The following is a 196,289-nucleotide window of genomic DNA, read 5'->3' on the forward strand; positions in this document are numbered from 1 at the left end:
CGTCAGAGATCGCCCGGGTGTCACTGGATTGTTTTAATCACATCGTGGCGCAACTGGATCTATGGGAGCATTTTTCGAAACTCCTGATTTACACGGCCTCCCGGGTGTATGAACATTGCGCACAAATCTCGCAGATGTCGGCTTATGACATCATCCGCTTTCAGCTGGTTGAGCTTATGCAAGAGCCGGATGCGATACGGCAACAAATTACGGCTGCAACCTATATTAAAAGCCGAACCTATCTTTCACGGAGCGGGATTATGCGGATTCTGGCAGAGCTGCGAACCGGGAAGTACATCACGATGGAACGGGGTATACTCCTTGATATCAACCATCTGCCTCGAAAATACTGACGATGAGGATACCCGCAACAGGAAGCCAGGCTATAATCAGACAGGTCAATCTTAAGGTTATCGGTTATGTCCTCTTCAGCAAAACCTCACAAAGGTTCACCCTACGCGCAAGAGCTGATTTCTCACTTACAGCCATATTGCACGCCACGTAAAACTGAAAGAGGGGAGCAACTGGATTTCAAGGTGAATGGCCAGGGGATGTGTTACCTGATCCTTGAGGGAACCGTAGCGGTTTATCGCCGAAACGATAATATGATGCTGTCCACTGCGCGCAGTCCCGCCGTGTTTGGTCTTGCCAATCTGACGGATATTTACTTCGATGATTACATTAAAACTATCAACTCCTGCGTGATTGGCGAGATCTCCACCGCTCGTGTTCATGACATTATTAAAGAAAAGTCGTTATGGGGGCTGCTCTCAAAGCAACTGATGTTTGTGTATGGCCGACTTTACAACAATGTGATGCCGCAGGGCGCACCGACGGCGTACGAGATGATCCGCCAGCAGTTGCTCAATTTAATTGAAGAAGATGAGAGTTATCGCGCCGCAGTCACAGCGGAACTCTACATCCGCGAGAAAACCCATCTTTCTCGCAGCGGCGTCATGCGCATACTTGCAGATTTAAAAACGGGTGGTTTTATCGAAATGGAAGAGGGAAGACTCATTAAAATCCATAAGCTTCCCGCCAGGTACTAAATTCAGACCCCGTCAGACAAAAAAACGCCCCTCATCTCCATTTAGCGACCACACCAGGGTCAATGATAATTTTTAATGCCCAGGGCAGGGCGCGCCATGTTCTACCCAGTGGTGTGCCGATCGGGCGGGATCGTCCGCTTAGCCAGTTTTTTTTGCAAAATGATGATAATAATTGGGGATCCTGATGCGGAAATTGCACATAGCGCCAGCAACGTGTCCATATTCTGGAGCGCCATGCGATGGTCAGGTAACAGAAAAGCGGACAGGAAAAATGCGGCAGTCGTCATCAGATACATCATGGACGTCTGTAATGAAGAGAATCCCGCTCGTTGGTTGTTATCAGGAAACTGAATCGTAACCGCCGAAGATGAAACCAGACGACTGTAAGCTGCCCCGAGAAATAACGTCATAAACAGCGCCGGATGCGGATAGCCCAGGAAGGGTATCAGCAAGCTCAGAATAAAAACGAGGGTTGACCCGGTCGCCAAACTCAAGGCAGAAAAACGAGAGGTTAATGCCCCTGTCATTCTTGTAGACAGATACCCCGCCAGTCCCCCGCCGAAGAACAGCCAGGGCAGCAGGCCTTCAGAAGCCCCCAACAGCTGCGTCATTAACGGCGCCAGAACAGGAATGATCAGCATTGGACTAAACTGTACCAGCGCATTACCGGAAGCAAACAGTAAAGTATCAACATCGAGGGGCAGCGCGTAAGACGTGTCGAAAGTGACGGGGTCCTGAGGGATGACAGTGACGATGAATGGCAATGCCAACAAACAGAGCGTGCTGATTAACCACAACGCGACATGCCAACCGTAATGAGTACACAAAAATAATATAGCGGGCATCCCCACAACGCTTACCAGCGAAAATGACGCAATCACCGTCGCCAACATTTTTCCGCGCAAGTCAGCCGGCGTGTGGTTTATCAAAATACCGATCCCCACACCCATTGTCGTCCCTCCAACCAGCCCTGCGAAGAATCGCAAGGTAAGAAGAAGAGGAAAACGGGTTATGAATGTTGTCAACAGTGTCGCTATGGCTAGCAGCACCATATTAGCGATAAGAAAACGCTTCTTATTGCAACGGTCAACCCAGTAAAAGGCGATAATTCCCGACAGGACGGCTCCAGAGGTGTACATACCGGATACATAGCCTGAGAAGGAGACGGGAACAGCGAAATCCGCGGCCATAAATGTAAAAACAGGACTGAATATCATATATTCCAGCGCGTTAGTAAACTGCACAAAAGCGATGACCAGCGCTATCCGTATCAGCGCCTTTTGATTAAATGTTGTGGTGACCCGTGGCATAGCAAGCGACCTGTTGATGAAAGATAACCTAGCTTAACTACTATCAAACTTATCGATTAGATGGTAAAAATGGCACTCATTATTATCATATGTGGGATAGTTGATGCGGCCAGTTCTTGATTTTAATGCGCTGAAAGTCTTCATCGCTGTAGTTGAAAGAGACAGTTTTGTTGGGGCTTCGAAAGCCCTTGAAATGCCGGCATCAAATGTGAGCCGTTGCATTGCTCAGCTAGAAGACAAACTGAATCTTCAGCTTATTGAACGCAGTACCCGACATATGAAACTCACTCAGGCGGGGCATCTACTCTATACCCGGGCGAAGCCATTACTGGAAGCGCTTGAGCAAACTGAAACCGAATTAACGTTGCGGCAAATGCAATTCAAGGGGCCACTACGTATCTGTATTCCCAATGAAATCGGTCCTGCACTGCTGGGCGCTATTGTTGCCGATTTCGCCTGTCAGCATCCGGACCTGGAGATAAGTTGCGTCACCAATTTGTCTGGTTATGAATCCCTGCGCGATGATCTGGATCTCGCTGTCATTGTGAGTCGTGGTCAGATGGATGACAGTGACTACATAGCCCGTCATCTGGTGACCATCCCTTGCACCATCGTTGCGGCCCCCTCCGTTATCCAGCGTTATGGCACGCCTTCTCGTATACAGCAATTTGAAGAATTGCCCTGTATTACAACGGTAAATGCGCTTAAAGGCGCTCCCTGGCAGTTTGTGAATAAAAAGGGCGGATTCGAGACGATTAAAGTTAACGGTCGTTATCGGGTCAACAGCGGGGAGATGGCAGGGCGAGCGGCCATCTCAGGCGTCGGTTATGCCATCCTGTCGAAACAAGCCTGCCAGCCCTATATTGACGATGGCCGGTTAATCGAAATTGAATTTGAACAATCGGCGGCCCCCTTGCAATTGTTCGCCCTGTATTCCGATCGGCGTTATTTGCCGGCAAAAACAAGAGGGCTTATTGATTTCATGTATCAGAGATTGAGTCATGAATAAGAGGCCATCATCAGCGCACCTGGATGCGCTGTCCCGTTCAGCCGGCGCTCTTGCCGCTCATCACCTCGACTCAAGCACCATTGAATCACTCCTCGCCGATCGCCAAAAAGCGTCTGCTAAGGAGGCTGTCAGCTTATCTTTTTAGCCATTGCCCTGGCGATGGCCGGGGCGCTTTCTAGGGCAAGCTCAGGCCTTCAAGTCCAGAACGACATGGCTGAATGTTTGATAAGTTTTTTCATCGGGGGCAGGCGGAATTTTGGCGACTTTCAGCGCGGACATCACCTGCGCGCAGAATGGCCGATCGCCGCTCTCGACCGTCGGATCCTGCACTGTCCCGTCACGCTGTAGCGTAAAGCGCACCGAGCATTTTTGCCCTTGCCAGGAGGCCGGCTGGTCTATGTTAGCGAATATAGCCGCCTGGATCCGCGCCAGATAGCGTGAGGCATTGGCCTAGGGTGAAGTATCGGAACCCGTTTGATAATCGCGAAGTATCTTATCCACTTCAGCCGATATTTTAGCGTCTTCGGCGCTGGCCGGCGCAGAAGCACCACCCGAGCAGGCGGAAAGAAGTAAAGAGAGGGTGCAAACGAGCACAGCGTTGGTTTTCACGGACATGCTAAGCCTCCTTGCTGGTGGGGATACCGTCGTGTACGAGGCGGTTATCCTCTGTTATTCCGCGAAATTATTCAAACGCTGAATGCATGGCACGCGCTTTCAGTGACAGTGTCACTCATTTTTTACTTTCGTCGCGGGCGGTGATGCCATCCAGTCGCGAATAATGTCACCGTATAGCTGTTCTGCCTCCGCCAGTCGGCTGAGCAGGCAGTACTCGTCGGTTTGATGCGCCATCGACGGCTCGCCGGGGCCGAGAATAATACAGGGCGGAGCGCCCAATGCAGGCAGCAGCAGCGAGGCGTCGGTAAAGTAGGGCACCACGTGCGGCGCAATCGGCTCAGCGTGCAGCGGCTGACAGCGTTGGTAAACCTGCTTAATCCACGCGTGATCCTCCCGGCTGAGGACGGCGGGCAGGTCGACCAGCGTGGAGACGGTGACGCTTTCGCCAAGCAGCGTCGTCAAGCGCTCCCGGATAGTGGCGTGCTGTAAATTGGGCGCGCTGCGGATATCGACATCAAAACGCGTGCGGTCCGGTACGGAATTAATATTGAGTCCGCCTTCTATGCGTCCGACGTTGAGGGTGGGTTGCTTCATTAGCGGATGCGGCGCGCCTGGCGAAAAATGCTGAATCTTACCCAACGCATCCGCCGCAAGATAGATAGCATTGATCCCCAGCTCCGGCATCGCGCCGTGGGCGGTTTTCCCCCGCGTTTCGCAGCGCAGCCAGAGCGCGCCTTTATGGCCGATAACCGGATAGTTGGCGGTGGGTTCACCGACGATCAGCGCGCCCACCTCCGGCAACGTTGCGGAGGCGATCAGCGCCCGCGCGCCGTCGCAGCCGGTCTCTTCTCCGCCGGTTATCAGCAATACCGCGCCGCGTCCGGCGAGGATCGCTTCCCGCTGATGAACGCAGGCGACGGCAAACGCCGCTATCGCCGCTTTCATATCGCTGGATCCGCGGCCATAAAGACGCCCGTCTTCCATCTGCGAGCCAAAAGGATCGTACTGCCAGCGGGCATTTCCCAGCGGGACGGTATCCAGATGTCCGGTAAAGGCCAGCGGTTTACCGCTCTTCGCCCCGGGAAGGCTGGCGATAAGATTGCAGCGTCCCTCGCCGAACGACGACAGCGAAACCTCAAAACCGCTATCGTCAAGCCAGTCGGCGAAGAACCGCATGCAGTCAGCTTCGCTGCCCGGCGGGTTAATGGTGTTAAAGCCCAGCAGCTGCCGGGCGAGCTCAAGGGTCGTGGTCATCAGCAGCGTTCCGTCAGCCAGTCGAGGCAGTTAATCCATAGCTGGCGATAGCCGGGCCATTTGGCAAACTCTTCCGGCAGCCAGTGCGCCGACATGTCGCTGGTCCACACCAGCGAACGACCCTGCTGATATTCGCGAACAGCCAACAGCGGATGACCGGTACCGGCCACGCTCGCCAGCAGTTTGCCTTCCGGGTGCATTTCAACTTCGTTATAGCCCAGCAGCCACGGCCATTCGCCCGGAATATCGTTAAACAGGGGGTGAGACTCCGTCACTTCGGCATAGCAGCCTTCCGGGGTTTCAATGCGGTCGTCCCAGGCCAGGCAGCGTACCGGCAGCACTTTCTCCACCGCGGTATGGCGGTAGCGCGCGCCGCCGTTGATTCCCTGGAAGCTGTAATAGCCGCCGATCATCATCAGCGCCCCCCCGCCGGCCACGTAATCATGCAGGAGCGTTAAACGGTTGGCGGTTCGGCGGCTCTTCAGCCAGGTGTCCGGATGCAGCAGCAGCGTATTGGCGCCAATGTCCGAGAGAATAATCGCATCCCACTCCTGCAGCGCTTCCAGCATCAGCGGAAAGTCGGTCGCCGCCGCGTGGGCGGGCATATAGGTAATGGCATAGGGACTGTCGGCGAGCGCGGCCAGAAAGTCCGTTGCGCCGGTGTGCCAGGTGGCGGTGGCAAACTGGTCGAAGCCTTTAACGTGCGTTGACGTGCTGGTCCAGGACTCACCGACCAGTAAGATTTTTTTCTGCATGATGACGTTTCCTTTTATCCGCCAAAGACCCGCTGGGGGTTTCCAATCATTAAGGTTTCAAGTTGTTCGCCGCTGACGCCGTGGCGCCGCAGACGCGGAACAAAATGCTTGAGTATGTAGCCATAACCGTGGCCGCCGTAGCGGGTGAGCATGGTTTTCAGGAAGACGTCCTGCGACAGCAGAATTTGCTGGATGTAGCCGTCGTCAATCAGCTCGCGGATCGCGCGGGCGTTCTCCTCGTCGGAGGGCGACTGCGCCGACTCGTCGGCGTAGTAATAGCTCATGCCGATCATGTCGTATTCGAGAAACGCCCCGCGCTGTGCCAGTTCGCGCTGGTAGCGCTTATCGGCAAAGCTGGGATTCATATGGCACAGCACGGTATGGCGTAAATCGGCGCCTTCCTGCTCGAGAATATCCAGCACCCGATGGCCCAGCCGCTCCCAGCCGGGCAGATGGACCTCGATCGGCACGCCGGTCGCGGCGCTGGCCCGACCCGCAGCGCGCAGGGATTTCTCCTCATCCGGCGTAAAGCGGCTGGAGATACCGATTTCGCCGATGAGCCCGGCGAGCACCTCCGGTTTCTCCTCCGCGCCGCCAAGATCGTAAATCAGCCGTTCGGTCAGCTGTTCGACGCTGCTGATTTTTACCCACTCAGGGTGCGAAGCTTCCAGATAGAGCCCGGTACCCATAATGATGTTCAGACCGGTCAGACGCGCGATGCGCGCCAGCGCTTTCGGATCGCGGCCAATGCCGATATTGGTCGGGTCGACCACCGTTTCTCCGCCAAGGGCTCGATATTTAGTCAGCTCGTCAATCGCAACGTCGACATCAAACAGCTGACAGTTATCGCGGCTCATCAGCGGGTTAAGCGACAGTTCGCCAAGGTTTTCCATTTTCACCGGCATTTCGGCAAGATGGCGATCGCTGCAGCAGCAGGGTGGCACCCATTTGCCGGAGGCATCCAGCAGAATATGCTCATGCATCAGAGTAACGCCCATTTCGTTAATCGGTAGTGGGCCAAGCACAGTCATTACATAACCGCTGCTGACGCCAACCGGCAGCGGGGAGGGATGGCGAAAAATTGATCCTTTCATCAGCTATCCTTTTGCCGCGGAGCGCGTCGGGTTGAGAATGCGGGTGTTCAGCCAGATAGCCAGCAGGATAATGGTGCCGGTGGCTATCTGGGTGTAAAACGGCGAAATATGCGACAGGATCAGCCCGTTCTGAATGACCGCAATCGACAGCGCGCCCAGCAGCGTGCCAATAATAGTCCCGAAGCCGCCAAACAGACTGGTGCTGCCTAGCACAACGGCAGCAATGACCTGCAGTTCAAAGCCTTCGCCTTGGTTGGAAGAGCCGCTGCCGAGGCGTGCGGTAATGATCATCCCCGCCAGCGCGGCGGCCATTCCGCTGATGATATAGACCTTCATGGTCACCGCTTTGGTGTTAATGCCGCTGCGCCGCGCGCCTTCGGCGTTGGCGCCGATAGCGGTCACGTAGCGGCCAAAGCGCATATGGTTGAGAACGATATGCCCGATCACCAGTATCATCATGCCGATCAGCGCGGGCATGGGGATACCAACTACCCACGCGCGTCCGATAAAGGTAAACAGGCTGTCAGCCGGTACCGGAATCGAGTAGCCCTGGGTGACCAGCAGCGCGATGCCGCGAACTACGGCCAGGGTGGCGAGCGTGACGATGAACGCCGGAATGCCTTCATAGGCAATAAAGAAGCCGTTGATGGCGCCAACGAATCCGCCGAGCAGCAGGCCGCCGAGGAGTACCACCGGCCACGGCAGCCCCCAGTTATTCAGAGCGATAGCGGAGAGTGCGCCGACCAGCGCCAGGGTGGAGCCTACCGACAGATCGATACCGCCGGTGGTAATGACCAGAGTCATAGCCGTCGCGACGATCAGCAGTGGGGCGCTCTGACGGATAATGTTGAGCCAGTTGGTGCCGGTGAGAAAGTTGCTGGTGATCAGCGAAAACACCACACAGCAGAAGACGAAAAAGAGCGCGATGCTGACCACGCCTGAGTGGTTATGCAGCAGGCGGCGCGGCAGCGAATGCTGGATCATGCGGGAGCTGCTTAAGTTCATGATACTCATCCTGTTACCTTAATGTGCTGCCGCAGAGCGGGCGGTGAATTTTTCGCCCACAATCAGGTTAACGATATCGCTCAGGCTGGTGTCGGACACCCGTCTGTCGGCGACGTTCGTACCCTCATACATCACCATGATCCGGTCGCAGACCAGGAACAGGTCCTGCAGGCGGTGGGTAATCAGAATCACGCTCACCCCGCGAGCGGAAACGCGGCGAATGAGCTCCAGAACCGCTTCAACTTCCGCGACGGCCAGCGCGGCGGTGGGTTCATCCATAATCAGCACTTTCGGGTCAAAGGCCGCGGCGCGGGCGATGGCTATAGCCTGGCGCTGGCCGCCGGAGAGATTTCGCACCAGCAGGTGAGTATCCGGAATGGAGATCCCGAGCCCTTTAAGCATCTCTCTGGCATCGGCGTGCATTTTGGCCTCGTCGAGAAAGGGGATGCCGAGGACCGATTTCATCGGCTCACGGCCCATAAACAGATTGCCCGCGACGTCGACCGTGTCGCAGAGCGACAGATCCTGGTAGACCATCTCGATATGGCAACGGCGCGAATCGGCCGGATTCGTAAACTGTTGCTGTTCACCGTCGATACGAATCGTGCCGCTGGAGGGGATCACCGCGCCAGAGAGCACTTTGGTCAGGGTGGATTTCCCCGCACCGTTATCGCCCACTAAGCCCAGCACTTCGCCCGGGGCCAGCTCAAGGTTGACTCCGCGCAATGAGCGTATCGACCCGTAGGTCTTGGTGATATTGATCATCTCTACCCTTGGCGGGGTAGTTTGTGGCTGCTGCATCTGATAACTCCCATCGCTGTGGCCGGGAAAATGTTCGCCATCCTGCGGGAGGGACTCTATCCGACACGGTTTACAATCTAGTAAACCGGTTTACCTGCGGAATAGAGCCCTCGCCAGTACAGTCAGGACAAACGCTATGTAAGATATTTGTTCGCCAGTAAGAACGTTGCAGCATCCGTGCCAGGGCAGGAACCACACAGCAGCCCTGTAACTTAACCTTATGTATTCAATACACTTAATTGAATAAAATCCGGTAAACCGGTTTACTGATTATAGTGAATAAATTGTTAATTGATCGTTTTTTGCGCCAAAAGCGGGCGCTTTTGCGCCATTTTGGAACGGGCTTAACAGATCTTGATCGAGTCGCGGCCAATCCATTCAACCGGCAGGCGGGTTTCCGCAGGGATATCCGGATTGTCGTTTAGCAGGCGCATCATGATGTTCACCGCGGTACGGCCCAGTTCGCGGGCGGGCTGACGGATAGTGGAGATCCGCGGCTGGGTAAAATCGGCGTAGTTGGCGTCATCGAAGCCGACTAACGAAAGCGCCTCCGGCGCCTGGAGCCCGCTGGCGCGCAAGCCATCGAGCAGGCCGAGCACCAGATAGTCGCTGGCCGCGAAGACGGCGGTGGGGCGAACCGGTTGGCTGAACAGGTACCGCAGCGCCTGCTGGCCAAACTCGCGCTGGTAGTCGCCATACATCACCCATTCGGGCGGCCAGCTCAGGCCCGCTTGCTCCATCGCGGTGCAAAAGCCCTGATAGCGCTCACGGACGCTCATCAGCTTGTCCGGGCCACCGACGAAAGCGATATGGCGATGCCCGGCGGCGATCAGTTTTTCGGTGGCGATCCGCCCGCCCTGGACGTTATCGGCAAACACTTTCGGTACCTTACTGCCGGGAATATCTTCATCCAGCAGGACAATGCGTTCGTGACGCTGGACTTCCTTGCGCAGCAGGCCATTATCGGGGCGGTTGGTGGTGAACAGCAGACCGTCGACCTGGCAGGTATCCAGCCAGCGAATGAACTGGCACTCTTTTTCCGGGTTGTTGCGGGTGATACACAGCACCAGGCTGTAGCCGCTGGCAGAAGCAGCCTCTTCGGCAGCGTCGGCCAGTTCGGCAAAGAAGGGGTTGGTAATATCGGGAAGCACCAGGCCAAGCGTTTCGCTGCCGCCTTTGCTAAGACGACGTGCCAGGCTATTGCCGCGATAGTCCAGTTCGCGAATGGCGGTTTCGATGCGGTCGATGGTGTCCTGCGGCAGCACAATACTGTTGTTCATATAGCGCGACAGGGTCGCCTTCGACAGCCCCGCCAGCTTTGCCACATCGGATAACAATACGCGTTTTATACTCATTTCCTGCGCCATTTCTGCCAGAATCGGCTATCTGTAACATAGTTAAGCGCGGTGGATACAGCAATTTCTCTGCGAACAATCACCAAAAATAAATGCTTGACAAATTTTAATCAGCAGAGAATTGTATAGGCAGTTTACCGCATCATCCGGGAAGTCATTCCCAACCCCGTTTAAGTTATTCCAGTCGCGCACCGACACGGACCGGTTGCCGGGATGACATTAAGCAGGTATCCGCCGAACGTTCAATGATTGTTCTGGCGATATAGACGATATTTGCCCGCCAAAAAAATAATCCTTCTGCGTTCGCATGCGGCGCGGAACTCTGCTGGCTATCAACTATTCCCGACGAGGATACTGATGATGTTATTTCACACCGGAAAACTGCGTTTCCTTGCTGTCGCCACGACCATGCTGGCATCAATGAGTTTTATTTCTGCCGCCAGCGCTGCCGGTCCGACTTATGCGCTGGTACAAATCAACCAACAGGCGCTGTTCTTTAATCTGATGAATAAAGGCGCACAGGATGCGGCCAAAGCCAGTGGCAAGGATTTAGTTATTTTTAACTCTAACGATAATCCCGTGGCGCAAAACGACGCGATAGAAAACTATATTCAGCAAGGCGTTAAAGGCATTCTGGTTGCTGCTATCGACGTTAACGGGATCATGCCAGCGGTTAAAGAAGCCGCCGCCGCAAACATTCCGGTGATTGCGATTGATGCCGTATTACCGGCCGGGCCACAGGCAGCTCAGGTCGGCGTTGATAATATTGAAGGCGGCAGAATTATTGGTCAATACTTCGTAGACTACGTGCAGAAAGAGATGGGCGGCCAGGCGCGACTGGGTATTGTCGGTGCGCTGAATTCGGCCATTCAGAACCAGCGGCAGAAAGGGTTCGAAGATACGCTGAAAAGCAATCCGAAGATTACTATCGCTAACGTGGTCGACGGGCAGAATGTGCAGGATAAAGCGATGACCGCGGCGGAAAACCTGATCACCGGTAATCCGGATCTGACAGCGATTTATGCCACCGGCGAACCCGCGCTGCTCGGCGCTATCGCCGCCGTGGAAAACCAGGGGCGGCAGAAGGATATTAAAGTCTTTGGCTGGGATCTGACGGCGAAGGCGATTTCCGGTATTGACGGCGGCTACGTCACCGCCGTACTGCAGCAGGACCCGGAAAAGATGGGCGCAGAAGCCCTGAATGCGCTGAACAGCATCACGTCGGGTAAAACCGTGCCGAAAACCATTCTGGTTCCGGCGACGGTGGTAACCAAAGCGAACGTCGATTCATACCGTCCACTGTTTAAGTAGGTCAGCGCGCGCCGCCCGTGGTTAACAGGGCGGCGAGCTCATGGCTGCCGGGAAACGCGCTGAGCGTTCCCCGGCGGCTAACGGTAATGGCGGCAGCGCGACTGGCGTGCGCCAGCGCCAGCGCATCCGGCGCGACGCCGCGCAGCAGGGCGGAAGCCAACATGACGGCGAGGAACGTGTCGCCCGCGCCGGTAGTATCAAGCGCCTCGGCGGGCACGGCGGGACAAAACTGACGCTGGCCCTCCTGGACCAGCCAGGCGCCTGCGGCACCCTGGGTAATCACTAAGGTTTTCACCCCGTATGGCTGGAGCAGCTCGGCCTCGGATTCATTGACCACAGCGATGTCGATGAGTGGCCACAGATGGCAAAAGTCAGGATTGACAGGTGAGGGGTTGAATACCGTCGTCATGCCGCGGCTTCTGGCGTACTGGAACAGCGCCCGCGTTTTATCGAGGGAGAAATTGCCCTGCTGTAGCAGAATATCGCCAGCGACGGCATCCGCCATATGCGGAATAATTTCATCCAGGCTGAATGTATCGGCCGCCGCCGTAGTGGTAATGATGGCGTTGTCGCCATCAGCGCTATTTAAAATAATCGAGGTATCGCTATGTTGATTGAAATGGCCGTCGGGTAGTAGCGTCAGTGGTTCATTTTTTATCTGCTGGCGGATCCACGCGCCGTTGCTGTCATTTCCCGTGGCGGCAATTAAACGCGTCTCTATTCCGCAGCGGGATAATATAATCGCCTGGTTCGCGCCTTTACCGCCGATATCCTGCGACACTTTAACGCCGTGAATGGAGGCTCCTTTTTTCGGTATATCCGGAATGGACCAGGTTTCATCTACGGTAATATTACCAGTAACGTAAACACGCATAGTGTTCCCTTAACAGGATGGATAAGATGGTTGCTATCTCAGCAGAAAAAACGAATGCAATACAAGCTATTTTTTCACGAAGCAAGGCTGTTATTGGTGTTATTCATTGCGACCCATTTCCTGGCTCGCCAAAATATCGAGGAAAATCAGTCTCGGATATTGTTGAACGTGCGCTTCGTGATGCTGAAAATTATATTTCAGGCGGTGTTCATGGTCTGATTATTGAAAACCATGGCGATATTCCTTTCTCTAAACCTGAGGATATCGGCCATGAAACCTCAGCGCTGATGGCGGTCATTACCGAGAAAGTTCGTGAACGTTTTGCTGTGCCGCTGGGCATTAACGTTCTGGCTAACGCGGCGATCCCGGCAATGGCGATCGCCCTGGCGGGAGGCGCCGATTTCGTCCGCGTCAACCAGTGGGCCAACGCCTATATCGCCAACGAAGGATTTATAGAAGGGGCGGCCGCTAAGGCGCTGCGCTACCGCAGTATGCTGCGCGCTGAACATATTCGCGTTTTTGCCGATAGCCACGTTAAGCACGGTAGCCATGCCATTGTCGCCGATCGTTCGATTCAGGAACTGACGCGCGATGTCGATTTCTTCGAGGCTGACGCGGTGATCGCCACCGGCCAGCGTACGGGCGATAGCGCCACGATGGCGGAAATTGACGAGATCCGCGCGGCGACGGAACTACCGCTCCTGGTGGGCTCCGGGGTGACACCGGCTAACGTGATGCAGATCCTCGGGCGGACTCAGGGGGTCATTGTGGCCAGTACAATGAAGGTCGATGGCGTCTGGTGGAACGATGTTGAGCTGGCCCGGGTGAAACATTTTATGTCGGTCGCGCAGGCCGCGCTGGAGGAAGCTTAATGGAAGCGTTTAGCGAACGCCTGCTGCGCGAACATCAACCGGCGTGGCAGGCGATGCAGCAGCACCCGTTTGTGACTGATATCGAACAGGATCGTCTGCCGACAGTCGTCTTCAACCGCTATCTGGTGTTTGAGGGCAACTTTGTCGCGACGGCGATCGCGATTTTTGCCCTCGGGGTCAGCAAAGCGCCGGGTATTCAACAGCAGCGCTGGCTGATTGGTGTGCTGAATGCCCTGGTTGATATACAGATCGCGTGGTTTGAACAGGTGTTGTCAGCGCGGCAGATCGATCCCGCTGAGTACCCGGATGATTTGCCCGGGGTACGGCGCTTTCGCGACTGTATGCTGCGGACCGCCCACGAGGGCAGCTATGAGCAGATTGTGACCCTGATGTTCGGTGCGGAATGGATGTACTATTTCTGGTGCCGACGGGCGAGCGAACATTATCAGAGCGATGCTGATTTACGACGCTGGGTGGAAATGCACGCGGAGGACGAATTTTATCAGCAGGCTCTCTGGCTAAAAAACGAACTCGACCGCTGCGCCATGGCGCTGAGTGAAGACGAAAAGCAGGCGTTATCGGCGCTTTACGGCGAGGTGCTGCAGTGGGAAATTGATTTCCATCACGCGGCGTACGAGGAGTAGCCGCGAGGTGGATCACAGGGGGCGCCGGACGCGGCGTCTCCTGAATACGGGTTATATCTCGACGTTCTGCGTCTTGTTGGCGAAACTTACCATTACCGTTAATGCCGATTCTTATTTCACATTTTTATCTTAATAAAGTCGGAGGGTTAATTTAGCTGCCTTCTGACTCTTTTGAGAGAAATTATAGAGGGCGAGCATTTATGTTATTTTATTCGGGCCTGTAGCTCGGGGCTCTCTTTTTTCTTTTCTTCCCACCTGAAGAAAAAGATATTTTCAGAAATAGATATAAATTATCCATCGTTACTCGACGGCGGCTCTCCCCCTACAATGGACTTTAATTGCCAGATATTTAACAAAAACCAGGCCAAGGAAAAGGGATGAAACGAAGCATTTATTCACAGAACAGTTTATTGCGCATCAGTCTGCTTTCCGCGCTAACGCTTACTGCCAGCTTCACCACTCACGCACAGGATAAACCTGTCGCGGGGGGTGTGCTGACGGTCGCTCTGGGCAGCGATACCCCGATTATTGACCCCTCTATTACCGCTTATTCCGTCACCGCTCTGGTTACGCGTAACGTGGTGGATTCTTTGGTCGGCCAGGCGGAAGATAACAGCTTTACACCATGGCTGGCGGAACGCTGGGAAATTAAAAACAATAACCGCGAATACACCTTCCATCTTCGCAAGGATGTGACTTTTAGTGATGGCACGAAACTGGATGCTGCGGCGGTAAAATATAACTTTGAACGCATACTCGATCCGAAAACCACCTCCAGTTACTCCAAATCGTTGTTGGGGCCGATTGACGCGATCACTACGCCAGATGAGTACACCGTGGTGATCCGCTATAAAACGCCTTTCGCACCGCTGCTGCAGGGGCTGAGCTTGCCGTATCTCGGTATTCAGTCACCGGCTTATCTGCAGAAAACGGCGAATACCAGCAATACCGTGGTCGGTTCCGGTCCCTTTATCCTCGAATCGTTTGTCAAAGGCAGCGGGAGTAAACTCAGCAAGCGCGCCGATTACAACTGGGGTCCGGGCTATGCCACCCATAAAGGCCCGGCATGGCTGGATAAGATCGAATTTAAGTACCTGCCGGAGTCAGCGGTACGTCTTGGCGCGCTGAATAGCGGGCAGGTACAGGTGATCGATGCCATTCCGCCGGTGAATTATGCGCAGGTAAAAAATAACCCGCAGCTGGATGTGATCACCAGGGAAAACCCCGGCGTTCCGCGCGTCCTTTATTTGAATAGCGACACAGGGATCTTCAGCGACCTGAAAGTGCGGCAGGCCTTCCAGAGCGCCATCGATCGCACTACTGCCGTTAAAGCCGCGTTCTTTGGCATCCTGAAACCTGCCGACAATATTCTTGGACCCGCTACGCTGGATTACGATCCGGCCATTGCCAGCCAGTGGGGGTTTGATCTGCAAAAAGCCCGCCGTCTTCTGGATGAAGCCGGCTGGCAGCAAACCGATAGCGAAGGCTACCGGGTCAAGGAGGGTAAACGCCTTACTGTGCAATTTACCTATTCTTCAAACGATGTCGAAGCCGCTGACGTGACGCTGTTCCAGGCAATTCAATACCAGGTAAAACAAGCCGGTTTTGAACTGAAACTCGATCCGGTGGATTCAGGCATTCTCAGCAGCCGCACGGCGGCTAACCAGTACGACATTATCTCGAACTATTTTGTTCGCCCGGAGCCGGACATCCTGCGTACCGTTTTCCATTCCAATTATATTCCGCCGAAGGGGAACAACTTCAGCCGCGTTAAAGCGCTGGATAGCCAACTGGAAACCGCTGTCGGTGCCAGCGAAGCCGAGCGTAAACGCATCTACTATGCCATCCAGCACCAGATTATCGATCAGGCCTGGGCGGTGCCAATTTACATCCCGGCATATCAGTTAGGGAAAGCCAAACAGGTGCAGGGCATTAGCTGGGCCACGAACGCGAAGCCGAATTTCTATGATGTCTGGATCCAACGCTAAGCTGCTGGCAGCAGGCAAGCGCCTGCTGACCATTTTCGCCGTGCTGTGGGGTGCGGCAACGCTGACCTTTGTTGCGGTAAAACTGATCCCCGGCGATCCTGTGGCAATTCTGATAGGCAGCGCCAACAGCGTTGTGGATGATAGTTTTCGCGAGACACTGACCCACCAGTTCGGCCTGGATAAGCCACTGTGGTGGCAATATTTGCGCTACTGTGGCGAGGCGCTGACGGGCAACCTTGGCGTGAGTTATCAGTATCGCCAGCCTGTTGTGCAGGTGATTAGCGCAGCGTTGAAAGAGACGGTGCCGCTGGCCGTCAGCGCCCTGGCGCTGGCACTGGTACTGGCGGTATTTAACGCATTACTGACAGCCGGACGTCATCCGCGTCTGCGGTCTCTGCTTGCCGGGTTGGAGCTGATGCTGCTTAGCACACCGGTGTACTGGATCGGCATCGTGTTGTTGAGCATTTTCAGTTTCAAACTGCAATGGTTTCCGGTGACCGGTAACGATGGCTGGATCGCCCTTGTGCTGCCGGTGGTGACGCTCAGCCTGCCGCTGGCTGCGACACTCAGCCAGGTGCTGCGTGATGGGCTGGAGGAGGCGCTTTCGCAGCCGTTCGCCATGACCGTGCGTACGCGAGGGGTGAGTGAAACTGCGCTGCGCTTACGGCATGCGTTGCGCCATGCCTCGCTGGCGGTGTCGACGCTGACGGGGACGCTGCTGGCCAGCGTATTAGGCGGCTCAATTCTGACCGAAACAGTATTTGGTCGGGCGGGGCTGGGGCAAATCACTCTCGGTGCGATTGAGAACCGAGACATGCCCCTGGTGCTGGGGGTGGTGATGTTCTCCGCGCTGTTGTTTGTGGTGATTAACCTGCTGATTGATACCCTTTATTTACTGATCGATCCCCGTCTACGTCTGCGAGGGCATGCTGATGAGTGATCTTTTACTGCGGGTGGCCCGCCGCGACGGGGGGCGCTATCGTAACCCGTGGCTGGCGCCGGGTACCAGCATTCCGTTGTTACTGGTGCTACTGCTCGTGGTGGAGGTGTTTTTTCCATCGCTATTCACGCCGTACACCCCCGAACAGATGGATTTCAGCGCGATTTTGCAGCCGCCGGACCTCAGACACTGGTTCGGTACTGACCAGTTGGGGCGTGATGTGTTTACCCGCGTGGTGTATGGCACCTCGCTGTCGCTGAGCATTGGGGTCGGCGCGACCCTGATTGCCAGCGCGGGCGGTATTGTGCTGGGGACACTGGCAGGTCTTGCGCCCAGGGCGGTACGGCAGTTACTCGTACGGCTACTGGACATTATGCTGGCGTTCCCCGATTTGCTGTTGGCGCTGCTGGCTATCACGGTGTTGGGGCGTGGGCCAGAGAATACCCTGCTGGCGGTCGGACTGGCCGGCATTGCTGGCTATGCCAGGCTGGTGCGCGCGCAAGTGTTGCAGGTCAGGTTATCGGGGTATGTGCAGCATGCGGTGGCGTTGGGAGAGCCGCCAATGGTGATTATTTTGCGCCATATTGTGCCCAATACGCTGCGCCCGCTGCTGGTACTGGCAACGGTGGGGATAGGGTATTCCATATTATCCGCCTCGGCCCTCAGTTTCCTTGGACTTGGGGTGACTCCGCCGACGGCGGAGTGGGGCGCATTGCTCTCTGAGGGACGTAATTTTCTCGATAGCGCCCCATGGGTCAGCCTGCTGCCCGCCAGCGTTGTCGCGCTGTCGGTGATTGCCATTACGCTGCTGGGCCGACGTGTTCAAACCCTTATTGCCAAAGGCGGGATCGCATGACTTCAGAGACCTTCCAGCAACCGCTGTTACAGGTGGCGCAACTGAGCGTCAGCTTCCCCTCGCCGCAGGGGCTGATTGAGGCGGTTAACGCCTTATCGTTTGACGTGCATGCCGGTGAAGTCCTGGCTTTGGTAGGCGAGTCCGGTTCGGGTAAATCCGTCACGGCCCGGACGCTAGTCGGGCTGGCGGGGGCAGGGGCGGCTGTTCGCGCCGAGTCCCTGATATTGCATGGGCACGATGGCCTGTCGCAGAATTTACTGGCGTGCGATGCCCGCCGTTGGCAGCAACTACGCGGGCGCGAAATTGGTTTTGTTTTGCAGGATGCACTGACCTCGCTTGACCCGCTGCGCCGGATTGGTCAGGAAGTCGCGGAGCCGTTGTTGACGCACCGCCTGGAACGGGGGGCGGCAGTTCGCGAACGCGTGGCGGAGCTGTTAACGCAAACCGGCATCCCCGATCCGCATAACCGGATGGCGCAGTACGCACATGAACTCTCCGGTGGCTTGCGCCAACGAGCGCTCATCGCGTCGGCGCTGGCGGCGGGGCCGCGATTACTCATTGCCGATGAACCTACTACCGCGCTGGACGCCACCGTACAAAAACAAGTTTTGAATGTATTCAGGGCCCTGGCGGATGCCGGGCATGGCGTGCTGCTGATCACCCATGATTTATCGGTGGTGGCGGATATTGCCGACCGTGTGGTGGTGATGCGGCAGGGCAAAGCAGTGGAGAGCGGCAAGGTGCGACAGGTGCTGCATGCGCCGCAACACCCTTATACCCGCCGTCTGCTGGCGGCCATTCCCTCTGCCGGTACGCGTGGGACGTGGTTAACAGGAAACGATCCGCTGGGTCAAACGGTAGTGCGGGAGAACATCAGTACTGACAGCACCACACCCGTGCTGGCTGCCGATAACGTATCACTGGCGTATGTTCTGCCGGATGGCCGTCGCTTGCAGGCCGTCAATCAGGTGACGTTAGAGGTCGCGCAGGGCGAAACGCTGGGCATTGTGGGCGAATCCGGTAGCGGGAAGACCACGCTAGGCAAACTGGCGCTGGCGCTGCAGGCACCGCAACAGGGCGAGATCCTTCTCGCTGGGCAACCATGGAGCAGGCTGACAGAACGTCAGCGGCAGCCGTTGCGGTCGCGTATCCAGACGATTGTGCAGGATCCGCTGGGTTCATTTAATCCGCAATATAACGTGGCGCAATTGCTGCAACAGCCTCTGCGCCTGCATACGACGCTCACAGCCGCGGACCGGTTGTCACGTGCGCAGGCGTTGCTGGCGCTGGTTGGTTTAAGTCCTGATCTGCTGACGCGACGTCCGGCCACGCTTTCCGGTGGGCAGCGGCAACGTATCGCCATCGCCCAGGCCCTGGCCTGCGAGCCGGATATTCTGATTTGCGACGAGCCGGTGTCGGCGCTGGATGTCACCACCCAGGCGCAAGTGTTGGATTTGCTGGTAGCGCTGCAACGCCGTTTGCATCTGTCAATGCTGTTTATCTCTCATGATCTGGGCGTGGTGCAGCATATGAGTCATCGTATTGCGGTGATGAAAGACGGCGAGGTAGTCGAAAGCGGCAGTGTGGATCAAATTTTTCGGGCGCCACGCCACCCGTGGACTCGACAATTGTTATCAGCTGTTGGGCAGACGCCGTTGCGATATAACTGAGCAGTAAACGTCAAACCAAAAAACTCCGCCGCATGAGCCGTCATCAGAATCTATCGATGCTGAATCTACGAGTAACTTATCCAGGAGAAAACCTAACAACTTAGCCACCACAATATGAGTGCGCATAATGTATATTATGTTAAATAGAATATCAGGACGCGTAACCCAACCATAGTTACAACTCTACCCCATGAAATTCATAGGCTCCATCTTGTCCTCCACCGGCTGCTTACTCGTTTGTATATGACTCGCGCTGTTTTCACTCACGGTACTCTGATGCCGACCGTGCACCACGTGTCCAACAACTTCCCGCGGAACAGCGATGGCGTTTTTCATAAACTCCTCCGGCACGCATATGGCGCTCTCGATCGTCGTTGGGTTCATTAGGCGAACGCCCGACGGCGACACGCTGACCGCACCCGGCTTTCCGGCGCGGTTAACATCAGGTCTCGCTTCTGGTTGCGTATCTGCCAGATAATGCTGACTCACTCAATTTTAACCGTTCCCGGCAAACCGCACGCCGCACTTTCTCCGCCCTAAAATGTCCAGGTAACTGCTGCTGTCAGTGCCGCCTCGTTACGTCGTAACACGATCGGGCTTTCATTAGCATGCTCCCCAAGCCAGGTATAGTCAGCACTCAAAACCGTGCCCCAGTGGGCATCAAACTGGTGGCTCCAGACCAGACTGTTGTCTATGCCATAAAATCCCCCCGGTGCTGAATAGCGGCTATAAGCTGAGCGCTGGCTCTGCTGCAAATTCACGCCATACCAGGTATTCAGGTAACGCTTGTCGCCAAACAGGGCCGCCGTTTGAATGGCGAACGTGTCCTGGCCAGTTTGTACGGGAATCAACGTGAAGGATGCCTGGTAGCTTACCCCCTGGCTGTCCGTTAAAGGCAGCGTCGCTTTACCTTCAACACTGAGCCAGGAAAAAGCCTGCCAGCCGACGGCAAGAGCTGTATTCAGGGAAACATCAATATCTCCCATCCCTTTCAAATTATTTGCCCCTGCCCGCCAGCTGGCGTTTTTATCCTTCCTTCCCAGATCGTACCCCAGCGTATGTTCGAAGTACCAGCCGCTGGTGTTTTGCAGGTCATACCCTACCCCTTTCTGCGAATCAATAAAGAAAGCGCCGTTACGACCCTGCAATACAGGAACCACCTGCCATACCTGCTTGTCTGAACCTGAATATCGCGGAGCGTAGCGCCCTCCCAGCCCGATAGTGAAAGAGCCGGAAGAGGCGTTATCATTTGCCTGTACGCAGGATGTGATGACCGTCAAAAGCGGTACGGTCATATACAGGGCTTTTTTTATCGCTATCATACTGTTCTCCTAACAGATGCCGGCTTCTCCTGAAGCAGGAGCTGCCACAAAATGTTGGCGCAGTATGCTTTGGCAAAATCAATGAATCGTCGGGATAGTGTTAAGAAACGGTCAAGGTGAATGGATGTTGTCCAGAAGAGTGCTGATTATTGAAGATGACGCCGATGCGGCTGGCGTGCTCGAAGCCTATTTACGCCGTGAAAATTACGATGTCGTCATTACCGGAGATGGGCTGTCCGGGCTGGATATGGCGCACCGGTGGAAACCCGATCTGATCCTGCTGGATGTGATGCTTCCGGGGCTTAACGGCACCGAAGTCCTGGCTGGCCTGCGTCGCAAAAATGATGTTCCGGTGATCATGGTCACCGCCATGGGCGATACTCCCGATCGTATTGGCGCCTTGCGCTATGGCGCCGATGATTATGTTGTTAAGCCTTACCATCCGGGAGAAGTTGTTGCTCGGGTACAGGCGGTACTGCGCCGTAGCAATAAAAAAGAAACAAAGGAAGAGATCCTTCGCTGGCAATCACTTGAAGTGGATGTCACGGCCATCGTGGCGAGTATTGTCGACGGGAACAACACACCGCGGACGTTAGACCTCACCCCAACCGAATTTTCACTACTGACCACGCTTATGCGCTCTCCTTCACGACCTTTTTCCCGCCAGCATTTACTGGAGCACTGTTTGCCGGAAAGTGAAGCCCTGGAGCGTGTGGTGGATACCCATATTTATAACCTGCGTAAAAAACTCGAAGCGGCGGGTATTTCCGGCGTGCTGGTTAACGTTCGCGGCGTAGGTTACCGGTTCAGACAACCATGACAAAAACCCGCTATTCCTCCCTGTGGCGCTGGATTTGCGCACGTATATTAGCGCTGGCCATCGGAAGCGTAATTGTCATAGCGACCTGTATGTGGCTACGTTATGCGGTGCAGAATTACTGGATCATGAGCAGAATGCCGGTATCGGTCCGACAAGAGTTTCTTGCGCTCAGCCAGAACCCGCAGGCGGACCCGGCGCGCTTCCATCAAATCGTCGATACCTGGTGGGGGTTGAGTTATTCAACACCCTCCATCGCCTCGGCAGACTGGGTCACCGTGGCGTTACTGGTCCTGGTCATGATCCCTTTTATTGTGGTGATGGGGTTGAGATATGCCAGGCCACTGGCGCTGCAGTTCAGCCGGTTGCGTGATGCGGCAAAGGACGTCGCCGAAGGGCAATTTGGCCGTCAGGCAGAGCTCATCAGGAATGCGCCGGCTGAAATGGTCAGCTTTGCCAGTGACTTTAATACCATGACGGGGAAACTGGCCCGCTATGAAAAAGAGTTACGTACCTCTCATGTGGCCATGGCGCATGAGCTTCGCTCCCCACTGACTGCCGCTATCGGACGTTTGCAGGGCATGCTGGATGGCGTGTTTGATGCCAGCCCGGAACAACTGGCCATGGTAATGAAACAGCTTCAGCACCTGAATCGCCTGACCGATGAACTTCATCTGCTCTCACTGTCTGATGCCGGGAATCTGGTTCTGGAAAACGAACCCTTTCGTCTGGATGAGCTGCTTAAGGAACGGGTGACATGGATCATGCCCCAGGCTGATGCACATCGTTTTACCATCAGGCTTCATCATTCTCAGGCGTGTCCTTTCAAAGGCGATACGTTCCGTATGGGCCAGGTGTTTACTATCCTTATGGAAAATGCCCTCCGTTACGGGCGTGATGGCGGCTTTCTTGATGTCACGCTGCACTACGCCAGCGGGCAATATTGCCTCGAATTTCGCGATGACGGCCCGGGGGTATCCTCCCGGTTCCTGCCGGAAATGTTCAACCGTTTTAGCCGGGAGGAGCAGTCGCGTGCCCGCCACTCCGGCGGCAGCGGTCTCGGTTTGTCGATTGCTCGCGCGATTTGTCAGGCCCATGGTGGCAGTATCAGCGCGTCGTTACCTGAAACCGGCGGACTCGCAGTCAGCATTTTGTTACCCTGGACGTCGTCTGAGATGGAAAATAGCCGCTCTTGATAATACCTTGACGAAACGTCGAATCTTTCTCGACTAAGCGCGCATTTAATAACGCCGTAACCTATATGGAGCGGCGTTATGTCAGATGAATTTTTACTCTCCCTCCGCCACAGTCTGCACCATTTGTACGACGTGGCGCGCACCCTTTCCTGGCTGCACTTTCTTCCCCTGACCATTCTTTCGGTGGTGATTTTTCTGTTGCCCGGATGCGGGGACAACCATGGTAATAAGACTGTTCCTGTTCGAACGGTACGCTACGTTGTCGTTGGCTCAGCGCAAACCCTTCCCGCCCTTGAAAGAACCGGAGAGATCCATGCGCACGATGAAACGATTCTTAGCTTTCGCACCGGCGGCCGGATAGTGACGCGTAGCGTCGATATTGGCGACCGGGTGAATGCAGGGCAACTGCTGGCCACGCTTGAAAATACAACCAGTCAGAATCAGCTCGATGGCGCACAGGCTGACTATGAAGGAGCCAAAGCCTCTGCTCAGGTTGCTGCACTTAACGTCAGCCGAATGCAAAAGCTTATGCCAACTGGCGCGATTGCCCGCACGCAGCTCGATAACGCCCGCGCGGACTGGCTTGTCGCCCGCGCGCGTTTAAAAAACAGCGAGTCCGCGTTACGTAATGCCCGGGAAAATCTTGGCTGGACGCGTCTGATTGCGCCGCAAAGCGGCATGATCACCGAAGTAAGCGCCTCTGCGGGGCAGGTTGTCAGTGGGGGGCAGTCGGTGTTGACGCTGGCGACCGGCGAAGCCCGCGATGTGGTGTTTGATATCGCGAAACCCGATGCGATCCCGCCACAGGAACAGGCTGGCTTGCGAGTGTCCCTCCTCAGCGACCCGTCGGTGCAAGCGTCCGCCGCGCTAAGAGATATCAGCCCGCAGGCCGATCCTCAGACCCGCACATGGCGCGTCAGGGCTACTCTGCAAAACCCGCCGCTGGCAATGGCGTTGGGCGCCAGCGTCACCGTCACGTTACCCGCAACCGGCCCGCATGGATACGCCCTTCCCGCTTCAGCGCTGAGCCGCGTCGGCGACAAACCGGCAGTTTATGTAATTAATCCGCAGTCGCAGGCACAGCTTCGCGTGGTGGTGCCAGCATACTATACCGCCACCTCGGTCATTATCTCCGGCGGCCTTGAACCAGGCGACCGGGTAATTACCGCCGGCGTGAGTAAATTACGCTCCGGCGAGCCGGTGATTGCCGGGGAGTGCGAATCATGAAACCAGTATTGAATGAGAAAGTTAACCTCTCCGCCTGGGCGCTAAATAATCAACAGATGGTCAGTTTTTTCATGCTACTGATCATTGCTATGGGCGCGTTCTGTTATGAGAAGCTGCCACGTAATGAAGATCCGGCGTTTACGATTAAAACGGCTGTCGTTTCCGCGCAATGGCCCGGGGCATCCGTAACGGATACCACCCGACTGCTGACCGATACGCTGGAAAAAAAGCTGCAGGAAACCCCCTGGCTTGATTATCTCGAAAGTGAATCCCGTGCCGGGAGAACCGTTATTTATGTCAATCTTCGTGACGATACCCCGCCGGAAAAGGTGCCGGATATCTGGTATCAGGTACGCAAGAAAATGCAGGACATTGCCCCGTCGTTGCCAGAAGGCGTTCAGGGCCCCGCCGTCGACGACGAGTTTGATGACACGTTCGGTACGATTTATGGCTTTATACCTGAGGGCTATACCCTGCGGGAGGTCCGGGACCAAGTTGAGACCATTCGCCGGGAACTCATGTCGTTACCGGATATCGGAAAAACCACTCTGCTGGGTGAGCAGCAGGAACAGATAGTCCTCTCTTTTTCTCCAGCGCGTCTGGCAGGTATGGGGCTGAACATCCAGCAGATAGCGGATGCCCTCAGAGCACAAAATGCGGTTGTCCCGGCAGGTATAATCCGCACCGGACAGGAAAATATGGCGATAAAGGTCAGCGGGGAGCTGACATCTGAAGCGAGCTTACGTGCCGTCACGCTGCATATTAACAATCGTTACCTTCCTCTGACGGATATTGCCACCGTTAGCCGGGAAAACGGCGAGCCTCCCCAACCGGTTTATCGGGTCAACGGCAAACCCGCCATCGGGCTGGCTATCTCGATGGCGCCGACGGGTAATATGCTGCGTTTCAGCGCCGCACTGAATGCAAAAATGCATGCCATCAGCGTCACGCTGCCGCACGGTATTGAGATGGTCAAGGTTGCCGATCAATCAGCGGTGGTCAGCGACGCCGTGAGCGGGTTTATCCGGGTGCTTATCGAAGCCATGGCGATCGTCCTGGCCGTTTCGTTTGTCTCACTGGGTTTACGAGCTGGACTGGTCGTGGCTGCGGCCATCCCCCTGGTTCTGGCCATGACCTTTACGGGAATGATGCTGGCAGGAATAGGTCTGCAGCGTATTTCTCTCGGCGCATTGATTATCGCGCTGGGCCTGCTGGTCGATGACGCCATGATCACCGTGGAAACCATGGTCTCTGGTCTGGAAGCCGGGGATTCCCGCCGGCAGGCGGCTACCCGGGCTTTTAAAACGACCGCATTTCCGATGCTGACGGGCACCCTTGTGATGATTGCCGGGTTTATTCCCGTGGGATTTGCTGCGTCCAGCGCTGGTGAATATTGCTTTTCCCTGTTTGCCGTGGTGCTCATCGCCCTGCTGTGCTCATGGGTTGTCGCGATCCTGTTTTCACCGTTAACCGGCACGTGGCTGTTATCTGACAACATCAGACAGAGGGCGAAAGGTCCTGGATGGATGGCCCGCGGATACCAGTGGCTACTGCGCAAGGCGTTGCGTCACCGCTTCGCCACCGTGTGTATTGCCCTCATTGTGCTTGGTCTGTCCGTATACGGAACAACCTTTATGCAGGGGGAGTTTTTCCCCGCCTCCGACAGGCCAGAATTGCTGGTAAGCCTGACGCTACCGGCAAATGCCTCGCAGTCGGAAACGCAAAATAGGGTTGAAAAGCTGGAGAAGGCCCTGGCAGGCAACCGCAACGTTGAGCGCTTTTCGACATACGTTGGGTCGGGAGCGATCCGTTTTTACCTGCCTATGGATGTGCTTCTGGCAAATGAAAATATCGCCCAGATGGTGGTGGTGGCTAAAGATCTTAAAGCGCGGGATCGTCTTCATCGACAGTTAAACAGGATACTGGCTACGCGCTTTAGCGACATCATCACGCGCGTATCGCCCCTGGAACTTGGGCCCCCGGTCGGGTGGCCAGTCAAATACCGGGTGAGTGGGCCTGACTATCTGAAGGTCAGGTCGATCGCGAATCGCCTGAGTGATGTCATTGGTCGGTCTCCCTCTTCCCGCGAGGTTAATCAGACGGCAGGCGAGCCGGAGAGAGTCATGACCCTCAAGGTCAATCAGACCGCCGCCCGGGCTGCGGGTGTGTCGTCAGAAAGTCTGGCCCGGATGCTCAATACCGTCTGGTCCGGCAGTATAGTCACGTCGGTTCGCGAAAATGACCGCCTTGTCGATGTAGTGCTCCGGGCCAGGGACAATGAGCGTCTTAACCTCGCCACCTTCTCTTCGCTGACTATTCAGGGGAATGACGGTAAACAAATCCCCCTCAGCGCCTTTGCCACACCAGTCTGGGGCGTGGATGATCCGGTGATCTGGCGTCGACAGCGTTTGCCTTTCATCACCGTGCAAACTGACCTCGCACCGGGACTTCGCGCCGAAGCAGTATCCGCAGCGTTGCGACCAGCGGTAGACAGGTTGCGCGCGGAACTGCCTGAAGGCTACAGCATTGAAGAAGGAGGCGCGGTTGCTGAATCGGAAAAAGGTAATAGTTCGGTCTATGCGGTTCTGCCGGTGACACTGGTCATCATGCTCTTGCTGTTGATGCTCCAGTTGCGCAACTATTCCCGTATGGCGTTGGCTATACTGATGGCCCCGTTTGGTTTACCGGGTATCGTACTGGCTATGTTACCTGGCGGAACACCGATGGGATTTGTCGCTCTGCTTGGCGTGATTGCGCTCGCTGGCATGATCATTCGTAACGCCGTCATACTAATTAGCGAGGTTGACAGCAATCTTGCTCAGGGGATGGCAAGCGATGCCGCCATTATTGCGGCCGCAGAGCATCGTGCGCGCCCCATCTGCCTGACTGCCTGTGCCGCCATTCTGGGGATGATCCCCATCTCCCATCAGGTATTCTGGGGACCGATGGCCTATGCGATTATTGGGGGGCTACTGATTGCCACGCTGGTTACACTGACCGTTTTACCTGCATCGTTAAGCCTGTTGTTACACCTGAGAATGACGTCCTCAGGCGAGACTTGTGAAAAATGAGTGGCGTGCCGTCGTATCCTCGTCTCAGGGGGGGCTGCCAGGTTATTCGCTGCAAGTCAAAGAACTTGCTCACCTGCTGCTGCAACGCCTGGGTAACAGGAAACCTAATAAAAAGTCAATCTCCCTGACCATGTTTATTTATACTCAGAAAACATGTCATTAAGAAAGGAAGCTACGCATTGAAATGGCTAACCTGGTTAAAACGTATCGTGTTGTCCCTGCTGCTGTTGATCGTTGGCGCTCTGGGACTACGCCTTTATGACATTCAGCGCGGGCCCGATCTGCAGCTTTGGCATACCTGGGTTCCGCATGAGATGGACGCGGATGAAATCGACAATGCTGACTGGAACGATTACATCAAAAAAGAGAATGCGCTCTTCAGTGAGGTAAAACGCCAGGTTACCGATAAGCTGGACGCTTCGCAGCAAACCGACCTGAATCGTTACTACAGTCACAGCCCTATCTATCCGGACTCGTTTCCCACCAACTGGAATCGGTCATACATCATGATGCCGGATGGTAAACCGCAAGGTGCCGTGGTGTTGCTGCATGGTCTGACGGATACGCCCTACAGCCTGCGGCATATCGCCGAAAATTACCGCCAACAGGGTTATGTCGCCATCGGTATCAGATTACCGGGCCATGGGACGGTTCCCGCCGGGCTGACCGACGTGGACTGGCAGGACTGGCTGGCCGCCACGCGCCTGGCGGTGAGAGAAGCGAAACGACTGACGGGTAAAGATGCGCCCCTGCATATCGTCGGATTTTCCAACGGCGGCGCGCTGGCAATGAAGTATTCGCTGGACACGCTGGATAATGCCGAACTGGCAAAACCCCAGCGGGTGATCCTGATTTCTCCGATGATCGGTATTACTAGCTTCGCGCGTTTTTCCGGCCTCGCGGGCTGGCCCGCGTTTCTTCCCGCCTTCTCGAAAGCCGCATGGTTAAACATCATGCCCGAATTTAATCCGTTTAAATATAACTCCTTCCCGACGAACGCCGCCCGGCAGTCCTTCCTGCTGACCAAAGCGCTGCAAAAGCAGATAGTGGCTGACGCGAGAAATCAGAAACTTAACAGCTTACCGCCGGTATTGACCTTTCAGTCCGTCATGGATTCAACGGTCAGTACGCGGGCGATCGTGACGGCGCTGTATAACCGCTTGCCGGATAATGGCAGTGAAATTGTCCTGTTCGATTTAAATCATGCGGTCAGGTTTAATTCATTATTACGCCGGACGTCTTACACCGCGCTGGCGCGGTTGCTGCCCGCAGCGCCGCGAGCTTATCAAACCACGATCATCACTAACGCCAATTCCGCCAGTACAGAGATGGAGATCCGAACAACACCTGCCAGGAAAACAGACACTACGGTGGAGAAGCTACAGGGACTGCATTATTTACCGGACGTGTATTCGCTTTCTCATGTCGCGCTTCCCTTCCCCTTGAGCGATTCGCTGTACGGACGCTATCCCCATCCGCTGAATCAATACGGGATCAGCCTCGGCACGTTTGCAGCTCGCGGCGAGCGTTCTGTGCTGGTAGTGGGCCTGGACTCGCTGATGCGCCAGTCTTCCAATCCGTTTTTTCCCTATATGATCAAGCGCATTGACGAAGGGATCGACACTCGCCCGGCTCTCTCCGGGAAATAACTCTTCTCTGGATAAGTGGCCACCACGGCCACTTTTTCCTGAGGATGCGGTACTACGCTTTCGCCGACGTCGACAGCCACTGATATATCGAGGACAAATCCTGCCCGGCATATCCTGCGTCCGCCGCCTGCTGCCACAGTTCGGCGATGTTATCCAGCCCCGGCATGGTGTGCGGCTCGGCCAGGGAAAGCGCCAGCCGGGCATCTTTCAGCGCATGCGCCAGCTGCATCTGCGGCACGAATTGCTCATTGGCGATGGCGTCCAGTTTGACTTTGACATACGGTGCGGCCAGCGGGCCGCCTTCCAGGGCGCTCCACAGCTGGTCGGGAGTAAAGCCCAGCGTCTTCGCCAGCTGAGCGCTTTCCGCGATGCCCTGCATCATCGAAATCAGCCAGGCATTGAGGACCAGCTTCATTTTCTGGCTGTTGCCCGCCTCACCAAACCACTGCGTCCCACGTGAGATAGCGGCAAATATCTGCTCCGCCGCGCCACATTTTTCACGCTCCCCGCTGGCGAGCACCAGGATCTGCGCCTTCTCCGCCGGGGCTTTGGTCCCTGAAACCGGAGCATCGACGAAGGTCATCGCCGGCTGAAGCTCCCGCAGCAAGGCGATAGCCTGCTGGGTCTCCGGCAGGCCAATGGTGCCCATCTGGCAATAGATCGCCTGCGGCTGACAGGCAGGCGCAATTTGCGCCAGTACCTCCAGGGTAGCCTGACCGTCGGCGAGCATACTGATGATCACCTCAGCATCGGCCACCGCCTGCTGCGGCGTGGCGTGCAGAGATAATCCCTGCGCCTGTAAATCCTCGCCGCGCGCTGGCGAACGGTTCCAGCCCGCGACGGTAAAGCCCTTCTTCAGTAGATTGCTGGCAAAAGCGTGTCCCATGGCGCCGAGTCCCAGCACCGCGACCTTTGGTAATGTACTCATCTTGTCTGTCCTGATTCGCGTATTAATAAATGGCGGACGTCTACTATCGCATCTCTGGCACGGAAGTCAGTAGCAATAACCGCCATAAAAAGTGACACTGTCACTACGTCATGGCCATGTTTATAGCGGCTCAGGGCTGGCGGAGCCACTCCAGCAAGCGGCGCATTGCTGGCGACAGGCGGTCGTCATCCTGATAGCACAGGCACAGCCGACGCAGCGCCCAGCGATCCTGCAATGTGATAACGGTGAACCGGTAGCGCAGCTGGTAGCGTTCGGCAATAACCCGCGGCAGGATCGCCCCGCCGGCACCGTGAGCCACCATCTCGCAAAGCCCTTCAAAATGGCTCATCCTGATGCGGACGTTCAGCGCCTGGCCGAGCCCGGCGGCCTGCTCTTCGATATGCTGCTGCAGCGCGCTGGTCTGATAGAGCGCGACCAGCTGCTCATGGATAATCGTCGCGAAAGCCACTTCGGCTGTTTCACTCAAGGCATGGGCCGGCGGCACGATCAGCACCAGGGGATCCTCCGCGACGGGCTCCAGACGTAACGGCCCGGGATCGACCGCATCGGACACCACCCCGGCCTGCGCTAAGCCCGCCAGAATGCTGCTGACAATATCCGCGCTGGTGCGCTCTTCGGTGTCGATCTGTATCCCAGGATGCGCAGCCATCCACGCGGCGAGTTTGCCCGGCAGAAAAGCCGACAGCGCCGAGGTATTAGCGAACAGGCGCAGCGTTCCCTGCTGACCGCGGGCGAAGGCGTGCATCGCCTGGCGCAGACGCCGCTGCTGCTCTAACAACGGACGAGCATGGCGCGCCAGCACCTCCCCGGCCTCGGTCGTTGTCACTCCCCGGGCATGACGGTGCAGCAGCGGCACACCGACCTCCGCCTCCATTTTGCGCAGCCTTTCGCTGGCGGAGGCCAGTGCCAGATGGGCCGCCGCCGCTCCGCCGGTAATGCTGCCGGTATCCACGATGGCGATAAACAGCCGCAGATCGGCGAGATCCAGTCGCATGACGCCCTCCTTCCCTTCGGTTTTACCGTAGCCTTTGGGCAACATACCGCATTGTCCCCCCCGCGACCAGCTGTTTCAATGCCCTTCTCTGAGCCGATAGGTGAGCCATGATGTTTGATCTCCACACTCTCTGTTTACTGCTGATTTTTATCGCCGCCGGGCTGGTCAAAGGGGTGACCGGTATGGGGCTGCCCACCGTGGCGATGGGCCTGCTTGGCCTGCTGATGCCGCCACCGGCCGCGGCGGCCTTGCTGGTGCTCCCCTCGCTGTTGACCAATCTCTGGCAGCTGCTGGCCGGCCCCGCGCTGGCGCAGATTGCGCGTCGCCTCTGGTTAATGATGACCGGGATGATTATCGGCACGCTGGCGGGATCGTCACTGCTCATCCATCTTAACCCGCGGTGGTCGGCGCTAGCGCTGGGCGCCGTGCTGATAGCTTATGCCGGATACGCGCTCCGTGGTCCGGCGGTGCAGGTTTCTGCACGCATGGAAAAGCGCCTGTCGCCGCTGATGGGCGGACTGACCGGAGTGATCACCGGGGCGACCGGGGTATTTGTTATTCCGGCGGTGCCCTGGCTGCAGGCGCTGGGCTTTCGTCGCGACGAGCTGGTCCAGGCCCTGGGATTGTCGTTCACCCTGTCCACTCTGGCGATGGCGGCCGGCCTCTCTCTGCACGCTGGCTGGCGCGCAGATTCGCTGCTGCTGTCGGCGCTGGCGCTGGCGCCCGCGCTGCTCGGCATGTGGCTGGGACAGCGGATCCGCTCGCGTCTCAGCCCGCAGCGCTTTCGTCAGGGCTTTCTGTTGTTCCTGCTGGCGCTGGGGCTGGAGCTTGTCCTCCGGGGGTTGCTGGCGGAATCATCCTAGCGGCGGGTAATGTGCTTCACATTGTATTTACTGGTGTTCTGGTAGATCTCTGAGAAATCAACGATCGCCCGGTTCTGGGCGTAGCTGACAGACTGCACCCGTAGCAGGAGGCTGTTAGGCGCCACCTGCAGCAGCTCCGCCTGCTCGCGGGTCGCCAGCACCGGGGTATAGCTGCGGTGGCTCTCAATAATGGTGATATGGCACTCTTTTTTGAAATAGTTGAACTTAGACTGCTCAAGGTTACCCACGCTGAGCCACGGAAAAGCGGCGTAGGGAATGTAGCTGTTCTCCACCAGGATCGGGACCTCATCAATCAGCCGCAGCCGCCTGACGTAGTAGACTTTTTCTCCCGGCTGGATCTTTAACTGCTGGGCAATGGCCGGCGGGGCGTCAAGCAAGGTGAACTCAATAACCTTATTGCGGTAGTTGGTGACCCCCACCACCTGCATCTGGTAGTTAAACCCCTCCAGCTCTCCGCCATGATAGTTACTTTTACGCACAATGCAGGTTCCGCTGCCGTGCCGCCGGGCGATCAGCTTTTCCTCCTCGAGTAGCGCCAGCGCTTTGCGCAGCGTCATCAGCGAGACCTGCAGCTCCGCAGCCAGCGCTTTTTCGCTGGGCAGCATATCGCCGACGGCATAGTCGTCGCTGTTGATGCGGGCCTTCAGTTCTGTGGCAATCTTTTTATAAATCACTTTTAGATGTCTCACCGAGAGGAGTGACGTCAAATGCAGCTGCATTTAATGCATTGTATTTATTCATAAAAATTAATTTTCACGCGCCATAAGCAGCGTTAACTCATCTATAAAAATGGCTATATTTATATATCTCTCCTGCAACAATATATATGACTTTCGTCACAGATGGCCTTTTTCCTGCTCGGGATCCCGGTGGTCTGCTCCTAGTCTGATAAGCCTATTGATCAGGTGATGACAGCGGGCGATGAAGACGAGAGGACAACCATGATTGGCGTGAAAAAGCTTCAGGACTTTTCCAAGGCGATGATCGGGCCGGTGCTGTATCTGCCGGCTATCGGCCTGTTGATCGCCCTGTTCAGCATGACCACCAACCGGCTGTGGGTGGATGAAAGCAGCGGAATCTATCTGTTGGGGAAATTCGTCTCCAGCATGCTCTGGGCGCTGATGAACAATCTCGGGTTTCTGTTCTGCCTCGGACTGGCCAGCGGTCTGGCGAAAACCCGCAAAGCCGAAGCCGCTTTCGTGGCGGCCATGACCTGGCTGGTCTATCTGGCGGCGAACAACAGCTGGCTGACCCTGACCCATCGTCTGGCGACCGGAGCCACCAACGCGCAACTATATGGCAGCGGACAAACCTATATCTTCGGTTTTCAGGTCATCGATATGGGCGTGTTCCTCGGTATTATCCTTGGCTGCGCCGTCGCCTTTGTTCACAATCGCGTGGTTGGCATTGAGTTTCGCGGCGCGCTGTCGATCTACGGCAACAGCAAGCTGGTGCTGATCGTGATGCTGCCGCTGGTGGGCCTGTTTGCTATCGCCACCGTCTATCTCTGGCCGGTGGTGGAGCTGGGTATCTCGGCGCTGACCGGCTTTATGAAATCCTTTGGCGCCATCGGGGTCTTCCTGTACGGCTTTCTCAACCGGTTCCTAATCCCCACCGGGCTGCATCATTTGATCTGGTCGCCGTTCGTCTTTACCTCTATCGGCGGTCAGTTGCTGATTGATGGCCAGACCGTCATTGGCGCCAAGCCTATTTTTCTCGCCGAAATCGCCCGTCATCCCGTTGACGCGCTCAGTGATTCCGCCCGGTTTTTGACCTATGGGATGGTGAAGATTTTCGGCACCGCCGGTATGGCGCTCGCTTTCTATCGCACGGCGAAACCGGAGAATAAACAGCGGCTCAAAGTCACGCTGATCCCCTTAATTGTCACCTCCGTGCTGGTGGGGATCACCGAACCTTTTGAGTTTCTCTTCATCTTCACCGCCCCGCTGCTGTGGCTTATCTACTCCCTGCTGGACGGTTTTTTCCAGATGCTGGCCTGGCTGCTTCACGTGCGGGTCTGCGCCACCAACGGTCTTATCGATTTTGTCGTCTATAACCTGCCCGCCGGCGCTAGCGTGACGCGCTGGCCGGTGTTTGTCGCCCTCGGGCTGCTGGAGACCGCCACCATGTACCTGGTCGGCACCTTCTGTATTACCCGCCTGCGAATGCTTACCCCGGGGCGCGAAGCCGCTGCCGATGCGGTGCGTCCCCCACAGACGGATCCGGCAAATGGCGAGTCTGACAAAGGCGCGATGGTGATTGCGGGGTTGGGCGGCAAAGAAAATGTTTGCGCGGTGGAAAACTGTTTTACCCGCCTGCGGGTCGATGTGCGCGACCCCGCACTCATCCAGCAGACGCTGTTAAAAGAGAGCGGCGGGAGCAGCGTGCTGATTAAAGGCAATCATGTTCAGGTGATCTACGGCCTGGGGGTTAACAAAATTCGAACGGCGGTCAACGCCAGTCTGGGTGTAACTGAATAACGAGGTGGTAAATGAAAGATAATTTTGTGGTCACGATTGCCGGCGGCGGTAGTACCTATACGCCGGGGATTGTCATGATGCTGCTGGAAAATATGGCGCGCTTTCCCCTGCGGGAGATCCGTCTGTACGATAACCATCACGAGCGTCAGAAGACCATCGGCGACGCCTGTGCCATTCTGGTGGCGGAACGCTTCCCGCAGGTAAAATTCAGCTATACCACCGATCCGCAGGCGGCCTTCACCGACGTGGATTTTGTGATGGCGCATATTCGCGTTGGCCTGTATGAGATGCGGGAAAAGGATGAAAAAATCCCGCTGAAATATGGCGTGCCGGGTCAGGAAACCTGTGGGCCGGGAGGGATCGCCTACGGTATGCGCTCGATTGCCGGCGTGCTGGAGCTGGTCGATTATATGCAGCAGTACGCCCCGGGGGCGTGGATGCTTAACTACTCCAACCCGGCGGCCATCGTCGCGGAAGCGACCCGTCGCCTGCGGCCCGACGCGCGCATCATCAACATCTGCGATATGCCGGTGGCCATCGAGGGGCTGTTTGCCGATATCCTCGGTCTGCCGTCGCGTAAGGCGCTGAACGTCCGCTACTATGGCCTCAATCATTTTGGCTGGTGGACCAGCATCACCGATAAAGCCGGTAACGATCTGATGCCTGCGCTCAAGCGTCACGTGGCGGAGCAGGGTTACAGTAGCCCAAAAGAAGATTTTCAGCATAAAGCGCCGAGCTGGATCGAAACCTTTAAAAAAGTGAAGGATGTGTTTGCCCTCGATCCCCTGACGTTGCCTAACACTTATCTGAAATACTACCTCTATCCTGACTACGAGGTAGCCCACTCTGACCCGGACTTTACGCGGGCCAACGAAGTGATGGCCGGACGTGAAAAAGAGGTCTTCGATATGGCCCGGGAGATCACTCGTCGCGGCACCGCGGAAGGCGCGCATTTCCATGCCGGGGCCCATGCCACTTTCATCGTCGACCTCGCCTGCGCCATCGCCTTTAACACCCAGGAGCGGATGCTGTTGATCGTGGAAAACAACGGGGCGATCGCCAACTTTGACGAGACGGCGATGGTGGAAGTCCCCTGCCTGGTGGGCGTCAACGGCCCGGAACCGCTGTCGATGGGAAAAATCCCTTCGTTCCAGAAAGGGCTGATGGAGCAGCAGGTGGCGGTGGAGAAGCTGGTCGTTGACGCCTGGATTGAGAAAAGCTACCAGAAACTGTGGCAGGCCATCACCCTGTCAAAAACGGTGCCCAGCGCCGCGGTGGCGAAAGCGATTCTCGATGAGCTGATCGTCGCCAACGAAGGTTACTGGCCCGCGCTGCACTGATTTTTTGCCACAACCCTGCCGTGAGTGCCCCTCTCGGCAGGGTTATCGCCGGCATCCATCCCGCGATACCTCCTTCCATAGCCTCCCTCAGCGCCAACGCGTCAATGGCCTGCGCGACGCCAGCCAGACTGACATCACAGCATCGCCAGCCACTATTTTCCCTGAACAGAGTAATGAAATATAAATTCTATTCTTCGATATTATGGCGTAAAAATGTGATCTGCGTTGTATTCTTTGAGTTACATTAACCCACTGAAAACAACATCATTATTACTAACTCGCAAATTTAACCCGGATTTCATAGGGATATAGCGCCGCATGCCATTGTGATTCGCTTCATGCATTTACCTTCCTGCAACACCAGTTTGAAATTAAATTTTCATAATGTGATCTTGTAGCATGCTCATTCCATTTCTTTGTGCCATATTCTTAGCACGGTAAATCGCCGGAACGACAGCAACGTGCCACACCAGGGCGCTGTCCTGCGTCCAACGTCGACGCTGCCGACGCACTGAAGACCGCTAACCCGAAAAGGAGAACGGATATCGACGACATCCATGCCAACACCAAGCCGTAAACCTCTTTGACCGCCATTGCTTAGCGTACCCTGCCTTGTGCTGAGCAATTACACAAAGAAGAAAATCATTTAATTCAGTTAGATACGACAACACAGGCGTGATAAATCCTGACTGGGGAGATGTATTTTAATCTTGTGTCGTTCAACAAAATAAAGGGACTACCATGTCATTTATAACAAACCTGAACCAGCAACAGAGAAAACGACTTCATCAGATCACCTTAGTGGCCACCTTCGGCGGCCTGCTTTTCGGTTACGACACCGGCGTTATCAACGGCGCCTTTTCCTCACTGAAGCAGTACATGGCGCTGACCCCGACCACCGAAGGGCTGGTAATGAGTGTCCTGCTGATCGGCGCCGCGCTGGGCAGCGTGTTTGGCGGTAAGTTCGCCGACTACTTCGGCCGGCGCAAATACTTGCTCTTCCTCTCCTTTGTTTTTCTTATCGGCGCCCTGCTTTCCGCCGCGGCTCCCGATATCACTACCCTGCTGATTGCCCGCGCCCTGCTGGGCTACGCCGTCGGCGGCGCCTCGGTCACCGCCCCCACCTTTATTTCTGAAGTGGCGCCCACCGAGATGCGCGGTAAGCTGACCGGCCTGAATGAAGTCGCCATCGTTATCGGCCAGCTGGCGGCGTTTGCCATTAACGCGATCATTGGCATCATCTGGGGCCATCTGCCGGACGTCTGGCGCTATATGCTGCTGGTGCAGGCGATCCCCGCTATCTGCCTGTTTGTTGGCATGTGGCGCGCGCCGGAAAGTCCGCGCTGGCTGATTAGCAAAAACCGCCACGAGGAAGCGCTGCATATTCTCAAACAGATCCGCCCGGCGGAACGCGCGCAGAAAGAATTCGACGACATCTCCACCCTGATCAAAATTGAAGCCGGCAATAAGTACAGCACCCAGAACACCTTCACCACTATCCTCAAAACGCCATGGATCCTCAAAATTTTGCTGGTGGGCATTACCTGGGCCGCGCTGCAGCAAACCACCGGGGTGAACGTGATTATGTATTACGGCACGGAAATCCTGAGTGCCGCCGGCTTCTCAGAGCGTACCTCGCTGATCTGTAACGTGCTGAACGGCGTCTTCTCCGTCGGCGGTATGCTGATTGGCGTGCTGTTTCTCGTCGATCGTTTTAAGCGTAAGACGATCATTATCTACGGCTTCGCCATTATGGCCACGCTGCACCTGATTATCGCCGCGGTCGACTACACCCTGGTGGGCGACCTCAAAGCCACCGCTATCTGGCTGCTGGGCGCGCTGTTCGTCGGCGTGATGCAGGGTTCGATGGGCTTTATCACCTGGGTGGTATTAGCCGAGCTGTTCCCGCTGAAATTCCGCGGATTGTCGATGGGGATCTCGGTATTTTTCATGTGGATCATGAACGCGGTGGTCAGCTACCTGTTCCCGCTGCTGCAGGCGAAACTGGGCCTTGGGCCGGTCTTCTTTATCTTCGCGGCCATCAACTATTTGGCGATTCTGTTCGTGGTGTTCGCCCTGCCGGAGACCTCCAATAAATCGCTGGAGCAGTTAGAAGCGGAGCTGTCAGCGAATCATGAGGATAAAAAATCTACTCGTCTCACCAGGGAGGTTGGCTATGATCGATAACATCACGCTGGATAATCTGCACATCGGCTGCAAGGCCAGTAATAAAGCGGAAGTCATCGCCATGATTGGCGCAGAGTGTAAAGCCAAAGGCTATGTCAATCAGGAGTGCGTTCACTTTCTGCTGGAGCGTGAACATCAGGTTTCCACTTTTTTGGGCAATGGCATCACCCTGCCGCATCTGCCGAAATCAGCGACGGATATCATTCTTAAAACCGGGATTGAGATCTATCAGTTTCCTGATGGCGTTATCTGGGATCGCGGCAACGTGATGTTTATAGCCATTGGCGTGATTGCGAAAGAGAAAGAGCATATTGACGTGCTCAAAGAAATAGCCTCGATATTCAGCGATGAGCTGATCGCGAATGCGTTGTCATTAATCTCCGACAAAAATGACTTCCTGAAGATCCTCCAGCATAACGCGCTACCGCGTTAAGTGCGCCACCGGCCGGGGCTCTGCCCCCGGCCATTACCTTATTGTATTGGTCTCGCAGAAATCAAGCATTACGAAAAATCTAATTTTCTCCGTTATCACGTCACTCACAATAATAACCGGGGAAATTAACGCATATCGAATGGCTATCAACTCTATTTATTATGCGACAGCTCTTATTCAATATGGAAAAATGACCAATAAAAACAGCATTTTAACCATTAAAAGGCTTTGCATCCTTTGCTTTGCTGTTCAGGCCGTGAGTGCCGTGCGCCAGTGATTCCTGCGCTATCCCATTAGTTTTGATTTATATCAATACCGCTTCCAGCGTTAAAATGCATTTTACAGCGCGATTATTTTGTAAAGGTGTATACGACATTGGTTTTACGATTTGGATATTTATTTAGCCGGCCCGCAAGCCTGTGGGGATGGCTGATGTGTAACGCGCTTAATGGTATCGCGATCGTCCTCTGCTTTCGCGGGATAAGCATCGTGACAGGCTATCGTCAGGCGGTCTGGCAGGTCATCATCACGCTGGCTATTATTATATCGACCTGGTATAGCGCTAATTATTTCGCCGCCCTGGAAGCGCGACGCGACAGACGACGCTTTTTGCTGCTGGCCTGGGTGGTGATGACCATTCTGCTGAATTTCATTCACCTCAGCGGCGCTGAATACCGTTATTAAAGGAGCATGCCCATGACGCTGGCAATGCTGTTGGTGCTTATCAATCACCATAAAGGTCTGACTATCTTATTGATTGTCATTATTGCGCTGCTGTTTATGGCGCTTACCCCGCTGGTCAAAAAACTGCTTAGCACCCTTCACGATCGGTCCTGACTTTTCTCTCACGGCCGCCGACAGGCGGCCATCTCTCCTCCTGTTAGACTGATTCCGCCACCAGCCTTAGCGGCATGCAGCCTGCTACAGCGCGCATGAAAAGAAATGAGAACCATTATCAATGAAGCTATGCTAACGTGTCAGCCCAGGCAAAACGCCAGATGACAGAAAATGGGGGACAGACGAGGTGAAGCAGGATTCAGGGATCATTACAGCGCGGCAGGCGCACGGATTGCTGACGCTGGCGATAGGCGCCGCGCTCTTCTACAGCAGCGGCAGTTTCGCCCGGCCGGATCTGCAGCCGCTGGGGCCGAATATTGCGGACAAAGGGTCAGCTTTCTACCATTTTACCCAGCGCCAGTACGACTCTGCCGATGGCGAACGCCATTACCGGGTGTGGACCGCGGTGCCGGATAAAGCGCCGCCGGCCGCCGGTTATCCGGTGCTGTATATGCTGGACGGCAACGCGGTGATGGATAAACTCAACGACGCGTTTCTGCAACAGCTCTCCGCTGGTTCCCCGCCGGTCATCGTCGCTATTGGTTACCAGACGGCGCTGCCCTTCGATACCGCAGCCCGGGCCTGGGATTACACTCCGCCGCTTAAGACGCATCAACCTCGCGCCGGAAAATCCGCGCTGCCGCCGCGAAAAACCGGGGGTAATGACCTGTTTCGCCAGCTGCTGAGCGAAACGATGGTTCCGCAAGCAGAAGCTAAGCTGAAAATCGATCCCCGCCAGCGCGCTATTTGGGGTCACTCCTATGGCGGACTGTTTGTACTCGACGCGTGGCGTAAGAGCGACCTGTTCCATATCTTTTATTCCACCAGCCCGTCGCTCGGCCAGGCACTCGAGTCTCCGCTTAAAGACAGCAAAAACATCGATGCCGCGGCTTTCGTCGGGAAATCGCTGTATCTGCTGGAGGGGGATGGCAAAGCCCCTGGAGAGCCGTCCGGGCACGTGGCTTCCCTGGCGGTTTTGCGTCAGACCCAACAGCAACTGGCGGACAACGGCTTGCGGGTGGCCTTCTGGCGCTACCCTGGGCTGACCCATGGTCAGATGTTCGAGGTCTCCCTGCGCTCCGCGCTGCTGCACCTTTCCGGGCAGGCAGCGCTTGCGCATCAGTGATGACCTTGCGCCCACCAGCGGACGGCGGGCGATTCAGCGCTGATCGGGCAGGTGTTTAATATCGACCGGCTCGCCGAACAGGAACCCCTGCATTTCGTCACATCCCTCCTCTTCGAGGATCTGCAGTTGTCCTGCGGTTTCCACGCCCTCGGCGATAAGCGGCGTATTGATCGAGTTGCCCAGCGAAATAATGGCCCGCACGAATGAGCGGACCTGGGGATTGCTCTCCACATCCAGCATAAAGCTGCGGTCGAGCTTGATGACGTCGAAATGAAAATCGCGCAGCATGCTCAGGGAGGAGTAGCCGGTGCCGAAATCATCCAGTGCGATACTGATCCCCATCTTTTGCAGATGATGCAGGACGCTGAATGCCAGCTGCTTGTTCACGATAAACGCCGTCTCGGTGACCTCAAACTCCAGCAGGCTGACCGGATAGGCGGTACGCATCAGGATCTCGCGGACTTTTTCGATAAAGCTACGATGACGCAGCTGCACCGGCGAGATATTGACCGAAATTTTTCTGTTGAGACCCTTTTCCAGCGCTTCGTTACACACCTGCTCCAGCACCCAGTAGCCTAACGGCACGATGGCGCCGCTCTCTTCGGCAATGGGAATAAACACGTCCGGCGGAATAGCGCCCAGCTGAGGATGCTGCCAGCGCAACAGCGCTTCATAACCGGTGATGCGACGATCTTTAATATTGCGGATCGCCTGATAGTGAAGCGAAAACTCCCCCGCCTGAATACCGCGGCGGATGTCGGCGGCCATCATATTCCGCTGCCGCGTCTTGTCGTCCATCTCGCGTTCGTACCAGCAAATTTTGTGGTCGAGACTGCTCTTTGCCCGATACATGGCCAGATCGGAATTGCTCAGAACCGTATTAATATCCGTCCCGTCCTCCGGGTAGACGGAGATACCCATGCTGGCGGAAAGGATCACTTCCGTCGCGGCAAACGTCTGCTTACCGCTGAAGCAGTGCCAGAGACGGGCGGCAAAGGCGTCCACCTCGCTTTCATCGGCAAAAGGTTTGACGGCCACAAACTCATCGCCACCGAAGCGGGCGACCATCTCCTCCTTCTGCAGCGTTTTGAGTACGGCGCCTGCCACGCGCTGCAGCAGTTGATCGCCAATAAGATGGCCCTGCAGATCGTTAATCTCTTTAAACTTATCTAAATCGATGGTGAAAACGGCAAAGCGGCGGGCGTCATTCCCGGTGATTAGCTTTTCCACCCGCTCAAAGAACTCCACCCGATTGGGTAAACCGGTCAGCGCATCGTAACGCGCCATCCACGCGATGCGGTCATTGATCGCCTTCTGTTCGCTGATGTCGCGGGTAATTTTGGCAAAGCCCAGCAGGTTATTTTGCTCATCGCGGATGGCATTGATCATGACATGCGCCCAGAACCGGGAGCCATCTTTACGATACCGCCAGCCTTCGCCTTCGAACTGCCCGCTACGCAGGGCAATTTGCAGATTATTCGCCGGCACCCTGGAGAGTTGTTCGGCTTCGCTATAGAAGAGACCGAAGTAGCGACCGATGATCTCATCGCTCAGGTACCCTTTTGCCCGGCGGGCGCCCTCATTCCAGCTAATGACCGTCCCGTCGGCGCTCAGCATATAGATGGCATAATCTTTAACACTTTCAATAAAGTGGCGATAGGCAATGTCCGTCAGGTGATCGTTACTCATGGTACAGCGCTCTCTGTGGCTCGGTCGTGGCAAAACGCATTAGATATAACAGAATCACGCCCATAATGAATACAAGGTTAAGGTGTTTTATGGTCGCCTTTCCGGCCCGGACAACCGCCGATCGCGCGGCGGACACTCCTGTTAAGCGTAGTGGACCAGGCCATCTTCGGGGGGATAACCTCGGCGATTTTCGCACTTAGGTCGCCCACTAATAGTTACTTTTATTGATTAAAAAGTTTGATTGAAAGAATAAATAAAAAGAGTAATGTTAATAATACTTTCTATGGAGGTTAAATATGTTGCGTGATTATTTAAAAGTGGAAAAAGAAGATCGGCTGGTTGAACAACAGAGTCGTCATGACAATAGTCAGCATTATTCTTCGGTAACTGAATGGGTTATTTTAAGTAAAGATGGCCAGCGTAAAGGCCGGGTATCCCTGTTTGACCGCTTCACCACCCGCCGCTCCTGGAGCGACAGCTTCCGCATTACGCAGTTCGATAATGCGGGTAAAGTGGTGGTGGATAAACTCACTGACGCGCTGTAAATTCCCCGGATTCCCGGCCTGACGGGAGAATATTCATACGCAAAATTAACACCTGCATAAAATATATTGATGCGTCGTCATCATGTTATTTTCATTCCGCATACCGATAACCTAATGGGTAATTTTCGCCATGGTGAGCCGCGCGAATTTTTAACCTGAAAAAATACGGTAAATAAGCCCGCTGGTCGGGCTTTTTTGCATGACGCTCGTCACCCACGCCACAAAATGCCAAGGATATCCCGCGCTGGTTTGTATACGATACATCTACGAATCATATATGGTCTGTTTCTATGGGAATCGTCAAAATCTCCGATCTGCTGCACGATGACATTCGTGATGCCAGCAAAGCCATGTCCCGCTCCGTTAATGCCCAGGCGGAATACTGGATCCGCCTGGGCATGATGAGCGAACTCTACCCCGAGCTTAACCACCAGCAGATCAAACTGCTGATGCTGAAATCCGGCTCTGACCGTCTGCTGGAGGTGATCAATGCCATCAATAATCATTAAAACCGCCGATGAGCTCGCGCGCCAGCGCCATGCCGGCCAGCTGCTGGCATCGGTGTTTGACATGCTGGATACCTTTATCGTCCCCGGCGTGACGACGATGGAAATCAACGATCGAGTGGAAGATTTTATCGTCAACCAGCTGCACGCCCGCCCGGCCAGCAAGGGGCAATACGACTTTCCCTATGTGTTGAACACCTCAATTAACGATGTGGTCTGCCATGGGATCCCGAAGGCGACCGAGCATCTGCGCTCCGGGATGATCGTTAACGTCGATATCACCCTCGAGAAAGCGGGCATGATCGCTGACTCCAGTAAGATGTACCTGATAGGCGACGTTTCCCCTCTGGCTCGCCGGCTGGTAAAGACCACCTATGAAGCGATGTGGAAAGGCATTGAGGTGGTGAAACCCGGCGCGACGCTGGGCGACATCGGCCATGCCATTCAGCGCTGGGTCGAGGACCATGGCTACAGCGTGGTCAGAGAATACTGCGGTCACGGCGTCGGTCAGGAAATGCATGAAGAGCCGCAGGTGCTGCACTACGGCAGGCCCGGTGAAGGCGCGGTGCTGCGGGAAGGCATGGTATTCACTATTGAACCGATGGTGAACCAGGGCGACAGTCGTATCAAGACCAAAAAGGATGGCTGGACGGTGGTCACCCGCGATAAAAAACTCTCCGCGCAGTGGGAACACACAGTGGCCGTCACCGCCAACGGATTTGAGGTGCTGACGCTACGCGACGACGAGCAGTCGCGGATCCGCTAAGTTTTCTTCTCCCGGTATATCGGCATAGCCGACATTTCTCGCTGGCGAGTACCGCCCTTCGTCAGCGCACTTTATCCCCTGGCCTCTATTGCCCCCCGCGTTCTCCACACCGCGCCGGGTGTGTCTGCTTTACTCCTTATAAAGTTAATCATAAAACGATAAAAATTTATTGTAAAACGATAAACACCAGGCTAACCTGCGCTCACTTTAACACCAGGGAGAAACGGTATTCCCTCACCTGGATGTCGTACCGCGTTAAGGAGAAAACATGCGCTGGAACAGCTATCGCCGGGACAGACAGATCATTGCCGCCGTGCTGGTTTTTACCGTCATCGTGGCGGCGGGGATCGCCCTGCAGCCCGGCTTTCATCCCCCCAGCTCCCGGACGACGGGGGATAAACAGCTGGTCTCGATATTAACGCCCTTGCTCAATGGCGCCCGCGGACAGGTCGCCGCAGCGCTGATTACCCCTCAGGGGGTGCGCTACGGCCTGTGGGGGAGCGAGTATACGACGCAGTATGAGATCGCCAGCCTGAGCAAAACCATGACCGCCAGCCTGCTGCTGGAGGCTATTCGCCGCGGCGAAGTCACCGCGCAGACGCCGGTGTCGGCGCTGGTCCCGGAGATTGTCAGCCCGGTGCGGGACGTTACCCTGGAGCAACTGGTTTCTCACCGTTCAGGACTGCCACCGCTCACCGCGTCGGTTGGGCAGCGGCTGGCTATTCTGAGCGACATTGCCCGGCGGCAGAATCCCTGGCGCTACGATCGACCCGCGCTGATCGCGATGATGAACCAGGCCACTCTGCAGCCGACGAAATGGTTTGATTATTCCAACGCCGGGTTTGCCCTGCTCGGACTGGCGCTGGAGCGGGCGTCTCATCGCGATTTTGCCACACTGATGGCGCAACGGGTCTTTGCCCCCGCCGGAATGCAGGACGCGGAAGTGGCCCGGCACAATACTCCAGCCTCGCCGACGTTTACCGTGGGCTGGTCAGCCTCTGGTTTCCCTCAGCAGCCATGGGTGATGGACGCCTTCGCCCCCGCCGGCGGCGTACGCGCCACGATTGTCGATATGGCGAAATATGCCCAGGCGCTGCTGGCAGGAAACCTGGCGGGCAGTGAAGGCATGCCCCCCCTGTTCGCCACCGATGATCCCGATTCCCGGGTGGGTTATGCCTGGTTCACTACCCGCGTCCGCGGACGGGAGATCGTCTGGCATGACGGGCAGAGTGGCGGCTTTGCGGCAATGATGGCCTTCGACCGACAGCGACAGACCGCGGTAGTGATCCTCTCCGATACCGCCTGGCCGGTGATCGGGCCTGCCATCAAGCTCTTACTGGCTGCCACCCCTGATGAACAGGAGGCGCGTAATGAACGGAATTGACATCCTCTGGGCGCTTTTAACGCTGTTGTCGGTGATCCTGTTCATTTCCGGCGACTGGCTGGCGCAGCGAAAAATACGCCTGCTCAATTATGTTTTGCTGGTGACCGGGGTTATTTATCTCGCCGAGGTTTTCCAGACTCTGCAGAATCTCGGCAAAATGGGCTACCTGTTTCGGATGCTGACCTGGACCATCCAGGCATCGTTCATCACCCTCAGCCTGTACCGCGTCTGGACCCGTCCGTGGTTTGCCAGCCGTCGACGCGGCGTCCGGGCGATGAGCGTTGTCTTCGCCGTGGCCCTTATGTCATGCTTGACGCGGCTGGTGCTTTAATTATTCTCATCAATCAGGAAGGTAAATTGTGAAGCAATCCAGAACCCGGCTGAGTCTGGCTATTATTAGCGGCATACTGCCCCTCTTTTTTATGCTCGCCCTGATCGTGCCGCTGTGGATTTTCTTTACCGGCGAACGATATTTTCTTTCCACCCTTCTGCACTTTGCTGAAGTGCCGTTAACCGACAACCCGGCCCAGGCGCCGGGGATGGCGAGACGTTTGTTGCTGCTGGCCCTGCTGTATCTTCCGGCCGGGCTGTTCGCGTTCGCTATCTGGCAGGGCATGAAGGTAACCCGTAGCGTCCGCCAGCGCAGCGTGCTCAGCCTCTCCCTGGCGCACAGCGTTCGTTACATCGCTCTGGCCATGGTGGGCATGGGGATCCTGTTGCCGGTGTGCCGCTTTCTGATCCCGCTGCTCGCCTGGTGGCCGCAGCCTTATTACCAGGTGGTGTTTCTGCTCAGCGACGGGGTGCTGCTTCTGACAGGAAGCTTGCTGTTTGTGACATTTCACGCCATGCTCCACGGGATCCGTGCGGAAGAAGAGAATAAGGAGTTTATTTAACGATGGCTGTGGTGGTGAATCTGGACAAACTGCTGGTGGAAAAAAAGATGACGTCCAGGGCGCTGGCGGCCTTTGTTGGCATTACCGAACAGAATTTGTCGCTGCTCAAGTCGGGAAAAGTCAAAGGCATCCGCTTTGATACCCTGTCGCGCATCTGCGAGGCGCTCGAGTGTCAGCCTGGCGATATTCTGGCGTGGGAGCCCGACTGACCTCTCCCACCTGATGTCAACAGTCCTATCAAGGAATTGCTCTGGCCGGCGAATCGTAAGAGAATAGCGCCTACACGCGACGATCTGATTACACGGGAGTTCATCATCAGCCATTCTCGTCGATTCCCCCTAGCCAGCAAAGTGGCGCTGGCAGGCGCGGCGCTCATCGCCGCCGGCATGCTGTTCAGCTGCACCAGTAAGGCCCCCAAATCCCTCGTCACGCCGCCGAAGAGCGCGGCCGTTAAAGCCGGTCAGACGCACCGGGAGCCGGTACGCGGCGTCTGGCTGACCACCGTCTCGCGCCTTGACTGGCCGCCGGTCGGGTCAATTATCGCCAGTACGCCGGAAAGCCGCATCACCCAGCAGAAGCTGGCGCTGATCGCCAAACTCGATAATCTGCAGCGCCTGGGGATCAACACCGTCTTTTTCCAGGTGAAACCGGACGGTACGGCGCTCTGGCGGTCGGATATTCTGCCGTGGTCCGATATGCTGACCGGCAAAATCGGCGAATACCCCGGCTACGATCCGCTGCAGTTTATGCTGGATGAAGCGCACAAGCGCGGCATGAAGGTCCACGCATGGTTTAACCCTTACCGCGTCTCGGTCAACACCAAACCGTCGACGATTGCCGAGCTGAACAACACCCTCACTCAGGTGCCGGCCAGCGTGTTCGTCCTGCACCGTAACTGGATCCGCACCGCCAGCGATCGCTTTGTTCTCGACCCGGGTATTCCCGAAGCGCGTGACTGGATCACCAGCATTGTCGCTGAAGTGGTGCAGAACTACCCGATTGACGGCGTGCAGTTCGATGACTATTTCTACACCGAAACCGCTTCTTCCCCGCTTAACGACAACGAGACCTTCCGTCGTTACGGGCAGGGCTATGCCTCGAAGGGCGACTGGCGGCGGCATAACACTCAGCAGCTTATTGCCCAGGTCTCCGCGACCATTAAAAAACTCAATCCGAACGTCGAGTTTGGCGTGAGCCCGGCCGGGGTGTGGCGCAACCGCTCCCACGATCCGGCGGGGTCTGATACCCGTGGCGCGGCCGCCTATGATGAATCCTATGCCGATACCCGCAGCTGGGTGCAGCAGGGGCTGCTCGACTACATTGCGCCGCAGATCTACTGGCCGTTTGCCCGCGATGCGGCGCGCTACGATGTGCTGGCCAACTGGTGGGCCGAGGTGGTCAAGCCGACGCATACCCGGCTGTATATCGGCGTGGCCCTGTACAAGGTGGGTGAACCGTCCAAAAATGAGCCTGACTGGACGGTGGATGGCGGCGTGCCGGAGCTGAAAAAACAGCTCGACCTCAATGAGTCCCTGCCGCAGATCCAGGGCACCATCCTGTTCCGCGAAAACAACCTCAATCAGCCGCAGACCCGCCAGGCGGTTAACTACCTGCGCAGCCGCTGGGGGCCGCCGCAGAGCTAACCGCCAACCGGCTTCGCTATCCCGCCAGCAGCCCTTGCTGCAGGCGGGCGTGCAGTTTAAGCATGTTCTCCGTGATGGCCCGCCAGACGTGGGCGGAAAAGTCCGACGGCAGCGTTTGGCGGGCGCTTTCGATGGCCTGCGGCACGCGGTCGGCAAACTCGCCCAGGATCGCCAGCATCTGCTCCCGGGGGAAGTTAACCGCTTTGGCGGTCGCCAGAAAATGACGCGGATAGATAGCGTTAATCTCCGTTTTCCGCCCTTTTGTGGCATTGAGCCCCATCGACAGCTTCAGGTCGCGCAGATGCAGTCCCGTCCCGCCCAGCACCGGAAATGCCGAAATAATGTCGTAGAACGGCGTGAGCCGGTAGCTGCCGCCGGGCAGCAAAAAGAGCGAGAAGTTCTTCGCATGCCCGTCCGTAGCCCCGGTCAGCCACTGGAACACCATGAACTTCATAAAGTCATAGCGATCTTTCAGGGCCTCACTGGAACCCAGCAGAAAGGTCATGATCGCGGCGATACCCGGCCCGCCGTCAGACTCATATTTCATCGACGACGGTATGCCGAATGCCTGACACAGATCCTCCTGCGGCAGACGCAGCAGCACGCGCCCCTCCTGCGCCCAGCGCCGGTCGAAGCGGGTCACCGCCAGCGCACGGATCCGCGGCGTGTTGATAATCTCCGCCTCCGGCACCGCCAGGCCCAACGCCCTGGCCAGCGCCAGGCACAGATATTCGTTATCCACGCTTTCACGCAGATCCAGCGTCGCATTGGGCTGCTTTATCTCGCCGATGGGCAGTTTAATGATATGGGTGGTCGGGGTGGTGCCCTGCGGAATACACCAGTGCTCGCCCATTCGCAGCAGCGCGGTTTTCTCCTGAGCGCCGGCCACCGAGATACGAAAATCGTCCTGGCCGGTCACCATTCCGAGAGGAATATCCGACTGGTAGGCGGTCAGCAAAGCGGTCAGCTGCGCCTCATCCAGCGTCTGCCAGCGCAACGCGGCAAGATGCGCCTCTTCCCCCGGCGGCAGCAGAGTCACCGCCCCTACGCTGTCCCGCCCGACCTCGGCCAGCAGATCGAACGGCTGTTTCGAACGCGCCTGATAGCGCCTGACGATCCGCTCGCGGACCTGCGGGCTGTCGGGCAGCAGGTTATCAAAATAGTGATACACCGCGTCGGCGGTGATATTGCCATACTGCAGCGGCAGCGAGAGGGAGAGCGGTCTGGCGCGCGGGCTGCGCAGCCACTCCTCATCATAGCGGAAACTGTGCGCCCCGTTGGCCTGGCGGGTTAAGGTTCCCACGCGCGCATTGTTCATCCAGGTGGTGAGCGTCGCCATTACCAGTCAAGATCCGTGGTGTTATCGGGAATCATCGCCGTCTCTGCCGGTTTGGCGTTCAGGGTCATCACCACCCCCAGCGACTGGAGGATCTTAAACAGGGTGGTTAAGGTGGTTTTGTCGGGGTGATTTTCAAAATTGGACAGCGTCGCCTGTTTAATGCCGATCCGGCTGGCCAGCGCCTCCTGAGTCCAGTGATTTTGCTGGCGCAGCAGTTTCAGGTAATTGGCCAGCTGAACCGGACTGTATATCTGCGGGGAATTCATCGCCTTGTTCCTCACCATCATTTATCCCCCTATCGGGATAAAACTGGTTTTATACCCTACAAGGGATAATGTCAAGTTTATCCCCTGGTGGGGATAGGTCAATGATTATCCTTACGTAGGGATAAAGCAGAAGGGATGGCAGCCGGAGCAACGTGGTCTGCCCGGTGGCGGCTGCGCCTTACCGGGCCTACGGGATGTCGCTACCAGTTTCATCATCATCCAGGCCGGGCAAGCGTAGCGCCGCCCGGCAATGGCTGTCACTCGGGCAACGCGCAGCCGGGCTTAGCTGCCGCGGTAGGTCGACCATCCGCCCGGGGCGATCAGAAACGGCAGATGGAAATGGTCCTCTGCCGCCTCGCCAATGACAAAATCAATCTGCGCCCGGGTAAAGACGCTCTCGCGCCCGGCACGGGCAAACCACGCCCCGGTTTCCGCGGTTAAACAGTAGCGCCCCGCCGGCAGCGGCGCAGCGCTGAAGGTGACGATACGCCCCTGGGCGTTGGTCACCAGGTTCGCCAGGGTCTCGCCCTCCCGGCTCAGGCTGACCGCGACGCCTTCAGCCGGCGTGCCGGTGGAAATATCCAGAATATGGGTGCTCAGGGTGCTCATTCGCCAATCGCTCCTTCCAGTCTTAACATCGTAATTTCCCGCAGCTGGGCAAGCGCCTCAGCCACTTCTTCGTCAGCGGTATGCTGCAGCCGGCGCGTCAGCGCCTGCAGAATCTCTTCGCCGCTGCGCCCTTTGGCGCGGATTAAAAACACCCGGCCAAAGCGGGCTTCGTAGCGGGCATTCCCCTCCCGCAGGGCCTGCGCCAGTCTTTCATTATCGCTGTCCACCGCCGACTGCTCCTGGCGTGACATCGTCGCGTGCGCCTGGCTGCCGCTCGGTTTTTCGCCGATCCGCGGATGGGCGCTGAGCGCCGCGTTCAGATCGTTCTCTCCCCAGTCGCCCATCGCTTCCCGGGCGACCTGCAGCAGCGCTTCACGGTTGGCGAAGGGGCGCAAGTTCACCAGCTTATCGCTCCAGGCCGGGATCGCCACACAGGGAGCCAGCAGCTCCCCTGCCTCATCGCCACTCAGGCTGTTAAACTGACTCAGCGCGATCATCCTGACTCCTTATCGTTTTCGTCGCCGCCTGCTCCTGCGGCAGAACAAGGTTCAGCGCTATCGCCACCAGCCCACCGCTGGTGGCCGCGGAACCGAACAGATCGCCGACCATCGGCGGAAAATGGCTGAGAAACGCCGGCACCGACTCCACGCCAAGACCCGCACCAAACGCCAGTCCCACGATCAGCACATCGCGTCGGGTGAGCGGGTTCTGGGTAATGATCCGGATCCCGGCCGCCACCACGCAGCCAAACATCACCATCGTAGCGCCCCCCAGCACCGGCGCCGGGATCTGCCGCAACAGTTCGCCCACCGGCGGGAACAGCCCGAGCAGGATCAGAATTACGCCAATGTAGCGTCCGACATAGCGGCTGGCCACCCCGGTCATCTGGATCACGCCGTTGTTCTGCGCGAAAGTCGTGTTTGGAAAAGCGCTGAGCATTGCGGCCACCATGCAGCTGACGCCATCCGCCAGGATACCGCCCTTCAGCCGGTTGCGGAAAGCGCGATCGTCAACAGACTGTTGTGAAATCAGCGAGTTGGCCGTCAGATCGCCCACCGCCTCCAGAATACACACCAGCGACACCAGCGCCACCGGCAGAAATATCGCGCCGTTAAACTGAAAGCCAAACGGGAACAGCGTTGGCAGGCGAAACAGGGTATCGCCCAGGCTGTGAAGATGGAACTGACCGCTCAGCCCTGCCGCCACACAGCCCACGGCAATGCCCACCACCACCGAGGAGAGCCGCAGCCAGCGGTTTTTGGCGCAGCTCAGCAGGACGATAACGCCAAGGGTACCCGCCCCGAGCGCGATATTGCTCATGCTGGCGAAATCCTGCGCCTTTTCCCCACCGCACCAGTTAATGACGCTGACCTTGATCAGGCTGATGCCGATCAGCGCAATCACGCTGCCGGTAATGATAGGGGTAAAGATTTTCTTCAGCGGTTCGATAAAGCGGCTGACAATCACCGGCACCAGGGCGGCGACAAAGTTAACGCCAAACAGCATCGCCATAATATCCTGCGGCCCGCCGCCCTGCGCTTTCACCCACATCCCTCCGGCTACCGCCACGCCCAGAAAGGCGAAGCTGGTGCCCTGCATGCAGATCATCCCGGCGCCAATTCCCCAGACCCGGTTGGACTGCAGAAAGGTACCGATACCCGAAGCCAGCAGCGACATACTGATGAGATACGGCAGCCAGTCGCCAAGTCCGAGGGTGGCGCCGATGATCAGCGGCGGCGTGATGATCCCCACCAGACCCGCCAGCACATGCTGGAGGGCGCTAAAAAAGGCCGGAAGCGGTGGGATCCGCTGTTCAAGGCCGTAAAGCAGGCCGCTGTGATGTTCGTCAGACATGGTGTTATCCCGTAGCAAAGAGAAGTGCATGGGCTACTGCACAAAGCAGGCCAGAGACGACAAAAGCGCACGAATAAATTTATTAACACTTAAAAATCATAAGCTTAAATTACTCGAATGATGCATCACTTCCCTCCGCTGCTGAACCAGGCTTATGAAACGATAGATTCTTAATGCAACATACAGAAACTTTTGATTCATAAAAAGGCAACCAATGCATCACATTGCACCGAGGTGGTGCGCCATGACCTGTCGCTGTGCCTCTGGCGGGCGGTTTTCCTCTCTTCGGCGAACTGGTACGCAAATTGCTGTAGTCAGTGCCTACATCTGGAGAAGGAGAAAAAAATGAAAGCAATCGTGATTGGCGCGGGCATCGGCGGCTTAAGTGCGGCAGTGGCGCTCAAACAGTCGGGGATCGACTGCGACGTCTATGAGGCGGTGAAAGAGATCAAACCGGTCGGCGCGGCGATTTCCGTATGGCCCAACGGCGTGAAATGCATGGCCCACCTCGGCATGGGCGATATCATGGAAACCTTCGGCGGACCGCTGCGCCGCATGGCGTATCGCGATTTCCGCAGCGGCGAGAACATGACCCAGTTCAGCCTCGCGCCGCTGATCGAACGCACCGGCAGCCGCCCCTGCCCGGTATCCCGCGCAGAGCTGCAGCGGGAAATGCTGGATTTCTGGGGACGGGAGCGCGTGCAGTTCGGCAAACGCGTCACCCGCTGTGAAGAAAACGCCGACGGCGTGACGGTGTGGTTTACCGACGGCAGCAGCGCCAGCGGCGATCTGCTGATTGCCGCCGACGGCAGCCATTCCGCGCTGCGTCCGTGGGTGCTCGGCTTTACCCCGGAGCGCCGCTACGCCGGCTACGTCAACTGGAACGGTCTGGTGGAAATAGATGAAGCGCTGGCACCCGGCGATCAGTGGACCACCTTTGTCGGCGAAGGCAAGCGCGTCTCGCTGATGCCGGTCTCCGCTGGCCGGTTCTACTTTTTCTTTGATGTGCCGCTGCCGGCGGGTCTGGCCGAGGATCGTGACACCCTGCGCGCTGACCTCAGCCGCTACTTTGCCGGCTGGGCGCGGCCGGTGCAGAAGCTGATCGCCGCCCTTGACCCGCAGACCACCAACCGTATTGAAATCCACGATATCGAACCGTTCAGCCGCCTGGTGCGCGGTCGCGTCGCGCTGCTGGGCGACGCCGGACACAGCACCACCCCGGATATTGGCCAGGGGGGATGTGCGGCGATGGAAGATGCGGTGGTGCTGGGCGCCGTTTTCCGCCAGACCCGCGATATTGACGCCGCCCTGCGCGAATATGAAGCCCAGCGCTGCGATCGGGTTCGCGATCTGGTGTTGAAGGCGCGCAAGCGCTGCGATATCACCCACGGTAAGGATATGCAGCTCACCGAAGCCTGGTACCAGGAGCTGCGGGAGGAGACCGGCGAACGGATTATCAACGGCATGTGCGACACCATCCTCAGCGGGCCGCTGGGCTGACGGTCGCCATGGACTCAATCACCGCGCTCAGCGTCTGAATGGCCATCTGCGCGGGACGCGATAGCTGACGCGAGGGCGCGGTGCACAGCGCCAGAGTCAGCGGCCGCAGCAGCGTACTGCGCAGCGGGATAAAGGCCAGCTGTCCGCGCTGAACCTCGTCCAGCACGTCGAGCAGGCTGAGGAGCGTCACGCCGCTGCCGCGCAGCACCAGCGACTTAATGAGGCGAATATCATTGCAGCTGATGGTATTCTCCGGCGTAAAGTCATGGTGGCGATAGAGGAGCGCAACACGCTCATGAACGATCAGCGGCGCGCCGGGCACGATGTGCCGCTCCAGGCTGAGCTCGCCCAGAGACAGGGCCTTTGCCCCCGCCAGAGGATGGTCCGGGCGCATCACAATCCCCACCTCCAGTTCGGCAAAGGCCAGTACGCTGAGTCCGGCCTGCCCCTGCGGATCGAGGATCAGACCGACGTCCAGATCCGCCTGACGCACTTTCTGGCTGACGGTGTGGCTGTCGGCCACCTGCAGATCCAGCTCCAGCCACGGCCAGCGGGCGATGATCTCCGCCAGCGCGGCGGCGAAGCCGCCTTCCGCCAGCGCCTGCACCATGCCGACGCTGACGCTCCCGCGCTTCATCCCCTGCAGCTCATCAAATTTTTGCCGGGTCTGACGAAACTCCTTCTGCCAGCGCAACAGATTGTCATACAGCAGTTCACCCGCAGTGGTCATCCGCAGTCCCTCCGGCAGCCGCTCGAACAGCGGCGTCCCGAAGGCCTCCTCGGCCTGCAGGATCTGGCGGTTAATCGCCGAGGCCGAGATATGCAGCTGCTCGGCGGCCCGGCGCAGGCTGCCGCAGCGAGCCACGGCGATGAAATAGTGGGCGAAACGGGAAAATGGACTCATGGTGCCCCTGTACTCTTTTTTGCAACAGCAGAGTGAATTAATGGTGATGGATGTGAACACCCTAATATGACAACAATAATCTCACAACAATAAAACAATCACCGATGTGAGCAGGAAGAGAAATCATGAAGACAACCACCCCCACGCCCCCCGCCCATTGCACCTTCGATCCGGAAGACTGGCTGCGGCTGGCCCGTTGCTGGCACCCGGTGGCCCGCGCCTGCGATATTGACGGCGCTCCGGTGAAAGCCACCCTGCTGGACGAACAGCTGGTTATCTATCGTATAAAAGGCCAGGTGGTGGTCGCCCGCGACGTCTGCCCGCACCGCGGCGTCCCGCTGACCCTGGGGTTTCATGAAGAAGAAGGCATCGTCTGCCCCTATCATGGCCTGCGCTTTGGCGAGGATGGCCGCTGCAACCGCATCCCCTCCAGTCCGGGGCAACCCATTCCGGCCAAACTGCATCTCACCAGCTTCGCCGTGGAGGAGCGTTACGGGCTGATCTGGACCTGCCTGGACTGCGATCCGGACAATCCGCCGCCGTTACCGACCATGCCGCACTGGGACGACGCCGGCTTTCAGCAAATCAACTGTCCGGCCTTTGAAGTGAAGGGCTTTGCCGGCCGCCAGGTCGAAGGCTTTCTCGATGTCGCCCACTTCGCGTGGATCCACACCGAGACCTTCGCCGATCCGGACAACCAACAGGTGCCGGACTACACCCCGCAGGAGACGCCGTTCGGCTTTGTTGCCGACTACTGGAGCTCGGTAGGCAATTACCCGGCCAGCTCCGATTTCCGCGCGCCGGAAGGGTTCCAGTGGCTGCGTCACTTTGAAATGCATCTGCCGTTCACCGCCACGCTGACCATCCATTTCCCTGCCGATGCGAAGCTGGTGATCATGAACGCCGCCTCGCCGGTGTCGTCGCGCGTGACGCGAATGTTTGCCCCTATCGCCCGCAATTTTGACCTGCATGTGCCGGTGGAAGACGTTCATGCGTTCAACCTGCGGGTGTTTGAGGAGGACCGCCTGATGGTTGAGACCCAGCGCCCGGAGCGGCTGCCGCTGGATCTGACCCTGGAGGCGCATATTCCGGCAGACCGCAGCTCTATCGCCTACCGGCGCGGGCTGAAGAAGATGGGCTTTGGCGATTTCTTTCTGGTATGAGTGGAGGTCTTATGCGCGACATACTCCCGGTGGTGGTCGATGGCCTGTGGCGCCAGGGCGCGAAAAATCTGGCCGTTCGTCTGGTGAGCGCCGATGGGCAACCGCTGCCGGCGTGGGCGCCCGGCGCCCATATCGACCTCCATCTCCCCTGCGGGCTGATCCGTCAGTATTCGCTGACCGGCAGCCCGGCCGGACGGGATCACTATCTGCTCTGCGTCGCCCGCGAGGCGCAGTCGCGAGGCGGCTCCCGTTATATTCATGACACCCTGCGTCCGGGGCAGCCCTTGCTGATCTCTGCTCCGCGCAACCACTTTCCCCTGCACGGGGGCGGCCACGTGGTGCTCCTCGCCGCCGGGATCGGCATTACGCCGCTGCTGGCGATGGCCCATGCGCGGGCGGCGTCCGGCGCCAGCTTTACGCTGCACTATTACGTCAGCCGCGCGCAGGAGGCCGCCTTCGCCACCGAGATCGCCAGCCAGCTCACCGGCGGAACCTGCCTGATCCACAGCTCTGCCGACGGGCAGAGTCCGCGCCTGCGGCTGGCGCAGGATCTGGGCGCGCCGGACACCGACACCCGAGTCTATTTCTGCGGACCGCCGGGGTTTATGGCTCAGGTGCGCGACACCGCGCTGGCGGCCGGCTGGGCGGAAACGCAACTGCACAGCGAAGCGTTCCAGCCGACCGTCCCGACGGCGGCGTCGGCGGAGGACGGCACCTTCACCATCACCCTCGCCTCCACCGGGGAGCGCTGGCCGGTCCCGGGGGACAAAACCATCGCCCGGGTGCTGCAGGAGCATGGCGTTGAGGTGCCGCTCTCCTGCGAGATGGGGATCTGCGGCGCCTGCCTGACGCCGGTGCGGGAGGGAACGGTCGACCACCGGGATACCGTGCAGTCGGAGGCGGAAAAACAGGCCGCGGAGCAGCATATCGCGCTGTGCTGCTCCCGCAGCCTGTCGGCCAATTTAGTTATCGATCTCGCGGGATAAGCGGCCGGTCTCCGGCTGCTCGGCGCTGGCGACCGGTTTCACCCGCACAGCGGTGAAGACCACGACCATCGCGATCAACAGCAGCAAACCGCTGCCGGTGAAGACGCCGCTGGCGCCATGCAGATCGAACACCGCCCCGCCGCCGGCGGCGCCGGCGCTGATGGCCAGCTGAATAGAGGCCACCAGCAGACCGCCTGCGCTTTCCGCCTCATCCGGCACGGTGGTGGCCAGCCAGGTGGACCAGGCCACCGGCACCAGACCGAAGGCAAATCCCCACAGGGCGACCAGCAACCCGTCGAGCACGGACAGATGGCCAAACGTCACCATCAGCAGCGCCAGGACGCTCATCATCAGCGGCACCAGCGCCAGGGTCAGACGCAGGCTGCGGTTCAGCAGATAGCTCGCGACCGAGGTGCCGATAAAGTTAGCGACACCGAAGCCGAGCAAAATCAGCGAAACGCCTTCAACGCTGGCCTGCGCGACGGTCTCAAGGAACGGTCGCAGGTAGGTGAAGAAGGCAAAATGGCCGCTGAAAATCAGGATCGACGCCAGCATGCCCCCCAGCATACCGGGACGGCGCAGCACCCTGAACAGCGTGGAGAAGGTGCCAACGCTTTCCGGCCGCATGGAGGGCAGCACCCACAGCTGCCAGAGCAGCGCCAGCAGGCTGGGTATCGCGCAGAGAATAAACACGTTGCGCCAGCCGATCAGCTCTCCGAGGTAGCTGCCGAGCGGCGCGGCCACCACCGTGGCGACAGACACCGCGGAAAAGATGATCGCCAGCGCTTTCGGCACATGGGCCGCCGGCACCAGACGCATCGCCGTGGCGGTGGACATCGCCCAGAAACCACCGATGGCGATCCCCAACAGCAGACGACCGAGCAGGAGAAACGCCAGCGAACCGGCAAAAGCGACCATCAGGCTGGAGACAATCTGCAGCACGGAAAAGAACATCAGCACCCAGCGGCGGTCGATATTGCGGGTGGCGGTGGCGATCAGCAGGCCGGTGACTAACGCCACTAACGCCGTGGCGGTCACCGCCTGCCCGGCCATCCCTTCGCTGACGCCGAGGCTACTGGCCATCGGCGTTAACAGGCTGGCGGGCAGAAATTCAGCCACGATCAGGCCGAACACCCCGAGGGCCAGGGCATAGACGGCGCGCCAGGCAGGCCTGACGGGTGACAGGCTCGCGTCAGCAGCTATGCAGGAAGTCATATACATCTCTCCAGGTTTATTAACATCCTGGACATCTTAGGGGCTTACCCCTGGACGATATATGATGCATACTCTTCAGTTATTGATTATTCGTCCGGAATTACCATGAGCCAGCCCACTATCGACCTGACCAGCGAACTGCTGCGCGGTATGCGCCTCTCCGGCGTGAATTACCGGCGCATCGAGACCTCCCGCCCGTTTGGCGTCGGCTTTAGCGCCGTGGCGGGCAAAGCCCAGTTCCATTTCATCAGCCGCGGGCCGGTGCTGCTGCGCATGGCCAGCGGAGAACAGTTCACCCTGGAGAGCGGCGACGCGCTGTTTATTCCCAACGGCGACGGGCACGCCCTGCTCTCCGATCCGCAGGCCGCGGTGGTGAATGTGGCGCAGCTGAACAGCGAAACGGTGTGCAGCACGGTAAGTTGTATCAACGCTGGCGGCCAGCCTGACTGCCCGGAGCGCGCCGTGATTTTCAGCGGTTGTATGGACTTTGAACTCGGCGGCATGCAGCCGCTGGTGAAGGCCATGCCCGAAGTGATGCGGGTGAGCTGCCTGCTCAACACCTGGCCGGAGATCCAGCCGCTGCTGGCGGCGATGGAGCGGGAATCGCTCACCCGCCAGGCGGGCTATGCCGGGATCCTCGCCCGACTGGCGGACGTAGTGGCCGCGCTGATAGTCCGCGGCTGGGTGGCCTGCGGGTGCGGTAACGCCACCGGCTGGGTGCAGGTCCTGCGCGATCCCCGGCTGGCGAAAGCGATCTACGCCATGCATCAGCGTCCGGGCGTTAACTGGAAAGTGGAAGATCTGGCGCGGGAGGCGGGGCTGTCGCGCTCTCTCTTCGCCGAGCGTTTTCTTGCCGCCACCGGCACCACCCCCGCCCGCTATCTCACCGAGCTGCGTATGCGGCTGGCGGTGCAGTACATCACCCACGAAGGCCAGGCGCTGGAAAAAGTCGCCTTCAGCCTCGGGTATCAGTCGCTGGCGGCCTTTAGCCGGGCTTTCAAACGCATCACCGGCCAGCCGCCGGGGGCCCTGCGCGCGACGGTACGCTAGCGTCAGCCTTTATATAAAGCGATACACGCCGTTGCCGACGCGAAAGCGTTGCCCCTTAAGCGCCGGGTTGGCGACGCGAAACACCAGCTCGGCCAGCTGGTTGGCGGGTCCCTGGCGAAAAATAAACCACTGGCCGCCCGCGTCCAGCCCCTGCTCCCCCTGTGACGGGAAGCCCAGTAGTGCCTGCCAGCGGTCGCGCACCGCCTGCGGATTGTCCACCTCGAACACCGCCTGCTCGAGCACAATGTCGCCCAGCGGATGAGGCACGTCCAGCCCCTGAGCGCGCAGCCGCGCCAGCCGGGTCTCGTCGTCTTCTCCCCACTGCAGCACAAAGGGAAAGACCAGCCCGTCGGTGTCGCCATCGATGGTGAAGATCCGCCAGCGGATGACATTGCCCTGCGGATCGTGGCGCTGGCCATCGACAATCGGTGACACCGCCAGCCCCTTGCGACGCAAGTGGTCATGGGTGGCGTCGATGTCGTCGCTGCGCAGCGCGACGCGTAACAGCGCTTCGTTCTCCGGCAGCAACCGCGCGGCATCCCGCGAGAGCAGAAATCTGTCCGTCGCGGCGCGCAGTTCGTCCGGGTCGGAAATGGCGAGGAATTCGATATAGGTCAGACCAAAATAGCTCAGCGCATTGCGGGTTCCCCAGCCCGGATGGCGCCCGCCGACCGCCGCCCGCAGCTGCTGCCCGGCAAAGATTTCAATCGCCGCTTCCGGCTGATTCACAAACTGTACTGCGTGATCCCACTGCAAGGTGGCCATGATCTCTCCCGGGGTTGTGCCTGTTAAGACGTCTGCGGCAAAAGATAGTGCTGGGGTGAAGGCAATGGCAAACAAGAATTATGTATATTGAAAGCTGGATAAGTGATTTATATCAACGCGGTATGTTGAGTCTGACAGGCGATGAAACGGCGGGCTAACGAATTGCCCGCCGGCGGGATCAGACCGACCCTTCTTTCTCAATCACCAGAATACGCGCCGCCCCCTGGGGATGGGCGACATGCTCGCATCCCACCTCGGCGTAAAAGATATCTCCGGCGTTCAGCATGATCACCTGTTCCTCGCCGTCGACCTTCACATACATCGCCACCTGACCATCCATCACGGCAAACACCTCCTGACCGTCGTTGATGTGCCAGATATAGGGTTGGTCGGTCCAGTGCAGGCGCACGGTGGTGCCGGAAAAATTGGCAATGTCCAGCGCGCCCCACGCGCGGTCGGCGGTGAAATCTTTACTGCTCCAGCTCTGCATGATGTTGTCCTGTGGTAAGGGTTATTTTTTCTGCCAGTTTGCCCAGGGATCCGGTTTCTCTGCCGGCGCATCGTCGTCGAGCGAAGCCAGATACATCGCCTCCACCTCTTTACGCGCCCACGGCGTCCGGCGGAGAAATTTCAGGCTGGACTTGATGCTGGGATCGCTTTTAAAGCAGTTAATGTTGACCTGGCGGGCCATTTCCGCCCAGCCGTAGCGCGCCACCAGGGCATTGAGCAGCGCTTCCAGCGTCACGCCGTGCAGGGGATCTTTTGAGCTGTGCATGAGGATACATCCGTTCCGCATTAAAAAAGTGCGCCCACCTTACTGACTCTCGGTGACGGGCGCAACGGCTTCAGTTCGCCCTTACGCCTTTATCTATTTAACGCAAAAGCACTGAACCCCGCGCGGACATAAATTAGAAAATAACGTTATTGGTTGCTTATCTGGCCCTGAGGCAAGCTGTGCTCAGCCCCGGACAGAGGAAATCACCATGCGCTGCTGTTGTGCCAGAACCCTGAACCTGAATCGACCCATAACTTATTATCCCGTTTTCGGAGAACACAATGAACGCGACCACCCTGCCGATTCTCGATCTGGCCCGCTACGCGGACCCCGCGGATAAAGCGGCCTTCCTGGCCGACCTGCGTCACGCCGCCCGCGACATCGGCTTCTTTTATCTGATCAACCACGGTGTCGACGACGCGCTTCAATATGAAGTTCAGCGCGAGTCCCAGCGCTTTTTTGCGCTCGATGATGCGCAAAAACAGCAGGTGGCGATGATCCACTCCCCCCATTTTCGCGGCTATAACCGCGCGGCCTCTGAGCTGACGCGCGGCCAGCCTGACTGGCGAGAGCAGTTTGATATCGGCGCCGAACGTCCGGCGCTGACCCTCAGCGACGACGCGCCGCGCTGGCAGCGCCTGCAGGGTCCGAATCTGTGGCCTGCCGCGCTGCCATCGCTAAAACCGGTATTACTTCACTGGCAACAGCAGATGACTCAGGTGGGGATCCGCCTGCTGCGCGCCTTTGCCGAAGCGCTGCAGCTCCCGGAGAATGCCTTTGACCGGCTTTACGGCGACCAACCCAACGAGCATATCAAGCTGATCCGTTATCCCGGCCAGCAGGAGACCCAGAGCAGCCAGGGCGTTGGCGCCCATAAAGATTCCGGTTTTCTCAGCTTCCTGCTGCAGGACGAGCAGAAAGGGCTGCAGGTTGAGGTGGCGCCCGGGCAGTGGATCGACGCCGTACCGCTGGCCGGCAGCTTTGTGGTCAATATTGGCGAATTGCTGGAGCTGGCCACCAACGGCTATCTGCGCGCTACCGTTCACCGGGTGGTGTCACCGCCGGCTCAGCAGCAGCGCCTCTCCATCGCTTTCTTCCTTGGCGCCCAGCTTGACGCGGTGGTGCCGGTTTATACCCTGCCGCCCGAGCTGGCGCGTGAAGCGCGCGGTCCGGACAGCGACCCGCACAATCCGCTGCTGCGCGATGTCGGCTGGAATTATCTCAAGGGCCGTCTGCGTTCCCATCCGGACGTGGCGGAACGCTACTATCAGGACGTTTTTCGCGAACGCGCCGAGCAATTGATCGTTTAACCATAACTAAAAAGGAACACACCATGAAATATGCTGCTTTTAAACTGGCAGGGGTCGCACTGTCTCTTTCTCTGGCATGGACGTCTGCCCAGGCCGCCGCGCTGCGCGTCGCCGCGGACCCGGTTCCCCACGCGGAGATCCTCAACTACATCAAAAAAATCGATCCCAGTCTCGATCTCAAGGTGGTGGAGCTGACCAGCGGGGTCAACGCCAATGAACTGCTGGCCAGTGGCGATGTGGATGCCAACTACTTCCAGCATGTCCCCTACCTGAAGGATCAGGAGAAAGCGCTGGGTAAAACCTTTGCCGTCGCGGCCACGGTTCATATTGAGCCGCTGGGGATCTACTCGCATAAGCATAAAGATTTCTCGTCGCTGCCGGAAAACGCCACGGTGGCGGTACCGAATAACACCACCAACCTGAGCCGGGCGCTGTTCCTGCTGCAGGCGCAGAAGCTTATTAAGCTGGACCCCAAATTTACCGACCCGGCCACCACCCTGGCGACGCCGAAGGATATTGTCGAGAACCCGAAACACCTGAAGATCCTGGAGATTGAATCGCCGCAGATCCCGCGCTCCCTCGACGATGTCGACCTGGCGGTGATTAACGGTAACTACGCGCTGGAAGCCGGTCTGGTGCCAGCGAAAGATGCCCTGGGGCTGGAAAGCGCCGAGCATAACCCCTACGCCAATATCCTGGTGACCACCCCGGCCCTGGCGAATGACCCGCGTATTAAGGCGCTGGCGAAAGACCTGACCTCGCCGCAGGTGGCGGAGTTTATCCGTAAAAACTACAACGGCTCGGTGATCCCGGTGGCCCCTCAGTCATGATCACCATCGAAGGGCTGAGCAAAACCTACGCCGGAACCGGCCGACCGGCGCTGAACGATATCGCGTTACAGATCCCGAAAGGGGCGATATACGGCATTCTCGGGCGCAGCGGCGCCGGCAAAAGTACGCTCATCCGCTGTCTCAATTTGCTGGAGCGGCCCACCTCGGGCCGCATTCTGGTGAACGGACAGGATATTACTCAGCTGAACAAGGCGGCGCTGCGGGATTATCGCCTGCGCACCGGGATGATTTTCCAGCACTTCAATCTGCTGCATGCCCGCACCGTCGCCGATAACATCGCGGTGCCGCTGGAGATTGCCGGGGTGCCGCGGGCCGCTCGCGAAGCGCGGGTGCGCGAACTGCTGGAGCTGGTGGATCTCAGCGAAAAGGCCGCCGCTTTCCCGTCGCAGCTTTCCGGCGGGCAAAAACAGCGCGTCGGCATCGCCCGGGCGCTGGCCGCCCGACCGGAGGTGCTGCTGTGCGACGAGGCGACCAGCGCTCTGGATCCCGAGACCACCGCCTCGGTGCTGGCTCTGCTGGCGGATATTAACCAGCGGCTCAATCTGACCATTGTGCTGATAACGCACCAGCTGGAGGTGGTGAAAACCATTTGTGACCACGCGGCGCTGCTGGAACAGGGCGAGATTGTCGAGAGCGGCAAACTCGCGGGCCTGCTGGTGACCCCATGGTCGCGGCTGCGCCAGTCGCTGCTGCACGACCCGCAGGCTGAACAGGATTTTCTTACCCGTCACGGCGTTCAGGGGAGGCCATTATGCGGAGTAGCATGAGCTGGGAAGATTTGTGGCCGTTATTACTCGACGGCACGCTGGATACGCTCTATATGGTGGGCCTGGCGGCCCTGTTTACCGTGCTGATGGGGCTGCCCACCGGTGTGTTGTTATTTATTTCCCGCGCCAACGGGCTGGCGCCGATGCCGAAACTGAACGCGTTGTTAGGCGCGGTGATCAACATCGGCAGGTCGCTACCGTTTATCGTGCTGCTGATCGCCCTGATCCCTTTTACCCGGCTGATCGTCGGCACCACGCTGGGCAGCACCGCCGCCATCGTGCCGGTGACCATCGGCGCCTTTCCGTTCTTTGCCCGCCTGACGGAAAACGCGCTCGACGAGGTGGATTACGGAAGAATCGAAGCCATTCTGTCGATGGGCGGCAACGTCTGGCACGTGATTTTTAAATCCCTGCTGCCAGAAGCCCTGCCGACGCTGCTGGCCGGGATCACGCTGACTATCGTGATGCTGATTGGCTTTTCGTCGATGGCCGGGGTGATCGGCGGCGGCGGACTCGGCGACCTCGCCATCCGCTACGGCTATCAGCGATTCAATAATGAGGTGATGTTTGGCACAGTGCTGATCCTGGTGGCGATGGTTCAGGGCGTGCAGATGGCCGGCGATCGGCTGGTGCGCAGCCTGGCCCACCGCCGTTAGCCGTCAGTCATTAGTTCCAGCCGCTCTCTGCCGCCAACTGGCGGACCAGACGGGCGGCGTCACACTCGCGGATCAACCCCACCCCCTGCCCGGCCCAGTGGGCGCCATACTCATGGACGCCCTGGGCTTTCGCGGCGGCGGCCAGCGCTTTGCCGATATCATACGCCAACGGATAATCCGGCACGGCGCTCGTCGGACAGGCTTCCCCCAGCGCGCAGAAGGCATTAGCCAGACAGCGTGCCGGACGCCCGGATATCGCGGAGGTCAGCACCGTACGCCCGTCAAGGCTGTTGTGGATCGCCGCGCGATAGCCGGCGTCGGCGGCCGATTCCGGACACAGTAAAAACGCCGTACCGAGCTGTACGCCCTGCGCCCCCAACTGCATCACGCTAGCGATCCCCGCTCCGTCCATGATGCCCCCGGCGGCCACTACCGGGATGGTTAGTCGACGCCGCAGAAGTTGCACCAGGGTGAAGGTGCTCAGCTGCGCGTCAGGCTCCTGCGGAGCAAAGATCCCCCGGTGCCCGCCCGCCTCATAGCCCTGAGCGACCACCACGTCGATCCCCTGCTGTTCAATCAGCTGCGCCTCCTGGAGCGAGGTTGCCGTCGCCAGGGTGACAATCCCCTGCTGTCGCAGACGCTGGATCGTCTCACCTTCAGGAAGGCCGAAATGAAAGCTCACCACCGCCGGCGAGTGGTCGAGAAGCAGCTCCAGCATGGCGGTGTGGCCGATAAACGTCTGGTATATCTCCCTAAGCGATGCCGGAGGCGTACTGCCAAAGCGGGTAAAATGGGGGCGCAGCGTCTCTGCCCAGTCCGCTTCACGTGGGGCGTCGCGCCGCGGCGGCGCATGGCAAAATAAATTGACATTGAACGGCCGGTCCGTCAGCTGGCGGGTGGCGACGATCATCGCTTCCGCCTGGGCAACGGTTGCAGCGCCCAGCCCCAGCGAACCCAGCGCCCCGGCATTACTCACCGCAGCAGCCAGCGCGGGGGTGGAGACGCCCGCCATCGGGGCCTGGATCAGGGGGTAGTCAATATCAAGAAGCGAAAGCAGTGAATTTTGCATGAGTTCCTCGTAGATGAGTGATGCCGGATGCTTACCATCTCTTTTAAAGATGATAAGATCAACATCATTATCATATTGAGAATAAAAATATGAACCACAGCACACTGCAGATTTTTATCCAGGTGGCCGACACGCAAAGCGTCACCCTGGCAGCAAAACGGCTGGGCCGCGCCCAGTCTAATATCACCACCCGTATTCAGCAGCTGGAAGAGGAGCTTGCCGTGGAACTTTTCGTCCGCGGCAACAAAAAAATGGTACTGTCGCCGGCAGGCGTACAGTTCCTCAGCTATGCCCGGCGGATCCTGAGCCTGGCGGAGGAGGCAAAGCAGGCTCTGCATCCGACCACACCCGGCGGCAGCCTGCGTTTGGGCGCGATGGAGGCGACCGCCGCCAGCCGTCTGCCGCCGCTGCTTACCCGCTTCCAACAGCAATGCCCGCAGGTGGATGTCACCCTCAGCACCCGGCCGACCCGCCAGTTAGCCGAGGGGGTATTCACCGCCGCCCTCGATGCCGCGCTGGTCTGCCTGCCGCCAGGGCCGGATGGCCAACCGACATGCCCGCCCGGGCTGGAATCTGTCCCGGTGTTTCAGGAAACCCTGATGCTGGTCCGGCCGCAGGGCGCGGGCCCGCTGCGGTTCGCGGCATTTACCAGCGGCTGCAGCTATCGGGCGTTGGGAGAGCGCTGGCTGGCGGAGCAACAGGCGGCCGTCGAGGTGCATGAGGTTAGCTCCTATCACAGCATGCTGGCCTGCGTGGCCTCCGGGCGCTACGTCTGCCTGCTGCCGCAGAGCGTGCTGTCGCTGATGACGCTTCCCGAAAACTGTCTTAGCGAACCGCTGTGCGAGGCGACCACCCAGCTTATCTGGCGTCAGGGGTTCAGCACCTCCGCCCTCAGCGAGTGGCGCATCCTGTTGCAAAGCGCTGCGAACGGCTAAGCTAGAAGAGGATTCAGTGACACACGCGCAGGGGGCGAACCAGAGCTCTTGCCGACAAACGCAGAGGCGTTTTGCCGCTACAGTATCAACCCGAGCGACAACAGCGACAGAATCGCTTTTCGCCACAGGTCGCGGCTGCGCCTGACCCGGCCTACATGGCGGCGCTTAGCCGGCTAAATGGGTCCCCCGCTCCGTAGGCCCGCGCAAGCGCAGCGCCGCCGGGCGACGGGTCGCGGCTGTGACGCCGCTTTTTTGCCGGGTGGCGGCTGCGCCTGACCCGGCCTACGCCTTATGGGAGTCATTATGTCGTTCTGCCACATGCGCATCGCCAGACCGGTCAGCGAACTGGAGACCAGCGCCAGCATGTATTGCGCCGGGCTGGGGCTGCAGGAACTTGGAAGCTTTACCGATCATGAAGGATTCAGCGGGATAATGATCGGTTTGGCGGATGCCGGCTGGCATCTGGAATTCACCCATTGCCGCCACCATCCCGTCACTCCCTCGCCAGGAGATGAAGATCTGCTGGTGCTGTACTATCCGCAGCGTCAGGCCTGGGAGGCACAATGCAGCGCCATGGACGCCGCCGGGTTTCTGCGCGTCACGGCGTTCAACCCCTACTGGGAGGTCAACGGTGTCACTTTCGTCGACCGCGACGGCTATCGCACCGTGCTGCAAAACCGCGCCTGGGGCGTGGTGGGCGATGAGTCGCATGTGGCGGCGAGCTGACGATGATCGGGGCTGGCGTCAACCGCTGCAAAAGCAATTATTTACCTTCGGACAGACAACGTTCCCGTCGGTTACCGATAAAACGCCTTCGCGACTCGCCAGCCTTCTCGCGGCGCGCTATGCTAAACATCCCTATGTATTAACCCTTTATCCCTATGAGCACTTCCGTCAGCACCACGCAGCTTAATTTGCGCATCATTTCGATCGTTGTTTTTACCTGTATCTGCTATCTCTCCATTGGTCTGCCACTGGCCGTTCTACCGGGTTATATTCACTATCAGCTGGGCTACAGCACCTTTGTCGCCGGTATAGTGATCAGTCTGCAGTACATCTCCACGCTAATAAGCCGGCCGCACGCCGGGCGCTATACCGATATCTGGGGCCCGAAAAGAGTGGTTAGCCTCGGGATCGTCTGCTGTCTGCTTAGCGGCGCCTTCACGCTGCTGGCGGTAATGTTGCAGACGATGCCCATGCTGGCGATTGCCGCGCTGTTGGCGGGCCGGGTATTTCTTGGCGTCGGCGAGAGCTTTACCGCCACCGGAGCCACCCTCTGGGGGATCAAAACCGTCGGCGCGATCCATACATCACGGGTGATCTCGTGGAACGGCGTGGCGACCTATGTGGCGATGGCGGTGGGCGCGCCGCTGGGGGTCACTCTTAACCACTATTTCGGCATCAGCGGCTTTGCCACGGTGGTGGTGATGGTCGCCGCCATCGGCCTGCTGTTCGCCCGCACGCGGCAAGACGTCAGCGTGACCGCCGGTGTCAGAGCGCCCTTCCACGCGGTAGTGCGCAAAATCTGGCCTTATGGCCTGGGGCTGGCCTTTGGCACCGTCGGTTTCGGCGTTCTCGCCACCTTTATCACCCTCTACTTCGCCGCGCACAGCTGGCAGGGCGCCGCGTTTACCCTCTCGCTGTTCAGCGTCGGTTTTATCTGTGTTCGCCTGGTGCTGGGGAATACCATCACCCGCTACGGCGGAGTCCCGGTCTCCCTGGCCTGCTTCGTCATCGAATGTCTCGGCCTGCTGCTTATCTGGCTGGCGCCGTCAGCCTGGGTGGCGGGCATCGGCGCCTTCCTCACCGGCTCGGGTTTTTCGCTGGTCTTCCCGGCGTTGGGGGTTGAGGCGGTAAAACAGGTGGAAGAGCAAAACCAGGGGACCGCCCTCGGCACCTACTCGGCGTTCCTTGACCTCGCGCTGGGGCTGACCGGGCCGCTGGCCGGCTGGGTCGCCGGCTACTACGATCTCGCCACCCTGTATCTGCTGGCGGCGATCGTCGTCGTGTTCGCTTTCCTGCTGATTTTACGCGTACATCTGCAACAGCGGGCAGCGGTCAGGACGTAGCCAGGCCCGGCTCGCGGATCGCCGCGGGCTGCCGACACCGGCAAAAAACGAATCGGCAATTGACGACGATTCGGCTTCCGTGCCAACATCCCCCTCAGCGTCTGGCGACAGATGCAAGGACGGTGGCGGAAAACAACAGAGATCGCGCAACGATCCAGCCCGCCGCCGTAGTCCAATCCGAATCACTGACCCACACGGTGAATTCCTGATTCTGGCGGGAAACACAGACATGCACCAAAGTTTTAATCAGCGCGTTCATTTCTATTACTGCGTCCTGGTCGCGCTGAAGATGCACGGAAAGTCGAAAAAGTCGGGCGGTATCCGAGGAAAGAACAACTTTCTGCTGAAATGGCTGCGCCGGGCGCAGGATAACAACATTTTCCATCCCGATATCACCAGTGAAATCGAATGGCTGCGCGGGAAGATTATTCAGGCCGGCTACGATACCGATCTCGAGCCGATGCTGGATTTTGTTTACGCCACCGCCAGCCGCGCCGAAGCGCTGAAGAACGCCGAATAAGCCACTGCGCCCGCTGCGGGCGCAGATGCTGACCAATCCGCTTCCCCTCACAATGTGCCCATACCGCACGCGATAGCCTGCTGATGCCATTTTATCTGTGACAGTGTCACGCTGCCAGATGCTGCAGGGGATCATTACCCCCTGACAGGCGGCCCTGGGCGTTCTATGCTTTGCCCTGTCTCCCTCACACAGGACAACGCCCGATGGCTGACTGGAATCCTTCGCTGTATCTGCAGTTTGACGCTGAGCGCACCCGCCCGGCGGCTGACCTGCTTTCCCGTATCGCTCACCTGCAGGTTGAGAGCGTCGTTGACCTCGGCTGTGGGCCGGGCAACAGTACCCGCCTGCTGCGTGCCGCCTGGCCGCTGGCGGCGATCGTCGGTATCGATAACTCCCCGGCCATGCTGGACCAGGCGGCGCGGGCCTTACCCGACTGTGAGTTCATCGAGGCCGATATCGCCAGCTGGCGGCCTGCGCAACCGCCAGACGTGATCTATGCCAACGCCTCGCTGCAGTGGCTGGCGGATCATGAGACGCTGTTTCCGCATCTGGTGAATCAGCTGGCGGATAACGGTACGCTGGCGGTGCAGATGCCGGATAACTGGCAGGAGCCCTCCCATACTCTGATGCGTCAGGTCGCCGGCGAGCTGGGAATGCCGGACCGCGGCCGCCAGCCCTTGCTTCCGCCGGACGCCTGGTACGATCTGCTCACCCGACAGGGCTGTGAAGTTGATATCTGGCGCACCACCTATTTTCATCCGCTCGCTTCTCATCAGGCGATAGTCGACTGGCTGCAGGGCACCGGATTGCGACCTTATCTGACGGACCTCGATGAGCAGGCCAAAAGCGCCTTTCTGACCCGCTATTTGGCATCGTTGGCCGACCACTATCCGTTACAGTGTAACGGAATGGTGCTTCTACGCTTCCCACGTCTGTTTATCGTGGCGCGAAAAATAGCCGCCTGAGGGTTGCCTTGAGCGTGGCGTAAAACATAACCAATACATAAGCAAGTCGAGCCAGCAAACATTCCTGTTTTTCAGGATCAATTATCCTGAACATTGCGATATTCAACACATTCCTCAGCGTGCGACAGTGACGACCACTTCAACCTGTAACGGGAGTCACCATGGATACCACCCCTGTCGATCGCCACACGCTGGCTGCCATTGCGCCAAAACTGGCAGAACTGACCGAAACGGTGCTGTTTGGCGATATCTGGGCGCGCAGCGAGCTGTCGCCCCGGGAACGCAGCTTAATCACCCTCTCCGCCCTGACGGCGCTGGGCAAAACCGAGCAACTGCCCTGGCATATCGCCTACGGCTATCGAAATGGCCTGAGCCAGGAGGAAATTGTCGAATTATTTACCCACCTGGCGTTCTACGCCGGCTGGCCGGCGGCGGCCAGCGCCCTGACCTGCCTGAACGCGCAGGAGGCGCCATGCCTCTGACCCGTATTTCGCTTGGTACGGCATGGCGTCCCGCGGAGTTTGCTCAGCTGTCGGCGCTATTCCATGAGTGTCTGGTGGCGGAGTTTGCCGTGCCGCCGGCGGACAAATTTCAGTTTATCGAGCAGACCGCCGACGGGCAGCGCATTTACGACCCGCATTATCTTAGCGGCGGTCGCAGCGACCGCTTCGTGCTGTTTCATATTTTCGCCGGAAAACCGCGCCGCCGGGCGCAGAAACAGGGTCTCTATCGTCGGCTCTGCGCGCGGTTAGCCGATGAGATGGCGGTCAGCCCGCAGGACGTGATGGTGGTGATCCAGTTTAACCAGCTGGAGGACTGGAGTTTTAGCGCCGGCAAAATGGCGGGTGAATAAGTCAGGCGGCGCCTGCAGGGGCGCCGCGATTCAGGCTATTTAGTTGCTACCAGGCGAGATGATGCACCAGTGACAGATCCCAGGCCGTCGCCAATAGCGAAAGAAACATTATCAGATTGACCACTGTTTCGAGACGTTTTTCCATCGTTGCTTCTCCTGAGCCTGTTTCCCCTGTTATAGCGGGAAAAGCTTAACAGCATCTTATCGCTTCAGGAGTCAAGGGTGATCCTGTAGCGTACATAATCGTCAGCTGGGGTGAATTCATCATACAGGTGGCGGGCGGGATTATCACGGCGAGTATGCCAGTACAGACGTGACCAGCCTTGATCAGCCCCTTCGGTTTGCAGCGACTTGATCAGCGTTCTGGCAATGCCTTGTCCGCGGAAGGCTGGATCGACGAACAGATCCTCCAGATAGCAGATTGGCGTGGTGACCCAGGTGCCTTCGTGCAGAATGCAGATAGCGAATCCCACCACCGTATCATTCACCACTGCGACCCTGCCCAGCACGGGTGAGTTCACGTCCAGCATCCGCTGCCAGGTGCATTCGGTCCGGACTGCCGTAGAAGTGGGTATAGCCTTCCCAGAGCTGAAGCCATTCGGCTTTGTCATGCGGCCGTACTTCCCGGATATCGATGACCATGCGAGTTTCCTTACAGATGAATGAATTAGCCTGCGAACATTGGCAGGAACCAGGTATTAAGGCCATTATTTTCCTGCGCAGATATTTGTTCAAGCGGCTTAACCATAATTCCCGCCTGCGCAGGGCGATTTGGCACTAAAAAGCCTATTGCAGCGGGGCTGCTGACCGGCTCTATCGGGACAATAAAAAAGTATGTTGTAACTAATTTGAGTGCCAATAAACCCGGCCGCAGCCGGGTGAAGAGACTCCGCTATCAGCAGAGCGGCCTGACAGCGTCGCGCATTCCGCGGGTCAGAATAGCGTCAAGGTCAGCGGCGACCTGATCCACCAGTCCGGGGATCTGGCTTAGATCCTGCTCCCAGTGGGACTCCACGCTGAGCACAGCGGAAACCAGCTCGCGGGTGCTTATCTGACCGTCGCGATGGCGGGCCCAGAGCGTCTGGTAGCGCGTCAGCCAGTCAGCATCATCCTGTACCGGATAGCTTGTCCCCTCCCGCTCTCCTCGGTAGAAGGCAATCAGCGCCGCCAGCGCGAAGGTCAGGCGCGGCGGCAGCGTGCCATGCGCCTTCTGCCCTGCCAGCAGCTGCGGCAGAATACGGGTGCGGTACTTGGTCATGCCGTTGAGGGCGATCGAGAGCAGCTGATGTTTGATATAGGGATTGCGGAAGCGCCCGGTCACGGCGCTGGCGAATGACACCAGCTCATCGCGCGGCAGGTCCAGCACCGGAATAATCTCGTCATAAATGGCTTTTTCGACAAACGCGCAAATCTCCGCGTCGTTCATCGCTTCGCCGACGGTGTCGATTCCAGCCTGGAAGGCCACCGGCACCAGGGCGGTGTGCGCCCCGTTAAGGATCGCCACTTTGCGCTCTTTATAGGGCTTGATATCGTCGACGATACGCACATTCAGCGGCAGCTTATCGAGACGCAGCTCGCTGGCCAGCGAAGCGGGCCCCTGGATAACAAACAGATAGAAGTGCTCGGCGGTATCGAGGAAAGCGTCTTGATAGCCGGTTTGCGCCTCCAGAGCCGCCACTTCATCGCGCGGATAGCCGGTCACAATGCGATCCACCAGGGTGGAACAGAAGGTGTTCGCCGAGGTGAGCCAGTTGATAAAGTCCTGCGGCAGCTGCCACTCGGCGGCATAGCGCAGGACCAGGGCCTGCAGCGCCTCACCGTTATAATCGATCAGTTCGCAGGGGATAATCACCCATCCCTTATCGGCTGCGCCGGCGAAATGCTGGTAACGCTCAAATAGCAGGCGGGTTAGTTTCGCCGGATAGCTGACCGGCGGCGCGTCGTCAAACCGGTCCCCGGCATGGTAGCTGATGCCTGCCTCGGTGGTATTGGAGAAGACAAACCGTATCTCCGGGTTATGCGCCAGACGTAAAAAAGCGTCGTAGTCAGCGTAAGCGCTGATTTCGCGGTTGACCGATCGGATCAACCGCGCGTTGCTAACCGCTTCGCCCTGCTCGTTGAGACCACGGATAATGGTGGTATAGAGGCCGTCCTGGGTGTTCAGAGACGGTGGAAAATCCGTGTCAATGGGGCGAACGACCACGATGCCCGCATTCAGGTCGGTATGCTCGTTGAGCAGGTCGATCTGCCAGTCAACGAATGCGCGCAGGAAGTTGCCTTCACCAAACTGGACGATACGGTCAGGGTACTGCGCGCCGGGGAAATCACGACGGTTTAATGTTTTCACAATGGGTTCCCTCTAATAGTAGTCATACAACCTGAGTAATTGGTCCAATAAGTTATCAGGTTTTACGACCACTGAAACCCTGTTTTGATCAAAGCATTCTGCAATAGCGGCCGTCAGGGCAGAAACTTATAGAACAGCGAGGTGGCAGTCATCTTGCCGTCTGGCATCAGCGCATAGCGCGGAATTTCCCCCACTTTTTCCCAACCGCAGCGAACATAGAACTGCTCCGCCCCGCTGCCGGTCGCCGTGTCCAGCACCAGCACTGTCTTCCCTTCCCGACGAGCGGTTTGCTCCAGCTCCGCCATCAGCGCGTTGGCAATACCCTGGCGGCGGGCATTTTGGTGAACCAAAAGTTTGGCGACATCCGCACGATGCGGCTGATTTTCCGGCTGGCTGATAATCAGCTGCACGGTGCCGACGGGGCGCGAGTCAGCGTCAAGGGCGGCCAGCACGATGCGCTCCCCGGCCGCCACACTGTCAGCGGTACGTTGCCAGAAGGTCGTCGCGGTTTGCAGACTAAAAGGCAGCATAAAGCTCACCGAGGCGCCGCCGTTAACGCAGCTGGCCAGGATATCGCTTAATGCCGAAAGATGATGAAGAATATCGTCACGCGACAGCGTGCGCAGTGAAAAGGATGTGGTCATAAGAGCTCCCTGTTATCGACCACATCACTATGTTTTTAACCAAAAATTAACACAAGAGAGATCCTGATAGGATTTTCTTATGGCGCGCTTTCGGTGAGCGCCGGCATACAGATGCGGTTACGGCCGGTCTGTTTGGCTTTGACCATTTCATCATCCGCCGCCAGCAGCAGCTGGTTAAACAGTTCGGTAATGCGGGCGTGGCCCACCTCGCGGGTCTCCAGTCCCATACTGATGGTCAGATGGATCGGGTTCTGACCGAGGCCGAAGGGTTGCGACTCCACACCGTGGCGGATCTTCTCCGCCAGCACATAGCCCTGCTGAGCGCTGTCGACGACGGCGGCCACCGCAAACTCCTCGCCGCCGATACGGGCAACCATCCCCTGCTCGCCCACCAGGTGTCGAACCTGCTGGGCAAACTGGGTCAGCACGCAATCGCCGCCTTCATGGCCCAGAGCATCATTCACTCGCTTGAAGCCATCGATATCCAGCACCATCACCGTCAGCAGCTTATCCGCCGGCAGCGCCTGGCGCTTCAGCGCCTCGCTCAGCCCGGAACGGGAATAGACGCGGGTCTGGAAATCAAAATCAGCGCGCAGGGCCAGCTGCTTCACCAGCATGTTAATCGCCTCGACGCTGGAGGCGACGATCACCGGGCTTATCAGCATAGCCGCGATCCCCAGGCGGGTGGAGAACAGCTGCCACGGCTGCATTCGCGTATCCGGCGAAAAGTGAATTAACGAGTTGGCCACCAGCAGTATCTCGCCGATGCCGGTGAGAAAGGTCAACAGGCAGGTCAGCGGCAGCGGATAGCGCACGGCGCACCAGATCAGGGCCGGTAACGGGAAGGTAATGCTGCCGGCGCCGCCCACCGCCACGCCGAGGGCAATCGACAGCACCAGCGCCAGCGCTGGCAGCAGCTGGTGAAAGCGAAAACCACTTAACGCGGATGGCAGCGTCAGGGTCAGAATAAACGGCAGGATAAGCACCGCCGTCGAGAACTGCTCGCTAAACCAGTCCGCCAGCTGGGGGATAAAGGTGGCGCGCTCGACGTCCACCGACCCCAGCGCGCCGACCGCTGCGCACAGCAACGCGGCTAACAGACAGAAACAGAATAAATTAAGCGCGTTAATCGGGCCTGGCATGGAATCGGCGCGTCGTTTATCCCACAGCACCAGCTGTGCCAGGGTCACAATAAAGACAATATTGGAGAAGTTAATCAGCAATGAGGCAAAGCCCATTCCCCAGCGCGAGGTTAATCCGTCATAGACCAGCATTGCCGCAAAGCAGACGGCATAAAAATAGCTGCGATTAAGCCATACGTAGCGCGCAAAAATCCCGGCCATCACGGCGTTGAGCGGCCAGAAGAAAGAGAGCTCCTGCACCAGACGCAGCATGGCGCCCAGAAAATGCAGCAGTAGCGTTAACGTAAATAAGACCAGTGCATCGCGCACGGGTTGTTCTTCACGAAACAGCGTAAATGACCGAATCGACAGTGAAGACATTCAGTAATTATCCGTCTAATTGTTTCAGGCAATTATTATGTTAATAGTTAGTTAGCGGATTATCATAACATGAGAATATTTATCAGGCATACTCCGGCGCCGATCAAATGCAAATTAGCGCACAGACGGCGCGTTCATCTGCAGCACCAGCCAGCGGTGGATCACCTGCACAATATAGCGCTGTTCCTGCTCGCTCAGCGCGCGGCCGTGGGGAATGGCGTGCCATTTTTCCAGGCAGCCGCGACAGCAGGTGGCGGTCGCGTGCTGGGCGATAAACACCGGGTGACCGCGCATCGGCGTCTGCTTGCCATCATTGGCCGGCGCGGCGGATGCCAGCCGCTGGCGAATGAAATCGGCGGCGTGCTGGTCGATGACCTCCGGTCCCTTATCGAGACAATATTGCCGCTCTTTCATCCCCAGCCGGAAGCGCGAACGAAACGTCGAGCGCGCCAGACGAGCAAACAACCGATCCTGATCGACCATCAGAACACCGACCTCCCCAGCCGCTGAGTCAGTTTCTCCAGCAGCGCCACCCCGGCCAGCGAGTTACCCGCCTCGTCAAGCTCCGGGCTCCACACCGCGATCGCCATCTCCTGCGGCACGATCGCCACAATTCCGCCGCCGACGCCCGATTTCGCCGGCAGCCCCACGCGCCAGGCGAACTCGCCGGCGTTCTGGTACATGCCGCTGGTCATCATCAGGGCATTCACCTGACGGGACTGAATAGGCGCGATAACCGGCTTTTCCAGGTGCGGGGCGATGCCGCGGTCGGCGAGGAAGAGAAAGGTTCGCGCCAGCTCGACGCAGCTCATCTCCAGCGAACAGTAATGAAAATAGTTCTGCAGCACGGTGGTGACGTCGTTATGGAAGTTGCCGAAGGATTTCATCAGCCAGGCGATAGCGGCGTTGCGTGCCGAATGTTCAAACTCAGAGCGGGCCACCAGCGGATCGTAGGCGATATCGGCCACGCCGCTGAGGCGGCGGACAATCTCCAGCATCCGCTGGCGCGGCGCGCTGAGCCGGCTCTGCAGCATGTCGCAAACCACCAGCGCCCCGGCGTTGATAAACGGGTTGCGCGGTTTACCCTGCTCGATCTCCAGCTGCAGCAGCGAGTTAAACGGCTGGCCAGAGGGATCTTTCCCCACCCGCTGCCAGATCTCTTCTTCCTGATAGTGGTTCATGGCCACCACCAGACTCAATACTTTGGAGATCGACTGGATGGAGAATCGTTCATGCGCATCGCCGGCGGCAAAATGTTGCCCGTCCACTGTACTGATAGCGATGCCAAGCTTGTCGCCGCTGACGCTGGCCAGCGCCGGAATATAATCCGCCACTTTACCGCGGCCAATCAGCGGCCTGATTTCTGCCAGAATGGCTTCCAGCATTGCGTTATTGATCACCGTCGCCACACGCGGCTCCTTGCCCACCGTCGAATTTTGGTGGGCGAGTATAGCAGACGAGAACGACGGTCGTCAGGGGCAAACGCAGATTAGCGACGGTCTTTCCAGACGGTCTGCGCATTGCAGAACTCGTGCAGACCAAAATGCGACAGTTCACGACCAAAACCGCTCTTCTTCACGCCGCCGAAAGCCACCCGGGCATCGCTGGCGCAGTAGCCGTTAAGGAAGACGCCGCCACACTCCAGCTCGCGGGCAAAGCGCTGAGCCTGCGCCTCGTCGGTGGTGTAGACCGTTGCTGACAGGCCAAATTCGCTGTCGTTGGCGAGGGCCAGCGCGTGGTCCGCATCTCGGGCGGTGGTCAGGGTCGCCACCGGACCAAACAGTTCCTGGCGGAAGCCGGTCATTCCGGCGGTGACGTTGCCCAGGACCGTGGGCGCGTAGTAATTGCCCGCCCCTTCGATTTTCTCCGCCCCCAGCAGCAGGGTCGCGCCTTCATCGAGGGTCGCCGTGACCTGCTGGTGCAGTTCATCGCGCAGATCGAATCGCGCCATCGGCCCGACGTAATTCTGCTCGTCGCGCGGATCGCCCATCTTCAGCGCCGCGACGGCGTCGACAAATTTGCGGGTGAAGGCTTCGGCAATGCCGGCTTCGAGGATAAATCGTTTCGACGCGGCGCACACCTGGCCGCTGTTCTGATAGCGGCCGGTGACGGCGGCCTTTACCGCTTCATCCAGATCGGCGTCGTTCAGGACGATAAAGGGATCGGATCCCCCCAGCTCGAGCACGCATTTCTTCAGCGCTGCGCCCGCCTGAGCGCCAATCGCTTTTCCGGCGCGGACGCTGCCGGTGACGGTCACCGCCGCGATGCGGTCGTCATTGATAATCTGCGAAACGCCGTCATTGGTGGCATTGACCCAGCCAAAAACCCCCTCCGGCAGGCCAGCGGCGGCAAAAATTTCGCCCAGCAGACGGGCGCTGCCCATTACGTTAGGGGCATGCTTCAGCAGGTAGCTGTTGCCGGCCAGCAGGATCGGCACCGCGCCGCGCAGCACCTGCCAGACCGGGAAATTCCACGGCATCACCGCCAGAATGGCCCCCAGCGGACGATATTCGATCACCGCCTGGTTATTTTCCACCAGGGTGGCTTCGGTCGCCAGCATCGCCGGGCCATGTTCGGCATACCAGTCGCAGAGGTTGGCGGATTTCGCCACCTCGCCGCGAGCCTGAGCAATCGGTTTGCCCATCTCGAGCGTGATCGTCTGGGCCACCTCTTCACCGCGGGCGCGCAGCTCGGCCCCAATGCGGCGCAGCGCGTCGGCGCGTGCGGCGAGCGGCGTCTGACGCCACTGGCGATAACCCGCCGCGGCGAGAGCGATAGCCGCGTCGACCTCGCGTTCGTTGGCCCACGGCAGCGAGGAGACCACCTCACCGGTAGTCGGGTTGACGGATACGGCGTGCGTTGCAGATAAATTCATCGTTATTCTCTCTCTCGTTGCTTGCGAAGTGAGCGTATTCTGGCTTACCTTTCCATTCATTGAAAATGAATAATATTAAGCAACGCATTCACAAAAGAAGAATGGTATGGACCTGACTCAACTTGAGATGTTTAACGCTGTCGCCAGCACCGGCAGCATCACCCAGGCGGCGCAAAAAGTGCATCGTGTGCCGTCCAACCTCACCACCCGCATCCGCCAGCTGGAGGCTGATCTTGGCGTTGAGCTGTTTATTCGCGAGAACCAGCGGCTGCGCCTCTCCCCCGCAGGCCACAGCTTTTTACGCTACAGCCAGCAGATCCTCGCCCTGGTTGACGAGGCGCGAATGGTGGTGGCGGGCGACGAACCCCAGGGGCTGTTCTCTCTCGGTTCGCTGGAGAGCACCGCGGCGGTGCGGATCCCCACCACCCTGGCCCACTTTAATCAGCGTTACCCGAAAATTCATCTCGCCCTCTCCACCGGCCCCTCCGGGACGATGATCGACGGCGTGCTGGAGGGAGCCCTGAGCGCCGCGTTCGTTGATGGACCGCTGGTGCATCCGGGCCTGGAGGGGCTGCCGGTGTTCCCTGAAGAGATGATGATCGTCGCCCCCTACGGCCACGCGCCCATCGCCCACGCCAGCGAAGTGAACGGGGCAAATGTCTACGCTTTTCGCGCCAACTGTTCCTACCGCCGGCATTTTGAGAGCTGGTTCCATGCCGACAGAGCGACCCCGGGGAGGATCCACGAGATGGAGTCTTACCACGGGATGCTGGCCTGCGTGATCGCCGGCGCGGGCCTGGCGTTGATCCCGCGCAGTATGCTGGAAAGTATGCCCGGCCATCAGCAGGTATCCGCCTGGCCGCTGGCGGAAGAGTGGCGCTGGCTCACCACCTGGCTGGTGTGGCGCCGGGGCGCCAAAACCCGCCAGCTGGAGGCGTTTATAGCGCTGCTGAACGAAGATCGGCGAACAGCGGTTTCTCCATAAACACGCTGAGCGGATCGGGCTGGTAAGGGGCAAACGCGCAGCGGGTCTGATAGCCGTTGCGCGTATAGAGGGTGATGGCCGCATGCTGATGGATGCCGGTCTCCAGGCGCAGAGTATGGCAGTCGCGCTGCCGCGCTTTCTCCTCCAGGACCGCCAGCAGCTTTTCTCCCAGCTGCTGTCCGCGGTGCTGCGGATCGATATAGACCCGCTTCATCTCGCCAAAACCTTCAGCGCTGAGGACGATAGCCCCGCAGCCAACGGCTTCGCCCTGCGGACTGCGAATCGCCAGGGCGATCACTGTATCTGGCGGCATCTGGCCGAGGTCCAGCAGATGGTTGCTCTCTGCCGGGTAGAGTGTCTCCTGCCAGGCGTCGAGGGCGGCAATCAGGGCGGTAAATTCGGCGTCGGTGGGGGCGATGTCGGTAACGGTATACATAGGTGAGCTCCTTTTTTTACGCCACTGTAGCGCGCCTCAGGACGGTTTCCGCCATAGCATTAACTTATATTGCCGCTAACCACTTGCGCTAACTCACTGAAACACAGTAATTTTATCCCCTGCCGTTCGTTTTTGAGAGCTGAATATGCACACCAAAGCCCGTAAAGTGATGATTATTGGCGCCGGCAACGTCGGCGCGTCGGCGGCCTACGCGCTGCTCAATCAGAGCATCTGCGAGGAGCTGATCCTCGTCGACATTAACCAACAGCGCGCCGAGGCCCACGCTCAGGACCTCAGCGATGCCGCGGCCTATCTGCCGGGGATGATGACCATCTCTACCCGCGAGGCCAGCGACTGCGCTGATGTCGACATCGCGGTGATCACCGTCTCCGGCGGCGCGCTGCGTCCAGGCCAGAGCCGACTGGATGAACTGACCACCACCGCGAAGATAGTGAAGCGCATCGTGCCAACGATGATGGCCAATGGGTTTAACGGCATCTTTCTGGTGGCCACGAACCCCTGCGACATCATCACCTGGCAGGTATGGCAGCTCTCCGGCCTGCCGCGCAGCCAGGTGCTGGGCACCGGCGTCTGGCTGGATACCACCCGCCTGCGCCGTCTGCTGGCGCAGGAGCTGAACATTGGCGCCCAAAGCATCGACGCTTTTATCCTCGGCGAGCACGGCGACACTCAGTTTCCGGTTTGGTCGCACTCCTCGGTGTATGGCTCGCCGATAGCCGACCTCTACCAGCAGCGCACCGGCCGGCCGCTCGACCGCGAGGCGATGGCCGACAAAGTGCGTAAGCTGGGGTTTGAGATCTACGCCGGTAAAGGCTGTACGGAATATGGTGTGGCAGGCACCATCGCCGAGATCTGCCGTAATATTTTTACCGGCAGCCACCGCGCGCTGGCGGTCTCCTGCATTCTTGACGGTGAGTACGGGGTCTGCGGCGCGGCGGCTGGGGTGCCGGCGGTGCTGGCCCAGGGGGGCGTGGAGCAGATTATCGAACTGCGGCTCGCCGACGAAGAGCAGGCGAAGTTCAGCCAGTCGATTGCGGTAATCAAAGCCAATATCGCGCGTCTGCCCTGATGGCAGACGGCGACGTCTGGTTCAGTCGGCAATGATCAGCTGTGGGGAAAGGGTCACCAGCGCCTCGCGGGTCGCTTCCGGCAGGTGGCTGTCGGTAACGATATCGGTCAACGACTCCAGCGGGGCAATGTTGAACAGTGACCAGGCACCGTATTTCGAGCTGTCCGCCAGCAGGATGCGCCGGCGGGCATTGGCCATCAGATCGCGCTTCAGGGCGGCCTTCTCTTCCGTCGGGGCGGTGATCCCTTTCTCAAGGTCCCAGCCGTTGCAACTGACGAAGGCGAGATCGGGCCAGATGGCCTGCAGCAGGCGGCGGCCGTGATCGCCAATGCACGACTGGCTGCTGTCATCGATGCGGCCGCCGATAATCGTCACTTCAATCTGCTTAAACTCCGACAAAAACAGGGCGATATGTAAATCGCTGGTGATCACCCGCAGCGGCAGATGGGTGATCTGCCGCGCCAGTTCAATCATGGTGGTGCCGGCATCAAGCACAATGGCGTCGCCGGCTTTCACCAGCGCTGCCGCCGCGCTGGCGATCGCCTGCTTTTCCAGCGGGCTGCGCTGGGCTTTCTCCAGCGTCGTCGGCTGGGCAGGAATAAACCGGTTTAACGTCACCCCGCCATGCGTGCGGCTGATCACCCCTTCCTGATCGAGTTTGATCAGGTCACGGCGAATGGTGGCCGGCGAGGCGTTGGTCGCCGCCACCAGCTGGTCGACTGTCACCAGATTATGGCTTTTCAGGAAGTCCATAATCTGCTCTAACCGGTTATATCCCTTCATGTTATTCCTGCGCGATGTGCATGGCGAGCTCAATGGAGGTTGCCATGCTCTCAGACTTCGCTTTACCTGTCCAGGCAATATCAAACGCGGTGCCATGATCCGCAGAGGTGCGGATAAACGGCAGCCCGGCGGTGATATTCACCCCATCATAGAATCCCAGCAGCTTCAGCGGGATGTGCCCCTGGTCGTGATACATCGCCACCACCATGTCGTACATCCCCTCATGACACTGCATAAACACCGTATCCGGCGGACAGGGTCCGGTGACCGCTATCCCCTGCGCCTGCATGGCGGCGACCGCCGGGGCGACAATGCGGATCTCTTCATCGCCAAACAGGCCGTTCTCCCCGGCGTGCGGGTTGACGCCGGCGACCGCAATACGCGGACGCGGATAGCCGACGCGGCGCAAAAACCGATCCGCCACGCCAATCACCGTCTCAATCCGCGGCTGGTTGAGGGTATCGAGGAACTGGCGCAAGGAAATATGGGTCGTGATATGGATAACTTTAAGTTTCTCGGTATACAGCACCATGGCGTAATCGGTAGTCTGCGTCAGGTGGGCCAGCAGTTCGGTATGGCCGGGATAAGCGTGCCCGGCGAGATGCAGCGCCTCTTTATTCAGCGGTGCGGTAGCGATGGCCGCGACCGCGCCCTCCAGTGCGAGGGCGGTCGCCCGTCTGATGCAACGAAATGCCAGATCGCCCGCCTGAGCCTGGACTTCACCAGGACGCAGAACCTGCGGATCGCTGAGCGGTTCATCGATAACGTTAATCGTCGCCGGGGTAAATACTGCTTCGGCGGGATGGTCGATGATGCGCAGCTCCACCCGCGGCGTGATATTCAGCGCCAGGATCCGCCGCAGCGTCTGCGCGCAGCCTACCACCACCACCGGCGCGCCGCTCAGCGCCCCCTCGGCGAGGGATTTAATAATAATCTCCGGACCAATACCTGCCGGGTCGCCCATTGTGACTGCAATCATTTTAGACACTCAGTTTCTCCTCAATAAAATTCACAACATGTAACAGCGTGGTATCGGTGCCGAATCCTCCGGCTTTGGTCATCACCGGCCGCGACCAGCGGCCACCGAGAAAATGTCCGTAAGGAACGCAGGCCGCCACCCGGCCACGGATCTGGAAACCGCTGGCACCCAGCGCGTGCGCGACGGCGATGGCTACATCACCACCGGAAAGATACAGCGCGCCCGGAGGGCACTGCGCCACCGCCTGCGCCGTGACGTCGGCAAGCCAGGCGCAGATGCGCTCCCCGTAGGCCGCGCGGCTGAGGCCATGTTCGCGACACTGGGCTTCAATCCCGTGCCGGGCGGCGTGATTCGGGCGGGTGGTCACCACGCAGTGCTGCCCCTCACGCAGCACCTCGGCGATCCGCGAGGCTTCCTCCTTCGGCGATCCGCTAAAGGCCTGTTCGACATCAATTTCAATCTTCCTCACTCGGGAATGAGCCTGCAGCGCAGCGACCTGGCGCTGCGCCATCTCGCTCATCGAACCAACCACCGCCAGCAGAGGCCCCTGCTCGCTGCGGCGAAGGCGGCGGGCCAGCGCCTCGCAAAGTCCCGCCGAGCCGACCAGCAGTGTCTCTCGCGCATGGGGCGCGACGGCGTCGATCACCTGATCCAGTTGGCTGTCTTCCCAGGCGTCGACAATCAATACTCGCTTCTCCTCGCCCGCCATCGCTAATGCCGCCGGGAGCTGGGTAGCGTTCAAGGTCAGACAGGGAAGACGGCTCTGCATGGCGATAATTTCGCTAATCTCCGCCCGGCTCACCGGCGTTTTCGGGTCGCTGGCAAATTCGGTCTGATCGAGGGCCACCCCATACACATAGCAGCGTCCGTCACGGGTATGCCGCCCGGCCGCCGGATACGCCGGCGCCACCACCGCCACCCGGCAGTTCTGCACCGCCATCATGGCCTCCAGCTCGGCACCGGGGTTCCCGCGCAGCGTGGAGTCGATCTTCTTTACCTGCCAGTGTGGGACGAATGTCGCTGCGTCGCGCAGCAGAGCGGTGACCTTATCCGCCGCCTCGGCGGCGGTCATCGCCCGGCTGTCGCTGTTGAGAATTAATGCCCGCACGGAGGACGTCTGCCCGGCGGTGAATGCCACTTCCACCGCCATTCCCGCCTCTGCGAGGCTGACCCCGGCGTCATTGGCCCCGGTAAAGTCATCCGCCAACACCAGCACGTTGTTATTGCCGTCGTTCATTGTCCTGCCTTGTGGTCGATGAAATTATGAATTGATTATATTCAATCATAATTGATTAAATGTGAGCAAGCTCAAGTTATTAACCCGCCGTATAAATTATAACTTTTCCCCACCAGACGAGTTCCATAACTCACGAATGATTGAAAATAATCAATTGCTACCAAGGAGAAACGCGTGGCGACGATACATAGCACGATTATCAGCGGGGCGGGTGCCTCATCGGCTCTGCTCCCGTTATTGGCCGGTAAAACCTCTATCCTGCTGGTGACCGACAAGAACGTCGGGGCGCTGGAAGCAACCCAGGCGATCCATCGTCTGCTGGCGGCTGAGGGGCGTGTAGTTGAGGTCATTGACACGGTACCGGCCGAGCCCAGCCATCACGATGTGGCGCAGATCGTCAGCCAGCTCGACGCCAGCCAGCCACAGTTAGTTGTTGGCATCGGCGGGGGAAGCGTGCTGGATGTAGCAAAATTGCTGTCCGTACTTCTGCACCCTGAGGCGCCCGCTCTGACGGCCCTGCTGGCAGGCGAGCAGCCGCAACGACGGATCGGCTCATTGTTAATCCCGGCCACCGCCGGGACCGGCTCCGAAGCGACGCCGAACGCCATTCTGGCAATCCCCGAGCAGCAGACCAAAGTGGGGATCATCTCCCCGGTGCTCCTGCCGGACTATGTCGCCCTGCTACCGGAGCTGACCACCAGCATGCCGGCCAGCATCGCGGCGTCGACCGGCATTGATGCCCTGTGCCATCTGCTGGAGTGCTTTACCTCCACCGTCGCCAATCCGGTAAGCGATAACGCCGCGTTAATCGGTTTGCACAAGCTGGTGCGCCATATCGAACGCTCGGTGAATCAGCCGCAGGATCTGACGGCGAAGCTGGAGATGCTCTGGGCCTCGTGGTACGGCGGCGCGGCGATTAACCATGCGGGCACCCACCTGGTACATGCGCTCTCCTATCCGCTCGGCGGCACCTGGCATCTGCCGCACGGAGTGGCCAACGCCATTCTTCTGGCGCCCTGTATGCGGGTGATCCGCCCCCACGCGGTGGTGAAATTTGCTCAGGTCTGGGATCTGATCCCCGACGCGGATCGCACGCTCAGCGAGGAAGAGAAATCCCATGCGCTGGTCGCGTGGCTGGCGGCGCTGGTCAAACGTTTACCGCTGCCCGATAACCTCGCCGCTCTCGGCGTGCCGCAGGAGAGCATTCCCGCCCTCAGCGCGGCGGCGCAAAACGTTAAACGCCTGATGAACAATGCCCCCTGCAGCGTCAGCCGCGAAGAGATCGCGGCCATCTACCAGACGCTGTTTCCAGAACATGCCTAACAGGAGAAAGTAAAATGAGGAAAGCTATCAGCGGCGTACTGACCGCCATCGTCACCCCCTTTACCGTCGAGGGCGCGCTTAACCTGCCAGCGCTACGCCAGCAGGTGCAGCGCCAGATCGCCGCGGGCAACGGCATTTTCTGCGGCGGCACCAACGGCGAGTTTTTTGTCCTCAATGAGGAAGAGAAGATCGCCGTCGCCAGAACCTGTGTGGAAGAAGCGGCCGGTCGCGTCCCGGTGGTGGCCCATATCGGGGAGGTTTCTACCCGCGAGACTCTCCGGCTGGGCCAGCAGATCGCCCGCCTCGGGGTTGATGCGGTATCGGCCATTACCCCGTGGTTCGTGCCCTTGAAGCAGGAAGAACTGATTAACCACTATACGGCGATCGCCGACGCGCTGAGTGTCCCGCTTTTTCTTTACAACATTCCCGCCCGCACCGGGAACACCATTGCCCCGGAGACCGCGCGTCAGCTGGCCAGGCACGAGAATATTGTCGGCATTAAGGATAGCGCCGGCAGCTACGACAGCCTGAAAGGTTTTCTCGACGCGGTGCGCGATATCGACGGTTTCGACGTTCTGAACGGACCGGACTCGCTTATCCATCAGGGATTTGTCGACGGCTGTTCGGCGTGCATCTCGGGGCTTGCCAACGTCGCGCCCGCGGAAATTAACGCCATCTGGTCGCGCTTTCACGCCGGGGATATCGTCGGATCGCGCCAGGCCCAGGAGCAGGTAACGGGCCTGCGCACCGATCTGTATAAAGTGGCGTTCTCGCCTGCGGCGGTGAAGAAAGCTCTGCAGCTAATGGGTCATGAGGTGGGCGACAGCCGCTACGCGGTGCAGTTCAGTGACCAGCAGCTGCAGGAAATTCGCGGCATCATTGCCCGTTATTTAGCGTAATACCCGCTGCGTTTCGTAAATAAAACAGACCGGGTACCGTCGTACCCAGGATTCGTACGCCCAGAGAGAGGCTAAGATGAATCATTTTACCGCTGAAGATACCTTTATTATTGTCGGCATTGTCATTGCCTATATTCTGTTTACCACCTGGCTGACATTCCGTATTCGTAGTAAAAATTCCGGGGATTTTATGGAAGGCTCGCGCGCCATGCCGGCCTTAATTGTCGGTATATTACTGATGTCGGAATATATTGGCGCCAAATCAACCATCGGTACCGCTCAGGCCGCCTTTGAGAGCGGCATTGCCGCTTCATGGTCCGTGCTGGGGGCAGCCATCGGTTTCCCGCTGTTCGGTTTGATTCTGGTAAAACGCATCTATAACACCGGGAAAATCACCATTTCCGGCGCTATCGCTGAGAAATATGGCACCAGTACCAAAAATATCATCTCCCTGATCATGATTTATGCGCTGTTGCTGGTTAACGTGGGCAACTACGTCAGCGGCGCCGCGGCTATCTCCACCGTCTTAAAAGTCAACTTACCCGTGGCCGCCTTTATTACCGCCATCGTCAGTACCTTCTATTTCGCTTTCGGCGGCATGAAAGGCGTCGCCTGGGTCACCATGTTACACAGCGCGTTAAAATACGCCGGACTGCTGATCATTCTGGGTTTTGCTCTGTCCAAAACCGGCGGCTTCACGCCGATGATTGAGAATATGCCGGATTACTACTGGACGTGGGATGGCAGCATTGGCGCTGGCACCATCTTCGCCTGGCTTATCGGCACCATCGGCTCCATCTTCTGCACCCAGTTTGTTATCCAGGCGATCAGCTCCACCAAAGATGTCCGGTCAGCAAAGCGTTCCACCTGGATCGCCTTCTTTTTCTGCCTGCCCATCGCCCTTGCCATCGCTATCATCGGCGTGGCGGCGAAATATCTGCATCCGGAAATCAACAGCCTGTACGCCCTGCCGGTATTTCTGCAGGACATGAACCCGTGGCTGGCGGGACTCGTGACAACGTCACTTGTGGCCTCGATATTCGTCAGCGTTAGTACCGTTGCCCTAGCCATTGCCTCGCTGGTGGTGAAAGATTTCTACGTGCCATGGCGTAACCCGACCCCGGACCAGGAGTTCAGAGCCACGCGCTGGGCATCGTTAATTATCGGCTTCCTGCCGCTGGTCTTTGTGCTGCTGGTGCCGGAAGTGCTGAAACTCTCCTTCTTCACCCGCGCCATCCGCCTGTCCATTACCGTGGTGGCGGTTATCGCCTTCTACGCACCGTTTTTCCGGAGCACCCGCGGCGCCAATGCCGGTCTGATCGGCGCCTGCGTGGTGACCTCCGTTTGGTATTTACTTGGCGATCCGTTCGGCATCAATAACATGTATGTCGCCCTGGCGACCCCGGCGATCATTATGGTCCTCGATCGCTTGATCCCGAATAAATCACAATCATCTCCTGCCCCTGTTGAGCAACGTGGAGTCTAAAACATGACCACAATACCTTCTTTCGACGGCGTCATTCGCCAGCACCCACAAGATGAACATATCGCATGGGCGATGCTCCCCTGCGCCTGCCCGCAAAATCATGCCGCCAACCTGCTTCAGCTGAAAGATGGCAGCCTGATGTGCGTCTGGTTCGGCGGCTCGCAGGAAGGGAAAGCCGACATTTCGATCTGGGGATCGCGGTTAGCCACCGACAGCGATCGCTGGAGCGAAGCGGTTAAGCTCTCTGACGATCCTGACCGCTCGGAACAAAATCCGGTGCTGTTTCAGGCGCCTGACCAGGTAGTGTGGCTGTTATGGACGGCGCAATACGCCGGCAACCAGGATACCGCCATTGTCCGCTACCGCCAGTCACATGACGGCGGGCAAAGCTGGGGTCCCATCGACACCCTGTTGGATCAGCCCGGTACCTTTATTCGCCAGCCGATTAGCGTCATGCCTGACGGCAGCTGGCTGTTGCCAGTGTTTTACTGCCGCACCGAACCAGGCGAGAAATGGGTGGGTAACAATGACGTCAGCGCGGTGAAAATCTCCTCAGACGGCGGCATAAGCTGGCGTGACGTGGCAGTCCCGGAGAGCCTTGGCTGCGTCCATATGAGCATCACCCCGCATCCCGACGGCGGACTGGCGGCCTTCTTTCGCAGTCGCTGGGCGGATCATATCTGGTTCAGCCACTCCAGCGACCAGGGTGAAAGCTGGTCTGCGCCGGCGCCCACGACGCTGCCGAACAATAACTCGTCCATTCAGGCGACAACTCTCGACAATGGCGAACTGGTGCTGGTGTTCAATAATATGAGCGCCGCCGGAGCCACTGAACGCCGTGCCTCGCTGTACGATGAAATTGCGGATGACGATGGCCGTAAGGAGCCGGAAACAACCGGGAAAAGCGCCTTCTGGGGCGCGCCACGCGCGCCGATGACGGTGGCGATTTCACCCGATGGCGGCAAAAGCTGGCCGTGGTTGCGCAATCTTGACGAGGGTGACGGCTACTGCATGACCAATAATTCGGAGCAGAAGCTGAACCGGGAGTTCTCCTACCCCAGCATCAAACAGGGAGCAGACGGTAATTTGCATATCGCCTACACCTGGTACCGCCAGGCGATCAAGTATGTTCGCGTTTCGCCACAGTGGGTGAAAGGAGCAAGCGCATGATTATCGGTAATCTGCAGGCGCTGCAGCAGGCTGGCCTGCCGCCGGCGTTAAACCAGCTTTTGAGCAGCGAGGTCTGCTCGCTGGCCGCCCTGAGCGCCAGAGAGGATGGCCGGTTCCAGCCCGACGGCGCGCCGTGGTTCTGCACCCTCAGCGTGGTGCAAACCCAGCCCGCGGCCGAGCGGCATACGGAATATCATCGCCAGTGGGCGGATATTCAGGTCATCCTGGCCGGCGAGGAGCGGATCCAGGCGGGCATGGCTCCCGCGATGCGCCCGGAAGATAATGAGATTAAGCCCGACCTCTATATCTGTCAGCCGGCCCCGGAGAGTGTCTCTATTCTGCTGCGTCCCGGCGACTTCGCGGTCTTTTACCCCGGCGAACCGCACCAGGCGCTGTGTGCGGTTTCGACGCCAGCGCCGGTCAGAAAGGCGGTATTCAAGATCCCGGCGGCGATGCTGGAGGCGCGATGAAGCAGGCAATTGTAACCGGGGCCAGTTCCGGGATCGGCGCCGCGGTGGTGAGGCAGTTGCTGGAGGACGGCTGGCAGGTGGTCGGCATGAGCCGTTCGCTGCCGCCCTTCTCACAGCCGAACTTTCGCCATCTGACGGTCGACGTCAGCCAACGCAGCGCGCTGCTGGCGGCGCTGGAGCAGATTGAGCCTCCTCAGGCCATCATCCACGCCGCGGGCTCGATGACCGCCGCAACCCTGGGCAATCTGGATCCACTGCACGGCGAGTCGCTGTGGCGTTTACATGTCGACGCGGCCCAGACGCTGGTCAATCACTTCGCCCCGGCCATGAGGCCGGGTGGGGGGATTGTTCTGCTGGGAAGCCGTACATCACGTGGCGCAGCGGGTCGTTCACAGTATACGGCCACCAAAGCCGCGCTGGTCGCCCTTGCCAGAAGCTGGGCGGCAGAGCTGGCGCCCGCTGGGGTGACGGTCAACGTGGTGGCGCCCGGGGCAACCGATACGCCGATGCTCCGTCAGCCCGGCAGGGAAAGCTCCCCGCCACAGCTGCCGCCGCTGGGGCGGCTCATTACCCCGCAAGAGGTGGTCTCGCTGATAAGCTGGTTATTGAGTGAGGGCGCATCGGCGATGACCGGACAGGAGCTGGTGATGTGCGGTGGCGCCTCCCTCGCCTGATGACGCACGCCGCGCCGTCCCCGGACAGCGGAACGACGCGGCGGTGATGATTAACGCAAATAGACAGTCCCGCGCAGATAGGTGGTGGCCTGGCCGCCGATCAGCACCCTGTCGCCCTGCCACTGGCAGCGCAGGTCGCCGCCGCGGGCGGAGCCCTGGCGCGCCATCATGGTGGTTTTCCCCAGTTTTTCGCCCCACCAGGGGATCAGCATGCTATGGGCGGAGCCGGTCACCGGATCCTCCGGCACCCCTTCACCCGGGCAGAAGAAGCGGCTGACAAAGTCATACTCCTCATCCGGCGCGCTGACGCAGATCATTTTGCCAAGCGTCTGCAGGCGCGCCATGTCCGGCCGCACCGCTTCAACCTGCTGACGATCCGCCAGCAGCACCAGATAATCGCGCCCTTCACGTACCTCGACGGCCGCCTCGAGGCCTAGTCCGGCCAGCAGGTCCGCCGGCGGGTTGGCCACCGGGCTGGTCGTCCACGCCGGGAAGTCGAGCGTCAGCCAGTCTCCGCTGCGGGTGACTCGCAGGTCGCCAACGAAGCGGGTGCTGAAGGTGATGGTCGCCGAGGGATGGTCGAGATACTCAAAAATAACGTGCGCCGCGGCCAGGGTGGCATGACCGCAGAGGTTGATCTCGTGCAGCGTGGTAAACCAGCGCAGCTCATAGCCTTCGTCGGTGCGGACGAAGAACGCCGTTTCGGACTGATTATGCTGTTGGGCCATTTTCAGCAGCACATCGTCGGCTAACCACTCGCTGAGGGGGCAGACGGCCGCGGCATTGCCACCGAAGTTTTTATCGCTGAAAGCATCGACCAGATAAAATTGAATTTCCTGCATACACTGTCCTTACTTTTTTTACTTTCCTTCAACATGACATAAAAGCGCCCCTCTGACACTATCCATAGCAAAATTAATTGCTTAACCGCGCCTGGCTGCTTGCAGTGAAACGAGAGGCAGATCACATAATGATTGTCTTTTCGCCAGCAAACGTTTTATGATCGGCGTCACATCTTCCCCTGAATCACCAGTCCAGAGCTTATGACTACGAATACGGTCTCACGCAAGGTAGCGTGGCTACGTGTCGTGACGTTGGCCATCGCCGCGTTTATTTTTAACACCACAGAATTCGCCCCGGTCGGTCTGCTGTCGGATATTGCCGACAGCTTCGGCATGGAAACTGCCCAGGTGGGCATGATGCTGACCATCTACGCATGGGTGGTGGCGTTAATGTCGCTGCCGTTTATGCTGCTGACCAGCAAAGTGGAGCGCCGGCGGTTGCTCATCGGCCTGTTTATTCTGTTTATCGCTAGCCATGTGCTGTCGTTCTTTGCATGGAATTTTGACGTGCTGGTCATCAGCCGCATCGGCATCGCCTTCGCCCATGCGGTGTTCTGGTCGATAACGTCGGCGCTAGCCATCCGCATGGCCCCCCCGGGCAAACGGGCGCAGGCGCTCAGTCTGATCGCCACCGGTACCGCGCTGGCGATGGTGTTTGGGATTCCGATCGGCCGCATCATCGGCCAGTATTTTGGCTGGCGAATGACCTTCCTGGCGATCGGCCTGGGCGCGTTAGCCACCCTGGTCTGCCTGGTGAAACTGCTGCCGACCCTGCCGAGCGAACACTCAGGCTCGCTGAAGAGCCTGCCGGTGCTGTTCCGTCGCCCGGCGCTGGTCAGCGTATACATTCTGACCGTAGTGGTGGTGACCGCCCATTATACCGCCTACAGCTATATCGAACCCTTCGTCCAGACGGTGGCGGGTCTGAGCGGCAATTTTGCCACCGTGCTGCTGCTGATCCTCGGCGGGGCCGGGATTATCGGCAGCATTCTGTTCGGCAAGCTCGGTAACCAGCACGCTTCGGGGCTGATAAGCCTCGCCATCGGCCTGCTGCTGGCCTGTCTGCTGCTGCTTCTGCCGGCCTCGCATAACCCGCACCACCTGATGCTGCTCAGCATCTTCTGGGGGGTGGCGATTATGATTATCGGTCTCGGCATGCAGGTGAAAGTGCTGGCCTCCGCCCCGGACGCCACCGACGTCGCCATGTCTCTGTTCTCGGGCATCTTTAATATCGGCATTGGCGCCGGCGCGCTGGTGGGCAGCCAGGTGAGTCTGCATCTCTCTATGGCCTCCATCGGCTATATCGGCGCTATCCCGGCGCTGGCAGGCCTGATCTGGGCCCTGCTGATCTTCCGCCGCTGGCCGGTATCGCTGGAAGAACACCAGCCGCACCACTCTTAATTTAGCCGCAAAAACAGCCCGCCGGTATCGCTCCGGCGGGCTGTTGTCTCTCTGCGCATCACCGCGGTCAGGGATGCCAGGTCGAAATGATCTCCAGCACGCCATTAATAATAAATTGCACGCCCATGCAGACCAGCAGGAAGCCCATCAATCGTGAGATGGCCTCAATGCCGCCTTTGCCTACCAGACGCATAATCGCCCCCGAACTGCGCAGGCAACCCCAGAGAATGATCGCCAACAGGGCAAAGATAATCGGCGGCGCCGCCAGCACCACCCACTCCGGGAAGTCCACCCCGTGTTTAACGGTCGAGGCGGAACTAATGATCATCGCGATGGTGCCCGGACCGGCGGTGCTTGGCATCGCCAGCGGCACAAAGGCGATATTGGCGGTCGGCTCATCCTGTAGTTCTTCGGATTTGATCTTCGCTTCCATCGAATCGTGGGCTTTTTGCTGGGGGAACAGCATACGGAAACCAATAAAGGCCACAATCAACCCCCCGGCGATTCGCAGCCCAGGTATTGATATGCCGAATGTATTCATCACCACCTGGCCGGCATACCATGACACCATCAGGATGGCGAAGACATACACCGAGGCCATCAACGCCTGCTTGTTACGCTCGGCGTTGTTCATATTGCCCGCGAGGCCGAGGAACAGCGCCACGGTAGTCAGCGGATTCGCCAGCGGTAAAAGCACCGCCAGGCCGAGCCCTATCGCTTTAAACAAATCGAACATAGTTAAATAAAGTCCCGTAAATATTCATTTTTTAAAGATGGTTTCAGTCCGTGAGTATACCGGCTTCAACAATTCCAACGCCAGCCAGCTGATAAATCACTTTCGCCAAAAATTAACAAGCGTTAGAAAATTCACAAACAGTGACACGCGTCGAATTTTTTTGTTTTAGCAAATCGTGGCATCGGCTAATTCATAATGTTGACTTATGATTGCCTGGGCAATAGTATCACTCGCAACTAAATCATTGCCTGGGCAACCATCATGAAAAATACCAGCGACCTGTTCAACGAGATGATCCCGCTGGGCCGCTTGATCCAGATGGTTAACCAGAAAAAAGATCGCCTGCTCAACGACTACCTCTCACCGATGGATATTACCGCGACCCAGTTTCGGGTGCTCTGTTCCATTCGTTGCGAGGTATGTATTACCCCCGTTGAGCTGAAAACCGTGCTTTCCGTCGACCCGGGCGCGATGACGCGTATGCTCGACCGCCTGGCGTGTAAAGGCTGGATTGAACGGTTACCCAACCCCGCTGACAAGCGCGGTGTGCTGGTGCAGTTGACGCCAGACGGCGCAGCCCTTTGCGAGCAGTGTCATCAGGTTGTGGGTCAGAAGTTACACCAGGAGTTAACAAAAAATCTGTCGGCGGACGAAGTCGCCATGCTTGAGCAACTCCTCAAGAAGGTCCTGCCGTAACAATAAGAAGAGGTAAGATGATGTCCAGACGTAATAATGACGCCATCACTATCCATAGTATTTTGTCGTGGATCGAGGATAACCTGGAATCGCCCCTGTCGCTGGAAAAAGTGTCTGAGCGCTCAGGTTACTCCAAGTGGCACCTGCAACGTATGTTTAAGAAAGAGACCGGCCATTCCCTCGGCCAGTACATCCGCAGCCGTAAGCTGACGGAGATTGCGCAAAAGCTCAAGCAGAGCAATGAGCCAATCCTGTACCTGGCGGAACGCTACGGTTTCGAATCGCAGCAGACCTTGACGCGAACATTTAAAAACTATTTCGATGTTCCGCCCCACAAATATCGCATAACGAATGTACCTGGCGAATCCCGCTATCTGCATCCGCTAAATAACTGATGTTTATCGCCTGTAATATCAAAGACGTATTGAGGAAATCATGAAACTATTCGCTGCCGCAGCTATCGTCCTTCTGTCGCTGGCATCCAGCTTCAGCTTTGCGGAGCAAACCACCACGCCGGTGCGGCAAAACCAGCGTGACACAATGATTCTCCCTTCGGACCATAACGACTCGCCGTTTGATTTCAATCATATGGCGGCCGGCAATGATAAATCTGACGAACTAGGCGTGCCGTACTACCAGCAGCACGACCTGTGATGCCATTACACGCATACTTGTGTATAGCCCCGTCTCCGGGGCTTTTTTTTACCCGCGCGCCATGCCCGGCCGCACCAGACGCAGACCGAAAACGTTGATATAGAGCCCGGCCATGATCAGCGCCGCCCCGGCGAGCTGCAGTCCGCTCAGCGTCTCCCCCAGCAGCAGCGCGGCGCTGGCCATCCCCACTACCGGCACCAGCAGCGACAGCGGCGCCACCCGCCAGGTTTCATAGCGCCCCAGCAGCGAGCCCCAGATACCATAGCCAACGAGAGTGGCGATAAACGCCAGGTAAAGTAGCGAGAGAACCGTCAGCATATCGATCTGGCGTAGACTCGCCAGCATGAGCTGCGGGCCATCGATCAGCCACGAGGCAAACATAAACGGCAGCACCGGGATCAATGCGCTCCACACCACCAGCGACATGATTGGCGGGCGGGTCGCCTGGGACATGATTTTTTTGTTGAAAATATTGCCGCAGGCCCAGCTGAGCGCCGCCGCCAGGGTCAGCATAAAGCCCACCAGCGGGACATGCTCCCCGCCGAGGCTCCCCTCCACCAGCACCAGCACGCCGAAGATCGCCAGCGCGATCCCCGCCAGCTGCTTGCCCTGTAAGCGTTCGCCAAAGACGAAGGCGCCAAGAATGATGGTAAAAAAGGCTTGCGCCTGCAGCACCAGCGACGCCAGCCCCGCCGGCATGCCCAGGCCGATAGCGCAGAACAAAAAGGCAAACTGGCCAAAGCTAATGGTCAGGCCATAGCCCAGCAGCAGGCGCAGCGGAATGGCCGGCCGGGCGACAAACAGCAGCGCCGGGAAGGCGACCAGCATAAAGCGCAGGCCCGCCAGCATCAGCGGCGGCATATTGTGCAATCCCAGCTTAATCACCACGAAGTTAAGCCCCCACACCACCACTACCAGCAGCGCCAGCAGTCCATCTTTCCTCGTCATACCCTGCCTCTGTCGTTATTAGAATTTTTGTGAACCAAATCAAAGTAGCGAAAAAGCGGTCGCCAGGATAGATCATTATTTTTGGCAGGTTCGGAAGTGCCTATCGCCACCGAGGCGACCTGTACAAGGCGTGATGGCCGTGTTATTTGTGATCGAAGACATAAAAAACAACATGACAGGCAAGGAAATCATGATCACCACACTCCGGCGCTCCACCATCGCGCTGCTGGCATCGTCGCTACTGTTGACTATCGGCCGCGGGGCCACACTGCCGTTTATGACCATCTACCTCACCCGACGCTATCAGCTGGAGGTGGATGTGATTGGCTACGCCCTGTCGCTGGCCCTCGTGGTCGGCGTGCTGTTTAGCATGGGCTTTGGCATCCTCGCGGACAAGTTCGACAAAAAGCGCTATATGGTGTGGTCAGTGCTGGTGTTTATCCTTGGTTTCAGCGCGATACCGCTGGTCAATAACGCTATCCTGGTGGTGATCTTCTTTGCGCTGATCAACTGCGCCTACTCGGTCTTTTCCACCGTGCTGAAAGCCTGGTTCGCCGACCGGCTGACGGCGGAGAAAAAAGCGCGCATCTTCTCGCTGAACTACACCATCCTCAACATCGGCTGGACCGTCGGACCGCCCATCGGCACGCTGCTGGTGATGCACAGCATTAATCTGCCATTCTGGCTGGCGGCAGCCTGCGCCGCCTTCCCGTTAGTGTTTATTCAGCTGTTTCTGCAGCGAGATGGCGCCGCCGCCGCCCAGCCAGGGGCTGCCGTCTGGACGCCTTCGGTGCTGCTGCGCGACCGCGCGCTGCTGTGGTTTACCTGTTCAGGGCTGCTGGCCTCCTTCGTCGGCGGCGCTTTCGCCTCCTGTATCTCGCAGTACGTACTGGTGGTCGCCAGCAGCGACTTCGCCGAAAAAGTGGTGGCCGTGGTGCTGCCGGTTAACGCCGCGGTGGTCGTCGCTCTGCAGTACGCGGTTGGCCGGCGACTGAGCGCCAGAAATATCCGCCCGCTGATGACCTTCGGCACCGTCTGCTTTGTGATCGGCCTCGTGGGCTTTATGTTCTCCGGCGCCAGCCTGTGGGCATGGGGGATCTCGGCGGCAGTCTTCACCCTTGGCGAGGTGATTTATGCCCCCGGCGAGTATATGCTGATTGACCATATCGCCCCGCCAGGGATGAAGGCCAGCTACTTCTCCGCTCAATCGCTGGGATGGCTGGGCGCGGCATTCAACCCGATGTTCACCGGGATGATCCTCACCCATCTGCCGCACTGGTCGCTTTTTGTCATTCTTATCGGGGCCATTGTCGCCGCCTGGCTGATGATTTTCCGCGGGATCAATGCCCGCCCCTGGCAGCCGGATTCTCCGCTGGCCAACGCCTGACGCCAGCTGGCATGCGGCTGTCAGGTTGCTGTCGGGCCGTTGTCGGGTCGCTGTCGTGGTGGCTGGCGGCCCGCTTTTCCAAACTCCATCACAGGTTTACATCCGCAGAACGTCATGGAGCATACAAATATGAACAGCAACAATCAGGTCAAACAATTACGGCTGCAGCGCGCCTGGTCCCAGGAACAGCTGGCCGAAATGGCGGGGCTCAGCGTCCGCACGATCCAGCGCATTGAGAATGGCGAACGCCCGGGACTGGAGACCCTCAGCGCCCTCGCCGCGGTCTTTGAGGTGACGGTGGCCGAGATCGGCGGCGAAGCCTCGCGGGAGGGCGCGCCGGGCCCGGAAGCCTCGCTGGATCTGCGTATCGAGGAAGCGAAAGCGCGGGTGCAGCAGGAGAGCCGCTTTTTTCGTTCGCTGTCGGTGGCGCTGGTGGTCTGCGTGCTGCTGGCGCTGCTCAACCGGTACACTAACCCGCAGTACACCTGGTCCGGCTGGGTCGCCCTGATCTGGGGCGCTCTGCTGGCGGTGAGAGGATTACGCCTGTTCGTGTTCGGCGAATGGATCAAAAACTGGCGCCAGGCGCGCCTGCAGCGGCTGCTGCGTAAATAGCAAGGAAACCGGCGGCGCGAACGCCGCCGGTCCGTTCAGATAGTCACCAGGGCGCGTACGCCGTCGGTTTCCATATCTCCGCCCTTGCCCTGCTGGACGATGGCGCCGCGCGACATCACCAGGTAGTGGTCCGCCAGCCCGGCGGCAAAGTCATAGAATTGTTCCACCAGCAGGATGGCCATATCCCCGCGGCTCGCCAGCTGACGGATCACCTCGCCAATCTCTTTGATGACCGAGGGCTGGATCCCCTCGGTGGGCTCATCGAGGATCAGCAGCTGCGGACGGCTGGCCAGCGCCCGGCCGATCGCCAGCTGCTGCTGCTGGCCGCCGGATAAGTCACCGCCCCGCCGCTGCTTCATGGTCTTGAGCACCGGGAAAAGCTGGTAAATCTCCTCCGGCACCTGCTGCGCCTCGCGGGCGGGAAAGCGCGACAGCCCCATCAGCAGGTTTTCCTCCACCGTCAGGCGCGGAAAAATCTCGCGTCCCTGAGGGACGTAGGCCACCCCGGCCTGCACCCGCTGGTGCGGTTTACGGTGGGTGATGTTCTGATCCTGCCAGCGCACTTCGCCGCTGCGCGCCGGGATCAGCCCCATCAGACATTTCAGCAGGGTGGTCTTGCCGACGCCGTTGCGCCCCAGCAGGCAGGTGACTTCGCCCTGGCGGGCGGAAAAATCCACCCCACGCAAAATATGGCTGCCGCCGTAGTATTGATGTAGCTGACTCACCTGTAACATTGGCGCTCCTTAACGTCCCAGATAAACTTCAATGACCTGTTCATTGGCCTGCACCTCCCGCAGCGATCCCTCCGCCAGCACCTGGCCCTGATGCAGGACCGTCACCCGGTCGGCGATGGTCTCGACAAACCCCATGTCGTGCTCCACCACCATGAGGGAGTGCTGTCCGGCCAGCGTACGAAACAGCTCCGCCGTATATTCGGTTTCCGCATCGGTCATGCCGGCCGCTGGCTCATCAAGCAGCAGCAGATGCGGCTCCTGCACCAACAGCATGCCGATCTCAAGGAACTGTTTCTGGCCATGGGACAGCAGACCGGCCTGGCGGTAGCGTTCGCCGTCAAGACGCAGCAGGCGCAGCACCTCATTCAGCCGATCGTCCTGTTCGCTGCTCAGCCGGGCGCGCAGGCTGGCCCAAACCGATTTATCTCCTTTCATCGCCAGGGCGAGATTTTCCGCCACTGTCAGCGCTTCGAAGACCGTCGGCTTCTGAAACTTGCGCCCGATGCCCTGGCGGGCGATGGCCACCGGTTCGAGGGTGGTCAGATCCACCGACTGGTCATAGATCGCTTTGCCGCTCTGCGGCCGGGTTTTGCCGGTGATCACGTCCATCAGGGTGGTCTTGCCCGCGCCGTTGGGGCCGATCACACAGCGCAGCTCGCCGACGCCAATCGCCAGCGACAGGTCCGTCAGCGCCCGGAAACCGTCAAAGCTGACGTTAATGTTCTCCAGCTGCAGTACCGGGTCGGTTTGCGCACGAAAGCGATCGCCGGGCAGCTGGCGGGTAAACAGTCCTTCATCCGGTTGCATTAGCGGTCTCCTCGACGCAGCAGGCCCATCACCCCGCGGGGTAAAAACAGGGTTACGATGATAAAGATGAGGCCGAGAAACAGCTGCCAGTACTCCGGCATCGCCACGGTGAAAATGCTCTTCGCGCCGTTGACCAGCCCGGCGCCAAGCACCGGGCCAATCAGTGTGCCGCGCCCGCCGAGCGCCACCCAGATGGCGGCCTCGATGGAGTTGGTCGGCGACATCTCGCTGGGGTTGATGATCCCCACCTGCGGGACATATAACGCCCCCGCCAGGCCGCAGAGCACCGCCGACAGCGTCCACACCAGCAGCTTGAAGCCGCGCGGGTCGTACCCGCAGAACATCAGGCGGTTCTCGGCATCCCGCACCGCGGTGAGGATCCGGCCAAACTTACTCTGCGCCAGCGCCGAGCCCAGCCACAGGGTCAGCAACAGCAGCAAAATCGTGGCCATAAACAGGGTGGCGCGGGTGCCGGTGGCGGTGACCGGAAAACCCAGCAGCGTGGTAAAACCGGTGAAACCGTTATTGCCGCCAAACCCGGTCTCGTTGCGAAAGAACAGCAGCATACCGGCATAAGTCAGGGCCTGGGTCATGATCGAGAAATAGACCCCTTTGATCTTCGAGCGAAAGGCAAACCAGCCGAAAACCAGGGCCAGCAGACCGGGAACCAGCACCACCAGCGCCATCGCCCAGGCGAAATGCTGCGTGCCCCACCAGAACCAGGGCAGTTCGCTCCAGGAGAGAAAAGACATAAACGCCGGCAGACCGTCGCCCGCCGCCTGGCGCATCAGGTACATGCCCATAGCGTACCCGCCGAGGGCAAAGAAAATCCCGTGCCCCAGCGACAGCATACCCGCGTAGCCCCAGACCAGATCCAGCGCCACCGCCACAATGGCGTAGCAGAGGATTTTACCGCTCAGGGTCAGCAGCCAGCTCGGCACCGCCAGCGGATGGGAGGCCGGCAGCAGTGCCAGAAATGGCATGCTCAGCAGCCCCAGCACCAGCAGGATCCCCAGCCAGCGCAGAGGCCGCGGCGCGCGCTGCGCCAGCGTTAAGGTAACAGGTTGGCTCATCAGTCAATCACCCTCCCTTTCAGCGCGAACAGACCCTGCGGGCGTTTCTGAATAAACAGAATAATCATCACCAGGATCAGGATCTTGCCCAGCACAGCGCCCATTTGCGGTTCGAGAATTTTGTTGATAATGCCCAGCCCAAAGGCCGCCGCCACGCTGCCGGCCAGCTGGCCGACGCCGCCCAGGACCACCACCAGAAACGAGTCGATGATGTATCCCTGACCCAGTTCAGGCCCGACGTTGCCGAGCTGCGACAGCGCCACGCCGCCCAGCCCGGCAATACCGGAGCCGAGGCCAAAGGCCAGCATATCCACCCGCCCGGTAGGCACGCCGCAGCAGGCGGCCATCGCCCGGTTCTGCGTCACGGCGCGGACGTTCATCCCCAGACGGGTGCGGTTCAGGATGAGCCAGGTAAAGCACAGCACCAGCAGGACGAACGCCAGCACCGCCAGCCGGTTCCACGGCAGGATCAGGTTCGGCAGGACCTGCACGCCGCCGGAGAGCCAGGCGGGGTTCGCCACCTCGACGTTCTGTGCGCCAAACAGCATGCGCACCAGCTGGATAAGCATCAGGCTGATCCCCCAGGTGGCGAGCAGCGTCTCCAGCGGCCGACCATACAGATGACGAATAATGGTGCGCTCCAGCGCCATGCCGATCCCGGCGGTCACCAGAAACGCCACCGGCAGCGCGACCAGCGGATAAAAGGCCAGCCACTGCGGCGCGAGCTGCGCCAGCGCCTGCTGAACCAGCCAGCAGCTGTAGGCGCCAATCATCAGCATCTCGCCGTGGGCCATGTTAATCACCCCCAGCAGGCCGTAGGTGATCGCCAGCCCCAGCGCGGCCAGCAGCAGCACCGAGCCCAACGACAGCCCCATAAAGGCCTGGCCCAGCAGATCGCCGAGCAGCAGACGATGTTTGATCTTTTGCAGGCTGTCGCTGGCCGCCTCGCGCACCGCCGCATCCGGCTCATGCTGGGCATCGGTAAAGGGGATCAGCAGCGCCTGGGTTTCCGGGTCCGCGGAATGGCCGAGCAGCGTCACGGCGGCCAGCCGCGCGCTGGCCTCAGGCTGAGTGAGCTGCAGCCGCGCCAGCGCCACCTCCAGCAGGCCCCGCACATTATCATCGCTTTCCGCCTTCAGCCGCTGCTGCAGCAGCGCGGCCATGGCCGGGGTCGCTTCCCGCTGTAGCGTTCGTGCGGCGGACGCTCGCTCTGTGACGTTGTCACTTAAAATAAGGTGGCTGGCCAGCGCGCCGGCAGCCAGATTGCGCAGCCGGTTGGTCAGACGCACCGGTCGGGTTTCGCCCTGGGGCGCGGCGACGGCACCCAATGGCTGTAATCCGCCCTGTCGGGTGCGGAAAGCATGTTTTCCGTCGTCCATCACCAGGCTCTCGGTGGTCAACGCCCGCAGCAGCGGCAGACGATCCGCCTGCGGCGCTGCCGCCCACTGGGTCAACAGCTGCGCCTGCTGGCTGCGGCTGGCGGCAACGAAGTCGTCCGCCTCCGCGGCCTGTGCCCGCCATGGCAGCAGGATCAGCAGTAGCGTCAACACACTCATGAGACGCAATGCGTTCATGTCGTTCTCCTCTGGTCAGCGGCCGACGGACGCGACGTTCCCGCTCCGTCGGCCCTGGCGCTTACTGGCTGACGGTTTTCACCGGATGGTCAGGTTTCTTATCATTACCGGGGATCCACGGGCTCCACGGCTGCGCGCGGACGGGCTCATCGGTCTGCCAGACCACGTTGAACTGGCCGTTGCCTTCAATTTCACCGATCATCACCGGCTTATGCAGATGGTGGTTGGTGGCATCCATCGTCAGGGTGAAACCGGACGGCGCTTTGAAGGTTTGTCCGGCCATAGCGTCGCGCACTTTGTCCACGTCGGTGGTGCCGGCTTTGGTCACCGCCTGCGCCCACATATGCAGACCCACCCAGGTCGCCTCCATCGGATCGTTGGTCACCACCGTATCGGCATTCGGCAGCTTGTGCGCTTTGGCGTAAGCGCGATAATCGGCGACAAAGGCTTTGTTGGTCGGGTTATCGACCGACTCAAAGTAGTTCCATGCCGCGAGGTTGCCGACCAGCGGTTTGGTATCGATGCCGCGCAGCTCCTCTTCCCCCACCGAGAAGGCCACCACCGGCACATCGGTCGCTTTCAGCCCCTGGTTAGCCAGCTCTTTGTAGAACGGCACGTTGGAATCGCCGTTGATGGTAGAGACCACCGCCGTTTTGCCGCCGGCGGAGAATTTTTTGATATTGGCGACGATGGTCTGGTAATCGCTATAGCCGAACGGGGTGTACACTTCTTCGATATCTTTGTCCTGGATCCCTTTGGCATGCAGGAAGGCGCGAAGGATCTTGTTGGTGGTGCGCGGATAAACGTAGTCGGTTCCCAGCAGGAAGAAGCGTTTGGCGCCGCCGCCGTCCTCGCTCAGCAGGTATTCCACCGCTGGGATGGCCTGCTGGTTAGGCGCCGCGCCGGTATAGAAGACGTTGGGGGACATCTCTTCCCCTTCGTACTGTACCGGGTAGAACAGCAGGCCGTTCAGCTCCTCAAACACCGGCAGGACCGATTTACGCGAGACCGAGGTCCAGCAGCCAAACACCACCGCCACCTTGTCCTGGGCCAGCAGCTGGCGTGCCTTCTCGGCGAACAGCGGCCAGTTGGAGGCCGGGTCGACCACCACCGGCTCCAGCTTCTTGCCCAACACCCCGCCTTTGGCGTTGATGTCGTCGATGGCCATCAGGGCGACGTCCTTCAGCGGCGTTTCGGAAATCGCCATCGTCCCGGAGAGCGAATGCATGATCCCGACTTTAATAGTGTCGGCGGCATAGGCTTGGAAGGAGAGACCCATAGCCATAACAGAGGCGGAGAGTGCAAAAGCTTTTAATAACGTTCTTCGTTGCATGATTCACTCCTGAGTAGCGCAAAAATAAAGAATTAACAGCTAACCAGAGGTGATAAGGCAAAAACGGTGCCAGGTTGTGAGAACAGTGGGATGCGGCGCAGGCGGACGGCGGAGGCGAAGGAGATGGCAGCGTTGCCTCATCACGGTGCAACGCTGCGCTAAGAAAGCAATTACCAGACGTCGGCGGCGATGGCGGTCACCAGACGGACTTTTTGCCACTGCTGGTCTTCGCTGAGGGCGTTACCCTCTTCCGTGGAGGCGAAACCGCACTGCGGACTCAGGCAGATCTGCTCGAGCGGAACATATTGCGCCGCCTCAGCGAGGCGCGCTTTTACCCCCTGCGGGTTCTCCAGCTCGCCGTTTTTGGTGGTGATAAGCCCGAGGACCACCTGCTGATGGCCGGGACGAATAAAGCGCAGCGGCGCGAAATCTCCGGAGCGGTCGTTGTCATACTCGAGGAAGAAGGCATCGACATTGACGCCGCCAAACAGCACCTCAGCCACCGGCTCGTAACCGCCCTCCGAGATCCAGGTTGAGCGGAAGTTGCCCCGGCAGACGTGCAGGCCCACCGTCAGATCGGCCGGCTTGCCCTCCAGCGCCTGGTTCAGCACCCGGGCATAAATGCGCGCCAGCGCATCCGGATCGTCGCCGCGCTCGCGCACCTGCTGACGCTGGGCATCGGAACAGAGATAGGCCCAGACGGTATCGTCCAGCTGCAGATAGCGGCAGCCGGCGTCATAAAACGCACGGATCGCGTCGCGCCAGGTGGTGGCCAGGTCGTCGAAGTAGTCGCTGAGATCCGGGTAAACGGTGGCATCAATATCTTTCCGACCGCCGCGGAAGTGGAGCACGCTCGGGCTGGGAATGGTCATCTTAGGCTGCGCGTCGCCGCTGATGCTTTTCAAATAGCGGAAATCCTCCAGCATTGGGTGGTCGCCAAACGCCAGCTTGCCGGTAACGCGCACGCCGTGCGCTTTGGTCTGCACGCCGTTGAACTGGATCCCCTGCTCGGCATCGTAACGCTCAACGCCTTGCAGGCCGTCGAAGAAATCAAAATGCCACCATGCGCGACGAAACTCGCCGTCGGTAACCACGTGCAGGCCGCAGTCGCACTGCTGCTGGACCAGGTGACGGATAGCGTTATTCTCAATGTCGCGCAGCTGACCGGCGTCGATGAGCCCCTCAGCCAGCTGCTGACGCGCCTGTTTGATGCTGTCCGGGCGCAAAAAACTGCCGACGATGTCTGCGCGGAACGGGGCCTGTTGACGTTGCATGCTGTCTCCTTAGCGGTGGGCGCGTTAGTTGCCCACCGTGATAGTTCATTATTTGAATTTTTAGACTTCTGGATGGCTATATGTCCAGATACTGGCATGCAGGCCGGCGGGCCGCAAACGAGAATATTTCATGGGACATGAAAAATATTCATTTACCGGCGACAAACGCATAGCCCTCATCTTCCCAGCCGGTGATCCCGCCGAGCATCATTTTCACCGGCCGCCCCAGTTCGGCCAGCTTTAGCGCGGCAACGTCGGCACCGTTGCAGTGCGGCCCGGCGCAATAGACCACAAACAGGGTCTCCGCCGGCCAGGCCGCCATTCTCTCGGCGCTGATCTGGCTGTGCGGGAGATGCAGCGCGCCGGGCAGGTGGCGCCTGGCGAAGGCCTCCTCGCTGCCGACCACGTGCAGCAGGACAAAGTCGACCTCGCCGGCACGCTGGGCGCTGTGCACATCGGCGCAGTCGGTCTCGAGATGCAGCTTATGGCGGAACCAGCGGATAGCCTCGGCGGAGGTGGCGGGGGTAAATTGGGTTACTACACTCATGGCGTCTTCTCCTTGTCTGTGATAACACTACTTTACTGACGCCCATCACCCTTATCTGCCGGCAACCATGACAGAAAACGCTAACATCCTGACAACTCCTTCGGTGACACTGTCACCTCACCGCGTGGTGGCCCTCGCCTACGATGGCCTGTGCACCTTTGAGTTTGGCGTGGCCGTGGAGATCTTCGGCCTGCCGCGCCCGGAAATGGGCGAGCGCTGGTACCAGTTCGCCGTCGCCGCCGTCGATGAAGGGCCTCTGAGAGCCACCGGCGGAGTCCGGTTGATGACCGACGGCGGCCCTGAGCTTCTCGCCCAGGCGCAGACCATCGTGGTCCCCGGCTGGCGCGGCATCGACGCTCCGGTCCCCGAGGCGCTGTGCGCCGCCCTGGCCGCCGCTCACGCCCGCGGGTGCCGGATTATTTCCATCTGTTCCGGGGTGTTCGTTCTCGCCGCCGCCGGGTTGCTCAATGGCCGCCAGGCGACAACCCACTGGCGCTACACCGCCGCGCTGCAGTCCCGTTTTCCGCAGATCCAGGTGGTGGAGGATGTCCTGTACGTGGGCGATGATTTGCTGATGACCTCCGCCGGCAGCGCGGCGGGGATCGACCTCTGTCTGCATCTGGTGCGCGAGGATTTCGGCAGCGAGGCAGCGAATGTGGTCGCCCGCCGCCTGGTGGTCTCTCCCCATCGCGACGGCGGTCAGGCGCAGCAGGTCCTGCGTCCGGTGGCCCGCAGCCGGGAGAGTCTGCGCCTTGGCCAGCTGTTTGATTATCTGCACCAGCATCTCGCCGCCAGCCACACCGTCGCCTCCCTCGCACAGCGCGCCGGCATGGGGACGCGCACCTTTTTGCGCCGCTTTGAAGAGGCCACTGGTAAAACCCCCGCCCGCTGGCTGCTGGAGGAGCGTCTGCTGCGCGCCCGTCAGCACCTGACGGAGAGCACGATGGGCATCGACCAGATCGCTGAGCGCTGCGGCTTTGCCAGCGCTGGCACCCTGCGCCACCATTTTCGCCAGCGCTTCGCGATAAGCCCACTGCAGTACCGTAAACAGTTTGCAACTTCTCCGATTGCAAAATCGTCCCAGCCGCGGACAATAGACGGCCACAGTAAACCGGTCGCCAGGATGGTGGATGATGAAGAAAGAGTGTCGGGTAGTGATCTATAAAGAGGGCCTGCTGGGCAGCCTGTTTTTTGGCGAAGCCAAAGCCGACCCTGACAAAATGAGCCAGTTTCTCAGTAGCTATACCCGCGAAGGCTGGGAGGTAAAAACCATGTCGGTGGAGCGACGCCGTACCGCCCTGTTCTGGTCGCGGGAAGCGTATCTGTTTGTGCTTGAACGGCCCCTCTGACGGTGCCTGCGCCTGGTTTAACCGCTTAAGCCAGGCGTTGCCCGGTATCCGCGCTCAGGGCTGGCGGATATAGCCCTGCTCCTGCATGTTGCGCATGCCCTCCTCGCTGGCGCAGACCATCCCGGTGGTCAGCATGGCAAAACCAAAGCGCTGATAGAATGGGATTTTATCGGCCACCGCATAGATAAAGATTTTGCCGAAGTGCAGCAGCTGCTCCCGGATGGCCAGCATTAGCTGTTGTCCGTAACCCTGCCCCTGGCGGTCGGGGACGATCGCCACATCCGACAAATAGCTGCTCCAGGTGCAGTCGCTGATGGCCCGCGCCACGGCAATCAGCTGACCGTGCTCATAGCCAAACCAGCAGAAGGTGCTATGGAGAAACGCCTGCTCCAGCTGCTGAACATCACGTTCATTCAGCCCGGCCTCGGCGACGATGGTCCTCACCCGCCGCCAGTCTACCCGCCCAATCGCCTCTTTCCCCTCAATCACCATCATGACCTTGACTCCCGTTGTGTTCGGCATCTATCCCGAAAGAAAGATGTAGCATGCCGCCGCAGGGGATGCCAGGCGAAAAAACGAACGGAACAAAGCGGGAAACGGAGGAAGGCAAAAAAAAAACCGCCATGTGACTGGCGGTAAATCAATGCTTGCATGGATAGATTGTATTTTGCATTTTACGCAGGCAGAGGATCCTGACCTCTCTACGTTTGATCCCGAGGTTAGCATGGTCAACCTCAATAAATCCTCAACGGCCTGCGGCTAGAGCTTCTCCACCAACGCTTTCAGCTGCACCATGGTCTGCTGCCGGTCCTCCGCGGCGGCGAGCGGCCACGCCGACTGGCGCACGATGAGCCGGGTCGGCAGCAGCTCGCGGATCCGCAGCTGCGGGGCCGCCATCAGAGCAATCAGCCGCTCCACGGCCCGCTTTCCCAGCAGATCGAAGTCCTGCGCCACCGTGGTGAGCGGCGGCTGAAAGTAGAGACTGTCGGCGGTGTCGTCATAGCCGGTCACCGATACCGCCTGGCTGCCGCTGCGATTGAGCTGGGCCAGCGCGCTGAGTACCCCGAGCGCCATCTGATCGTTCGCCACCACAATGGCGCTGATCCGCGGCTGCAGGTGCAGCAGTTCAAAGGTTTTCTGCCAGCCGCTGGCGGCGCTCCAGTCACCGAACACCGTGGTTGAACGGGCGATATTCAGACTGTGCAGCGCCTCGCGCCAGCTGGCGAGACGCAGACGGGCGGAAACCGAACTTTCCGGCCCTGCCAGCAGACCAAATTCGCGATGCCCCAGCTCCCACAGATGGCGCACGCACGCCCCGCAGCCGTCGCGGTGGTCGAAGCGCACGCAGCAGACATCGGCCTCCGGGGAGACGTCCAGAAACAGGCAGGCCATATCCGGATTGTCTTGCACCAGCCGCTCGGCAGTGGCGCTCTCCAGCGGCAGACTGACGATCACCCCGCGAATATGCTGGGCGCGCAGCTCGTCCAGCCGGGCCTGCAGCGCGACAAAATCGGCCTGCGCCGGCATCGCTATCGCCACTTCCAGCTGATGCAGGCTGGCATGGCTCTTTATCGCGGCGGCGATCTGTGAGGGGGCGTGCAGCGTCAGCGAGGCGGTAATCAGCCCGATGGAGGGCGCCGCTTTGCCGGCAAGCAGCTGCGCCGAGCGGTTAGGCACATAGTGCAGCGCCTGCATCGCGCGGATCACCTGCTCACGGGTGCGGGCTGACACCACCTCAGGACGGTTCAGCACCCGGGAGACCGTCTGCTGGGACACGCCCGCGGCGCGGGCGACATCCTCCAGGGTTGCGGTACGACGCGGCATCTTTTCTCCTCAGTAATAACAATGTCGTGCGCTAACATTTTATGTTTAACGCGCGACAAAAAACAGCGCTTCGCCCTCGCTTTCGTGATCGTCTGTTAATTTCGATTCCCCCGAGATTGCTGGACAAAACAAATTACCCGATAACGTTAATCATCCTGTTTAGCGAACGACAATTTCTGACTTTCCGGGGTTTAATATGCAAATTAGCGATACCGGCCGCAGCCACACTCCTGACTTTCACGCCGTCCTCGCCCGTGAAGACTGGCAGAACCAGACCATTACCCACCTTAACCGCCTGCCAGCGCATCCCGTTTTCGCCAGCTGGCGCGATGAGCTTGCCGCCCGCGATAACCTACCTTCATCCCGCCGCCGTCAACTGGACGGCGAGTGGCAGTTCTCTTACGCCCGTAGCCCGTTTGCCGTCGATGCGCAGTGGTTGACGCAGGATCTACCGGACTGCCGCGGCACGCCTGTGCCTTCCAACTGGCAGATGGAGGGCTATGACGCGCCGATCTACACCAACGTCCGCTATCCCATCGACACCACCCCACCGCGGGTGCCGGAGGATAACCCGACCGGCTGCTACTCCCTGCACTTTACGGTTGAGGACACATGGCGCGAGAACGGGCAAACGCAGATTATTTTCGATGGCGTCAACTCGGCGTTTCATCTGTGGTGCAATGGCGTGTGGGTCGGCTATTCGCAGGACAGTCGCCTGCCGGCGGCGTTCGATCTCAGCCCCTTTCTGCGTCCGGGCGACAACCGCCTGTGCGTGATGGTCATGCGCTGGAGCGCCGGCAGCTGGCTGGAAGACCAGGATATGTGGCGGATGAGCGGTATTTTCCGCTCGGTATGGCTGCTGAATAAGCCGCAGCAACGGCTATGCGACGTGCAGTTGACGCCAGCCCTTGACGCCCTCTATCGCGACGGCACTCTGCAGGTCCAGGCGACCGTCGAAGCGACTGAGGCGGCGCTTGCCGGGCTCAGCGTCGGGGTTAGCCTGTGGCGCGGCGAGGAGCAGATCGCCGCCGGGCGGCAGCCGTTAGGTACCCCGACGGTGGATGAGCGCGGCCACTACGCGGAACGGGTCGATTTCTCCCTGGCGGTGGCGACGCCGGCGCACTGGAGCGCGGAAACCCCGAACTGTTATCGCGCCGTGGTCACCCTGTGGCGCGGCGACGAACTGCTGGAGGCCGAAGCGTGGGACATCGGTTTTCGCCGCATCGAGATTGCCGATGGCCTGCTGCGTCTCAACGGTAAACCGCTGCTGATCCGCGGCGTTAACCGCCATGAGCATCATCATTTGCGCGGGCAGGTGGTCACCGAGGCGGATATGGTGCAGGACATTCTGTTGATGAAGCAGAACAACTTTAACGCCGTGCGCTGCTCGCACTATCCCAACGCGCCGCGCTGGTATGAGCTGTGCAACCGCTACGGTCTGTACGTGGTCGATGAAGCCAATATTGAAACCCACGGCATGGTGCCGATGAACCGGCTGTCCGACGATCCGGCGTGGCTGCCAGCCTTCAGCGCCCGCGTCACCCGGATGGTACAGAGCAACCGCAACCATCCATGCATTATCATCTGGTCGCTGGGTAACGAATCTGGCGGCGGCGGCAACCATGAAGCGCTGTACCACTGGCTGAAGCGCAACGACCCGAGCCGTCCGGTGCAGTACGAGGGCGGCGGCGCGGATACCACCGCTACCGATATTATCTGTCCGATGTACGCCCGCGTCGAACGCGACCAGCCGATCCCGGCGGTACCGAAGTGGGGGATCAAAAAATGGATCAGCCTGCCCGGCGAGCAGCGGCCGCTGATCCTCTGCGAGTACGCCCATGCGATGGGCAACAGTCTCGGCAACTTCGCCGATTACTGGCAGGCCTTCCGCGAGTATCCGCGGCTGCAGGGCGGGTTTATCTGGGACTGGGCCGACCAGGCGATCTGCAAAACCTTTGACGACGGCAGCGTCGGCTGGGCCTACGGCGGCGACTTTGGCGATAAGCCGAACGATCGCCAGTTCTGTATGAACGGCCTGGTGTTCCCCGATCGCACGCCGCATCCGTCGCTGATCGAGGCGAAGCACGCCCAGCAGTATTTCCAGTTCGCCCTGCTGTCGACCTCGCCGCTGCGCGTGCGCATCGCCAGCGAATACCTGTTCCGCCAGAGCGATAACGAAGCGCTGCGCTGGCAGGTGCAGGCGGCCGGTGAAACCCTGTATCACGGCAACCTGACGCTGGCGCTTCCCCCGGAGGGCAGTGACGAGATAACGCTGCTTGATGACCTGATTCTACCGCCAGGCGCCCGCGCGGTGTGGCTGACGCTGGAGGTGGTCCAGCCCCGGGCGACCGACTGGTCCCCGGCGGACCATCGCGTCGCCTGGCAGCAGTTTCCCCTGCCCGCCCCGCTGGCGCTGCCGGCGCCCACGGTGCCTGCCGGCGCCCCGGATCTGGTCGTCAGCGAGGAGGACTGGCAGATCCGCGCCGGCACGCAGTGCTGGACCGTCGATCGGCGGACCGGTTTGCTGAGTGGCTGGTCGCTTGCCGGTCAGGAGCAGCTGCTGACCCCCCTGCAGGATCAGTTTATCCGCGCGCCGCTCGACAATGACATCGGGGTCAGCGAAGTGGAGCGCATCGATCCCAACGCCTGGGTGGAGCGCTGGAAAAGCGCCGGCCTGTTCGACCTTGAGGCATGCTGCGTGCAGTGCGATGCCCAGCGCCTGGCCAATGAGACCCTTGTCGACAGCCGCTGGCACTACCTGCGCGGCGACGAGGTGGTGATTGTCAGCCACTGGCGCATGCGCTTTACTGCGGACGGAACGGTACGGCTGACGGTGGACGGCGAGCGCGCGGAAACGCTGCCGCCGCTGCCGCGGGTCGGACTGCATTTCCAGGTGGCGGAACAGCAGGCGCCGGTGAGCTGGCTGGGGCTGGGACCGCATGAGAACTACCCCGACCGGCGGAGCAGCGCCTGCTTCGCCCGCTGGGAGCAGCCGCTGGCGGCGATGAGCACGCCCTACATCTTCCCGACGGAAAACGGCCTGCGCTGTGATACCCAGGCGCTGGATTGGGGACGCTGGCACGTCAGCGGTCATTTCCACTTCTCCGTTCAGCCATGGAGCACCCGTCAGCTGATGGAGACCGACCACTGGCACAAGATCCAGGCTGAAGACGGGGTGTGGATCACCCTCGACGGCCTGCATATGGGAGTGGGCGGCGATGACTCCTGGACCCCAAGCGTGCTGCCGCAGTGGCTCCTGACCCAAACGCGCTGGCAGTACGAGGTCTCATTGCGTTGCCTTTAATCCGTGGGGGCGGCAGCCCCCACCCTACAAACAGAATAACAAGGGATCATGGTGATGAAATTCTCTGAACTGGCGCCGCGAGAACGGCATAATTTTGTCTATTTCCTGCTGTTCTTTTTCTTTTACTATTTCATTATGTCGGCCTATTTTCCTTTTTTTCCGGTGTGGCTGGCGGACGTTAACCATTTAACCAAAACGGAAACCGGGATCGTCTTCTCCTCCATCTCGCTGTTCGCAATTATTTTTCAGCCGGTATTTGGTCTGATGTCGGATAAGCTTGGCCTGCGCAAACATCTGCTGTGGACCATCACGGTACTGTTAATTCTGTTCGCGCCGTTCTTTATTTTCGTTTTCTCCCCGCTGTTGCAGATGAATATTATCGCCGGTTCGCTGGTGGGCGGGATCTACCTGGGGATTGTTTTCTCCAGCGGCTCCGGGGCGGTGGAAGCCTATATCGAGCGCGTCAGCCGGGCAAACCGCTTTGAATATGGCAAAGTGCGGGTCGCTGGCTGCGTCGGCTGGGCGCTGTGCGCCTCGATAACCGGCGTGCTGTTCGGCATCGACCCCAATATTACCTTCTGGATCGCCTCCGGCTTTGCGCTGGTGCTAGGTCTTCTGCTCTGGCTGTCGCGCCCGGAAAGCAGCAACAGCGCCCAGGTTATTGAGGCGCTGGGAGCCAATCGCCAGGCCTTTTCGCTGCGCACCGCGGCCGAGCTGTTACGTATGCCGCGTTTCTGGGGCTTTATCGTCTATGTGGTGGGAGTCGCCAGCGTCTACGACGTGTTTGATCAGCAGTTCGCCAACTTTTTCAAAAGCTTTTTCGCCAGTCCGCAGCGCGGTACCGAAGTGTTTGGCTTCGTCACCACCGGCGGCGAGCTGCTCAACGCGCTAATTATGTTCTGCGCCCCGGCCATCGTTAACCGCATCGGCGCCAAAAACGCCCTGCTGACCGCCGGGATGATCATGTCAGTGCGCATTCTCGGATCGTCGTTCGCCTCATCGGCGGTAGAGGTGGTGATCCTCAAGATGCTGCATATGTTTGAGATCCCCTTCCTGCTGGTCGGGACCTTTAAATATATCTCCTCCGCCTTTAACCCGCGGCTCTCGGCCACCCTGTTCCTGATCGGTTTTAACCTGTCGAAACAGCTGTCCGGGGTGGTCCTTTCCGCCTGGGTGGGCCGGATGTATGACACCGTCGGCTTCCATCAGGCCTATCTGATCCTCGGCTGCATCACCCTGAGCTTCACCCTGCTCTCGTTCATCACCTTACGCGGCGGCAAAAGCCTGCTGCCAGCAGCGGAGACGCAGACCCCCGCCTGATCCCGGCGCTCCCGTCAGGGATGACGGGGTTTACGCCACAATGCGCGTTTCTCCGCCGCTATTCTCCAGCGCATAGCGCTGACAGGGCGCCCCGGCGGCGATAAGCTCCGCCAGTTCAGCCGAGTGGCTGGTCAGCCAGATCTGGCTGTAGCGGGAGGCCTCGATTATCAGCCGGGCCAGCGCCGGGAGCATGTCGCGATGCAGGCTGTTCTCCGGCTCATTGATCGCCAGAAACGCCGGCGGGCGCGGGCTGAGCAGCGCGACGGCGAGACAGAGAAAGCGCAGCGTGCCATCGGACATCTCCGCCGCCAGCAGCGGCCGGCGGATCCCCTCCCGGCGCATTTTCAGGGCGAAACGCGAGTGCTCGTTTTCACAGTAAAACTGGCAGCCGGGAAAGGCGTCGGCGAGGATCTCGTGCAACATCTCCTCCGCGCCAATCTCGACAATGGTCTGAAAGGCGGCGGCCAGATTATGGCCATCGCTGTCGAGCACCGGCGAACGATACCCCACGGCCGGCTGGCGCAGCGGCGAGTGGCGACCAATGGCGAACTCATGGTAAAACCGCCAGCGGCGCAGGGTCTCCCGCACCCGCGACACTTCGGGAAAACGGTGCGGCTCGCCAAGCTGACCGAACACCGACTCGTTTTCATAAATACTCTCGGTGAAGGTGCTTTTCTCCCCGGTGACATCGACGAGGAACGCCGCCTGATTCTTGCGCTGCAGTACGCGGGAGGAAGGCCGACGGGAGTAGCCTGCCAGCCAGATGTGCTCTTCTTTGACGATGGGATCGAGCATGAACTGCGTCGGATAGGGTAATTTTTCCGGGAAACCTACCTGCAGTTCATAATCAAAGCTCTCCGTCCGACAGGCGATTTGCAGCCGGCGGGGATGGCGATCGAGGGGGGAACGATCTCCGGACCACATCATATTTTCCAGGCCGCCCTCTGCGCTGATAAACCCCGACAGCCTGCCGTCGGCAGCCGCGGTCAACAGATGGATGGCGTTGTAAATATTGGATTTGCCGCAGCCGTTAGGACCGAAGACAATGTTCAATGGCCCCAGCTCCAGTTCGATATCCCTGACTGAGCGAAAGTTTTGTATATGGATGTACTGAATCATGATGCGTCCTGGCCCGGAGAGAGAAGGCTGCCACAGTAGCAAAGCCGCGGCATGGATACTATCGCATCCCCTCACTCCGCCCGGGTTCAACAGAACATTTTTTTCATTCCGCGGGTCAGCGCCACCCGCGTCAGCTTATCGCTATCCTGATGGGCGTCACTAAAGACGCCAAAGAAATAGCGTTCATCGTCAATGGTTTGACTTACGATACGATAGCTGAGCGGTTGCCCGGACGGCGCACCGTATTGCGCAGGCGTCACCGAGACCTCGGTCGCATCGTCGGCGACGCTGACCAGCAGTCCATCCGCCTTACCGCCCACCAGCATGACCTTAATTATCGGGTGCACCAGTTCCTCCCGGGATGGCATAGATCATTGGCAAACCGCGCAGCGCGGCGGGCGTATCGTCAGCAATCAGCGGCGCCAGCCAGCGTGCGGTCTTAAGTACTTTCTTATAGTTCATTGCGGCCTTGAGTCAAAAAATAGCGTGCTTAGGCTGAGCTAAATATTGATTATTCGAAATAAAAGATGACAAATGATGAAGGAAAAAAGAGGAATTGTGAATCAGCAAAATACCGGGTTATTCTTATTCGTCACACCTTTTCTCGCCTTTATCGGCCCTTACACAAGGAAGTATTACGGTTATGCGTTATGTTCGCCTGTGCCTTATCTCCCTGATTGCCGCCCTGCCACTGGCGGTATTCGCCAGCCCTCAGCCGCTTGAGCAGATTAAAATCAGCGAAAGTCAGCTGGCGGGCCGGGTGGGCTATGTTGAAATGGATCTGGCCAGCGGCCGCACGCTGGCCGCCTGGCGCGCCAGTGAGCGCTTTCCGCTGATGAGCACCTTTAAAGTGCTGCTCTGCGGCGCGGTGCTGGCCCGGGTGGATGCCGGCGACGAACAGCTGGATCGGCGGATCCACTACCGCCAGCAGGATCTGGTGGACTACTCCCCGGTCAGCGAAAAACACCTTGCCGACGGGATGACCGTTGGCGAACTCTGCGCCGCCGCCATCACCATGAGCGACAACACCGCCGGCAATCTGCTGTTGAAGATCGTCGGCGGCCCCGCGGGATTGACCGCTTTTCTGCGCCAGATCGGTGACAACGTCACCCGTCTTGACCGCTGGGAAACGGAACTCAATGAGGCGCTTCCCGGCGACGTGCGCGACACCACCACCCCGGCCAGCATGGCCACCACCCTGCGCAAGCTGCTAACCACCCCCTCTCTGAGCGCCCGTTCGCAGCAGCAGCTGCTGCAGTGGATGGTTGACGACCGGGTGGCCGGCCCGTTGATCCGCGCCGTGCTGCCGGCGGGCTGGTTTATCGCCGATAAAACCGGGGCCGGTGAGCGGGGCTCACGCGGCATTGTCGCCCTGCTCGGCCCGGACGGCAAAGCGGAGCGTATCGTGGTGATCTATCTGCGTGATACCCCGGCGACCATGGTCGAGCGTAACCAGCAGATCGCCGGGATAGGCGCGGCGCTGATCGAGCACTGGCAGCGCTAGCCCGGCGAAGGCCGCGCGCCTTATCCGGCGCGCAGCACTTCGCAGGCGTGCCGGGTGATATGGGCGGCAGCGGCATCGGAGAGATGCCGGTCGGTAATGATGGTGGTAAAGCGAGTCAAGGGCAACGCCATAAACGTGGCCACCTGATTGTATTTCGAACTGTCGCACAGCAGGATGCTTCTGGCGCTGACCTGGCTGACGGTCTCCTTGACGGTGACTTTGTTCTCATCAGGGGTGAAAATTCCGCGGCTGTCCCAGCCGCTGGCGGAGATAAAGGCCGTATCGATAGCCAGGTGGCGCAAGGTGCGCGCCGCCGACTCGCCGACGCAGGAGCGGTTCTCCCGGCACAGGGTGCCGCCGGTGTGGATCACCCCGCACTGGCTGGCATCTATCAGCAGCTGGGTTATCTCAAAATCATTGGTGACCACCTGCAGGTCGTCCCGGTCGAGGATGGCCCGCGCCAGCGCCAGAGTGGTGGTGCCGGCATCGAGATAGATGCAGCTGTTTTTGGCAATGAGACTGGCCGCCAGCGCGCCGATGGCCTGCTTCTCTTCACTCTGCAGGGTGCTTTTCACCAGATGACTGGGCTCTGCGGCCAGCCGGCTGACGGCGCGCACGCCGCCCGAGACGCTGACCAGCAGCCCCTGTTCTTCCAGCTTACTGACGTCCCGACGGATAGTCATATGGGACACGCCGAGGATCTCCGTCAGCTCATTAATGCTTACCGCCCCACGCTGCTCCACCAGGGCTAAAATACGCTGATGACGTTCAATTGGAATCACCGCTCTCCCCTTACCATTTTTTCACACCAGACCACACCACTCACGCCGGGAGCCTGACGATACCCTGTACTGTTATCGCGCTTGACCGCTGTTTTTACGCTATTTTAGGGCAAGAATCGCCGTCGCGCAGCCACTTTCCGCCTGTGAATTTTTTATATTCATGTGGGTTATTCGTGATAACTCTCACATAATTTCACATGATAACGCTTTATTCTATCATTAAATCACATTAATTAACGAATATTCACAAGGAGACCATCATGACTGCACACACTAACGTCTGCGTGATTGGACTGGGTTCGATGGGCATGGGCGCCGCTCGCGCCTGCCTGCAGGCGGGCCTGAACACCTGGGGGGTGGACATCAACCCCGACAACTGCCGCGCGCTGCTGGAGGCGGGCGCCAAAGGCGCAGGCTCCAGCGCGGTGCCTTTCGCCGCTGAGCTGGATGCGGTCGTACTGCTGGTGGTTAATGCCGCCCAGGTGCGGGGGATCCTGTTCGGCGAGAGCGGCCTCGCCGCCCATCTGAAGCCGGGCACCGCGGTGATGGTGTCGTCAACCATCGCCGCCGCCGATGCCCAGGCGATAGCCGTAGCGCTGGCAGAATACCAGCTCTTGATGCTCGACGCGCCGGTATCGGGCGGCGCAGTGAAAGCGGCCGCCGGCGACATGACGGTAATGGCCTCCGGGAGCGATGCCGCCTTTGCCCGCCTCGCGCCAGTGCTGGATGCGGTGGCCGGCAAAGTCTACCGCATTGGGAGCGACATTGGCCTCGGCTCAACGGTGAAAATCATCCATCAGCTGCTGGCCGGGGTGCATATCGCCGTCGCCGCCGAAGCGATGGCCCTCGCCGCCCGCGCCGGCATCCCGCTGGAGACGATGTACGACGTGGTGACCCACGCGGCGGGTAATTCGTGGATGTTTGAGAATCGTATGCAGCACGTCCTGGATGGCGATTACTCGCCAAAATCCGCCGTCGATATTTTTGTCAAAGATCTCGGTCTGGTGAATGACACCGCCCGGGCGCTGACCTTCCCGCTGCCGCTCGCGACCACCGCGCTGAATATGTTCACCTCCGCCAGCAACGCCGGATTCGGCCGGGAAGATGACAGCGCGGTGATCAAGATTTTCAACGGCATTACCCTGCCGGGCCATAAACAGTGAGGAGAGACAAGATGCAGCTTGGTGTCATTGCCGATGACTTTACCGGCGCCACGGATATCGCCAGCTTCCTCGTGCGCAACGGCATGCCGACGGTGCAGCTAAACGGCGTACCGCCCCACGAACTGCCGTTGACCAGTGAAGCGGTGGTGATCAGTCTGAAAACGCGATCCTGCCCGGTGGAAACCGCCGTCAGCCAGTCCCTGGCGGCCCTGCGCTGGCTGCAAGCCCGGGGCTGTCAGCAATTTTATTTTAAGTATTGTTCCACTTTCGACAGCACCGCGCAGGGTAACATTGGCCCGGTACTGGATGCGCTGCTGGCAGAGCTGGGCGAGACGCGGACGGTGATATCACCGGCGCTGCCGGTGAACGGCCGCACGGTCTATCAGGGGTATCTGTTTGTCGGCCAGCAGTTGCTCAATGAGTCCGGCATGCGCCACCATCCGGTGACGCCAATGGAGGATGCCCACCTCGGCCGCTTAATCGAACGCCAGGGCGGCGGTAAAGCGGCGCTGATAGCCTGGCCAATTATCGATCAGGGGCCGGAAGCGGTCGCTGCCGCGCTGGCGGCCATCAGCGATCCGGCGGTGCGCTATGTGGTGCTCGATGCCCTTAGTGAACAGCATTTGCTGACCCAGGGGGCGGCGCTGCGGGAGATGAAGCTGGTCTCCGGCGGCTCTGGTCTCGCCATCGGCCTCGCACGCAACTGGGCGCAGCGCCACGGAACCCAGGGTGAAGGATCCCTGGCGGGCATGCCGCTGCCCGGCCCGGCGGTGGTGCTCTCGGGCTCTTGTTCGCTGATGACCAACAGCCAGGTGGCGGCCTATCGTGAACAGGCTCCCGCCCGCGCCGTTGACTTAAGCGCTTGCTTTACCGATCTCGAAGGCTATGTCGGGACGCTGGCAGCCTGGGTGGACGCAAACCGCGATGCGCCGCTGGCGCCGATGGTCTATGCCACCACCGAGCCGCAAACGCTGCAGCGGATCCAGGCGCAGTATGGCGACAAGGCCAGCAGCGAAAGGGTGGAACAGTTGTTCGCCGCCCTCGCCGTCGCGCTGAAAGCGAAAGGATTCACCCGCTTTATTGTGGCCGGAGGGGAAACGTCGAGCATCGTGGCGCAGACGCTGGGGGTCGAGGCGTTCCATATCGGGCCGACGATCTCCCCTGGGGTTCCCTGGGTGCGTGACACCCGCCAGCCGCTCTCCCTGGCGCTGAAGTCAGGGAATTTCGGCGATATCTCGTTCTTTGCCCGTGCCCAGCAGGAGTTTTGTCATGACTGAGCAACAGCTGCGAGATGAGATGGTGCAAATTGGCGCCTCGTTGTTTAACCGCGGTTATGCCACCGGCTCCGCCGGCAATCTGTCGCTGCTGCTGCCGGACGGCAACCTGCTGGCGACGCCGACCGGCTCCTGCCTGGGCGAGCTGCAGGCGCAGCGGTTGTCGGTGGTCACCCTGCAAGGCGAATGGCTCGCCGGCGACAAACCGTCGAAAGAGGTCGCTTTTCACCGGGCGGTCTATTTGCATAACCCGGCCTGCAAGGCGATCGTCCACTTGCATAGCCACTATTTGACCGCGCTCTCCTGCCTGCAGGGGCTCGATCCGCACAATTGTATTCGCCCCTTTACTCCCTACGTGGTGATGCGGGTCGGCGACGTCCCGGTGGTTCCCTACTACCGACCGGGTGACGACCGCATTGCCGAGGCGCTGGCCGGGCTGGCGCCGCGCTATAACGCCTTTTTACTGGCCAACCATGGTCCGGTGGTCACCGGCTCATCGCTGCGCGAAGCCACCAACAATACCGAAGAGCTGGAAGAGACCGCGCGGCTGATGTTTACCCTCGGCAATCGCGAGATCCGTTACCTGACCGCTGACGAAGTGGATGAACTGAGATAAAACCATGCCAAAATTCGCTGCAAATTTATCCATGCTGTTTACCGAACTGCCGTTCCTGGACCGCTTTGCCGCCGCCGCCCGCGCCGGTTTCGAAGCCGTGGAGTTTCTGTTCCCCTATGAGTATGCCGCCGGGGAAATTAAACAGCGCCTGCAGGAAAACCAGCTGCAGCTGGTGCTGTTTAATACCCCGCCCGGCGACGTTAACGCCGGGGAGTGGGGTCTCGCCGCCCTGCCGGGCAGGAGCGCCGAGGCCCGGCGTGATATTGAGCTGGCGCTGGAGTATGCCTGCCAGCTGGATTGTCCGCAGGTGCATATCATGGCCGGCGTGGTGCCGCCGGGGATGGATCGCGCGGCCTGCGAGGCCGAGCTTGTCGATAACCTGCGCTACGCCGCCGAGTGCTTTGCCCGCCACGACAAGCGAGTGCTCATTGAAGCCCTGAATCCGCAGACCAAACCGGGCTATCTCTACCACAGCCAATATCAGACGCTGGAGATAGCGAAGCGGGTCGACCGGCCAAACATCGCGGTGCAGTTAGATCTGTTTCATGCGCAGAAAGTGGACGGTAATTTAAGCCATCTTATTACTGAGTATGCCGGTCAGTACCGCCATATTCAGATAGCCTCCCTGCCCGACCGCCATGAACCGGACGAGGGCGAGATTAATTATTCATGGATCTATGCGTTACTGGATAAAGCGGGCTATGACGGTTGGATCGGCTGCGAATATATCCCCAGGGCGGATACCCTTTCCGGACTGGAATGGTTTTCGCCCTACCGGAAAAAATAAAGCGCGGTTCTAAAAATATAACTCTCTGTATACCTGTTAATACCCGAGGCAAAACTATGTCGACATCGGCGCTGTTACTTATTGCGTTAGCCAGCGTAGTGCTGTTGCTCCTGCTGGTGATCAAAGCTAAAGCGCATCCTTTTGTGGCGCTCCTGATCGTCAGCCTGCTGGTGGCGTTCGCCACCGGCATTCCGGCGGATAAGATCATTACCACCATTGAAAAAGGGATGGGCGGCCTGCTCGGCCATATCGCCAGCATTATTATTTTGGGATCAATGCTGGGGGTGCTCATTGAAATATCCGGCGGCGCCGAATCGCTGGCGAAAACGCTGACCGGCGTGCTGGGTTCTAAACGGACGATTGCCGCCTTAACCATCGTCGCTTTTATTCTCGGCACGCCAGTCTTCTTTGAAGTCGGCTTTATTATCATCATTCCGTTAATTTACGGCTTCAGTAAAGTCGCTCATATGTCGCCGTTGAAGTTTGGCCTGCCAATGGCCGGAGTGATGTTAACCGTCCACGTGGCATTGCCAACCCACCCTGGCGCGGCGGCCGCGGCAGGTATTCTGCATAGCGATGTCGGCTGGCTGATGCTGGCGGGGATTGGGGTGTCGGTCGTGGTGGGTATCGTGGGTTATTTTGTCGCCCGGTCGATCAATCAGCGCCATTATCATCTGTCGATTAACGTGCTGGAACAGCAGCAAACGGCCGAGGTGCCCGACCTCTCCGTCAACGCGCAGCAGACCCGACTGGCGCCGCCGAATGCGCTGGTTATCGGCGGGCTGATCGTGGTGCCCATCGTGCTGATTGTTTCCGGAACGCTCTATCAGGCCTTGCTGCTGCCGGAAAACGCGATTCGCCAGCTGATGACCGTCATTGGCACCCCGCCCGTCGCCCTGCTGATCTCCCTGGGGCTGGCCAGCTGGACGCTGGGCATCCGGCGGGGTATGAACCTGAAAAAACTGGGAGAAGTGACCGGCAGCGCGATCCCCTCCTCGGCGGACGTTATCCTTGTCGCCGGCGCCGGCGGCGCCTTTGGCGGGGTGCTGGTCGCCTCCGGCATCGGCAATGCCTTAGCCGAGGCGCTGGAGACGATTCATCTGCCGCTGATGCCCGCCGCTTTCCTGCTGTCGCTGGTGCTTCGGGCCTCGCAGGGCTCGGCCACCGTGGCGATCCTCACCACCTCCGGCCTGCTGTCACAGGCGGTTGCCGGGCTGGAGCCGCTGCAGCTGGTGCTGGTGACGCTGGCGACCTGCTTCGGCTCACTCGGATTGTCACACGTCAACGATGCCGGATTTTGGGTGGTCACGCGCTATCTGGGGCTCTCGGTGCCGGACGGACTCAAAACATGGACCGTACTGACAACCATCATGGGGGTGACGGGCTTCCTCATTACCTGGCTGCTGTGGTTTTTACTGTGAAGTTTATTTGGGTGGCTCCGGCCACCTTATTGGGTCCCCCTCGCGGGGACTGACTCATTATCGCTGCCCGGCTGCTGAGCCGCCGCTTTCAGCGTCACCGGTATAAAATAGCGTACGTGATAGCACCTCTCTTCTGTATCTCCGCCTTCCGTATGGCGTGCCATGAAACATTCTATGTCATACCCGTCGCGACGGCTTACCCCCAGCGTTGGCAGCAGATCCAGATAGAGATCGCTGGACAAACGGGCATAGCGTGACCAGCTGCCGTAGAAATCAACTCCGACATAGAGTCCCGACCGGGCGGTCAACGTGGACGATGGCTTTCGCGTCTCATGACAACCAACAAAGGCGTTAATCTCGACGTTAAGCTCATTTTGACGCGCCGCGGCGTAATCAGAGAGTATGGAAAGCGAGCCTTCTCCGGTGGTAAAAAAACGGTCAACCTTTTGTCTGATAGCCGTCTTAGCGGTGCGTTGCAGCACCATATCCGACAGGCGCAGTTCATACTTCATCGGGTAGCCATAATAGACCCGCTCCGGCAGGGAACAGATCCGCGCCAATGGCAGACGTTCATCATCAGGGGAGAATTTTTTTAACAGTTTTGCCGTATCCCAGTGCGCTGCGCATCGGTATTCCCGTGGCGAAAGCGAGAACCGTTTCTTAAACTCGCGGGAAAAGGTCTGCGGAGAATCGTAACTTAACTGCCAGGCTATAGCGGCGATCGGTTGCCGCGTTAAGCGCAGACTGACCGCTGCGATGGTCAAGCGCCGCAGGCGAATATACTGCCCGATGGGTAACCGGCCGTATTGATAAAACACCTCGTACACAAACCGACGGGAATAGCCCATATACTGTGCCAGGTCATCGATCGCCGGGTTACAGTAGATATTATCCTCCAGCCACGCCAACATTTTTAAATAGAGCTTCTGCTTCATAAGCACTACATACTTCCTGTAATCTTGTCCTCCGCTAATTCTAACAACAGATACTGGCTATCACTAAGCTTTTTATGCATCGCAAAAATAAAAAATCATCAAAACGCTTAAAACGCTGAGCGATATATCCTTAACATTTTGTTTATTAGGAACTTTCGCATACCAATACACCGATATCTCACTTTTCCAGGCAGATATTGCATTAATGAAAAACATCCCTTAGATTACCCCGGCTAAAAAACGTCTGCACCTCACCATTATATTCTTTAATTTATTCTGACACCTTTTTTAATACCCAACAGGGAAGTTATATGACGAATTTTTTGATCAATATAAAAAATCACTATTTGCGGGTTGCTATTGCGGAACTGGTGGATGAAGCGATGAAGACCTACGGGGGATCAGAGTATCAGTTTTCTCAACAATGGAACGCGGATGGGATGGCGCAAGCTAATGTGATCTTCACGGAAATGGTGGCGGGAGAATGGTACCTGTGTCATGACCTGTTTCAGCATGCCCCAGAGCAATACACGCTTTTTATTTTTCAGGATAATGAACAAGCTACCGCCGAAGAGGGTTTACCCAACTGTCTGCGGCAGGCGGTGTTTATGCCTCCCCACGCTCCCGTTCAGCTTCTTAAAGATGAGATAGCCAGCGCGATTCAGCGCTCCCTGCCACCTCATCATGACCCATCCTTCAATCGCCTGCGGCGTTGCATCAATTGCGCCTGCAAGACGGTCAGCGATGCGCAAACCAAAGTCATTTACGCATTCAGTATTGGATTAAGTCCGCATGAAGTCGCCGCGGCGCTTAAAATTAGCCATAAAACAATTCATTCGCATAAAAAGAATATTATGTGCAAGTTCAATTTAAACAGCCGTCAGCAATTTAACAACCTCGTAAAACTACTCGCAAGACGTTAATACAATCGCCATTGTATTACCTCTGCAGATTATCTTCTGGAACGGAAGACGTAGCGTCTTTTGCGTCTTTCCCGAATGTAAGAAACACCACTCCACAAAGAAATAACGGGACAGAGAATCAGGCATAAAATAATAAACAAGTCACTCATAGCAGACCTAAAAAAAGAAATTTAACCTGGACTGATATTATGCATTCTATTTTATCGAGGCAAGACCAGCATCGCTTTTTGAGAGCGTGAAATAGAATGGTAAGATAATTCCTGGTGACGAGTATTAACCGGCTAGTTAATACGCTGAGCCAATATTTCAAAAAGGGCGATCGGTCTGTTTGCCCTTTTTTGCATTGAGCATGCGAAAAAGATAGCTAAACTTTAGATTCCCTGTAGAGTGAAGGTAGTCACCAAGTGAAACTCACGTTCTGCGTGCGGACATCACGGTTAGTTAAAGGGCACCAAACACAGACTCCCTATTTGGGGGGCAGGCCATACTTTTCTCAACATGCGCTGTACAGGCCATCGCAGCTTTGCTGCAGCGACCGGAATGACTAATGCTAACCACCCTGATTTATCGCAGCCAGGTTGATCCTGACCGCCCGCTCACCGATCTCGACGCTTTAATTCATCGCGCCTGCGGGAAAAATACGCCCCTTGGCATCACCGGCATTCTGTTGTTTAACGGCCTGCAGTTCTTCCAGGTGCTGGAAGGGAGCGAAGAGAGTCTGGAGTCGTTATTCCACGAAATACAAAGCGATCCGCGCCATCGCGATGTGGTTGAGCTGATGCGCGACTATTCGGCCTACCGTCGCTTTCGCGGCACCGGGATGCGCATGTTGGATCTCCGTCTTTACGATGACGATGGCGCGCTGGAGGAGATCCTGCGCATTAGCTCGTTCGGGGTCACCGAGCCAATCAACGACCGGATGTTCCGACTGATTAACGCCTTTATCGCTAACGGTGGGCGCTATTGTCTTCCCGAGCCGTTGCAGCCTTCTCGCTGGACGATGAAGGCCGCCGCGAGCACAGCCACGCCGCGTCATCTGCCCGATCAACCCTGCCAGTTTGCCTTGCAGGCTATCGTCGAACCAGCGAAAAAGCGAATCTCCTCCTTTGAAGCGCTGATCCGCAGCCCCACCGGCGGATCCCCTGTGGAGATGTTTGCCGCCATCCCGGCGGAGGATCGTTACCGTTTCGACCTCGAGAGCAAAGCATATGCCTTCTCTCTCGCAAGTCAGCTACCGCTTGGCAAACACCAACTGGCCATTAACCTGCTGCCCGGTTCGCTGTATAACCATCCTGACGCCGTCGGCTGGCTGATGAACAGCCTGCTGGCGGCCGGCCTCAGGCCGGACCAGGTGCTGATAGAGGTCACCGAAACGGAGGTGATCACCTGCTTCGACCAGTTCCGCAAGGTGCTCAAAGCGCTGCGCGTCGCGGGCATGAAGCTGGCCATCGATGACTTTGGCGCGGGTTACTCCGGCCTGTCGTTACTGACCCGCTTTCAGCCTGATAAAATCAAAGTGGACGCAGAGCTGGTGCGCAACATTCATATCAGCGGCACCAAGCAGGCGATTGTCGCCTCGGTCGTCCGCTGCTGCGAGGATTTAGGCATCACGGTCGTGGCGGAAGGCGTTGAAACCCTGGAGGAGTGGTGCTGGCTACAGTCGGTTGGCATTCGCCTGTTTCAGGGCTTCCTGTTCTCCCGGCCTTGTCTGAATGGCATCGGGGAGATTTTCTGGCCGGTAGAGCGCCAGGCTGCGGATCTGTAAAGGCGCAGCGTCCGGTAGCGTCACTGCCAGTGGGCGAGCTTTTCGCCCAGCGCCGCCATGGCGAAGCGCACCGCTTGTGCCACCACTGCCTCGCAGTCACCGGTAAAGCGCATCCGTTGGGTTTCGATCTGGCCGCGAAAGTTCCATGCAAACCATACCGTCCCGGCGGGAGTTCCATCCTCCCCTCCTTCCGGCCCCGCATAGCCGCTGATGGCGATGGCGATATCGGCTCCGGCTAACGACAAAATACCGGTCGACATTTCCTGAACGCACGCTTCGCTGACAGCGCTATGTACCGCCAGGGTTTCCGCGCGGACCTGGAGCACGTTGCGCTTGGCTTCATCGCTGAAGGTAACCACGCCGGTATCATAAAAGGCCGCGGTATCAGCCTGAGCACAGAGCGCCGCCGCCAGATTGCCACCGGTGCAGGATTCCGCCGTGGTCAGTCGCCAGCCTCTCGCAATAAGCGCCCGGGCCACCCGAGCGGTCAATTCATGGGTATTTTGTGCGTCTTTATCGATTTGGTCCGTCATTCTGACACCTCGCCGACTTTTAGAAGGAACACAGCCTCACAGGCCCTGTTTACAGGATAGCATATCGATTTCTCTGATCGCCGGGAGGCCGTTTACGCCTCCTTTAGCGGATAATATAAAGGCCCGCAGCGCGGGCCTTGAAATGAACAACTTTAGGACAGAGGCGCAATCAAACTTTATGCTCGATCACCCTGCCTTGATTCTCAATCGCAATTTTGCGCGGTTTTTCGCTCTCGGGTATTTCCTGATGGATAGCAATTTTTAAGATCCCGCTATCCAGCTGCGCCTGATTAATCTGGGCGTGTTCAGGAAGCGAGAAACTGAGCTGGAAATCAGCCCGACGAATGCCTTTATAAATCCAGCCCTGGCTGCCGCCGGAATGATTTTCGGTTTGCGCGCGTTTGCCGGTAATATGTAAATTACCGCCTACGGTCTCAATTTCCAGTTCATCATCTTTCCAGCCTGGTACGCTGACGCTGAGCAGAAAATTACTGTCATCCACTTTCTGTAAATCGTAGGCAGGTAAGGTACCCACCGGCGTATCGCCAGTTAACTGGCTGAAAAGACGGTCAATACGATTAAAGCGATCGGCAAAAAGGGAATCAGCAAATACCGGGAGTGCTGACAAGGTTTTGAGTGCCATCATTAACCTCCTGAATATCCATTCAAAAGCTCAACATAAAGGCAAGCATTGCTTGTCCGCTATATAAAATAATAGCTAAAGCGCGTTTTTCAAGACCTGAAATAAAAATTTTCTTCGTCAGTCACCGTGAGAAATAACCAGGTCAGGTGGCAAAGTAACCCCCGCCCGACGGCGGGGGTGTGGTGCTTCTGAGTCCCATAACTGATGCTGTTTAACATTCAATAAACAGAAGCGACATGTATATATAACTTGTACAATGGGATGTCAACGCCCGAAACGCGACGCATCCCCCTGTCAGTGGCTTCCTGCAACAGCGCAGGGAGAAACACGGCTCCCCGCATTATCCCTCCGTCAAGAGCGGTGCCTCGATATGACATCCGCCTCGCTGGCGCCAGACGGAAAGACGCTGGTGAAAAGATAATCCGCCAGGGAAGGAACCTTTCTCGTCCCCCCGTGCCTAATAATCTGCATACGCACTTTCTGAGGCATCATAATGACCAGCATTTTTATCTCTACCACCCTGTTCGCCCTCTTCGCGTCGATGTTGATCGGTCTGGGGATGGTATGGAGAGGCATCTCCAACAACCCGGATAACTAATCTTTTTCTACGCCGTTGCCTTTCGTCTGTTGCAGCGGCGGGTAAACACCCCACCTTCAACCCCATCTACACGCCTTGTTCAGGCGACATATACTCAGTACTTGCGCCTGCGTACATTTATCGCAACAACAATTCACATGGTGAATACGTAACTTCAATTAATATATTTCAGGCCAGAATTATGGCCTGCAATATAGGCAACTTAAGTAGTATGTGCCTAAGCGTCAGCTATAAGCCTGCGAAAAGAATTCACAATCGCATGATTTCAAAATCATGTCTAACCACGCCCCTTCCCTGCTGAACTATACTTTCCTTCCGATATCTGGCTGGAGGTGGCGATGTGCGGACGTTTTGCGCAAGCGCAGACGCGGGAAGCATACCTGGCGTTTCTCGCAGAAAAGGCCGAACGCGATATCCCCTGGGACCCGGAGCCCATTGGGCGGTATAACGTCGCGCCAGGGACAAAAGTGTTACTCCTGAGTGAAAGGAATGCGCAACTCCACCTCGATCCCGTTCACTGGGGCTATGCGCCGGGATGGTGGGATAAATCACCGCTGATTAATGCCCGGGTTGAAACCGCTGCCACCAGCAGGATGTTCAAACCGCTGTGGCAGCACGGGCGGGCGATCTGCTTCGCCGACGGCTGGTTTGAGTGGAAAAAGGCCGGAGAGAAAAAGCAGCCCTACTTCATCCAGCGCAAGGATGGCCAGCCGATATTTATGGCCGCTATTGGCAGCACGCCCTTCGAACGCGGGGATAGCGCCGAAGGATTTTTGCTGGTGACCGCTGCCGCCGATCGCGGTCTTGTCGATATTCATGACCGCCGGCCGCTGGTCCTGGCGCCGGAAGCCGCCGGGAATGGATGAGGCAAGAAGTCACCGGCGCGGAAGCGGCGGAGATTGCCAGGGACGGAGCCGTCACCGCCGACGATTTCATCTGGCATGCGGTATCGCGGGCGGTCGGCAATGTCAACAATCAAGGGCCAGAGTTAATTGAGCCAGTAGAATGAACGCATGATTCTGTGAGCAATCCCCACCTGATGCGCCGGCTGCGGTGCGATCCAGCCTTGCGAATAAGCGCCCGCGGGTTACCCCGACTGGCTTAACCACTCGCTTAAGATCAACGAATAGAGCAGACTCGGCGGCGCATCTTTTACATCAGCAATATCGTTAATGTACCTCATCCCGGCTTTCTCGAGAACTTTCTGCGAAGCCAGATGGTTAGCCCGGACAACCGCTGACATCTCCGCAAGTTTAAGCGCCTCGAAGCCATATCTTATCGCGCCAATCGCAAACTCGGTGGCCAGTCCTTTTCCCCATGCCTCAGTGGAAAACCGATATCCGAGATTGTTAATGGTGACATCGTTATAACTGCGTAGACTTACGCCGCCAAAGCCAATGATTTTTTCCGGGGTATCACGCGCCGATATGGCCCAGTTGCCAAATCCGCGATCGTGCCAGTGGGCAAGCCAGCGCTGGAGAACCGTACTGGCATAGTCAATATCCGGATAGGGCCCTGCGGGGTTAAAGGTATTTGTCGCCGGATCGCCATAAATTCGGTATAGATCGACAACATCTTCAGCCATGACAGGGCGAAGACGCAGGCGATGAGTCTCAATATGCAAACGTATCTCCTTGACGAATGAGGTGGGCAGTGCTCCTCCCTGCCGATCAAAACCCTACGATGAGCTCAACCAGTGATGAGGAGCGGTCGAGGAACAGACCCTCGACAATTCTACAATAGTATCTGCCCGGCGATACGCCCAATCCCCATCGAAAAAAGCATGGCCAGCGAGCTCCAGAACGTAATTCTGATGATCGCCCTGACAGGCGGTGCGTTACTCACAACGGAAGAGAGATAGCCCAGCGCAGCCAGTGAAAAAAGTGTAGAAAAGAAGATAGAGATGGATATCAATTTTGCAGGCGATAACAAGGCAACGATCAAAGGCAACCCCGCCCCGACGGAAAAACTCACTGCCGAAAAGAGAGCCGCCTGCAAAGGTCGCGCAGAAAGGACATCCGTTAACCCCAGTTCTTCGCGGGCATGAGCCTCCAGGGCGTCTTTAGCCATAAGCTGCTCTGCTACCTGCCGGGCAAGCGCTGGCTCCACACCACGTTGGATATAAAGTGATGTCAACTCCCGCACCTCTCCCTGATAATCGGCGTCAAGCTCGCTTTTTTCCTGGGCAAGCGCCGCGGCTTCGGTATCCGCCTGGGATGATACCGAAACATATTCTCCTGCGGCCATAGACATGGCGCCAGCAACCAGCCCGGCGACCCCCGCCAGTAGTACACCCGAAGAGCCGCTGTTTGCAGAGGCGACGCCGAGCACCAGGCTTGCGGTTGAGACAATCCCGTCATTTGCTCCCAGAACCGCAGCCCTTAGCCAGCCGACGGTTTCGATGCTGTGTCGTTCAAGATGCATGTCGTTTCCCTTTAAATACGCATCCTCATCGGAATTAGAAAGTGCAGAACATTAATCAATAATCGCTTGTTTCCTTTGACGGCGAAAGGAGAGAAAGATATGCAGCACTCCCATCGCACCATGTGCCCAGAAATAGGTTTCAATGAACACCGTCAGAAACTTATGCCAATGAAGGACTGTTTCCGCCAGCGACGGTGACGCCCATGACGCGGTGTCCAGTACAAACCAGAGTCCACCACAGAGTGCGACCGCTAACAGTGCCAGTACGCCAAGCCCCTGAATCATTGCCGCTATGCCCCCGGCATGGGCTTCAGGAAGACGAAATGTCATCAGCTGTTTACTGTCTTCAACCACACCACGAAAATCAAACGTCGACCAGGCAAAATAGTATCGAAACCCGCGGGTATTAAGCATCCAAACCAGCATCACCGCACCAAGCGCAATCAGCGCTAATCCCGAGACAATATGAAACCATGTGACGACCCCGGTAATATTCAGGTCGCGAAGCGCCTCACTTTCAGTGAAATTAGAGCTAATAATCTGCAGCAGAATCAGGGTGGCGACAATAATATGCAGCATGCGGAAAAAAGGGGTGTCTTTATGCGGTAGTGCATTACGTAACTGTTCGTTCATGATTTGGCCATTTTATGAGAGGATTGGCGAGGTCAGTATCCTGCCTGTTTGTTAATTAAACCTTAACACCCGTGTTTGCAGGGAAATAAGTGGCGCCTGATGTCCTCTTTTTCTGTGTTTGGAAAACGGACAAAGTCGCTGTCACCTGTGCCGCCCCGTTACTGCGACGGAAATATCGCCGGTATCGTTTTTTCTCAGAATTTGAGGGTGGACTGGGGAGAACAGTGTGGAGACATTTGAGGAACAAAAAGGGGTCAATAAACCGGGCATCGCGCCCGGTTATCGTGTCAGCCCGAAATGACCCTACGCACTCATCCCACGGTTTTCCAGCATCGGCTCAATCTGCGGATCGTGTCCGCGCCACTGGCGATAAAGTTCAGCTAAATCAGTGCTATTGCCGCGCGACAGAATCGCTTCCCGGAAGCGCTGACCGTTCTCACGGGTCAAACCGCCCTGCTCCACGAACCACTGATAGCCGTCATCGGCCAGCATCTGGGTCCAGAGATAGGCATAATAGCCTGCCGCATAGCCGCCGCCGAAGATATGGGAAAAGTAGCTGCTGCGATAGCGCGGGGGAACGGCCGCCAGATCCAGTTGCTCTTCCCGAAGTATCTTCTGTTCAAACGCATCCACCTCTTCCGGTAACGAAGTGGTCGACAGCGTGTGCCAGCGCATATCGAGCAGCGCGGCGGCTAGCAGCTCGCTCATGTCATATCCTTTATTGAAAGTTGCCGCACGCAACATATTGTCGCGCAGCGCCTCCGGCATCGGCTCTCCGGAGCGATAATGCTTCGCATAGTGGGCAAATACCTGCGGATGGCTGGCCCAGTGTTCGAAGATTTGCGACGGGAACTCGACAAAATCCCGCGGGGTATTGGTGCCGGAGAGGCTGGCATAACGCTGATTGGCGAACAGCCCGTGCAGGGCGTGGCCAAACTCATGGAACAGGGTGATCACCTCATCCCATGACAACAGCGCGCTCTGCTCGCTCTGCGGCCGGGTGTAGTTGCAGACGTTATAGATAACCGGGCGCTGCTCCCGCAGGGTCGACTGTTCGACAAACACGTCCATCCAGGCGCCGCCGCTCTTTGAATCGCGCGCGAAATAATCACCATAAAACAGCGCCATCCCTTCGCCATTGTGGTCGAAGATCTCCCAGACCCGCACATCCGGGTGGTACACCGGGATGTCAAAGCGCTCCACGAAGCGGAGCCCAAAGAGCTGCGATGCCGTCCAGAAGACGCCGTCCTGCAGCACGCGCTCGAGGGCAAAATAGGGTTTAAGCTGCGCGTCATCAATGGCATAGGCAGCCCGCCGCACCTGCTCGCTGTAGTAAAGCCAGTCCCATGCCTGCGCGTGAAACGCCCCGCCTTCGTTGTCGATCACCTGCTGGATGTCCGCCAGCTCACGTTCCGCCCTCGCCCGCGCCGCCGGCGCGATCTGACGCATAAAGCCCAATGCCTCCGCCGGGGAAGCCGCCATTTGATCGGTCAGCGCCCAGCTGGCGTAATCTGCCGCCCCCAGCAGTTCCGCCTGCTGCGCGCGGATCGCCGCCAGCCGCAGCACCAGACGACGGGTATCATGCTCATCGCCCTGCTGATTGCGCGTCCAGCCGGCGGCGAAAAGATTTTCCCGCGTTTGCCGGTCGCGCAGCGCAAGCAGCTGCGGCTGCTGGGTGGTGTTGGTCAGCGTCAGCAGCCAGCGATCGCTGAGCCCTTTTTCGCGCGCCGCCTCGGCAGCCGCCGCTATCTCCTCATCGTTCAGGCCATCCAGTTGATGCCGGTCATCGACCACCAGGCCGCCGCTTTTCGCCGCCCCCAGCAGCCGCTGCTGGAACTGACTTTGCAAAGTGGCCGCTTCAGTGTTCAGCGCGCGCAGCACCGCCTTCTGCGCCGGGTCCAGCGTTGCCCCGGCGTGAACAAAACGTTGCCATGTCAGGGTCAGGAGACGCAGGGATTCGCCGTCAAGCGCGAGCGTCTCGCGCTGTTCGTAGACGCTGTTCACCCGCTGGAATAAGGCCTCGTTGAGCCAGATGTCATTCCCCAGCCCGGCGAGCTCGGCGGAAAATTGTTCATCCAGTGATTGAAGATAAGGGTTGGTATGGGCGCCGGCCATGGAGAAAAAGACCCGCGTCACCCGCGCCAGCAGCTGCCCGCTCTGCTCCAGCGCCTCGAGCGTGTTGGCGAAACTGGCCGGCTGCGGATTGTCGATAATGGCGCGGATCTCCTCGCGCTGCTGCCGAACGCCCTCATCAAACGCCGGCCGATAGTGACTGTCTTCGATCAGGTCAAACCGCGGCGCCTGATAAGGCAACAGACTGACGCTAAAAAAGGGGTTTTGTTCGGACATCTTTCTCTCCTGCACAGGCTAATCCTGTAAGATTAGGCTTCTCCTTAAGGGGTCGCAATGATTTCCGTTACCGGTCGCCGCCTGTGCGTGCTATGGTATGAAAACACAAAAAGCGTTGAGGAACAGTAAGATGATTATCATGGTCACCGGCGCCACTGCCGGTTTTGGTGAAAGTATTACTCGCCGTTTTGTCGCTAACGGTCATAAAGTGATTGCCACCGGACGTCGCGAAGAGCGCCTGAAGACGCTGAAAGACGAGCTGGGCGATAATCTTTATATCGCGCAACTGGACGTCCGCAACCGCGCCGCTATTGAGACGCTGATTGCCGACCTGCCCGCCGAGTGGCAGGCTATCGATGTGCTGGTGAACAACGCGGGTCTGGCGCTCGGCCTGGAGCCGGCGCACCGCGCCAGCGTGGAAGACTGGGAAGATATGATCGACACCAATAATAAAGGGCTGGTGTACATGACCCGCGCCGTCCTGCCGGGCATGGTGGCGCGCAATCGCGGCCATATCATCAACATCGGCTCCACGGCGGGCAGCTGGCCTTATGCTGGCGGTAACGTCTATGGGGCGACCAAAGCCTTTGTGCGCCAGTTCAGCCTCAATCTTCGCACTGACCTGCACGGCACCGCGGTGCGCGTCACCGACATCGAGCCGGGCCTGGTGGGCGGCACCGAGTTCTCTAACGTCCGCTTTAAAGGCGATGACGCCAAAGCCGGTAAAACCTACGAGAACACCGAAGCCCTGACGCCGGAAGATGTGACCGAGGCGGTCTGGTGGGTGGCCACCCTACCGAAACACGTCAACATCAACACCCTGGAGATGATGCCGGTGAGCCAGAGCTTTGCCGGGCTAAGCGTTCACCGCCAGGGCTAACCGTCAGCCACCCGGCCTGCTGGCCGGGTATGGGCGGAACCGCAAAAAACGCGTAAAATAGTGCGCATAACCCCATAAAAAGTAACCATCAATGGCCGCAGAATCGCAACTGAATCCGACGCAACCCGTTAATCAGCAAATTTATCGCATCCTCCGCCGGGATATCGTTCACTGCCTCATCCCGCCTGGCACGCCGCTGTCGGAGAAAGAAGTCTCCGTGCGTTTTGCGGTATCTCGTCAGCCGGTGCGCGAGGCCTTTATTAAGCTGGCGGAGAATGGACTTATCCAGATCCGTCCCCAGCGCGGCAGCTACGTCAACAAAATCTCCCTGTCTCAGGTGCGCAATGGTTGCTTTGTCCGCCAGGCGATTGAGTGCGCGGTGGTCCGCCGTGCCGCTGGCATGATTAACGATGAGCAAGTCTATCAACTGGAGCAGAATCTCCATCAGCAGCGTATTGCCGTCGACCGCCAGCAGTTAAACGATTTTTTCCTGCTTGATGATGAATTTCACCAGAAGCTTTCGGTTATCGCCGATTGTCAGCTGGCCTGGGATACGGTGGAAAACATCAAAGCCGCCATTGACCGCGTGCGCTACATGAGCCTTGACCATGTCTCCTCCCCGGAGATGCTTCTGCGCCAGCATCACGAAATTTTTACCGCGCTGGAAAAACGCGACGCTGAGGCAGTCGAGAAAGCCATGAGTATTCATTTGCATGAAATCAGCGAATCTGTGCTGCTGATCCGCCAGGAGAATCGCGACTGGTTTAGCGAAGAGTAAGGACCAGACGGCTGCGAAATAAGGCTGACGCAGCCGTCGTGACGGAGGGGATTATCTGACCACCAGCACCGGCGTTTTGGCGTAGCGCAAAATGGACTCGGCGTTGGAGCCCAGCAGATGGGTGGAGATCCCCGGTTTGCGGGAGCCAATCACTATCACATCGAACGCTTCGTTGTTACTGATAGCCAGAATTTCATCGCGCACGTTACCAAACACGACCCGGGTATGGATCCGTGACATTGGCAGGTCGAACAGTCGCGCCACCTCGCGCATCTTTTTCTCTGACTCTTCCTGCATATAGGCTTCGAATTTACGAATATCCGCCGTAAATCCGCGTAATAACGAACGGCTGCTGTTCGGCAGGACGTTGAGCAAGGTGATCTCGCCATTTTCCGCCGATGCGAGAAATTCCGCGTGACGCACTGCCTTATCGCTTAAATCCATTTCAAAAACATCAACAGGCAATAAAATCTTTTTATACATGGCCCGCACTCCTTTTCCAGAGAAAATGATTTTTCAATAACTTAACTATGCCATTTTTGCGGTGAATGACCAGCCATTATTCGGAAAAATAACAGCTAATTATCTTTAGTAAATCAGGGAAATATAGAGTTATGTAAGGACATTGCGTTCGATCATATTTTTAGCCTGCTAAAAGCGATCAACAGCAAAAAAGATTTATCAGCGGAACCGTGCAGAAACAGCAGAAGAGCCGGTGTCGACCCCATGACCGACACCGGGAACAAATGATTATTGCGCCTCAGCCCATGCGGCAACGGTGGCTTTCGCCCCCTGACGCTGTAGCGCTACATAGGCGCGGGTCACCGCCGAGACGAACCGCGCTTCCTGCGGCAGCTCCCGGCCAAAGATGGCCTCAATGCCCAACAGCGCTTTGACGCGCGCTTCGCCATCGGCGCTGGCGGCTACCGCCTGCTGGATCACCGGCAGCAGCGGATCGCAAATTTCGATTGCCTGGCCGGCGTCGTCAACACCGCCGACATAGCGCATCCACCCCGCCACGCCCAGCGCCAGCAGCGTGAAGTCATGCTGGTGCGCCAGATGCCAGCGTACCGAGTCCAGCATGCGCTGCGGCAGCTTCTGGCTACCGTCCATTGCAATCTGCCAGGTACGGTGTTTGAGCGCCGGATTGCAGTAGCGGTCAATCAGCAGACTGGCATAGTGTGACAGATCCACCCCCTGCACTTTTAAGGTCGGGGCCTGCTCGTCCAGCATCAGCGCCAGCGCCGCGCGGCGGTAGTTGTCATCCTGCATACAGTCGTTGATATGCTGATAACCGGCCAGATAGCCGAGATAGGCGAGGAACGAATGGCTGCCGTTGAGCATCCTCAGCTTCATCTCTTCGAAAGGCACCACATCGGCGACCAGCTCCGCCCCCGCTTTCTCCCACTGTGGACGTCCGGCGACAAAATTATCCTCAATCACCCACTGGCGGAACGGCTCACAGGCCACCCCAGCCGGGTCGCGCACGCCGGTCAGCTGTTCAATTTTATCGAGGGTTTCCGCGGTCACCGCCGGGACAATGCGGTCCACCATGGTCGACGGAAAGGTGACGTTCTGTTCTATCCATGCCGCGAGGTCCGCGTCCAGCGCCCGGGCGTAGGCGCAAACGACGTTGCGCATCACATGACCGTTTTCCGGCATGTTATCGCAGGACATCACGGTAAAGGCAGGCAGCCCTGCCGCCCGGCGGCGCGCTAAAGCCTCCACCACCACGCCCGCTGCCGATTTCGGCTGGCGCGGGTTAGCGAGATCGGCGGCGATCAGCGGGTGATCGAGCTGCAGCTCGCCGCTGGCGGGCGAATGGCAATAGCCTTTCTCGGTAATGGTGAGGGAGACAATGGCCACCTGTGGCTCACACATCGCCGAAAGCACGGCCTCGAGACCATCGACCTGGGCATGCAGCGCCTGCTTCACCACCCCGACCACGCGCGCGGTCCACGCGTCGGCGGACATTTCGGCCACGGTATACAGCAGATCCTGCTGCCGGAGATCGGCGATCTGCTGCTCGCCGCCAATCAGGTTGACTTCAGTGTAGCCCCAGTCACTGCCGTACTCGCTGGCCAGTATATCGGCGTATACCGCCTGATGTGCGCGGTGAAACGCGCCAAAACCCAGATGGACGATACGGGGGACCAGCGCGTGGCGATCGTAGCCGGGCAGGATGGCGTTAGCGGTTAAGAGGGTGTTTTCCATGGTAACTCTCGTTGTTATGTGGCTCATCAACCATTCTCTGGGAGAACTCTCGAGGAGAATGCCTTTGTGCCTCAACCATCTCACGCAATTGGTATAACATCTTTGATTTCTGTCAACTACCATACAAGAAGCTTTTTGCCGGGTTGTGCTCGCTGGCGATCGGTCACAAAATCTTTGAGATGACAGAAGAAAATCCGCCACGAAGCGGTAAGAGAAGACGGATCATGGCGCAGGCCACGCCTCCCTGCGGGCCTGTTGCATAACGACCGGTTAATCGATGCGGGTTTTGACGATAAAGAAGTAGCACAGCGCCCCGGCGAAGGTCACGCCGGCGGCGATCACCAGCGCCAGATTGAAAGAGTGGGTGGTATCCACAACCCAGCCGGTGACGATCGGCGCGAAGGAGGCAAACACAAAGCTGCCAAAGTTCTGGATCGCCGCCACCGACGCCACTTTATGTTCCGCCACCAGCACCTGTACCAATCCCCAGGCCGAGGTGCCAGCGAAATGGACGCAGAACAGCGCCATGGAGATAAACGCCACCGCCTGGGTCGGCGAGTTTGATTGCACCACCAACAGCGTGCCGAGCGCGGAAAGCACCAGTCCGGCTACAATCGCCGTTTTGCGGGTTTTCGCCAGATCGTAGCCTCTGCGCGCCAGCGCATCGACCACCAGCCCATTGACCCACATGCCCACCGCCGCAGCGAGAAACGGGATAGCCGCCACCCAGCCGGTTTTAGCAAGGCTCAATCCCTGCTGCGCCTGCAGATAACCCGGCAGCCACGCGATATACAGCCAGCCGGTATAGTTCACCCCGGAGAAGCCGAGGATCATCCCCCAGGTGGTACGTCGTTTAAACAGCGCCAGCCATTCGCTCAGTTTCAGCGCCGGTCGGGCCGCCTCCTCGCTGGCCAGATAGCGTTGCTCCTCCTCCTGCAGGGTGAATTGCCGCCGGTTACGGTATCCCACATACCAGCACAGGCCGACCAGGATACCGGCTAAACCAATCACCACAAACATTGTCCGCCAGCCCCAGGCCAGCTGCATGATGACCAGCGCCGGCGGGGCGATGGCCTGACCCAGCACCGTCGAGGAGTTAAATATCCCCACCGCCGTGCCGCGCTCTCGTTGCGCATACCAGTCGTTGATCGATTTCACGCCGGCGGGCATAAACGGCGCTTCGCCGATCCCGAGGCCAATGCGCAGCAGAATAAAATGCGAGAACGAATTGACTATCCCGGTCAGGGCCTGCATCGCAGACCAGAATATTAGCCCGGCGCCCAGCACAACCCGCGGCCCGAGGCGATCCAGCAAAATGCCCGAGGGCAGTTGCGCGAAGCCGTAGGAGAGCGAAAAAGCGGAGAGCAGCACCCCGAACTCGGTGGCGCTCAGACCCAAATCGGCGCGTATCGCCTCCCCGGCGACGCTCAGGGAAGAGCGGTCCAGAAAGTTAACGATACCGGCGATAAACAGCAGCGTCAGGGTGATCTTCTGCACCCGACGGATGCGCAGCGGCGTTGCACCCGCCTGTGGGGCAAATGTCTCAATAGCCATCGTTGTTCCTTACAGAGTCATAACCCAATATGATGTCTGATAAGTAAGGCAACAGGTCGACTACCATACAAGAATTAGGGTTTAAAAAAGTGGCAGGGATCACATTAGACGGGCTTATGCCCGTCCCCAGCCCGCCACGATGATCAGCATCCCGCACAGCGCGATGGCCGCCCCCGCCCAGTCATAATGGGTTAATTTGACTCCGTCAACGACCCGCAGCCAGAGCAATGCGGTACAAACATACACGCCACCGTAGGCGGCATATACCCGCCCGCTGGCGGTTGGATGGAGCGTCAGGAGCCAGACGAACAGCCCCAGCGCCAGGCCGGCGGGGATCAGCAGCAGCGGCGTGGCCCCGCGTTTTAACCATAGCCACGGCAGATAGCAGCCGACGATTTCACACAGAGCGGTGGCAAAGAACAGCAGCGTGGTTTTGAGCATTAAAAGATTCGTAAAAGAGACAAAGCGTTGAACTATTCTACGCGATAATAGCCCTTTCCCTATGCTGTTTTGTCGGCTATGCCCGGCAAAACAGCTGTAGTAAACTTAACCTGAGGGTTAACCCATCACCTAAAGGAAATCGTGATGAACATGACACTGAACAAACGCTGGTGCCTGACCGCCATTCTGGCGTTAAGCGCCGTGGTCTATACCTCCAGCTCATTCGCAGCCACCGACCGGCTGGTGATTGAGTCAGGCGACAGCGCGCAAAGCCGTCAGCAGGCGTCGATGGAAAAAGAGCAATGGAACGACACCCGCAGCCTGCGCCAGAAGGTGAACAAACGGGCGGAAAAAGAGTGGGACAAAACCGATGTCGCCTTTGACGCGCAGGATAACTGCCAGAAGAGCGCCAACGTCAATGCCTACTGGGAACCAAACACCCTGCGCTGCCTTGACCGCCGTACCGGCCGGGCGATCAATCCCTGAGCACGCTGGCGCCTGCGGGCGCCGCCTTTCCGTCCCCTCTTTTCCGCTTTGACCACAGGAATTCCCATGACCGACGCGCTACACGTCAGACTCCGCCCCCTTGAGCGCGAAGATTTGCGCTTTGTTCACCAGCTCGACAACAACGCCAGCGTGATGCGCTACTGGTTTGAAGAGCCCTATGAAGCCTTCGTTGAGCTTTCCGATCTGTACGACAAGCATATTCACGACCAAAGCGAGCGTCGCTTTGTGATCGAATGCAATGGCGATAAAGCCGGACTGGTGGAGCTGGTTGAAATCAACCATGTGCACCGCCGGGCCGAGTTCCAGATCATCATCTCGCCCGACTTCCAGGGAAAAGGCCTCGCCACCCGCGCCGCGCGGCTGGCGATGGACTATGGTTTTACCGTGCTCAATCTGTATAAGCTGTATCTGATTGTCGATAAAGAGAATGAAAAAGCGATCCATATTTACCGCAAGCTCGGCTTTATGGTCGAGGGTGAACTGATCCATGAGTTTTTCATTAACGGCGAGTATCGCAACACCATCCGCATGTGTCTGTTCCAGCATCAGTATCTGGCGGAACACAAAACGCCGGGGCCGTCCCTGCTGAAGCCGACGGCTCAGTAATAATCAATGCGGTTTTTAATCGTGTAGTGGCGGGTCAGCGGCGGCTGGACGCTTTCATCGATCACCTGCAGCTCACAGCTCAGCGGATTGTCATGGCGATCGTAGTCGCAGGTCTGGCGCACTGTGCCCAGCGTGCGGTCGTTGAAGGTGCTGATGGCGGTATAGTCCATTTTCTTGCGCGGATCCTTCGACGGCGTGGAGGCAACGGTAAATCGCTCCTCTTTGGCGGTGGTGGTTTTCCCCAGCGGATAGCCATCGCTGTCGTAGCGGTAGGTGGCGGTGGTCTCTTTGCCGCGGGCGCTAATAATAAAGCCGTTATCATCCGTTTCCCAGCTCACGCCGGTGGCGGGCATCTCCGCCAGCTGACATTTCCCCTGCAGACGCAGCCGCTTCTCATGGGTGCGGCCATCGACGTAATAGTTGGCGTCCAGCAGCAGCGTCGCGCCGGTGTTATTCTCCACATCCTCCAGCGTCAAAAGATCGAAACATCCCTCTTTTGACAGTTGCGCGCTCACCTTTTTGACCACCACATCGTGTTCGTCCAGTAGGGTCTGGCTAAAATCTTTCACCGGTCCGCGCAGCGGATCGAACTCAAACTCATTGGAAAAACTCGCCATCTCCGGGGTGAAGGCTTCCGGGACGCTTTCGCGGTCGCACGCCGTCAGCAACAGCGCGGTCGGGATCAGCCAATACAGTCTTTTCACAGGTGATTCCTTTTGTGTACATCCAATCATATTAGCAAATACAATTGTTTACACCAGTTCTGCTATGCTTAAATCTGGATAACATCGATAAGGAGCGTAAGATGAAACTATCCCTCTGGACAGGCGCCGCGCTGCTGCTGTGCTCCACGACCGTACTGGCGGCGCCCGACTCTTGCGAGCGGGTCAAAAATGATATTCAACAGAAGATCATGAACAATGGCGTACCGGAAACGGCCTTCAGTCTGGCCATTGTGCCAAACGACCAGGCGGACCAGCCCGGCGCTCAGGTGGTGGGTCATTGCGCCAATGACACCTTCAAAATCACCTACACCCGTAACAGCGACAGTCCCGCCGAAAACGACGCTCAGTAAGCCCTCTTTGCTTTCAAACGAAAGATCTTATCCCTGCATTGACCAGGGATAAGATCTGCCGGCTACCCATAATGTATTATCGCTCACCCCGGCGTCTGTTAATGACGCGGCGGCCCTTCTCCGCCCAGCATAACCATCATGGAGTGAGCAATGTCGAATCAGGAATCTTCCGGCGGCGTCACCCGACGCGCGTTACTTAAATCCACAGCCCTCGGTTCTCTGGCGCTGGCCGCCGGCGGGCTTCCCCTCCCCTTTACGCTGCGCAGCGCCGCGGCGGCGGTACCGCAGGCTGCCGGCGACAACACCCGCATTGTCTGGGGCGCCTGTTCGGTCAACTGCGGCAGCCGCTGCGCCCTGCGGTTGCACGTACGTGATGATGAAGTGGTGTATGTCGAAACGGATAACACCGGCGACGACCGCTATGGCGATCACCAGGTCCGCGCCTGCCTGCGCGGGCGTTCGATTCGCCGGCGCATCAACCACCCGGATCGCCTTAACTATCCGATGAAGCGCGTGGGAAAACGCGGAGAAGGTAAATTTGAGCGTATCAGCTGGCAGGAAGCGCTGGATACCCTTGCTGACCGCCTGAAGCGCGTCGTCGCGGAATATGGCAACGAAGCCGTGTACATTAACTACTCATCAGGAATTGTCGGCGGGAACATCACTCGCTCCTCGCCTTCCGCTTCGCCGGTGGCGCGGCTGATGAACTGCTACGGCGGCTCGCTTAACCAGTACGGTACCTACAGCACCGCGCAGATCGCCTGCGCCATGCCCTACACCTACGGCAGTAACGACGGCAACAGCACCTCAGATATTGAAAACAGCAAGCTGGTGGTGATGTTCGGCAACAACCCGGCGGAAACCCGCATGAGCGGCGGCGGCATTACCTGGTATCTGGAACAGGCCCGCGAGCGCTCCAACGTGCGGATGATCGTTATCGATCCGCGCTACACCGATACCGCCGCCGGTCGCGAAGATGAGTGGATCCCCATTCGCCCCGGCACGGACGCCGCGCTGGTCGCCGGTATCGCCTGGGTGTTGATTAACGAGAATCTGGTGGATCAGCCGTTCCTTGATAAATACTGCGTCGGCTACGATGAGAAGACGCTGCCGGCCGGGGCGCCTGAGAATGGCCACTATAAAGCCTATATCCTCGGCGAGGGCGACGACGGCGTCGCCAAAACGCCGCAGTGGGCCTCGCGTATCACCGGCATCCCAGCCGATCGCATCATTAAGCTGGCGCGCGACATCGGCATGATCAAACCGGCCTATATCTGCCAGGGCTGGGGGCCGCAGCGCCAGGCCAACGGCGAGCTCTCGGCCCGGGCAATCGCCATGCTGCCGATCTTAACCGGCAACGTCGGCATCAACGGCGGCAACAGCGGCGCCCGCGAATCGACCTACACCATCACCATCGAGCGTCTGCCGGTGCTGGAAAACCCGGTGAAAACCGCCATCTCCTGCTTCACCTGGACCGACGCCATCGCCCGTGGTCCGGAAATGACCGCCACCCGCGACGGCGTGCGCGGCAAAGAGAAGCTGGATGTGCCGATCAAATTCCTGTGGAACTACGCGGGCAACACCCTCATCAACCAGCACTCCGACATCAATAAGACCCACGATATTCTGCAGGACGAGAGCAAGTGCGAAACCATCGTGGTCATCGACAACTTTATGACCTCGTCGGCGAAATACGCCGACCTGCTGCTGCCCGACCTGATGACCGTTGAGCAAGAGGATATCATTCCCAACGATTACGCCGGCAATATGGGCTATCTGATTTTCATCCAGCCCGCCACCTCGGCGAAGTTTGAACGCAAACCGATTTACTGGATCTTAAGCGAAGTGGCGAAACGGCTCGGCGACGATGTCTACCAGCGTTTTACCGAGGGGCGCACGCAGGCGCAGTGGCTGCAGCATCTGTACGCCAAAATGGTGGCGAAAGATCCGGCGCTGCCGGCCTACGAGGAGCTGAAGCGAATGGGCATCTACAAACGCAAGGATCCGAACGGCCACTTCGTCGCCTATCGCGACTTCCGCCGCGATCCCGAAGCGCATCCGCTCAACACCCCGTCCGGCAAAATTGAGATCTACTCCAGCCGGCTCGCCGAGATTGCCGCCCGCTGGCAGCTGGAGAAAGACGACGTCATCAGCCCGCTGCCGGTCTACGCCTCCACATTTGAAGGCTGGGACGATCCGCTGCGCAGTCAGTATCCGCTGCAGCTGTTTGGATTCCACTATAAGGCGCGTACCCATTCCAGCTACGGCAACGTGGATGTGCTGCAGGCCGCCTGCCGTCAGGAAGTGTGGATCAACCCGCTTGACGCAGAAAAACGCGGGATTAATAACGGCGATCTGGTGCGGGTGTTCAACCAGCGCGGCGAAGTCCGGCTGCCGGCGAAAGTGACGCCGCGCATCATGCCGGGCGTGTCGGCGATGGGCCAGGGCGCGTGGCACGACGCCAATATGGCCGGCGACCGGGTTGACCATGGCGCCTGCATGAATACCCTGACCACCCAACGCCCGTCGCCGCTGGCGAAAGGGAATCCGCAGCATACCAACCTGGTCGATATCGAGAAGGTTTAAGGAGTAAACCATGAGCACGCAATATGGATTCTTTATCGACTCTGCTCGCTGTACCGGGTGCAAAACCTGCGAGCTGGCCTGTAAGGACTATAAAAACCTGACCCCGGAAGTCAGTTTCCGTCGCATCTACGAGTACGCCGGCGGCGACTGGCAGGAGGACAACGGCGTCTGGCAGCAGAACGTTTTTGCCTATTACCTCTCCATCGCCTGTAACCACTGCGCCGATCCGGCCTGCACCAAAGTCTGCCCGAGCGGGGCGATGCACAAGCGCGAAGACGGTTTTGTGGTGGTGGATGAAGAGGTGTGCATCGGCTGCCGCTACTGTCATATGGCCTGTCCGTACGGCGCGCCGCAGTACAACGCCGACAAAGGCCATATGACCAAGTGCGACGGCTGTCATGAGCGCGTCGCCGAGGGGAAAAAGCCGGTCTGCGTCGAGTCCTGCCCGCTGCGGGCGCTCGATTTCGGGCCGATTGCTGAACTGCGTGCTAAGCACGGCCAGCTGGCGGCGGTAGCCCCGCTGCCCTCGGCGCACTTCACTCAGCCGAGCATCGCGATCAACCCTAATCGCAACGCCCGGCCGTGTGGCGATACCACCGGTTATCTGGCAAACCCGAAGGAGGTGTGAGATGGGAAGCGGATGGCATGAATGGCCGCTGGTGCTGTTTACGGTACTGGGGCAATGCGTGGTGGGCGCGACACTCATCAGCGGTCTGGTCTGGCTCGAGCTGGCGGACCAGCGCGAAGCGCGGCAGCGTCTGGTGCGCAGCATGTTTTTTATCTGGCTGCTGATGGGGATCGGCTTTCTCGCTTCAGTTATGCATCTCGGTTCGCCACTGCGCGCGTTTAACTCGCTGAACCGCGTCGGCGCCTCGGCGCTGAGCAACGAAATCGCCAGCGGCGCCTTGTTTTTCGCTGTGGGCGGATTCTGGTGGCTGCTGGCAGTGCTGGAAAAAATGCCGGCGGCGCTGGGCAAAATCTGGCTGGTGATCACCCTGCTGTTGGGGCTGCTGTTTGTCCTCGCGATGACCCGGGTTTATCAAATCGATACTGTACCGACATGGTACACTGGTTACACCACCAGCGCCTTCTTCCTGACGGTACTCCTTAGCGGGCCGCTGTTCGCCGCCCTGCTGTTGCAAATGGCGAAAGTCGACGTTAACGGCTGGTTTATTGCTGGGTTGAGCGTGGCCGCGCTGGTCATCAGCGCCGCGGTGATCGTCATGCAAAGCGCCGGGCTCAGTACTATTCACAGCTCCGTTCAGCAGGCGGCCAGCCTGTTGCCGAATTACGGCAGACTGCAGGCCTTACGCCTGATCCTGCTGGCGCTGGGACTCGGCTGCTGGCTGTGCCCGCTGATCCGTCGCCAGCCGCCGCGCGCGGTGGGGCTACTGGCCGGTCTGGTGCTGGTCTTGATTGCTGAATGTATTGGCCGCGGCCTGTTTTATGGGCTACATATGACCGTCGGTATGGCGGTTGCCGGTTAATGAGACGGCGCGCCGGCGCGCGCCGCAGAAAGGAATAAGTGATGATGCCGTTCCCACACCGCGACGCCGTCGCGTTAAGCGCCCGTACCCTGGGCGCGTTGTTCTCTTATGCGCCGAATAACGCGCAAATCGCGCCGCTGGTCGCCGCCTTCCAGGACGGCAGCTGGCAGCAACAGTGGCCCTACCCGGTTGCCGCCCCGCTGGCATCGGGGTTTGCCGCGTCGGTTGAAGAGTCGTTGCCGGAAGCCTGGCAACGCCTGTTTATCGGACCATGGGCCCTGCCGGCGCCGCCATGGGGATCCGTCTGGCTGGATAAAGAATCGGTGCTGTTCGGCGAATCCACGCTGGCCCTGCGCGAATGGATGCGCGCGAACGGCATCGCACTGGACGCCAATCGCAACGAGCCGGAAGACCATTTCGGCACCCTGCTGCTGCTGGCGGCGTGGCTGTGCGAAACGGAGCAGGAGGCGTTGTTTGGCCAGCTGCTGGCCTGGCATCTGCTGCCGTGGTCCGGACGCTTCCTGAGCGTCTTTGTCGAACGCGCTGCCCACCCCTTCTACCAGGCGCTGGGTCAGCTGGCGCAGGCGACCCTGGCGCAGTGGCAGGAGAATCTGCCGATCGCCGTGGCGGAAAAGCCGCTCTATCGCTAATCCCTTTACCGCGCCGGTAGTCGGCGCGGTTTCCTTATTTGCACGCCTGACCGTGACCCGCACTTATCGCTTTTGCATATAAGGTTATTCCCTATCACAATAAGGCCATGTTTTCCGACTCTCGCCATGACCGATGCACCGTCTTCATCCCTATCCTGACGTGCAGGTGATGTTTCGTCGCCTGCTGATCGCCACGCTGATTGGCCTGCTCGCCGCCCTGGCGGTGGCCCTGTTTCGCCATGCCATGGTGGTGCTGGAAACGCTGTTTCTCGGTAACGACAGCGGGAGCCTGGTCAACGCCGCGCAGTCGCTGCCGGCGTGGCGGCGGCTGATTACCCCGGCGCTGGGGGGACTGGCGGCAGGGACACTTCTCTGGCTCTGGCAGCGGCGCAGCATTGCCCGCCCGCACGCCGCCACCGATTATATGGAAGCCCTGGAAACCGGGGACGGTTGCTTCGATACGCCGGCAAGCCTGGTGAAGTCGCTGGCCTCGCTGCTGGTGGTGGTCACCGGCAGCGCGATTGGCCGGGAAGGCGCCATGATCCTGCTGGCCGCGCTGGCGGCCTCGCTGTTCGCCCGCCGCTTCACGCCGCAGGCAGAATGGAAGCTGTGGGTCGCCTGCGGCGCTGCCGCCGGGATGGCCAGCGCCTATCATGCCCCGCTGGCCGGCAGCCTGTTTATCGCTGAAATTCTCTTTGGCACGCTGATGCTGGCCTCGCTTGGGCCGGTTGTCATCTCGGCGGTGATCGCCCTGCTGCTCACCCAGTTTCTCAACGGCGGCGCTGCGCCGCTGTACCATGTCGTCCTGCAGCAGGACCTCAGCGCGCTGCACTATGGCCTGATGCTCGCCACCGGACTGCTGGCCGGGCTGTGCGGGCCGCTGTTTATCTGGCTGATGGACTACAGCCACCGCGGGTTCGTCAGGCTGAAGCTGGCGCCGCCGTGGCAGCTGGCGCTGGGCGGGCTGATAGTCGGCGGCTTATCGCTCATCACTCCGGCGGTGTGGGGTAACGGCTACAGCGTGGTGCAAAGCTATCTCCTGCTGCCGCCGCCCGGCGCGCTGCTGGTGGCGGTATTCCTGTGCAAACTGCTGGCGGTGCTGGCCAGCAGTGGCTCCGGCGCGCCGGGCGGGGTGTTTACCCCCACGCTGTTTGTCGGTCTGGCGATGGGCATGCTGTTTGCCCGCTTCAGCGGGCTGTGGCTACCGGGGGATCAGGAGATGGCTTTGATGATGGGACTGACCGGCATGGCGGCGTTTCTTGCCGCCACCACCCATGCGCCCATTATGTCGACCCTGATGATTTGTGAGATGACCGGGCAGTATACGCTGCTGCCCGGCCTGTTGATCACCTGCGTGGTGGCGTCGGTGCTGTCGCGGACGTTACGCCGGGATTCGATCTATCGCCATCACGTTGCCGAGCATGTCTAAGTCGACGTAGCGGCTTAGCTCACGCTGCTCGGCGCGCGGCAGGTACGGCAGCTCGCCAATGAGCGGCGCCGGCAGCTTTTTGCTGAGCACATCGATGATTTCGGCGTAGTGCGCCAGACCGGGGTTAATGCGGTTGGCCACCCAGCCGATCAGCGGTAGCCCGTCATTGGCGATCGCCTGGGCCGTCAGCAGCGCATGGTTGATGCACCCTTCCTGGATCCCCACCACCATCAGCACCGGGAGCTGCTCCTGTACCACCCATTCGGAGAGCGGTCGCAGGTCGTTCATCAGGCTGCGCCAGCCGCCGGTGCCTTCAACCACCACATGTTCAACCTGCCCGGTCAGCCGCTGCAAACCATCCGACAGCAGACCGTAGTTGATCGGGCAGCTGTGCGCCACGCTGCTTTCGTCTTCGCTTAAGGCGATGGGATTGACAGCCTCATAGGGTAACGCCAGCGTGGAGACGCTCTGCAGCACCAGCGCGTCTTTGTTACGCAAACCGTCCGGCGTCTCTTTGCTGCCCTTCGCCACAGGCTTGTACCCGGCCACGCTTTTGCCTCTGGCAGCAAGTGCCTGCAACAGCGCACGGGAAACCACTGTCTTCCCGACAGAGGTGTCTGTACCTGTAATAAAGAAACGCTTAAACATCACTAACCCCACAGTTTTGTCGATGAAATATACGGGAGAGAAATAATCAACAGTGGGCAAAGTCTACGTGAAGCCGCTGGGGGTCAGCTTGAGATAGCGCAATTTTTGGTGTGACTATGAAAAAATGTTAACCCTGTAACAGTCGTATGAGTAAGGATCCGTTATAGAGCGCATCCTTGACCAACGCCGCGCCAGCCATCGTTCCGCGGTTGGAGAACTGGGTGCTTTCAACCGCGATATGCTGGCTGTAGGCCGGGAGTGATTGTTGCCGAATGCAGCTGGAAATTGCCGGAAAAAGAATGTCTGCCGCCAGGTTAAACGGCGAGCCAATCAGGATTTTCTGCGGGTTAAACAGATTGACCATGATCGCCAGAATGCGGCCGACGTGATTACCGACGCCGCTGATAATGTCCCGGGCCAGCAGATCGCCCTGCAGCGCCGCCTGACATAGCCACTCCACGCTCAGCGGACGCTGATGCAGTAGCGAGCTCATCGACTGCGCCATCCGCATCTGCGCCAGCTCCAGCACGCTCTCCACGCTGGCGATCGTTTCCAAACAGCCATGGTTGCCGCAGTAGCAGCGTTTGCCGTAGGGGTCGACCTGGGTATGACCGATCTCCACGAGACTGCTGCTGCCGGCGTGCAGCAGACGTCCATCGGTGATAACCCCGGCGCCGACGTTGTGATCGATCACTACCTGAATGACGTCCCGGGCGCCGCGCGAGGCGCCAAACAGCGATTCCGCCATGGTCCAGGCGCTGATGTCATGCTGAATATAGACCGGCACCCCGGTATGGTTGGCCAGCGTTTCGCCCAACGGGACGTCTTTGACTTCTTCATAAAACGGCATGCGATGAATAATGCCGTTTTCAGTATCAATGATACCCGGCATCGTGATGGCGATGGAGGTGAGACGTTCCAGTTTCTTCTGGTGGCGAATAAAGAAGCGATCGATATGGTCGATAATCCGCGTCAGAAACGGCGTGCTGTCGGCAAGCGCCAGCTCCAGCTGCTCCTCCACCACCAGCTGGCTGCTTAAATCACGCAGCGAAAGGTGGATCTCGCCGCGGCTGATGCGCACCGCCAGATAGTGCCATGCCTCGGTTTCCACCATCAGCCCCACCGCCGGCCGCCCGCGGCTGCCGGGCTCCTGAATTTCGGTCTCCTGCACCAGGTGCGCTTCCAGCATTTCGCGGACAATTTTGGTGATGCTGGCGGGCGCCAGTTGCGCAAATCGGGAGAGGTCGATACGCGATACCGGGCCGAGCTGATCAATCAGGCGATAGACGGCGCCCGCATTGGTCTGCTTGATTTGATCGATATGGCCTGGTTGACTATCCGCTACCACCATTGACTCCCTTTATTTTCGCGCTTCGAAATAAACTTTCGGCTATGGTGAAGCACTTCGATGGTGAACGTCAAATTTTTGCTTAGCCTTGTGATTTACCGCACATTTCCAGCCCATTTTTGCTTCAATTGCGCTCGCTTTTCCAGGCCAGCAGCGTGTCACGAAAGCGTTTTGCCAGCGCTCCCTGCTCATGGTGTTTCGACCACACCAGCCACATCTCTGACACCGCATCCTGTTCGTCGATCGGCAGCCAGCGCATTTCGCTGAGCTGCACGCGCTGAAAGGAGGCCGGCAGGATCGACACCCCCAGTCCGGCGGCCACCAGGCCAATAATGGTCATCGCCTCCCCCACCTCCTGGGCAATCACCGGCGTATGGCCGTAGCGGCGCAGCAGGCCAAGGATATCGTCATACAGGCCGGTACCGACATGCGGGTCGAAAAAGACGAACGGCTCCCGCGCCAGCGCCGCCAGGCTGACCGAGGGCAGGCGGGCCAGCGGATGGTCCGCCGGGACCATCGCCAGCAGCGGCTCACGCAGGACCCGCTGCCACGCCAGGGTGTCCGGCAGTTGGGTATTGCGCAACAGGCCAAGGTCGAGGGCCCCCTCGCTCAGCGGGACAATCTGTTCGCGGGTATTGGTCTCGCGGGTGAGAATATGCACATCCGGGTAGCGCTGACGAAACAGCGACAGCGTATCGGATACCGCCTTGATGAAAGGGGCCGAGGAGGTAAAGCCGATACGCAGTTCGCCCGTTTCCCCATGGTGCAGGCGGGCGGCGCGGGCGGCAGCGTCCTCCACCTGGGCGAGAATTTGTCGGCTGTCGGCGAGAAACTGTTTGCCCGCCGCCGTCAGGCTGACGCTGCGGTTGGTGCGGGCGAACAGGCGGGCGCCGGTCTGCTGCTCGAGGATCTGAATTTGCTGGCTTAACGGCGGTTGAGAGATGTTCAGTCGCGCCGCGGCGCGGCCAAAATGCAGCTCCTCGGCGACGGCGACAAAGTAGCGCAGATGACGCAACTCGATATTCATATTTAAAACCTCTTATTTGAGATTATTAATATATTAGACAGAATATTTACATTTTCATACCCTAAAAATGTGAGCTGAATGGTCACAACACTCTGTTGGTAAGCAGCAACTTCTATCCAAGGAATTCTCTGTGAGTCGTACAACAACCGTTGACACCGTGCCGGCGGACGATGTCAGCGTCGCTGGTGCATCCCGCCCGGATCAATTTATTAAGCGCGGCACCCCGCAGTTTATGCGCGTCACTCTCGCGCTGTTCTCCGCCGGTCTGGCCACCTTTGCCCTGCTCTACTGCGTGCAGCCGATCCTGCCGGTGCTGTCGAACGAGTTCGGCGTATCGCCGGCCAGCAGCAGTATCTCTCTCTCCATTTCCACAGCGATGCTGGCGGTGGGCCTGCTGTTTACCGGCCCACTATCGGACGCCATTGGCCGCAAGCCGGTGATGGTCACCGCCTTGCTGCTGGCCGCCTGCTGCTCGCTGTTGTCGACCATGATGACCAGCTGGCACGGCATCCTGATTATGCGCGCCCTGATCGGCCTGTCGTTGAGCGGCGTGGCGGCGGTCGGCATGACCTACCTGAGCGAGGAGATCCACCCCAGCTTCGTGGCCTTCTCCATGGGACTCTATATCAGCGGCAACTCCATCGGCGGCATGAGCGGCCGCTTGCTCACCGGGGTCTTTACCGATTTCTTCGGCTGGCGCGTGGCGCTGGCGGTGATCAGCGGCTTCGCTCTGGCAGCGGCGATTATGTTCTGGCGTATCCTGCCCGAGTCGCGCCATTTCCGCCCGACCTCGCTGCGGCCAAAAACGCTGCTGATTAATTTCCGCCTGCACTGGCGCGATCGCGGCCTGCCGCTGCTGTTCGTCGAAGGTTTCCTGCTGATGGGGGCCTTTGTCACTCTGTTTAACTACATTGGCTACCGTCTGATGATGTCGCCGTGGTCGTTAAGCCAGGCGGTGGTGGGTCTGCTGTCGGTGGCGTATCTCACCGGAACCTGGAGCTCGCCGAAAGCGGGCGCCATGACCGTACGCTATGGCCGCGGTCCGGTGATGCTCGGCTTTACCGGCGTGATGCTTTGCGGCCTGCTGATGACGCTCTTTTCTTCCCTGTGGCTGATTTTCATCGGCATGCTGCTGTTCTCCGCCGGCTTCTTCGCCGCGCATTCCGTCGCCAGCAGCTGGATTGGCCCACGCGCGCGCCGCGCCCGCGGTCAGGCGTCATCGCTATATCTGTTCAGCTATTATCTTGGCTCAAGCCTGGCGGGGACGTTAGGCGGGGTGTTCTGGCACCGCTACGGCTGGAACGGCGTCGGCGGATTTATCGCGCTGCTGCTCCTTGCCGCGCTGTTGACCGGCACTTGCTTGTATCGCCGACTAAAATAATCGCCCGTGACGTGGCCTGCGGGCCACGTTTCACCACATGCCCATGATAGATGACAAGCCCATCAGCTCTCTGACGGCATCAACGGACAGTAAGGCAATAAACAGCCAGGTGAACGGATTCATAAACCACCCCCGAACCTCCAGACCTGTGTAATCGATCACAGTTTAGTCACGATACGTTACCGATTTCTGCAATACCGCTCACAGAGCCACGCTTTTTTTCCTGCTATCTCCCGGCTGATGCTATACCACGCCTCCTGCGCGCAACGCTCGACCCGCCAGGCGTATCAGGATAGTGTAGAGGCATACCGATAATCTGTTCATTCACCTGTCACGGACCGAACGCTACTATGACTGAAAATACGCCTTATCAGCAGCTTACCCGCACGTTTCAGCGCCTGTCGCGCTTTTCGCATCTCTCCGCCATCGCCGGCTGGGATATGTTCGCCATGATGCCTCCGGGCGGTAGCGCCGCCCGCAGCGAAGCGCTGGCGGAACTCGGCGTGCTACAGCATCAGATCCTGACCGATAAAAAAGTGGGCCAATGGCTGCAGGCAGCCCGCCAGCAGGATCTCAACGACCTCGAACAGGCCAACCTGCGGGAAATGCAGCGTCAGTACGATCAGGCGGCGCTGCTGCCGGAGAGTCTGGTGGAGGCCAAATCACTGGCCGGTAGCCGTTGCGAACATGCCTGGCGCAGCCAGCGGCCGGCTAACGACTGGGCTGGCTTTGCCGAAAATTTGCGTGAGGTGGTCAGACTGAGCCGCGAGGAAGCGCAGATCCGCGCCGACGCCCGGGGAGGCTCACGCTATGACGCGCTGCTTGATATTTTCGAGCCGGATATGACCAGCGCCCGGCTGGACAGCCTGTTTGCCGACCTCAAGTCCTGGCTACCTTCCCTGCTGCGGCAAGCGGTCGACAAGCAGGCGACGCAAACCTTGATCGCCCCGCAGGGGCCGTTCCCGATCCCTGAGCAGCGCGAGCTGGGCCTGCAGGCGATGCGTATCCTCGGCTTTGACTTTGACGGCGGGCGTCTGGACATCAGCGCCCACCCGTTCTGCGGCGGCGTCCCTCAGGATGTGCGCATCACCACCCGCTACAACGAAAACGACCTGCTCAGCGCCCTGTTCGGCGTGATCCACGAGACCGGCCACGCCCGCTATGAGCAGAATCTGCCTCGCCCGTGGGTCGACCAGCCGGTAGGACTGGCCCGCTCTACCGCTATCCATGAATCGCAAAGCCTGTTCTTTGAAATGCAGCTGGGACGCAGCGAGCGCTTCCTCCACCGCCTGTTGCCGGCGGTGCGCGAACGCTTTGGCGATCGGCCGGCCTTTAGCGAGGAGAATTTTGTCGCCTGGAACCAGCGGGTGAAACCAGGCTTTATTCGCGTTGATGCCGATGAGGTCAGCTACCCGGCGCATGTGATCCTGCGTTATGAAATTGAACGCGCGCTGATCGACGGCGAGATCGAGGTGGAAGATATTCCGTCGCTGTGGGATGAGAAAATGCAGCACTGGCTGGGACTGTCGACCACCGGCAACTACCGGGACGGCTGTATGCAGGATATTCACTGGACCGACGGCGGCTTCGGCTACTTCCCTTCCTATACGCTGGGGGCGATGTACGCCGCGCAGCTGATGGCCGCCGCCCGCCGCGCGCTGCCGACGTTAGACCGCGATATCGCGGAAGGGGATTTCAGCGCCCTGTTTGACTGGCTGCGGCAGAATATCTGGCAGCATGGCAGCCGCTTCACCACCTCGCAGCTGATCCAGCAGGCCACCGGAGAGGATCTTAACAGCCGCTACTTCCGCGACCACCTTACCGCCCGCTATCTGTAATCGTCCGCGCCGGGCTGCCCGGCGCGTCCTTGCGCTCCCCGCCTTGTACATTCGGTTACACGCCGATACCAAACACTCACGGAAAGCCCGAAAAGACAAGCATATAGTAATTTCACCGGCCCCGCAGTGGGGTTGAAATTAAGAAAACTTTTCGAGGATATCAGAATGAAAAAAGTATTAGCTCTGGTCGTTGCCGCTGCTATGGGTCTCTCTTCCGCCGCTTTCGCTGCTGACGCAGTAAGCACCACTCAGGCGCCTGCTGCTACCCACAGCACTGCTGCCAAGACCACCCATCACAAAAAACACCATAAAGCCGCAGCAAAACCAGCTGCAGAGCAGAAAGCTCAGGCTGCCAAAAAACACAAGAAAGCAGAAGCGAAACCAGCCGCTGCCCAGAAAGCCCAGGCCGCTAAAAAACACAAAAAAGCAGAAGCTAAACCAGCCGCTCCGCAGAAAGCCCAGGCCGCTAAAAAGCTCCACAAAGCTGCCGCTAAACCGGTAGCCCAGAAAGCCCAGGCAGCGAAAAAACACCACAAAACCACCAAACACCAGGCCGCTAAACCTGCTGCACAGCCGGCAGCATAATTCCTCCCGGTGAACCAACCTTCTTAAATAATCGGCGCTGTTTCAGCGCCGTTTTTTCTGGAGAGCACTATGCTGCGGCGCTATCGTTTTGAGCTCATCCTGATCCTGTTAATCATTTGCGCAGTGGTTGCGACCCGCTTTTTCCTCTATTAATTGTTTCGCCCCCTCTCCCGTTTTGCCGCCTGGCGCAGACTTCCCGGAAGGTGAATGTCGCGCAAATATTATTGCCTGCCTCTTACCACTCTCTGTACCCTGCCGCTGCCAGCGGCGCAAATAATGCCCGGCGCCCGAAGACGCCAGACACGTTAGCAAGAAACCATCGCGCGCCTGGCCCCCATGCGGCGGCCAGACTCATCACAAAGCACGTACCGCTTCCATCACCAGATAGCCGGTTGCGCCCCAGATGGCCACGGAGACCAGGGAAACATAGACCAGTGCGCGAATACCTTTTTTAGACATATACCCTCCGAACGCCGGGGAAATAGAATTCAGGCTATCATCGCCGGTATTACCTCTCTATTTACTCAACGGCGGGGTGACGGTAACAATGTTTTCGGTGAGAAAATGTTTCGCATTGAAAATTATTACGTGAGGCGTAAAGAAGTGCGAATTCTGGTGAAGTTCTGGCGGGTAAACGTATTATTTTTGCGCATTCCGCTGACAAACCAGGAATAACCTTAAAGAAGTGTTGCTGCATTATTCGCCAATTTCAGTACGTTCTGATACACGAATGTTCTTGCGCCAGACCGCGCTTTCTGCGGAAATAGCAGCAGAAGGTTACTGGTATTAACCGATTGAAATCAGACGGTTTTACCCGCGCCAGGGCCCACCGCGCGCAGATGAGACATGCCGTTTGGCCTGATAAGAATTATTGTTTACTTTCATAAACTTAAATCTCCTGCTACTGTCAATAGACATCATAGCCTCCCCAGAGAGTGATATGCGTAGAAACGTTCTGTTATTACTGTGTTCATTTTATCTGTTACCTCTGGGCGCACATGCCGATGATAACGGACTGAGCGCCAAAGATATTAAGACGTTGTTTTTCGGTCACGATGACCGTAAAGCGGTGAGCCGTCCGGAGGAGAGCCCGTGGGACGCGATTGGCCAGCTGGAGACCGCCAGCGGCAATCTGTGCACGGCGACGCTCATCTCCCCCAACCTGGCGCTGACCGCGGGCCACTGCCTGTTAACGCCCCCGCGCGGCAAGCCGGACAAAGCGGTCGCTCTGCGCTTTATTTCCCGCAAGGGGAACTGGGTGTATGAGATCCACGGCATTGACGGACGAGTGGATCCCGGCTTAGGCAAGCGCCTGAAAGCCGACGGCGACGGCTGGATCGTTCCCTCCGCCGCGGCGCCCTCGGATTTTGGCCTGATCGTGCTGCGCTATGCTCCCTCAGGCATCACGCCGATCCCGCTCTTCCCCGGCAGTAAGGCCGATTTAACCGCGGCGCTGAAGGCGGCGGACCGGAAAGTGACCCAGTCAGGTTATCCTGAAGATCATCTGGATAATCTTTATAGCCACCAGGACTGCATCGTCACCGGCTGGGCGCAAAACAGCGTCCTGTCGCACCAGTGTGACACCCTGCCCGGCGACAGCGGCTCGCCGCTGCTGCTGAAAACCGCGGACGGCTGGCAAGTGATCGCCGTGCAAAGTTCGGCTCCCGGCCCGCAGGATCGCTGGCGAGCGGACAACCGCGCCATCGCGGTGACCGGCTTTCGCGATAAGCTGGAGGCGCTGGCCGGAGAGTAATTACCCCTGCTGCTGGCGCCGCTGCAGCAGGTCGGCGATCGGCATCGGTTTACTGAAGTAAAAGCCCTGTAGCCGGTCGCAACCGGCCCGCCGCAGCAGCGCCAGCTGTTGCGGATCTTCAACCCCCTCAGCCACGACCGTCATCCCCAGCGCGCGGGCGATGCGCACCGTGCCGCGCACCATCTCCGCCGCCTGCGCATCACAGTCCACCCGCCCGGCGAGGGATTTGTCAATCTTCAGGCTGTCAAAACGAAAGCGGCGTAAATAGCCGATGCTCGAATAACCGGTGCCAAAATCGTCCAGCGCCACGGCAATGCCCTGGGCCTTCAGATTCTCCACTACCGCCTGCGAACGTTCCGGATTTTCCAGCACATAACTCTCCGTCACCTCCACTTGCAGGCGCGACGGCGGAAAGCGGCAGGCAGCGACCGTCTCCATCACCCGGCTTTCAAAGGCCGGATCGCGAAATTGCGCCGGGGAGATGTTCACCGACAGCAGCAGATCGCTCACCGGCTGCAGGTCGCTGCAGGCACGTTGCAGAACGAACTGGCCGAGGGTGTCAATCAGGCCGCTGCTCTCGGCAATGGCGATAAATGCATCCGGCGCCAGCGCACCCTGCGGGCGACGCGGCCAGCGCAGCAGCGCTTCAACGCCGGTCATCGTCAGGGTATCGGCATCGACTACCGGCTGATACCAGACCTCAAATTCATCCTGCTCCAGCCCCTGACGGATGCCATTCTCGATCATCAGCTGATGACGTCGCGCGGCGTCCAGCGCATCGTCATACCAGGCCGTCTGCCCCTTGCCGCTCTTCTTGGCGTGGTACATGGCGATATCCGCCCGGCGAAACAGTTCGGTACTGGAGCATTCCGCCGGGGTTCCGCTGGCGATGCCGATGCTGGCGCCGATATAAATTTTGCGTTTGCTCAGTGCCACCGGCGCTTTCAGCAGCTCCAGCGCCGCCCAGGCGAACGCCGCCGCCCGGTCGATCGCTTGTTCGCCGCTCACCGCCATGGCGAATTCATCCCCGCCCATTCTCGCCAGCATGGCCTCCGCCGGCACCCGTTTTTGCAGCGCGCTGGCGATATGGCGGATCAGGGCGTCGCCCACATCGTGGCCATAGTTATCATTCACATCCTTAAATCCGTCCAGATCGATAAACACCACGCACTGCATGTCGTGCTTACTCGTGTCGCACACCTGGCTTAACCGCAGCAGCAGCGCTCGTCGGTTGGGCAGCCGGCTGAGCCAGTCAATCAGGGCGATCTCCCGCGCCTGACGTTCGCCGCGGGCCAGCTTATACATGCCGAGGCTGCTGAACAGAATAAACAGCAGGATCAGGCTGGCGGCCACCCCGGCGATCAGCCGCATACTGCCTGATGAGGCCAGGGCCGCTTCGGCGCCGGGCAGACGCGGCTGCCACGCCAGATAGCCCAGCACCTCGCCTCCCTGCGTGCGCAGCGGAATACGGTGTTCGCCGGGGCCGTCGCTGAGATGGAGATGACTTATCTGGAAGGTGTCGCCTAAACGCTGCAGCAGCTGAGGACTGATGTGCCGGGTAATGACCAGATAGCGCCGGGTATCGTCAGCCACCTGCAGCCGGCCGGTCGTCGGCCGGATCAGGCCGATGCCGACGAAAGCGATCCCTGCCTCGGTGCGCGTGATGCCGGCGAAGGCGTTTTTGCCCTCGCGCAGAGCCTTTGCATGATAACGGATCAGGCTGGTCAGCCCGGCGCCGAGAAATGAAAGGTCTGTCCGGGGCATCACCTGACTCTGAAAGGCACCCCACAGAATGTGATAATGTTCATCAAGGACAAAGGTGCCGTCGTACAGGTTATTGATTTTGAAGCCCGACCCCCAGGTGTCGTACAGCCATTTTTGATCCAGTCTGGGGGCGTAAGTCTGGGTCACCGCATCGTCCCAGATAGCATTGTCCAGCACCAGGGACAGCACCCGGTTGACCGATGTCTGCACCGCCCCTTCCACCGACAGGACCGAACGCTGCTGGTCAATTTCATTGGATTTGCTGGCAATGAGGTGTTGCGACAGGTAAAGCAGGGAGATCACCGACGCGGTGAGGCCGAGCCCGGCGAGAAAAATCATTATTGACAACGTCCTGGCGGAAGGAATTTTCCGCCAGCCGAAAGCTGTGAACATGCGCAGTCCTCATCGTCACCGGGCACAATAACTGCGGGGCCGGTCTTGAGGTAAGCATACTACAGCGGACCCGTTTTGCCGCCTGGCTTTGCAGGCGGCGCGACGTCAGGCGAGTTTAATTAACACCATGCCGGCAACCAACAGGATGACTCCCGCCCAGCCTTTGTTATTCAGGCGCTGGCCAAACAGCACCCAGCCGGCGGCAATGGTCGCCGCGATACCGAAGCCGCCCCACAGCGCATAGGCAACCGACAGATCGATGCCTTTTACCGCCTGCGAGAGGGCGCTGAACGCACCCAGCACCGCCGCCAGCGACAGGATGCCATAGACCTTGCGGCGGAAACCGTCGGAAAACTTCAAAAAGACGTTGGCAATAATCTCCAGAACAATGGCGATAGCCAACCAGGCGGCGTGGATCCACTCAAACTGCTGCATGAGCCACCTCCTGCTTCGACGACGCTTTTTTCTGGGTGCCGGACTTAATCAGGACGATCCCCACCACCAGTGTGGTCAGACCGGCTATTTTCAGCAGCGACAAGCTTTCATCAAATAACAGAACGCTGAACAGGGTGATCAGCAAAATGCCAATCCCTTCCCATAACGCGTAAGCCACGCCGAGGGCAATTTTTTTAACTGCAAAGGCGAGAAAAATATATGACAGAGCTATCATGGCCAGCATTAAAATATAGCCGGTATGCCCACCGCTGATGCTTGCCCATTTCATCGACAACGTGCCGGTAATTTCAGCAACAATAGCTAAAGCTAATAAAATCCAATAAAACATGATCCCTTCTCCTGCTTGAGAATATAATCCATTACCGTTTACGAGACGCGTAAACCGGAAAATTTCTGACGTAGATTTCGCTGTGCGCTTGGCGCCAGCTCAGGCAGAAAGAAGGTGACTATAGCGCCGAATGCCAGTGCTGTTCGCCGGCAAAACGGGAAAAAGTGAGGGATACTGCGGGGTGATTTAAAATATACATCCTGAACTGATTGTCCATAAAATTACAATTATCCGCGGTGTTGCTTCTCGTCCGGTGCGGATGGAAATTGTCCTCAGTAGTTAAACACAGATAAATTTGTAGCATAGTGCTACATTTAATTCAAAGACTTTGCAATTCTTTACGCCGCGGTTTTGCAGCAATGCGTTTTTTCTGAAAAAAAACGTCATTATGCTAATGTAACGCAACCTGTTAACAGGCAAGGAAGATTGAGGACGGGATCCTATGGCTAAACCTATTATTACACTTAACGGACTAAAGATGGTCATCATGCTGGGCATGCTGGTGATCATCCTGACCGGCATTCGCTTTGCGGCAGACATTATTGTCCCGTTTATTCTCGCGCTTTTTCTGGCGGTGATCCTTAATCCGCTGGTGCAGCTGCTGGTCCGCTGCCGGGTGCCGCGCGTGCTGGCGATCTCACTGCTGATAGGCCTTATCGTGATGTTAGCCGTTGTGCTGCTGGCCTCGCTGGGGACCTCGCTTAACGAGCTGGCGCGCACCCTGCCGCAGTACCGCAACTATCTCTACGAACCGATGCAAACCATCGCCCCCTGGCTGCAGCGCCTGGGTTTTACCGTCTCGGTGGTGGAACTTAACAAATACATCGACCCCAACGCCGTGATGACCCTGGTCACCAGTCTGCTCACTCAGCTGTCGAACGCCATGTCCTCGATTTTTCTGCTGCTGCTGACGGTGGTGTTTATGCTGCTGGAGGTGCCGCAGCTCCCCGCTAAACTCCAGCAGCTGATGTCCCGCCCGGTAGAAGGCATGGGGGCTATCCAGCGCGCTATCGACAGCGTGTCGCATTATCTGGTGCTGAAGACCGCGATTAGCCTGGTCACCGGGCTGGTGGTCTGGGGAATGCTGGTTCTGCTGGACGTGCGCTTCGCCTTTATGTGGGGGCTACTGGCCTTCGCGCTGAACTATATTCCCAATATCGGTTCCGTACTGGCTGCCATCCCGCCGATCCTGCAGGTGCTGGTGTTCGGCGGCCTGTACGAGGCGCTGGTGGTGCTGGCCGGCTATCTGATCGTTAACCTGGTGTTCGGCAATATTCTCGAACCGCGGATCATGGGGCGCGGCCTGGGGCTCTCCACCCTGGTGGTGTTCCTGTCATTGATCTTCTGGGGCTGGCTGCTGGGGCCGGTCGGTATGCTCCTGTCGGTGCCGTTGACGATTATCGTCAAAATTGCCCTTGAGCAGACCAGCGGCGGGCAGAGCATCGCCTTCTTATTAAGTGATGTGAGCAAACAGTAAACCTTTCCCGGGCCGGTGGCTGACCGGCCCTCCTCTCCTTGTCACCTGCCGTAGACCACTACGCCTTTTGTATTATTGATCCTCATCACAAAGTGGCGCTCACCATTGTTACTCTCAGGCTAACGATTGGCCGCCGTGCTTAATTGATGCTCCGCGCCCCGCGTCGCACACTACCCTCCACCAGGACAAACAAAACGATTTGTCGAATCAGGAGGTTAATAATGAATGCCGAACAAACGACGGGGCGGGTCTGGAACCGTCGCCGGACGGAAAAGCAACGGCGGCTGGCTGAGGCCAACATCCCGGGCAAAGTCATCCCCACTGACCAGCTGGTCAGCGTACTGGAAAACCTGCTCGCCCCCGGCGACCGGGTGGTGCTGGAAGGCAACAACCAGAAGCAGGCCGATTTTCTCTCCCGCATGCTGGCGGAAGTCAATCCGCAGAAAATCCACGATCTGCATATGATCATGCCCAGCGTCGGGCGCAGCGAGCACCTTGACCTGTTTGAAAAAGGCATCGCCCGTAAGCTCGATTTCTCCTTCTCCGGTACCCAAAGCCTGCGCATTTCGCAGCTGCTGGAAGATGGGCTGCTGGAAATCGGCGCCATTCATACCTATATCGAACTCTACTCCCGCCTGTACGTCGATCTGTCGCCTAACGTCGCGCTGATCGCCGGCTACAAAGCCGACCGCAAAGGAAACCTCTATACCGGGCCGAGTACCGAAGATACCCCGGCGCTGGTGGAGGCCGCCGCCTTCCACGACGGCATTGTTATCGCTCAGGTCAACGAACTGGTGGACGACGAGTGCGATCTGCCCCGCGTCGATATTCCCGGCTCGTGGATTGATTACGTGGTGGTCGCCGACAAGCCGTTCTTTATTGAACCACTGTTCACCCGCGACCCGCGCCTGATTAAGCAAGAACACATTCTGATGGCGATGATGGCGATCAAGGGCATCTACGCAGAGCATCAGGTGCAGTCCCTCAATCACGGGATCGGCTTCAATACCGCCGCCATCGAACTGCTGCTACCGACCTACGGCGAACAGCTCGGCCTTAAAGGCAAAATCTGTAAACACTGGACCCTGAACCCGCATCCGACCCTGATCCCGGCGATCGAGAGCGGCTGGGTGGAGAGCGTGCACTGCTTCGGCGGCGAGCTGGGGATGGAAGAGTACATCCGCGCCCGCCCGGATATCTTCTTTACCGGCCCGGACGGTTCCATGCGTTCCAACCGCGCCTTCTGCCAGCTGGCGGGTCAGTACGCGGTGGATATGTTTATCGGTTCGACCCTGCAGGTGGATGGACTGGCTAACTCCTCGACCGTCACACGCGGCCGCCTTTCCGGCTTCGGCGGCGCGCCGAACATGGGCCACGATCCGCACGGCCGCCGCCACGCTACCCCTGCCTGGCTCAATATGATCACCGAGCCGGACCCAATGCAGCGCGGTAAAAAACTGGTGGTGCAGATGGTCGAAACCTTCCAGGCCGGCGTGAAACCGACCTTCGTTGAGACCCTCGACGCGGTCGACGTCGCTAAAACCTCCGGCATGCCGCTGGCGCCGGTGATGATTTACGGCGATGACGTCACCCACGTGCTGACCGAAGAGGGTATCGCCTATCTGTATCGTGCGGAAAGCCTGGAAGAGCGCCGGGCGATGGTCGCCGCAGTGGCCGGGATCACCGATATTGGCCTCGGGGTGGACGCAAAACGCGTGGCTGCCCTGCGTCAGAGCGGCAAAGTGGTCTACCCGGAAGATCTGGGTATTCGCCGCAGCGAGGCAACCCGTTCACTGCTGGCCGCCGGCAGCGTCGCCGACCTGGTGGAATGGTCCGACGGACTGTACAACCCACCGGCAAAATTCCGGAGCTGGTAATGAAAATTCTCTCTCCCCTGCACGCCGAAAGTCTTGTCAGCTGGCTGGCGGACACCGCCAGCGCCTGCCTGATTGACGAAGCCCGTCTGAGCCCGAAACCGGGTCTGGTCGACAGCCGCGGCAGCGGCGCGCATCAGGACCTCACGCTGGCGCTGATGGAACGCTCCGCCCGCAGCCTGCAGCCGACCTTCCACGCGCTGGCCCAGCAAAGCTGGCGCCGCACGGCGGATATCGCGCTGCGCGAAACCGTCGGCCGCCTCGGTCGCGAAGGCGAAGCGCAGATGATGCAGGCCACCGGTGGGATCAATACCCACCGCGGCGCCATCTGGGCGCTGGGGCTGCTGGTCAGCGCGGTGGCGATGTTGGGTGGAGAGGGTCAATCACAGACGATCGCCGACACCGCCGCCGCCCTCGCCCGCCTGCCCGACAGCCTGGCGCCGAAAAGCTTCAGTAAAGGGCTGCGCGCCAGCCGCCGCTGGCAGGTGCCTGGCGCGCGCGAAGAGGCGCAGCGCGGTTTCCCGCATATCACCGCCCTGGCGCTGCCGCAGTTACAGCAAAGCCGCGCCCGGGGCGCCAGCGAGCCGCAGGCGCGACTTGACGCGCTGATGGCCATCATGACCTCGCTGAGCGATACCTGCGTGCTGTCGCGCGCCGGCATGAGCGGCCTGCAGACCATGCAGCAGGGCGCCCGCGAGGTGCTGGCGGCCGGCGGTTGCGCCAGCGTCGCCGGACGCGCCGCCCTGGCGCGGCTTGACGCGCAGATGCTGGCGCACAACGCCTCGCCGGGCGGCGCCGCCGATCTCCTTGCCGCCACCCTGTTTCTCGACCGGGTTGCCGGCTAACGCATTCAGAGGATGTTATGGAACAGATTACATTGTCATTTCCTGCCAGCCGCGCCCTCAGCGGCAGAGCGTTGGCAGGGGTTGTAGGTTCAGGCGATATGGAGGTGCTCTATACCGCCGCCGGGAGCGATACGCTCCGCGTGCAAATTACCACCTCGGTGGATAACAGCCAGGCGCGCTGGCAGGCGCTGTTCGACCGGCTGAACCTGATCAACGGCCTGCCCGCCGGGCAGTTGGTTATTCGCGACTTCGGCGCCACGCCGGGCGTCGCCCGTATTCGTATTGAACAAGTCTTTGAGGAGGCCGCTCATGCGTAACGATCGCAGCTTTATCGAACTGCGCGCTCGCGAACGCGCCCACGCCCTGCTGGACGACGGCAGCTACCGCGAACTGCTGGATCCGTTTGAAGGCATTATGTCTCCGTGGCTCGGCGCGCAGGGCATCGTCCCACAGTCCGACGACGGTATGGTGGTCGCCAAAGGCACGATCAACGGCCAACCTGCAGTGGTGATTGCCATCGAAGGCACCTTCCAGGGCGGCAGTATGGGCGAAGTCTCCGGCGCCAAAATGGCCGCCGCGCTGGAGCTGGCGGCGGAAGATAACCGCAACGGTATCCCGACCCAGGCGGTGCTGTGCCTCGAAACCGGCGGCGTACGTCTGCAGGAGGCCAACCTCGGTCTGGCCGCCATCGCCGATATTCACGCCGCAATTGTCGACCTGCGCCGCTACACCCCGGTGGTCGGCATTATTACCGGTACCGTCGGCTGCTTCGGCGGTATGTCCATCGCCGCGGCGCTGTGCAGCTACCTTATCGTCACCCGTGAAGCCCGTCTCGGCCTCAACGGCCCACAGGTTATCGAGCAGGAAGCCGGCATTGAAGAGTACGACTCACGCAACCGGCCGTTTATCTGGAGCATGACCGGCGGCGAAATTCGCGCCGCCAGCGGCCTGGTCGACGCGCTGGTTAACGATGGCGTCAACGCGGTCAAAACCGCGATGAACGAGGCGATCGCCAAAGGCGTACCGGCGCAGCACCGCAGCGACAATTATGACGATTACCTGCGCCGTTTAAGCCAGTTCGACACCCGCCAGCAGGCGGATACCGCGCAGATTAAACAGCTTTTTGCCCGGGAGGAGAAATAATGAGCCAGTTCCCAAACCGCGCCGCGCTGTGGCTGAACAAACTGGCGCCCGACGCGCCGCTGATGAGTGGTCTGTGCCCTTCGGTGCAGGTCGCAGATGGCCAGATTGATGGCGAAAGCGTCCGCTTTATCGCCGTGGTACCTGACGCTAACAACCACTACCCGCGCGCCGCCGGCGGCGAAGTCGGCCTGCTGGAAGGCTGGACGCTGGCGAAAGTGGTCAACGAAACCATCGCCGCCGACGCCGATCAGCCTGTCAAACGGCCGATCGTCGCGGTAATTGATGTCCCGAGCCAGGCCTATGGCCGCCGCGAGGAAGCTTTTGGCATCCACCAGGCCCTGGCCGGGGCGGCAGGCGCCTACGCCAAAGCCCGTCTTGCCGGCCATCCGGTGATTGGCCTGATTGTCGGCAAAGCGATGTCCGGGGCGTTTCTGGCCCACGGCTATCAGGCCAACCGCCTGATCGCTTTTAACGATAGCGGCGTGCTGGTTCACGCGATGGGTAAAGCATCGGCAGCGCGCATTACGCTGCGTACCGTAGAGGCGCTGGAGAAACTGGCGGCGACGATCCCGCCGATGGCCTATGACGTCAACAACTACGCCACGCTCGGCCTGCTCTCCGCCCTGCTTGACATCAGCAATCCGGACGCGCCTGACGACCACGATCTGGCGCTGGTCAGCCGTACCCTGCGCGACGCCATCGCTGACGCGCGCCAGGATCCCTCGCTGAAGTGCCGCCTGGGTGCGGAAAACCGCCGCAGTTCGCAGCAGGTCCGCGACCTTATGCGCGCCAGCTGGTAAGACGTTCGTACGTAAGTAGTAGAAGAAAACCTGCCGGAAGCCGTCTCCCGGAGCGCGGAATAAACGCTCCGGGAAGGGACGGCTTTTAGAAAAAATAACAATCGCGCCAGTACTCTATTTTATTTACAGGTGATTTATGACTTATGTGATTATTCATGCTCTTGCCCCGATTTTCGTCATTATGCTGCTGGGCTTCTGGGCCGGTAAAGCCGGGATGGTAGATAACAAAAATGTCTCCCTGCTCAATATCTTTGTAATGGATTTCGCCTTACCCGCTACGCTGTTCAGCGCCACGGTGCAAACCCCATGGGCCGGTATCGTCGCCCAGTCGCCGCTGGTGCTGGTGCTGACCGGCGCGATGTGGATCACCTACGCCGGGATCTACTTCCTCGCCACCAGCGTGTTCAAACGCACCCCGCAGGATGCCGCGGTGCTGACCCTCACCGTCGCGCTGCCGAACTACGCCGCGCTGGGCCTGCCGATCCTTGGCAGCGTGCTCGGCGAAGGCGCATCGACCTCGCTGTCGGTGGCGGTCTCTATCGCCTGCGGTTCGGTCCTGATGACCCCCTTCTGCCTGCTCATTCTGGAACGTGAAAAAGCCCGCGCCGCGGGGGAAAACACCGGTTCTACGCTGGCGATGCTGCCGGTGCTGATGTGGCGTTCGGTGAAAAAGCCGATCGTCTGGGGCCCGCTGCTCGGGGTGGTGCTTTCCGCTATCGGCATTAACATGCCGGACCTGCTGCTGGCCTCCATCAAACCGCTGGGCCTGGCCGCTACCGCAGCAGCGCTGTTCCTCACCGGGGTGATCCTCTCGGCGCGTAAACTGCAGATCAATGCGCTGATCGCCACCTCCACCCTCGTAAAACTGCTGGTACAGCCGTTTATCGCCTGGGGTCTGGTGATGCTGCTGGGTCTGCATGGCTCCATCGCGATTACCGCGATCCTGATGATTGCCCTGGCCGCCGGCTTCTTCGGCGTGGTCTTCGGCAACCGCTTCGGCGTGCAGTCCCCGGATGCTGAAGCCGTGCTGTTGTTAAGCTCGGTTCTGTGTATCCTGTCGTTACCGCTGTTTATCTCTTTGACTTCAGGACTGTAAACCATGTCATCAACGCCGCGTCCCCACGATTTAGTTTGGTTAAACCACGCCAGCGCCCTGGAAGATATTGCCGAGCCGTGGGTGGTTCAGCAGTGGCGAGCCGCGCTGCCGGTGGTGGTGAGGCGCGACGTTGACGGCCAGGCCCGCATCCCGGTTGGGGTGCGGGGCATGAAGCGCGAGCAGCGCGCCGCCGGCTGGGTACAGGCGCAGAATATCGTGCGCAGCGTCACCCCGGAGATGCTGGTGGAGCGCGAGCGCCTGCTGGGCTCCCCTTTTGTTTCGCAGCCGCCGGTGCAGGCGGCTATCGCCCTGACGCTGGAAGACTGGCCCTGGCGCTGGGGCGTCACCGGCAGCACTGGCTACGCGCTGGCGACCGAAATCCCGGTACTCCATGCAGCAAGCGATCTGGATCTGCTGATCCGCGCGCCGCAGCCGCTGGCCCGCGAGGCGCTGCTGGAATGGCAGTCCCGGGTGGCCAAGCTCCCGTGCCGCGCCGATACCCAGGTCGAAACGCCGTACGGCGCCTTCGCCCTCAATGAGTGGCTACGCGATGGGCGGGCGCTGCTGAAAACGTCACACGGTGCGCGCTTAACTACTGCGCCGTGGCGCAGGGAGGAATGATGAAGATTTTGTTTACTTTTCCCGGACAGGGCGCCCAGCGTCCCAACATGCTGGCGGCTATCCCCGACCGCGAAGCGATCCTCAGCCAGGCGCGCGCCGTGCTGGGGGATGAAGTCGAGACTCTCGATAGCGCTGATGCGCTAAAACACACCCGTGCGGTCCAGCTCTGTCTGCTGATCGTCGGGGTAGCCTGGGCGCGCGAGCTACAGCGCCAGGGCGTTAATCCGCAGATGGTCAGCGGCCTCTCCATCGGCGCCTTTCCCGCAGCGGTCATTGCCGGCGCGCTCGATTTCGCCAGCGCGCTGCGGCTGGTAGCCCTGCGCGGCGATCTCATGGAGCAGGCCTATCCTGAAGGTTACGGGCTGACGGCGATTATGGGCCTGACCCGCCCGCGGCTTGAGGCGCTGATGCAGGGCCACGAGGTCTATCTCGCCAACCTCAACGCCGAAACGCAGATTGTGATCGCCGGACGCGATGAAGCCATGGCCGAAGTGGCACAGCTGGCGCTGCAGGCGGGCGCCAGCAAGGCGCAGCGGCTGGCGGTCAGCGTGCCATCGCACTGTGCGCTGCTGGATAAACCCGCCGCAGCGCTGGCAAAAGCCTTTGCCAACCTGACCTTAACGCGCCCGCAGTGCGCCTATTTAAGCGGCTCGACGGCGCGCGTGCTGTGGGAGCCGCAGCGGATCGCCGACGATCTGGCGATGAACATGGCGCGCACCGTCCACTGGCAGGAGGCGATGATCGCCGCCGATGAACGCGACGCGAGACTGGCAATCGAGATGCCGCCCGGCGGCGTGCTCACCTGCCTGACCCGCCAGGCGGGCTGGCGCGGGGAGACCCTTTCGCTGGAACGCAGCGGCGTGGACGTTGCCCGCCATCTGGCGCAGCGGCTTAACGAATAAGGCTCCGGGCGTACATCCTTCCTTCCGCCGCCAGCGCCAGCAGGTCGGCATCGCGCTCGCGATGGTGTGAATAGACAATCGAGATCAGCTGGCGCATCTGGTACGGTTCCGCCAGCTTTAACAGCTGTACATCTTTTTCATAGACTTTCTTCATTCGCCCCGGCAGCAGCGCAAACCCGACGCCCGCCTGCACCAGGCTAATCATCGAAAAGATGTCATTCACCCGGGTGACGATCTCCGGCTCGAAACCAGCGATATGGAATGCTTCCCGAAATCCGGCATAGGTGGCGAACCCCTCCGCCAGCGACACAAACTTGCGATCGGCGTAATCGCGCAGGTCGGCGAGTTGTGAGGCATCCAGCTGCTCCGTCGCCGGGGCGGCGAGAAAAATATCGTCCTCAAACAGCGGCACCACGTCGAAAGCGGTATTATTGAATTCCCCTTCATTGGTGGCGATCAGGATAGCGTCGAGAGCGTCGTCTTCCAGCATATCCAGCAGCATCTGGTTAGAGCCCATGGTCAGATCCAGCTCCAGCTCAGGGCGCCGCAGCTTCATGCCCATGATAATGCGCGGGACGGTTTCCAGGGTCAGGGAATAAAGAGTGCCGATGCGCAGCCGCCCCTGGCCGACGCCGGCGACTTTGCGCGTCGCCTCAAGCCCCCGGCTCATCAGACTCATCACATCCTGACAATATTCCAGCAGCGTCCATGCCGCCTGCAGCGGCAGTAAATTGCGCCCTTTGTGAACAAACAGCGGGCAGCCCACCCCCTCTTCCAGCGTATGCAGCGCGCGGTGGACGCTGACGCTGCTGAGCTTCATCGCTTCGGCGGTTCTGGCGATATTGCCTTTCGCCATAAACATCATAAAGACCGACAACTTGCGGAAGGTGATCTCCTGGTTGATATCGTCTTGCATAGCCCTTCCACACTCCTGATTTGCTTTTCTTTTTCAATTCAAATCAGTATATCGTTTATGACGGCAAAGTTGCAGGCAGAGCGCGGCGCAGGCGGGGAATGGACGCAAAAAAGGGAAGACCGTGGTCTTCCCTTTTGTTCACTTTCAAGTTTGCTTTTACAGCGCCATATCATGCTGCGGCGAGGCGTCGCGCTGAGGCTCAACCGGCTTCGCGGTCGCGGTGGGCGCAGCCGCTGGCATCTGGATCACCGGCGGTTTCGTCAGCTGCAGGGTCGCGGCGGTATCATCCCAAACCTGCTGGGTCAGCGCCACGTTGCCGTTCAGCTTCTGGCCGTAGCTCGGCACGATCTGGTGGATACGGGTCTGCCACTCCGGCGAGTTAAACTGCGTCGGGAACATCCGCTTGAGCACATTGAGGGTGATCGGCGCAGCGGTGGAAGCCCCCGGCGACGCGCCAAGCAGCGCGGAAATGGTTTTCTGCTGATCGACCACCACTTCGGTGCCCAGTTTCAACACGCCGCCCTTCTCTGCGTCTTTCTTAATGATCTGCACGCGCTGGCCGGCCTGGATCAGCTTCCAGTCCTCTTTACGCGCGTCAGGGTAGTACTCTTTCAGCGCGGCGAAGCGGTCATCATCGCTGAGCATCACCTGGCTGACGAGATATTTCACCAGATCGAAGTTGTCGAGACCGACGTGGGTCATCGGCAGCACGTTGTCAGTGGTAGTGGTGCTCAACAGGTCGAAGAAGGAACCGTTCTTCAGGAACTTGGTCGAGAAGGTGGCGAAAGGCCCAAACAGCACCACGCGCTTGCCATCGAGGTAGCGGGCGTCAAGGTGCGGTACCGACATCGGTGGTGCGCCGACCGAAGCCTGGCCATACACTTTCTCGAGGTGCTGCGCGGTGACCGCCGGGTTCTCGGTCATCAGGAACGAACCACCCACCGGGAAGCCAGCATAGTTGTCCGCTTCCGGAATACCGGTTTTTTGCAGCAGCTTCAGCGCACCGCCGCCGGCGCCAATAAAGACGTATTTCGCATCGATGGTCTGCGCCTCGCCGCTCTGCACGTTCTTAATGGTCACGTGCCAGGAGTTATCGGCATTGCGTTTGAAATCGGTGACCTCAGAGGAGGTTTGCAGGGTGAAATGGCTGTTTTTCTTCAGGCTGCCGATCAGCTGCCGGGTGATTTCGCCATAGTTAACGTCGGTACCCACCGGCGTCCAGGTGGCAGCCACTTTCTGCTGCGGATCGCGGCCTTCCATCACCAGCGGCGCCCACTGTTTAATTTGCGCGTGGTCGGTGGAGAATTTCATCCCCTGGAATAAGGTGGTCTGCTGCAGCGCGGTATAACGCTTCTGCAGATAGTCGACATTATCGCCCCAGACGAAACTCATATGCGGCGTGGAATTAATAAAGGAGTGCGGGTCGTGCAAAATACCGCGCTTCACCTGTGCCGACCAGAACTGACGGGAAATCATGAACTGTTCGTTAATATCCAGCGCTTTGCTGACGTCAATCGATCCGTCCGCCCGCTCCGGCGTATAGTTCAGCTCCATATTCGCCGAGTGACCGGTACCGGCATTATTCCAGCCGTTGGAGGATTCCAGGGCCACGCCGTCCAGTTTCTCCACCATCGTCAGGTTCCAGTCCGGCTGCAGCGCCTGCAGCCAGGTGCCAAGCGAGGCGCTCATGATCCCGCCGCCAATCAGCAGGAAGTCGGTTTTTTTAGAGGTATCCGCTTCAGCATGCGTCGCCGCGCTGACGAACATCGCTAATGCGGTAAAGGAAATAATCGTTTTTTTCATTGCAGGCATAATAGAATTATCACGTAGCACACGGTAATAAGAGGCAGCATATTAACGCACTTTTACTTTATTTTAAAATATCATTTACACTCTCGCATTTTTAATCAAATAATTATTTAACTTAAAAAATCAGAGCGGCACTAAAAAATAAGCGTCGGCGTAAAATCTCACTGAAAATTCAGCGCAATTACCGGAATAAATAGAGGAGAGGAATTTCTTTAGTTAATAAAGTGCAGGCGCGCATACCGTTTGTGCGCGCCTGGCTAAAGGCTTAATGGGCGGGAGTGACAGCGCTGCGCTGGGCTTCGCGCAGGGCGAGACGCAGATGATCGTGATGTTTGGTCAGCAGCTCCCGCGCGTGCCAGGCGTCCAGCCCGCTGAGCAGCATCAGGATCGCGGTGCGGCAATGGTGGTGGCAGCTGGTCAGCTCGGCTTTCGCTTCGCTGCGCGTGCAGTCGGTGGCCGCCATGACAATCGCCACCTGCCGCTCCGCCCAGTGTGGACTGTCAGCCTGCAGATCCACTCGCAGGTTGCTGTACACCCGGCCGTCACGGATAGCGAGGCCCGTCGACACCATGTTAAGGATCTGCCGCTGGGCCAGCCGGGCCTTCGGATTGGTCAAGCCCGCCACCGCTTCCGGCCCGGTTTGCGGAGCAATAATAATATCCGCCAGCTGCGCCGCCTCGCTGGCCGCCTGCTGAGTCACCACCGCGATCGGAGCCCCCAGCGACCAGGCGTGGCGCATCGCCCCCCAGACCCATGGGGTCTTGCCGCTAACGGTAAGCGCCAGCAGCATATCGTGGCTGGAAAAGTCCAGCGACTGCAGCTCGAAGGCGCCTAGATCGTAATTATTCGCCGCGGTCTCCCGCTCGGCCATCGCCGCCGTCTGCCCACCGGCAATCAGCCCCACCAGCGCGTGTTTGCCTTCCGGAGAGTAGTCGCTGACCGCCTGGACAGCCGTGCGTCCTGATTCCCCGGCGCCGATAATAACCAGACGCCCTCCCCGGCTCATTGTCGCGGTGGCGATATCAATCAACCGGGCGATATCCGGCAAACAGGCGCCAACCGCCTCCGATATCTGCTTATCATCCTGATGCAGCATCGCCAGCATGTCGGCGGTGGCGAGGCGATCGATGTGGGTGGTATCCGGGTGACGACGTGCCTGCATTGACGCGGTTAGCGAACTGCTCATAACAACCTCCATTTACGACAGAAAAAGCGCATCTCGGCGAAATCAGCGGCCTGATGCATATCCTTATATTCATCAGGACTATTTAACCTCTGTCGCCACTATAAGGGGAATCTTCCGCGCTTTACCGCCGTCGGGGTCACAGTTTACCGTCCCGATCGCCCGTTCACGGGCAATTGCCGATTATCTGAACAATCCTGTCTCAGCTCTCATCTTCGCCGTCCGCCTGCATGGCCAGCCAGAAGGATTGCTGACAGAGGTTATAAAATTGTTTGCGCATTGGCTGCACCACCAGGCCGGCGCTATCGATAACCTGCCACTCGATCCAGCACTCCGGGCAGGAGGCGGCATCCTGTTGCGGAAGTTCGAGTTCGTAGCGGTGCTGGATCACCACCCCGCTGCGATGTCGCCAGCGCGCGATCTGCCACTCTGCTTCCGCTTCATGGTCCTGTTCACGATGCTGCGCCAGTTGTTCAACGTGCTGTTGCCGGAGAATATCCCGGACCAGAGATGCCAGTTCCATCATGTCTGCCTTAAGCCTGTGGCGAAAAGCGACAGTTTATCGTGGACGGGACAGGGCTACCGTAGCAAAAGCGGCCTTTTGCTTTGATTACACGGCTTTATGAATGCCACGCTATCAGCGATAATAATCGTTTACTGACTCTATCCGGGATCGTCATGAAGGCATCAGAGCACCCGCCTCGCGTTCGTCAACGCGCCTTACCGCTAAAGCTGAGCACCGCCGTCTCCTTGATGATCGGCAGCGTGATCGGCGCCGTGCTGCTGCTGGTCTATGCCCTGTGGTATATGCAGATCAGCAATGCCACTCGCGATGGTCTGAAAGAGACCGCGCTGGCGGTGGCGCGCACCATGGCCGATATGCCGCAGGTGAAGCGCGGACTGGAGGCGCCGCCGCAGCAGCAAATTATTCAGCCGCTGGCGCAGGCCATCACCCGACGCAACGACCTGCTGTACGCTATCGTCACCGATATGCAGGGTATTCGCTATTCGCATCCGGACAGCTCAATTATTGGCAAACCCTTCATCGGCCACGATATCCAGCCGACGCTGCAGGGAAAAGAGAACGTGGCCATTAACCACGGCGTGCTGGCCCCGGCGCTGCGGGTGTTTACCCCGGTGTTCAACGATCAGCATCAGCAGATTGGCGTGGTGGTGGTCGGCATTTCGCTGAGTAAAGTGGACGAGCAGATCGCCAACAGCCGCTGGGACGTGCTGCTGACCATCCTGTTCAGCGCGCTGGTCTGCGCCCTCGGCACCTGGAGCCTGGTGCGCGGCCTGAAGCGCGTCCTGCTGGGACTGGAGCCGCACGAAATCTCCACTCAGTTTCAGCAGCGTCAGGCCATGCTTCACGCCCTCAAGGAGGGGGTGGTGGCCGTCGATGCCCATGGTGAGGTTAACCTGATCAACCCGGCGGCGCGCGAGATCCTCTTTTCCGGGCCGGACAAGACGCTCGCTCATACCCCGCTGCTCGCTGACCTGCAGACGGTTTTGCACAGCGGCGAGCCGATGTACGACCGCGAGCTGGGATGCAATGGCCTGTTGCTAATCAGCAACACGGTGCCTATCCGCAGCCAGGAGGCCGTGGTCGGCGCCATCTGTACCTTCCGCGATAAGACCGAAGTCAGCCAGCTGCTGCAGCGGCTGGACGGTATGATGAGCTATGTCGATGCCCTGCGCACCACCTCCCATGAATTTATGAATAAACTGCACGTGATCCTCGGGCTGCTGAATATGAAAAGCTATGGCAAACTCGAGGAGTACGTGCTGCAGACCGCCCATCGCTACCAGGCGGACATCGGCGATATTCAGCACCGCATAAAATCCCCGGTGGTCGCCGGCTTTCTGATAAGTAAAATGCAGCGCGCCACCGAGTGCGGCTTTACCCTTAAGCTGGCGGATGAGAGCCTGGTGCCGGATTGCCCGAATGAGAAGCAGGTCACCGTGCTGGTGACGGTGCTGGGCAACCTTATTGAGAACGCGCTGGATGCCATGAACGGTCAGGCGGAGGGCGAGATCGGCCTGCTGCTGCACTATCAGGACGGCTGGCTAAGCGGTGAAGTGAGCGACGACGGGCCGGGGATCCCGGAAAACAACATCGACGCTATCTTTAACAAAGGTTTCTCCACCAAAGGCGAGAATCGCGGCGTCGGGCTGTTTCTCGCCAACCAGCAATTACGCGAGCTGGGCGGCACCCTCGCCGTCGAGTCGGAACCCGGCGTATTTACTCAATTTTTTGTTCATCTCCCCTGGGATAGTAAAAGGAAACGTGCGTGATAAATGTGTTGATTGTTGACGATGATGCCATGGTGGCCGAACTGAATCGCCTGTACGTGGCAAGGGTTCCCGGCTTTCGTTGCAGCGGGAGCGCTTCGACGCTCAGTCAAGCCCAGGAGATGATTAACGATCCGCAGCAGGAGATCGATCTGGTGCTGCTGGATGTCTATATGCAGCAGGACAGCGGGCTCGATCTGCTGCCGACTATCCGTCAATCGGGGCGCGCCATTGACGTCATCATGATCACCTCAGCGGCGGATGCCGCCACGGTGCAGACCGCCATGCATTACGGGGTAGTCGATTACCTGATCAAACCCTTCCAGTTTCCCCGTTTTGAAGAGGCGCTCACTACCTGGCGGGAGAAGCGCAAGCTGATAACCGGCCAACCCTATTACGAGCAGGCCGACGTTGACCGCCTGCTGCACGGCGGCACGCCGGAGGCCAGCGACGCGCGCAAGCTGCCCAAGGGGCTTACCGCGCAAACCCTGCGCACGCTGTGCCAGTGGATTGACGCCCACCCGGACGTTGAATTCTCTACCGATGAGCTGGCGGCGGCGGTGAATATCTCCCGCGTATCCTGCCGTAAGTATCTGATCTGGCTGGCGCAGATCAATATTCTCTATACCACTATCCACTACGGCGCCACCGGGCGGCCGGTCTATCGCTACCGGCTGGTGGCCGAACAGTACAGTTTGCTTAAGCAGTACAGTCAATAACGCGGTAGCCGCTATCCAGCGCCGCAAAGCGCAATCGCTGCGGCGATGAAAGTATAATGTCGCGATTTTTGGTGACGAAAATCGCGTCGATATCCTGCCGTTGACGCAGCGCTGCACAGCCTTTCTCGACGCCGAGACCGAACAGCAGCGTGGTCCAGATATCGCCGTCTAAAGAATCAGTGGAAATCACCGTGACGCTGTCGAGTTCGTTATCCAGCGGGTAACCGCTGCGCGGGTCGAGAATATGGTGCCAGCGCCTGCCATCCTGCTCGAAATAACGTTCGTAGGTGCCCGATGTGACCACCGACTGCCCGTTAACCGTCAGAGAGCCGATCAGCGCCTGCGCATCGGCAAACGGTTTTTTCAGGCCAATGGCCCATTCGCCAAGGGTATGCACGTTGCCGCCGAGGTTGATCAGCGCCTTTTCCACCTGCTGCTGACGGAGATAATCACGCACCCGGTCAGCGATATAGCCTTTGGCGATCGCCCCAAGATCCAGCTCCATCCCCGGCTGCTGAAGAAACACGCTGCAGGTTGCCTCATCCAGGATCACCTCTTGCGGGCGGGTCAGCGCCAGCCGGGCCCTGATTTCGCCGGCGTCAGGCACGCTGTGTCCCTGAAAGCCAATTCGCCACAGCTTCACCAGCGGCCCAATCGCGAGGTTAAAGGCGCTGTCGCGCACCATGCTGGCGGCTTTGGCGCACTGAATGAGCTGAAAGACCGGGCGGCTGACCGTCACCGGGTGACGTCCGGCGGCGTGGTTGATATCCATTACCTGCGACTCGGCGCGGTTAACGGTAAGCAGATCTTCGTAGCGTTTGATTAACTGAAATACGCGGGAGGCCAGCGCCTCATTATGGGAGCAGAGTTTGAGCTGGATGGGAGAACCCATCAGAACGGCGGAGTAGCTATAGACGCGGTTATCAGACATCGGGCTCTCCTTAGAAGGGATAAGCCGGGCGGCGAGAGCGCCAGCCCGGCATCAGCAATTACGTCTTATCCTCTGGCGCGTTTCGCCGCCTGGCGACCCGCGAGGGTGCCGAAGATGATGATATCCGCCACCGCGTTACCACCGATACGGTTGCCGCCGTGGATCCCGCCGACCACCTCACCGGCGGCGTAGGCGCCGCGGATCGGCTGCCGGGCAACGTCCAGCACTTCGCCATCGGTGTTAATGGTCACGCCGCCCATGGTGTGGTGCACCCCCGGGGCGATACGGATGGCATGGAACGGACCTTCGTTAATCGGCGCGCGCAGCGCGGTGGTACGGCCAAACTGTTCATCATGCTGTTTTTCCACCGCCCCGTTGTAGCACTCAAGGGTGGCGAGGAAGGCATGGTAATCCATCCCCAGTTTATCCGCCAGTTCACGCGGCGAGCTGGCGCTGGTGACGAAGCCTTTGGCGATGTACTCATCGGCGGCTTTGTTTTTCGCCCGCACATGTTCGTCAAAGACGATGTACGCATAGTGTTCCGGTAGGGCGATAATCGCCGCGGAGACTTTATCGCGGGTCTCCATTTCGTTGAAGAAGCGGTTACCCTGCTGGTTGACGAGGATCGCCCCGCCGCCGCGAATCGACTCGGAAATCAGATAGGAGGTCTGCTGTTCAACGGTCGGGTGGATTTGAATTTCGCCCATATCCACGGTACCGGCGCCAATGCGCTCCAGCAGCGCGATACCGCTCCCGGTGGCCCCTTTGTGGTTGGTGGTGACGAAGCCTTCGAGGTCAGGACGATACTTCACCACCATCGCGCTGTTGGCGCTGAAGCCGCCGGTGGCCACCACAATGCTTTTAGTCTGGATCTCTACGATCTCGTTTTCGTCGTTGATCAGACGCACACCGCTGACTTCATCGCCGCTCATCAGGATCTCTTCCACCGAGGTATCCAGCAGGACGTCGATGCCGCGTTTGGTGATGTTGCGCACCAGGCCGCTAATCAGATAGCCGCCGACCGCTGACCCGTCGCGCGGACGGTGGGTGCGGTCAATGCTCATCCCGCCGGTGGTGGTGATATCGTTGAGCATAATGCCGCGGTCCGCCAGCCATTCAATGGCTTGCGGGGCATTCTCCACAAAGCGGCGCAGCAGCTGCGGATTGTTTTTATTGTGCCCGCCCCTCAGGGTTTCCTGATAGAACAGCTCTTTGCTGTCCTGAATGCCTTTCACGCGCTGGAAGCGGGTCTCCGCGGCGTTCATCCCGGCGGAAGCCTTGATGGTGTTCCCGCCAATGGTCGGCATTTTCTCGACGATCAGCACGCTGGCGCCTTCGTCGTGAGCCTGAATGGCGGCCGCCAGGCCGGCTCCGCCGCTGCCGACGACCACCACATCATAGCTTTTCGGCGCGGCGTCATTGCCGCCCTCTTCCGCCGCCAGCGCTTTGCTCGATTTCAGCATCGCTTTGGCGACCGCTTTTTTCACCGCCTCGCTCTGGCTGGTGGCCCCGGAAATGGCGTCGACGTGCGGGGTATTGGCGGTGAGAATACGTTCGCGGATCTCTTCGAAGCTGGTGGTGAACTCCACGGTCTGCACCGGGCTCGCCGCCAGTTCGATATCGGCGATATGGTCATTTTCGAGGCTGACGTTGATCACCAGTTCATTGGCGTCATCCTGAACGGTTTCAACAAACATCCCCGGCTTAAATTTAGCGTCGCCCATGCTCATGTCGCGGATCATCGCTTCCACCAGCGAGAAGCGCCACAGCGGTTCCGGAATGTGCAGCGCTTCGCGCTGAGTGCTGTCGATAAACAGCTCCAGCTCTTCACCCGCGGCGATACGAGCCGCCCAGTCAGGATAGGCGATGCAGGCGCGGCCCACAGCGATCAGGTCATAGCCGTGATCGAGGCCCAGCTCGGCATCGGCAACGTTAACCACCCCGCCGACGCCCATCACCGGCACCTGAGCCAGAGTGTCAGAGCGCATGGCGCAGTATTTCTCGATCAGCGGCGTCGGGTCGCTGGTATCGACGATAGAGGGACGCAGGGTCGCGCCCACCGAGAAGTGCAGATAATCGACGCCGCGAGCGGCCAGTTTTTCCAGCAGATACATGGTGTCATCGAAGCGGATCCCCGGGACCTCCATCTCTTCTGGCGAGAAGCGGTAGCCGATGATAAAGGCATCGTCAGCGTACTGGCGGGCCATTTTATGGGTGATGTCGAGAACCGCCAGCGGGAAGCGGGCGCGATTGTCGCGGCTACCGCCCCATTCGTCGTCGCGCTGGTTGGAGTTTGGCGAATAGAACTGCTGAATAAGGTAGGTGTTGGCGCCGTGAATTTCGACCCCATCGAAGCCGGCAAGGATAGCGCGGCGGACGCCCTCGCCAAACTTGGCGATCATCCCCTCCACTTCTTCTCCGCTCAGCGCCCGCGGCATCGCGGCGCCCTCACGCGGGGCGGCGATGGCGCTCGGCGCCACGGGCTGACGTCCGCCAATCAGCTGCGGGTCGACCATGCGGCCGCCGTGATAGATCTGCAGAATCGCTTTCGAACCTTCCGCTTTAATTGCTTCAGCGATTTTCGCCAGGCCGGCGATTTTTTCATCGTTATCGATACCGATAGCGCCCGGGAAGGCCAGACCGTAGTCATCAATAAAGCAGCACTCAACAATAATGGTGCCGATACTGCCGGCGCGGGCGCGGTAGTACTCCACCAGCTCGCTGGTGACAGTCCCGTCGAAATAACCGGTGCAGGTGGTCATCGGCGCCATCAGCAAACGGTTTTTCAGCTCCGTACCATTTGGTAAAGTAAATGGCTGCAAAATACGTTCGTTACTGGTCATAAGTTACGCTCCAGATTTTGAAATATTAAAAATTCAGAATGGGGTGACGGAATCATTAATGGTTGTGGTTTTTTAATTCCTGTTGTCATGCTAATAATATAGCGACTTTTTTAGTTACTAAATCAATTACGTTAGTTATAAAACTATTTAACCCCAGCAATAACATCGCTACCCCTATTGTATTATTAAAATAATAAATAGCATTTACATAATACAAATGAAGGATAACATTTTAGATACTTTCGTTAACATTCAAAGCGACCAACCATCAAGATTATTTGTTTTTATTTCATATACATAGGCATGTGTCGAGTAAAAACAGCATTAATTGTACATTTTTATTTTAACATTTATCGATATTTTCGCCAAAATAACACCTCATCAGATAGGGTTATATCGAAAATAAAAAAAATAGTGAAATCACCTGCTTTTCTTGATCTCGATCAATTGCAACGACCATTGAAAGCGCAATATATAAATAACCAACAAATTTAATTTAACGCCCATCAAACCGCGTTAAATAATCGCCAAGACGATACTCAGAAACGCAAAATAAAAACTAAAGTAATTTTTGTAATTAAAGAAATCACTGAGCGCATCGCTGGCGGAAACGTTATTTTCAACAACTTGCAGATACTCATTATGAAAGAGAAAAAGACAACCATACCGCCTGCCGGTGCAGTCAATCCAACGACTGCGAATAAAAAACGTCTCCTGATGATGGCGCTGCCGATTATCGTTGCTGTGCTATTACTCTTCGTCCCGGTCCCGGACGGCCTGCCGCCGTACGCCTGGCACTACTTCGCTATCTTCGTCGGGGTGATCGTCGGGTTGATTTTTGAACCACTGCCGGGCGCCGTTATCGGCATCACCGGCGTGGTGGTCATCGCCCTGTGCAGTCAGTGGCTGCTGTTCAGCCCGGAACAGATGGCCGCACCCGGCTTCAAAATGGCTGGCGCCTCCTTTAAGTGGGCGGTGAGCGGCTTCGGCAACTCCACCGTGTGGCTTATCTTCGGCGCCTTTATGTTCGCCGCCGGCTACGATAAAACCCAGTTCGGCCGCCGCCTGGCGCTGATTCTGGTGAAATATCTCGGCCGTCGCAGCCTGACGCTGGGCTACGCCATCACCTTCGCGGATCTGCTGCTGGCGCCGTTTACGCCGTCGAATACGGCGCGCAGCGGGGGCACCATTTACCCAATTATCGCCAACCTGCCGCCGCTGTACGGTTCAAAACCGAACGATCCTAGCGCGCGTAAAATCGGTTCCTATCTGATGTGGGTAGCGATCACCGCCGCCTGTATCACCAGCTCGATGTTCCTGTCGGCACTGGCGCCGAACCTGCTGGCGCTGGCGCTGGTAAAAAGCATCGTCGGTATCAACATCTCCTGGGGCACCTGGTTCATCGCCTTCCTGCCGCTTGGCGTACTGCTGATCCTGACCATGCCGCTGCTGGCCTACTGGTTCTACCCGCCGGAAGTGAAAGTCAATAACGAAGTGCCGCTGTGGGCCGCTCGTGAACTGGAAAAACTGGGCAAACTGTCGCGCAATGAGATCCTGCTGCTGGTGTTCGTCTGCTTCGCGCTGATGATGTGGATCTTCGCCGCCGACTGGATTGAACCGGCCCTGGCCGCCCTGCTGGTTATCGTGCTGATGCTGTGGACCGGCGTGCTCTCCTGGAGCGATATCACCAACAATAAAGCGGCGTGGAACACCTTTGTCTGGTTCGCCACCCTGGTGGCGCTGGCCGACGGCCTCTCCTCCACCGGCTTTATCGCCTGGCTGGGTAAAGAGGGCGGCGCGCTGATGAGCGGTATCTCCCCGGGGATGGCGACCATCGTCCTGCTGCTGGCGTTCTACCTGCTGCACTATCTGTTTGCCAGCACCACCGCGCACACGACCGCGCTGCTGCCGGCCATGCTGACCATCGCCGCCACCATTCCGGGAATGAATATGGAAGTGTTCGTTCTGCTGATGGTGACCTCGCTGGGCGTGATGGGGATCATCACCCCGTACGGTACCGGCCCGAGCCCGATCTACTACGGCAGCGGCTATCTGCCGACCAAAGATTACTGGCGCCTCGGCACCATCTTTGGCGCCATCTTCCTGGCCGCCCTGCTGCTGATTGGCTATCCGTGGATGTCCATGATGTTCTGATTCATAACCGCCGGGAGCACCCCGGCGGTTTTTATCTTTATGGAGTAAGTGATTATGTCGACTAAACCGTTTGTTTATCAGGATCCATTCCCGCTGGCGCACGACGATACCGAATACTATCTGCTCAGCAAAGAGCACGTCTCCGTCGCCGAGTTTGACGGCCAGGAAGTGCTGAAAGTGGAACCGCAGGCGCTGACCCTGCTGGCGCAACAGGCCTTCCACGATGCCGCCTTTATGCTGCGCGTCTCCCATCAGCAGCAGGTGGCCTCGATTCTGCTCGACCCGGAGGCCAGCGATAACGATAAGTATGTCGCCCTGCAGTTCCTGCGCAACTCGGAAATCGCCGCCAAAGGCGTCCTGCCCACCTGTCAGGACACCGGCACCGCCATCATCATGGGTAAAAAAGGCCAGCGCGTCTGGACCGGCGGCGGCGACGAAGCCGCCCTGGCGCAGGGCGTGTACAACACCTATACCGAAGATAACCTGCGCTACTCCCAGAACGCCCCGCTGGATATGTATAAAGAGGTCAACACCGGCACCAACCTGCCGGCGCAGATCGATCTCTACAGCGTCGACGGCGACGAATATAAATTCCTGTGCATGGCGAAAGGCGGCGGTTCCGCCAATAAAACCTATCTCTATCAGGAAACCAAAGCGCTGATCACCCCGGCGAAGCTGAAAAACTATCTGGTCGAGAAGATGCGCACCCTCGGTACCGCCGCCTGCCCGCCGTACCACATCGCCTTTGTCATCGGCGGGACTTCGGCGGAAGCGACGCTGAAGACCGTCAAGCTGGCCTCCACCCGCTACTACGACGGCCTGCCGACCGAAGGCAACGAGCACGGTCAGGCGTTCCGCGATGTGCAGCTTGAACAGGAACTGCTGCAGGAAGCGCAAAACCTCGGCCTCGGCGCGCAGTTCGGCGGCAAATACTTCGCCCACGATATCCGGGTGATCCGCCTGCCGCGCCACGGCGCCTCCTGTCCGATCGGCATGGGCGTCTCCTGCTCCGCCGACCGCAACATCAAAGCCAAAATCAACCGCGACGGCATCTGGATTGAGAAGCTGGAGAGCAATCCGGGGAAATATATCCCTGAACATCTGCGTCAGCAGGGCGAAGGCAAGGTGGTCAGCATCAACCTGAATCAGCCGATGAGCGAGATCCTGGCGCAACTATCTGCCCATCCGGTTTCCACCCGCCTGAGCCTCAACGGCACCATTATCGTCGCCCGCGATATCGCGCACGCTAAGCTGAAAGAGCTGCTCGACAACGGCGAGGAACTGCCGCAGTACGTGAAAGATCATCCGATCTACTACGCCGGCCCGGCCAAAACGCCTGCCGGTTACGCCTCCGGCTCCCTCGGCCCGACCACCGCTGGCCGCATGGACTCTTACGTCGATCTGCTGCAGTCCCACGGCGCGAGCATGGTGATGCTGGCGAAAGGCAACCGCAGCCAGCAGGTCACCGACGCCTGCCACCAACACGGCGGCTTCTACCTCGGCAGCATCGGCGGCCCGGCGGCGGTGCTGGCGCAACAGAGCATCAAGAGCCTCGAGTGCGTGGCCTACCCGGAACTGGGGATGGAGGCTATCTGGAAAATCGAAGTGGAAGATTTCCCGGCGTTTATTCTCGTCGACGATAAAGGCAACGATTTCTTCCAGCAGATCCAGAACAAGCAGTGCGCTGGCTGTAAACAGCACGGCTAACACCCCCTTCTGGCGCTAACAGCAGGCCGTCGCCGTTCAGGTGACGGCTTTTTTTATGCCCGCGCCGCGCCAGCTTGAATTCACTTCCTGCCAGGCTATGCTCAACTACAAGTCCTACCTTGCTTGCTGAAAAATAACAATAATTCTCTTTCTCAGGTGCTTCTATGAACAGGATAAGCGTGGTTATCCTCTGGGTACTGGCGCTGCTGGCGTTACAGCCGGCGCTGGCCGCAGAGCCTCGGCAGCAGCCAACCGCTCGCGAAAAGGCGCGCACGGTATATATTTTCCACCAGCCGGTAGTGATGTTGCAGGCGACCTTTGGCCAGACGACGCCAGAAGAGCGCGTGCTGCGCACCCGCAGCGCCCTGCGCGCATTTACCGAGGATGATATTCGCCAGCCGCTGCGGATCGTGCCGGTTATTCGCTATGGTCAGCCAGGACGGCTGTTTCTGATGAACGGCAAACCGGTGCTGCTGTTGAGCCAGGCGGATCTCGACGAAGGTGATGATTTAACCCTCGACCAGGCGGCCCAGCGGGTGCTGGCGCGGATGGAAGCCCAGCGCACCGGCCTGCAGGAACAGTTCAATCAACGCTATCTGCTGATCTCCGCCGGTAAGGCCCTCGCCGGGGCGCTGCTGCTGGCGCTGTTTTACTACGGCGCTTTCCGCGCCTGGCGGCGGGTACGGCGCTTTTTCCAGCTGCGGATCCTCGAAAAGCGCAGCGCTATTCCCCAGCACTGGCGGCGCTTTCTCGGCAATATCGAGGTCCGATTGTATGCCGCGCTGGCGATCCTCGTCGGTGTCCTGGCCTGTTACATCTGGCTGAGCTGGGCCTTCAGTCTGTTTCCCTGGACGCGCGTGTGGAGTGAATCGCTGGGTGACTGGTCGCTGGGGGTGATCCGCGATATCTCGCTGTCGATTGTCGCTTCCCTGCCGGGGCTGATGATCGTGGTGCTTATTTTTCTCATTACCTGGCTCATCATTCGCCTGGTGAAAGTGGTTCTCGACCAGGTCGCCGCCGGCCGCATTCAGGTTCCCGGCATTCATCCGGAGACTGTGAGCGCTACCCGTCGGCTTATCTCGGTGGTCATCTGGCTGTTCGCCCTCTCCGCCGCCTACCCGTTTCTTCCCGGCGCCAACTCCCTTGCCTTCAAGGGCATCAGCGTGTTCTTCGGCCTGATGCTGACCCTCGGCTCGACCGGGGTGATGACCCATGCGATGAGCGGCCTGGTGCTAATCTACTCCCGGGCGCTGCGTAAAGGCGACTGGATCCGCCTCGCTGACAATGAGGGACAGGTCAGCGAGATTGGCGTGCTGGCGACCAAGATCCTCACCCGTGAGAATTACATCGTGACGGTACCGAACGCGGTGGTGGTGAGCGGCAAGATTGTCAATCTCAGCGCCGAGAGCAGCGACGGCGGGTTCAATCTCACTACCAATGTCACCATCGGGTACGATACGCCCTGGCGCCAGGTTCATGCGCTGCTGGAGCTGGCGGCGAGACGCACCCCCGGGGTCGATCAGCAAATTGCGCCGGTGGTGCGTAAGCTGGGGTTGCTCGACTGGTACACCTCGTATGAGCTGCAGGTGCGCTTATTACCCGCGACGAAGCTGCCAGATGGCCGTAACGCGTTACACAGCAGCATTATTGATGTGTTTAACGAATTCGGGGTGCAGATTATGTCGCCGAACTATGTGATGCAGCCCCGAGCCGCAGTGGTGGTGCCGCAGGAAGCCTGGTACGCCGCCCCGGCTGTCGCGCCGCAGGAGCCTGAGAAATAAGGGTTAACGTAGCGGCAATGTCGCCGGGTGGCGGCTACGCCTTACCCGGCCTACGTACGTACGACCTGCCGTTAATTTATTCACCATTGTTGCTGAAACTGCCGATGCTGGCGGCCTCAACATCGCTGAGACGTTCCCGGAAGGCCGGGGCAGCCCGCATGGATGCGGGCTGAGGGCCGTGTTTTGCAGGGACGCTGCCTCGGCCCGACCCGAAGCCTGCAGGGATAAGTCGAAGGGACCGCGTAGCGGCGATTTTGCTGGCCGGAACCCGGGGGCACAGGGGGCGGCGGCGACTGGCCGCCCCCTGTGCGCTCCCTGCGCCATAAGAGACATAACGCAGAAGATCAACCGGGAGCGCAATCTGCCCGGAATTAACACAGGAGTGGTAGCCCCGCCAGGCGTAGTACGAACAGGGACATTTCCGGTTGTGCCGTTATTTCGCCGGGTGGCGGCAACGCCTTACCCGGCCTACGGGGTCTACAGGCGATCTTCGCTTCCCAGGCCCGGCAAGCGCTGCGCCGCCGGGCAATCTATCGGCGTCATACCCGCCATTATGCCGGGTGGCGGCTACGCCTTACCCGGCCTACAACAACTGCCGGGCAATCCGACTCGGACGACGACTTAACCCCGTCCGGCGTCGATGTCGTCAAACACCTGCTGCGCCAGATGCATCGTGGCATTGGCCGACGGCAGCCCGCAATACAGCGCAGAGTGCATGATCAGCTCTTTCAGCTCATCGCGGGTCACCCCATTGTTAAACGACGCGCGTAGATGCATCTTCAGCTCCGCCTCGCGATTGAGAGCGATCAGCATGGCAATGGTGATCATGCTGCGGGTGTGGTGGTCGAGCCCCGGACGCGTCCAGGTCTCACCCCAGGCGTAGCGGGTGATAAAGTCCTGAAACTCGTCATTCAACGGCGTCAGATGCTGCAGGGTACGGTCGACGTGGGCGTCGCCCAACACTTTGCGCCGCACCGCCATTCCGTCCTGGTAGCGCTGTTTATCCTCCATGGCGTTCTCCCTGGAAAAAGCTCAGCAGCGCTGAAGTAAAGCTTTTCGCCGCCTCAATGTTTGACAGATGCGATGCCGGCAGAACCACCACCTGGGAAGCGGGGATCTGCTGCTGCAGAAAATTGGCGTCAGCGACCGTGGTGACAGGGTCACTTTCCCCGGCGATGATTAATGTCGGCAGCGGGATCTTCCCCGCTTCGCCCCGCAGGTCGGCGGCGGCCAGCGCCTCACAGCAGGCGGCATAGCCTTCGGCATCGGTATGGGTCAGCTGGTGACACAGGGCCTCCACCACCTCCGGCGCCTTCTGGCGAAACGCGTGGGTGAACCAGCGGTCCGCCGCCCCGGCGGCCACCACCGCCATTCCTTCCTGGCGTACCGCCCGCGCCCGCGACAGCCAGCTGGCCTGATCGCCGATGCGCGCCGCGGTGTTGGCGACGGCCAGACCATAAAAACGCTCTGGCGCAAAGCGGCCCAGCCACAGACCGGTCAGACCGCCCATCGAAATCCCGCAGAACCAGGCCCGGTCGATATTCAGATGATCGAGCAGCGCAATTACATCTTCCCCCAGCTGGGCGAGGGTCACTTTGCCATTTTTCGTCGTTTTACCGTGGCCGTGGGTGTCGTAGCGCAGCACCCGGAAATGGGCGGTTAGCGCCTCAATCTGCGGCTGCCACATCGCCCGGGTGGTGCCCAGCGAGTTGGAGAGAACGATAACCGGCGCACCTTCCGGTCCGTCGAGTTGATAATCAAGATTCATCATGTTGCTCCTGATAACGCGCCAGCACCTGGCGCACAAAGCATTCGGCGCTGCCGGTCGCCGTTGCCGGGTCCAGCAGCGTGGTTAAACGTTCGCGGGAGAGATACTGGCTGACCTGCGGATCCGCCGCGAGCAGATCGACCAGCGGACAGAGGCGGTCCAGCGCCTGACGGCACAGCGCCTCAATATGATGATGCGCCTCGGCTTTGCCGATGAATTCCGCCAGCGCCAGGGTCACCGCCTCAGCCATAATCAACCCGTGGGTAATATCGAGGTCGGCGCGCATCTTCTGCGGGAAGACCTGCATGTCGCGCACCAGCGCCTCGCTTTGCGCCAGCGCCCCGCCCACCAGGGTAATCAGCTCCGGCAGGGTCTCCCACTCCGCCTGCCAGCCGCCCAGCGCCCGCTCGTGCTGCTGAATCTGGCTGGCGTAGAGGGTCGCCATCAGCCCCGGCGTGCGCTGGGCGGCGGTCAGGATCGCCGCGCAGGCCACCGGATTACGCTTATGCGGCATCGTCGACGAGCCGCCGCGCCCTTCCGCTACCGGCTCGCCCACCTCAGCCACTTCGGTCTGCATCAGCAGGGAGAAGTCGTTAGCGAATTTCCCCAGGGTGCCGCAGACGCCGGCGAACCAGGCGCCCGCCTCCAGCAGCCGATCGCGCTGGCTGTGCCACGGGGTGTCCGGCAGCGTCAGACCAAGATTCTGCGCCAGCGCCTGGCCAACCGCCGGCCCTTTCTCTTTTAGCGCGTCCAGGGTCCCCGCGGCGCCGCCGAACTGCAGCACCAGCAGACGCGGACGCATCTCGCGCAGCCGCTGCTGCCAGCGCAGGAGCGCGTCGAGGGTACCCGCCAGCTTCAGGCCAAAGGTCACCGGCAGCGCGTGCTGCATCCAGGTCCGGCCCGGCATCACGGTATCGCGATAACGATCCGCCTGGAGAGCCAGGGCCGCCAACAGCTGCTCAAGCAGGGTCTCAGCGGCCTCCAGCGCCCCGCGCAGCTGGAGCACCAGACCTGTGTCGATGGCGTCCTGACTGGTGGCGCCCCAGTGAACGTAGCGCGCGGCGTCCGGATCCCGCGCTTTTACCTGGGCCGTCAGCTGTTTCACCAGCGGGATCGCCAGGTTACCCGCCCCCACCGCCGCCTCGCCGAGGGCGGTAAAATCGATCGCCTCGTGGCGGCAGGCGGCGACAATCGGCCCGACCGCCGCCGTCGGCACCATGCCGCAGGCGGCCTGCGCCTGGGCCAGCGCCGCTTCAAAATCCAGCATGCCCTGCACCCGCTGCGCGTCGCTGAACCAGTCGGTCAGCGGACTGCTGCGCAACATCGGGGTCAACAAACTCATTCTGGCTCCTTAAACACGTTCAATAATCAGGGCGATCCCCTGCCCGACGCCGATGCACATGGTGCACAGCGCGTAGCGGCCGCCGGTCCGTTTCAGCTGGTAAGCCGCGGTCATCGCCAGGCGGCCGCCGGAGGCGCCGAGCGGATGCCCCAGGGCGATCGCCCCGCCGTTGGGGTTCACATGGGCGGCATCGTCCGGTAAGCCCAAATCGCGGGTCACCGCCAGCGCCTGGGCGGCGAAGGCTTCATTCAGCTCGATGACATCCATCTGGGCTAACGTCAGGCCGGTCTGCGCCAGCACCTTCCGCACCGCCGGCGCCGGGCCAAAGCCCATAATGCGCGGCGCCACCCCCGCCGTCGCCACGCCGACCACCCGGGCCAGCGGTTGAAGATCGTTGGCCGCCAGCGCGGTTTCGCTGGCCAGCAGCAGCGCGCAGGCACCATCGTTAACGCCGGAGGCATTGCCGGCGGTGACGCTGCCGTCGGCGCGCACCACGCCGCGCAGTTTAGCCAGCGCCTCCAGCGAGGTGCTGCGCGGGTGTTCATCGCGGCTAAACCGCAGCGGCTCGCCTTTACGCTGCGGCACCTGGACGGCGATCAGCTCATCGGCGAAACGTCCCGCCTCCTGGGCCGCGGCGGCGCGCAGTTGACTGCGCAAGGCGAACGCGTCCTGATCGGCGCGGGAAATGGCAAACTCATCGGCGACGTTTTCCGCCGTCTCCGGCATGGAATGGACACCGTACAAGGCTTTCATCTGCGGGTTAATAAAGCGCCAGCCGATGGTGGTATCTTCCATCTGCATGTTGCGGCTAAAGGCGCTCTCCGCTTTACCCATCACAAACGGCGCCCGGGACATGCTCTCCACCCCGCCGGCGATCATCAGCTGCGTTTCACCGCTTTTAATCGCCCGCGCCGCGACGCCGATCGCGTCGAGGCTGGAGCCACACAGGCGGTTGATGGTGCTACCGGGCACGCTCTCCGGCAGCCCGGCCAGCAGCAGCGCCATGCGCGCCACGTTGCGGTTGTCTTCCCCGGCCTGGTTGGCGCAGCCCAGAATCACATCGTCAATGCGCGAGGGATCCAGCCCCGGGTTACGCTCCAGCAGCGCTTTCAGCGGCAGCGCCGCGAGGTCGTCGGCGCGCATCGTCGCCAGAGTACCACCAAAACGGCCAAAGGGTGTACGCACCGCATCACAGATAAATGCCTGATTCATCATAGGTTCCTTACGCGCTTTCCGCCAGTTGTTCAAAGGTCAGCGTCACCGGAGTGATGCGCTGCAGCTCTTCAAAAGAGAGACCGTTAAAGATTTCCCGCACCACCGGGCCGCGGTCGGTAATGTCGATCACCGCCAGGTCGGTATAGATCCGGCTAACGCAGCCGACCCCTGTCAGCGGATAGCTGCACTGTTCCACCAGCTTGCACTCGCCGTCGCGGGTCAGATGGTCCATCATCACAAACACCTGGCGAGCGCCGATGGCCAGATCCATCGCCCCGCCGACCGCCGGGATAGCGTCCGGCGCGCCGGTGCTCCAGTTGGCGAGATCGCCGCTGGCGGAGACCTGATAGGCCCCCAACACGCAGATATCGAGATGGCCGCCGCGCATCATGGCAAAGGAGTCGCCATGGTGGAAATAGCAGCCGCCCTGCAGGAGGGTGACGTACTCTTTTCCGGCATTGATCAGCTCCGGATCTTCTTCGCCAGGCAGCGGTTTCGGCCCCATGCCCAGCAGGCCGTTCTCGCTATGCAGGAACACCTCTTTGTCGGCGGGCAGGTAATTGGCAATCCGGGTCGGCAGGCCAATACCGAGGTTAACGTAAGCGCCTTCGGGGATATCGCGGGCCACGCGTTGGGCCATTTCGTCACGGGTCAGTTTTTGCATCTCGGGCTCCTCAGGCGCGTTGTGCGGCAGTCAGGTTTTCCAGCGAGAAGAGGCGCTGGACGAAAATGCCGGGGGTGATAATGTGTTCAGGGTCGAGGTCGCCCAGCGACACCAGCTGCGAGACTTCAACGATGGTGGTTTTCGCCGCCGTCGCCATAATCGGGCCAAAGTTGCGTGCCGCCTTGCGATACACCAGGTTGCCCCAACGGTCGCCCTGGTGAGCTTTAATCAGCGCGAAATCGGCTTTGATCGGATACTCCAGCACATAGTGGCGGCCGTCGATTTCCCGTGTCTCCTTCCCTTCCGCCAGCGGCGTGCCGTAGCCGGTGGGGGTAAAGACCGCGCCCAGCCCTGCGCCGGCGGCCTGGATCCGCGCCGCGAGGTTGCCCTGCGGCACCAGCTCAAGCTCCACTTTGCCGCGGCGATAGAGGTCATCAAAAATCTGTGAATCGACCTGGCGCGGGAAGGAGCAGATCATTTTGCGCACTCGGCCAGCCTTCAGCAGCGCCGCGAGCCCCACTTCGCCGTTACCGGCGTTGTTGTTAATGATGGTCAGGTCGCGGGCGCCCTGGTCTATCAGGGCGTCAATCAGAAAGGTCGGCTGGCCGGCAGGACCAAAGCCGCCGATCATAATAGTCGCCCCGTCGTGGATCCCGGCGATGGCCTCGCTCAGCGTCGATACGCTTTTATCAATCATCAGGTCGCTCCATTGATGTGCGGTAATCGCACTTTTATTCGTTGTTCGCACAAAATGTGACCCGCTTAACGATGTCGGTCAAGGGCGATAATCGAAATATGGTGCGATAATCGAACATCGGTTATCTTTAGCGAAAGAATGTGATCGATGGCAAATATGGGGAACAGAAATGGATAAGCATCCAGACGATTTACTGACCGGCGACGGCGATCCGTTTAAGGGCGATCCTAACTTTATGGCCTCGCTGGCGCGCGGCCTGGAGGTCATTCAGGCATTCACGCCGCAGCGGCCCCTGCTGTCTATCTCACAGATCAGTCAGAAGACCGGTATTCCGCGCGCCGCGGTGCGCCGCTGCCTGTATACCCTGAGCAAGCTGGGGTTCGTCTATGCCGAAGACGGTAAAAACTTTCAGCTACGGCCGCGGATCCTGGCCCTCGGTCACGCCTGGCTGGCCTCGACGCCGCTGGCGCGTTCGGCGCAGCCGGTGCTGCGGCATCTGAGCGAAATGCTCAACGAGTCCTGCTCCATCGCCACCCTCGATGGCGACGATATTCTGTATATCGCCCGCGCCTCCAGCTCGCGGATCATGACCATCGACCTCGATATCGGCAGCCGCCTTCCGGCGTGGGCGACCTCGATGGGCCGGGTGCTGCTCAGCCATCAGCCAGAGGAGAAGCTCAACGATATGCTGGCCAGGGTAACCATGATCCGCTATACCCCGCAGACGGTGGACTCGGTGGCGAAGCTGCGCACCGAGCTGAAACGGGTGCATCAACAGGGGTATGCCCTCAACGATCAGGAGCTGGAGATGGGCCTGCGCTCCCTCGCGGTACCGCTGTTTAACGCCCAGGGTCAGGTGCAGGCGGCGCTGAACGTCGGGGTGCATGCGGGCCAGATGTCGGCCCGCGAAATGATCGACCGCGTGCTGCCGGAGCTGCAAAAAGCCGCCCGCGAGCTGACGCTGCTGATGCGCTAACGGCTGCGCTTGGCGTGCTGCTCCCAGGTTTCCTGCTTCGCTTCGGCCGATTTACGCAGCGCGACATAGCAGGCGCCGCTGCCGCCGTGGTGCGGAAGCGCGGCGCAGAAGGCCTGCACCTCCGGCAACTCTTCCAGCCAGCGCGCCAGATAGCTGCGGATGATATTGGCGTGGGACTGATCGTCGCGGCCTTTGCCGTGAACGATCAGCACATTGCGTAACCCCTCTTTCTGCGCCTGCACCATAAAGGCGAAGAGCATCTGCCGGCACTGCTCCACCGGCTGGCGCAGCAGGGAGAGGCTCGCCTGCTGGCCGTATTTCCCCCGCCGCAGCTTATCCAGCACGCCGCTCTGCAGCCCTTCGCGCTTAAACTCCAGCGGCGTGGCGAGCGGTACGATATCGAGATAGCCGGTAGTGAGAAAATTATCCAGTTGCAGGGTGTCGACGCGCTGCGGGGCGCGACTGTTGCGCCCGGGATGCCAGTGCACGTCATTGTTACGTTTCAGGGGCTGGACATCTTCCATGGCGTCAAGAAACAGGGATTTGTCATCAAGGTTCATGGGCTCTCCTCCAGCGGCTGTCGCCAGCTACTATAGCCGCCTCGTGCTCCCCCCTCAATGCGTTTATCCCCGTCTGCTGGCAAAGTGAGCGCGACGGGCGGTTAAGGAAACCATTGTCGACTCTGGCGGCGAAACAGGGTGATCAATGACGCCGTTAGCGGCGTCTGTCGGGTGTCGCGCCGCTGGATCAGAAAATAGGCCGCCGTCGGCAACGCTTCGCGGACGGGGATCATCATCAGCTTGTCCGCCATCAGCGGATCGTTGCCGAGCTCCACCGGCAGGATACTGAGAAAATCGCTTTTCACCACCAGGCTGATGCACGACGAGAAGGTCTCGCACACAATATTCACCTTTGGCGCCAGCCCGGCCTGATTAAACCTGTCCTGCAGCTGTTTAAAGTAGCTGCCGCGCGGCGTCGGCATGGTCCAGTGGTGATCCATCAGCTCCACCAGCGAGGTGGCCTGCGCCGCCGGATGCCCCGCGCGAGCGAACACTGCGAACGGTTTCTCAAACAGTTTTTCAAAGCTGAACTCATGATCATATGGCCCGGGATAGTAGGTATTGATGGTGAAATCCAGCTCTCCCTGGCGCAGCTCATTGATCATCGCCAGCAGCTGGCCCTCCGTGATCCGCACCTTCACCTGAGGATGCTGCTGATGAAAGCGGCAGATCACCGACGGCATCAGCGACCGGGCGACGCTGGCGCCAAGGCCAATATTGATCTGCCCGGCCTGCTCTCCCTGACGCTGCAGCAGTTCATCCTGCGCCGCCCGCAGCTCCTCAAGGATCAGGCTCGCATGTTGATAAAAACTTTCGCCATTGTCAGTCAGCGCCACCCCCTGGCGGCGGCGGACGAACAACTGAGCGGAAAGCCCCTCCTCGAGCTCTTTAATCGCTTTGGTCAAGGCCGGCTGCGAGATCGCCAGCGAGCGGCTGGCGCCGCGAATACTCCCTTCCCGGGCCACCTCGACGAAGGCGCGAATTTGATGAAATTTGATCTGAAAGGCCATGCTTTTGGTGATAACCGTTGTTTATCAGACGCAAGAAAATGACATCTACTGTAATCCATCAAGCTGTGGCAGGTTAAGAGCGTTAAGGCCTGTAGCGTGTCAGTGATAAATAAAAGCTATCACATCGTGAACGCCATCACATTTTTTACTTATGACAGGATAAGCTATGCCGCAACTTGATGAATACCTGCGCCAGCTGGCGCCAGCCATGACCCAATGGCGCCGCGATTTTCACATGCACGCTGAATCCGGCTGGCTGGAGTTTCGCACCGCCAGTAAGGTGGCGGAGATCCTCGACGGGCTCGGCTACCAGCTGGCGCTGGGGCGCGACGTCATCGATGCCGACAGCCGGATGGGGCTGCCGGATGAGGAGACCCTGGCCCAGGCTTTCGAGCGCGCCCGCGAGCAAGGGGCGCCGGAACGCTGGTTGCCGGCGTTTGAAGGCGGGTTCGCCGGCGTGGTGGCGACGCTCGACACCGGACGTCCCGGCCCAACCCTGGCCTTTCGCGTCGACATGGACGCCCTCGACCTCAATGAGCAGCACGATGACAGCCATCGCCCCCATCGCGACCATTTCGCCTCCTGCAACGCCGGCATGATGCACGCCTGCGGCCACGATGGGCATACCGCCATCGGGCTGGGGCTGGCGCATGTGCTCAAGCAGTATGTCGCCCAGCTCAATGGCGTCATTAAACTGATTTTCCAGCCTGCTGAAGAGGGTACCCGCGGCGCCCGCGCGATGGTGGCCGCCGGCGTGGTGGACGAGGTGGACTATTTTACCGCCATCCATATCGGCACCGGCGTCCCGGTCGGCACCGTGGTGTGCGGTGGCGACAACTTTATGGCCACCACCAAATTCGATGTGCAGTTCAGCGGCGTGGCCGCTCATGCCGGCGGCAAGCCTGAAGATGGGCGCAACGCGCTGCTCGCCGCCGCCCAGGCCGCCCTTGCCCTGCACGCCATCCCACCGCACAGCGCCGGCGCTTCGCGGGTCAACGTCGGGGTGATGCAGGCCGGCACCGGACGCAACGTGGTGCCCTCCTCGGCTCTGTTAAAAGTGGAAACCCGCGGCGAAAGCGAAGCCATCAACCAGTATGTTTTTGACCGGGCGCAGCACGTCATCGCCGGGGCCGCGGCGATGTATCAAGCCGGGTACGAGTTACGCATGATGGGGGCCGCCACCGCCAGCGCCCCGTCGCCGGCGTGGGTGGCGTACCTGCGCGAACAGGCCGCGCGGGTGCCCGGCGTGCAGCAGGCGGTGGATCGCATCGCCGCCCCGGCGGGATCGGAAGACGCCACCCTGATGATGGCCCGGGTCCAGGCGCGCGGCGGCCTTGCGTCATACATGATATTCGGCACCGAACTGAGCGCCGGTCATCACAACGAGAAGTTTGACTTCGACGAGAGCGTAATGACGGTCGCGGTCGACACCCTGGCGCGCGTCGCGCTTAACTTTCCCTGGCAGCGGGGGGTGTGATGGACCCGATTTTTCAGTTTGTTGAAGAGGTGATTGAGGCAAGCCGCGAGACCTATTGCGCCATCGCCGATGATATCTGGGACCACCCGGAGACGCGCTTTGAGGAATTCTGGTCCGCCCGGCGGCTGGCGGACGCCCTGGAAGCGGAAGGTTTCCAGCTGACCCGTGATGCTGGCGGGATCCCCAATGCTTTTATCGCCAGCGTCGGCGAGGGCCAACCGGTTATTGCCCTGCTGGGCGAGTTTGACGCCCTGGCGGGTCTCAGCCAACAGGCCCATTGCGCGGAGCCGACATCGTCAACGCCGGGGGGCAACGGTCACGGCTGCGGGCACAATCTGCTCGGGACAGCGGCTTTCGCCGCGGCGGTTGCCGCCAAAAAATGGCTGCAGCAGCACGGCGGCGCGGGCACCCTGCGCTTCTACGGTTGCCCGGGGGAAGAAGGCGGCTCGGGCAAAACGTTCATGGTGCGCGAAGGGCTGTTTGATGACGTCGATGCGGCGCTGACCTGGCATCCGGAGGCCTGGGCCGGGATGTTCAGCACCCGCACTCTCGCCAACATTCAGGCGGCGTGGCGCTTTACCGGCACCGCCGCCCACGCCGCCAATTCGCCGCACCTGGGGCGAAGCGCCCTGGACGCGGTCACCCTGATGACCACCGGCAGTAACTTCCTGAATGAACATATTATCGAAAAGGCGCGGGTTCATTACGCCATTACCGATACCGGCGGCGTCTCGCCCAACGTCGTCCAGGCCCAGGCGGAAGTGCTGTATCTGATCCGCGCCCCGGAGATGGCAGATGTAGAACAGATCTTCGCCCGCATTGAGAAGATTGCCCAGGGGGCCGCGCTAATGACCGAGACCCACGTCAGCTGCCGCTTTGAAAAAGCCTGTTCCAGCTATCTGCCCAACCGCACGCTCGAAGCGGCGATGTATCAGGCGGTAGCGCATTACGGCACGCCGGCATGGAGCGACGACGATCGCGCCTTTGCCGCGGCGATCCGCGCCACTCTCAGCGCCAACGATATCAACAACAGCCTGAACAATATCGCCGGCACCGGCGGCGAGGCGGGGAAAACCTTCGCTCGTCGCCACCGCGATACGCTGCTGATTGATGAGGTGGCGCCGTGGGCGGCCACGGATACGATTCTCGCCGGCTCCACCGACGTCGGCGACGTCAGCTGGAAAGCGCCGGTGGCCCAATGCTTCAGCCCCTGCTTCGCGGTGGGTACCCCGCTGCACAGCTGGCAGCTGGTGAGCCAGGGACGCACCGCCATCGCCCATAAAGGGATGCTGCTGGCGGGGAAAGTCCTCGCGGCGACGGCGATCCGTTTATTCAGCGACCGCGCGCTGCTGGAGGCCAGCCAGCGAGAGCTCAGGCAGGCGCTGGCCGAACATCCTTACCGCTGCCCGATTCCGGCGGAGGTGAGACCGTCGGTTTTACGATAACCATAAGACCAGACCGCTCCTGACAGACGCTGACCGGCATAGCGGCACGCACCGACCATAATAATCGCCGGCAGTACGGGAGCAGGCCTGCCCAACACAACAACGACAACAGAGGAACGCCCATGAGTATGTCATCCATACCGTCGCCTTCCCCCGCCGGAAAGCGCTATGGCTGGGTAGAGAAGATCGGTAATAAGGTCCCGCACCCGTTTTTGCTGTTTATCTATCTTATCGTGGCGCTGATCGCCGCCACGGCGATACTCTCCGCCTTCAACGTCGGGGTGCAAAACCCTGCGGACGGGTCGCGGGTGGTGGTCAAAAACCTGCTCAGCGTGGAAGGGCTGCACTGGTTTTTACCGAACGTGATTAAAAACTTCAGCGGTTTCGCGCCGCTGGGGGCGATCCTCGCCCTGGTGTTGGGCGCCGGCTTTGCCGAGCGGGTGGGCCTGTTGCCCGCGCTGATGGTCAAGATGGCCTCCCACGTTAGCGCCCGTTATGCCAGCTATATGGTGCTATTCATCGCCTTTTTCAGCCATATCTCTTCCGACGCCGCGCTGGTGATCATGCCGCCGCTGGGGGCGCTGATGTTTCTCGCTGTCGGTCGGCATCCGGTCGCCGGCCTGCTGGCGGCGATAGCCGGCGTGGGCTGCGGCTTTACCGCCAATTTACTGATCGTCACCACCGACGTGCTGCTCTCCGGGATCAGCACCGAGGCGGCCAAATCCATCGATGCCTCTCTGCACGTCAGCGTGATCGACAACTGGTACTTTATGGCGACCTCGGTGATCCTCCTGACCCTCGTCGGCGGTTTAATCACTGACAAGCTGGTGGAGCCGAGGCTGGGACAGTGGCAAGGCAGCCGCGACGAAAAGCTGCAAACCCTGACCACTGAGGAGCGTTTCGGCCTGCGCATCGCCGGCGTGGCGACGCTGGCGTTCGTGGCGGTCATCGCCCTGATGGTGGTTCCTGAAAACGGCATTCTTCGCGATCCGGTTCAGCACACGGTGATGCCCTCGCCGTTTATCAAAGGCATCGTGCCGCTGATCATCTTTTTCTTCTTTGTCGTGTCGCTGGCTTACGGCATCGCCACTGGCAAAATTCGCCGTCAGGCCGATCTGCCGCAGTTGATGATTGAGCCGATGAAAGAGATGGCCGGATTTATCGTGATGGTCTTCCCGCTGGCGCAGTTCGTGGCGATGTTCAATCGTAGCCACAAATCAGACACTATAAAATATATATAATAATATCAGTTATATATAAAATTATACTGGATGTCTAGACAGTTATATTTTAGTCTATTTTTACCCGTTTTAACCCATTCTGTTGTTATCAGCACCCCATACAGCACCCCACAGTTGAAGGTTTGGATATGGCTTTCTTCACCATAGAAAAAAGATTACGCAGTGATGGAACTGCCCGTTATCGCTGTACTGTAGCCGTTAAACAAAATGGTAAGTACGTCCACCGGGAGAACAAAACCTTCTCCAAGAACACCCTAGCGAAGTCCTGGGGTGCTAAACGTGTAGCATACATTGAAGAGCATGGTCTCCCAGAGCCAGACAAAGAGATGAAAGAGATCTCTGTTATAACTGTTGGTGACCTGCTTACTCAGTATGAAAACCACCCAAACATAACGCTCGGCGCATCAAAAAGAAGCTCTCTCCGCATCCTTGGCCGTTCCTTTCTGGCAGAAATTACACTTGCGGAGTTGACCGCAAAACATATTATCGAGCACTGCCAGACCCGAAAAGCACAAGGACTTGCGCCATCCACCATATCTCAGGACGTATCGTATTTAAGTGTTGTGCTTGAAGCGGCTAAGCCTCTTTTCGGCGCCCCAGCTAATTTGAACGAATTATCTGACGCTAAAGTTTGGTTGAGAAATATGGGGATCACAGGCCCTTCACAGCGCCGCAGTCGCCGGGCAAGTACTTCTGAGGTTGATCGTCTGTATGAAGTTCTTAAAGTTAAGGCCGAAACTGCATACACCGGGGCGCCATTACATCAAATATTTATGTTTTCCATACTCACATGCATGAGGGTTGGCGAGGTTTGTCGTCTCCTCTGGGATGATGTAGACGAAATTCAACGTTCAGTGATCGTTAGAGACAGGAAGGACCCGAGGAAAAAAATTGGCAACCACATGTTAGTGCCCTTGCTTGGTGATGCCTGGAGGATATTGACGATGCAGCCTCGTGTTGACGACAGGGTATTCCCGTTCAATCCGAAAAGCATAACAGCCATGTATCGGCGCGTTCGTGACGAGTTGGGGATTGAGGATTTGAGGTATCACGATCTACGCCGCGAAGGGGCTAGTCGTCTGTTTGAGGCAGGATTCAGTATTGAAGAGGTCGCGCAGGTCACTGGACATCGTTCACTGAATATATTGTGGCAGGTTTATACTGAGCTATTTCCGAAAACGCTGCATGATAAATTCGATAAATTACAGAAAGAAAAGGCCATTAAGTAGACTGATGGCAGCATCCGGCGCTGTCTAGTCCCGGTGAAAACTACTACTTCAATTACTGAAATAGCAAAGTGTTCACCGGCCCCAACTAAACAACAGCATTGTCCTGGCGAACATCGCAGATAGTAAAAGTCACTACACCGATGACAGTAACATCGTCAAGGGCTTCACCCTCGATCGCTTCTCCATCTTCGGTAATCAGTGACTTTCCTCTCAGCGTGGCAAGCTCCGTCCCGCCGCCGTGCTGGATCAGAACCTGACAACCCTGCTTTGGCTTCAGGGAGATATCCAGTACAATGTAACCACCAGAACGCTCGAAAACTAGCGTGTTTGGACCTACATTGCAGATCGAGTTAACAGACAGACGCTGCTCGACGTAGTCTGACGCCGGCGAAGGAAAGCCCATCAGATGACCCTCCCCATGTCGGCCATCATCCACAGCCTGTTTTCGTTATGGTCCGGCGTCTTATCGACAAAATACGTCTGCTCGCGAGCGATCCAGGAATTCGCCTCCACCTCGGAAAAGTGGATGCCACGCCGGCGCAGCGCGGTAACGAAGTCGCGGGTGTGAAGGTACTGGAACCCCTTGGAACTGCGCAAAATGGACTCGCGAAAAGCCGCTGCGATGTCTGACTGACGGTGCATGATCTGCCTCCGATAAACACTGTTTTTATATACAGTAGTTTTTATAGGCCAGCAGATCAATGCTGGTAATCCCTATCAATCACCACAACAGGAATCGACTTATGAGAAGCGGGAACCGATCGAGGAAGAGTCTGCCGCGAGAATTTGTGCAGTTGTCAGTGTGGTTGCCGTCGGGTCATCTTTGCGGGCACGATAGAAACTACCAGCCCAGGAAAGCGGGAACACAGACGAAGTGCCGATATATTTCTGCGTTGGTGCATCTGGCACGGTTGTAGCCACAGCCGCATAACCCGACGCATACGCCACCACACCATCGATATACACTGTTAACTGCTGTTGTGTGCCATCGCTACTCAGTTGTAGCTCAAAAGCAACCTGGTGAAGCGCGTTGTCATAAATGGACGCCAGCGCTGAGGCCAGGCCGCTGTAGTTTTTACCGCGCGCATGAACGCTAATTGACGCCGGAGCCGCGTCAGTTGCTGGGTTGCATATCAGCGTCAGCATAGACTTAGATACATCGTTAATCGTTGTAGTTGAGAAACTCAGCGTTTGGTTATTTCCGCTGGATACCGTCCCCGCACCACGATTGGACATTTTCAGCCATACCGTTACGAGCCAGTGAGTATCTGACGGCTGTGGTGCTATAGCGTCCGGGAG

The 196,289-nt window shown here is 59.0% G+C and carries 193 protein-coding genes and 5 pseudogenes (1 of these 198 running past the window's edge); 108 read left to right on the forward strand and 90 right to left on the reverse strand.

Annotation, left to right across the window (positions count from 1 at the left end):
- Both GT756_RS10700 and GT756_RS10705 read left to right on the forward strand, forming a co-directional pair.
- Positions 1–353 carry the 3' portion of a winged helix-turn-helix transcriptional regulator gene (locus GT756_RS10700; protein ID WP_049092266.1) on the forward strand. Its footprint begins 307 nt before the window's first position, so the window shows 353 of its 660 coding nt (coding positions 308–660); its start codon lies off the left edge, out of view; its stop codon occupies positions 351–353.
- 66 nt (positions 354–419) lie between these two features.
- Positions 420–1,049 carry a helix-turn-helix domain-containing protein gene (locus GT756_RS10705; RefSeq protein ID WP_049092259.1) on the forward strand — a complete coding sequence of 210 codons (630 nt, stop codon included), beginning with the start codon at positions 420–422 and terminating at the stop codon, positions 1,047–1,049.
- A gap of 101 nt (positions 1,050–1,150) precedes the next feature.
- Here GT756_RS10705 and GT756_RS10710 read toward each other — a convergent pair whose 3' ends face one another.
- The gene (locus GT756_RS10710; RefSeq protein WP_049092258.1) at positions 1,151–2,359 is read right to left on the reverse strand and encodes an MFS transporter; all 1,209 of its coding nucleotides are present in this window, start codon (positions 2,357–2,359) and stop codon (positions 1,151–1,153) included.
- A gap of 103 nt (positions 2,360–2,462) precedes the next feature.
- Here GT756_RS10710 and GT756_RS10715 point away from each other — a divergent pair, with 103 nt between their 5' ends.
- Positions 2,463–3,368 (forward strand): LysR family transcriptional regulator, encoded by a 906-nt coding sequence (locus GT756_RS10715; protein ID WP_049092257.1) that lies wholly within the window; start codon positions 2,463–2,465, stop codon positions 3,366–3,368.
- A 186-nt stretch (positions 3,369–3,554) separates the two neighbouring features.
- Here the strand turns inward: GT756_RS10715 and GT756_RS10720 are convergent.
- From GT756_RS10720 to GT756_RS10750, 7 genes and pseudogenes are all read right to left on the reverse strand, one after another.
- Positions 3,555–3,983 (reverse strand): annotated as a pseudogene (locus GT756_RS10720) (cell envelope integrity TolA C-terminal domain-containing protein).
- Between the two features lie 111 nt (positions 3,984–4,094).
- On the reverse strand, positions 4,095–5,237 hold the full coding sequence (locus tag GT756_RS10725) for a M20 family metallopeptidase (RefSeq protein WP_160124764.1): 1,143 nt from the start codon (positions 5,235–5,237) through the stop codon (positions 4,095–4,097).
- Positions 5,237–5,992, reverse strand: coding sequence for a glutamine amidotransferase (locus GT756_RS10730; protein ID WP_160124765.1), 756 nt, complete (start codon positions 5,990–5,992; stop codon positions 5,237–5,239). Before GT756_RS10730 ends, GT756_RS10725 begins: the two co-directional genes overlap by 1 nt.
- 14 nt (positions 5,993–6,006) lie before the next feature.
- Positions 6,007–7,086, reverse strand: a complete 1,080-nt coding sequence (locus GT756_RS10735) for a phosphotriesterase (protein WP_032417129.1) — start codon at positions 7,084–7,086, stop codon at positions 6,007–6,009.
- Between the two features lie 3 nt (positions 7,087–7,089).
- Positions 7,090–8,091, reverse strand: a complete 1,002-nt coding sequence (locus tag GT756_RS10740) for an ABC transporter permease (RefSeq protein WP_016161045.1) — start codon at positions 8,089–8,091, stop codon at positions 7,090–7,092.
- Positions 8,092–8,109: 18 nt separating this feature from the next.
- Positions 8,110–8,856, reverse strand: a complete 747-nt coding sequence (locus GT756_RS10745) for an ATP-binding cassette domain-containing protein (protein WP_074186512.1) — start codon at positions 8,854–8,856, stop codon at positions 8,110–8,112.
- Positions 8,857–9,236: 380 nt separating this feature from the next.
- Positions 9,237–10,259, reverse strand: coding sequence for a LacI family DNA-binding transcriptional regulator (locus tag GT756_RS10750; RefSeq protein WP_160124766.1), 1,023 nt, complete (start codon positions 10,257–10,259; stop codon positions 9,237–9,239).
- Positions 10,260–10,604: 345 nt separating this feature from the next.
- On the opposite strand from GT756_RS10750, the gene GT756_RS10755 reads away from it, so the two are divergent.
- Positions 10,605–11,558, forward strand: a complete 954-nt coding sequence (locus GT756_RS10755; protein ID WP_049138059.1) for a substrate-binding domain-containing protein — start codon at positions 10,605–10,607, stop codon at positions 11,556–11,558.
- A gap of 1 nt (position 11,559) precedes the next feature.
- Here GT756_RS10755 and GT756_RS10760 read toward each other — a convergent pair whose 3' ends face one another.
- Positions 11,560–12,432, reverse strand: a complete 873-nt coding sequence (locus GT756_RS10760) for a PfkB family carbohydrate kinase (protein ID WP_032456053.1) — start codon at positions 12,430–12,432, stop codon at positions 11,560–11,562.
- A 26-nt stretch (positions 12,433–12,458) separates the two neighbouring features.
- On the opposite strand from GT756_RS10760, the gene GT756_RS10765 reads away from it, so the two are divergent.
- The 6 genes from GT756_RS10765 to GT756_RS10790 all read left to right on the forward strand — a co-directional run bounded on the left by GT756_RS10765 (position 12,459) and on the right by GT756_RS10790 (position 19,402).
- Positions 12,459–13,304 carry a BtpA/SgcQ family protein gene (locus GT756_RS10765; RefSeq protein WP_032740651.1) on the forward strand — a complete coding sequence of 282 codons (846 nt, stop codon included), beginning with the start codon at positions 12,459–12,461 and terminating at the stop codon, positions 13,302–13,304.
- Positions 13,304–13,948: a TenA family protein gene (locus GT756_RS10770; RefSeq protein WP_064150037.1), complete on the forward strand. Its 645-nt coding sequence runs from the start codon at positions 13,304–13,306 to the stop codon at positions 13,946–13,948. Before GT756_RS10765 ends, GT756_RS10770 begins: the two co-directional genes overlap by 1 nt.
- Positions 13,949–14,325: 377 nt before the next feature.
- Positions 14,326–15,936 carry an ABC transporter substrate-binding protein gene (locus GT756_RS10775; RefSeq protein WP_160124767.1) on the forward strand — a complete coding sequence of 537 codons (1,611 nt, stop codon included), beginning with the start codon at positions 14,326–14,328 and terminating at the stop codon, positions 15,934–15,936.
- Positions 15,914–16,876 (forward strand): ABC transporter permease, encoded by a 963-nt coding sequence (locus GT756_RS10780; RefSeq protein WP_160124768.1) that lies wholly within the window; start codon positions 15,914–15,916, stop codon positions 16,874–16,876. Before GT756_RS10775 ends, GT756_RS10780 begins: the two co-directional genes overlap by 23 nt.
- On the forward strand, positions 16,869–17,732 hold the full coding sequence (locus GT756_RS10785; protein WP_160124769.1) for an ABC transporter permease: 864 nt from the start codon (positions 16,869–16,871) through the stop codon (positions 17,730–17,732). The genes GT756_RS10780 and GT756_RS10785 overlap by 8 nt, the downstream gene beginning before the upstream one ends.
- Entirely contained in the window at positions 17,729–19,402 is a 1,674-nt protein-coding gene (locus tag GT756_RS10790; RefSeq protein ID WP_012968222.1) for an ABC transporter ATP-binding protein, read from the forward strand. The genes GT756_RS10785 and GT756_RS10790 overlap by 4 nt, the downstream gene beginning before the upstream one ends.
- A gap of 536 nt (positions 19,403–19,938) precedes the next feature.
- Here GT756_RS10790 and GT756_RS10795 read toward each other — a convergent pair.
- Positions 19,939–20,724 carry a MipA/OmpV family protein gene (locus GT756_RS10795; protein ID WP_004205878.1) on the reverse strand — a complete coding sequence of 262 codons (786 nt, stop codon included), beginning with the start codon at positions 20,722–20,724 and terminating at the stop codon, positions 19,939–19,941.
- Between the two features lie 124 nt (positions 20,725–20,848).
- Here GT756_RS10795 and GT756_RS10800 point away from each other — a divergent pair, with 124 nt between their 5' ends.
- The 5 genes from GT756_RS10800 (at position 20,849) to GT756_RS10820 (ending at position 28,684) form a co-directional block, all read left to right on the forward strand.
- Positions 20,849–21,544 carry a response regulator gene (locus GT756_RS10800; RefSeq protein ID WP_043519565.1) on the forward strand — a complete coding sequence of 232 codons (696 nt, stop codon included), beginning with the start codon at positions 20,849–20,851 and terminating at the stop codon, positions 21,542–21,544.
- Complete coding sequence (locus GT756_RS10805; protein WP_043519564.1) at positions 21,541–22,737, forward strand: cell wall metabolism sensor histidine kinase WalK; 1,197 nt, start codon at positions 21,541–21,543, stop codon at positions 22,735–22,737. The genes GT756_RS10800 and GT756_RS10805 overlap by 4 nt, the downstream gene beginning before the upstream one ends.
- A 78-nt stretch (positions 22,738–22,815) precedes the next feature.
- The gene (locus GT756_RS10810; protein WP_043519563.1) at positions 22,816–23,964 is read left to right on the forward strand and encodes an efflux RND transporter periplasmic adaptor subunit; all 1,149 of its coding nucleotides are present in this window, start codon (positions 22,816–22,818) and stop codon (positions 23,962–23,964) included.
- Positions 23,961–27,035, forward strand: coding sequence for an efflux RND transporter permease subunit (locus GT756_RS10815; protein WP_160124770.1), 3,075 nt, complete (start codon positions 23,961–23,963; stop codon positions 27,033–27,035). The genes GT756_RS10810 and GT756_RS10815 overlap by 4 nt, the downstream gene beginning before the upstream one ends.
- A 179-nt stretch (positions 27,036–27,214) precedes the next feature.
- Complete coding sequence (locus GT756_RS10820; RefSeq protein ID WP_160124771.1) at positions 27,215–28,684, forward strand: carboxylesterase; 1,470 nt, start codon at positions 27,215–27,217, stop codon at positions 28,682–28,684.
- A 52-nt stretch (positions 28,685–28,736) separates the two neighbouring features.
- Here GT756_RS10820 and GT756_RS10825 read toward each other — a convergent pair whose 3' ends face one another.
- A complete protein-coding gene (locus tag GT756_RS10825; RefSeq protein ID WP_017900395.1) occupies positions 28,737–29,612 on the reverse strand; it encodes an NAD(P)-dependent oxidoreductase in 876 nt (291 codons plus the stop codon).
- A gap of 130 nt (positions 29,613–29,742) precedes the next feature.
- Positions 29,743–30,627, reverse strand: coding sequence for a LysR family transcriptional regulator (locus GT756_RS10830; protein WP_160124772.1), 885 nt, complete (start codon positions 30,625–30,627; stop codon positions 29,743–29,745).
- A 110-nt stretch (positions 30,628–30,737) separates the two neighbouring features.
- Between GT756_RS10830 and GT756_RS10835 the strand changes: the two genes are divergently transcribed.
- Positions 30,738–31,490 carry a sulfite exporter TauE/SafE family protein gene (locus tag GT756_RS10835; RefSeq protein ID WP_025999256.1) on the forward strand — a complete coding sequence of 251 codons (753 nt, stop codon included), beginning with the start codon at positions 30,738–30,740 and terminating at the stop codon, positions 31,488–31,490.
- On the opposite strand, the gene GT756_RS10840 is transcribed toward GT756_RS10835, so the two are convergent.
- Positions 31,487–32,185, reverse strand: a complete 699-nt coding sequence (locus GT756_RS10840; RefSeq protein ID WP_160124773.1) for a GntR family transcriptional regulator — start codon at positions 32,183–32,185, stop codon at positions 31,487–31,489. The genes GT756_RS10835 and GT756_RS10840 overlap by 4 nt on opposite strands.
- Before the next feature lie 267 nt (positions 32,186–32,452).
- Between GT756_RS10840 and GT756_RS10845 the strand changes: the two genes are divergently transcribed.
- The 7 genes from GT756_RS10845 to GT756_RS10870 all read left to right on the forward strand — a co-directional run bounded on the left by GT756_RS10845 (position 32,453) and on the right by GT756_RS10870 (position 39,914).
- A complete protein-coding gene (locus tag GT756_RS10845) occupies positions 32,453–33,991 on the forward strand; it encodes a PTS transporter subunit EIIC (protein ID WP_128316098.1) in 1,539 nt (512 codons plus the stop codon).
- An 11-nt stretch (positions 33,992–34,002) separates the two neighbouring features.
- Positions 34,003–35,331, forward strand: a complete 1,329-nt coding sequence (locus GT756_RS10850) for a 6-phospho-alpha-glucosidase (RefSeq protein ID WP_160124774.1) — start codon at positions 34,003–34,005, stop codon at positions 35,329–35,331.
- 741 nt (positions 35,332–36,072) lie between these two features.
- Positions 36,073–37,518, forward strand: a complete 1,446-nt coding sequence (locus tag GT756_RS10855; RefSeq protein WP_017900389.1) for a sugar porter family MFS transporter — start codon at positions 36,073–36,075, stop codon at positions 37,516–37,518.
- Positions 37,508–37,951, forward strand: a complete 444-nt coding sequence (locus GT756_RS10860) for a PTS sugar transporter subunit IIA (RefSeq protein WP_004205906.1) — start codon at positions 37,508–37,510, stop codon at positions 37,949–37,951. Before GT756_RS10855 ends, GT756_RS10860 begins: the two co-directional genes overlap by 11 nt.
- Positions 37,952–38,383: 432 nt before the next feature.
- The gene (locus tag GT756_RS10865; RefSeq protein ID WP_004205908.1) at positions 38,384–38,635 is read left to right on the forward strand and encodes a hypothetical protein; all 252 of its coding nucleotides are present in this window, start codon (positions 38,384–38,386) and stop codon (positions 38,633–38,635) included.
- A 12-nt stretch (positions 38,636–38,647) separates the two neighbouring features.
- Positions 38,648–38,788, forward strand: coding sequence for a hypothetical protein (locus GT756_RS25865; protein ID WP_004205909.1), 141 nt, complete (start codon positions 38,648–38,650; stop codon positions 38,786–38,788).
- A gap of 187 nt (positions 38,789–38,975) precedes the next feature.
- On the forward strand, positions 38,976–39,914 hold the full coding sequence (locus tag GT756_RS10870) for an alpha/beta hydrolase (protein WP_064183716.1): 939 nt from the start codon (positions 38,976–38,978) through the stop codon (positions 39,912–39,914).
- A 33-nt stretch (positions 39,915–39,947) separates the two neighbouring features.
- Here GT756_RS10870 and GT756_RS10875 read toward each other — a convergent pair whose 3' ends face one another.
- Entirely contained in the window at positions 39,948–41,603 is a 1,656-nt protein-coding gene (locus GT756_RS10875; protein ID WP_004205911.1) for a bifunctional diguanylate cyclase/phosphodiesterase, read from the reverse strand.
- Positions 41,604–41,899: 296 nt separating this feature from the next.
- Between GT756_RS10875 and GT756_RS10880 the strand changes: the two genes are divergently transcribed.
- From GT756_RS10880 to GT756_RS10915, 8 genes are all read left to right on the forward strand, one after another.
- The gene (locus tag GT756_RS10880) at positions 41,900–42,148 is read left to right on the forward strand and encodes a hypothetical protein (RefSeq protein WP_004205912.1); all 249 of its coding nucleotides are present in this window, start codon (positions 41,900–41,902) and stop codon (positions 42,146–42,148) included.
- A gap of 290 nt (positions 42,149–42,438) precedes the next feature.
- The gene (locus tag GT756_RS10885; protein WP_002904808.1) at positions 42,439–42,657 is read left to right on the forward strand and encodes a ParD-like family protein; all 219 of its coding nucleotides are present in this window, start codon (positions 42,439–42,441) and stop codon (positions 42,655–42,657) included.
- A complete protein-coding gene (gene map, locus GT756_RS10890; protein WP_049003659.1) occupies positions 42,638–43,420 on the forward strand; it encodes a type I methionyl aminopeptidase in 783 nt (260 codons plus the stop codon). The genes GT756_RS10885 and map overlap by 20 nt, the downstream gene beginning before the upstream one ends.
- 268 nt (positions 43,421–43,688) lie before the next feature.
- A complete protein-coding gene (locus GT756_RS10895) occupies positions 43,689–44,804 on the forward strand; it encodes a serine hydrolase (RefSeq protein ID WP_109882623.1) in 1,116 nt (371 codons plus the stop codon).
- On the forward strand, positions 44,791–45,135 hold the full coding sequence (locus GT756_RS10900) for a hypothetical protein (RefSeq protein ID WP_004205915.1): 345 nt from the start codon (positions 44,791–44,793) through the stop codon (positions 45,133–45,135). Before GT756_RS10895 ends, GT756_RS10900 begins: the two co-directional genes overlap by 14 nt.
- 28 nt (positions 45,136–45,163) lie before the next feature.
- Positions 45,164–45,697, forward strand: coding sequence for a hypothetical protein (locus tag GT756_RS10905; protein WP_004205916.1), 534 nt, complete (start codon positions 45,164–45,166; stop codon positions 45,695–45,697).
- A 2-nt stretch (positions 45,698–45,699) separates the two neighbouring features.
- On the forward strand, positions 45,700–45,906 hold the full coding sequence (locus GT756_RS10910; RefSeq protein ID WP_004205917.1) for a helix-turn-helix transcriptional regulator: 207 nt from the start codon (positions 45,700–45,702) through the stop codon (positions 45,904–45,906).
- 141 nt (positions 45,907–46,047) lie between these two features.
- Positions 46,048–47,340 carry a glycoside hydrolase family 10 protein gene (locus tag GT756_RS10915; RefSeq protein WP_023318214.1) on the forward strand — a complete coding sequence of 431 codons (1,293 nt, stop codon included), beginning with the start codon at positions 46,048–46,050 and terminating at the stop codon, positions 47,338–47,340.
- A 16-nt stretch (positions 47,341–47,356) separates the two neighbouring features.
- On the opposite strand, the gene GT756_RS10920 is transcribed toward GT756_RS10915, so the two are convergent.
- The 5 genes from GT756_RS10920 to GT756_RS10940 form a co-directional block, all read right to left on the reverse strand.
- A complete protein-coding gene (locus GT756_RS10920; protein ID WP_043519554.1) occupies positions 47,357–48,679 on the reverse strand; it encodes a type II toxin-antitoxin system HipA family toxin in 1,323 nt (440 codons plus the stop codon).
- Positions 48,679–48,945, reverse strand: a complete 267-nt coding sequence (gene hipB, locus GT756_RS10925; RefSeq protein WP_004205921.1) for a type II toxin-antitoxin system antitoxin HipB — start codon at positions 48,943–48,945, stop codon at positions 48,679–48,681. Before hipB ends, GT756_RS10920 begins: the two co-directional genes overlap by 1 nt.
- A gap of 282 nt (positions 48,946–49,227) precedes the next feature.
- Positions 49,228–49,554 (reverse strand): hydroxyisourate hydrolase, encoded by a 327-nt coding sequence (uraH, locus tag GT756_RS10930; protein WP_017900379.1) that lies wholly within the window; start codon positions 49,552–49,554, stop codon positions 49,228–49,230.
- Positions 49,551–50,051, reverse strand: a complete 501-nt coding sequence (gene uraD / locus GT756_RS10935) for a 2-oxo-4-hydroxy-4-carboxy-5-ureidoimidazoline decarboxylase (protein WP_017900378.1) — start codon at positions 50,049–50,051, stop codon at positions 49,551–49,553. The genes uraH and uraD overlap by 4 nt, the downstream gene beginning before the upstream one ends.
- On the reverse strand, positions 50,029–51,408 hold the full coding sequence (locus GT756_RS10940; protein WP_160124775.1) for a nucleobase:cation symporter-2 family protein: 1,380 nt from the start codon (positions 51,406–51,408) through the stop codon (positions 50,029–50,031). Before GT756_RS10940 ends, uraD begins: the two co-directional genes overlap by 23 nt.
- Before the next feature lie 345 nt (positions 51,409–51,753).
- Between GT756_RS10940 and hpxO the strand changes: the two genes are divergently transcribed.
- Positions 51,754–52,908, forward strand: coding sequence for an FAD-dependent urate hydroxylase HpxO (gene hpxO, locus GT756_RS10945; RefSeq protein ID WP_160124776.1), 1,155 nt, complete (start codon positions 51,754–51,756; stop codon positions 52,906–52,908).
- On the opposite strand, the gene hpxR is transcribed toward hpxO, so the two are convergent.
- Positions 52,889–53,812: a LysR family hpxDE operon transcriptional regulator HpxR gene (hpxR, locus tag GT756_RS10950; RefSeq protein ID WP_160124777.1), complete on the reverse strand. Its 924-nt coding sequence runs from the start codon at positions 53,810–53,812 to the stop codon at positions 52,889–52,891. The genes hpxO and hpxR overlap by 20 nt on opposite strands.
- Positions 53,813–53,937: 125 nt before the next feature.
- Here hpxR and hpxD point away from each other — a divergent pair, with 125 nt between their 5' ends.
- Together hpxD and hpxE are read left to right on the forward strand one after the other, a co-directional pair.
- The gene (gene hpxD, locus GT756_RS10955) at positions 53,938–54,975 is read left to right on the forward strand and encodes a molybdenum cofactor-independent xanthine hydroxylase subunit HpxD (RefSeq protein ID WP_021314344.1); all 1,038 of its coding nucleotides are present in this window, start codon (positions 53,938–53,940) and stop codon (positions 54,973–54,975) included.
- A gap of 11 nt (positions 54,976–54,986) precedes the next feature.
- Positions 54,987–55,961 (forward strand): molybdenum cofactor-independent xanthine hydroxylase subunit HpxE, encoded by a 975-nt coding sequence (gene hpxE / locus GT756_RS10960; protein ID WP_174562435.1) that lies wholly within the window; start codon positions 54,987–54,989, stop codon positions 55,959–55,961.
- Here hpxE and GT756_RS10965 read toward each other — a convergent pair.
- On the reverse strand, positions 55,938–57,176 hold the full coding sequence (locus GT756_RS10965; RefSeq protein ID WP_085846269.1) for an MFS transporter: 1,239 nt from the start codon (positions 57,174–57,176) through the stop codon (positions 55,938–55,940). The genes hpxE and GT756_RS10965 overlap by 24 nt on opposite strands.
- Positions 57,177–57,281: 105 nt before the next feature.
- Here GT756_RS10965 and GT756_RS10970 point away from each other — a divergent pair, with 105 nt between their 5' ends.
- A complete protein-coding gene (locus GT756_RS10970) occupies positions 57,282–58,226 on the forward strand; it encodes an AraC family transcriptional regulator (protein ID WP_004205934.1) in 945 nt (314 codons plus the stop codon).
- 9 nt (positions 58,227–58,235) lie between these two features.
- Here the strand turns inward: GT756_RS10970 and GT756_RS10975 are convergent, their stop codons facing one another.
- The 3 genes from GT756_RS10975 to GT756_RS10985 form a co-directional block, all read right to left on the reverse strand.
- On the reverse strand, positions 58,236–58,991 hold the full coding sequence (locus GT756_RS10975; RefSeq protein ID WP_032456028.1) for a VOC family protein: 756 nt from the start codon (positions 58,989–58,991) through the stop codon (positions 58,236–58,238).
- A gap of 178 nt (positions 58,992–59,169) precedes the next feature.
- Positions 59,170–59,481 carry a cupin domain-containing protein gene (locus GT756_RS10980; protein ID WP_048294844.1) on the reverse strand — a complete coding sequence of 104 codons (312 nt, stop codon included), beginning with the start codon at positions 59,479–59,481 and terminating at the stop codon, positions 59,170–59,172.
- A 21-nt stretch (positions 59,482–59,502) separates the two neighbouring features.
- Positions 59,503–59,766 (reverse strand): VF530 family DNA-binding protein, encoded by a 264-nt coding sequence (locus tag GT756_RS10985; RefSeq protein ID WP_048294843.1) that lies wholly within the window; start codon positions 59,764–59,766, stop codon positions 59,503–59,505.
- 281 nt (positions 59,767–60,047) lie between these two features.
- Here GT756_RS10985 and GT756_RS10990 point away from each other — a divergent pair, with 281 nt between their 5' ends.
- The 4 genes from GT756_RS10990 to GT756_RS11005 are packed head-to-tail and all read left to right on the forward strand — an operon-like array spanning position 60,048 to position 63,350.
- Entirely contained in the window at positions 60,048–61,076 is a 1,029-nt protein-coding gene (locus tag GT756_RS10990; RefSeq protein ID WP_049003678.1) for an isopenicillin N synthase family oxygenase, read from the forward strand.
- A gap of 23 nt (positions 61,077–61,099) precedes the next feature.
- On the forward strand, positions 61,100–61,906 hold the full coding sequence (locus GT756_RS10995) for a MetQ/NlpA family ABC transporter substrate-binding protein (RefSeq protein ID WP_004205939.1): 807 nt from the start codon (positions 61,100–61,102) through the stop codon (positions 61,904–61,906).
- A complete protein-coding gene (locus tag GT756_RS11000; protein WP_160124779.1) occupies positions 61,903–62,694 on the forward strand; it encodes a methionine ABC transporter ATP-binding protein in 792 nt (263 codons plus the stop codon). Before GT756_RS10995 ends, GT756_RS11000 begins: the two co-directional genes overlap by 4 nt.
- Entirely contained in the window at positions 62,691–63,350 is a 660-nt protein-coding gene (locus GT756_RS11005) for a methionine ABC transporter permease (protein ID WP_174562436.1), read from the forward strand. The genes GT756_RS11000 and GT756_RS11005 overlap by 4 nt, the downstream gene beginning before the upstream one ends.
- A 10-nt stretch (positions 63,351–63,360) precedes the next feature.
- Here the strand turns inward: GT756_RS11005 and GT756_RS11010 are convergent, their stop codons facing one another.
- The gene (locus tag GT756_RS11010; RefSeq protein WP_043519548.1) at positions 63,361–64,419 is read right to left on the reverse strand and encodes a nitronate monooxygenase family protein; all 1,059 of its coding nucleotides are present in this window, start codon (positions 64,417–64,419) and stop codon (positions 63,361–63,363) included.
- Positions 64,420–64,508: 89 nt separating this feature from the next.
- Between GT756_RS11010 and GT756_RS11015 the strand changes: the two genes are divergently transcribed.
- From GT756_RS11015 to GT756_RS11045, 7 genes are all read left to right on the forward strand, one after another.
- Entirely contained in the window at positions 64,509–65,354 is an 846-nt protein-coding gene (locus tag GT756_RS11015; protein ID WP_017900370.1) for a LysR substrate-binding domain-containing protein, read from the forward strand.
- Between the two features lie 303 nt (positions 65,355–65,657).
- Positions 65,658–66,080: a VOC family protein gene (locus GT756_RS11020; protein ID WP_043519546.1), complete on the forward strand. Its 423-nt coding sequence runs from the start codon at positions 65,658–65,660 to the stop codon at positions 66,078–66,080.
- A gap of 155 nt (positions 66,081–66,235) precedes the next feature.
- Entirely contained in the window at positions 66,236–67,423 is a 1,188-nt protein-coding gene (locus tag GT756_RS11025; RefSeq protein ID WP_080840954.1) for an MFS transporter, read from the forward strand.
- Between the two features lie 229 nt (positions 67,424–67,652).
- Positions 67,653–67,943 carry a hypothetical protein gene (locus GT756_RS11030; protein WP_004205945.1) on the forward strand — a complete coding sequence of 97 codons (291 nt, stop codon included), beginning with the start codon at positions 67,653–67,655 and terminating at the stop codon, positions 67,941–67,943.
- A gap of 203 nt (positions 67,944–68,146) precedes the next feature.
- Positions 68,147–68,908 (forward strand): trans-aconitate 2-methyltransferase, encoded by a 762-nt coding sequence (tam, locus tag GT756_RS11035; protein WP_043519544.1) that lies wholly within the window; start codon positions 68,147–68,149, stop codon positions 68,906–68,908.
- A gap of 161 nt (positions 68,909–69,069) precedes the next feature.
- Positions 69,070–69,390, forward strand: a complete 321-nt coding sequence (locus GT756_RS11040; protein WP_004205948.1) for a carboxymuconolactone decarboxylase family protein — start codon at positions 69,070–69,072, stop codon at positions 69,388–69,390.
- Positions 69,381–69,761: a tautomerase family protein gene (locus GT756_RS11045; protein ID WP_004205951.1), complete on the forward strand. Its 381-nt coding sequence runs from the start codon at positions 69,381–69,383 to the stop codon at positions 69,759–69,761. Before GT756_RS11040 ends, GT756_RS11045 begins: the two co-directional genes overlap by 10 nt.
- Positions 69,762–69,970: 209 nt before the next feature.
- Here the strand turns inward: GT756_RS11045 and GT756_RS11055 are convergent.
- The 7 genes and pseudogenes from GT756_RS11055 to sad form a co-directional block, all read right to left on the reverse strand.
- Positions 69,971–70,403, reverse strand: a pseudogene (locus GT756_RS11055) (N-acetyltransferase family protein).
- 253 nt (positions 70,404–70,656) lie between these two features.
- Positions 70,657–72,108, reverse strand: coding sequence for a tagaturonate reductase (locus GT756_RS11060; protein WP_160124781.1), 1,452 nt, complete (start codon positions 72,106–72,108; stop codon positions 70,657–70,659).
- A 113-nt stretch (positions 72,109–72,221) separates the two neighbouring features.
- Positions 72,222–72,752 carry a GNAT family N-acetyltransferase gene (locus GT756_RS11065; RefSeq protein WP_064183707.1) on the reverse strand — a complete coding sequence of 177 codons (531 nt, stop codon included), beginning with the start codon at positions 72,750–72,752 and terminating at the stop codon, positions 72,222–72,224.
- Positions 72,753–72,829: 77 nt separating this feature from the next.
- Positions 72,830–74,254, reverse strand: a complete 1,425-nt coding sequence (locus GT756_RS11070; protein ID WP_004205958.1) for a GGDEF domain-containing protein — start codon at positions 74,252–74,254, stop codon at positions 72,830–72,832.
- Positions 74,255–74,368: 114 nt separating this feature from the next.
- Positions 74,369–74,737 carry a DUF4186 domain-containing protein gene (locus GT756_RS11075; RefSeq protein WP_004205959.1) on the reverse strand — a complete coding sequence of 123 codons (369 nt, stop codon included), beginning with the start codon at positions 74,735–74,737 and terminating at the stop codon, positions 74,369–74,371.
- Positions 74,737–75,663, reverse strand: coding sequence for a glutaminase B (glsB, locus tag GT756_RS11080; protein WP_004205960.1), 927 nt, complete (start codon positions 75,661–75,663; stop codon positions 74,737–74,739). Before glsB ends, GT756_RS11075 begins: the two co-directional genes overlap by 1 nt.
- Before the next feature lie 80 nt (positions 75,664–75,743).
- Positions 75,744–77,129 carry a succinate-semialdehyde dehydrogenase gene (gene sad / locus GT756_RS11085; protein WP_049115611.1) on the reverse strand — a complete coding sequence of 462 codons (1,386 nt, stop codon included), beginning with the start codon at positions 77,127–77,129 and terminating at the stop codon, positions 75,744–75,746.
- Between the two features lie 106 nt (positions 77,130–77,235).
- Here sad and GT756_RS11090 point away from each other — a divergent pair, with 106 nt between their 5' ends.
- On the forward strand, positions 77,236–78,114 hold the full coding sequence (locus GT756_RS11090) for a LysR family transcriptional regulator (RefSeq protein ID WP_017900362.1): 879 nt from the start codon (positions 77,236–77,238) through the stop codon (positions 78,112–78,114).
- Here the strand turns inward: GT756_RS11090 and GT756_RS11095 are convergent.
- Positions 78,068–78,550, reverse strand: a complete 483-nt coding sequence (locus GT756_RS11095) for a GNAT family N-acetyltransferase (protein WP_114506226.1) — start codon at positions 78,548–78,550, stop codon at positions 78,068–78,070. The genes GT756_RS11090 and GT756_RS11095 overlap by 47 nt on opposite strands.
- Positions 78,551–78,695: 145 nt before the next feature.
- On the opposite strand from GT756_RS11095, the gene GT756_RS11100 reads away from it, so the two are divergent.
- Positions 78,696–79,640, forward strand: coding sequence for an L-lactate dehydrogenase (locus GT756_RS11100; protein WP_032456013.1), 945 nt, complete (start codon positions 78,696–78,698; stop codon positions 79,638–79,640).
- A gap of 21 nt (positions 79,641–79,661) precedes the next feature.
- Here GT756_RS11100 and GT756_RS11105 read toward each other — a convergent pair whose 3' ends face one another.
- Genes GT756_RS11105 through GT756_RS11115 form a run of 3 tightly spaced genes read right to left on the reverse strand, consistent with a single transcriptional unit; the run spans position 79,662 to position 82,639 of the window.
- Positions 79,662–80,423, reverse strand: coding sequence for a DeoR/GlpR family DNA-binding transcription regulator (locus GT756_RS11105; protein ID WP_048324158.1), 762 nt, complete (start codon positions 80,421–80,423; stop codon positions 79,662–79,664).
- Between the two features lies 1 nt (position 80,424).
- Positions 80,425–81,411, reverse strand: a complete 987-nt coding sequence (locus tag GT756_RS11110; protein ID WP_130938993.1) for a D-threonate 4-phosphate dehydrogenase — start codon at positions 81,409–81,411, stop codon at positions 80,425–80,427.
- Positions 81,404–82,639, reverse strand: a complete 1,236-nt coding sequence (locus GT756_RS11115) for a four-carbon acid sugar kinase family protein (protein WP_060655798.1) — start codon at positions 82,637–82,639, stop codon at positions 81,404–81,406. Before GT756_RS11115 ends, GT756_RS11110 begins: the two co-directional genes overlap by 8 nt.
- Before the next feature lie 174 nt (positions 82,640–82,813).
- Between GT756_RS11115 and GT756_RS11120 the strand changes: the two genes are divergently transcribed.
- The 6 genes from GT756_RS11120 to GT756_RS11145 all read left to right on the forward strand — a co-directional run bounded on the left by GT756_RS11120 (position 82,814) and on the right by GT756_RS11145 (position 88,661).
- Positions 82,814–83,962, forward strand: coding sequence for an iron-containing alcohol dehydrogenase (locus tag GT756_RS11120; RefSeq protein WP_060655797.1), 1,149 nt, complete (start codon positions 82,814–82,816; stop codon positions 83,960–83,962).
- Between the two features lie 14 nt (positions 83,963–83,976).
- Positions 83,977–84,861, forward strand: a complete 885-nt coding sequence (locus GT756_RS11125) for a dihydrodipicolinate synthase family protein (protein WP_064150080.1) — start codon at positions 83,977–83,979, stop codon at positions 84,859–84,861.
- A gap of 76 nt (positions 84,862–84,937) precedes the next feature.
- Positions 84,938–86,347, forward strand: coding sequence for a sodium:solute symporter family protein (locus GT756_RS11130; RefSeq protein WP_064183702.1), 1,410 nt, complete (start codon positions 84,938–84,940; stop codon positions 86,345–86,347).
- Positions 86,348–86,350: 3 nt separating this feature from the next.
- A complete protein-coding gene (locus GT756_RS11135; protein ID WP_064794840.1) occupies positions 86,351–87,517 on the forward strand; it encodes an exo-alpha-sialidase in 1,167 nt (388 codons plus the stop codon).
- Entirely contained in the window at positions 87,514–87,987 is a 474-nt protein-coding gene (locus GT756_RS11140) for a YhcH/YjgK/YiaL family protein (RefSeq protein WP_048324142.1), read from the forward strand. The genes GT756_RS11135 and GT756_RS11140 overlap by 4 nt, the downstream gene beginning before the upstream one ends.
- Entirely contained in the window at positions 87,984–88,661 is a 678-nt protein-coding gene (locus GT756_RS11145; protein WP_160124782.1) for an SDR family NAD(P)-dependent oxidoreductase, read from the forward strand. Before GT756_RS11140 ends, GT756_RS11145 begins: the two co-directional genes overlap by 4 nt.
- 50 nt (positions 88,662–88,711) lie before the next feature.
- Here the strand turns inward: GT756_RS11145 and GT756_RS11150 are convergent, their stop codons facing one another.
- A complete protein-coding gene (locus tag GT756_RS11150) occupies positions 88,712–89,503 on the reverse strand; it encodes a PhzF family phenazine biosynthesis protein (protein ID WP_048324138.1) in 792 nt (263 codons plus the stop codon).
- 201 nt (positions 89,504–89,704) lie between these two features.
- Here GT756_RS11150 and GT756_RS11155 point away from each other — a divergent pair, with 201 nt between their 5' ends.
- Positions 89,705–90,904: a sugar transporter gene (locus GT756_RS11155; protein ID WP_004205967.1), complete on the forward strand. Its 1,200-nt coding sequence runs from the start codon at positions 89,705–89,707 to the stop codon at positions 90,902–90,904.
- 67 nt (positions 90,905–90,971) lie between these two features.
- On the opposite strand, the gene GT756_RS11160 is transcribed toward GT756_RS11155, so the two are convergent.
- Positions 90,972–91,640 carry a MarC family NAAT transporter gene (locus tag GT756_RS11160; RefSeq protein WP_004205969.1) on the reverse strand — a complete coding sequence of 223 codons (669 nt, stop codon included), beginning with the start codon at positions 91,638–91,640 and terminating at the stop codon, positions 90,972–90,974.
- 261 nt (positions 91,641–91,901) lie between these two features.
- On the opposite strand from GT756_RS11160, the gene marR reads away from it, so the two are divergent.
- The 3 genes from marR to marB are packed head-to-tail and all read left to right on the forward strand — an operon-like array spanning position 91,902 to position 92,990.
- Positions 91,902–92,336, forward strand: a complete 435-nt coding sequence (marR, locus tag GT756_RS11165; protein WP_017900358.1) for a multiple antibiotic resistance transcriptional regulator MarR — start codon at positions 91,902–91,904, stop codon at positions 92,334–92,336.
- Positions 92,337–92,356: 20 nt separating this feature from the next.
- Complete coding sequence (marA, locus tag GT756_RS11170) at positions 92,357–92,731, forward strand: MDR efflux pump AcrAB transcriptional activator MarA (protein WP_002904397.1); 375 nt, start codon at positions 92,357–92,359, stop codon at positions 92,729–92,731.
- A 40-nt stretch (positions 92,732–92,771) separates the two neighbouring features.
- Positions 92,772–92,990: a multiple antibiotic resistance protein MarB gene (marB, locus tag GT756_RS11175; protein ID WP_043519537.1), complete on the forward strand. Its 219-nt coding sequence runs from the start codon at positions 92,772–92,774 to the stop codon at positions 92,988–92,990.
- A 48-nt stretch (positions 92,991–93,038) separates the two neighbouring features.
- Here marB and eamA read toward each other — a convergent pair whose 3' ends face one another.
- The gene (gene eamA / locus GT756_RS11180; RefSeq protein WP_065697120.1) at positions 93,039–93,938 is read right to left on the reverse strand and encodes an O-acetylserine/cysteine exporter; all 900 of its coding nucleotides are present in this window, start codon (positions 93,936–93,938) and stop codon (positions 93,039–93,041) included.
- Positions 93,939–94,128: 190 nt separating this feature from the next.
- Here eamA and ydeE point away from each other — a divergent pair, with 190 nt between their 5' ends.
- Both ydeE and GT756_RS11190 read left to right on the forward strand, forming a co-directional pair.
- A complete protein-coding gene (ydeE, locus tag GT756_RS11185; protein ID WP_043519536.1) occupies positions 94,129–95,325 on the forward strand; it encodes an efflux MFS transporter YdeE in 1,197 nt (398 codons plus the stop codon).
- 129 nt (positions 95,326–95,454) lie between these two features.
- Positions 95,455–95,937: a helix-turn-helix domain-containing protein gene (locus GT756_RS11190; protein ID WP_004205976.1), complete on the forward strand. Its 483-nt coding sequence runs from the start codon at positions 95,455–95,457 to the stop codon at positions 95,935–95,937.
- A gap of 35 nt (positions 95,938–95,972) precedes the next feature.
- Here GT756_RS11190 and urtE read toward each other — a convergent pair whose 3' ends face one another.
- From urtE to GT756_RS11225, 7 genes are all read right to left on the reverse strand, one after another.
- A complete protein-coding gene (gene urtE / locus GT756_RS11195; protein WP_004205977.1) occupies positions 95,973–96,671 on the reverse strand; it encodes an urea ABC transporter ATP-binding subunit UrtE in 699 nt (232 codons plus the stop codon).
- 9 nt (positions 96,672–96,680) lie between these two features.
- Entirely contained in the window at positions 96,681–97,478 is a 798-nt protein-coding gene (urtD, locus tag GT756_RS11200) for an urea ABC transporter ATP-binding protein UrtD (RefSeq protein ID WP_004205978.1), read from the reverse strand.
- A complete protein-coding gene (urtC, locus tag GT756_RS11205; RefSeq protein WP_065877671.1) occupies positions 97,478–98,551 on the reverse strand; it encodes an urea ABC transporter permease subunit UrtC in 1,074 nt (357 codons plus the stop codon). Before urtC ends, urtD begins: the two co-directional genes overlap by 1 nt.
- Complete coding sequence (urtB, locus tag GT756_RS11210; protein ID WP_065877676.1) at positions 98,551–100,125, reverse strand: urea ABC transporter permease subunit UrtB; 1,575 nt, start codon at positions 100,123–100,125, stop codon at positions 98,551–98,553. Before urtB ends, urtC begins: the two co-directional genes overlap by 1 nt.
- Positions 100,126–100,186: 61 nt before the next feature.
- Positions 100,187–101,458, reverse strand: coding sequence for an urea ABC transporter substrate-binding protein (gene urtA / locus GT756_RS11215; RefSeq protein WP_004205981.1), 1,272 nt, complete (start codon positions 101,456–101,458; stop codon positions 100,187–100,189).
- A gap of 170 nt (positions 101,459–101,628) precedes the next feature.
- Positions 101,629–102,732, reverse strand: coding sequence for a cobalamin-independent methionine synthase II family protein (locus GT756_RS11220; RefSeq protein ID WP_023280916.1), 1,104 nt, complete (start codon positions 102,730–102,732; stop codon positions 101,629–101,631).
- Between the two features lie 148 nt (positions 102,733–102,880).
- Positions 102,881–103,279, reverse strand: coding sequence for a rhodanese-like domain-containing protein (locus tag GT756_RS11225; RefSeq protein ID WP_017900351.1), 399 nt, complete (start codon positions 103,277–103,279; stop codon positions 102,881–102,883).
- Positions 103,280–103,346: 67 nt separating this feature from the next.
- Between GT756_RS11225 and ftrA the strand changes: the two genes are divergently transcribed.
- A complete protein-coding gene (gene ftrA / locus GT756_RS11230; RefSeq protein ID WP_032456006.1) occupies positions 103,347–104,444 on the forward strand; it encodes a transcriptional regulator FtrA in 1,098 nt (365 codons plus the stop codon).
- Positions 104,413–104,628: a DUF4177 domain-containing protein gene (locus tag GT756_RS11235; protein ID WP_004205985.1), complete on the forward strand. Its 216-nt coding sequence runs from the start codon at positions 104,413–104,415 to the stop codon at positions 104,626–104,628. Before ftrA ends, GT756_RS11235 begins: the two co-directional genes overlap by 32 nt.
- A 54-nt stretch (positions 104,629–104,682) precedes the next feature.
- On the opposite strand, the gene GT756_RS11240 is transcribed toward GT756_RS11235, so the two are convergent.
- Together GT756_RS11240 and GT756_RS11245 are read right to left on the reverse strand one after the other, a co-directional pair.
- The gene (locus GT756_RS11240; protein WP_160124783.1) at positions 104,683–105,123 is read right to left on the reverse strand and encodes a GNAT family N-acetyltransferase; all 441 of its coding nucleotides are present in this window, start codon (positions 105,121–105,123) and stop codon (positions 104,683–104,685) included.
- A gap of 264 nt (positions 105,124–105,387) precedes the next feature.
- Entirely contained in the window at positions 105,388–106,452 is a 1,065-nt protein-coding gene (locus tag GT756_RS11245; protein WP_160124784.1) for a LacI family DNA-binding transcriptional regulator, read from the reverse strand.
- A 196-nt stretch (positions 106,453–106,648) separates the two neighbouring features.
- Between GT756_RS11245 and GT756_RS11250 the strand changes: the two genes are divergently transcribed.
- A complete protein-coding gene (locus tag GT756_RS11250; RefSeq protein ID WP_160124785.1) occupies positions 106,649–109,756 on the forward strand; it encodes a beta-galactosidase in 3,108 nt (1,035 codons plus the stop codon).
- Positions 109,757–109,810: 54 nt separating this feature from the next.
- Complete coding sequence (locus tag GT756_RS11255) at positions 109,811–111,076, forward strand: MFS transporter (RefSeq protein WP_004205989.1); 1,266 nt, start codon at positions 109,811–109,813, stop codon at positions 111,074–111,076.
- 30 nt (positions 111,077–111,106) lie between these two features.
- Here GT756_RS11255 and GT756_RS11260 read toward each other — a convergent pair whose 3' ends face one another.
- The 3 genes from GT756_RS11260 to GT756_RS26315 all read right to left on the reverse strand — a co-directional run bounded on the left by GT756_RS11260 (position 111,107) and on the right by GT756_RS26315 (position 112,657).
- A complete protein-coding gene (locus tag GT756_RS11260; protein ID WP_004205990.1) occupies positions 111,107–112,195 on the reverse strand; it encodes an AAA family ATPase in 1,089 nt (362 codons plus the stop codon).
- A gap of 86 nt (positions 112,196–112,281) precedes the next feature.
- Positions 112,282–112,542, reverse strand: a complete 261-nt coding sequence (locus GT756_RS11265; RefSeq protein WP_004205993.1) for a hypothetical protein — start codon at positions 112,540–112,542, stop codon at positions 112,282–112,284.
- Positions 112,526–112,657: a hypothetical protein gene (locus tag GT756_RS26315; RefSeq protein WP_023318188.1), complete on the reverse strand. Its 132-nt coding sequence runs from the start codon at positions 112,655–112,657 to the stop codon at positions 112,526–112,528. Before GT756_RS26315 ends, GT756_RS11265 begins: the two co-directional genes overlap by 17 nt.
- A gap of 181 nt (positions 112,658–112,838) precedes the next feature.
- Between GT756_RS26315 and GT756_RS11270 the strand changes: the two genes are divergently transcribed.
- Positions 112,839–113,699, forward strand: a complete 861-nt coding sequence (locus tag GT756_RS11270; protein WP_063860923.1) for a broad-spectrum class A beta-lactamase OKP-B-5 — start codon at positions 112,839–112,841, stop codon at positions 113,697–113,699.
- Positions 113,700–113,719: 20 nt separating this feature from the next.
- On the opposite strand, the gene GT756_RS11275 is transcribed toward GT756_RS11270, so the two are convergent.
- The gene (locus GT756_RS11275) at positions 113,720–114,481 is read right to left on the reverse strand and encodes a DeoR/GlpR family DNA-binding transcription regulator (protein WP_004205996.1); all 762 of its coding nucleotides are present in this window, start codon (positions 114,479–114,481) and stop codon (positions 113,720–113,722) included.
- A gap of 260 nt (positions 114,482–114,741) precedes the next feature.
- Between GT756_RS11275 and ltnD the strand changes: the two genes are divergently transcribed.
- Genes ltnD through GT756_RS11300 form a run of 5 tightly spaced genes read left to right on the forward strand, consistent with a single transcriptional unit; the run spans position 114,742 to position 119,742 of the window.
- Positions 114,742–115,644 (forward strand): L-threonate dehydrogenase, encoded by a 903-nt coding sequence (ltnD, locus tag GT756_RS11280; protein WP_004205998.1) that lies wholly within the window; start codon positions 114,742–114,744, stop codon positions 115,642–115,644.
- Positions 115,645–115,655: 11 nt separating this feature from the next.
- Complete coding sequence (gene otnK / locus GT756_RS11285) at positions 115,656–116,921, forward strand: 3-oxo-tetronate kinase (RefSeq protein WP_160124786.1); 1,266 nt, start codon at positions 115,656–115,658, stop codon at positions 116,919–116,921.
- Positions 116,914–117,534 carry an aldolase gene (locus GT756_RS11290; protein WP_017900343.1) on the forward strand — a complete coding sequence of 207 codons (621 nt, stop codon included), beginning with the start codon at positions 116,914–116,916 and terminating at the stop codon, positions 117,532–117,534. Before otnK ends, GT756_RS11290 begins: the two co-directional genes overlap by 8 nt.
- A gap of 4 nt (positions 117,535–117,538) precedes the next feature.
- The gene (locus GT756_RS11295; protein ID WP_017900342.1) at positions 117,539–118,321 is read left to right on the forward strand and encodes an HPr family phosphocarrier protein; all 783 of its coding nucleotides are present in this window, start codon (positions 117,539–117,541) and stop codon (positions 118,319–118,321) included.
- Positions 118,322–118,377: 56 nt separating this feature from the next.
- Positions 118,378–119,742: a GntP family transporter gene (locus tag GT756_RS11300; RefSeq protein ID WP_160124787.1), complete on the forward strand. Its 1,365-nt coding sequence runs from the start codon at positions 118,378–118,380 to the stop codon at positions 119,740–119,742.
- A gap of 26 nt (positions 119,743–119,768) precedes the next feature.
- Here GT756_RS11300 and GT756_RS11305 read toward each other — a convergent pair whose 3' ends face one another.
- A complete protein-coding gene (locus GT756_RS11305; protein WP_004206007.1) occupies positions 119,769–120,677 on the reverse strand; it encodes a helix-turn-helix domain-containing protein in 909 nt (302 codons plus the stop codon).
- A gap of 311 nt (positions 120,678–120,988) precedes the next feature.
- On the opposite strand from GT756_RS11305, the gene kbvR reads away from it, so the two are divergent.
- Positions 120,989–121,600, forward strand: coding sequence for a LuxR family transcriptional regulator KbvR (gene kbvR, locus GT756_RS11310; RefSeq protein ID WP_004206009.1), 612 nt, complete (start codon positions 120,989–120,991; stop codon positions 121,598–121,600).
- 29 nt (positions 121,601–121,629) lie between these two features.
- On the opposite strand, the gene GT756_RS26320 is transcribed toward kbvR, so the two are convergent.
- Positions 121,630–121,749, reverse strand: coding sequence for a small membrane protein (locus GT756_RS26320; protein ID WP_138100189.1), 120 nt, complete (start codon positions 121,747–121,749; stop codon positions 121,630–121,632).
- A 398-nt stretch (positions 121,750–122,147) separates the two neighbouring features.
- On the opposite strand from GT756_RS26320, the gene GT756_RS11320 reads away from it, so the two are divergent.
- On the forward strand, positions 122,148–123,365 hold the full coding sequence (locus tag GT756_RS11320) for a diguanylate phosphodiesterase (RefSeq protein WP_122543034.1): 1,218 nt from the start codon (positions 122,148–122,150) through the stop codon (positions 123,363–123,365).
- Between the two features lie 20 nt (positions 123,366–123,385).
- Here GT756_RS11320 and GT756_RS11325 read toward each other — a convergent pair whose 3' ends face one another.
- From GT756_RS11325 to GT756_RS25870, 3 genes and pseudogenes are all read right to left on the reverse strand, one after another.
- Positions 123,386–123,898, reverse strand: a complete 513-nt coding sequence (locus GT756_RS11325) for a 2-oxo-tetronate isomerase (protein ID WP_049115547.1) — start codon at positions 123,896–123,898, stop codon at positions 123,386–123,388.
- A 169-nt stretch (positions 123,899–124,067) separates the two neighbouring features.
- A complete protein-coding gene (locus tag GT756_RS11330) occupies positions 124,068–124,541 on the reverse strand; it encodes an Hsp20 family protein (protein ID WP_017900339.1) in 474 nt (157 codons plus the stop codon).
- Positions 124,542–124,991: 450 nt separating this feature from the next.
- Positions 124,992–125,084: pseudogene (locus GT756_RS25870) on the reverse strand (hypothetical protein); the annotation flags it as partial.
- Here GT756_RS25870 and GT756_RS26325 point away from each other — a divergent pair.
- Together GT756_RS26325 and GT756_RS11335 are read left to right on the forward strand one after the other, a co-directional pair.
- Complete coding sequence (locus tag GT756_RS26325) at positions 125,044–125,139, forward strand: YnaM/YnfT family protein (RefSeq protein ID WP_272481999.1); 96 nt, start codon at positions 125,044–125,046, stop codon at positions 125,137–125,139. The pseudogene GT756_RS25870 and the gene GT756_RS26325 overlap by 41 nt on opposite strands.
- 338 nt (positions 125,140–125,477) lie before the next feature.
- A pseudogene (locus GT756_RS11335) lies at positions 125,478–126,148 on the forward strand (SOS response-associated peptidase).
- Positions 126,149–126,226: 78 nt separating this feature from the next.
- Here GT756_RS11335 and GT756_RS11340 read toward each other — a convergent pair.
- The 4 genes from GT756_RS11340 to dcp all read right to left on the reverse strand — a co-directional run bounded on the left by GT756_RS11340 (position 126,227) and on the right by dcp (position 130,545).
- Positions 126,227–126,763, reverse strand: coding sequence for a GNAT family N-acetyltransferase (locus GT756_RS11340; RefSeq protein ID WP_160124788.1), 537 nt, complete (start codon positions 126,761–126,763; stop codon positions 126,227–126,229).
- A 110-nt stretch (positions 126,764–126,873) separates the two neighbouring features.
- The gene (locus GT756_RS11345) at positions 126,874–127,563 is read right to left on the reverse strand and encodes a VIT family protein (RefSeq protein WP_032455996.1); all 690 of its coding nucleotides are present in this window, start codon (positions 127,561–127,563) and stop codon (positions 126,874–126,876) included.
- 51 nt (positions 127,564–127,614) lie between these two features.
- Positions 127,615–128,196, reverse strand: coding sequence for a cytochrome b/b6 domain-containing protein (locus tag GT756_RS11350; RefSeq protein ID WP_004206021.1), 582 nt, complete (start codon positions 128,194–128,196; stop codon positions 127,615–127,617).
- Positions 128,197–128,499: 303 nt separating this feature from the next.
- Positions 128,500–130,545 (reverse strand): peptidyl-dipeptidase Dcp, encoded by a 2,046-nt coding sequence (gene dcp / locus GT756_RS11355; RefSeq protein ID WP_160124789.1) that lies wholly within the window; start codon positions 130,543–130,545, stop codon positions 128,500–128,502.
- A gap of 130 nt (positions 130,546–130,675) precedes the next feature.
- On the opposite strand from dcp, the gene ydfG reads away from it, so the two are divergent.
- Positions 130,676–131,425, forward strand: coding sequence for a bifunctional NADP-dependent 3-hydroxy acid dehydrogenase/3-hydroxypropionate dehydrogenase YdfG (gene ydfG, locus GT756_RS11360; protein ID WP_004206024.1), 750 nt, complete (start codon positions 130,676–130,678; stop codon positions 131,423–131,425).
- Positions 131,426–131,516: 91 nt separating this feature from the next.
- On the forward strand, positions 131,517–132,203 hold the full coding sequence (locus GT756_RS11365) for a GntR family transcriptional regulator (protein WP_004206025.1): 687 nt from the start codon (positions 131,517–131,519) through the stop codon (positions 132,201–132,203).
- A 51-nt stretch (positions 132,204–132,254) separates the two neighbouring features.
- Here the strand turns inward: GT756_RS11365 and GT756_RS11370 are convergent, their stop codons facing one another.
- The 4 genes from GT756_RS11370 to GT756_RS11385 all read right to left on the reverse strand — a co-directional run bounded on the left by GT756_RS11370 (position 132,255) and on the right by GT756_RS11385 (position 136,448).
- Complete coding sequence (locus GT756_RS11370; RefSeq protein WP_004206026.1) at positions 132,255–132,686, reverse strand: universal stress protein; 432 nt, start codon at positions 132,684–132,686, stop codon at positions 132,255–132,257.
- Between the two features lie 267 nt (positions 132,687–132,953).
- Entirely contained in the window at positions 132,954–134,417 is a 1,464-nt protein-coding gene (locus GT756_RS11375) for a mannitol dehydrogenase family protein (RefSeq protein WP_004206030.1), read from the reverse strand.
- Between the two features lie 270 nt (positions 134,418–134,687).
- Positions 134,688–135,971, reverse strand: a complete 1,284-nt coding sequence (locus GT756_RS11380; protein WP_017900333.1) for an MFS transporter — start codon at positions 135,969–135,971, stop codon at positions 134,688–134,690.
- A gap of 114 nt (positions 135,972–136,085) precedes the next feature.
- A complete protein-coding gene (locus tag GT756_RS11385; RefSeq protein ID WP_072140454.1) occupies positions 136,086–136,448 on the reverse strand; it encodes a YnfA family protein in 363 nt (120 codons plus the stop codon).
- A 108-nt stretch (positions 136,449–136,556) separates the two neighbouring features.
- Here GT756_RS11385 and GT756_RS11390 point away from each other — a divergent pair, with 108 nt between their 5' ends.
- Together GT756_RS11390 and speG are read left to right on the forward strand one after the other, a co-directional pair.
- Positions 136,557–136,898 carry a DUF1283 family protein gene (locus GT756_RS11390; RefSeq protein WP_004206035.1) on the forward strand — a complete coding sequence of 114 codons (342 nt, stop codon included), beginning with the start codon at positions 136,557–136,559 and terminating at the stop codon, positions 136,896–136,898.
- Positions 136,899–136,964: 66 nt separating this feature from the next.
- Positions 136,965–137,525, forward strand: coding sequence for a spermidine N1-acetyltransferase (gene speG, locus GT756_RS11395; protein ID WP_004206037.1), 561 nt, complete (start codon positions 136,965–136,967; stop codon positions 137,523–137,525).
- On the opposite strand, the gene GT756_RS11400 is transcribed toward speG, so the two are convergent.
- Entirely contained in the window at positions 137,519–138,229 is a 711-nt protein-coding gene (locus GT756_RS11400; protein ID WP_017900332.1) for a YnfC family lipoprotein, read from the reverse strand. The genes speG and GT756_RS11400 overlap by 7 nt on opposite strands.
- 101 nt (positions 138,230–138,330) lie before the next feature.
- On the opposite strand from GT756_RS11400, the gene GT756_RS11405 reads away from it, so the two are divergent.
- The 6 genes from GT756_RS11405 (at position 138,331) to clcB (ending at position 144,752) form a co-directional block, all read left to right on the forward strand.
- Complete coding sequence (locus GT756_RS11405) at positions 138,331–138,600, forward strand: DUF1161 domain-containing protein (protein ID WP_023318174.1); 270 nt, start codon at positions 138,331–138,333, stop codon at positions 138,598–138,600.
- A gap of 150 nt (positions 138,601–138,750) precedes the next feature.
- Positions 138,751–141,186 (forward strand): selenate/tellurate reductase subunit YnfE, encoded by a 2,436-nt coding sequence (gene ynfE / locus GT756_RS11410; protein WP_160124790.1) that lies wholly within the window; start codon positions 138,751–138,753, stop codon positions 141,184–141,186.
- Positions 141,187–141,196: 10 nt separating this feature from the next.
- A complete protein-coding gene (locus GT756_RS11415) occupies positions 141,197–141,814 on the forward strand; it encodes a DMSO/selenate family reductase complex B subunit (protein WP_017900329.1) in 618 nt (205 codons plus the stop codon).
- 1 nt (position 141,815) lies between these two features.
- Positions 141,816–142,673 (forward strand): DmsC/YnfH family molybdoenzyme membrane anchor subunit, encoded by an 858-nt coding sequence (locus GT756_RS11420; RefSeq protein WP_023318172.1) that lies wholly within the window; start codon positions 141,816–141,818, stop codon positions 142,671–142,673.
- Between the two features lie 41 nt (positions 142,674–142,714).
- Positions 142,715–143,323 (forward strand): Tat proofreading chaperone DmsD, encoded by a 609-nt coding sequence (dmsD, locus tag GT756_RS11425; RefSeq protein WP_048324097.1) that lies wholly within the window; start codon positions 142,715–142,717, stop codon positions 143,321–143,323.
- A gap of 133 nt (positions 143,324–143,456) precedes the next feature.
- On the forward strand, positions 143,457–144,752 hold the full coding sequence (clcB, locus tag GT756_RS11430) for a voltage-gated ClC-type chloride channel ClcB (protein WP_048294818.1): 1,296 nt from the start codon (positions 143,457–143,459) through the stop codon (positions 144,750–144,752).
- On the opposite strand, the gene bioD is transcribed toward clcB, so the two are convergent.
- The 3 genes from bioD to GT756_RS11445 all read right to left on the reverse strand — a co-directional run bounded on the left by bioD (position 144,705) and on the right by GT756_RS11445 (position 147,775).
- Entirely contained in the window at positions 144,705–145,400 is a 696-nt protein-coding gene (bioD, locus tag GT756_RS11435; protein ID WP_004206045.1) for a dethiobiotin synthase, read from the reverse strand. The two genes, clcB and bioD, sit on opposite strands and share 48 nt — an antisense overlap.
- 127 nt (positions 145,401–145,527) lie before the next feature.
- The gene (gene mlc, locus GT756_RS11440) at positions 145,528–146,748 is read right to left on the reverse strand and encodes a sugar metabolism global transcriptional regulator Mlc (RefSeq protein ID WP_004206046.1); all 1,221 of its coding nucleotides are present in this window, start codon (positions 146,746–146,748) and stop codon (positions 145,528–145,530) included.
- A 124-nt stretch (positions 146,749–146,872) separates the two neighbouring features.
- Positions 146,873–147,775 (reverse strand): LysR family transcriptional regulator, encoded by a 903-nt coding sequence (locus GT756_RS11445; RefSeq protein ID WP_004206047.1) that lies wholly within the window; start codon positions 147,773–147,775, stop codon positions 146,873–146,875.
- A 130-nt stretch (positions 147,776–147,905) separates the two neighbouring features.
- Here GT756_RS11445 and GT756_RS11450 point away from each other — a divergent pair, with 130 nt between their 5' ends.
- A complete protein-coding gene (locus GT756_RS11450) occupies positions 147,906–149,156 on the forward strand; it encodes an MFS transporter (RefSeq protein ID WP_109938865.1) in 1,251 nt (416 codons plus the stop codon).
- A gap of 30 nt (positions 149,157–149,186) precedes the next feature.
- On the opposite strand, the gene GT756_RS26035 is transcribed toward GT756_RS11450, so the two are convergent.
- Positions 149,187–149,279 carry a hypothetical protein gene (locus tag GT756_RS26035; RefSeq protein WP_004206050.1) on the reverse strand — a complete coding sequence of 31 codons (93 nt, stop codon included), beginning with the start codon at positions 149,277–149,279 and terminating at the stop codon, positions 149,187–149,189.
- Between the two features lie 227 nt (positions 149,280–149,506).
- On the opposite strand from GT756_RS26035, the gene GT756_RS11455 reads away from it, so the two are divergent.
- The 3 genes from GT756_RS11455 (at position 149,507) to GT756_RS11470 (ending at position 153,332) form a co-directional block, all read left to right on the forward strand.
- Complete coding sequence (locus GT756_RS11455) at positions 149,507–150,994, forward strand: carboxypeptidase M32 (protein ID WP_160124791.1); 1,488 nt, start codon at positions 149,507–149,509, stop codon at positions 150,992–150,994.
- A gap of 165 nt (positions 150,995–151,159) precedes the next feature.
- Entirely contained in the window at positions 151,160–151,579 is a 420-nt protein-coding gene (asr, locus tag GT756_RS11460) for an acid resistance repetitive basic protein Asr (protein ID WP_160124792.1), read from the forward strand.
- 940 nt (positions 151,580–152,519) lie between these two features.
- Positions 152,520–153,332 carry a serine protease gene (locus GT756_RS11470; RefSeq protein WP_004206054.1) on the forward strand — a complete coding sequence of 271 codons (813 nt, stop codon included), beginning with the start codon at positions 152,520–152,522 and terminating at the stop codon, positions 153,330–153,332.
- Here GT756_RS11470 and GT756_RS11475 read toward each other — a convergent pair whose 3' ends face one another.
- Positions 153,333–155,435 carry a bifunctional diguanylate cyclase/phosphodiesterase gene (locus GT756_RS11475; RefSeq protein WP_227507939.1) on the reverse strand — a complete coding sequence of 701 codons (2,103 nt, stop codon included), beginning with the start codon at positions 155,433–155,435 and terminating at the stop codon, positions 153,333–153,335.
- Between GT756_RS11475 and GT756_RS26205 the strand changes: the two genes are divergently transcribed.
- Positions 155,407–155,520: an ArsR family transcriptional regulator gene (locus GT756_RS26205; protein WP_224052065.1), complete on the forward strand. Its 114-nt coding sequence runs from the start codon at positions 155,407–155,409 to the stop codon at positions 155,518–155,520. The genes GT756_RS11475 and GT756_RS26205 overlap by 29 nt on opposite strands.
- Positions 155,521–155,594: 74 nt before the next feature.
- Here GT756_RS26205 and kpnF read toward each other — a convergent pair whose 3' ends face one another.
- A complete protein-coding gene (gene kpnF, locus GT756_RS11480) occupies positions 155,595–155,924 on the reverse strand; it encodes a multidrug efflux SMR transporter subunit KpnF (protein WP_004206057.1) in 330 nt (109 codons plus the stop codon).
- On the reverse strand, positions 155,911–156,273 hold the full coding sequence (gene kpnE / locus GT756_RS11485) for a multidrug efflux SMR transporter subunit KpnE (protein WP_004206058.1): 363 nt from the start codon (positions 156,271–156,273) through the stop codon (positions 155,911–155,913). Before kpnE ends, kpnF begins: the two co-directional genes overlap by 14 nt.
- A gap of 442 nt (positions 156,274–156,715) precedes the next feature.
- On the opposite strand from kpnE, the gene GT756_RS11490 reads away from it, so the two are divergent.
- The 9 genes from GT756_RS11490 (at position 156,716) to mdcH (ending at position 165,031) form a co-directional block, all read left to right on the forward strand.
- On the forward strand, positions 156,716–157,750 hold the full coding sequence (locus GT756_RS11490; protein WP_004206059.1) for an AI-2E family transporter: 1,035 nt from the start codon (positions 156,716–156,718) through the stop codon (positions 157,748–157,750).
- Positions 157,751–157,971: 221 nt separating this feature from the next.
- Positions 157,972–159,627 (forward strand): malonate decarboxylase subunit alpha, encoded by a 1,656-nt coding sequence (mdcA, locus tag GT756_RS11495; RefSeq protein ID WP_004206060.1) that lies wholly within the window; start codon positions 157,972–157,974, stop codon positions 159,625–159,627.
- A complete protein-coding gene (locus GT756_RS11500) occupies positions 159,627–160,469 on the forward strand; it encodes a triphosphoribosyl-dephospho-CoA synthase (RefSeq protein WP_065877700.1) in 843 nt (280 codons plus the stop codon). Before mdcA ends, GT756_RS11500 begins: the two co-directional genes overlap by 1 nt.
- 17 nt (positions 160,470–160,486) lie before the next feature.
- On the forward strand, positions 160,487–160,786 hold the full coding sequence (mdcC, locus tag GT756_RS11505; RefSeq protein ID WP_160124793.1) for a malonate decarboxylase acyl carrier protein: 300 nt from the start codon (positions 160,487–160,489) through the stop codon (positions 160,784–160,786).
- A complete protein-coding gene (locus tag GT756_RS11510) occupies positions 160,779–161,612 on the forward strand; it encodes a biotin-independent malonate decarboxylase subunit beta (protein ID WP_017900316.1) in 834 nt (277 codons plus the stop codon). The genes mdcC and GT756_RS11510 overlap by 8 nt, the downstream gene beginning before the upstream one ends.
- On the forward strand, positions 161,612–162,412 hold the full coding sequence (mdcE, locus tag GT756_RS11515; RefSeq protein ID WP_160124794.1) for a biotin-independent malonate decarboxylase subunit gamma: 801 nt from the start codon (positions 161,612–161,614) through the stop codon (positions 162,410–162,412). The genes GT756_RS11510 and mdcE overlap by 1 nt, the downstream gene beginning before the upstream one ends.
- 136 nt (positions 162,413–162,548) lie before the next feature.
- Positions 162,549–163,508 (forward strand): AEC family transporter, encoded by a 960-nt coding sequence (locus GT756_RS11520; RefSeq protein ID WP_032455991.1) that lies wholly within the window; start codon positions 162,549–162,551, stop codon positions 163,506–163,508.
- 3 nt (positions 163,509–163,511) lie between these two features.
- Entirely contained in the window at positions 163,512–164,129 is a 618-nt protein-coding gene (locus tag GT756_RS11525) for a malonate decarboxylase holo-ACP synthase (RefSeq protein ID WP_057215017.1), read from the forward strand.
- Positions 164,129–165,031, forward strand: a complete 903-nt coding sequence (gene mdcH, locus GT756_RS11530; RefSeq protein ID WP_049092626.1) for a malonate decarboxylase subunit epsilon — start codon at positions 164,129–164,131, stop codon at positions 165,029–165,031. Before GT756_RS11525 ends, mdcH begins: the two co-directional genes overlap by 1 nt.
- Here the strand turns inward: mdcH and GT756_RS11535 are convergent.
- The 4 genes from GT756_RS11535 to GT756_RS11550 all read right to left on the reverse strand — a co-directional run bounded on the left by GT756_RS11535 (position 165,021) and on the right by GT756_RS11550 (position 169,465).
- Complete coding sequence (locus tag GT756_RS11535) at positions 165,021–165,947, reverse strand: LysR substrate-binding domain-containing protein (RefSeq protein ID WP_004206070.1); 927 nt, start codon at positions 165,945–165,947, stop codon at positions 165,021–165,023. The two genes, mdcH and GT756_RS11535, sit on opposite strands and share 11 nt — an antisense overlap.
- 156 nt (positions 165,948–166,103) lie before the next feature.
- A complete protein-coding gene (gene mqo / locus GT756_RS11540) occupies positions 166,104–167,714 on the reverse strand; it encodes a malate dehydrogenase (quinone) (RefSeq protein WP_243817661.1) in 1,611 nt (536 codons plus the stop codon).
- Positions 167,715–168,021: 307 nt separating this feature from the next.
- Positions 168,022–168,942: an N-acetylmuramic acid 6-phosphate etherase gene (locus tag GT756_RS11545; RefSeq protein ID WP_160124796.1), complete on the reverse strand. Its 921-nt coding sequence runs from the start codon at positions 168,940–168,942 to the stop codon at positions 168,022–168,024.
- A 199-nt stretch (positions 168,943–169,141) separates the two neighbouring features.
- A complete protein-coding gene (locus tag GT756_RS11550; RefSeq protein WP_172972448.1) occupies positions 169,142–169,465 on the reverse strand; it encodes a hypothetical protein in 324 nt (107 codons plus the stop codon).
- 152 nt (positions 169,466–169,617) lie between these two features.
- Here GT756_RS11550 and GT756_RS11555 point away from each other — a divergent pair, with 152 nt between their 5' ends.
- Both GT756_RS11555 and dcuR read left to right on the forward strand, forming a co-directional pair.
- Entirely contained in the window at positions 169,618–171,234 is a 1,617-nt protein-coding gene (locus GT756_RS11555; RefSeq protein ID WP_064177876.1) for a sensor histidine kinase, read from the forward strand.
- Complete coding sequence (gene dcuR / locus GT756_RS11560; RefSeq protein ID WP_017900307.1) at positions 171,231–171,950, forward strand: two-component system response regulator DcuR; 720 nt, start codon at positions 171,231–171,233, stop codon at positions 171,948–171,950. The genes GT756_RS11555 and dcuR overlap by 4 nt, the downstream gene beginning before the upstream one ends.
- On the opposite strand, the gene GT756_RS11565 is transcribed toward dcuR, so the two are convergent.
- Complete coding sequence (locus GT756_RS11565; RefSeq protein ID WP_109938939.1) at positions 171,931–172,881, reverse strand: FAD:protein FMN transferase; 951 nt, start codon at positions 172,879–172,881, stop codon at positions 171,931–171,933. The two genes, dcuR and GT756_RS11565, sit on opposite strands and share 20 nt — an antisense overlap.
- A gap of 65 nt (positions 172,882–172,946) precedes the next feature.
- Positions 172,947–175,724, reverse strand: a complete 2,778-nt coding sequence (locus GT756_RS11570; protein WP_032455986.1) for a flavocytochrome c — start codon at positions 175,722–175,724, stop codon at positions 172,947–172,949.
- Between the two features lie 642 nt (positions 175,725–176,366).
- Between GT756_RS11570 and GT756_RS11575 the strand changes: the two genes are divergently transcribed.
- The 3 genes from GT756_RS11575 to GT756_RS11585 all read left to right on the forward strand — a co-directional run bounded on the left by GT756_RS11575 (position 176,367) and on the right by GT756_RS11585 (position 181,366).
- Entirely contained in the window at positions 176,367–177,878 is a 1,512-nt protein-coding gene (locus GT756_RS11575; RefSeq protein ID WP_049092623.1) for an anion permease, read from the forward strand.
- Between the two features lie 54 nt (positions 177,879–177,932).
- Positions 177,933–179,585, forward strand: coding sequence for a class I fumarate hydratase FumA (gene fumA / locus GT756_RS11580; RefSeq protein WP_032455985.1), 1,653 nt, complete (start codon positions 177,933–177,935; stop codon positions 179,583–179,585).
- A 164-nt stretch (positions 179,586–179,749) separates the two neighbouring features.
- Positions 179,750–181,366: a mechanosensitive ion channel family protein gene (locus GT756_RS11585; RefSeq protein ID WP_160124797.1), complete on the forward strand. Its 1,617-nt coding sequence runs from the start codon at positions 179,750–179,752 to the stop codon at positions 181,364–181,366.
- Between the two features lie 621 nt (positions 181,367–181,987).
- Here the strand turns inward: GT756_RS11585 and pcaC are convergent.
- Genes pcaC through GT756_RS11615 form a run of 6 tightly spaced genes read right to left on the reverse strand, consistent with a single transcriptional unit; the run spans position 181,988 to position 187,052 of the window.
- A complete protein-coding gene (gene pcaC / locus GT756_RS11590; RefSeq protein ID WP_160124798.1) occupies positions 181,988–182,377 on the reverse strand; it encodes a 4-carboxymuconolactone decarboxylase in 390 nt (129 codons plus the stop codon).
- The gene (gene pcaD, locus GT756_RS11595; RefSeq protein WP_048294806.1) at positions 182,367–183,134 is read right to left on the reverse strand and encodes a 3-oxoadipate enol-lactonase; all 768 of its coding nucleotides are present in this window, start codon (positions 183,132–183,134) and stop codon (positions 182,367–182,369) included. Before pcaD ends, pcaC begins: the two co-directional genes overlap by 11 nt.
- Positions 183,124–184,476, reverse strand: a complete 1,353-nt coding sequence (locus GT756_RS11600) for a 3-carboxy-cis,cis-muconate cycloisomerase (protein WP_080935736.1) — start codon at positions 184,474–184,476, stop codon at positions 183,124–183,126. Before GT756_RS11600 ends, pcaD begins: the two co-directional genes overlap by 11 nt.
- Before the next feature lie 9 nt (positions 184,477–184,485).
- On the reverse strand, positions 184,486–185,688 hold the full coding sequence (gene pcaF / locus GT756_RS11605) for a 3-oxoadipyl-CoA thiolase (protein WP_004887005.1): 1,203 nt from the start codon (positions 185,686–185,688) through the stop codon (positions 184,486–184,488).
- 10 nt (positions 185,689–185,698) lie between these two features.
- Entirely contained in the window at positions 185,699–186,355 is a 657-nt protein-coding gene (locus tag GT756_RS11610; protein WP_004887008.1) for a 3-oxoacid CoA-transferase subunit B, read from the reverse strand.
- 10 nt (positions 186,356–186,365) lie between these two features.
- Complete coding sequence (locus GT756_RS11615; protein WP_004887011.1) at positions 186,366–187,052, reverse strand: 3-oxoacid CoA-transferase subunit A; 687 nt, start codon at positions 187,050–187,052, stop codon at positions 186,366–186,368.
- Between the two features lie 169 nt (positions 187,053–187,221).
- Here GT756_RS11615 and GT756_RS11620 point away from each other — a divergent pair, with 169 nt between their 5' ends.
- On the forward strand, positions 187,222–188,028 hold the full coding sequence (locus GT756_RS11620; RefSeq protein WP_017898695.1) for an IclR family transcriptional regulator C-terminal domain-containing protein: 807 nt from the start codon (positions 187,222–187,224) through the stop codon (positions 188,026–188,028).
- On the opposite strand, the gene smrA is transcribed toward GT756_RS11620, so the two are convergent.
- Positions 188,025–188,588 carry a DNA endonuclease SmrA gene (gene smrA, locus GT756_RS11625; protein WP_004887017.1) on the reverse strand — a complete coding sequence of 188 codons (564 nt, stop codon included), beginning with the start codon at positions 188,586–188,588 and terminating at the stop codon, positions 188,025–188,027. The two genes, GT756_RS11620 and smrA, sit on opposite strands and share 4 nt — an antisense overlap.
- Before the next feature lie 101 nt (positions 188,589–188,689).
- Positions 188,690–189,598, reverse strand: coding sequence for a LysR family transcriptional regulator (locus GT756_RS11630; RefSeq protein WP_160124799.1), 909 nt, complete (start codon positions 189,596–189,598; stop codon positions 188,690–188,692).
- Between the two features lie 166 nt (positions 189,599–189,764).
- Here GT756_RS11630 and GT756_RS11635 point away from each other — a divergent pair, with 166 nt between their 5' ends.
- From GT756_RS11635 to GT756_RS11650, 4 genes and pseudogenes are all read left to right on the forward strand, one after another.
- A complete protein-coding gene (locus tag GT756_RS11635) occupies positions 189,765–191,075 on the forward strand; it encodes a M20 family metallo-hydrolase (protein ID WP_080837690.1) in 1,311 nt (436 codons plus the stop codon).
- A complete protein-coding gene (locus tag GT756_RS11640; RefSeq protein WP_048294800.1) occupies positions 191,075–192,520 on the forward strand; it encodes a M20 family metallopeptidase in 1,446 nt (481 codons plus the stop codon). The genes GT756_RS11635 and GT756_RS11640 overlap by 1 nt, the downstream gene beginning before the upstream one ends.
- A 122-nt stretch (positions 192,521–192,642) precedes the next feature.
- Positions 192,643–193,725: pseudogene (locus GT756_RS11645) on the forward strand (AbgT family transporter); the annotation flags it as partial.
- 164 nt (positions 193,726–193,889) lie between these two features.
- Positions 193,890–194,990: a site-specific integrase gene (locus tag GT756_RS11650; RefSeq protein ID WP_160124800.1), complete on the forward strand. Its 1,101-nt coding sequence runs from the start codon at positions 193,890–193,892 to the stop codon at positions 194,988–194,990.
- A gap of 85 nt (positions 194,991–195,075) precedes the next feature.
- Here the strand turns inward: GT756_RS11650 and GT756_RS11655 are convergent, their stop codons facing one another.
- The 3 genes from GT756_RS11655 to GT756_RS11665 form a co-directional block, all read right to left on the reverse strand.
- The gene (locus tag GT756_RS11655; RefSeq protein WP_160124801.1) at positions 195,076–195,393 is read right to left on the reverse strand and encodes a hypothetical protein; all 318 of its coding nucleotides are present in this window, start codon (positions 195,391–195,393) and stop codon (positions 195,076–195,078) included.
- Positions 195,393–195,632, reverse strand: a complete 240-nt coding sequence (locus tag GT756_RS11660) for a hypothetical protein (RefSeq protein WP_160124802.1) — start codon at positions 195,630–195,632, stop codon at positions 195,393–195,395. Before GT756_RS11660 ends, GT756_RS11655 begins: the two co-directional genes overlap by 1 nt.
- 99 nt (positions 195,633–195,731) lie before the next feature.
- The coding region (locus GT756_RS11665; protein WP_216846586.1) for a hypothetical protein at positions 195,732–196,289 on the reverse strand (558 nt) is incomplete at its 5' end.

The sequence above is a fragment of the Klebsiella sp. Q2 genome (assembly GCF_009900705.1).
Taxonomy (GTDB): domain Bacteria; phylum Pseudomonadota; class Gammaproteobacteria; order Enterobacterales; family Enterobacteriaceae; genus Klebsiella; species Klebsiella quasipneumoniae.

What these genes read in the sequence shown, in the direction of transcription:
- GT756_RS10705 (WP_049092259.1), top strand. Translation starts at nt 420, where the DNA reads ATGTCCTCTTCAGCAAAACCTCACAAAGGTTCACCCTACGCGCAAGAG.
- GT756_RS10710 (WP_049092258.1), bottom strand. Translation starts at nt 2,359, where the DNA reads ATGCCACGGGTCACCACAACATTTAATCAAAAGGCGCTGATACGGATA.
- GT756_RS10715 (WP_049092257.1), top strand. Translation starts at nt 2,463, where the DNA reads ATGCGGCCAGTTCTTGATTTTAATGCGCTGAAAGTCTTCATCGCTGTA.
- GT756_RS10725 (WP_160124764.1), bottom strand. Translation starts at nt 5,237, where the DNA reads ATGACCACGACCCTTGAGCTCGCCCGGCAGCTGCTGGGCTTTAACACC.
- GT756_RS10730 (WP_160124765.1), bottom strand. Translation starts at nt 5,992, where the DNA reads ATGCAGAAAAAAATCTTACTGGTCGGTGAGTCCTGGACCAGCACGTCA.
- GT756_RS10735 (WP_032417129.1), bottom strand. Translation starts at nt 7,086, where the DNA reads ATGAAAGGATCAATTTTTCGCCATCCCTCCCCGCTGCCGGTTGGCGTC.
- GT756_RS10740 (WP_016161045.1), bottom strand. Translation starts at nt 8,091, where the DNA reads ATGAACTTAAGCAGCTCCCGCATGATCCAGCATTCGCTGCCGCGCCGC.
- GT756_RS10745 (WP_074186512.1), bottom strand. Translation starts at nt 8,856, where the DNA reads ATGATCAATATCACCAAGACCTACGGGTCGATACGCTCATTGCGCGGA.
- GT756_RS10750 (WP_160124766.1), bottom strand. Translation starts at nt 10,259, where the DNA reads ATGGCGCAGGAAATGAGTATAAAACGCGTATTGTTATCCGATGTGGCA.
- GT756_RS10755 (WP_049138059.1), top strand. Translation starts at nt 10,605, where the DNA reads ATGATGTTATTTCACACCGGAAAACTGCGTTTCCTTGCTGTCGCCACG.
- GT756_RS10760 (WP_032456053.1), bottom strand. Translation starts at nt 12,432, where the DNA reads ATGCGTGTTTACGTTACTGGTAATATTACCGTAGATGAAACCTGGTCC.
- GT756_RS10765 (WP_032740651.1), top strand. Translation starts at nt 12,459, where the DNA reads ATGGTTGCTATCTCAGCAGAAAAAACGAATGCAATACAAGCTATTTTT.
- GT756_RS10770 (WP_064150037.1), top strand. Translation starts at nt 13,304, where the DNA reads ATGGAAGCGTTTAGCGAACGCCTGCTGCGCGAACATCAACCGGCGTGG.
- GT756_RS10775 (WP_160124767.1), top strand. Translation starts at nt 14,326, where the DNA reads ATGAAACGAAGCATTTATTCACAGAACAGTTTATTGCGCATCAGTCTG.
- GT756_RS10780 (WP_160124768.1), top strand. Translation starts at nt 15,914, where the DNA reads ATGATGTCTGGATCCAACGCTAAGCTGCTGGCAGCAGGCAAGCGCCTG.
- GT756_RS10785 (WP_160124769.1), top strand. Translation starts at nt 16,869, where the DNA reads ATGAGTGATCTTTTACTGCGGGTGGCCCGCCGCGACGGGGGGCGCTAT.
- GT756_RS10790 (WP_012968222.1), top strand. Translation starts at nt 17,729, where the DNA reads ATGACTTCAGAGACCTTCCAGCAACCGCTGTTACAGGTGGCGCAACTG.
- GT756_RS10795 (WP_004205878.1), bottom strand. Translation starts at nt 20,724, where the DNA reads ATGATAGCGATAAAAAAAGCCCTGTATATGACCGTACCGCTTTTGACG.
- GT756_RS10800 (WP_043519565.1), top strand. Translation starts at nt 20,849, where the DNA reads ATGTTGTCCAGAAGAGTGCTGATTATTGAAGATGACGCCGATGCGGCT.
- GT756_RS10805 (WP_043519564.1), top strand. Translation starts at nt 21,541, where the DNA reads ATGACAAAAACCCGCTATTCCTCCCTGTGGCGCTGGATTTGCGCACGT.
- GT756_RS10810 (WP_043519563.1), top strand. Translation starts at nt 22,816, where the DNA reads ATGTCAGATGAATTTTTACTCTCCCTCCGCCACAGTCTGCACCATTTG.
- GT756_RS10815 (WP_160124770.1), top strand. Translation starts at nt 23,961, where the DNA reads ATGAAACCAGTATTGAATGAGAAAGTTAACCTCTCCGCCTGGGCGCTA.
- GT756_RS10825 (WP_017900395.1), bottom strand. Translation starts at nt 29,612, where the DNA reads ATGAGTACATTACCAAAGGTCGCGGTGCTGGGACTCGGCGCCATGGGA.
- GT756_RS10830 (WP_160124772.1), bottom strand. Translation starts at nt 30,627, where the DNA reads ATGCGACTGGATCTCGCCGATCTGCGGCTGTTTATCGCCATCGTGGAT.
- GT756_RS10835 (WP_025999256.1), top strand. Translation starts at nt 30,738, where the DNA reads ATGTTTGATCTCCACACTCTCTGTTTACTGCTGATTTTTATCGCCGCC.
- GT756_RS10845 (WP_128316098.1), top strand. Translation starts at nt 32,453, where the DNA reads ATGATTGGCGTGAAAAAGCTTCAGGACTTTTCCAAGGCGATGATCGGG.
- GT756_RS10850 (WP_160124774.1), top strand. Translation starts at nt 34,003, where the DNA reads ATGAAAGATAATTTTGTGGTCACGATTGCCGGCGGCGGTAGTACCTAT.
- GT756_RS10855 (WP_017900389.1), top strand. Translation starts at nt 36,073, where the DNA reads ATGTCATTTATAACAAACCTGAACCAGCAACAGAGAAAACGACTTCAT.
- GT756_RS10860 (WP_004205906.1), top strand. Translation starts at nt 37,508, where the DNA reads ATGATCGATAACATCACGCTGGATAATCTGCACATCGGCTGCAAGGCC.
- GT756_RS10865 (WP_004205908.1), top strand. Translation starts at nt 38,384, where the DNA reads ATGTGTAACGCGCTTAATGGTATCGCGATCGTCCTCTGCTTTCGCGGG.
- GT756_RS25865 (WP_004205909.1), top strand. Translation starts at nt 38,648, where the DNA reads ATGACGCTGGCAATGCTGTTGGTGCTTATCAATCACCATAAAGGTCTG.
- GT756_RS10875 (WP_004205911.1), bottom strand. Translation starts at nt 41,603, where the DNA reads ATGAGTAACGATCACCTGACGGACATTGCCTATCGCCACTTTATTGAA.
- GT756_RS10880 (WP_004205912.1), top strand. Translation starts at nt 41,900, where the DNA reads ATGTTGCGTGATTATTTAAAAGTGGAAAAAGAAGATCGGCTGGTTGAA.
- GT756_RS10885 (WP_002904808.1), top strand. Translation starts at nt 42,439, where the DNA reads ATGGGAATCGTCAAAATCTCCGATCTGCTGCACGATGACATTCGTGAT.
- map (WP_049003659.1), top strand. Translation starts at nt 42,638, where the DNA reads ATGCCATCAATAATCATTAAAACCGCCGATGAGCTCGCGCGCCAGCGC.
- GT756_RS10895 (WP_109882623.1), top strand. Translation starts at nt 43,689, where the DNA reads ATGCGCTGGAACAGCTATCGCCGGGACAGACAGATCATTGCCGCCGTG.
- GT756_RS10900 (WP_004205915.1), top strand. Translation starts at nt 44,791, where the DNA reads ATGAACGGAATTGACATCCTCTGGGCGCTTTTAACGCTGTTGTCGGTG.
- GT756_RS10910 (WP_004205917.1), top strand. Translation starts at nt 45,700, where the DNA reads ATGGCTGTGGTGGTGAATCTGGACAAACTGCTGGTGGAAAAAAAGATG.
- GT756_RS10920 (WP_043519554.1), bottom strand. Translation starts at nt 48,679, where the DNA reads ATGGCGACGCTCACCACCTGGATGAACAATGCGCGCGTGGGAACCTTA.
- hipB (WP_004205921.1), bottom strand. Translation starts at nt 48,945, where the DNA reads ATGAATTCCCCGCAGATATACAGTCCGGTTCAGCTGGCCAATTACCTG.
- uraH (WP_017900379.1), bottom strand. Translation starts at nt 49,554, where the DNA reads ATGAGCACCCTGAGCACCCATATTCTGGATATTTCCACCGGCACGCCG.
- uraD (WP_017900378.1), bottom strand. Translation starts at nt 50,051, where the DNA reads ATGATCGCGCTGAGTCAGTTTAACAGCCTGAGTGGCGATGAGGCAGGG.
- GT756_RS10940 (WP_160124775.1), bottom strand. Translation starts at nt 51,408, where the DNA reads ATGTCTGACGAACATCACAGCGGCCTGCTTTACGGCCTTGAACAGCGG.
- hpxO (WP_160124776.1), top strand. Translation starts at nt 51,754, where the DNA reads ATGAAAGCAATCGTGATTGGCGCGGGCATCGGCGGCTTAAGTGCGGCA.
- hpxR (WP_160124777.1), bottom strand. Translation starts at nt 53,812, where the DNA reads ATGAGTCCATTTTCCCGTTTCGCCCACTATTTCATCGCCGTGGCTCGC.
- hpxD (WP_021314344.1), top strand. Translation starts at nt 53,938, where the DNA reads ATGAAGACAACCACCCCCACGCCCCCCGCCCATTGCACCTTCGATCCG.
- hpxE (WP_174562435.1), top strand. Translation starts at nt 54,987, where the DNA reads ATGCGCGACATACTCCCGGTGGTGGTCGATGGCCTGTGGCGCCAGGGC.
- GT756_RS10965 (WP_085846269.1), bottom strand. Translation starts at nt 57,176, where the DNA reads ATGACTTCCTGCATAGCTGCTGACGCGAGCCTGTCACCCGTCAGGCCT.
- GT756_RS10970 (WP_004205934.1), top strand. Translation starts at nt 57,282, where the DNA reads ATGAGCCAGCCCACTATCGACCTGACCAGCGAACTGCTGCGCGGTATG.
- GT756_RS10975 (WP_032456028.1), bottom strand. Translation starts at nt 58,991, where the DNA reads ATGGCCACCTTGCAGTGGGATCACGCAGTACAGTTTGTGAATCAGCCG.
- GT756_RS10980 (WP_048294844.1), bottom strand. Translation starts at nt 59,481, where the DNA reads ATGCAGAGCTGGAGCAGTAAAGATTTCACCGCCGACCGCGCGTGGGGC.
- GT756_RS10985 (WP_048294843.1), bottom strand. Translation starts at nt 59,766, where the DNA reads ATGCACAGCTCAAAAGATCCCCTGCACGGCGTGACGCTGGAAGCGCTG.
- GT756_RS10990 (WP_049003678.1), top strand. Translation starts at nt 60,048, where the DNA reads ATGAACGCGACCACCCTGCCGATTCTCGATCTGGCCCGCTACGCGGAC.
- GT756_RS10995 (WP_004205939.1), top strand. Translation starts at nt 61,100, where the DNA reads ATGAAATATGCTGCTTTTAAACTGGCAGGGGTCGCACTGTCTCTTTCT.
- GT756_RS11000 (WP_160124779.1), top strand. Translation starts at nt 61,903, where the DNA reads ATGATCACCATCGAAGGGCTGAGCAAAACCTACGCCGGAACCGGCCGA.
- GT756_RS11005 (WP_174562436.1), top strand. Translation starts at nt 62,691, where the DNA reads ATGAGCTGGGAAGATTTGTGGCCGTTATTACTCGACGGCACGCTGGAT.
- GT756_RS11010 (WP_043519548.1), bottom strand. Translation starts at nt 64,419, where the DNA reads ATGCAAAATTCACTGCTTTCGCTTCTTGATATTGACTACCCCCTGATC.
- GT756_RS11015 (WP_017900370.1), top strand. Translation starts at nt 64,509, where the DNA reads ATGAACCACAGCACACTGCAGATTTTTATCCAGGTGGCCGACACGCAA.
- GT756_RS11020 (WP_043519546.1), top strand. Translation starts at nt 65,658, where the DNA reads ATGTCGTTCTGCCACATGCGCATCGCCAGACCGGTCAGCGAACTGGAG.
- GT756_RS11025 (WP_080840954.1), top strand. Translation starts at nt 66,236, where the DNA reads ATGAGCACTTCCGTCAGCACCACGCAGCTTAATTTGCGCATCATTTCG.
- GT756_RS11030 (WP_004205945.1), top strand. Translation starts at nt 67,653, where the DNA reads ATGCACCAAAGTTTTAATCAGCGCGTTCATTTCTATTACTGCGTCCTG.
- tam (WP_043519544.1), top strand. Translation starts at nt 68,147, where the DNA reads ATGGCTGACTGGAATCCTTCGCTGTATCTGCAGTTTGACGCTGAGCGC.
- GT756_RS11040 (WP_004205948.1), top strand. Translation starts at nt 69,070, where the DNA reads ATGGATACCACCCCTGTCGATCGCCACACGCTGGCTGCCATTGCGCCA.
- GT756_RS11045 (WP_004205951.1), top strand. Translation starts at nt 69,381, where the DNA reads ATGCCTCTGACCCGTATTTCGCTTGGTACGGCATGGCGTCCCGCGGAG.
- GT756_RS11065 (WP_064183707.1), bottom strand. Translation starts at nt 72,752, where the DNA reads ATGACCACATCCTTTTCACTGCGCACGCTGTCGCGTGACGATATTCTT.
- GT756_RS11070 (WP_004205958.1), bottom strand. Translation starts at nt 74,254, where the DNA reads ATGTCTTCACTGTCGATTCGGTCATTTACGCTGTTTCGTGAAGAACAA.
- GT756_RS11075 (WP_004205959.1), bottom strand. Translation starts at nt 74,737, where the DNA reads ATGGTCGATCAGGATCGGTTGTTTGCTCGTCTGGCGCGCTCGACGTTT.
- sad (WP_049115611.1), bottom strand. Translation starts at nt 77,129, where the DNA reads ATGAATTTATCTGCAACGCACGCCGTATCCGTCAACCCGACTACCGGT.
- GT756_RS11090 (WP_017900362.1), top strand. Translation starts at nt 77,236, where the DNA reads ATGGACCTGACTCAACTTGAGATGTTTAACGCTGTCGCCAGCACCGGC.
- GT756_RS11095 (WP_114506226.1), bottom strand. Translation starts at nt 78,550, where the DNA reads ATGTATACCGTTACCGACATCGCCCCCACCGACGCCGAATTTACCGCC.
- GT756_RS11100 (WP_032456013.1), top strand. Translation starts at nt 78,696, where the DNA reads ATGCACACCAAAGCCCGTAAAGTGATGATTATTGGCGCCGGCAACGTC.
- GT756_RS11105 (WP_048324158.1), bottom strand. Translation starts at nt 80,423, where the DNA reads ATGAAGGGATATAACCGGTTAGAGCAGATTATGGACTTCCTGAAAAGC.
- GT756_RS11115 (WP_060655798.1), bottom strand. Translation starts at nt 82,639, where the DNA reads ATGAACGACGGCAATAACAACGTGCTGGTGTTGGCGGATGACTTTACC.
- GT756_RS11125 (WP_064150080.1), top strand. Translation starts at nt 83,977, where the DNA reads ATGAGGAAAGCTATCAGCGGCGTACTGACCGCCATCGTCACCCCCTTT.
- GT756_RS11130 (WP_064183702.1), top strand. Translation starts at nt 84,938, where the DNA reads ATGAATCATTTTACCGCTGAAGATACCTTTATTATTGTCGGCATTGTC.
- GT756_RS11135 (WP_064794840.1), top strand. Translation starts at nt 86,351, where the DNA reads ATGACCACAATACCTTCTTTCGACGGCGTCATTCGCCAGCACCCACAA.
- GT756_RS11140 (WP_048324142.1), top strand. Translation starts at nt 87,514, where the DNA reads ATGATTATCGGTAATCTGCAGGCGCTGCAGCAGGCTGGCCTGCCGCCG.
- GT756_RS11145 (WP_160124782.1), top strand. Translation starts at nt 87,984, where the DNA reads ATGAAGCAGGCAATTGTAACCGGGGCCAGTTCCGGGATCGGCGCCGCG.
- GT756_RS11150 (WP_048324138.1), bottom strand. Translation starts at nt 89,503, where the DNA reads ATGCAGGAAATTCAATTTTATCTGGTCGATGCTTTCAGCGATAAAAAC.
- GT756_RS11155 (WP_004205967.1), top strand. Translation starts at nt 89,705, where the DNA reads ATGACTACGAATACGGTCTCACGCAAGGTAGCGTGGCTACGTGTCGTG.
- GT756_RS11160 (WP_004205969.1), bottom strand. Translation starts at nt 91,640, where the DNA reads ATGTTCGATTTGTTTAAAGCGATAGGGCTCGGCCTGGCGGTGCTTTTA.
- marR (WP_017900358.1), top strand. Translation starts at nt 91,902, where the DNA reads ATGAAAAATACCAGCGACCTGTTCAACGAGATGATCCCGCTGGGCCGC.
- marA (WP_002904397.1), top strand. Translation starts at nt 92,357, where the DNA reads ATGTCCAGACGTAATAATGACGCCATCACTATCCATAGTATTTTGTCG.
- marB (WP_043519537.1), top strand. Translation starts at nt 92,772, where the DNA reads ATGAAACTATTCGCTGCCGCAGCTATCGTCCTTCTGTCGCTGGCATCC.
- eamA (WP_065697120.1), bottom strand. Translation starts at nt 93,938, where the DNA reads ATGACGAGGAAAGATGGACTGCTGGCGCTGCTGGTAGTGGTGGTGTGG.
- ydeE (WP_043519536.1), top strand. Translation starts at nt 94,129, where the DNA reads ATGATCACCACACTCCGGCGCTCCACCATCGCGCTGCTGGCATCGTCG.
- GT756_RS11190 (WP_004205976.1), top strand. Translation starts at nt 95,455, where the DNA reads ATGAACAGCAACAATCAGGTCAAACAATTACGGCTGCAGCGCGCCTGG.
- urtE (WP_004205977.1), bottom strand. Translation starts at nt 96,671, where the DNA reads ATGTTACAGGTGAGTCAGCTACATCAATACTACGGCGGCAGCCATATT.
- urtD (WP_004205978.1), bottom strand. Translation starts at nt 97,478, where the DNA reads ATGCAACCGGATGAAGGACTGTTTACCCGCCAGCTGCCCGGCGATCGC.
- urtC (WP_065877671.1), bottom strand. Translation starts at nt 98,551, where the DNA reads ATGAGCCAACCTGTTACCTTAACGCTGGCGCAGCGCGCGCCGCGGCCT.
- urtB (WP_065877676.1), bottom strand. Translation starts at nt 100,125, where the DNA reads ATGAACGCATTGCGTCTCATGAGTGTGTTGACGCTACTGCTGATCCTG.
- urtA (WP_004205981.1), bottom strand. Translation starts at nt 101,458, where the DNA reads ATGCAACGAAGAACGTTATTAAAAGCTTTTGCACTCTCCGCCTCTGTT.
- GT756_RS11220 (WP_023280916.1), bottom strand. Translation starts at nt 102,732, where the DNA reads ATGCAACGTCAACAGGCCCCGTTCCGCGCAGACATCGTCGGCAGTTTT.
- GT756_RS11225 (WP_017900351.1), bottom strand. Translation starts at nt 103,279, where the DNA reads ATGAGTGTAGTAACCCAATTTACCCCCGCCACCTCCGCCGAGGCTATC.
- ftrA (WP_032456006.1), top strand. Translation starts at nt 103,347, where the DNA reads ATGACAGAAAACGCTAACATCCTGACAACTCCTTCGGTGACACTGTCA.
- GT756_RS11235 (WP_004205985.1), top strand. Translation starts at nt 104,413, where the DNA reads ATGAAGAAAGAGTGTCGGGTAGTGATCTATAAAGAGGGCCTGCTGGGC.
- GT756_RS11240 (WP_160124783.1), bottom strand. Translation starts at nt 105,123, where the DNA reads ATGATGGTGATTGAGGGGAAAGAGGCGATTGGGCGGGTAGACTGGCGG.
- GT756_RS11245 (WP_160124784.1), bottom strand. Translation starts at nt 106,452, where the DNA reads ATGCCGCGTCGTACCGCAACCCTGGAGGATGTCGCCCGCGCCGCGGGC.
- GT756_RS11250 (WP_160124785.1), top strand. Translation starts at nt 106,649, where the DNA reads ATGCAAATTAGCGATACCGGCCGCAGCCACACTCCTGACTTTCACGCC.
- GT756_RS11255 (WP_004205989.1), top strand. Translation starts at nt 109,811, where the DNA reads ATGAAATTCTCTGAACTGGCGCCGCGAGAACGGCATAATTTTGTCTAT.
- GT756_RS11260 (WP_004205990.1), bottom strand. Translation starts at nt 112,195, where the DNA reads ATGATTCAGTACATCCATATACAAAACTTTCGCTCAGTCAGGGATATC.
- GT756_RS26315 (WP_023318188.1), bottom strand. Translation starts at nt 112,657, where the DNA reads ATGAACTATAAGAAAGTACTTAAGACCGCACGCTGGCTGGCGCCGCTG.
- GT756_RS11270 (WP_063860923.1), top strand. Translation starts at nt 112,839, where the DNA reads ATGCGTTATGTTCGCCTGTGCCTTATCTCCCTGATTGCCGCCCTGCCA.
- ltnD (WP_004205998.1), top strand. Translation starts at nt 114,742, where the DNA reads ATGACTGCACACACTAACGTCTGCGTGATTGGACTGGGTTCGATGGGC.
- otnK (WP_160124786.1), top strand. Translation starts at nt 115,656, where the DNA reads ATGCAGCTTGGTGTCATTGCCGATGACTTTACCGGCGCCACGGATATC.
- GT756_RS11290 (WP_017900343.1), top strand. Translation starts at nt 116,914, where the DNA reads ATGACTGAGCAACAGCTGCGAGATGAGATGGTGCAAATTGGCGCCTCG.
- GT756_RS11295 (WP_017900342.1), top strand. Translation starts at nt 117,539, where the DNA reads ATGCCAAAATTCGCTGCAAATTTATCCATGCTGTTTACCGAACTGCCG.
- GT756_RS11300 (WP_160124787.1), top strand. Translation starts at nt 118,378, where the DNA reads ATGTCGACATCGGCGCTGTTACTTATTGCGTTAGCCAGCGTAGTGCTG.
- GT756_RS11305 (WP_004206007.1), bottom strand. Translation starts at nt 120,677, where the DNA reads ATGAAGCAGAAGCTCTATTTAAAAATGTTGGCGTGGCTGGAGGATAAT.
- kbvR (WP_004206009.1), top strand. Translation starts at nt 120,989, where the DNA reads ATGACGAATTTTTTGATCAATATAAAAAATCACTATTTGCGGGTTGCT.
- GT756_RS26320 (WP_138100189.1), bottom strand. Translation starts at nt 121,749, where the DNA reads ATGAGTGACTTGTTTATTATTTTATGCCTGATTCTCTGTCCCGTTATT.
- GT756_RS11320 (WP_122543034.1), top strand. Translation starts at nt 122,148, where the DNA reads ATGCTAACCACCCTGATTTATCGCAGCCAGGTTGATCCTGACCGCCCG.
- GT756_RS11325 (WP_049115547.1), bottom strand. Translation starts at nt 123,898, where the DNA reads ATGACGGACCAAATCGATAAAGACGCACAAAATACCCATGAATTGACC.
- GT756_RS11330 (WP_017900339.1), bottom strand. Translation starts at nt 124,541, where the DNA reads ATGGCACTCAAAACCTTGTCAGCACTCCCGGTATTTGCTGATTCCCTT.
- GT756_RS11345 (WP_032455996.1), bottom strand. Translation starts at nt 127,563, where the DNA reads ATGCATCTTGAACGACACAGCATCGAAACCGTCGGCTGGCTAAGGGCT.
- GT756_RS11350 (WP_004206021.1), bottom strand. Translation starts at nt 128,196, where the DNA reads ATGAACGAACAGTTACGTAATGCACTACCGCATAAAGACACCCCTTTT.
- dcp (WP_160124789.1), bottom strand. Translation starts at nt 130,545, where the DNA reads ATGTCCGAACAAAACCCCTTTTTTAGCGTCAGTCTGTTGCCTTATCAG.
- ydfG (WP_004206024.1), top strand. Translation starts at nt 130,676, where the DNA reads ATGATTATCATGGTCACCGGCGCCACTGCCGGTTTTGGTGAAAGTATT.
- GT756_RS11365 (WP_004206025.1), top strand. Translation starts at nt 131,517, where the DNA reads ATGGCCGCAGAATCGCAACTGAATCCGACGCAACCCGTTAATCAGCAA.
- GT756_RS11370 (WP_004206026.1), bottom strand. Translation starts at nt 132,686, where the DNA reads ATGTATAAAAAGATTTTATTGCCTGTTGATGTTTTTGAAATGGATTTA.
- GT756_RS11375 (WP_004206030.1), bottom strand. Translation starts at nt 134,417, where the DNA reads ATGGAAAACACCCTCTTAACCGCTAACGCCATCCTGCCCGGCTACGAT.
- GT756_RS11380 (WP_017900333.1), bottom strand. Translation starts at nt 135,971, where the DNA reads ATGGCTATTGAGACATTTGCCCCACAGGCGGGTGCAACGCCGCTGCGC.
- GT756_RS11390 (WP_004206035.1), top strand. Translation starts at nt 136,557, where the DNA reads ATGAACATGACACTGAACAAACGCTGGTGCCTGACCGCCATTCTGGCG.
- speG (WP_004206037.1), top strand. Translation starts at nt 136,965, where the DNA reads ATGACCGACGCGCTACACGTCAGACTCCGCCCCCTTGAGCGCGAAGAT.
- GT756_RS11405 (WP_023318174.1), top strand. Translation starts at nt 138,331, where the DNA reads ATGAAACTATCCCTCTGGACAGGCGCCGCGCTGCTGCTGTGCTCCACG.
- ynfE (WP_160124790.1), top strand. Translation starts at nt 138,751, where the DNA reads ATGTCGAATCAGGAATCTTCCGGCGGCGTCACCCGACGCGCGTTACTT.
- GT756_RS11415 (WP_017900329.1), top strand. Translation starts at nt 141,197, where the DNA reads ATGAGCACGCAATATGGATTCTTTATCGACTCTGCTCGCTGTACCGGG.
- GT756_RS11420 (WP_023318172.1), top strand. Translation starts at nt 141,816, where the DNA reads ATGGGAAGCGGATGGCATGAATGGCCGCTGGTGCTGTTTACGGTACTG.
- dmsD (WP_048324097.1), top strand. Translation starts at nt 142,715, where the DNA reads ATGATGCCGTTCCCACACCGCGACGCCGTCGCGTTAAGCGCCCGTACC.
- clcB (WP_048294818.1), top strand. Translation starts at nt 143,457, where the DNA reads ATGCACCGTCTTCATCCCTATCCTGACGTGCAGGTGATGTTTCGTCGC.
- bioD (WP_004206045.1), bottom strand. Translation starts at nt 145,400, where the DNA reads ATGTTTAAGCGTTTCTTTATTACAGGTACAGACACCTCTGTCGGGAAG.
- GT756_RS11445 (WP_004206047.1), bottom strand. Translation starts at nt 147,775, where the DNA reads ATGAATATCGAGTTGCGTCATCTGCGCTACTTTGTCGCCGTCGCCGAG.
- GT756_RS26035 (WP_004206050.1), bottom strand. Translation starts at nt 149,279, where the DNA reads ATGAATCCGTTCACCTGGCTGTTTATTGCCTTACTGTCCGTTGATGCC.
- GT756_RS11455 (WP_160124791.1), top strand. Translation starts at nt 149,507, where the DNA reads ATGACTGAAAATACGCCTTATCAGCAGCTTACCCGCACGTTTCAGCGC.
- asr (WP_160124792.1), top strand. Translation starts at nt 151,160, where the DNA reads ATGAAAAAAGTATTAGCTCTGGTCGTTGCCGCTGCTATGGGTCTCTCT.
- GT756_RS11470 (WP_004206054.1), top strand. Translation starts at nt 152,520, where the DNA reads ATGCGTAGAAACGTTCTGTTATTACTGTGTTCATTTTATCTGTTACCT.
- GT756_RS11475 (WP_227507939.1), bottom strand. Translation starts at nt 155,435, where the DNA reads ATGATTTTTCTCGCCGGGCTCGGCCTCACCGCGTCGGTGATCTCCCTG.
- kpnF (WP_004206057.1), bottom strand. Translation starts at nt 155,924, where the DNA reads ATGCAGCAGTTTGAGTGGATCCACGCCGCCTGGTTGGCTATCGCCATT.
- kpnE (WP_004206058.1), bottom strand. Translation starts at nt 156,273, where the DNA reads ATGTTTTATTGGATTTTATTAGCTTTAGCTATTGTTGCTGAAATTACC.
- GT756_RS11490 (WP_004206059.1), top strand. Translation starts at nt 156,716, where the DNA reads ATGGCTAAACCTATTATTACACTTAACGGACTAAAGATGGTCATCATG.
- mdcA (WP_004206060.1), top strand. Translation starts at nt 157,972, where the DNA reads ATGAATGCCGAACAAACGACGGGGCGGGTCTGGAACCGTCGCCGGACG.
- GT756_RS11500 (WP_065877700.1), top strand. Translation starts at nt 159,627, where the DNA reads ATGAAAATTCTCTCTCCCCTGCACGCCGAAAGTCTTGTCAGCTGGCTG.
- mdcC (WP_160124793.1), top strand. Translation starts at nt 160,487, where the DNA reads ATGGAACAGATTACATTGTCATTTCCTGCCAGCCGCGCCCTCAGCGGC.
- GT756_RS11510 (WP_017900316.1), top strand. Translation starts at nt 160,779, where the DNA reads ATGCGTAACGATCGCAGCTTTATCGAACTGCGCGCTCGCGAACGCGCC.
- mdcE (WP_160124794.1), top strand. Translation starts at nt 161,612, where the DNA reads ATGAGCCAGTTCCCAAACCGCGCCGCGCTGTGGCTGAACAAACTGGCG.
- GT756_RS11520 (WP_032455991.1), top strand. Translation starts at nt 162,549, where the DNA reads ATGACTTATGTGATTATTCATGCTCTTGCCCCGATTTTCGTCATTATG.
- GT756_RS11525 (WP_057215017.1), top strand. Translation starts at nt 163,512, where the DNA reads ATGTCATCAACGCCGCGTCCCCACGATTTAGTTTGGTTAAACCACGCC.
- mdcH (WP_049092626.1), top strand. Translation starts at nt 164,129, where the DNA reads ATGAAGATTTTGTTTACTTTTCCCGGACAGGGCGCCCAGCGTCCCAAC.
- GT756_RS11535 (WP_004206070.1), bottom strand. Translation starts at nt 165,947, where the DNA reads ATGCAAGACGATATCAACCAGGAGATCACCTTCCGCAAGTTGTCGGTC.
- mqo (WP_243817661.1), bottom strand. Translation starts at nt 167,714, where the DNA reads ATGTTCGTCAGCGCGGCGACGCATGCTGAAGCGGATACCTCTAAAAAA.
- GT756_RS11545 (WP_160124796.1), bottom strand. Translation starts at nt 168,942, where the DNA reads ATGAGCAGTTCGCTAACCGCGTCAATGCAGGCACGTCGTCACCCGGAT.
- GT756_RS11550 (WP_172972448.1), bottom strand. Translation starts at nt 169,465, where the DNA reads ATGATGGAACTGGCATCTCTGGTCCGGGATATTCTCCGGCAACAGCAC.
- GT756_RS11555 (WP_064177876.1), top strand. Translation starts at nt 169,618, where the DNA reads ATGAAGGCATCAGAGCACCCGCCTCGCGTTCGTCAACGCGCCTTACCG.
- GT756_RS11565 (WP_109938939.1), bottom strand. Translation starts at nt 172,881, where the DNA reads ATGTCTGATAACCGCGTCTATAGCTACTCCGCCGTTCTGATGGGTTCT.
- GT756_RS11570 (WP_032455986.1), bottom strand. Translation starts at nt 175,724, where the DNA reads ATGACCAGTAACGAACGTATTTTGCAGCCATTTACTTTACCAAATGGT.
- GT756_RS11575 (WP_049092623.1), top strand. Translation starts at nt 176,367, where the DNA reads ATGAAAGAGAAAAAGACAACCATACCGCCTGCCGGTGCAGTCAATCCA.
- fumA (WP_032455985.1), top strand. Translation starts at nt 177,933, where the DNA reads ATGTCGACTAAACCGTTTGTTTATCAGGATCCATTCCCGCTGGCGCAC.
- GT756_RS11585 (WP_160124797.1), top strand. Translation starts at nt 179,750, where the DNA reads ATGAACAGGATAAGCGTGGTTATCCTCTGGGTACTGGCGCTGCTGGCG.
- pcaC (WP_160124798.1), bottom strand. Translation starts at nt 182,377, where the DNA reads ATGGAGGATAAACAGCGCTACCAGGACGGAATGGCGGTGCGGCGCAAA.
- pcaD (WP_048294806.1), bottom strand. Translation starts at nt 183,134, where the DNA reads ATGAATCTTGATTATCAACTCGACGGACCGGAAGGTGCGCCGGTTATC.
- GT756_RS11600 (WP_080935736.1), bottom strand. Translation starts at nt 184,476, where the DNA reads ATGAGTTTGTTGACCCCGATGTTGCGCAGCAGTCCGCTGACCGACTGG.
- pcaF (WP_004887005.1), bottom strand. Translation starts at nt 185,688, where the DNA reads ATGAATCAGGCATTTATCTGTGATGCGGTGCGTACACCCTTTGGCCGT.
- GT756_RS11610 (WP_004887008.1), bottom strand. Translation starts at nt 186,355, where the DNA reads ATGCAAAAACTGACCCGTGACGAAATGGCCCAACGCGTGGCCCGCGAT.
- GT756_RS11615 (WP_004887011.1), bottom strand. Translation starts at nt 187,052, where the DNA reads ATGATTGATAAAAGCGTATCGACGCTGAGCGAGGCCATCGCCGGGATC.
- GT756_RS11620 (WP_017898695.1), top strand. Translation starts at nt 187,222, where the DNA reads ATGGATAAGCATCCAGACGATTTACTGACCGGCGACGGCGATCCGTTT.
- smrA (WP_004887017.1), bottom strand. Translation starts at nt 188,588, where the DNA reads ATGAACCTTGATGACAAATCCCTGTTTCTTGACGCCATGGAAGATGTC.
- GT756_RS11630 (WP_160124799.1), bottom strand. Translation starts at nt 189,598, where the DNA reads ATGGCCTTTCAGATCAAATTTCATCAAATTCGCGCCTTCGTCGAGGTG.
- GT756_RS11635 (WP_080837690.1), top strand. Translation starts at nt 189,765, where the DNA reads ATGCCGCAACTTGATGAATACCTGCGCCAGCTGGCGCCAGCCATGACC.
- GT756_RS11640 (WP_048294800.1), top strand. Translation starts at nt 191,075, where the DNA reads ATGGACCCGATTTTTCAGTTTGTTGAAGAGGTGATTGAGGCAAGCCGC.
- GT756_RS11650 (WP_160124800.1), top strand. Translation starts at nt 193,890, where the DNA reads ATGGCTTTCTTCACCATAGAAAAAAGATTACGCAGTGATGGAACTGCC.
- GT756_RS11655 (WP_160124801.1), bottom strand. Translation starts at nt 195,393, where the DNA reads ATGGGCTTTCCTTCGCCGGCGTCAGACTACGTCGAGCAGCGTCTGTCT.
- GT756_RS11660 (WP_160124802.1), bottom strand. Translation starts at nt 195,632, where the DNA reads ATGCACCGTCAGTCAGACATCGCAGCGGCTTTTCGCGAGTCCATTTTG.